The sequence below is a fragment of the Mycoplasmoides gallisepticum genome, from assembly GCF_900476085.1.
Lineage (GTDB): Bacteria > Bacillota_I > Bacilli_A > Mycoplasmatales > Mycoplasmoidaceae > Mycoplasmoides > Mycoplasmoides gallisepticum.
The window spans coordinates 288,356-519,041 of sequence record NZ_LS991952.1; the positions used below are offsets into that span (position 1 = coordinate 288,356).

The 230,686-nt window shown below is 31.1% G+C and carries 173 protein-coding genes, 6 tRNA genes, 3 rRNA genes, 3 other RNA genes, 5 pseudogenes, 1 riboswitch and 1 other annotated feature (2 of these 192 cut by a window edge); of the genes and pseudogenes, 150 read left to right on the forward strand and 40 right to left on the reverse strand.

Annotation, left to right across the window (positions count from 1 at the left end; translation table 4 throughout):
- From rpoC to D2833_RS01510, 52 genes and pseudogenes are all read left to right on the forward strand, one after another.
- Nucleotides 1–756: the 3' end of a DNA-directed RNA polymerase subunit beta' gene (gene rpoC / locus D2833_RS01250; protein WP_027333219.1), read on the forward strand. Its footprint begins 3,114 nt before the window's first position; 756 of the gene's 3,870 nt are visible here — the last part of the coding sequence; the start codon falls outside the window, past its left edge; its stop codon occupies nt 754–756.
- 112 nt (nt 757–868) lie between these two features.
- Nucleotides 869–3,880, forward strand: coding sequence for a P116 family lipid acquisition surface protein (locus D2833_RS01255; RefSeq protein WP_117273969.1), 3,012 nt, complete (start codon nt 869–871; stop codon nt 3,878–3,880).
- A 99-nt stretch (nt 3,881–3,979) separates the two neighbouring features.
- Nucleotides 3,980–7,486 (forward strand): P116 family lipid acquisition surface protein, encoded by a 3,507-nt coding sequence (locus D2833_RS01260; protein ID WP_027333221.1) that lies wholly within the window; start codon nt 3,980–3,982, stop codon nt 7,484–7,486.
- Between the two features lie 75 nt (nt 7,487–7,561).
- Complete coding sequence (locus D2833_RS04205) at nt 7,562–7,885, forward strand: hypothetical protein (RefSeq protein WP_231992482.1); 324 nt, start codon at nt 7,562–7,564, stop codon at nt 7,883–7,885.
- Between the two features lie 25 nt (nt 7,886–7,910).
- The gene (locus tag D2833_RS01265) at nt 7,911–9,080 is read left to right on the forward strand and encodes a hypothetical protein (RefSeq protein WP_231992483.1); all 1,170 of its coding nucleotides are present in this window, start codon (nt 7,911–7,913) and stop codon (nt 9,078–9,080) included.
- Between the two features lie 15 nt (nt 9,081–9,095).
- A tRNA-Trp gene (locus D2833_RS01270) sits at nt 9,096–9,169 on the forward strand.
- Between the two features lie 727 nt (nt 9,170–9,896).
- Nucleotides 9,897–10,248: RNase P RNA component class B (gene rnpB / locus D2833_RS01275), an RNA gene on the forward strand.
- A 62-nt stretch (nt 10,249–10,310) separates the two neighbouring features.
- Nucleotides 10,311–10,416, forward strand: a riboswitch (TPP riboswitch).
- A 44-nt stretch (nt 10,417–10,460) separates the two neighbouring features.
- Nucleotides 10,461–11,561, forward strand: coding sequence for an ABC transporter thiamine pyrophosphate-binding lipoprotein p37/Cypl (gene cypl / locus D2833_RS01280; protein ID WP_011884033.1), 1,101 nt, complete (start codon nt 10,461–10,463; stop codon nt 11,559–11,561).
- On the forward strand, nt 11,561–12,307 hold the full coding sequence (locus D2833_RS01285; protein ID WP_027333222.1) for an ATP-binding cassette domain-containing protein: 747 nt from the start codon (nt 11,561–11,563) through the stop codon (nt 12,305–12,307). The genes cypl and D2833_RS01285 overlap by 1 nt, the downstream gene beginning before the upstream one ends.
- A 55-nt stretch (nt 12,308–12,362) precedes the next feature.
- Nucleotides 12,363–13,898 carry an ABC transporter permease gene (locus D2833_RS01290; RefSeq protein WP_231992484.1) on the forward strand — a complete coding sequence of 512 codons (1,536 nt, stop codon included), beginning with the start codon at nt 12,363–12,365 and terminating at the stop codon, nt 13,896–13,898.
- Between the two features lie 3 nt (nt 13,899–13,901).
- Complete coding sequence (locus D2833_RS04075) at nt 13,902–14,039, forward strand: hypothetical protein (RefSeq protein ID WP_155242176.1); 138 nt, start codon at nt 13,902–13,904, stop codon at nt 14,037–14,039.
- Nucleotides 14,040–14,042: 3 nt separating this feature from the next.
- Nucleotides 14,043–15,467 carry a proline--tRNA ligase gene (gene proS / locus D2833_RS01295; RefSeq protein ID WP_011113463.1) on the forward strand — a complete coding sequence of 475 codons (1,425 nt, stop codon included), beginning with the start codon at nt 14,043–14,045 and terminating at the stop codon, nt 15,465–15,467.
- 296 nt (nt 15,468–15,763) lie between these two features.
- A complete protein-coding gene (locus tag D2833_RS01300) occupies nt 15,764–16,090 on the forward strand; it encodes an MG284/MPN403 family protein (RefSeq protein ID WP_011113464.1) in 327 nt (108 codons plus the stop codon).
- A 3-nt stretch (nt 16,091–16,093) separates the two neighbouring features.
- Nucleotides 16,094–17,176 (forward strand): DUF5443 family protein, encoded by a 1,083-nt coding sequence (locus tag D2833_RS01305; protein ID WP_011113465.1) that lies wholly within the window; start codon nt 16,094–16,096, stop codon nt 17,174–17,176.
- A complete protein-coding gene (locus D2833_RS01310; protein ID WP_011113466.1) occupies nt 17,176–17,775 on the forward strand; it encodes a DUF5452 family protein in 600 nt (199 codons plus the stop codon). Before D2833_RS01305 ends, D2833_RS01310 begins: the two co-directional genes overlap by 1 nt.
- Before the next feature lie 42 nt (nt 17,776–17,817).
- On the forward strand, nt 17,818–18,051 hold the full coding sequence (locus D2833_RS01315) for a phosphopantetheine-binding protein (RefSeq protein ID WP_011113467.1): 234 nt from the start codon (nt 17,818–17,820) through the stop codon (nt 18,049–18,051).
- 5 nt (nt 18,052–18,056) lie between these two features.
- Nucleotides 18,057–18,131: transfer RNA gene (locus D2833_RS01320), tRNA-Trp, on the forward strand.
- 195 nt (nt 18,132–18,326) lie between these two features.
- On the forward strand, nt 18,327–19,511 hold the full coding sequence (tuf, locus tag D2833_RS01325) for an elongation factor Tu (RefSeq protein WP_011113468.1): 1,185 nt from the start codon (nt 18,327–18,329) through the stop codon (nt 19,509–19,511).
- An 87-nt stretch (nt 19,512–19,598) separates the two neighbouring features.
- Complete coding sequence (locus tag D2833_RS01330; RefSeq protein WP_225306200.1) at nt 19,599–20,474, forward strand: DegV family protein; 876 nt, start codon at nt 19,599–19,601, stop codon at nt 20,472–20,474.
- A 2-nt stretch (nt 20,475–20,476) separates the two neighbouring features.
- Nucleotides 20,477–21,112, forward strand: a complete 636-nt coding sequence (ytpR, locus tag D2833_RS01335; protein WP_011113470.1) for a YtpR family tRNA-binding protein — start codon at nt 20,477–20,479, stop codon at nt 21,110–21,112.
- Complete coding sequence (locus D2833_RS01340; RefSeq protein WP_011113471.1) at nt 21,096–22,844, forward strand: MATE family efflux transporter; 1,749 nt, start codon at nt 21,096–21,098, stop codon at nt 22,842–22,844. The genes ytpR and D2833_RS01340 overlap by 17 nt, the downstream gene beginning before the upstream one ends.
- Nucleotides 22,845–22,963: 119 nt before the next feature.
- Nucleotides 22,964–24,480, forward strand: a 16S ribosomal RNA gene (locus D2833_RS01345).
- Between the two features lie 657 nt (nt 24,481–25,137).
- Nucleotides 25,138–28,048 (forward strand): 23S ribosomal RNA (locus tag D2833_RS01355).
- Nucleotides 28,049–28,117: 69 nt separating this feature from the next.
- Nucleotides 28,118–28,222, forward strand: a 5S ribosomal RNA gene (gene rrf, locus D2833_RS01360).
- The 16S, 23S and 5S rRNA genes sit together here, the layout of an rRNA operon.
- A 337-nt stretch (nt 28,223–28,559) precedes the next feature.
- On the forward strand, nt 28,560–30,035 hold the full coding sequence (locus D2833_RS01365) for a hypothetical protein (RefSeq protein WP_014885943.1): 1,476 nt from the start codon (nt 28,560–28,562) through the stop codon (nt 30,033–30,035).
- 129 nt (nt 30,036–30,164) lie between these two features.
- Nucleotides 30,165–30,422, forward strand: a complete 258-nt coding sequence (locus D2833_RS01370) for a hypothetical protein (RefSeq protein WP_011884055.1) — start codon at nt 30,165–30,167, stop codon at nt 30,420–30,422.
- Between the two features lie 6 nt (nt 30,423–30,428).
- The gene (locus tag D2833_RS01375) at nt 30,429–33,500 is read left to right on the forward strand and encodes a DNA polymerase III subunit alpha (protein ID WP_027333260.1); all 3,072 of its coding nucleotides are present in this window, start codon (nt 30,429–30,431) and stop codon (nt 33,498–33,500) included.
- A 16-nt stretch (nt 33,501–33,516) separates the two neighbouring features.
- On the forward strand, nt 33,517–34,383 hold the full coding sequence (locus D2833_RS01380) for a 5'-3' exonuclease (protein ID WP_027333259.1): 867 nt from the start codon (nt 33,517–33,519) through the stop codon (nt 34,381–34,383).
- Between the two features lie 9 nt (nt 34,384–34,392).
- A complete protein-coding gene (locus tag D2833_RS04210; protein WP_231992486.1) occupies nt 34,393–34,785 on the forward strand; it encodes a DNA-formamidopyrimidine glycosylase family protein in 393 nt (130 codons plus the stop codon).
- Nucleotides 34,786–34,880: 95 nt separating this feature from the next.
- Nucleotides 34,881–35,216 (forward strand): zinc finger domain-containing protein, encoded by a 336-nt coding sequence (locus D2833_RS04215; protein ID WP_231992518.1) that lies wholly within the window; start codon nt 34,881–34,883, stop codon nt 35,214–35,216.
- Nucleotides 35,197–35,799: a dephospho-CoA kinase gene (gene coaE / locus D2833_RS01390; protein ID WP_011113477.1), complete on the forward strand. Its 603-nt coding sequence runs from the start codon at nt 35,197–35,199 to the stop codon at nt 35,797–35,799. The genes D2833_RS04215 and coaE overlap by 20 nt, the downstream gene beginning before the upstream one ends.
- Before the next feature lie 197 nt (nt 35,800–35,996).
- Entirely contained in the window at nt 35,997–37,139 is a 1,143-nt protein-coding gene (locus D2833_RS01395; RefSeq protein ID WP_225306201.1) for a replication initiation and membrane attachment family protein, read from the forward strand.
- Nucleotides 37,140–37,156: 17 nt separating this feature from the next.
- The gene (locus D2833_RS01400; RefSeq protein WP_117273976.1) at nt 37,157–38,890 is read left to right on the forward strand and encodes a hypothetical protein; all 1,734 of its coding nucleotides are present in this window, start codon (nt 37,157–37,159) and stop codon (nt 38,888–38,890) included.
- 103 nt (nt 38,891–38,993) lie between these two features.
- Nucleotides 38,994–41,783, forward strand: coding sequence for a cation-translocating P-type ATPase (locus tag D2833_RS01405; RefSeq protein ID WP_027333257.1), 2,790 nt, complete (start codon nt 38,994–38,996; stop codon nt 41,781–41,783).
- 147 nt (nt 41,784–41,930) lie between these two features.
- Nucleotides 41,931–43,301: an asparagine--tRNA ligase gene (asnS, locus tag D2833_RS01410; RefSeq protein ID WP_027333256.1), complete on the forward strand. Its 1,371-nt coding sequence runs from the start codon at nt 41,931–41,933 to the stop codon at nt 43,299–43,301.
- The gene (gene pgsA, locus D2833_RS01415) at nt 43,243–43,941 is read left to right on the forward strand and encodes a CDP-diacylglycerol--glycerol-3-phosphate 3-phosphatidyltransferase (RefSeq protein WP_011113482.1); all 699 of its coding nucleotides are present in this window, start codon (nt 43,243–43,245) and stop codon (nt 43,939–43,941) included. Before asnS ends, pgsA begins: the two co-directional genes overlap by 59 nt.
- Nucleotides 43,942–43,947: 6 nt before the next feature.
- The gene (locus D2833_RS01420; protein WP_027333255.1) at nt 43,948–44,424 is read left to right on the forward strand and encodes a hypothetical protein; all 477 of its coding nucleotides are present in this window, start codon (nt 43,948–43,950) and stop codon (nt 44,422–44,424) included.
- Nucleotides 44,399–45,112 (forward strand): IspD/TarI family cytidylyltransferase, encoded by a 714-nt coding sequence (locus D2833_RS01425; RefSeq protein ID WP_027333254.1) that lies wholly within the window; start codon nt 44,399–44,401, stop codon nt 45,110–45,112. The genes D2833_RS01420 and D2833_RS01425 overlap by 26 nt, the downstream gene beginning before the upstream one ends.
- Complete coding sequence (locus D2833_RS01430) at nt 45,105–46,232, forward strand: hypothetical protein (RefSeq protein ID WP_027333253.1); 1,128 nt, start codon at nt 45,105–45,107, stop codon at nt 46,230–46,232. Before D2833_RS01425 ends, D2833_RS01430 begins: the two co-directional genes overlap by 8 nt.
- A 142-nt stretch (nt 46,233–46,374) precedes the next feature.
- Nucleotides 46,375–47,889: an IgG-blocking protein M gene (locus D2833_RS01435; RefSeq protein ID WP_027333252.1), complete on the forward strand. Its 1,515-nt coding sequence runs from the start codon at nt 46,375–46,377 to the stop codon at nt 47,887–47,889.
- Between the two features lie 91 nt (nt 47,890–47,980).
- Nucleotides 47,981–49,804, forward strand: a complete 1,824-nt coding sequence (locus D2833_RS01440; RefSeq protein ID WP_027333251.1) for a P68 family surface lipoprotein — start codon at nt 47,981–47,983, stop codon at nt 49,802–49,804.
- A 17-nt stretch (nt 49,805–49,821) separates the two neighbouring features.
- The gene (locus D2833_RS01445; RefSeq protein WP_027333250.1) at nt 49,822–50,970 is read left to right on the forward strand and encodes an ABC transporter ATP-binding protein; all 1,149 of its coding nucleotides are present in this window, start codon (nt 49,822–49,824) and stop codon (nt 50,968–50,970) included.
- A gap of 3 nt (nt 50,971–50,973) precedes the next feature.
- Entirely contained in the window at nt 50,974–51,933 is a 960-nt protein-coding gene (locus tag D2833_RS01450) for a sugar ABC transporter permease (protein WP_027333249.1), read from the forward strand.
- The gene (locus D2833_RS01455) at nt 51,920–52,759 is read left to right on the forward strand and encodes an ABC transporter permease subunit (protein ID WP_117273979.1); all 840 of its coding nucleotides are present in this window, start codon (nt 51,920–51,922) and stop codon (nt 52,757–52,759) included. Before D2833_RS01450 ends, D2833_RS01455 begins: the two co-directional genes overlap by 14 nt.
- 307 nt (nt 52,760–53,066) lie before the next feature.
- The gene (locus D2833_RS01465; protein WP_027333247.1) at nt 53,067–57,788 is read left to right on the forward strand and encodes an MGA_1079 family surface serine endopeptidase; all 4,722 of its coding nucleotides are present in this window, start codon (nt 53,067–53,069) and stop codon (nt 57,786–57,788) included.
- A 410-nt stretch (nt 57,789–58,198) separates the two neighbouring features.
- Nucleotides 58,199–58,468, forward strand: a complete 270-nt coding sequence (locus tag D2833_RS01470) for a hypothetical protein (protein ID WP_027333246.1) — start codon at nt 58,199–58,201, stop codon at nt 58,466–58,468.
- A 208-nt stretch (nt 58,469–58,676) separates the two neighbouring features.
- A complete protein-coding gene (locus D2833_RS01475) occupies nt 58,677–59,936 on the forward strand; it encodes an IS256 family transposase (protein WP_117273981.1) in 1,260 nt (419 codons plus the stop codon).
- Nucleotides 59,937–59,991: 55 nt separating this feature from the next.
- Nucleotides 59,992–61,623 carry a hypothetical protein gene (locus tag D2833_RS01485; RefSeq protein ID WP_117273986.1) on the forward strand — a complete coding sequence of 544 codons (1,632 nt, stop codon included), beginning with the start codon at nt 59,992–59,994 and terminating at the stop codon, nt 61,621–61,623.
- Nucleotides 61,607–63,355 (forward strand): MFS transporter, encoded by a 1,749-nt coding sequence (locus tag D2833_RS01490; protein WP_231992489.1) that lies wholly within the window; start codon nt 61,607–61,609, stop codon nt 63,353–63,355. The genes D2833_RS01485 and D2833_RS01490 overlap by 17 nt, the downstream gene beginning before the upstream one ends.
- A gap of 45 nt (nt 63,356–63,400) precedes the next feature.
- Nucleotides 63,401–64,660: an IS256 family transposase gene (locus D2833_RS01495; protein ID WP_117273981.1), complete on the forward strand. Its 1,260-nt coding sequence runs from the start codon at nt 63,401–63,403 to the stop codon at nt 64,658–64,660.
- 141 nt (nt 64,661–64,801) lie between these two features.
- A complete protein-coding gene (locus D2833_RS04345) occupies nt 64,802–64,930 on the forward strand; it encodes a hypothetical protein (protein WP_256998355.1) in 129 nt (42 codons plus the stop codon).
- A 153-nt stretch (nt 64,931–65,083) separates the two neighbouring features.
- Nucleotides 65,084–65,377 (forward strand): annotated as a pseudogene (locus D2833_RS01510) (IS1634-like element ISMsy1 family transposase); the annotation flags it as partial.
- Nucleotides 65,378–65,551: 174 nt separating this feature from the next.
- Here the strand turns inward: D2833_RS01510 and D2833_RS01515 are convergent.
- The 5 genes from D2833_RS01515 to D2833_RS01535 form a co-directional block, all read right to left on the reverse strand.
- Nucleotides 65,552–66,043, reverse strand: a complete 492-nt coding sequence (locus D2833_RS01515; RefSeq protein ID WP_027333272.1) for an NADPH-dependent FMN reductase — start codon at nt 66,041–66,043, stop codon at nt 65,552–65,554.
- A 4-nt stretch (nt 66,044–66,047) separates the two neighbouring features.
- Nucleotides 66,048–66,425 carry a hypothetical protein gene (locus tag D2833_RS01520; protein ID WP_027333271.1) on the reverse strand — a complete coding sequence of 126 codons (378 nt, stop codon included), beginning with the start codon at nt 66,423–66,425 and terminating at the stop codon, nt 66,048–66,050.
- Nucleotides 66,413–68,104, reverse strand: a complete 1,692-nt coding sequence (locus D2833_RS01525; protein WP_027333270.1) for an ATP-binding protein — start codon at nt 68,102–68,104, stop codon at nt 66,413–66,415. Before D2833_RS01525 ends, D2833_RS01520 begins: the two co-directional genes overlap by 13 nt.
- Nucleotides 68,105–68,176: 72 nt before the next feature.
- Nucleotides 68,177–68,872 carry a hypothetical protein gene (locus tag D2833_RS01530; RefSeq protein WP_027333269.1) on the reverse strand — a complete coding sequence of 232 codons (696 nt, stop codon included), beginning with the start codon at nt 68,870–68,872 and terminating at the stop codon, nt 68,177–68,179.
- Between the two features lie 13 nt (nt 68,873–68,885).
- Nucleotides 68,886–69,779 carry an HAD-IIB family hydrolase gene (locus D2833_RS01535; protein ID WP_014574693.1) on the reverse strand — a complete coding sequence of 298 codons (894 nt, stop codon included), beginning with the start codon at nt 69,777–69,779 and terminating at the stop codon, nt 68,886–68,888.
- 90 nt (nt 69,780–69,869) lie between these two features.
- Between D2833_RS01535 and D2833_RS01540 the strand changes: the two genes are divergently transcribed.
- The gene (locus D2833_RS01540) at nt 69,870–72,809 is read left to right on the forward strand and encodes an arsenic metallochaperone ArsD family protein (protein WP_027333268.1); all 2,940 of its coding nucleotides are present in this window, start codon (nt 69,870–69,872) and stop codon (nt 72,807–72,809) included.
- Between the two features lie 103 nt (nt 72,810–72,912).
- A tRNA-Leu gene (locus D2833_RS01545) sits at nt 72,913–72,997 on the forward strand.
- 126 nt (nt 72,998–73,123) lie between these two features.
- Here D2833_RS01545 and D2833_RS01550 read toward each other — a convergent pair.
- Nucleotides 73,124–73,669, reverse strand: a complete 546-nt coding sequence (locus tag D2833_RS01550) for an MPN527 family putative ECF transporter permease subunit (protein ID WP_231992495.1) — start codon at nt 73,667–73,669, stop codon at nt 73,124–73,126.
- Nucleotides 73,670–73,900: 231 nt separating this feature from the next.
- On the opposite strand from D2833_RS01550, the gene D2833_RS01555 reads away from it, so the two are divergent.
- The 12 genes from D2833_RS01555 (at nt 73,901) to D2833_RS01610 (ending at nt 85,614) form a co-directional block, all read left to right on the forward strand.
- Complete coding sequence (locus D2833_RS01555) at nt 73,901–74,458, forward strand: inorganic diphosphatase (protein ID WP_011113518.1); 558 nt, start codon at nt 73,901–73,903, stop codon at nt 74,456–74,458.
- A gap of 78 nt (nt 74,459–74,536) precedes the next feature.
- Nucleotides 74,537–75,247: a YgjP family zinc-dependent metalloprotease gene (locus tag D2833_RS01560; RefSeq protein ID WP_231992497.1), complete on the forward strand. Its 711-nt coding sequence runs from the start codon at nt 74,537–74,539 to the stop codon at nt 75,245–75,247.
- Between the two features lie 407 nt (nt 75,248–75,654).
- Nucleotides 75,655–76,461, forward strand: a complete 807-nt coding sequence (gene sufC, locus D2833_RS01565; RefSeq protein WP_011113520.1) for a Fe-S cluster assembly ATPase SufC — start codon at nt 75,655–75,657, stop codon at nt 76,459–76,461.
- 6 nt (nt 76,462–76,467) lie between these two features.
- The gene (locus D2833_RS01570) at nt 76,468–77,106 is read left to right on the forward strand and encodes a SufD family Fe-S cluster assembly protein (protein WP_027333266.1); all 639 of its coding nucleotides are present in this window, start codon (nt 76,468–76,470) and stop codon (nt 77,104–77,106) included.
- Entirely contained in the window at nt 77,087–78,283 is a 1,197-nt protein-coding gene (locus D2833_RS01575) for an aminotransferase class V-fold PLP-dependent enzyme (protein WP_011113522.1), read from the forward strand. Before D2833_RS01570 ends, D2833_RS01575 begins: the two co-directional genes overlap by 20 nt.
- Complete coding sequence (locus D2833_RS01580) at nt 78,270–78,704, forward strand: iron-sulfur cluster assembly scaffold protein (protein ID WP_011113523.1); 435 nt, start codon at nt 78,270–78,272, stop codon at nt 78,702–78,704. The genes D2833_RS01575 and D2833_RS01580 overlap by 14 nt, the downstream gene beginning before the upstream one ends.
- Before the next feature lie 3 nt (nt 78,705–78,707).
- Nucleotides 78,708–80,108, forward strand: coding sequence for a Fe-S cluster assembly protein SufB (sufB, locus tag D2833_RS01585; RefSeq protein WP_011113524.1), 1,401 nt, complete (start codon nt 78,708–78,710; stop codon nt 80,106–80,108).
- Between the two features lie 33 nt (nt 80,109–80,141).
- On the forward strand, nt 80,142–81,272 hold the full coding sequence (locus D2833_RS01590) for a DnaJ domain-containing protein (RefSeq protein WP_117273988.1): 1,131 nt from the start codon (nt 80,142–80,144) through the stop codon (nt 81,270–81,272).
- 82 nt (nt 81,273–81,354) lie between these two features.
- Entirely contained in the window at nt 81,355–82,344 is a 990-nt protein-coding gene (locus D2833_RS01595) for an NAD(P)H-dependent glycerol-3-phosphate dehydrogenase (protein WP_117273990.1), read from the forward strand.
- A gap of 3 nt (nt 82,345–82,347) precedes the next feature.
- Complete coding sequence (locus D2833_RS01600; protein WP_027333264.1) at nt 82,348–83,229, forward strand: DnaJ domain-containing protein; 882 nt, start codon at nt 82,348–82,350, stop codon at nt 83,227–83,229.
- A 298-nt stretch (nt 83,230–83,527) separates the two neighbouring features.
- Complete coding sequence (locus tag D2833_RS01605) at nt 83,528–84,508, forward strand: ABC transporter ATP-binding protein (protein ID WP_231992519.1); 981 nt, start codon at nt 83,528–83,530, stop codon at nt 84,506–84,508.
- Nucleotides 84,508–85,614, forward strand: a complete 1,107-nt coding sequence (locus tag D2833_RS01610; RefSeq protein ID WP_011113529.1) for an ABC transporter permease — start codon at nt 84,508–84,510, stop codon at nt 85,612–85,614. The genes D2833_RS01605 and D2833_RS01610 overlap by 1 nt, the downstream gene beginning before the upstream one ends.
- 148 nt (nt 85,615–85,762) lie before the next feature.
- On the opposite strand, the gene D2833_RS01615 is transcribed toward D2833_RS01610, so the two are convergent.
- The 4 genes from D2833_RS01615 to glyA all read right to left on the reverse strand — a co-directional run bounded on the left by D2833_RS01615 (nt 85,763) and on the right by glyA (nt 90,141).
- Nucleotides 85,763–86,200, reverse strand: coding sequence for an Ohr family peroxiredoxin (locus D2833_RS01615; protein ID WP_011113530.1), 438 nt, complete (start codon nt 86,198–86,200; stop codon nt 85,763–85,765).
- Nucleotides 86,201–86,274: 74 nt separating this feature from the next.
- The gene (gene ffh, locus D2833_RS01620) at nt 86,275–87,612 is read right to left on the reverse strand and encodes a signal recognition particle protein (RefSeq protein ID WP_027333263.1); all 1,338 of its coding nucleotides are present in this window, start codon (nt 87,610–87,612) and stop codon (nt 86,275–86,277) included.
- Between the two features lie 5 nt (nt 87,613–87,617).
- Entirely contained in the window at nt 87,618–88,865 is a 1,248-nt protein-coding gene (gene tyrS / locus D2833_RS01625) for a tyrosine--tRNA ligase (RefSeq protein WP_014574680.1), read from the reverse strand.
- 46 nt (nt 88,866–88,911) lie between these two features.
- The gene (glyA, locus tag D2833_RS01630; protein WP_011113533.1) at nt 88,912–90,141 is read right to left on the reverse strand and encodes a serine hydroxymethyltransferase; all 1,230 of its coding nucleotides are present in this window, start codon (nt 90,139–90,141) and stop codon (nt 88,912–88,914) included.
- Between the two features lie 326 nt (nt 90,142–90,467).
- Here glyA and D2833_RS01635 point away from each other — a divergent pair, with 326 nt between their 5' ends.
- The 5 genes from D2833_RS01635 (at nt 90,468) to D2833_RS01655 (ending at nt 94,289) form a co-directional block, all read left to right on the forward strand.
- On the forward strand, nt 90,468–90,755 hold the full coding sequence (locus tag D2833_RS01635) for a hypothetical protein (protein WP_187322831.1): 288 nt from the start codon (nt 90,468–90,470) through the stop codon (nt 90,753–90,755).
- A 14-nt stretch (nt 90,756–90,769) separates the two neighbouring features.
- Complete coding sequence (locus D2833_RS04110; RefSeq protein WP_187322832.1) at nt 90,770–90,919, forward strand: hypothetical protein; 150 nt, start codon at nt 90,770–90,772, stop codon at nt 90,917–90,919.
- A complete protein-coding gene (locus tag D2833_RS01640) occupies nt 90,906–91,313 on the forward strand; it encodes an IS1634 family transposase (protein WP_027333262.1) in 408 nt (135 codons plus the stop codon). The genes D2833_RS04110 and D2833_RS01640 overlap by 14 nt, the downstream gene beginning before the upstream one ends.
- Nucleotides 91,314–91,436: 123 nt before the next feature.
- On the forward strand, nt 91,437–92,141 hold the full coding sequence (locus D2833_RS01645) for an IS1634 family transposase (RefSeq protein ID WP_143714383.1): 705 nt from the start codon (nt 91,437–91,439) through the stop codon (nt 92,139–92,141).
- An 888-nt stretch (nt 92,142–93,029) separates the two neighbouring features.
- The gene (locus D2833_RS01655) at nt 93,030–94,289 is read left to right on the forward strand and encodes an IS256 family transposase (protein ID WP_117273920.1); all 1,260 of its coding nucleotides are present in this window, start codon (nt 93,030–93,032) and stop codon (nt 94,287–94,289) included.
- Between the two features lie 266 nt (nt 94,290–94,555).
- Here D2833_RS01655 and D2833_RS01665 read toward each other — a convergent pair whose 3' ends face one another.
- The gene (locus D2833_RS01665) at nt 94,556–96,250 is read right to left on the reverse strand and encodes a C1 family peptidase (protein WP_117273994.1); all 1,695 of its coding nucleotides are present in this window, start codon (nt 96,248–96,250) and stop codon (nt 94,556–94,558) included.
- A gap of 142 nt (nt 96,251–96,392) precedes the next feature.
- Here D2833_RS01665 and rplM point away from each other — a divergent pair, with 142 nt between their 5' ends.
- The 24 genes from rplM (at nt 96,393) to rpsU (ending at nt 116,931) form a co-directional block, all read left to right on the forward strand.
- Nucleotides 96,393–96,836, forward strand: coding sequence for a 50S ribosomal protein L13 (rplM, locus tag D2833_RS01670; RefSeq protein WP_011113535.1), 444 nt, complete (start codon nt 96,393–96,395; stop codon nt 96,834–96,836).
- Nucleotides 96,836–97,228 (forward strand): 30S ribosomal protein S9, encoded by a 393-nt coding sequence (gene rpsI / locus D2833_RS01675; protein WP_011113536.1) that lies wholly within the window; start codon nt 96,836–96,838, stop codon nt 97,226–97,228. Before rplM ends, rpsI begins: the two co-directional genes overlap by 1 nt.
- Nucleotides 97,152–98,363: a flavodoxin-dependent (E)-4-hydroxy-3-methylbut-2-enyl-diphosphate synthase gene (gene ispG / locus D2833_RS01680; protein WP_011113537.1), complete on the forward strand. Its 1,212-nt coding sequence runs from the start codon at nt 97,152–97,154 to the stop codon at nt 98,361–98,363. Before rpsI ends, ispG begins: the two co-directional genes overlap by 77 nt.
- Before the next feature lie 3 nt (nt 98,364–98,366).
- On the forward strand, nt 98,367–98,999 hold the full coding sequence (upp, locus tag D2833_RS01685; protein ID WP_011113538.1) for a uracil phosphoribosyltransferase: 633 nt from the start codon (nt 98,367–98,369) through the stop codon (nt 98,997–98,999).
- 114 nt (nt 99,000–99,113) lie between these two features.
- Nucleotides 99,114–100,868: an MIP family Ig-specific serine endopeptidase gene (locus D2833_RS01690; RefSeq protein WP_011113539.1), complete on the forward strand. Its 1,755-nt coding sequence runs from the start codon at nt 99,114–99,116 to the stop codon at nt 100,866–100,868.
- Between the two features lie 175 nt (nt 100,869–101,043).
- Nucleotides 101,044–101,553, forward strand: a complete 510-nt coding sequence (locus tag D2833_RS01695) for an MG406 family protein (protein ID WP_011113540.1) — start codon at nt 101,044–101,046, stop codon at nt 101,551–101,553.
- Complete coding sequence (locus tag D2833_RS01700) at nt 101,516–102,409, forward strand: F0F1 ATP synthase subunit A (RefSeq protein WP_011113541.1); 894 nt, start codon at nt 101,516–101,518, stop codon at nt 102,407–102,409. The genes D2833_RS01695 and D2833_RS01700 overlap by 38 nt, the downstream gene beginning before the upstream one ends.
- A gap of 100 nt (nt 102,410–102,509) precedes the next feature.
- The gene (locus D2833_RS01705; RefSeq protein WP_011113542.1) at nt 102,510–102,800 is read left to right on the forward strand and encodes an ATP synthase subunit C; all 291 of its coding nucleotides are present in this window, start codon (nt 102,510–102,512) and stop codon (nt 102,798–102,800) included.
- 2 nt (nt 102,801–102,802) lie between these two features.
- A complete protein-coding gene (locus D2833_RS01710) occupies nt 102,803–103,399 on the forward strand; it encodes a F0F1 ATP synthase subunit B (RefSeq protein WP_011113543.1) in 597 nt (198 codons plus the stop codon).
- A gap of 4 nt (nt 103,400–103,403) precedes the next feature.
- The gene (gene atpH / locus D2833_RS01715) at nt 103,404–103,949 is read left to right on the forward strand and encodes an ATP synthase F1 subunit delta (RefSeq protein WP_011113544.1); all 546 of its coding nucleotides are present in this window, start codon (nt 103,404–103,406) and stop codon (nt 103,947–103,949) included.
- A gap of 3 nt (nt 103,950–103,952) precedes the next feature.
- A complete protein-coding gene (gene atpA / locus D2833_RS01720) occupies nt 103,953–105,509 on the forward strand; it encodes a F0F1 ATP synthase subunit alpha (RefSeq protein WP_011113545.1) in 1,557 nt (518 codons plus the stop codon).
- Nucleotides 105,510–105,516: 7 nt separating this feature from the next.
- The gene (gene atpG, locus D2833_RS01725) at nt 105,517–106,386 is read left to right on the forward strand and encodes an ATP synthase F1 subunit gamma (protein ID WP_011113546.1); all 870 of its coding nucleotides are present in this window, start codon (nt 105,517–105,519) and stop codon (nt 106,384–106,386) included.
- A gap of 3 nt (nt 106,387–106,389) precedes the next feature.
- Entirely contained in the window at nt 106,390–107,805 is a 1,416-nt protein-coding gene (atpD, locus tag D2833_RS01730; protein WP_011113547.1) for a F0F1 ATP synthase subunit beta, read from the forward strand.
- Nucleotides 107,798–108,190 (forward strand): F0F1 ATP synthase subunit epsilon, encoded by a 393-nt coding sequence (locus D2833_RS01735; RefSeq protein ID WP_011113548.1) that lies wholly within the window; start codon nt 107,798–107,800, stop codon nt 108,188–108,190. Before atpD ends, D2833_RS01735 begins: the two co-directional genes overlap by 8 nt.
- Entirely contained in the window at nt 108,190–109,116 is a 927-nt protein-coding gene (locus tag D2833_RS01740; protein WP_011113549.1) for a phosphatidylglycerol lysyltransferase domain-containing protein, read from the forward strand. Before D2833_RS01735 ends, D2833_RS01740 begins: the two co-directional genes overlap by 1 nt.
- Nucleotides 109,110–109,970: a hypothetical protein gene (locus D2833_RS01745; RefSeq protein ID WP_117273996.1), complete on the forward strand. Its 861-nt coding sequence runs from the start codon at nt 109,110–109,112 to the stop codon at nt 109,968–109,970. The genes D2833_RS01740 and D2833_RS01745 overlap by 7 nt, the downstream gene beginning before the upstream one ends.
- Before the next feature lie 31 nt (nt 109,971–110,001).
- Nucleotides 110,002–110,078: transfer RNA gene (locus D2833_RS01750), tRNA-Ile, on the forward strand.
- Between the two features lie 8 nt (nt 110,079–110,086).
- Nucleotides 110,087–110,162 (forward strand) — tRNA-Ala (locus D2833_RS01755).
- Nucleotides 110,163–110,298: 136 nt separating this feature from the next.
- Nucleotides 110,299–111,183, forward strand: coding sequence for a DegV family protein (locus D2833_RS01760; protein WP_011113551.1), 885 nt, complete (start codon nt 110,299–110,301; stop codon nt 111,181–111,183).
- 119 nt (nt 111,184–111,302) lie between these two features.
- The gene (gene gap, locus D2833_RS01765; RefSeq protein ID WP_011113552.1) at nt 111,303–112,331 is read left to right on the forward strand and encodes a type I glyceraldehyde-3-phosphate dehydrogenase; all 1,029 of its coding nucleotides are present in this window, start codon (nt 111,303–111,305) and stop codon (nt 112,329–112,331) included.
- A 7-nt stretch (nt 112,332–112,338) separates the two neighbouring features.
- Nucleotides 112,339–113,580, forward strand: coding sequence for a phosphoglycerate kinase (locus D2833_RS01770; RefSeq protein WP_011113553.1), 1,242 nt, complete (start codon nt 112,339–112,341; stop codon nt 113,578–113,580).
- A 267-nt stretch (nt 113,581–113,847) separates the two neighbouring features.
- Nucleotides 113,848–115,608 carry an APC family permease gene (locus D2833_RS01775; RefSeq protein ID WP_027333197.1) on the forward strand — a complete coding sequence of 587 codons (1,761 nt, stop codon included), beginning with the start codon at nt 113,848–113,850 and terminating at the stop codon, nt 115,606–115,608.
- A gap of 57 nt (nt 115,609–115,665) precedes the next feature.
- Nucleotides 115,666–116,712, forward strand: a complete 1,047-nt coding sequence (locus D2833_RS01780) for a DUF5454 family protein (RefSeq protein WP_027333196.1) — start codon at nt 115,666–115,668, stop codon at nt 116,710–116,712.
- Nucleotides 116,713–116,748: 36 nt separating this feature from the next.
- Complete coding sequence (rpsU, locus tag D2833_RS01785) at nt 116,749–116,931, forward strand: 30S ribosomal protein S21 (protein WP_011113556.1); 183 nt, start codon at nt 116,749–116,751, stop codon at nt 116,929–116,931.
- 128 nt (nt 116,932–117,059) lie between these two features.
- Here the strand turns inward: rpsU and D2833_RS01790 are convergent.
- Nucleotides 117,060–117,136: transfer RNA gene (locus D2833_RS01790), tRNA-His, on the reverse strand.
- A 164-nt stretch (nt 117,137–117,300) separates the two neighbouring features.
- Between D2833_RS01790 and D2833_RS01795 the strand changes: the two genes are divergently transcribed.
- The gene (locus D2833_RS01795; RefSeq protein WP_027333195.1) at nt 117,301–119,967 is read left to right on the forward strand and encodes a hypothetical protein; all 2,667 of its coding nucleotides are present in this window, start codon (nt 117,301–117,303) and stop codon (nt 119,965–119,967) included.
- A gap of 1 nt (nt 119,968) precedes the next feature.
- Here the strand turns inward: D2833_RS01795 and trmB are convergent, their stop codons facing one another.
- Both trmB and D2833_RS01805 read right to left on the reverse strand, forming a co-directional pair.
- Nucleotides 119,969–120,610 (reverse strand): tRNA (guanosine(46)-N7)-methyltransferase TrmB, encoded by a 642-nt coding sequence (trmB, locus tag D2833_RS01800; RefSeq protein ID WP_011113558.1) that lies wholly within the window; start codon nt 120,608–120,610, stop codon nt 119,969–119,971.
- 5 nt (nt 120,611–120,615) lie between these two features.
- The gene (locus D2833_RS01805) at nt 120,616–121,107 is read right to left on the reverse strand and encodes a tRNA (cytidine(34)-2'-O)-methyltransferase (RefSeq protein ID WP_011113559.1); all 492 of its coding nucleotides are present in this window, start codon (nt 121,105–121,107) and stop codon (nt 120,616–120,618) included.
- Between the two features lie 87 nt (nt 121,108–121,194).
- Here D2833_RS01805 and ileS point away from each other — a divergent pair, with 87 nt between their 5' ends.
- The 7 genes from ileS (at nt 121,195) to D2833_RS01840 (ending at nt 140,268) form a co-directional block, all read left to right on the forward strand.
- Nucleotides 121,195–123,888 (forward strand): isoleucine--tRNA ligase, encoded by a 2,694-nt coding sequence (gene ileS, locus D2833_RS01810; RefSeq protein ID WP_011113560.1) that lies wholly within the window; start codon nt 121,195–121,197, stop codon nt 123,886–123,888.
- The gene (locus D2833_RS01815) at nt 123,889–124,401 is read left to right on the forward strand and encodes a flavodoxin domain-containing protein (protein WP_011113561.1); all 513 of its coding nucleotides are present in this window, start codon (nt 123,889–123,891) and stop codon (nt 124,399–124,401) included. It begins immediately after the preceding gene.
- Between the two features lie 155 nt (nt 124,402–124,556).
- Entirely contained in the window at nt 124,557–127,121 is a 2,565-nt protein-coding gene (locus tag D2833_RS01820; protein WP_027333194.1) for a fibronectin-binding protein, read from the forward strand.
- A 13-nt stretch (nt 127,122–127,134) separates the two neighbouring features.
- Nucleotides 127,135–132,930 (forward strand): terminal organelle tip protein HMW2, encoded by a 5,796-nt coding sequence (gene hmw2 / locus D2833_RS01825; protein ID WP_011113563.1) that lies wholly within the window; start codon nt 127,135–127,137, stop codon nt 132,928–132,930.
- A 2-nt stretch (nt 132,931–132,932) separates the two neighbouring features.
- A complete protein-coding gene (locus D2833_RS01830) occupies nt 132,933–136,094 on the forward strand; it encodes a hypothetical protein (RefSeq protein WP_027333193.1) in 3,162 nt (1,053 codons plus the stop codon).
- Nucleotides 136,095–136,103: 9 nt separating this feature from the next.
- On the forward strand, nt 136,104–137,330 hold the full coding sequence (locus tag D2833_RS01835; protein ID WP_014574658.1) for a hypothetical protein: 1,227 nt from the start codon (nt 136,104–136,106) through the stop codon (nt 137,328–137,330).
- A 13-nt stretch (nt 137,331–137,343) separates the two neighbouring features.
- Nucleotides 137,344–140,268, forward strand: a complete 2,925-nt coding sequence (locus D2833_RS01840; RefSeq protein WP_011113566.1) for a hypothetical protein — start codon at nt 137,344–137,346, stop codon at nt 140,266–140,268.
- A 124-nt stretch (nt 140,269–140,392) separates the two neighbouring features.
- Here D2833_RS01840 and D2833_RS01845 read toward each other — a convergent pair whose 3' ends face one another.
- The 5 genes from D2833_RS01845 to D2833_RS01865 form a co-directional block, all read right to left on the reverse strand.
- Complete coding sequence (locus D2833_RS01845) at nt 140,393–141,013, reverse strand: hypothetical protein (protein WP_027333192.1); 621 nt, start codon at nt 141,011–141,013, stop codon at nt 140,393–140,395.
- 9 nt (nt 141,014–141,022) lie between these two features.
- The gene (locus D2833_RS01850; protein WP_011113568.1) at nt 141,023–141,313 is read right to left on the reverse strand and encodes a hypothetical protein; all 291 of its coding nucleotides are present in this window, start codon (nt 141,311–141,313) and stop codon (nt 141,023–141,025) included.
- A 356-nt stretch (nt 141,314–141,669) separates the two neighbouring features.
- Complete coding sequence (locus tag D2833_RS01855; protein ID WP_027333191.1) at nt 141,670–142,434, reverse strand: hypothetical protein; 765 nt, start codon at nt 142,432–142,434, stop codon at nt 141,670–141,672.
- Between the two features lie 338 nt (nt 142,435–142,772).
- Nucleotides 142,773–143,984, reverse strand: coding sequence for an arginine deiminase (locus D2833_RS01860; protein WP_011113570.1), 1,212 nt, complete (start codon nt 143,982–143,984; stop codon nt 142,773–142,775).
- A 39-nt stretch (nt 143,985–144,023) separates the two neighbouring features.
- Entirely contained in the window at nt 144,024–145,010 is a 987-nt protein-coding gene (locus D2833_RS01865; RefSeq protein ID WP_011113571.1) for an NAD(P)/FAD-dependent oxidoreductase, read from the reverse strand.
- A gap of 62 nt (nt 145,011–145,072) precedes the next feature.
- On the opposite strand from D2833_RS01865, the gene D2833_RS01870 reads away from it, so the two are divergent.
- The 20 genes and pseudogenes from D2833_RS01870 to D2833_RS01975 all read left to right on the forward strand — a co-directional run bounded on the left by D2833_RS01870 (nt 145,073) and on the right by D2833_RS01975 (nt 183,003).
- Nucleotides 145,073–146,764 (forward strand): coiled-coil domain-containing protein, encoded by a 1,692-nt coding sequence (locus D2833_RS01870; protein ID WP_231992504.1) that lies wholly within the window; start codon nt 145,073–145,075, stop codon nt 146,762–146,764.
- A gap of 17 nt (nt 146,765–146,781) precedes the next feature.
- Nucleotides 146,782–146,869, forward strand: an RNA gene (gene ffs, locus D2833_RS01875) — signal recognition particle sRNA small type.
- A 28-nt stretch (nt 146,870–146,897) separates the two neighbouring features.
- The gene (locus D2833_RS01880; protein WP_011113573.1) at nt 146,898–149,105 is read left to right on the forward strand and encodes a coiled-coil domain-containing protein; all 2,208 of its coding nucleotides are present in this window, start codon (nt 146,898–146,900) and stop codon (nt 149,103–149,105) included.
- Between the two features lie 48 nt (nt 149,106–149,153).
- On the forward strand, nt 149,154–149,942 hold the full coding sequence (locus D2833_RS01885; protein WP_011113574.1) for an alpha/beta hydrolase: 789 nt from the start codon (nt 149,154–149,156) through the stop codon (nt 149,940–149,942).
- Between the two features lie 80 nt (nt 149,943–150,022).
- Nucleotides 150,023–153,493 carry a terminal organelle assembly protein TopJ gene (topJ, locus tag D2833_RS01890; protein ID WP_027333189.1) on the forward strand — a complete coding sequence of 1,157 codons (3,471 nt, stop codon included), beginning with the start codon at nt 150,023–150,025 and terminating at the stop codon, nt 153,491–153,493.
- A 25-nt stretch (nt 153,494–153,518) separates the two neighbouring features.
- On the forward strand, nt 153,519–154,571 hold the full coding sequence (grpE, locus tag D2833_RS01895) for a nucleotide exchange factor GrpE (protein WP_231992510.1): 1,053 nt from the start codon (nt 153,519–153,521) through the stop codon (nt 154,569–154,571).
- A gap of 209 nt (nt 154,572–154,780) precedes the next feature.
- Complete coding sequence (locus D2833_RS01900) at nt 154,781–155,419, forward strand: FIVAR domain-containing protein (RefSeq protein WP_011113577.1); 639 nt, start codon at nt 154,781–154,783, stop codon at nt 155,417–155,419.
- A gap of 44 nt (nt 155,420–155,463) precedes the next feature.
- A pseudogene (locus D2833_RS01905) lies at nt 155,464–156,560 on the forward strand (hypothetical protein).
- On the forward strand, nt 156,529–156,789 hold the full coding sequence (locus D2833_RS04350; protein ID WP_011113579.1) for a hypothetical protein: 261 nt from the start codon (nt 156,529–156,531) through the stop codon (nt 156,787–156,789). The pseudogene D2833_RS01905 and the gene D2833_RS04350 overlap by 32 nt, the downstream one beginning before the upstream one ends.
- A gap of 166 nt (nt 156,790–156,955) precedes the next feature.
- Nucleotides 156,956–158,788 carry an FIVAR domain-containing protein gene (locus tag D2833_RS01925; RefSeq protein ID WP_117274001.1) on the forward strand — a complete coding sequence of 611 codons (1,833 nt, stop codon included), beginning with the start codon at nt 156,956–156,958 and terminating at the stop codon, nt 158,786–158,788.
- A 379-nt stretch (nt 158,789–159,167) separates the two neighbouring features.
- A pseudogene (locus D2833_RS01930) lies at nt 159,168–161,354 on the forward strand (hypothetical protein).
- Between the two features lie 361 nt (nt 161,355–161,715).
- A pseudogene (locus D2833_RS01935) lies at nt 161,716–163,938 on the forward strand (hypothetical protein).
- Between the two features lie 347 nt (nt 163,939–164,285).
- Nucleotides 164,286–166,220, forward strand: a complete 1,935-nt coding sequence (locus D2833_RS01940) for an FIVAR domain-containing protein (RefSeq protein WP_117274004.1) — start codon at nt 164,286–164,288, stop codon at nt 166,218–166,220.
- Between the two features lie 327 nt (nt 166,221–166,547).
- Nucleotides 166,548–168,608, forward strand: a complete 2,061-nt coding sequence (locus D2833_RS01945; protein WP_117274008.1) for an FIVAR domain-containing protein — start codon at nt 166,548–166,550, stop codon at nt 168,606–168,608.
- 303 nt (nt 168,609–168,911) lie between these two features.
- Nucleotides 168,912–171,149, forward strand: a complete 2,238-nt coding sequence (locus D2833_RS01950) for an FIVAR domain-containing protein (RefSeq protein ID WP_117274011.1) — start codon at nt 168,912–168,914, stop codon at nt 171,147–171,149.
- Between the two features lie 343 nt (nt 171,150–171,492).
- Nucleotides 171,493–173,604: an FIVAR domain-containing protein gene (locus tag D2833_RS01955; RefSeq protein ID WP_117274013.1), complete on the forward strand. Its 2,112-nt coding sequence runs from the start codon at nt 171,493–171,495 to the stop codon at nt 173,602–173,604.
- Between the two features lie 326 nt (nt 173,605–173,930).
- Nucleotides 173,931–175,979, forward strand: a complete 2,049-nt coding sequence (locus D2833_RS01960; protein ID WP_117274016.1) for an FIVAR domain-containing protein — start codon at nt 173,931–173,933, stop codon at nt 175,977–175,979.
- Nucleotides 175,980–176,322: 343 nt separating this feature from the next.
- Nucleotides 176,323–178,308, forward strand: a complete 1,986-nt coding sequence (locus D2833_RS01965) for an FIVAR domain-containing protein (protein WP_011113586.1) — start codon at nt 176,323–176,325, stop codon at nt 178,306–178,308.
- 342 nt (nt 178,309–178,650) lie between these two features.
- Nucleotides 178,651–180,658, forward strand: a pseudogene (locus tag D2833_RS01970) (hypothetical protein).
- Nucleotides 180,659–180,966: 308 nt separating this feature from the next.
- Nucleotides 180,967–183,003 (forward strand): FIVAR domain-containing protein, encoded by a 2,037-nt coding sequence (locus D2833_RS01975; protein WP_117274019.1) that lies wholly within the window; start codon nt 180,967–180,969, stop codon nt 183,001–183,003.
- A gap of 149 nt (nt 183,004–183,152) precedes the next feature.
- Here the strand turns inward: D2833_RS01975 and D2833_RS01980 are convergent, their stop codons facing one another.
- On the reverse strand, nt 183,153–183,518 hold the full coding sequence (locus tag D2833_RS01980) for a ribonuclease H family protein (RefSeq protein WP_231992512.1): 366 nt from the start codon (nt 183,516–183,518) through the stop codon (nt 183,153–183,155).
- A gap of 161 nt (nt 183,519–183,679) precedes the next feature.
- On the opposite strand from D2833_RS01980, the gene D2833_RS01985 reads away from it, so the two are divergent.
- Nucleotides 183,680–185,530 (forward strand): FIVAR domain-containing protein, encoded by a 1,851-nt coding sequence (locus D2833_RS01985; protein WP_117274022.1) that lies wholly within the window; start codon nt 183,680–183,682, stop codon nt 185,528–185,530.
- Between the two features lie 50 nt (nt 185,531–185,580).
- On the opposite strand, the gene pgmB is transcribed toward D2833_RS01985, so the two are convergent.
- The 6 genes from pgmB to hrcA form a co-directional block, all read right to left on the reverse strand.
- A complete protein-coding gene (gene pgmB, locus D2833_RS01990) occupies nt 185,581–186,246 on the reverse strand; it encodes a beta-phosphoglucomutase (RefSeq protein WP_027333167.1) in 666 nt (221 codons plus the stop codon).
- A complete protein-coding gene (locus D2833_RS04220; protein ID WP_261974437.1) occupies nt 186,239–186,967 on the reverse strand; it encodes a glycosyl hydrolase family 65 protein in 729 nt (242 codons plus the stop codon). Before D2833_RS04220 ends, pgmB begins: the two co-directional genes overlap by 8 nt.
- 3 nt (nt 186,968–186,970) lie before the next feature.
- The gene (locus D2833_RS02000; RefSeq protein WP_225306263.1) at nt 186,971–187,117 is read right to left on the reverse strand and encodes a hypothetical protein; all 147 of its coding nucleotides are present in this window, start codon (nt 187,115–187,117) and stop codon (nt 186,971–186,973) included.
- A 34-nt stretch (nt 187,118–187,151) separates the two neighbouring features.
- The gene (locus tag D2833_RS04225) at nt 187,152–187,373 is read right to left on the reverse strand and encodes a hypothetical protein (protein WP_011113597.1); all 222 of its coding nucleotides are present in this window, start codon (nt 187,371–187,373) and stop codon (nt 187,152–187,154) included.
- A 506-nt stretch (nt 187,374–187,879) separates the two neighbouring features.
- Nucleotides 187,880–189,625 (reverse strand): 1-deoxy-D-xylulose-5-phosphate synthase, encoded by a 1,746-nt coding sequence (locus tag D2833_RS02010; protein ID WP_011113599.1) that lies wholly within the window; start codon nt 189,623–189,625, stop codon nt 187,880–187,882.
- The gene (gene hrcA, locus D2833_RS02015) at nt 189,625–190,674 is read right to left on the reverse strand and encodes a heat-inducible transcriptional repressor HrcA (protein ID WP_011884393.1); all 1,050 of its coding nucleotides are present in this window, start codon (nt 190,672–190,674) and stop codon (nt 189,625–189,627) included. The genes D2833_RS02010 and hrcA overlap by 1 nt, the downstream gene beginning before the upstream one ends.
- A 22-nt stretch (nt 190,675–190,696) precedes the next feature.
- Here hrcA and uvrC point away from each other — a divergent pair, with 22 nt between their 5' ends.
- Nucleotides 190,697–192,475, forward strand: a complete 1,779-nt coding sequence (gene uvrC, locus D2833_RS02020) for an excinuclease ABC subunit UvrC (RefSeq protein ID WP_027333168.1) — start codon at nt 190,697–190,699, stop codon at nt 192,473–192,475.
- Here the strand turns inward: uvrC and D2833_RS02025 are convergent.
- Entirely contained in the window at nt 192,441–192,806 is a 366-nt protein-coding gene (locus tag D2833_RS02025; RefSeq protein WP_011113602.1) for a YigZ family protein, read from the reverse strand. The two genes, uvrC and D2833_RS02025, sit on opposite strands and share 35 nt — an antisense overlap.
- Before the next feature lie 353 nt (nt 192,807–193,159).
- On the opposite strand from D2833_RS02025, the gene infC reads away from it, so the two are divergent.
- The 6 genes from infC to pheT are packed head-to-tail and all read left to right on the forward strand — an operon-like array spanning nt 193,160 to nt 198,349.
- On the forward strand, nt 193,160–193,753 hold the full coding sequence (gene infC, locus D2833_RS02030; protein ID WP_231992516.1) for a translation initiation factor IF-3: 594 nt from the start codon (nt 193,160–193,162) through the stop codon (nt 193,751–193,753).
- A gap of 9 nt (nt 193,754–193,762) precedes the next feature.
- On the forward strand, nt 193,763–193,957 hold the full coding sequence (rpmI, locus tag D2833_RS02035) for a 50S ribosomal protein L35 (protein WP_011113604.1): 195 nt from the start codon (nt 193,763–193,765) through the stop codon (nt 193,955–193,957).
- 25 nt (nt 193,958–193,982) lie between these two features.
- A complete protein-coding gene (gene rplT / locus D2833_RS02040; protein ID WP_011113605.1) occupies nt 193,983–194,330 on the forward strand; it encodes a 50S ribosomal protein L20 in 348 nt (115 codons plus the stop codon).
- A gap of 5 nt (nt 194,331–194,335) precedes the next feature.
- Nucleotides 194,336–194,866 (forward strand): dUTPase, encoded by a 531-nt coding sequence (locus D2833_RS02045; RefSeq protein ID WP_011113606.1) that lies wholly within the window; start codon nt 194,336–194,338, stop codon nt 194,864–194,866.
- 42 nt (nt 194,867–194,908) lie between these two features.
- Nucleotides 194,909–195,925: a phenylalanine--tRNA ligase subunit alpha gene (gene pheS / locus D2833_RS02050; protein WP_011113607.1), complete on the forward strand. Its 1,017-nt coding sequence runs from the start codon at nt 194,909–194,911 to the stop codon at nt 195,923–195,925.
- A gap of 9 nt (nt 195,926–195,934) precedes the next feature.
- Nucleotides 195,935–198,349 (forward strand): phenylalanine--tRNA ligase subunit beta, encoded by a 2,415-nt coding sequence (gene pheT / locus D2833_RS02055; protein ID WP_011113608.1) that lies wholly within the window; start codon nt 195,935–195,937, stop codon nt 198,347–198,349.
- Between the two features lie 129 nt (nt 198,350–198,478).
- Here the strand turns inward: pheT and D2833_RS04230 are convergent, their stop codons facing one another.
- On the reverse strand, nt 198,479–199,858 hold the full coding sequence (locus D2833_RS04230) for a hypothetical protein (protein WP_231992517.1): 1,380 nt from the start codon (nt 199,856–199,858) through the stop codon (nt 198,479–198,481).
- A 90-nt stretch (nt 199,859–199,948) separates the two neighbouring features.
- Nucleotides 199,949–200,356, reverse strand: a transfer-messenger RNA (tmRNA) gene (ssrA, locus tag D2833_RS02070).
- 386 nt (nt 200,357–200,742) lie between these two features.
- Between ssrA and D2833_RS04235 the strand changes: the two genes are divergently transcribed.
- The 17 genes from D2833_RS04235 (at nt 200,743) to D2833_RS04255 (ending at nt 216,613) form a co-directional block, all read left to right on the forward strand.
- On the forward strand, nt 200,743–201,681 hold the full coding sequence (locus D2833_RS04235) for an ABC transporter transmembrane domain-containing protein (protein ID WP_011113610.1): 939 nt from the start codon (nt 200,743–200,745) through the stop codon (nt 201,679–201,681).
- Nucleotides 201,682–201,786: 105 nt separating this feature from the next.
- Nucleotides 201,787–202,461, forward strand: coding sequence for an ATP-binding cassette domain-containing protein (locus D2833_RS04240; protein ID WP_261974438.1), 675 nt, complete (start codon nt 201,787–201,789; stop codon nt 202,459–202,461).
- Between the two features lie 4 nt (nt 202,462–202,465).
- On the forward strand, nt 202,466–204,253 hold the full coding sequence (locus D2833_RS02080) for an ABC transporter ATP-binding protein (RefSeq protein ID WP_231992388.1): 1,788 nt from the start codon (nt 202,466–202,468) through the stop codon (nt 204,251–204,253).
- A gap of 62 nt (nt 204,254–204,315) precedes the next feature.
- Nucleotides 204,316–204,395: a sequence feature (ribosomal protein L21 leader region), on the forward strand.
- Nucleotides 204,396–204,406: 11 nt separating this feature from the next.
- Complete coding sequence (gene rplU / locus D2833_RS02085; protein WP_011113613.1) at nt 204,407–204,709, forward strand: 50S ribosomal protein L21; 303 nt, start codon at nt 204,407–204,409, stop codon at nt 204,707–204,709.
- Nucleotides 204,710–204,719: 10 nt separating this feature from the next.
- On the forward strand, nt 204,720–205,034 hold the full coding sequence (locus D2833_RS02090; RefSeq protein WP_011113614.1) for a ribosomal-processing cysteine protease Prp: 315 nt from the start codon (nt 204,720–204,722) through the stop codon (nt 205,032–205,034).
- Nucleotide 205,035: 1 nt separating this feature from the next.
- Nucleotides 205,036–205,332, forward strand: coding sequence for a 50S ribosomal protein L27 (gene rpmA, locus D2833_RS02095; protein WP_011113615.1), 297 nt, complete (start codon nt 205,036–205,038; stop codon nt 205,330–205,332).
- A gap of 69 nt (nt 205,333–205,401) precedes the next feature.
- On the forward strand, nt 205,402–206,313 hold the full coding sequence (locus D2833_RS02100) for a deoxyribonuclease IV (RefSeq protein WP_011113616.1): 912 nt from the start codon (nt 205,402–205,404) through the stop codon (nt 206,311–206,313).
- Nucleotides 206,300–206,812 carry a transcriptional repressor gene (locus D2833_RS02105; protein ID WP_011113617.1) on the forward strand — a complete coding sequence of 171 codons (513 nt, stop codon included), beginning with the start codon at nt 206,300–206,302 and terminating at the stop codon, nt 206,810–206,812. The genes D2833_RS02100 and D2833_RS02105 overlap by 14 nt, the downstream gene beginning before the upstream one ends.
- On the forward strand, nt 206,718–207,590 hold the full coding sequence (locus tag D2833_RS02110) for a DUF3196 family protein (protein ID WP_011113618.1): 873 nt from the start codon (nt 206,718–206,720) through the stop codon (nt 207,588–207,590). The genes D2833_RS02105 and D2833_RS02110 overlap by 95 nt, the downstream gene beginning before the upstream one ends.
- Nucleotides 207,591–207,645: 55 nt before the next feature.
- Nucleotides 207,646–208,977, forward strand: a complete 1,332-nt coding sequence (gene tig, locus D2833_RS02115; protein WP_011113619.1) for a trigger factor — start codon at nt 207,646–207,648, stop codon at nt 208,975–208,977.
- Nucleotides 208,978–209,080: 103 nt separating this feature from the next.
- Nucleotides 209,081–211,519, forward strand: a complete 2,439-nt coding sequence (gene lon, locus D2833_RS02120) for an endopeptidase La (RefSeq protein ID WP_011113620.1) — start codon at nt 209,081–209,083, stop codon at nt 211,517–211,519.
- A gap of 67 nt (nt 211,520–211,586) precedes the next feature.
- On the forward strand, nt 211,587–213,536 hold the full coding sequence (locus tag D2833_RS02125; protein WP_027333169.1) for an ABC transporter permease: 1,950 nt from the start codon (nt 211,587–211,589) through the stop codon (nt 213,534–213,536).
- Entirely contained in the window at nt 213,529–214,479 is a 951-nt protein-coding gene (locus tag D2833_RS02130) for an ABC transporter ATP-binding protein (RefSeq protein ID WP_011113622.1), read from the forward strand. The genes D2833_RS02125 and D2833_RS02130 overlap by 8 nt, the downstream gene beginning before the upstream one ends.
- A 380-nt stretch (nt 214,480–214,859) precedes the next feature.
- Nucleotides 214,860–215,258, forward strand: coding sequence for a MaoC/PaaZ C-terminal domain-containing protein (locus tag D2833_RS04245; RefSeq protein WP_011113623.1), 399 nt, complete (start codon nt 214,860–214,862; stop codon nt 215,256–215,258).
- Nucleotides 215,259–215,337: 79 nt separating this feature from the next.
- Nucleotides 215,338–215,505, forward strand: a complete 168-nt coding sequence (locus tag D2833_RS04080) for a hypothetical protein (RefSeq protein ID WP_155242172.1) — start codon at nt 215,338–215,340, stop codon at nt 215,503–215,505.
- A gap of 249 nt (nt 215,506–215,754) precedes the next feature.
- Nucleotides 215,755–216,075 carry a hypothetical protein gene (locus D2833_RS04250; RefSeq protein WP_027333170.1) on the forward strand — a complete coding sequence of 107 codons (321 nt, stop codon included), beginning with the start codon at nt 215,755–215,757 and terminating at the stop codon, nt 216,073–216,075.
- 109 nt (nt 216,076–216,184) lie between these two features.
- Nucleotides 216,185–216,613 (forward strand): acetyl-CoA hydrolase/transferase C-terminal domain-containing protein, encoded by a 429-nt coding sequence (locus D2833_RS04255; protein WP_027333171.1) that lies wholly within the window; start codon nt 216,185–216,187, stop codon nt 216,611–216,613.
- A 107-nt stretch (nt 216,614–216,720) separates the two neighbouring features.
- Here the strand turns inward: D2833_RS04255 and D2833_RS02145 are convergent, their stop codons facing one another.
- From D2833_RS02145 to D2833_RS02165, 5 genes are read right to left on the reverse strand one after another with little or no spacing between them, the layout of a single operon-like run.
- Nucleotides 216,721–217,575, reverse strand: a complete 855-nt coding sequence (locus D2833_RS02145; RefSeq protein WP_011113624.1) for a TIGR00282 family metallophosphoesterase — start codon at nt 217,573–217,575, stop codon at nt 216,721–216,723.
- Between the two features lie 8 nt (nt 217,576–217,583).
- Nucleotides 217,584–218,138, reverse strand: coding sequence for a 5-formyltetrahydrofolate cyclo-ligase (locus tag D2833_RS02150; RefSeq protein WP_011113625.1), 555 nt, complete (start codon nt 218,136–218,138; stop codon nt 217,584–217,586).
- Nucleotides 218,128–220,383: an ATP-dependent helicase gene (locus D2833_RS02155; protein WP_011113626.1), complete on the reverse strand. Its 2,256-nt coding sequence runs from the start codon at nt 220,381–220,383 to the stop codon at nt 218,128–218,130. The genes D2833_RS02150 and D2833_RS02155 overlap by 11 nt, the downstream gene beginning before the upstream one ends.
- A 2-nt stretch (nt 220,384–220,385) precedes the next feature.
- The gene (locus D2833_RS02160) at nt 220,386–221,105 is read right to left on the reverse strand and encodes an RDD family protein (protein ID WP_011113627.1); all 720 of its coding nucleotides are present in this window, start codon (nt 221,103–221,105) and stop codon (nt 220,386–220,388) included.
- Nucleotides 221,105–222,115: a glycosyltransferase gene (locus D2833_RS02165; protein WP_011113628.1), complete on the reverse strand. Its 1,011-nt coding sequence runs from the start codon at nt 222,113–222,115 to the stop codon at nt 221,105–221,107. Before D2833_RS02165 ends, D2833_RS02160 begins: the two co-directional genes overlap by 1 nt.
- A gap of 61 nt (nt 222,116–222,176) precedes the next feature.
- On the opposite strand from D2833_RS02165, the gene D2833_RS02170 reads away from it, so the two are divergent.
- Both D2833_RS02170 and D2833_RS02175 read left to right on the forward strand, forming a co-directional pair.
- A complete protein-coding gene (locus tag D2833_RS02170; RefSeq protein ID WP_027333172.1) occupies nt 222,177–224,036 on the forward strand; it encodes an MPN337 family protein in 1,860 nt (619 codons plus the stop codon).
- Between the two features lie 81 nt (nt 224,037–224,117).
- Nucleotides 224,118–226,106, forward strand: a complete 1,989-nt coding sequence (locus D2833_RS02175) for an MPN338 family protein (RefSeq protein ID WP_117274033.1) — start codon at nt 224,118–224,120, stop codon at nt 226,104–226,106.
- A gap of 52 nt (nt 226,107–226,158) precedes the next feature.
- Here D2833_RS02175 and D2833_RS02180 read toward each other — a convergent pair whose 3' ends face one another.
- The 6 genes in view from D2833_RS02180 to dnaG are tightly spaced (at most 41 nt apart) and all read right to left on the reverse strand, a layout consistent with a single transcriptional unit that may run on beyond the window.
- The gene (locus tag D2833_RS02180; protein WP_011113631.1) at nt 226,159–226,458 is read right to left on the reverse strand and encodes a NifU family protein; all 300 of its coding nucleotides are present in this window, start codon (nt 226,456–226,458) and stop codon (nt 226,159–226,161) included.
- Between the two features lie 3 nt (nt 226,459–226,461).
- The gene (plsY, locus tag D2833_RS02185) at nt 226,462–227,190 is read right to left on the reverse strand and encodes a glycerol-3-phosphate 1-O-acyltransferase PlsY (RefSeq protein ID WP_011113632.1); all 729 of its coding nucleotides are present in this window, start codon (nt 227,188–227,190) and stop codon (nt 226,462–226,464) included.
- A 6-nt stretch (nt 227,191–227,196) separates the two neighbouring features.
- Complete coding sequence (locus tag D2833_RS02190) at nt 227,197–227,973, reverse strand: Nif3-like dinuclear metal center hexameric protein (RefSeq protein WP_117274036.1); 777 nt, start codon at nt 227,971–227,973, stop codon at nt 227,197–227,199.
- Complete coding sequence (locus D2833_RS02195) at nt 227,940–228,620, reverse strand: class I SAM-dependent methyltransferase (protein WP_011113634.1); 681 nt, start codon at nt 228,618–228,620, stop codon at nt 227,940–227,942. Before D2833_RS02195 ends, D2833_RS02190 begins: the two co-directional genes overlap by 34 nt.
- Nucleotides 228,604–230,535, reverse strand: a complete 1,932-nt coding sequence (locus D2833_RS02200) for an RNA polymerase sigma factor (RefSeq protein WP_011113635.1) — start codon at nt 230,533–230,535, stop codon at nt 228,604–228,606. Before D2833_RS02200 ends, D2833_RS02195 begins: the two co-directional genes overlap by 17 nt.
- 41 nt (nt 230,536–230,576) lie before the next feature.
- Nucleotides 230,577–230,686: the final stretch of a DNA primase gene (gene dnaG / locus D2833_RS02205; RefSeq protein WP_011113636.1), read on the reverse strand. Its footprint extends 1,879 nt past the window's final position; the window shows 110 of its 1,989 coding nt (coding positions 1,880–1,989); its start codon lies beyond the right edge, outside the window; it ends in the stop codon at nt 230,577–230,579.

Genomic DNA, 230,686 nt, shown 5'->3' on the forward strand with positions numbered 1-230,686 from the left:
GAAGGTAATATTACTCAAGGGTTTGAACGACTAAAACAGATCTTTGATGTAGTCTCACCAAAAGAATGAGAATTAGCTACGATTGCTGAAAATGAAGGGGTTGTTGAATCGATCACTTCAGATGCAACTGCTAGAATCATTCGCATTAAAACCAGATTAGAAGCTGAAGAATACCGTGTTCCGTTTGATGCTGTAATCTCAGTTAACCCTAAAGATGTTGTGTACCCAGGTTCTAAACTAACTGAAGGTTCGATCGACATCAAGCACTTATTACGGGTTGCTGGGATTGAAACAGTAAGACAGTACTTCTTAGAAGAAGTGCAAAAAGTTTATCGTTTACAAGGGATTGAAATTGCTGATAAGTACGTTGAAGTAACGATCAGACAATTAACAAACAAACTTCAAGTAATCGATGTTGGTGATTCTGATTATTTCGTGGGTCAAACTGTTGATATCAACAAGTTTAGAAAAGAAGTGACGAATATGTTAATCGCCAACAAACGCCCACCAGTAGCAATTAACCAAGTATTTGGGTTAGATGAAGCTCCAGCTAAGACTGGTTCATTCCTATCAGCAGCTTCATTCCAAGACACCAAAAAGATCCTTACTGATGCTGCTGTAAAAAATCAGATTGACTACTTAGTTGGTCTGAAAGAAAACGTGATCTTAGGTAACTTAATTCCAGCTGGTACTGGATTTATGAGTTCTGAAGAGATCATTAAAGCTGGTGAAGAAGCTTTAGAAAAAGAATATTAAAATCAAGTTTAATCCATAAATATTCCTATATTTATGGTTTTTCTTTTATTACCTACAGATAAAATGTCTAGTGTATAATAAAAGCTATTAATAATTTGATGAACTTTTATTAATGAAGAAAAAAACAAAGTTACTCGTTACTTTTGGTCTTAGTTTATCATTAATCGGAACTGTTGCAGCTGGTACGGGGATCACCCTTTATAAGAAACAGCAAGAAGCAGAAAAAGAATTAATTCGGAGACAAAGTGACATTCATAAAGCATCAGGTTCTCAACCAGGTGAACCGATTGGTCAAGGTATTCTTGACGATGAGATAGCTCACCAAGCTAAGTACAAAGCCCAAGAAAGTAATGATTCTGGATTAGCTTTAATTAATAAACCTAATCTACAGAATAATCCCAATCTTTTTGTTGCCAGTCATTCGATCCAACGACAATTAGATGCTTTAGCAGCTAGAAAAGTTAATGATTCAAACAACAAGATTATTGAATCAGATATCTCTAGTTATCTAATTAGTTTATATGATCGCAACAACAAGATGTTTAGCTTCATAAAAGAACGACTAAACATAAGATCATATAATAGTGCTGATTTCTTATCTTTATCAATTGATACAGCTTATTTAATTAAGAATGAAGCAGAACAACCTAAAGATCTTTGGATTAATAATCGAAAACTATCGATTAATTCTAAAACAACTTTAGAACTATCAATCTATACTGATCGCAATCCAGCGTTCTTTAAAAAAGCCAAGGCTTTCTTAACAAACGATCATAAATTAAATTGATCAGTTGATAAGATCTATTTCAACTTAAAATCGCTTGATGGTGCTTATAGTCAAAGTTGATCGTTAGATAACTTTGTTTTTAACCAAACTGATTCTGCACTTAATGCTAAGATTAGTCATGTGAAGAATGGTTATTCAGAATATGATGCGATTAATAACTTTGTTGGGACGAACAAACTATTAAATAATCGTCTTGATCAAACTGTTTTAAAAGATTCGTTACGCCGTAATTTTGAAGATAAATTTAATTTAGCTAAAAAGTACGCAGGTTACATTTACCAATTTAGTAAGTGGGTGATTAATCACCGCACACAAGCATTTAATTTAACAAACTTCATCCAAGATAATGCGCAAACATTAACTGAGATTATCATCTATGGATTACAAGAAGGATTAAAAACTAATGATGTTAACCAATTAAAACCGTTAGTGCTTGATCTATTAACTTCTTATTCAGCTAATAAACAATCAAAAACACTTTACCGGATTATTATTGAATATAAAGATCAGATCATTAAGTTCTTAACCCAAAATAATCTAGTTAATATTAGTGCTTACCAAAATCTGATTGATAACTTCTTTAATTCGATCGATCAAAAAGATCCAATTAAAGCTGAAACTGAATTTAGGGATAAGATCGTTGAATTCGTTCCAACGATCAAAGAACTAGTTAAAGAAGATAGTTCCTTCTATCCTTATATCGAATTACTAGTTAAGATCTTATCAACACCAAAACCTTATTTCATTGATTCGATCATTAAAGATCCAACCGTGTTTCAAGCGATCTTAGATTTTGCTTATGATCGTTTAGTAAGTGCATTTGATCAACCACTTAAAGATCTACTGATCAATAGTAAGAATGCGATCTACGCATTATTGATGGATAATAATAAACGTTCTTTTAATGAACTATTAATCCGGTTTTTTATTGATGATTTCAGATCAATTTTTGGGTTATTAAAAACATTTAATATCACCTTTGATTTTAGTAACCCAACAACGAAGTTCTTTTTTGATACTTTCATCTTAAACAATAATTTAGTTAAAGGGCTTATTGGACTTGAAAGTATCGTGAGTGTTGTTAGTGATCTACTTGAACTAATTAGTCCCCAAAGTTTAGCTAAGATTACACTAACCCCATTAAAAACTAACCAAACAAATAATATTCAGTTAATCTCAACAGCAAATGAACTAAAAGTTGCCAACCTAGATTATGGTTATTTATTAAACCTAAATCACATTAGTATTAAGAACTCAACAGTTAAAAAAATACTAAACCTAATTCCACCATATTTAAATGTCCAAACGATCTTAAACCAATTTATTACTGATAAAGGGCTTAATAAAGCAGCTGATCAAGCTGTAGAAGAAGCTAAGAAGATTAGTGGTGCTGGGATCGCAATTTATGGAGTGAACAATTTTAAAAACGAAGTTCTTCGTAACTTAAGAACGTTCTTAGCTCAGATTGCTAATGTTAATGTCAAACAACTGATCACAGAGATGATCTATGGGAATCTAACCTTTGATGATAAGGATGATTTCATCAACTTAAATGGATCAATTAAGATCTCAATTAAAGGTAATAATATCCAAGTTTTGCCTTATTACACCCAAGTGAATCAGCAAACGATCTTTAATTACCAATTACTAGGGATCACTAAAGAGATCGATCTATCTAAATTGGTGAATAATTCAAAATTATTAACTGAAAATTATACCGATCCTAGACCACTAATTCCTTACCAAGATCTATCCAAAAAACTTTTTGCTATCACTAGATCATTTTATCAATCACTAAAAGGGACTTTAAACAACCAACCAATTCGGATCATTGATAATTTAGTATTAAAATTTGGTCAAAAGATCATCTTAGATCAAAACAATGAAAGAAACCGAGTGGTGAAAAACGCTTATGATCCTAACCTATTAATTGTTGATCTATCAACTAAAAAAGGATTAGAGATCACCAAAGAGGATGTCACTAAGAACTGGATCGTTTCAGATACGAATAACATTATTATCGATTCAAAGGTTTTAAACCAATTTAATAACTTAATTAAGCCAATCGGGATTGCTAATCGTTATCTAACTCAAGCGATCCGTCCATTTAGTACGGGTGAATTAAAAGGATCATTAGCAATCAACTTTGATCTAATGGTTATTTTTATTAAGATTAATATCCCAATTACGGTAAACCTATCAATGGAACAAAGGATCTTGGGATATGATCTATTAGTTCCATATAATGTGGCTAATGATGCTGATCCAAATAACGTTAAGTTTATCAACAAAGTTTCTAAGCACTGAGAAGACACGATCTTTAATTTTGGTACCTAGAACTTTGTAAGCATTATCGTTGTTTTATCAAATGAAACAAATTATAATTAGTTGATAAGGCATGATCAGATTTCTGATTGATCAAAAAGTTAGTGAATTATGAACCAAAACAAGAAGAATAACCTACCAAAAAAGCCGCTTGTTAAGAATAAGGGGATTGATTTAGACGATTTTTTATCTGAAGAAATTGCCGTTTTAGATAATTTTCACTTAACTAAACCTAAAAAACAACAACCGCTTTTATTAGAAAATAAACGCGCAAAAAAGGTTAGTCAACCCGTTGTTGTCAAACCAGGTGAGAAAAAAGTTAAAGCTAAAAAAGCTAAAGTCGTGATCACTGATCCCAGGATCTTGAAAAAACGAAGTCGTTTATTAGCGATCGGTTTTAGTTTAATCGGGTTTGGGATTACTGGTCCATTATTATCGTTTGCGATCTTAAACCAGATTGACAAACAAACAGATCAATCTGCTCCGATTACAAGACCTATTGATTCACCGACCGACACGTTGCAATCATCTTCACCTCAATTCACTCACGATAACAGCTTACCAGCTTTTTATAACTCATACCAACTTAACAAACAGAGTGAGATCAATGGGATTGATCTCAGTAACCAACGAACGCTTCACGATCTACCGATCGCATCGTTCATGATTCACAACAAGCTGGTAAGATTACTTAACCAGCAACTGCATTTTAACTATTCTTGGTTATATTCAGATATTGCTTATCTAATCAGAAAAACCTATGATGAGAATAAGCAAGCATTTATTCCTTTAAAAACGACTGATCTGCAGATTACTAAATCATCAGATAATAACCCATTACATGTTTATCTAACCGCAAATTTTGAGTTTAGAAACCAAACAGATTCACCGCAAACATTTGTCTTTAGGTATTTCAACCAACGGTATGAAAAACAAATTCAACCTAAAGGAATACTTAATCTTAAATTAAGTTCACTAAGTGCATCAAATGATATTGATCCCTTAAAAGATCCAGATTACATTGGAAGTATTGATCCAGTTGATCTAGCTCCTGGGTATGGATATATTAATGCCGTTGTTACTAAAGATCTTTATCATAATTACTACTTAAATTGAAATCTATCTAATCTTGAACTATCAATGAATGATAGTAATTATCGATTTAGTAATTTCATCTTTAATAATAATGTTCCATCAATGAACATCTTATTAAAAAAGACAATTCCAGGGAAAGATCCTTATCAAGCTGCTAATGATCTAGTGGGTGAGAATAAGTTATTAAACCGTGATCTGACACCAGAACAGATCTCAAGAAACTTAAAATTTTACTTTAGTAATGAGTTTCATTCGCAAATTGAATGGTTTAATCTGATCCGTGATGTCTTTAAGTGATTAATCGTTAACAATAACACGAATAAGAAACTATACCTAGTTTTATCAGATAATGCGGCGGTGTTTGCTAAACTATTTAGTTATAACTTTATCAAACTAAATATTAATTATGCTAATTCGAAGAATGCGATCTTAAAATTAATTACTGACGCTTTATCATCTAACCCCACGATTGTTAATGCTAAAAATGTTTATGAGGTGTTATATGATAATTTTGATGCGTTCAAATTAATCCTTAACACTTATTTCTTTGACGTTTCAGCTTATAGTAATCTGATCGATTCGTTAACCAAAGATGTGAATTCGGCATTTGATTTTTACCAAAGATTATATGAATTAATGCCAATCCTAAGACAGTTGATCTCTAATTTCCCAACTAAAATTAAGTATTTTGAGATCATTGAACGGATCTTAGGTTATCGTGATGATGCGGGTAATCTGATCCCGATCCCAAGATTTAATACGTATCTAATTAATACGATCTTTGAATCAAAACGATTATTAAATGATATTTATGATCAACTATTAAATATTAGTAATGTTGATTTTGATATGGCAACAGCTAATACTAATAATGGTAGTGAAAGCTGAAGTAGGTTTACGCGGTTATTTAACTTCTTGTTTATTCAAAATCGTTCAACATTAGTTAATCTCTTTACCCAATCAACGAACTATTTTGATGATCTGATTACGTTATTTATTTCAAATAACTTTAATTTCTTATTCCAATTATTAAAGTTATTTGGGATCAACGTTAATACTTTAGACCTGTTTTTTAAAACTGCTTTAGATCTAATCTTTCTTAAAAACCCTGAGATCTTATCACGTGATAATCTTAAAGCTAAGATTATCAACTTATTTAATTGGATCATTAAAAGTTTAGATCAGACTAATATTAATAAGATTAAGTTTGGTTTATATAAACCAGAGAACTTTGATAATTTAGTTCTCACCCAATCTCCAACGACACTAAAAGTTAAAAAACTAGATCTAGGATTTAAATTAGATATCAATGGGTTACAGATCCCTTATGGGGTTTTAAGTGCGCTATTTGAGTTCTTACCTAATATTAAGATCGTTGATTTCATTAAATATATCGTTGATGATAAACGTTATGAAGAACTAAAAGAAAAGGGTTATCAACAAGCAATCAACGAAGGTTATAGTAGTTTATTAAATGCGGGTGGAATCTTTTCATTCAAATGAGCTGGTGATCCAGCTAAGAACTTCTTCTCAAGTGTCTTTGATGATATCTGAAAAAACCGGATCCTAAAAGGGGTATCAGATAATAATCGGACGATCAAAGATCTTGCTAATGAGATCTTTAGTGGAACGAATAATAATGATCCTAACCGAGTGATTGCTACGATCAACGGTGCGGGGTATTTCAAATGATCAGGTGAAAATGTTGATATCTTACCGTTTTTCGAGATCTTACCTTCAAATATCAACCAAGCTCAGATTGTTTACCAACTATATAATGTCGATCAAGAAAAAGATTTTAGTCAGATTTACCAGAACCTAAAATTACATTTCCCTAGATATTCATACCGCCAACCAGGGATTCCGTTTAGTGATCTATCTAAGAAGATCTATCAATCGATCTCTGGGATGGTTGATCAGACGTTAAATTACTCACTTAACCGGAAGTATCTAACCAAAACTCGGATCATCTTACCAGGTGGGGATGGTAAGAAAAATCACCTGATCCTGCAAGAAAATAATCCGTATGAAAATGTCGCATTATTTACGTATAATGCCAACCAATCACTGATTAATCAGTACGATCGAATGAACGAACAAGATAAACGTAAACTACGTGAACAGATCTTAATGATCACTGATCGTAGGGCGCGTGTTAAAGGGATTGATCGAGATCCAAAAACAAGAGAAACATCTTTACTACCCCAATCATTAAGAATGTTGGATTCATTAATCCAAATTAAAGGAGTTAATCCAAGTTTAGTAATTCACACCAACTGATCGTTTAGTACGATCTCAGAACGAATCTCACTAAACTTAACAACTGAAGTTAAATTTGGTTTAATCTCTAAACAGGTTTCAATTAACCTGGCATATGAAACCTTTTTATCAGCGTTTAGCTATCAAGTCTTACTACCTTACCCAATTTTAGATCTTTCTAATCCAAATAATCCTGTCTTTAAACTAAAAGAAGAGATCAGTCACTTAGTCTTTAGTTTAGAGTTATTTGGTGCGGGTGAATAGATTTAAAATAAGATATAATAATATATATAATATTAATTATACATAATTATTAAATTATTGTAATAAAACACACAAATGACACCATATCAAAAAGAGATATTTGATTATGATGATGAAGGCTTTGTTGATTCAATTTTTCATGACGATGAAACTGATCGTTTTGATGAAGATCAACAAGATCATTTTGGTTTTGACTCAAGAACGAATCGGATCAAAAAGAACGTTAATTACGATCAACACGATCTGCAAACATTAGATGTTAGCCGTAATAAAAATCGTTTTTTTGACAAGCTAGTCCGATCAACAAAAACATACAACTTCATTGCGATCTGATTAAATTTAATCTTTTTAATCACCTTTGTTTTAGCGATCGTCTTTTTTTTATCTGAACAAATTTAGTTTTCAACAATCGGAATCAACTTATGTGTCAGTTAACTTATTTTTAACAATTGCTTTAGCAGCTGTTAGTTACTTTATCAGTGTGATTTTATATGGCTTTGTTAAGATGCACAATAAACAAATTAAATATTCGTTAACTGAAAAATCCTTAGATTATTATTCGATCTTCAAGAAACTATACGTATCTTATTTCTTATTAGGTTGGATCCCACTTCTTGGGGTAATTATTAGTGTTGGATCACATATTGCGTTGCAAAACTTAGATGATTCAGATGTTAGTGATAACAACTTATGATACCAAGAATCAATTAGTGATCTCTTAATTGATATGAACGGTTATGAGAATAGTTATCGCGAATTAGAATCTAAGAAGGTCTACTTAGATCAAGAGTTGCAACGGCTTAATTATGAAAAGCAAAAACTCAATGCTAAGAAGAATGAGTTAGCAGTTGTTTCATCAAACGCGTTACCTAATTTTAAAAATTCCAAGCAACTATTAAACTACGTTAGCAACTCAGGATTTTTATCAGCTTCATTAGTTGAACAAGTTAAATCAGCAATCACCCAATTAAGAGAAGAACGTCGGAAGTTAAGAAGAGAGAATCGAAAACTACGAGCATTATTATCTAAAGCTAATAATATTGACGAACAACCTTTATTATTAACTTCATCTAATAATTTATTTAATGATGGCGAACAAGAATCATTATTTAATTTAACCGATCAGCCAAGCCGTAAAAACGAAGGGCTAAATTTAGAAAATTTCAAAGATCGTATCGATTGAATTAGTGAGAATCTTAATAACGATCGTGCAATTGTTGAGATCGGTCAAATCAAAAAAGAAACGGCTCAAAATCTGAGATCAAGAGCTCCTAAGGTTGTTAAAAAGAACAATCAACCAACCTATAAGGTTAAGATGGTAAATAATAAAAAAGAAGCCAAAGTTGGAAGGAACCAAGAAGAAAGTGATCTAACCAAACAAAGTAATCTACTAAACTTTGTTAATGCGATGGATCTGAGTGAATCAACTTTAAGTTTGGATAACTTATTTAATATTGAAGCTGATGATGAAGAAGAAACAACTTCTAATAAAACACCTCTAACCGAACCAAAAATGATCAAAGTTAAATTATCAAAAACTAACAAAGCAACTACTAAAAACCCTAATGTTGTTAAAAAAGTAACAATTAGTTAATAATTGGCTTTTTTTAGGGGTGTAGTTCAATGGTAGAACTAGGGTCTCCAAAACCTTCGATGCGGGTTCGATTCCTGTCACCCCTGCCATTAACAAGTTAATACAATCTAAATCTTGACACTGCTTAGTGTCAAGATATTTTTGTTATAAGCGTCTTATTTAGGGGATTTTTTTTAATAGTTTGCGAGTGCTTTTTAGGTTAGTTGAAATGATAGAAGCGATTCTTATTAGTTGGAACTATCATGAGCCAAAATCTTAGTGGAACTAATAATTGGAAATTAAAAAGAATTTTGTAAGACCTAGATCTAAAATTACGATGCTTATTCATTGATATCTTTATACAGATGATGAAATATCCTTTACCAAAAAATTGATAAAGAGTATGAAACACGTACATTATTCTTAAAAGATAAATGCAAAACTTTTGGACCTACAAAAGAATTACGAAACAAAGATTTTAGCATGATTAAGGCTAAATAATTAATAAAAGACCTGTGATCATTTTTTAAAAACGCTGTTGATACAACAAACATAGTATTCATTTATTGCAAATAAGCAAGATTATTGCAGTAGCAATTGCTGAGCAAAAGCAACACTAAGCAGATGACTTAAAAAGCAATAAATTAAAACTCTAAGTGATCTTAGAGAAGAGAAAAATGTGAGAACTAAAGTTGTCACAGAATAAAGGATTAGCTAATAAAAAAAGATAAATAGAAAACCATAAGTGCAATAGATAACTCTGTTAATGGGTCTTAATTTTATTGCTATTTGGCTGTTAATCATTTAAAAAGACCGATTATTTTTATATAATTTTAATGCTGCAGTTGGTTGCTGTTTTATTTAAAGCAGAGGAAAGTCCATGCTCGCACAAGCTGTGATTGCTTGTAGTGTTTGTGTAAATAAATAAAAGATAAAATTTAGCAGATTAGAATTAGTCTGACGGCGGAAAAGTTGCTAAATTGCTAAAACAACATGCAAATTATTCCATAACGTGCCACAGAGACGAGTTGAGCTCGAAAGACTCAGTATGAAACGCGGTAAACCCCTCAAGCGAGAAACCTAAATTTGGTAAGGGAACTAATAAACAAGAAACAGAATTGTTTAGAAGAATAAAAATCAAATTTTTATTAGATAAATAACCAATCAAGACAGAACATGGCTTATCGCAGCACTTAATCAGTCTTACCAATGTCAATTGGTGAGATTTTTTTTATATCTATGTATAATAAAAATCAATAACAGAGGTACCTCTTTTATCTTGGATAAAAGAAGTTGAGAAACACTCTTATGAGCTGATCTGGTTAACACCAGCGTAGCGAGTTATATCTCTCACAAGTGTGCCTCCTTATTTAAATTCAAATTTAAAAAAGGAGTTTTTTTATGTCTAAAACAATTAAAAAATTGTTTTTAATTTCAAGTTCGTTTTTATTATCTTCAGCTTTTGTTTCGTCGTGTGCAAAAGCTAATGATGCTAATAATCAAGGAACTTTACAACTAAAAGTTGATTTAAAGATCGATCATGATGCAAATGCAATCATTAATGATTATCTAAAAAATCTAAGTCAAACTGTTAGTCAAAAATTAAATAAGCCAGTTTCAATTACATCTAACTTTACAGAAGATGGTAACACCAGCATTGACCGGGTAAAATCTAATTTAACCGACCTAGCTTTTGTTTCTTCATCTGCAATCAAAACTAATGATACTGATTATATTACCAAGATCCAAACTTTAACTAGAAGTTTTAAATTCGATAACACCCCTGATTTTTACGAAGCAGGAACTCTTGATCAGAAAGCACGAAAGATCAGTGAATTATTTAACGAAATCCCTTATCGTAATTGAACTGATGAGAACAGAATGTGAGATGGTAACAAATACCAATTCTTCTATGGTCCTGAGGATGATTTAATTAGTTTTTATCGTGGAATGATCTTAATTGGTGGGGATCAAGATACATTAGCAAAGATTAAAGAAGCTTGAGCACAAAAAAACTGAGCAACATTCTCTAGTTATGGAATTGGTGGGGGTAGAACGTCATCTAATGGTCGATATATTTACCCACTAAATTTATTGAAGAAACATTTTAACGATCCGAATTTAACAATTTCTGATTATCAATCAGTAAGAGGAAGAGAAATCGGTACAAACCCAAAAGTTCATATCGTTTTTGATGATATGAATTCATTTGCATGAACACAAAATAAAAATAAAAACGTTCCTAATTACACATTCAATCCTAATGACAACAACACAAAAGTTGAGATCTTAAGTTTAACCGACCCAGCTTTATATGATATTGGTGTGTTTAATAAACGATTAACTAACGATGTGATAAATGCAGTAAGTGAAAGTATCGTTGAATTAGCAAAAAATAACCAAGATACATATGGACCAACAGTTGGTTACAATGGTTATCGTGTGATTAAAGATGTAAACAAAGAAGTTTATCAGTTTATAAACAAGGCAAATATTAATTAATGAGTAATACGAATCACATTAAGTTTTTGGATGTTTCAATCAAACACAAAAGGTATAAGGGTTTTAATGTTGATCATATCAATTTTGAATTGAAGGGTTCTGAGATTTTAATGTTGATTGGTAAATCTGGATCTGGAAAAACAACTTTACTAAACTCGATTACAGATAAAAAATTAGTTTCACAGGGTGAGATCGTTTTTAATGATCAAAATTTACCTTCTTTAAGTAAACATAAAATCAGGAAAATCGCTAAATTTATCTGTTTTTTAGATCAAATTCCTAATTTAATTCTTGATGATTATGTTTATGAAAATATCATCAGAAGTATCAGAAAACCTTGATACTATAAGTTTTTTAACATTACGCCGATTTCGGTTTTAAACAAGGTAGAAGAAGTTTTAAAAACATTAGATTTATCTGATCATATAAACAAACTGATTAAAGATCTTTCGGGAGGTCAAAAACAAAGAGTAGATATTGCTAAGATCTTTTTTCAAAAACCCAAACTATTATTAATTGATGAACCTACTACTGATTTAGATTATCTAAACTCAGAAATTGTTATTAGAGAAATCAAAAAATTATCTGAGCAATTTAAAGCCCCGGTAATCATTTCAATTCACGATCTAGAGATAGTTAAAAAATTTGCTGATAAGATCCTGATTATTCAAAATAAAAAACCAATTTTAATTAACAATTCTGCGGATCTTAATATCGATGAGATTAGAAAAAAATATGAGACATAATAAATTTTTTCAATTGTTAAAAATAAACAAATTTACCGTATTTTTTACGGTTTTTTTGTTTTTATGTATTATTTCTGCCATCGTCATTAAATTGGGGATAAACGCTCATGGATTAGCGGTTTTTAAAAACAATATCTCTAACTTCTTCAATCAATCAGCAGTTAATAAATCATCATTATTAACTAAATCTTTTGAGCAACTGTGAATAACAATAAAATATACCGCCACAGGAACCTTCATTGGATTTATCTTAGGATTCTTGTTGGGTTATTTATCTTCGTTGAGGATCACAAATAACTTCACTGCTATTTTTGTTAAATTAGGGATTATCTTTTTTAGATCGTTTCCTGTTGTTATTTTTATTAACTTATTTAACACTTCATTTAATTCAGACCTATCAGCGATAATTATTATTTCTTGATTTTCAATGTTATGGAATGCTAAATATATTGCAGATTATATCGAAAACAGCAAAGTCGAACAATTTAAGAAATTTGTTAATCGATCACAAAATCATCTTAGCTCTTTTATCAATAATATCTTCATTGATATCAAGTCAAAAATCCTAGTTCTGTTCGCTTATTCATTAGAGTCAAATTTTAGATGAACAACAATTTTATCTGCTGTGGGTTTAATTGGAATAGGTCAATTGATTAATGACCCAATTTCCATAAATAATGATTTTGCATCAACGTTGATTCCGCTTCTAGTCTTGATGGTTTTTTTATTAATCAATGAGGGAGCATTATATTTATTTGAAACATATTTAGTAGCTAGAAAATCTTACCCTAAAACAAAGAACTTAAATAAGCTATTAACAATCAAAAAATACCTAGTTTATTTAATCTTTATTTTGATTATTACTTTTAGCATATATTCAATATTTTCAATAAGGTTAAGAGTTAATAATTTGTTAATTTTTACCGACTTTTTTCAACGATTGTTTAATTTTAACAAGTCGTTTTTTGCCACTACAACTTTTAATGAAAATCCGCTTTTAATGATCATTCTTTTAACGTTACAAGCGATTCTAATTTTAGGTATAGTTTTTATCTTTAGCTTATTGTTTGCAACATTATGTTCAAACTTACTAAATAGATATGTATCGCTATTTTTTAAAGCTTTATTTTTAATCATAAGAACGATCCCTTTAATAATCGTTTTTAGATTATTTAATCCTTTATTCAACTCTGGTATTTCAACAATTGTTTTTATAGGATCGTTATATTTTTCAACTTCATTAGCTAAAAAAATCTACGTGCTAATTAATTCTATAAACTGAACAGTTGTAACTAGTTTAAAAAGCAAGCTTTACACAAATTTTGAAATCTTAAGAGTCTATATCATTCCTTCAATTAGAAAAGATTTAGTTACTGTTTATCAATTAGAGTTTGAATCGATTCTTAGAACAATAATAACCTTAGGGGCTTATGGAACATCTGTAATTGGTCAATTACTAGATATTTATATTTACAGAGGAAGCATTGAAAACCTAGGTAGTTATGTAATTAGTATTATGGTATACTTCCAGGTAATTGATTTGTTATCGATAATGGTTAGATATAAAAAATTTTTTTATACTAATAAGTAGATAATGAAGAACAAAAAAGAAAAGAACGAAGTATCAAATTACAAAAGGAATAAGATGATTCTTGCTGGAGCCATCATCGTGATCATTCTAGTAATAATCATTATCTCTATCCTTTCAATCACTGTTTGACAAAAAAGATAAAATATGGCTTTTAAAAAAAATCTAGCATCTTCTAAAGATGACAATATTTCAGACTGATATACTGAAGTAATTAGTAAAGGAAATTTAATCCATTACTCAAACATCAAAGGCTTTATGTCATTTCTTCCCAATGGTTGAAAAATTTGACAGCTAATAAAAAAAGAGCTAACTAAAGAGTTTGATCAACGTGATATTTTAGAACTTTGTTTACCATCATTAATAAGTCAGAACGATTTTTTACTAGAGAAAAAACACCTAGAAGGATTCGCTCCTGAACTTTTTATAGTTACTAAAACCAGTAACGAAACAGAAAAATATATTTTAAGACCCACTTCAGAAATTGCCTTTTGTAATCTATGACGTGAAACTTTAAGAAATTACCGTCAATTACCTATAAAACACAACCAATGAACTAGTGTTTTTAGGGTAGAAAAAAACACTCGTCCATTTCTAAGAAACAGTGAGTTCTTTTGACATGAAATTCACAGTTGTTTTGAAACAGAAGAACAATCTAATGATTTTGCAGTAGATATTTGAAAGTTATATCAAAGATTTATTAAGGATATTTTATGCATCCCTTTAGTAGCTGGTGAAAAAACTGAAGCAGAAAAATTTGCTGGAGCTAAAACCACCTATACTGTTGAAACCATTATGCCAGATGGTCAAGCGCTACAAAGTGCAACTTCTCATAATCTGTCACAAAATTTTTCTAAAGCTTTTGATATCAGATACCAAACTAAGAATAATGATTACCAAAATGTTTTTAGTATGTCAGCAGGAGTATCAACTAGAATCATTGGAGCAATCATCATGACTCACGGGGATGATGACGGGTTGGTTTTCCCAACTAAAGTTGCGCCTTATCATATTTCATTGAACTGTATTTTTGATGATACTAACCAAGAATTAAATGCCAAATTAAAAGAACTGGCTAATAAATATTCACAAAAATACCGTGTGCATTTAAATGTTAATAAAGATTCTACTGGGGAGATTATTAAGAATTCACAATTACGAGGTGATTGTTGTGTCTTATTAATGGGTCCAAACGATTTAAAGAAAAACGAAATCGTTTTCATCGATCGAATCACAAAACAAAAGCAATTTATCAACCTTGATCATTTAGATCAAAAGCTTGAAGAATTATTTAGTACTTTTGATCAAAAACTTTATCAAAAAGCCAAAGCTGTTTTTGAAACCAAAGTTGATTTTGCGCAAACGTTTGAAGAGTTTGAACAAAAGATTGCTTCTGGTAAGTTTGTTAGGGTTTTCTATTGCAATGAAGATCTTTATGAAAAACAGATAAAAGAAAAAACAGGTGCATCTTCTCGATGCATTATTAAGTACTTAGATGAACAAACACAAGAGCGTTGTTTTATTTCTAATAAAAAAGCGAAAGTGGAAATCTATTTTGCGCGTTCTTACTAAAATTTTTGATTAAATATTTGCTTTTGCATATTATATTTTCTATAGTTACTTTATTAAAAAATCAACCGAAGTTATTTAACTTTTAAATAAGCTCGTTTGATCAGAAAAAGCTCAGAAATAAGCCAGAATTATCGGTTATAGTTAAGTTAGATAACTAATTATTATCTAACTATATTTAAAGTTATCTGTAGTTTTTTTTCATAAAAATGTTCAAAGTGAAAATAGCTAAAAAAATTTTTCATACTTTTGTGAAAAAAAATCATATCTTAAATAGACAACCTGAGAGGAGTATTTCTATGAACAGAAAAATCATAAATGATGCAAAAAAATACTTAGAAAGATATGATTTCTATAGAAAGCGCATTGAAAATAGACAAATTATCAAAAGTGTTTTTAATCATGATCTAGGTGTTGATAATCAATCAGAAATGCAATCATATGTTGATTTAATTGATGCGACTTTAAAAAGGCTAAAAAAGGACGAAAAAGATATTTTAATCGATGTTTTCTTAAAAAGAAAGCACCGCAACGAGTTCAATTATAGTCAAGCAAGTTTTTACCGGTTACTAAACAAGGCATGTTGTAGTTTGTTCTACTCCCTAGGAGTATATATCCCGAATTAGTCAATGTTGATTAGCTATAATATCGATAGTAATAACAATTCTAAACCAATCGTTATTAATAAAGAAGGTTGATGGTGAAGACTCAATCCGTTAAGAAATAAAGATGGAACTATTGTTGTTGATAAAAACAGCAATCCGATTTATTTCAGAGCATTATTAAGTTTTCAAAACACCTGATCTGATCAAAATAATCTTAATCTGTACTTCGAAATTTTATTTGAGAATAATTCGATCTTACCTCCGAATACGATTCAAAGCAATGTCTTTATTGCTGGTAATGTCTATCCTTCAGTTTTTAGTGAGATAACCAACGAAGAGACAGACGGTTATCAAAAAGCGCAGATTAAAGTTAGTGTTCCATTAGAGAAATTAACAAAAGAAAGATTTGAAGAAGGGATCGATATCTCTGTTGTAATTGATCTTTATTTACAAAACGATATCTTAGAAGGAATAAGAGATTCACTAGAATCTAATGCCTTAAGGTTATTACTTGAGAATCTTAAAGATGCTAGATTAGTAACTAAAATAAAGTTAAATAACTTTCTCTTTTTTCGCGATCGAGTTGGCAATCGTGATATTGATGCAGATTATCAAGTTCAAGAAAAGAAAGCGATAAGTTGATACCAACCTAATTACAGCTTTTTAAGTAATCTAGACCAAATTAGAGATCTTTTAACGATCAATGTCGATGCAGTGGTCACTCTTTTTAAATCTAGAGTTGTTTTTGATTATTCAACAACTACTAATGGGAGTACAAAATCTCTCGTAATTGAGAACACAAATCAGATTACCTATCCACCTAACACTGATATCAAACTCGCGCTTGATACTAACTATATCTACGACACAAATCAAGATCAGATTATTAATCGGGGAATTAATAATCATTACTTCTTTTTACCAAAAGGTGGAGAAGGATCTTACACAACACAGCTTAGCTTGTTAATAAACAAGGTTAAATATGAGATCGAATCAGTTAATTCGTTTGGTTATTTTGCTTGGTTAGATGATAAAAGTAAACTAGATTTTATTGATATCTTACCTAAAGTGATCAAATCAATAGGATCATATTCGTTTGTGGAATAATGAATCGAATCTATAAAAAGATTACGATTGGTTTGCTTTCTTCTTTTCTCTTTTTTGGAACGATTGGATTAGCAGTTGCTACCTATTTTTCAAGTACGAAAACAACCAAAAAAGATGAGAAGAATTTTGATGATAAATCAATTAGTGATCCTAGTGCTGATTTACAAAACGATCTATTACCAAGCCTGAAAAAATACCCGTTAGAATATCAAGTTGATTCTAGCAAGTATTATTACTACTATGTGTCGATCCATCAATACCTATATAAAACAAGCGAATTAGATAATTTGATTAATTATCGTGATTATCTCTACCAAAATAACTACGACCGCCCCTTTAGTGGGTTTGATCTTAACCTTTTTAAGAGAAATATTAAAAAATGGATCTATCAAGCAATAAGATCGACCCAAATGTTTCGCAACAATAATGATGATATCTTTATTGATGTTGATTATTATATCGAAAACCCTAGTCGCTCAATCAGCATCAATGTTGTCTGATCATTTAAAAAACCCACAACATATCAGAACAAAACAGTTAAATATTGGGATCAATTCGTATTAAAAGTAAGAGACAAAGTCTTTGCTAATAACGAATAATTACTAATTTAATTTTTAAATTGATATACTTATAGGGCATTTATGGAGATTTTAAGCGTCATCAATAATATTGCCAAAAAGAAAAAGATGGCAGTAACAATAAATGATTCTAATATCAATAAAAGTTATAAAGAATTAGGGATTGATTCTTTAGATCTGTTCGACATCATTGTTGAATTAGAATCAGAATTTAATATTGAGTTTTCAGATGAAAAGTTGATGAAAATAAAAACTATAAATGACTTAATACTTTATATTAAAGAGCTGAAAAAGTAGGCTTTAGGGGTGTAGTTCAATGGTAGAACATCGGTCTTCAAAATCGAGTGTTGTGGGTTCGAGTCCTGTCACCCCTGCCATTAATTAACAAATTCATTTTTAAAAAAGACGCAGTGGATGCGTCTTTTTTTTAAAATTATTAGAACTTTTTATTAAAAAAATGCTTTTTAATAATATAATATATTAGCAATTAGTTATATGTTACATATAGCGCTATAAGTACACGGTGCAAAACCGTTTCACTTTAGAATTTTCAAGGAGAAATATTTAAAAAAATGGCAAAAGAAAGGTTCGATCGTAGTAAACCTCACGTTAATATTGGAACAATCGGTCATATTGACCACGGGAAAACTACATTAACCGCAGCAATTTGTACCGTGTTATCAAAAGCCGGTACATCTGAAGCTAAAAAATATGATGAAATTGATGCTGCACCAGAAGAAAAAGCTCGTGGGATTACAATTAACACTGCACACGTAGAATACGCAACTCAAAATCGTCACTATGCACACGTTGACTGTCCCGGTCACGCCGACTACGTTAAAAACATGATTACAGGTGCTGCTCAAATGGACGGTGGTATCTTAGTTGTGTCTGCAACTGATGGTCCAATGCCTCAAACTCGTGAACACATCCTATTAGCTCGCCAAGTTGGTGTTCCTAAGATGGTTGTATTCTTAAACAAATGTGATGTAGCTGATGATCCAGAAATGCAAGAATTAGTTGAAATGGAAGTTAGAGATCTTCTTAAATCTTACGGATTTGATGGTGATAACACTCCAGTAATCAGAGGTTCTGCTTTAGGTGCTCTTAATGGTGAACCTGCATGAGAAGAAAAAATTCATGAACTAATGAAAGCAGTTGATGAATACATCCCAACTCCTGACCGTGAAGTTGATAAACCATTTTTATTACCAATCGAAGATACTATGACAATTACTGGTCGTGGTACTGTAGTAACTGGTAGAGTTGAACGTGGTCAACTTAAAGTTGGTGAAGAAGTTGAAATCGTTGGTATTACTGACACTAGAAAAGTAGTAGTAACTGGTATTGAAATGTTCAGAAAAGAACTAGATGCTGCTATGGCTGGTGACAACGCTGGGATCTTACTTCGTGGTGTAGACCGTAAAGATGTACAACGTGGTCAAGTTTTAGCTAAACCTGGTTCAATTACTCCACACAAGAAATTCAGAGCTGAAATTTATGCGCTTAAGAAGGATGAAGGTGGTCGTCACACAGCTTTCTTAAATGGTTACAGACCTCAATTCTACTTCAGAACAACTGACGTAACTGGTTCAATCCAATTAAAAGAAGGAACTGAAATGGTTATGCCTGGTGATAACACAGAAATTATCGTTGAATTAATTTCTTCAATCGCTTGTGAAAAAGGTTCTAAGTTCTCTATCCGTGAAGGTGGTAGAACTGTAGGTGCTGGTACAGTTGTAGAAGTACTTGAATAGGCCTATTTAAATTTAAAAAATTATAATGGCTAAGGAACTTTGTTCCTTAGTTTTCTTTATAGAGAATATTGTAAGGAAGTATTAATTTTGAAAAAAATTGCATTTATCATAGATTCATCAGCAAACATTTTAGCTGATGAATCAAAGGATATCTATTTAGTTCCACTAAACATCATTGAAACTCGTAATTCTGACGAAAAAGTTTGTAACGCTAGTACTGGAATTAACTTAGAAACGTTAAACGAAAAGATTAAAGGTGGTTCAAAATTTAAGACTTCACAATCATCTATTGGCTTATTGCAGCAAACTGTGGAAGAGTTAACTAAGAAATATGATTACGTGATCGGTTTTCCGATTTCAGAAAAACTTTCAAGCAATTACGCAACTTGAAAAAGCTTAGAAACTGAATTTAAAGATAAATTCTTTGTTTTTAATCTTGGTTCAGTAGAAGTTGGGATCGTTTGATTCCTAGAATTAATTCGCGATTTCTTAAAAGCTAAAAAGAACGAACTAGATCCAAAAGAGTTAGAAACTTTCATTGCTAAGAAAAAGAAAAATTTTGGTGGTGTTTTAGTTGTTTCTGATGTTAGTCAATTAATTGCTGGTGGTCGACTAAAAGGATTTAAAGCAGTTTTTGTTAAAACTTTAAAACTAAAATTATTAATCAGCATGATGCCAGCTAATGGTGGTCTAGAATATTTTGACAAGACTAAAACTGATCTAGCAGCAAAAAAAGAATTAATTAATTTCTTAGAACAAAAAGTTAATTTAATAAGTAAAAAAATTAAAAAAGCAGCTGTTATTACAACGATCTTAGATCCAAAAGAAAGAGAAAAAGTGGTTCATGAATTCCAATCATTACTAAAAGATAAAGTAGTGGTTGAAGAAGCAATGTTTTCACCAGTTATAGCGATTCATACTGGTTTTTCTAACTATGCTTTACTAGTTGAAATGGAAGATTAATCATGCAAGTGACTTTATATTATTCTTTAGAAAATCTACAAGATACGATGATTGGATACATTAAAGATCCAAGCACGATTAAAAGCAAAAGAGATCTTGGTAAGGTCATTTATTTCTATGATGAAAATGATCAGATTGTTAGTTTTAATATCTTGAATGTTTCAAAAGATGAAAAGTTATTTTTATCAATTAAAAATAACGGACTTGTCTTTTTAAACGAAGAGTTAAAAAAACATCTACTTAGTGAATATCTCACTGGATTTGAAAGTTTAGAGTCACCATTTGTTATCGGACAAGTAATTAAAGTTAATCCAATTCTCAACACCCATCTAAACCATTGTTTAGTTGATATTGCTAAAGAACAACCATTATCAATCGTTTGTGGTGGTTCAAACGTTTCAGAAGGAATCAAAGTTGTTGTTGTGAAGGTTGATGGGTTTATCAATACAGGTAAACACATCAAATGTTCAGAATTATTTAACTTGGAATCAAGCGGAATGATCTGTTCAGAAAATGAACTAGGTTTAACTGATCTTGTCAACGACGATCGTAAAATTCTTGTGCTTGATGATGATTTAGTTGTTGGAAAAGAGTTCCAAACCGATAATATCCAACAAGCCAATGCCCTTAAATACTAATAATGAAAAATTAACTAGTAAAAATGTTTTAAACGATCGGATTACCAAAAGGTTTAATGATCGTAGACTTTTTATTGTTTTATTACGTTTCATTATTCCCTCAATTCTGGTTTCATTTTTTGCGGCTTTATACATCTTTGTTGATCAGATTATGATCGTAAAGTTTGTCACAAGATCAGATCTTAATCCCGATTCGATCTTTGATAATGACTACTTCAACTTTGTTGATAGTAACGGTCAAAGTTGAATTTATCAAGATTATTTAACTGCATCAAATAACCTAAAAATCCCGCCATTTAATATTAATGACTTAATTAGAGCTGCGATTTCGATCTCTGCTCCGATTACTGTGATTATTAATGCTTTAACATTATTAATCACAATGGGGTTGGCTAACCAGTTTTCCAAAGCACTGGGAAGAGGTGATGAAGAAAAGATCAAAGAAGTTTGGGCAACTGGTTTTATTACTAATGTAATTGTTAGTATTGCTACCTCAATGATCATTGTTGGTGTAGCTAAAACGTGACTAACTAGTTCAGCTAACGGAACGATGAATCGTTCTTTAGAATCGCTTGATACTAACTCTAGATATGGTTATATCGTAAGTATCTTCTTTTCAAGATTTAGAGAACTACAAGTTCAAAATGCTAGTAGTTATGTTTATATTCTTGCAGGTTTATTTACGATCCAAACGTTTAATCAGATGTACTTCTTATTAAATCAATCTGAAGGACGACAACTATTCATCTCAATCATCCCACCACTAGCTAATCTGATTAATATTCTTTTTGATTATTTATTAATCAGATATACCAGTGCAGGAATTGCAGCAGCTGCTTATGCAACTGTGATCGGTTGATCACTAAGCTGTTTAGCTTATGTGATCTATAACATCGTTCTGATTAAGAAAAAAGCAACCCATCTTGAATACCGTGAAATCTTTAGAAAAGGTCATTTTAATTGGAACTATTTATATTTAATTATCTTAATTGGGTTGGCTAGTTTTTTTAGAAACGCAGCACTTTCAGTTTCAAACGGGATTTTCCAAACTAATTTAGTTACTATCACTGAAAAGATCCAACCCAATCTACCCCCGAACTATTACCAGTCAATCTTTGGTTCAGTTACCCCGATTAGTAACCTGATGTTGCAATCAGTTTGGGGATTAATCCATGGCAGTAGATCATTATGTGGTTTTAAATTTGGTCAACGTAACTTCAAAGACATTACCAAGATCTATTGGTATGTCCCATTAATTGCTTTTTCTTATTCATCAATCGTTTATCTTTTATTTGGTTTTGGTTTAAATAATATCTTCTTAATTAATCTATTTAATATCCAAGGTGCTGATAATTTAGTTGTTTCTAATCTTGTTTTAAGAATTACATTAGTTCAATCGATTTTTATTGCATTAAGTATGAATGCACAATTGTTGTTTCAATCAACTCAGAGAATTGGGATGGCTTGGATCGCTTCATTAATGCAAGGGCTATTTACTTTTGCTCCAGTCTTCTTTACTATGTACAATTTAGCAATTGATACAAATAATATTTATCTATATATTTGGATCCAACCAATTAATGCGATCTTAACTTGTATTGGTAACTGAATTATCTCAATTCCGTTTGCTCATAAATATCGTGAGTTTGTTAGTAAACGTTTTGATATTGGCACGATGCTTGATAAATATTTAAATAAAACTAAAAACCCTAAGGTCAAAGCAAAACAATAATTTTTTTTCAAATAATCTTTTCAAACGAAAATATTGTGCTATAATTTTAAAGGCTATCTTTTCAGCAATATTGAATAGCTAGCCTAAAATGCTTCTTGAAAACTGAATAGAATCTGTCATTTTCTGAGAGTTTGATCCTGGCTCAGGATTAACGCTGGCGGCATGCCTAATACATGCAAGTCGATCGGATGTAGCAATACATTAGAGGCGAACGGGTGAGTAACACGTATCCAATCTGCCTTATAGTGGGGGATAACTAGTCGAAAGATTAGCTAATACCGCATAACAAGTTAACTATCGCATGAGAATAACTTTAAAGAAGCAACTGCTTCGCTATAAGATGAGGGTGCGGCATATCAGCTAGTTGGTGAGGATAATGGCCCACCAAGGCGATGACGTGTAGTTATGCTGAGAGGTAGAATAACCACAATGGGACTGAGACACGGCCCATACTCCTACGGGAGGCAGCAGTAGGGAATTTTTCACAATGGACGAAAGTCTGATGGAGCAATGCCGCGTGAACGATGAAGGTCTTTTTAGATTGTAAAGTTCTTTTATTTGGGAAGAACAGTTAATAGAGTGGAAAGCTATTAATTTGACTGTACCATTTGAATAAGTAACGACTAACTATGTGCCAGCAGTCGCGGTAATACATAGGTTGCAAGCGTTATCCGGATTTATTGGGCGTAAAACAAGCGCAGGCGGATTAGAAAGTCTGGTGTTAAAAGCAATTGCTTAACGATTGTATGCATTGGAAACTTCTAGTCTAGAGTTTGGTAGAGAGTCCTGGAACTCCATGTGGAGCGGTGAAATGCGTAGATATATGGAAGAACACCAGAGGCGAAGGCGAGGACTTGGGCCAATACTGACGCTTAGGCTTGAAAGTGTGGGGAGCAAATAGGATTAGATACCCTAGTAGTCCACACTGTAAACGATGGATGTTAAGTGTCGGAGCGAATACTTCGGTGCTGCAGTTAACACATTAAACATCCTGCCTGAGTAGTACATTCGCAAGAATGAAACTCAAACGGAATTGACGGGGACCCGCACAAGTGGTGGAGCATGTTGCTTAATTCGACGGTACACGAAAAACCTTACCTAGACTTGACATCTTGGGCGAAGCTATAGAAATATAGTGGAGGTCAACCCAATGACAGGTGGTGCATGGTTGTCGTCAGCTCGTGTCGTGAGATGTTGGGTTAAGTCCCGCAACGAGCGCAACCCTTATCGTTAGTTACTTTGTCTAACGAGACTGCCAACGTAAGTTGGAGGAAGGTGGGGATGACGTCAAATCATCATGCCCCTTATGTCTAGGGCTGCAAACGTGCTACAATGGCCAATACAATCAGTTGCAAATCCGTAAGGTGGAGCTAATCTGTAAAGTTGGTCTCAGTTCGTATTGAGGGCTGCAATTCGCCCTCATGAAGTCGGAATCACTAGTAATCGCGAATCAGCCATGTCGCGGTGAATACGTTCTCGGGTCTTGTACACACCGCCCGTCAAACTATGAGAGCTGGTAATATCTAAAACCGTGTTGCTAACCGCAAGGAAGCGCATGTCTAGGGTAGGGCCGGTGATTGGAGTTAAGTCGTAACAAGGTACCCCTACGAGAACGTGGGGGTGGATTACCTCCTTTCTATGGAGTATATTAATACACTAACACGATATACACCTGTTACATATAACGGTGAAACAATTAAAACCCAGCAAGAAAAGTTAAACCCATAAAAGCAAATTGATAACTTAAAAATTGTTGGTCGGATTCTATTCAGTTCTCAAGGGGTATTTTAAAAGCAGTTATTAAGTTTTTTCTTTAAAGCTTTTTAACTTAATAACACTTTAAGTTAACCTTGTAAACATCATTAAGTTTACCTTTCAAAGATCCAAGAACAATTATTAAAACCTTTTTGGTCAGATAACTAATAAACTAACTAACTAGATCATTGATGCATAATTAACTGCATCAATGATTTTTTTTATTATTTTTACTGCAAAAAATGCAGATTTATCTGTTCAAACCAATGATTTAAAAAGGCTTTTTTTATTATTAATCATTGGTTATTTTTTACTTGTGATTTTAGCTTTAATGCTTATAAAAAAATCCAATGATAAAAGTTTTTTTAGAAAAGTGTTGTGCAAACTGATTTATTGTGCTATAATCTTTAAGGCTTATATAGCTACATTGTTCTTTGAAAACTGAATACGACAAATCTTTCTAGTCCGAAATTTGATTAAAGTATCAAATCAAATTTCATATAATATAGATTCAATAAAAATAGCTAATGGATCAAATACATAAGTTACTAAGGGCTTATGGTGGATGCCTTGGCACTAGAAGGCGATGAAGGACGTGCAAACCTGCGAAATGCTACGGGGAGCTGGTTGGAAGCGATAATCCGTAGATGTCCGAATGGGGGAACCTGATTAATAGTGATATTAATCATTTAGATCTGAATACATAGGGTCTAAAAGCAATACGTTGTGAAGTGAAACATCTCAGTAGCAACAGGAAAAGAAATCGAAAGAGATTCCGTGTGTAGTGGCGAGCGAAAGCGGAACAGGCCAAACCAAGATTTATCTTGGGGTTATAGGACTGCAATGTGGACTTTGAACTGATAGGAGAAGTAGTTGAAAAGCTACGCGATAAAGGGTTATAGCCCCGTATCTTAAATTGGTTTAATACCTAGCAGGATCCTGAGTAAATCGAGAAACGTTATCTTGATCGAAGTCGCCCAGACCATTGGGCAAGCCTAAATACTAACTAGTGACCGATAGCGTATAGTACCGTGAGGGAAAGGTGAAAAGAACCCAGGGATGGGAGTGAAATAGATTCTGAAACCATATGCCTACAACGTGTCAGAGCACATTAATGTGTGATGGCGTGCGTTTTGAAGTATGAGCCGGCGAGTTATGATAGCAAGCAGGTTAACCTTTAGAAGGGAAGCCGAAGCGAAAGCGAGTTTGAATAGAGCGAATTAAAGTGTTTGTTATTATAGACCCGAAACGGGTTGAGCTAGTCATGGGCAGGTTGAAGTTAGAGTAACATCTAATGGAGGACCGAACCGACTTTCGTTGAAACGACAGCGGATGACCTGTGACTAGGGGTGAAATTCCAATCGAAATCCGTGATAGCTGGTTCTCGTCGAAATAGTTTTAAGACTAGCGTAAGATCATGATCAACTGGAGGTAGAGCTACTGAATGTATGATGGCGCCGCCTTGGTGTACTGAATACAATTAAACTCCGAATGCCAATTGATTTATTCTTGCAGTCAGACAGTGGGGGATAAGCTTCATTGTCACAAGGGGAAGAGCCCAGATCATTAAATAAGGTCCCTAAAATATGCTAAGTGGAAAAGGTTGTTAAAATACTTAAACAGCAAGGATGTTGGCTTAGAAGCAGCCATCGTTTAAAGAGTGCGTAACAGCTCACTTGTCGAGTGTTTTTGCGCCGAAGATGTAACGGGGCTAAGCATATTACCGAATTTATGGATTATTATTCGTAAGAATGATAGTGGTAGACGAGCGTTGTATATGGGATGAAGTCAAACCGTGAGGATTGGTGGACTGTATACAAGTGAGAATGCCGGTGTAAGTAACGCTTGAGAGTGAGAATCTCTCAAACCGATTGACTAAGGTTTCCTGGACGAGGGTCGTCCTTCCAGGGTTAGTCTGGACCTAAGGCGAGGCAGAAATGCGTAGTCGATGGAAGAACAGGTTAATATTCCTGTACAAACAAATAGCTGATGGAGTGACGGAGAAGGTTAATGCATCCCCATTATCGGATTTGGGGTTAAATAAGAAGTCTTAAGGGTTGGCAAATCCGCCCTTTTTAAGGACAACTTATGAATACGAGTGAACGCTTTGCAAGTAGCGAAGATGCATACATCACGCTTCCAAGAAAAGCTTCTAGGGTTAACTATTTGTTTCCAGTACCGAGAACGAACACACGTGGTCAAGGAGAAGATCCTAAGGTTAGCGAGTGAACTATAGCTAAGGAACTCTGCAAATTCATCCCGTAAGTTCGCAAGAAGGGATGCTCAATGTAACAGTTGAGCCGCAGTGAAGAACGAGGGGGGACTGTTTAACTAAAACACAGCTCTATGCTAAATCGCAAGATGATGTATATGGGGTGACACCTGCCCAGTGCTGGAAGGTTAAAGAAGGGTGTTAGAGCAATCAAAGCTCCCGACTGAAGCCCCAGTGAACGGCGGCCGTAACTATAACGGTCCTAAGGTAGCGAAATTCCTTGTCGGGTAAATTCCGTCCCGCTTGAATGGTGTAACCATCTCTTGACTGTCTCGGCTATAGACTCGGTGAAATCCAGGTACGGGTGAAGACACCCGTTAGGCGCAACGGGACGGAAAGACCCCATGAAGCTTTACTGTAACTTAATATTGGGCAGAGTTTAGACATATAGAGAATAGGTGGGAGACTTTGAAGCAACTTCGCTAGGAGTTGTGGAGTCACCAGTGGAATACCACCTTTGTTTAAATTCTTCTCTAACTAGTTGCTGTTATCCAGCAATAGGACAGTGTTAGGCGGGCAGTTTGACTGGGGCGGTCGCCTCCCAAAAGGTAACGGAGGCGTGCAAAGGTACCCTCAGCACGGTTGGAAATCGTGTTAAGAGTGTAATGGTATAAGGGTGCTTGACTGTGAGACTAACAGGTCGAACAGGTAAGAAATTAGGTCATAGTGATCCGGTGGTTCAGTATGGAATGGCCATCGCTCAACGGATAAAAGCTACTCTGGGGATAACAGGCTGATACTGCCCAAGAGTTCACATCGACGGCAGTGTTTGGCACCTCGATGTCGACTCATCTCATCCTCGAGCTGAAGCAGGTTCGAAGGGTTCGGCTGTTCGCCGATTAAAGAGATACGTGAGTTGGGTTCAAACCGTCGCGAGACAGGTTGGTCCCTATCTATTGTGCCCGCAGGAAGATTGAAAAGATTTACTCTTAGTACGAGAGGACCGGAGTGAAGACACCTCTTGTGCTCCAGTTGTAGTGCCAACTGCACCGCTGGGTAGCAACGTGTCGAACGGATAAACGCTGAAAGCATCTAAGTGTGAAACCGACTTTAAGAATAATCTTCCCTTCCAGCAATGGAGTAAGAATCGTTGTAGACTACGACGTTGATAGGCTAAAGGTGTAAGTGCCGCGAGGTATTTAGCTGATTAGTACTAATAATTCGAGGACTTAGATTTGATCAAAAACATTAGCTGTTTTTTTATCTAATATGATTTGTTGTATCTTGTTTTTCAAAGAGCAATGTGTGTGATATCGATATCGTGATGGAAACACCTGGTCCCATTCCGAACCCAGAAGTTAAGCATCATGGAGCCAAAGGTAGCGCAAGCAAGAATAGGAAAATATCACGCAAAGAAAACGACACCATTAATTTGGTGTCGTTTTTTTACAACTTAAACAGATTTTAAGTTTCTAAAATGACCTTATTTTAACCGTTATTTTTCTTCTTTCAAAATAAGTAAGTATTATTTTAAACAAAAAAAATTAAACAGTTATAATACATTAGTTTAACGATTAAGATTTAGCGATAAATCTAAGCACTCTTTATCTTTTAAAGGGGCTAAACAACTAGCCAGTTTTTGAATAATTCCATAATAATAAATGATTATGGAATTATTAATCACTAGTGCTAACTGGTTTTTTATGCAACAACCAATTTAGATTAAAAATATTTAAGGAATCACCATAATGAAAAAATACTTCAAAATTATTAATGTTACCAGGAGGCAATTAGCACTCTTTTTAGTTTATCTGGCGACCTTACTTTTTGCCAGTTCTGGAATCATTACGATCATGACTTATGGAATTGCTTTCCCTGGGGGCAATAACTTCGTAATTTATAATGAAAACTTCTTTAAGACTTCATTAATTTTACCCTTAGTTTTCTTTGTGATCTTTGCTATTAGTGGGCTTGTGATCTTACTAACTGGTAAAGAAACTTATAAGTTTGATCATAAACTGATTTATCAAACTTATAAGTTTAAACTAATCTTATCTGTAATTGAAATTATTCAAGCGATTGCATGAGTATTTTTCTTGGGAGTTCTAATCGTTTATTTTTATCCGATAGATAAAACTATTAGTCAAGTCTATCAAGATCAAATTGCTTCAGTAGATTTTGCTAATGCTAATATTAAATCTGATCTAATCTCATTTATAAAGATTAACAATAATTTCTTTGCTGATCTAAAACTATCAGTTTTAAACTACGCAGCAACCCTTCCTTATTTCTTTAATAAGGATTCATTTGCTTTTTGAAATATCATCTACTTTGCTTTTTACATCGCTTTATTCATCCCTTATTTAAAATTAAGTTTATTTAAAAGAAATCAACGTTTTTTAGCTTTAGTTCCGTTTGCAAGTTTATTCTTAAACCTAAGAACTTTTAATAACTTTAGTCAACAAGATGAATTAATCATCCCAAATGAAACCGGGCTTAGATGATACCAAAAGATCTTATTATCTAATAAGATTGCTTTTCAGATCAAATTAACAGCAACTGTTATTTACTTATCAATCTTTTATCTATTAGGCGTTTTAGTGTTTGCTATCTTTGCTGCATTTTCAATCATTAAAGATGGTCCAGGTTATACCCTTATTGCTTCAACGACTTATCTGAACGCTTATTCAATTGACTTTTTAAGAAATACGTCATCAGAAGTAGTACTTTTAAGAACCTTAAGATCAGTAAGCTCACACATTATGATGATCACTTTCATCGTATTTAGTATGGGAATCATCTTAGATGATAATCCTTATGTGTTTTCAAAAGTGATTAGAAAAAGCAAACTAAGATTATCATTAACTTTAATTGCAATTGAACTTGCACAATGATCATTCTTAATCTTAGTTTACTTATTCTATAGCCGTAATGGAGCTTTAATTATTGGAAGAGAAGAACCAATGACTGTATTTGGCATAATTACAACTTCAGCTAAGGCTGATCAAACGGGAATCATTTACTCAGCTAGAGATACTTTTGTGACAACAAATCTGTTCTTTGTTGCTTTATACATGAGTTGATTCTTGATCTATGCAAAAGCAGGGATCTTTTCTAAGAGAACAAGACTGTTAATGTATCTACCTTTTGCTACATTATTCTTTGTGAATAAGCATGTGCTTAAGACAAACCAAAAAGAACAGATCAAGATCAACGTTAATTAATAAGTTTAGTCTAAATTATCTAACTTAACATTACTTCGTAAATAACAAGATGATAAAAACTTGGGTAAGTTAGTTTTAAAAATATATTTGTTATAATTTTAGTGAAATATAAAACCTGCGAGGCTATTGATGGATTCTAATAATAAAAAAAGTAAAACTATCCGTTTTAATACATCTTCTAAAGATCTAGAGAAGTTCGAACGTGTTAAGTTAGAAGACACCAAAGTTTTTAACATGGAAGACAGGCTTCTTCAGATCGAACTGCAAGAAAAAATCATTAATCTAACTGCTGAATTAGAAAATTCAACGGATAAGCAAGCTCGCAAAGAACTTAAACAAGAGATCAAAGAATTACAAAAGCGATTAGCTAAATTGAGCGAACAATAATCATCGATGTTTGTCAATTTAAATACTCGATCTTACTACTCTTTATTAAGCACTAATCTAAGCGTTAGTGAGATTATTGACTTTGCTGTCAAAAATAATCAAACCCACGTTTGCTTAACTGATTTAAATGTTTTATACGGAGCAGTTGAGTTTTATAACTTAGCTAAAAAAAATCATCTAATCCCAATCATCGGATTAGAGATTTTTGATCATAGCACTAATTCTGAACTAGTTTTAATTGCAAAAAATAATTCTGGTTATCTTAATCTAATTAAGATTAGTAGTTTTGCTTCTAGTAATCTTGAGTTTGATCTTTTTAAATATTTAGATGAGAATCTTTTTGTCATCGTTAAATCAGGTGATTTTAAGTGGGACCATGTTAATTGTCTTAAGAAAAAAGAACTAGCTTTTAACTTTGTTAATTGTTATGACTTAGAGAAAAAAGTTGGGCTAAATGTGATCAATGCAGTTAGCATGAAACAAGCTGGCAAAAGATCTAAATTTCAGATCGATGAGTTATATAATTCCCAACTTGTTTTAGCTAGTCCTTTTTTAAGTACAGAAAAAGCTAAAAAACAATTTTCACAAAAACAACTAGATAGATTAAATGATTTAGTTCAGCAGTGTTCAGGTTGAGATCTTGATAATCTAACCAAAAATTCAATCATTAAATATCACACCCCTAAAGGGTTTGATGGCGATCAATATTTAGTTGAACTGTGTCAAACTAGATTTAATGACTTATTAAACAAAAGATTAATTAGAGCTAGTGACCAAAAACGTTTAAACTACGAACTAGCAATCATTAAAAAACTTAATTTTAGTGATTACTTCTTGTTTGTTTATGATTTTATTAATCATGCTAAACAACAAGGGATCGTGATCGGTCCAGGGAGAGGTTCAGCTGCTGGATCGTTTATCTCTTATCTTTTAAATATCACCACGATTAATCCAATTAGTTATGGATTAATCTTTGAACGTTTCTTAAACCCCCAAAGAAAAAGCATGCCTGATATCGATGTTGATATCATGGATTCACGACGTGAAGAAGTTGTAGATTACTTATTTAATAAGTATTCTAAAGATAATGTTGCCCACATTATTACGTTTCAAAGAATTAAGGTTAAAAATGCGATCAGAGACGTTTGCCGGGTTTTAGATTTAAAAACTAGTGAAACAGATGAAGTAATTAATTTTGTTTCATATGATGAGATATCTGATTGAGAAAAAAACCAAAATGCGACAGCACTTAAGAAAGTGCTTAATTGCAATGAGTGTGATTTAGATCAAAAAAAGTGTAAACGTTCAGGCGCTGTTAGTTGTTATGTGATTAGCAAGATCTTTGATTTAGCCCAAACGATCTTTAATGTTCCAAGACAGACCGGATTACATGCTGCTGGTGTTGTTTGTGGTAATGATGCACTAACCCAAACGATCCCATTGCAATATTTAAATAACCGTTCCGTTTCGCAATTCTCAATGGAATATCTCGAACAGTTTGGTTTGATGAAGATCGATCTGTTAGGGTTAAAAACCTTAACAATCATTGATGAGATTAATAGTTTAGTCAAACTAAACTATGATCGTGATTTTGATATCAATAATATCCCACTAAATAATAAGAACACCTTTAACTTATTAAAAAAAGGGTATACGAAAGGAGTGTTCCAATTAGAATCTTTAGGGATGCAAAATGTCTTAAAAAAGGTTCTACCAGAATCAATTGAAGATATCTCAATTATCTCAGCACTATACCGACCAGGGCCCCAAGATAATATTGATGAATATGTCAAAAGACGATTCTCAAACACTGAATTTAATTACTTAAGTGAAGATTTAATTGAGATCTTAAAACCAACACATGGGATCATCATTTATCAAGAACAAGTGATTAACACAGCAATGGTGGTAGCAAATTTTGATGCTGCACAAGCTGATTCTTTTCGTAGAGCAATCTCTAAAAAGGATGAAGCCTTATTATTAAAAGATAAGAACGCTTTTATTGAACAAGCGATCAAAAATCGCTATTCAGAACAAAAAGCGTTAGAGATCTTTGAATACTTACATAAGTTTGCTGATTATGGTTTTAACCATTCTCACTCCTTATCTTATGCGTTCTTAGCTTATCAGATGGCCTATCTGAAAGCTAATTATCCCAAAGAGTTTTATCTGATCTTATTAAAAAACAACGTTGATTCTAAGGTAAAACTCACTGATTATTTCATTGAGATTATTGAACGCAATATTGGGATCATTAAACCAAATATTAATCTTTCAGATTGATCGTTTAGTTTAAGTGCTGATCATCAAAAGATCATTCTAGGGTTTAATATGATTAATGGTCTAGGTAATGAAAATGCCAACAAGATCGTACAAGCAAGAAATAACAAACAGTTTGAAGGTTTCATTGATTGTTTAATCAATTTAGCAAAAAATGGGATTACTAAAAGTTTATTTGATAAGTTAGTTAACGTTGGTGTTTTTGATCAATTTAAATTAGAGTTATCTAAGAAAGCGATGAGTGCTTTAGTTAAATCGTATTTTGATCAGAACGTTGGGTTTAAAAACGATGATGATCTAATCTCATATGAAGAGAAAAAAGCGCTTGTTCAATCTAGCTTATTCTTTTTAACTAAAGAACAACCTGAACTGTTTTTAAATCTTTCTAAAGATGAGCTTATAGCTGAAAACGAGTTAGCTGATTCATTACTAAAAGTTTCATTTGAAGCGATCAAGAAAAAAGTTTATAAACCAAATATCTTTAAAAAAGAGATTGCTTTTTTAGAAAAACAGATTAAAGATTTAAAAACAGTGAAGCAACTAAAAGGTGCACTACAAAAAGAAGTGTGCAGTATCTTAGTGCAAATCAAAAAAGTTGAACTAAAAAACAAGATCTGAAGATTTACTATCTTTGATGGTGCATATGAGATTAATGCTAAAGTAAGAGATAAAAAATTAAGTGATTATCTAACCAACTTTATTAATCAAGAAACAAAATTGATCGTGCGTTTAGACCATGACCTATTTAGAGGCCATGATTCTTACACCATTTTAGATGTAGTAGATATTTTTAAATAAGTTAAACAAAAATAATATGAAGAGCACAAAAAAAGCGTTAATAATTGACGGTAATTCTTTAGTTTTTCGCGCATTTTATGCCACGCTTAGTATGTATGAATATGCGATCAAAAAAGGTATTCGTCCAAGCAACGGAATTAAGACTAGTTTAAAGATGATTAATAAGATTCTTAATTCTGATCAGTATGATTATGCTCTAGTCGCATTTGATTCAAAAGAAAAAACTGATCGAGCTAAGATCTATGAAGGTTATAAAGCTACAAGAAAAAAACCAGTTGAAGGTTTGATTGAGCAATTAGTAGCACTTCAAGATGGTTTTAGTTATCTTGGTTTAAATGTTCTATCTTCACCAGGGATAGAGGCTGATGATCTAATTGGTTCATTTAGTGCACTTGCTAATAAAGATCAGATCACGTGTCACATTTACACTTCAGACCAAGATATCTTTCAATTGGTTAACAAATATAATGTTGTTTATCAATTTGTTAAAGGCGTAAGTGTTTTTAACCAGGTTCACGAACGTAATTTCCAGGAACATTTTCATGATCTTAAACCAGAAGATGTGATTCAATACAAAGCACTAGTTGGTGATAGTTCAGATAATATTCCAGGTGTTAAAGGGATCGGTGAAAAAACGGCTGTCCAACTAATCAAGGATTATCTAAATATTGATAATATTTATGCTAATCTTGATCAGATCAAACCAAGTATTAAAGATAAATTAGTTGCTAATAAAGCTAATTGTTATCTTTCGAAAGAATTAGCCACGATCAGAACAGATTGTTTAGTTGATCAAGATATTAATAACTTTAAACTTAAACCACTTGATCAACAAAACTATTTTGCGTTTTGTGAATATTATAAGATAAGTCATTTAGATTAAGAAGATATTATGCCAGAACTACCAGAAGTCCAAACGGTGATTAATTATCTTAAAACTAAGATTATTAATCAAAAGATCAACAATGTCATTGTTAGTGCACTAAAAGTGTTAAAAAACGCGACACCAAAAGAATTTAAGAAATTCCTTGTCAATGAACACTTTGTTGACATTAAAAGAATTGGTAAGTATATCATCTTTATTTTGTCTAACAACAAAGTGTTGGTTTCCCACCTAAGAATGGAGGGAAAATATAAGATTAGTCAGTTTAAAGCTAAGTATGATGAACGTCATGTGTTAGTACGATTTATCTTAGATGATTTTGAACTGCACTATCATGACACAAGAAGATTGGGACGTTTCATATCCATAGTGTTCTTGATTACCAAGATCAAGATTATTTAAAGAAATTAGCAATTGATCCCACACAACAAAAATGAGATTGGAAATACCTAAAAAATAATGCTCAAAAATCTTCAAGGGTAATTAAATCAGTTTTATTAGATCAATCTGTGGTTGCTGGGATCGGTAATATTTATGCTGATGAGATCTTATTCTTATCTAAGATTAATCCAGCTAAAAAAGCCAACGAACTAACTGATCAACAGTTCAAAGAGATTAGTAAGAATGCGACTAAAGTTTTATTAAAAGCGATCGAACTAAACGGGACAACGATCTTTTCTTATCAGTTTAAAGAAAACCATGCTGGTTCATACCAGGATTATTTAAATGTCCATTTACAAAAAGATAAACCATGTAAGGTTTGTGGTAACTTAGTGAAAAAAACTAAATTAAATAACCGGGGAACTTATTATTGTGCGAAATGTCAAAAATAGAATCTTAGTTTGTTTATCTGGTAAATCTTCATCAGGGAAATCAATGTTGATTAACAGATTAAAACAAGATGGTTATTACACGATTAATCTAGACGAATTAATCCACCAATATTATCAAAAAAACCAATCAGGTTATGATTTTGTTGTTGAAAGCTTTGGGTTGGAATACGTTGATGAAAATCAAGTTAATAGAAAAAAATTAGGGCAATTAGTTTTTGCTAATCCTGATAAACTAAAGCTTTTAAGTGATTTTGCTGGAAAAATTGCGAAAAACCACTTAAAAAACCTTGATTATCATGGTCTAGTTGTCGTTGAAGGAGCTGCTATCTACAATAACCAACAGAGATATTTAGATATCTTTGATTATTTTGTTTTAGTTGAACGCGATGAAAAACTAATTCAAGCATCAATCTTGCAGAAATTCGCTTATTTAAAGGATTTTGACCTAAAAAAATGGAATCCAATTAAAGAAAATAAGGAGTTTAAAGCCGATTTAGTAATACAAAATAACGGCGAAATTGAAACCGCTTATCAAGAGCTGCTAAAATTTCTTAAAAAAATTAGTAGCCAATGTGAATTGTAATCCCCAAATTGGGGAAAACTTCATAAAAGTCTTGAATTTCAAGACCAAAAAATGGGGATAAATTTTTGGCTTTAATTCCCGTTTTGTTCTTATCTTTTTATCAAGATAAAAATCTCAATCATAAATTTTTTAGTTGCTTATACTTTTATTGTTAACTTATTAAGCTAGCAGCAGGTTTAGATAATAAAAGAGTGAGTATGGTTGATTACGAAGAGTTATATGAGATCCACAAAATGAATGGCGGTGTAAGTGACTTTGGTCTAATCACTAACGTATATATTCATATCTTGGGACCCCAAGCAACGATGTTTTATATTTGGTTATTAAATGATCACCAAATCTATTTAAATGAACGTTGAAAGAAAAATAACTTGCCGTTATCAAGAATCCTTACAAGTTTAAATATCTCTAAAAAACAACTAATTGATTTTAGAAACCTACTTGAAGGCATGAGCTTAATCAAAACTTATAAAGAAGAAAAGACACTTGAAAAACAACTGATCTATAAGTTTTGTTTAGCTAAGATGCTAGACTGGGATAGTTTAGTATCTCAAGAAGAGATTAAGAATCGAATTATTGCTAAGATTGGTCATGAAGAATACTTTAGATTAAGTAGTCTTTATTCAAATAAAAATATTGGTGGTAGCAATGTTAATGTTTCATCAACATTCCACCAAGTTTATAAGAGTAATAACAATACTGACCAAATTAGTCATATTGTTAAACCAACTAAAACATTAGTTGATATTGATAATCTTAACTTTGGTCACTTTGAATTCTCACCAGAAACTAAAACTGCATTAGTTAATCTGTGTGAACGATACAATCCCACTGAAGCTGAGATCAAAAATATCATTAGTACGACTGATGATATTAATGATACCTTTGAACTAACAAGAGCAATAACTAACTACACCAAAGAAATTGATCAGGTTGAAGATGATTCAATTCCTAAGAATATGGCTCGTAACGAGAGCTTTTATAGTACTTTTTGTCCAAGTGATTTAGAGATAAAAATCCTAAGGGAATACCGTACGATGAATAGCGAAAAGTACTTAAGAGGTATCTATCGTCGTAATTTATTTGCCAGAGAAGTTGAGTTAGTAGAAAAAATCAAAAAAGAGCATGACAACCGCGAACATATTGTTAATGCGATCCTAGATTTTGCAGCTCACTTTACTTTAACTGATCAAATTCAATTTGAATACGTAGAAAAAATTTCTAATACTTTAAAATTAAAGAATATTTCAAGATTAAATGATGCAGTTAAGTTTTTTAGAAAAACTTATTACAGTAAAAAGAATGCTAATATAAAGTTTGAATTGCAAAAACGTAACTAAAAGATCATAACGATCATATGGATAAAACTACAGAGCAAATTAATAAGACAGAAATAAAAAAACAAATTATTAATTGTTGCAAGGAACTGATAAATTTATATTCTAATTGAGCTAACCAAATCAAAGTTTTAACAGATCCTAAGCAGATTCATAAACTATCTTTAAAATTTGGTAAAGAGATCGTTCTTATAAACCAACAGATCTCAAAATTAACGATCACTAATGGGATTAAACGCCCAGATTATTCCAAGTACACCAAACCGCGAATTAATACTATTAATGCTACGTTGAAGAAAAACTTAAACAAATCTAATTACGATTACATTTTTCAAAACAGTTCTCGGTTTGATTTTATTCAAGAAGAACATAAGTTTAAAACTAAACAAGCACTTGAAAAATTAGAAAAAAATATCCATTCACAGCTAATAACAGATGATTACCGTGATAAAAGATCACATATTTATTTATTAGATTGATATGCAAAATTATTTAAAACACCTGCTGCTCAGTTATTAAAAAATAAAGAGTTCGTTAAGTGTTTTATTGAATCATGTATTGATTATGAAAGTTGCTATGAGTTGCATTTTGATCAAGATAACAAACCAAAAAACTTAGAATATGCAACTTGTGCAGATCTAAATCATAAGCATAAGAATGTTAAATTGGTTAATAAAAAATTTAATTTAGTAACTGATTTTTGTATTTTTTATACCCAGAAACCAATTAAGAAATTCTATTGAAATATTATTTATAAATATTTACAAGAAGATGCATGAATTTATGGTGAGAATAACGAAACTCAATTAGCAAAAATTAATGAGTTATACAATCGTTATTTAAATAATCCAATTAATCGACAAAACTTAAAAATCATCGGTAAAACTCAGAAAAAAGTATGTGAATTTAATTTAATTAATCATAGTTTATTAAGCTCTAAAGAAGAAAGCGAAATCCAACAATTTATTCAATTTTTCTTAATTTATCAAGCTAAGTGACACAAGAAAGTTTCTTATCTTAATTTCGAATATATTTTCAAAAAAGAGATGATGGATTTGGTGATTCAAGAGATCGATCTTAATAAACTAGATTACTTAGTGATTTATTTAGATAATTTAAACGGAATCAATTTCTTATATGAAAAGATCTGACAGATTGTCGATTTCTTAAAAACGGTTAATAAAAACCTTAATAATGGATCTAAAGCAAAAATCATTTTCTTTAATAACATTAATGCCAATAAAATCATTTCAAGATTAAAAAGATGAAATCCACAATATGATTTTGCTGAACTAAAACAAGCAATTAACGAATTATTTTTTGATAATAAAAACATCGTTAATTTTGCATTTACCAAAACTCAAAATAGTAACAAAAATGAAGTTGTTAATAACGAGATTCAAAATCAAGATATCAACAAAATGAGCGGCGAAAATGCACTATTAGAGTTAAAAGAATTATTAAATCAGCATGAACTTTTCTTTAATGAATTACAGAACTTAATTGATAATCATAAAGAATTAGAACTAACTAAAATGCAGTTAACTAAATATGTTAATTATGCTGTGAAATTAATCAGAGAGATTAGTAGTTTTTTAAGTAATGTAAAGATCAACCCAATAGATGTGCAAAGAAACGAACAGATCTGAAAGAAGATTAAATTAATTTATCAATTAGGTCACCTTGATAAAAACTTAAGCGGTAAGGTGGGTGAAGCAATTTATGATTCACTGTTTGGCTATTACTTTACTTAATCATTAGATTAATTTTGCCAACCAATTATTTTTATTATCGATCTAAAAAAGAGTAAAATATAGATAATGTATTTAAGAAAATACTTGAAATTTATAAATTTCCATGTCGGATAAAAAAATTGGATTAAGTAGTTCTGAAGCTTTAGAACGATATCAAAAAGATGGTCCAAACGTAATTAACATTGAGAAAAGAAAAAATTATTTCTTAGTTTTCTTAGCTCAATTTAAGGACTTGATGATCATCATCTTATTAATTGCTACAGTTGCATCATTTGTTGTAGCGATCATAACTGGGATAAAACATAACTGAGATTTTAATGCTGATAACGGTACGCTAAAAATTGAACTAGCCCAACCTTTTATTATTCTCTTTGTTATTGTGGTTAACTCCTTAATTGGAACCGTGCAAGAGATTAAATCTGATCAAGCAGTTAAATCATTAAATAAACTTAATTTAACTAAGACCAAAGTTTATCGAGATAATAAGTTAGTTAATATTGAATCTACTCAGATTGTTGTTGGTGATGTAATTATGTTAGAAGCTGGAGATGTGATCCCAGCTGACTGTAAGATTATTGAATCAAGTAATCTTTATTCAAACCAATCAATTCTTACTGGTGAGTCATTACCAGTTAAGAAGTATCAATATGATAATGATGATGAAGCAAATTTACCTACAATAGAAAGAAATGACCATCTCTTTTCAGGGGCTTCAATTACTAATGGTCATGCTTTATGTGAAGTAATTGGCATAGGGACTAACACCGAAATTGGGAAGATTTCTTCATTAGTAAATAAACAAAAGAAACAACTATCACCATTACAGATCAAATTAGAAAAACTGTCAAAAGTTTTTGGTTATAGTGGGATTGTTTTATTCATTATCGCGTTTATTATTCAGATTATTTTAAATGGTGTTGGTAATATACAATCAACCTGACCAGCAGCCTTAGCTGCTGCTATCTCATTAGCTGTTGCTGCCGTCCCTGAAGGTTTAAGTACTTTCGTGTCTATTATCTTAGCGCTTGGAGTTAAGAATATCGCCAAACAAAAAGCGATTGTTAAAAAACTATCTTCGATTGAAACATTAGGTTCTGCTGCAATCATCTGTTCAGATAAAACTGGAACGATTACTAAAAACCAGATGACTGTTGTTGGGCTTTGAACAAAAGATAGTGAAGGTGTTAAACAATTAACTGATGAACATAAGAAATTACTAATTAATTCAATCTTATGTTCAACAGCTAAGATTAATTTTGATGAGCATAATAAGATGGTTGAAGTGGGCGATCCTACTGAGACTGCACTAATCAGATTTGGTCTTGAAAACCAATTTTATCAAGCTAAAGATTATGCTCACTATCAGATTAAAGTACACCCTTTTGATTCTGTCAAAAAGATGATGTCAGTTCAGATCTTTGATGAGAATAAAAATACTGGTATTTTAATCGTTAAGGGTGCACTTGAATCGCTTTTAAAGATTTCAAATAACCAAAATCACGATCAGTTTATTAACCAAACTAAACTGTATGCTGATCAAAGTTATCGAACCCTTGTTGTTGGAACTAAACCGATTAACAAACTTTATGATGATTTCTTAGAGATCGAAAACGATCTTGAACTACAAGGGATTATCGCTCTAATCGACCCACCACGAGAAGAAGTAATCCATTCAGTAAACTCAGCTAAAGCTGCTGGAATTAAACCAATTATGATCACTGGTGATGATCTTAATACGGCTAAAGCAATCGCTAAACAAGTTAATATTTATAATGAAAAAACTGATTTGGCGATCTCATCTAAAGAGTTAAATGAGATCGATGATGAAACCTTAAAAAGAGATATTGAAAAATACTCTGTGTACGCAAGAATGTCTCCAAAAGACAAGATGCGGATTATTGATGCATGACAAGCCAACCACCAAGTGGTCGCAATGACTGGTGATGGTGTAAACGATGCACCAGCACTTAAAAAAGCCGATATTGGTTGTGCGATGGGGATTACTGGAACTGATGTGGCTAAAGAAACTGCTGATATGATCATTGTTGATGATAACTTTGCTACGATCATCAACTCGGTTGAATCAGGTCGTAGGATCTATCAAACGATTAAAAAGGTGATTCAAAACCTTTTAATCTCATCAGTGGCTGAATTGTTAGTTTTCATCATTGGTTTAATTGTGATGGTGCCAATTTATCGTCATATTATTAGTACAAACGCTGAGATTGCTACTAAATTGACATTAATTAACCAAACCCCAGCTGAATTATTTGCTAAATTTAGTTTACTATCAGCAGCACAGTTGTTGTGGATTAATATCTTAACCCACGGGTTTCCAGCGATTGCTTTGGGGATCCAAAAATCAAAAAACGACGTCATGAACGTTCGACCATACTATAAGTATGAAAATCTCTTTGCTAGAAGAATGGGGATCGATCTTTTATGACAATCATGTTTTATTGCTTTAATGTCATTAGCTGCTTATAGTATTGGCATTAATTATGCGATCTACTCAGATCAAATTGAGATCTTCAAATCATTTAATAAGATCGGATCATCAATGGGCTTTATCGTTCTAGGAATTGCAGCTTCAATTCACTGTTTAAACTTAATGTCAGATCGACCAATCTTCTTAAGTTCAATCAGATATTATTGATTAATCTATCTTAGTGCTTTATTCTCAGTTTCATTAATCTTATTAGTAGCACTAACAGGACCGATCGCTTCAGTGTTTAGAATGGATGAACAATTTGTTAATCGTCCTGATTTAGTCGGGATCAGTTTAGGGATGGGTGTAGGGATTATTCCTGCTATGGAGATCTTTAAATTGTTCATTAATTTTAGAACTCATCATCGTTCAGTAATCAACGAATTTAAAATGATTACTAAATAAATAAATTAGTAGACGAAAAATTTTAACGAAATATCTGCTTTAAAATTTAGCAATAGATTATAATTTATTAATAAATTTACTAATTTTGAAATAGATTAAAATTCAGGTCAAAATAAGATCTAAATATAGAGATTCAAAGAGAAAATTATGCAACTTATTGAAATTAAAGAACTGTTATTATCCCACTCAAAAAGAGAAGGAGAACAAGTTGTCTTAGTCGGTAGTTTTAAGTCAATTCGTTCTTCTGGAGCAATTGGTTTTATTGCTTTTAGTGATAGTACAGCACTTGAACCAGTGCAGATTGTTTTTAAGAAAGAAAACACCCCCAACTTTGATGAGATAAGTAAATTACCAATATCATCAATGATCTTAGTTAAAGGTGTGGTAAGAAACACCCCAGGAAAAAAACAACCGTTTGAGATCCAAGCATCTAAGATCGTGGTGTTAAAAGAAGCTGATCCTTCTTATCCGTTACAAAAGAAAGCTCATGGTAGTGAATTCTTACGTGAAAATGCTCACTTAAGAGTTAGAACTAATAAGTTTTATGTAATCATGAAGATCAGAAGTGAATTAGCAAATGCCTTCTTTGAATTCTTTAAAAATAACGACTTCTTATACGTTCACGCACCTCTAATTACTTCAAATGACAGTGAAGGTGCTGGTGAATCGTTTGAAGTAATTAGTCCTAATGACCCAAATTATTTCGGTAAAAAAGCATCACTAACTGTAAGTGGTCAGTTCGCTGCTGAAGCTTATGCTCAAGGGTTTAAACGTGTTTTTACTTTTGGACCAACTTTTCGAGCTGAAAAATCGCATACCTCTAAACACCTATCAGAGTTTTGAATGATCGAACCAGAAGTTTCACTAATGGACTTAGATAAGTTAACGATCTTAATCGAACAATGTGTAAAACATGCGATTTATTACCTGTTTGATTATGCCAAACCAGAACTAGAATGATGTAATGAAAATCTAGAACCAGGATTAATTGACAAACTAAACAACGTAATTAATAACGATTTTCCAAGAGTGGAATATCGTGAAGTAATTGAGATCTTGAAAAAAGCCGTTGCTGAAGGTGTCGAGTTTGAAGTTAAAGATATCCACTTTGGTATGGATCTTAAATCTGAACACGAACGTTATATCTGTGAAAAAGTCTTTAAACGTCCAGTGTTTGTGATTAACTATCCAAAAGATGTTAAAGCTTTCTATATGAAGTTAAATGACGATAACCAAACTGTGGCAGCAACTGATCTATTAGCTCCAGGGATTGGTGAGATCTGTGGTGGTTCACAACGTGAAGATAGTTACAACAAGTTATTAACTCGTTGTCTAGAACTAGATATTGATCCAGAGTTTAATAACTTGCAATGATATCTAGATCTAAGAAAATACGGATATTACCGTTCAGCTGGATTTGGTCTAGGATTTGAGCGCTTATTGATGTATGTAACTGGTTGTGACAACATCCGCGATGCGATTCCGTTCCCGCGTTTTCATGGCCAACTTGATTTTTAGAAATATCCCCAATATTCTCACCACAATTCGGATTATTATCTTAATCCCAATTTTGGTATTGTTTTATTTTAGTTTATCTGATCAAAAGACGATTTATCAGATCCACTTTTTTAATTTAGCAACCCTGAAGATTAATCTTTATTTCTTAATTATTGGGATCTTATTTGTGGTTGCTTCTTTCTCAGATTTTTTAGATGGCTATTTGGCTAGAAAATACCAACTAATCTCAAACTACGGAAAAGTTTTTGACCCAATTGCTGATAAGTTATTAATTAATGCTGTCTTAATTTATTTTGCTTATCTAGGGGTCGTGAACTTTTATCTAGTGATCTTACTAATCTTAAGAGATATTTATGTTGATGGTTTAAGGGTGTTTGTCTCAACTAAAAAGATCGTTGTGCCTGCTAATATCTTTGGGAAGTTAAAAACGGTTGCTCAGATGGTAGCCATCATCATTACCTTTTTTGTTGCTGGACAGTTTGTTTTAACTAACACGATAGCTAATCAGATCTTTAATCTAGCTTATTATCTAGCCACCTTCTTTTCTTTATCATCTGGGGGAATCTATTCTTATCAGATTTATCAAAAATACCAAATGATGGTTAAACAAACAAACACAGAACAAACACCAACGAGTTAAACAAAAATGATCGATTACAAAGATATAATAATTAACTATCTAACCAAACATAATTGAACGATTGGGATTATGGAATCACATAGTAATGGAATCATTACTAATGCTTTATTATTAGATCATCAATTAGATCGATTATTCAAAGGGGTGATGATCTTTAAAAACCCTGAAAGTATTAATCTGTTTTTAAAAAACAATCGTCATAGTCCAATTGATCCCAATCAGGTATGATCAACTGATCTTCACAATTATCTATCAGAAGTAGCTAGTGAATATTTTGCTGCTGATCTAGTGATCAATTTTGTTCACTTTGATCAAGAAAAAACTAAACAATTAGTTTTTAGTTTAATCATTAAAGATCGGATTATTATGCATAATGTTGATCTATCTAAATACCAATCAGACAAGTATCTTCAACCGGTTTGTATCTTAGTTTTGAAAAAACTAGTTGAAGAACTAGTTGATTACCGCGAAAATGATTACTAAAACTGTTGGGATCATTTTAGCTAGTGGAAGTTCTAGTCGAATTGGTTTAACTGATCAGTTAAAACAGTTTTATTTAGTAAATAACAAGATGGTCTATGAATACAGCTTAGATCAGTTTTTAGCTTCGAACTTGTTTGATCTGATCTATTTAGTTGTCAATGAACAACATTTAGAAATGATTAAAACCAAACACTCAGATAACCACATAATTAAGGTGATTGCTGGTTCAAAAATTAATCGCTATCTTTCATTTATTCATGCGATTAATGATCTGATTGCTTCTAACTACAATGATCAAACCAAGATCGTTGTTCACGACAGTGCAAGACCTAATATTAATCAAACAATCCTTAGTGATTGTATTAATGCTTTAGATCATTATCAGTGTGTCTCATTGTATCAAGATATTGCTTCGTCACTAATCAAGATCGATCAAATTAACCAATCCCAAGAACATCTTGATCGTGATCAGATCAAAATGATCTACACCCCTCAAGCAACGTGACTTAAAACAGTAAAAGATTTAGTTGACGATCAACAAAATCATTTAGATTTAACTGATTTTTTATTAAAATTAAAAGGAGTAAAAGCTCATTGGATTAAAACTAAAATTGATTGTTTTAAGATCACCACATTAGCTGATTTAGAACATTTTAAACTCTTAGTTAATAATAGAAAAGATGAATAACGCTTATAAAACCAATTTCGATTTAGTCGTTAGTGAAAATAAGGTTTTTCGCTACGACATGATAAAAGTTCAAGCTAACCAAATTATTGGTAGTTGTTATGTGAATAACTACCAACAACTATTTGAACTAACGATTAATTGTTCTTATCAAACAGATAATATCAATGCTTATGTTGATCAGTTTTATCTGGTTTTACGAGATGAAAGCTTATATGATGATCTAAAGATGATCTTAGCGATCTGAAAACAAAAAGCTCCATTAATCGATAATATTGGTTTTATGATTAATGATAAGATGATCTACCAAGCTAATAACCATCCTTGTGCTTGGTATTATGCTTATATAAAAAATCAGCTAATGAAATTAATCGTGACTAGATCACGTTGGGATGATAAGAACGATGATACGAGTTATCGTTCACAATACCAAAACCTTGATCAGATCAACCCAACTTATCAACCCAATAAGTTAAAAGCAGAATACGAAGCTGCTAAAAAACAAAAAGAGCGCTTGCTACAATATGAGAAGCAAGATCAACCAGTTTTAAACAAAGAAGAGTATCGTGAAAAAAAGGTTAGAGCTAATCAATATCCTTCTGAAAAAGATCTAAGAACGTTTAATCAAAATCAAGTCGATGATTTTGATCTGTTTGATGATCGTGACCAGTTGGGATCAATTAAAAACAGTTCATTTACTCATCAAGCTGATCTCAAATCATACAATGATTATCTAACTAACGATGACTTTAATAGTAGTAATAATTACCTAAATGATTTCGAACCAAAGTTCCATGATTCAAATCTAACAGTGGCTAAACTAGGTTCGAGTGGTTTTAATGATTCGTTAGCATCATTAAAACAACGAATGGATGATATTGATCAACAGATTGGTAATTATGAAAGTATTACCCGTGAACTGAGTGATCTTGCTAATAGTGATAGCTTTAATTTTGATTATAATAACCATTCCAATACCTCAACACTTGGTATTAATGATTTTGGACTAAATAGTAGTTCATCAATTAGTTTAACAAGTGGGTTAAAAGACTTAAATTCTTACGAATTTAATGAGTCAACTAAAGATATGTTGCTACACCACTCTGAAGACTTCAACGATTAAGATCGTGGTATAATTAGAGTAGAAAGATACGATGATTGATATTAACTAATCAACAGTTTTATTATTATATGGATATTAAATAAATCTTTAATGAACTGTTTATATTAGCTTAAGAAAGCTAGTTAAACAAAAATATCAAAGCGTGAAACCAAAAAGTTTAAAGAAATATAAAAAGGCCTTGTTGTGGATCTTTGGATCGGTCGGTTTGATCTCTGTGCTTTTGTCAGGGATCATCTATACTTCTGTAAAGATCTCAAATTCGCTTTATCAAGATAAGTTAATTTCAGGTCAAAATCAACCGCTTGCTCCGGTTAATAGATTAATTGGTTTCCAAACGCTTGCCAAGTTCAGAATTGAAGGTTTAGACTTTGAATTAAAGAAAAAAATCTATAGTTCAACAGTTGAATCCGTAGAATTAGTTAATCGATCTGCTGTTTTAGTAGATGATTCAGTCCTTGAAAATCATGATGGGGAACTGACTAGTGTTCAAAGTGACCCTCAAGTCCCAGCACCTGTTAAGATCTTAGCTAAAGAACAAACTGGTCATACCAGTGACTTTGTCTCTGGTTATTCAGATGACAATAAGTATTACCAATCACCGTATTATTACAACGATCGGGTTTATATGCCGATCTTAGATTCACCTACGATCTATCTAAAAAACGAACGAACCTCTAGTGATATTGGTTTAAATAATTACCAAGGTTGGATCGCAGTAGGCCATGCTAGAGTTAACAGTCGGGTTAGTGTGTTTAATTACAGAGCAACAGATGAGTTGTTAGCTAAGTTTAATAACTTACCTGATCGTCTAATCTTTACGATGTCAATTGATCTTTATCAAGCAAACCCAGCGATGATTAATGAGACATTAAAAGAATATTCACCTGATTTTGTGATCTTATCAAATGCTGATAGTCAAACGATGAAGCAATTAGTTTTTCCAAGTTCGGTGAAAAAACTAACAATCAAATCGAATATTCTTGATCGTTTTGACTTTAGTTTGGTTAATTCTGAGATTCAAGAGTTAGAACTTTACACGCCAAACTTAACTGAGTACAATCCGTTAGCATTAAATCCCAAGACCCACCTAATTTTTGACGCTGATTACTCTACGCGATTTTTATCAATTAATTTATATGGTGCGCAGTTAACTAACCAACAAGCATTAGCAGCATTAGAAGATGTCTTTGTTCACAGATACTATGAACGTGCTTTACAAGGTTCATTTGTAGACGGATATATTAGCTCATTAGTTTTATCTGATACAGGGATTACTTCATTAAACAACTTAGTGATTAAGAATATTAATCCTAACTATGATAGTTACATAATGAGTGTGAAATATCATTCAAACGATAGTGGTCAGATCGAACTGTTGAAGACGACTGCTTGAAAAACACCAACACCAACACCAGACCAGGCGGCGGCCCCTGGCGATGGCCGAGTTAATGTCGAAGATAAAGATCTACGACTATTAGTTTCTTCTGAAGTTCCAGTTAATGCTGAAGTTTTAATTAATGTTGTTAGTAAATACTTATATAACAATACTAGAGTTAATATCTTAGATATCTCTAAGAGCTTATTAAAGTCTGGTAGTTTAGTTGATGTTGCTAACAGTTTAAAAGCTAAAATCCCTTATTTAAACGTAGTTATTTAGACCTGGAATTTTTTGGTTTGAGTTAGTTCATGATAATTCGACCATATTATTAACTTCTTATCTTGCTTCTTTTATAATTCAAGTATCAATTATGAAGTTAATAAAAAAATTATCATTTGCTTTATTGGCAACTGGTTTATCAAGTTTGGTTGTTACATCATGTAACCTACCATTTGTTAGTGCACGTAAACCTGAAAAAATCGTCTTATTTCAAAGCGCACAAAATAGCACATTTCCTTTAGATCGGATCATGCATTCTATTGTTGATAAGTATAATACTGATCATAAAGATAACCCTGATTTCTTAAAGGTTGTGTATCAGAATGCTGATATTACCCAAACAACATCTGAGTTTAATTTAGCTAACTCTGTAGCTACTAGAATTAGGGCTGGTGCAGATAATATCCCTAGTGTTATCTTGGGAAGTATTTCAGCGCCTTATCTAATCAACCAGCTTGAGCGTTTATTAGACGTAAGTACGGATAGTTTTTTTAGTAGCCAACCGATCATTAACGAGATTAATGAGATCACTAAAAATATTATTGGTGTAAATCATATCACCCAAAACGCATTACCGTTTGATTTAACTGATTTAGATGCGCTTTATTTTAATAAACCAGTGATGCAAAGATTGTTTGCTTTGTTTAAACAGGGTGGTGGTAAAATTGATGAAAATTCAAAGATCTACAATCAGTTACAAACCCAAACCGTGTTACCAGCTAATAATTTTTGATCAACAGTAGCTTTAAAAAATAACGAAGTTTTTAAAGATAAAACTATTAACGACTCAACATTTGATAATTTGGAATCAATCTTTAAATTCAGTAGTATGATTTATGGTGGCTTGAATTTAACAAACGTTTCACCTGATACTGATCAATCGATTCTAGAGATTGATTACGACCGTAATTTATTAACTAAATACATATGAAGTAAACTAGGTAATAGTGAAAAAGATTTCTTATGAAATCTTAAAGCTGAAGCGAACAACCCAAGAGATCTAGTAGTAAACTTTGATAATTTAAAAAAACAAAAAACAATCGATACAACTAAAAAAGCGATCCAATTTTGATATGACAATATTCATGTAAGTAGATCAACTAATGATAAGGATATCAGATCAATTAAGTTAAATAATAGTGGTCGATATGGATTTAGCTTTAATGATATAAGAGATAGCAATGCTGCTTTTGCAATTGGTCCTACAGTAACTTTAGCTCAAGCGACAATCTCTAAATATAGTATTTATACGTTCATTAGTAATAAAGAAAATAAAACAGATGAGCAGATCATTCAAGAAGCTGAAGGAAAGTTTACGCACCCAAATGATATTTACTGAGCGCCACAATTGACCAGAATGGATGATAGTGATAAGAAAACTTATCAGATTGGTGGTTCTTATTTAATTCCGATCTCTTCTGGTGATCCAGGAATAGATAAGGCGACAATTAACTTCTTAAAATACTTGTATTCAGGGAATAATGGAGCAGTAGCTAATCCTAATGATTCAGTGGTGGCCCGAATTGAAAATGGAAGCGGATATTTTGTTCCATTAAAAACAAACATATCATCATCAATTAATGAACAAAGAAAAACTGAGTTTGATAACTTAGCAACAAAATATGATTTTTCTAAGATTGATCTGGCTAGAAAAGTTTATGTTTATAAAAACCAACCTCAGGAATGAGATAGTTATTACTACACTCAAGCTGGTTTAATTACTAGAGAAGGTATTGATGTTTTATTAAACGATCCACAAAACGTTTCATTAGTTAATGTAAAAAACGATTCAAAAACTGCGAAAATCTTTAAATTTATTAGTGATAACGTAATAGGTTCAGCAGCATATAATGCAAAAGTTAAAACACCTGATGAGATTATGAATGATATTAGAGCAGAATTAAGAACTAATTAAGATATCGGTAAAGAAAAGTGTCAAAAACAATTCTAAAAATTGAAGACCTCAATGTTTCATACAGCAAAAAGGTTGTTCTTAAAGAGGTCAATGCCCAGATTTATGAAGGTGAACTAGTTTCGATTTTAGGACCTAGTGGTTGTGGGAAAACAACTCTTTTAAACACAATTGCTGGATTTATTAAACCAAAAATAGGATCGATTAGGTTTTCAGATTTTAGTGATAATAATGATATTGAATTGGGTTTTGTTTTTCAGAACTCAATTTTATATGATGAAATTAGCGTTTATAAAAATATCTATTTATCGTTGATAAATTCTTTTAATCAATATTATTCAACTTATTTAGATTCATATTTACAAACTAATTCAATAGATCAAAAAAAATACGACGAGTTGAAGTTGTTATTAAAAGAGTCACTAAATAACCAAAAAGTGAAAAAACACTTTAGATTAAAATTATTTTTAATCAATTTTGCGCTGTTTTTTAAGAAAAATAAAACTTATTTTCAGTTTTTTAAAACATTGAATAGTGCGATAAAAAACCGGATTTTTGATGTGGCTACCAGATTAAATATTAAAGATATTTTATCTATGAAGGCTGCTAATTTATCTGGTGGTCAAAGACAACGTGTCGCTATTGCTAAATCATTAATAAAAGATGTCAAACTAATTTTATTAGACGAACCATTTGCTTCATTAGATGCCAAGATTAAAGAAAGCTCAAGAGACTGATTAAGAAAGATTCAAAAAGAATTTAATATCTCAATGATCTTAGTAACTCATGACCAGAACGATGCGATGTTAATTAGTGACCGGATTATGTTTATTAACAATAATACGATCGCTCAATTCGATCGTCCTGAAGTTATTTATAATTCACCAATTAATTTAGCCACTGCTAAATTTGTTGGTTTTCCTGAAATTATTAAACTAGCTAATAGTGAAAATAAATACATTAGACCAAGTAAATTAAAGATTGAAAAAGACCCAAATTCTTCAATTAGAATTACTAATATCCAAAGTATGGGAGCACAAGAGATTATTGAATTCACATCAGATCAATTTGTTGGTTCATCTAAAGTAATTGTTAATGAGAATCAATTTCAGGTTAATGACCAGATCAAAATCTCATTTGATGAAAAGAATGTAATGACGCTAGAATAAATTATGCAGCTTGATAAAAACCGAAAAAGTAAATTAAAACTTAAAAGCAATACGATCGGATTGATCTTATTGATTCCTGTTATTTTACTTTTAACTTTATTTACGTTTTTACCGATAATTTTATCGTTTATTGAATCTTTTAAAGTCTATGCTAGACATAGTATGGTTAACTATACTTTTGGGATCAGAAATTTTACCCAGCTAGTTTCAGATAGTGAATTCAAAGATTCATTTCTTAATACCAACTTATTAATCTTTCTAGGAACGCCCTTAGTAATCTTTTTAGCATTTATTCTTTCATTAATCTTTAGTGAGATATCATCAAAGATCTTTAAGAATATTGCGGTTGTTTGTTTGTTTTCACAATTCTTTACTTCTGCGTTTGCTGTTGGAATTTCTTTTATCTATTTCTTTAGTACAAACAACGACGGTTTTAATCGGTTATTTAATACCAGGATTAGGTTTACAAACGACTTTGACGGAAGAAATATCTTAATCGTTTATTTTATCTATTACGTTTGAAGATTACTTCCATTTAACGTTGTTATGATGAGTTTTAGTTTTTCAAGTTCGTTAGAAAAATATAGCCGTGTAATCAAAATCGACCAACTTAAATTCGGACATAAAGTTCGTTATGTGTATTTAAAAAACTTTAATACAGTTTTTTGATTAGTCTTATACGTAAATTTTGCCAATGCGGGATTATTTTATCCAGGTGCAATCGTAGATAGTAATCTACGATTAACCAAAGGTAATACTTTAGCTAGTTATCTATATGATCATATTAATCCCAACGAGAACTCTTCAGCACAATTAAATTATGCATTAGCAGCAGCTGCTAATATTGTGATCATAGCTTACTTGTCATTATTATCGATTAGTTTTCTAATCATTAAAAAGACTAATTTTAAACAGTTGTTTATCAAGTTGAAAAAGAAGGTAAAAAACCATGAAAATAGTTAAACATACGTTTTTTATTTTAATCATTGTTGCACTAATCATCTTAGTTTTATTCCCGTTGTATTATCTGATCGTTTTATCATTAACCTCAACGAATAAGATAACTAGTGGAATTACTAACTTATTACCAGATGGTTTTCATTATGAAAACTACCAGGGATTATTTAATGAACAATTTGGTTTAGCTTTTTTATTAACCTTTTTATCAGTGTTAATCTTAATTGCACTGAAACTAATATCTACATTATTGGCAGCTTTTGGTTTAAATAAACTATCTAACAGATTAAGAAAAGGCTTATTTTTATTCTTCTTAATTACTTCTTTTATTCCCGAGATCTCAATTTATCTTTATTTATTTAGCACGCTCAACCAGTTTGGGATTATTAATTTCAACTCATTATCGTTTGTGCTAGGTTTACCGATGCTATTTTCATTCTTCATGTTGATGTTGTTTTACAACACAATTAATAAAGAATATGAGATAAAAAAGAACTTAATGCAAATTGATCGTATTAGCCCACTGCAAGCATTTTGATATGTTTATCTACCCAAATTGAAGGTGCCAATCTATTTATTCATCATCTTTACAACGATTGAAGCATGAAATTCATTTTTATGACCACAACTAATCTTATCTGGTCGGGTGTATCAAAATAATGCCCCGATCAACGCGATTAGTACCTGGTTTTTAAAACTTGGTTTTGTTGATCGGTTAGATCTAATTAACGTTCGAGCTGCAGGAGCATTTATCTCAACTCTGATTCCTTTATCGATCTATGTAATCTGATCAAGAATAATTAATCGCAGAATGTACAGGATGGTAAGTTAAAAAAATAAGCATAAGCGTTTAATGCTTTTATAATTGATGATTCATTAACTATTGAAAAATTATTAAGTACTCAAAATTCGCAATTATTAGATGCTGTTAGATATACAGTAGGCGAAGGAATTGAAAAGTAGTTACTGATTTTGCTGCAGAAGTGGCTCAACAAATGAATAAATAATTACTTTTAATAAAAAATTATTAAAAAAACGACTTAAATACAAAATAAAAAAGTCGTTTTTTTTGAATTATAGATAATTAAATTATCTCCATTAATATAATGAAATTATATTATTGATAAATAAGGAATAAAATGAAAAGAAAATTTAAATTACTATTAGCTCTTAATGCCTCAAGCATTTTTGTTTTAACTCCTTTGCTTACTGCTTGTGTTAATCGTGAGGCTATAAATGAAGAATTAAAACGTTTAAATGCTAATAATTTTGACTTTAATTATCCTAATAAAAATCAAACTTATGCATTAGATGCTAAAGCAGAACAGTTTACAACTAATTCTAATGATCAAATAGAATTAGTTGAACCAAAAATAATTCAGCGAGTTAATCAGGAAGCTAAAGCAACTTTACAATATCGTTTAAAAAGTTTAAAAACTAATTTAAATGCTGAAATAATTAGTGATATTTTAACTAAAGAAATATCTGGATTTAAACAAGGTTTATCTTTAGAGGAATTAATAACTAATGAAAAAGAAAAATTAAATAAAACTAATTTTACTTTTGATTATCCTGATAAAGAAAACACTTTTATCGAAGAAGCAAGATTAGAAAAAATTCAAATTAAAACAAATAATAATTATCAAAATGTAGAGTTAAAAAATCTTACTCATGATTTAAAAACAAATAGTATAAGTTTTGAATATCAAATTTTTATGGAAAATTTTTATGGACAAAAAATATCTTCAAATGTTAAAAAAGTTACTATTTCAGGATTTAAAAATAAACAAGCTTCTGAAAATCAAAATAGCGTAGATACTTTTTTAGCATCTTATACAATTGCTGAAAATCCTTTAATTAATCAAGATTTAAATATTAAACTTTATTCAACTAGTATTTCAGAACAAAATGCTCCTTATTTTTTAAATTTAATAAATGATAAAGAAATAAATTTAAAAATTAAAAATATCAAAATAGATGATAATAATTTAAATCAAATTAGTTTTACTTTAGTGGCTCAAAAAGGTGATTATACTAAAGAAGAACAAAGAACATTTACTTTTAAAAATGATGTAGCTTCTTTAACTAACGGTTTGAGTTTTAACTCAATTGAAGAATTATATGATGTAGATTATGCTTTTTTAAATTCTCTAGCAGGAAATGATTTAAGAAATAAAACTAATTTGTTAAATAGTGCTTTTAGTAAAAAAGTAGAAAAATTAAATAATTTATTTGATTACGAAATTAATTGACAAAAATCAAAAAATGATATAACGCAAGTAGAAAAAAAAGTTAGAGATGTTAATCGTCAAGTAAAAAATGCTAAAGCTTTTGTTTTAAAATGAAATTTAGTTGTTGATGTTAAATTAAATGGTAAAACTATTAAAAGTTTTAATAATTTAAAAACAGCTGATAATCGTAATCAACACGATTATTTTGGTGGTAATTATTTATATACTTATTTACTTAATGATGATTTTAATGTCACATATAAACCCAGTCAATATTATTTAACCAATGCTAAATTTAATAATAATAAAACGGATGAAGCTTTATTAACTTATATTAATAATACTGCTGAAGAAATTAAAAAAACTAACGAAAAATATAAAGATATTACTACAACAGGCAGATATCCTACTTTAAATCAAAATTATGCATTAAGCAGAGAATTATTCAAAGAGATTGTTCTAAAGAGCTTTGATTTTAATCTTAATGGTTGACAAATTGAAGAAGTTGTAAGTTATTTAAATAATGATACTGATAAATTTAATTATTTTTATTTTCAACCAAATAATTTAGTTAAATTATTATTAAAATTAATTAAGAATAATCAAGTTGTTTATTTACCTCTAATTTTTAATAATTTTAATTACGATATTAATCAATTAGAAGATGCTTTTTTTGTTAATTTAGTTACTGGAAATAATATTTCTAAAATACTTTCACAAGTAAAAATTAAAAAAAATAATGATACACATCAAAATTATTTAGCTTCTAAAATTTATGACAATTTAAATGATTTTTATGAATTGCCTGCTAATGGACGCTATCAAATTAAATTTTTAACTAAAGATCAAACTAGACTTGGTTTACCAAATAGACCAGTTCAACACTTTGACGATATCAAAGGTGAAGCAATTGTTCAATTTGGCTTATTTGAAAATGGTAAATATACTGGCATTAGCACTTTAGGTTATACTTTAAAATATTTTAAAACTATAGAAGAAAGTGGTTTTTATCCAGCGAGAAATTGATTTAGTGCAAATGATTTTAATGATACAACCAAATATACAAAACCTGAAGTAAACATTATTAATGAAATAGATAAAATTAATAGTACAAACTTTATTTATAATTTTGTACAAGGTTCACCAAATAATCAAAATGATTTAAGAACCAGAAGAACTTTGGATCCTAAGTTATTAGTAGAACAAAAAGCTTTTGCACAATTAAATCATTTATTAACTATGGTTAATAACAATAGTTCACAAAGACAACATGATTTAATTAAAAATTCAACAGATTTAGTAAATAATGTCAATATAGTTAATTTATTAAAAGATTATTATGTTTATTACTATGATGTTAACAATCCTAAAGAAAATAGTTTAAGTTTTAAATTAGGTTTTATTAACAAAACTAATAGTAATATAAGATATAGCGCTGATAAAGATATTACTTTAGAAAATCTTTATAATGATTATCAATTAGAAGCTTATCCTGAAGCTTTAATAAACAATATTACTTTGAAAAATTTCAATGTTAAAGTAGATGCTCTTAAAAATCAAACGTCAGCAACATTGGTAAATTATTTTAAAACTAATAAAAATATTAATAATAATTATTTCAATTTAACTGAAATAAGCTATAACAATTGAAAATTACCCAATTGAAATAATTTACAAATAGCTGAAGTAAAAAATATTGAAAATAGAATTTTTGTCAGACTAAAATATTCAAAATACATTTTTCCACAATATGTCAATAGACCTAAAGATATTTTAGGTGATACATGATATGAAATTGGTCATTTTAGTGATTGAGCAGATGATAATTTAACTGATGAACAAATTTTAGACTTTTTAAGTGCTCAATATAATATGAAAAAAGTCTTTTTAGCTAATGGTAAAATTTTAAGACAAAGAAAAATTAAATTAAATTACAAAGATAATTATTTTGATTTAAGTAATAACAAAAAAGAGATTACTTGATTATTTAAAAAAGATTATTATGACGCATTATTAAAACAAGATAAGGTAACTAATGCTAAAATTAATTTTGAATTTTTTACCAATATTTTATATTTAGACGAGAATCGTTACAAGAGAGTTTTAGATTCTCAACAAAATTTAAATATTACTTTAGATTGAAATGAATTAGTAAAACAAAAAACTCTTATTTTTAAAAAAGAAACTCAAAGTGTTAATAATATTAAAATTGATTTTACTTTAACATTTACTTTAAATGAAGAAGGTATTCATTTTAGTTATAAATTAAGTGATGATAATGATTATTTAATAGTTGGAAATAATATAGCTGAAACTCTTTATTATCATCAAAAAACTTTGCCAGAAGTTAAATTCGATAAAAATAAAGCAATTTACTTTAATCAAAATTTTGGAGCTAATATTAACATTCAATACCAAAATGAAATTGAAAACGAGACTTTTAGCGAATATCAAAGTAATAAATTTGATTATCGAAATTTAAGTATAACACCTGAAAATATGCCTTTTTATATTTATAATGAAGCTTATAATCATGGTGAATTATTTAAATATAATCCTAATGAAAATTTAATTTATAAATGACACGAAGGATATAAACCTTCAGTTGAATTTATGCATTTAAGTTATGATGATCAAAGAATTAAAGATGTTAACAATCGAGTTTTAGCCTTTAATAATGGTTCTTCTTTAATGCTTGGTAAAGTTAATAAAGATAAACAAGATGGCAAATACTACTTTATTACTAATAATCATGTAGTTAATAACAATAATACAATTGAAACACCTTGAGAAAATGCCTGAAAAACAAATGCTAATTTCACTTTAAATGGAACTAATAAACATGTTATTTCTGCTGATGATCAAAAAGGCGTAGACAATGAAAACGCTACTTCTACACCAATTTTTACTTTTTGAACAGGATACAAACAATATAATGATGACGACGAAATACATGTTGACAGTAAAAATAAATTAGCTGTTTTACCTGATTTATCTACTTACATGATTGATGTTAATAATATTATTAATAATTTAAAAAAACAAGGCAAATTTAGCGCTGCTTTATGATTTGAAAATCTGAAAAAATTACCAAATTTAGGCATAAGCGATTACAATAAAGATAATATTGCTTATTTTTTAGAAATGCACAAAACTGTTAATAAAAACCCTAGTTTTGAAAATAAATTGAATTTTTCAACTAATCGTTTAATGACAGGTTTTCCTGGTTATAAACAAATTGGTTATATTTATAATGATAGTACTATAGGAACAGCAAGAGAAAGTTATCAAAGAACTTCTGTAGAAACAAGTTATGCCCCAATATTCTTTAGAGGCGGTTTAAGTGGTACGGGAGTAGTAGATGATAGAGGTAATTATATCACTAGTTTAAATGCTGCATCATTCTATAATTTTGCTACTTCATATTACAATTATTCTGTAGCTTGAAATAATGATAAAAATAAATATGAAAAATTTAATTGATTTGGTTTTGCTCCTAATATTGAACAATTATATAAATTAGCTAATAAAAATTCTCTTGCTTCAACTTTTTTAAAATTAAGTGCTTGAGATAGTACAATCGGAATACCTGAATGAGTATTTAATCCTAAACAATTACACAAAAATTAATTATTGATATTAAAAAATAAATTAAATCATAATATCAAATAATATTAATTTCATAAATTTAAATAAAATTTTTAGAAAATTTATTATTAAATTAAATATTTAAATTATTAAAAATACGCATTTTAAAAACTAAAATGTGTATTTTTAATATATTTGACTAAAAATAATTTATTTAAAAATTAAAACCTGAGTTTCCAAGTTAGAAGCTCTTTTTTTATACCTTTTACCTAATTACTTATATACATAGTATATAAGTACATTTTTTAATTTTTTACAATGATAATAATGAATAATATAAATATGAGTAACTACATTCTGTATAAAAGAAAAAACCCAGAAGGGATTTACATTGCATTAGGAATATCAAAAGGATACGGTAAAGGGATTGGTAATTTAGTTGGATTAGGTTATTGGGTAGCGATGAAAAATTTGTAAGGCGAGAATTTATTGCAAATAATAAATTTAAATTTAATGATTCAATTATTAAGAAAGTTGCTAATAATTTAAAACAACTTCATAGCTCAGATTTAAAATTTCAAGAAAACTTTATGCACAAAAGATTAGAAGCATTTTTAGAAAATATTAAAAAATTAGATAGATTAAATGATATTGTGCAAAAAAGTTGAATATTATTATCGAATAGACTTAAAACATTCAGATTTAAGCACACCCATTCATAATGATTTATATTTTTCAAACATTTTATTAACAGATGAAGAAAAAGTGTATTTTGTTGATTGAGAATATGCTTCAATGGGTAATAAATATTTTGACTTAGCTCTTTTTGTTTGTGCTACTGATTTAAGGGCACCGAATTCAATTTTGTGTAAAACAATTAATTAACTCAAAAAAGAAAGGTTAATATAATTTTATAAACGGTAATCAAAAATGAATTCAAAAGACGAACAAATGAAACAGATTCAAAAATTAATTGTTGAATTTGTAAAACAATTTGGTCCTAGTAGTGGAAAACAACTATTAAACATCACTGATTATATTGCTAAGCCTGTTTTACAGGCTCTGGTTGATGGTGAACACGTTGGCAAACTAGAGTTATTGAGAGAAAATGCTGATAATGATGAGAATGTGTATCAAAACGGCTCATACACTAGAAATGTTAAGTGAGGGAAAGAAGAAATTCCCATAAAAATGAAAAGAATTCGTGGTGAAAATCAAGACTCTCAAATTATCCCGAAATATCAAAGAATTATCCATGATAAGTTTATTTTAGATGTTCTTTCTTTAGCTTCTACTCGTTTGTCAAACAATGAAATCGCTGATCAAATAACGTCAATATATGGATTCAAAGTAAGTCCTAGCGTAATTTCAAATTGTATCCAAACTGTTCAAGATGAGATGCGCGATTGGCACGAAAGACCGCTAGAAAACAACTACCCAATCATAATGATTGACGGTAAAGTCTTTAAGATCAAAACTGAAGAAAGCGGACGGTCAAAGTACGTAAATAAAACGCTTTATGTCGTGGTAGGAATCAATGCGGATGGTCAAAAAGAGCTTATAGCGCTATACGTAAGCAACACCGAATCTGCTACAGAATGAATTAACATTCTTGATAATTTGAAAGAACGCGGCTTGTCTGAAACATATATTATTGTTTCAGATGGTTTAAAGGGTTTGAAAGAAGCGATTGAAAACGTTTATCCAAAAGCAATGCATATTACTTGCACGGTTCATATGATTAGAAATGCTGCAAAATATGTATCTCATTCTATGAAGTCCGATTTTTTAAGAGACTTAAAAAACATATATGGAGCAGACAATTGAGAAAGTGCAAAACACAACTTTGAATATTTAAAAAATAAGTGAGGCGGTTCTAACAAGCGCGCAGTTGAAGTTGTGGAAAGAGCGATGGACAACATAGAAAAACTCTTTAGCTTTTCTAAAGCTTTACGGACATTAGTTTATACCAGCAACATAGTTGAAAACTATAATTCAGTAATTGGGAGTTTCCTAGCTGCTAAAAAGTCTTTTAATAACATAAACCAGCTGTTATTAGACCTATATGTACATTTTGGTTACAATCCAAGATATAAAAAACTAAATCAGAAAAGTAATAGAGTGAGAAATTGATATAGAATATATGAAGAGTTAATGGATGTATTTCCGAACTTACTTAAGAAAAACTAAAAGTTCGAAAAAATCCAATTACACAAAATTAGCTTCGTTACCATTGCCTTAATTTATGATATATAGAAAAATTTTAAAATTTATTGATGACTTAATATCCGAATTTAATCTTTTATTTTCATCAAATATTTCTTTAATCTTAAAGGGAAGTTATATACTTGCTAAAAATAATATTTTAAAAAGATCTATAAATGATTTAGATTTTTGTTTCATATCAGATATAAGGGAAACTGATAAACAAAAGTTTTTACAGTGAATAGCTAATAGATTGCCTAATAGTAAATTTGACGATAACTTATTAATTACCTATATATTTGATTTTAAAATAGAAATTGTAAGTTTAGAAACTATAAATTTATCTTTTGTTAATAAAAATAATAATTTAAAAAATATATATGATATAAGTGTTAATTATGCGATTTTACAAAAAATTTTATCTTTTGCTTATATATTTTCTGATGATTTTAAACATGACAGGAACCGAAAAATTTCCGAATTAGTAAATGATTTAGAATCAGTATATAAATTTAATGGTAATTTAATTAAAGAAATAACATCATGAGCACTATTAAGAAAGGCAATAAATTTAAATTTATTTAATACTTTCTTTATTTATAAACATTATAATTACGATAAATATCATATTAGATATTTTAAATTTAAAAGCATAGAAAAATATTTAAATACTTATATATATTCTGATATTAAAAAAATATATAAATTTATGAATAAGGAATCTAAAAAAATAATTATTTTTTTAGATTTATTATTAAAAAATAATTCTTTAATAATAAAAACAATTATTAGTTCTTATGAAAAACCTACTTTGCCTGGATTTGAAATTAATTTTTTAACAAATGATATTGATGTTAGAAAAGATAAAAAAAACAGTATTTTCTTTAATATTTTAAATAATAAAAAAGCAGTTTTTATTTCTCATTTAGATGAAGTTGGAGGAATAATTGTAAATGGTAATATTTATAACTTAGGTACTATGAATTGAATAGATGGAATTTATAATGTATATGATAAAAAATCTAATTTTATTTTCGATATAAATTGCAACAAAAAAGATAACAACATTTTTTCAGCCGAAAAAAATAGAAAAATAAATAGACCTACTTTATTTTTTTCTGATAAAAAATCTAATTCATTAGATAAAAATGATATATATCAAATATTTCCTTCTACAAAAACTATTGTTGATAAAGTATTTATTAAAAGTAGAAATTCTGACAATAGAATGTCGGTTGCTTGTATTTTAAGTTTAAATAGTTTTTCATCAATTAATTATATATTTACAACAAGAGAAGAAATATTATTACAATCTTCTAAAGAAAATAAAAATTGAATACAAAAGAAAAAAATTAAATCAATTATTAATATTGAGTCTTCAGAAAGTGATCAGTGGGATATTGAAGGTATATTAATAAGAGTTTCTGATACTTTTACAGCCGTTAATTTATCATTACTAGAAAAACTAAAGAAATTATGTAATAAATATTCACTTCCATATCATTTATATTTTGGATCTGGATCAACTGATATTACAGAACTGCAATATGATAACTCAATTACAATAGCTTTACCTGCTGATAAAATTCATAGTTATGAATCTAATGTTTTAAGTAAAAACATATATTATATGTTAATTTTTATGGAGCTTATAAATGAAGAAATCCTTTAATTTTAATCTTTTTAAATATGTTTCAGCAGTAGGAATATCATTAATCGGTTCTGAAGCATTTAAAATTTCTTCAGCAATTTATATATATAAAATATCTGGTGATTTTTGATTGGTTACTTTATTATATTTATTAATTCAATTGCCATCAATAATTATTTATATTTTTTCAAATAAATTAGTAAAAATTCTTAAAGATAAAACCGCATTACTATTAACTGATATTTTAAGTGCTTTTTTTCTCTTGATAGTATTTATTATTTCTATTTGATTTTTAACTTCTAACATCTTTTCCATTATATTAATTGTTTTATCAACTATATTGGGTACTATACATTCTTATCGCTTTATTCATTTAAAAAATGTGTTATATTATTTAGCTACAGATGAAAAAACCTTAAAGTCCTTTAATATTGGCAATTCTCTTGCTACATCAATAGGTTTAGTTCTTTCACCTTTAATGTCATTTTATTTATATAATTATTTACAATTTTATTGATTGATAGTTTTTAATATTATTACTTATTTAATATCTGGTATATTGTATTGGAGTTTAAAACTTAATATAAATTCAATTGAATTTTCTAAAAAAACTATTTCACAAGAGATTAAAAAAACTAAATTATCAAGCTGAATATTTATTTTTTCTTTCTCTATTTTAATTGGTATATTACTTTATCCTAGACAAGCGGGATTGATACAATTTTTCGCATATATTAAAGATTATAGTTATAATGAATGATCTTTTTGATTCACATTAACTATGTCAATAAGCGGTTTAATAGCTACCATTTTATTGATGATACTAAATCATTTTAATAAATCTAAAATAAAATTACATATACTAATGATAGTAATGCTCATTTTAGCTACTTCATGAATTTTCATAGAAAAATTAACAACTTCTTCTTATGTTATTTTCATATATTATTTTTTGATCAACACTATTCAACAGTTTATTTTTAGTATCACATTACCAACCTTTTATTCTGAATCATACAAGTTATTTAATAAAAAAGATTTTCATAAGCAAAATGGTTGATCATTGGCCACTAGAGTTATAGTTTCTAATTTACTTATAATTCTATTTACATTTTTTAACAATAAATTTAGTTATTATTGAGCATATTTAAGTTATTCGCTTATTATATTAATATTGTCTACACTTATAATTACAACTTCATTAATTATTTTTAAAACAAATAATATTAATAAATTTTATTCTTCTAAAAAAACTTTTAAAGATTATGAAGAATATACAAAAAATGGTCTTTGAAATTCAGAAAAAAATATAATCGAAAAATATTTTTTCGATAATACAAAAGAATTAAAAATATACGATATTGGATGCGGACTGGGGAGAACTACTTTTGAATTAAAAAAAATGTTCCCTAATTCTAAAATTGAAGCAATTGACATAAATAAAATATTTATTAATAATTGCAAAAAAAGAAATTCTGATAATTCTATATTATTTAAGCATAAAAATATAATAGAGAAAATTAACGAAAAAGAAAAATATGATCTTATTTTGTTTTCTTTTAATGGTTTGACAAATATTATTGAAGAAGAAGAAGTTAGAATGGCTTTAAATAATATTTATAACTTGTTAAAAAAGGGTGGAAAATTCATTTTTACTATACATGATATGTTTTCTACTGAAGAATACAAAAATTATTGATTAGAAAAAGTAAAAGTGGCACCGAATTCAATTTTGTGTAAAACAATTAATTAACTCAAAAAAGAAAGGTTAATATAATTTTATAAACGGTAATCAAAAATGAATTCAAAAGACGAACAAATGAAACAGATTCAAAAATTAATTGTTGAATTTGTAAAACAATTTGGTCCTAGTAGTGGAAAACAACTATTAAACATCACTGATTATATTGCTAAGCCTGTTTTACAGGCTCTGGTTGATGGTGAACACGTTGGCAAACTAGAGTTATTGAGAGAAAATGCTGATAATGATGAGAATGTGTATCAAAACGGCTCATACACTAGAAATGTTAAGTGAGGGAAAGAAGAAATTCCCATAAAAATGAAAAGAATTCGTGGTGAAAATCAAGACTCTCAAATTATCCCGAAATATCAAAGAATTATCCATGATAAGTTTATTTTAGATGTTCTTTCTTTAGCTTCTACTCGTTTGTCAAACAATGAAATCGCTGATCAAATAACGTCAATATATGGATTCAAAGTAAGTCCTAGCGTAATTTCAAATTGTATCCAAACTGTTCAAGATGAGATGCGCGATTGGCACGAAAGACCGCTAGAAAACAACTACCCAATCATAATGATTGACGGTAAAGTCTTTAAGATCAAAACTGAAGAAAGCGGACGGTCAAAGTACGTAAATAAAACGCTTTATGTCGTGGTAGGAATCAATGCGGATGGTCAAAAAGAGCTTATAGCGCTATACGTAAGCAACACCGAATCTGCTACAGAATGAATTAACATTCTTGATAATTTGAAAGAACGCGGCTTGTCTGAAACATATATTATTGTTTCAGATGGTTTAAAGGGTTTGAAAGAAGCGATTGAAAACGTTTATCCAAAAGCAATGCATATTACTTGCACGGTTCATATGATTAGAAATGCTGCAAAATATGTATCTCATTCTATGAAGTCCGATTTTTTAAGAGACTTAAAAAACATATATGGAGCAGACAATTGAGAAAGTGCAAAACACAACTTTGAATATTTAAAAAATAAGTGAGGCGGTTCTAACAAGCGCGCAGTTGAAGTTGTGGAAAGAGCGATGGACAACATAGAAAAACTCTTTAGCTTTTCTAAAGCTTTACGGACATTAGTTTATACCAGCAACATAGTTGAAAACTATAATTCAGTAATTGGGAGTTTCCTAGCTGCTAAAAAGTCTTTTAATAACATAAACCAGCTGTTATTAGACCTATATGTACATTTTGGTTACAATCCAAGATATAAAAAACTAAATCAGAAAAGTAATAGAGTGAGAAATTGATATAGAATATATGAAGAGTTAATGGATGTATTTCCGAACTTACTTAAGAAAAACTAAAAGTTCGAAAAAATCCAATTACACAAAATTAGCTTCGTTACCGTAAAAGTTTATGACTTAGAGTTATTTTCTGAAAAAAAAGTTCTATCAAATAAAGAAAATGATATATGAGTAAAAAACAGATTTTACACACAAGAAGATATGAAAAAAATATTATCGGATGAATTTAATTTTAAAATTTTGGAAGTATCAAAAAGAGATGAAAAATTAGAAGAAGAATGAGTTAAAAAATTATCCAAACCTTTATTATTTTATGTTACACAAAAATAGTTAATTCTATAAATATATAATTTTAGAATTAACTATTCCCACATTGTAACTTCCAAGTTATCACTCTCAAAAAAATATTAAAATTTTTGGGAGTTTTTTTATTAAAATTTACTACAAAAAGAAAGAAAAATGCTACTTTGAGAGCATTTACAAATGTATGTTTATAAAGACGAGCATATTCAATCTCATGTATTTTTATGCTTTTTATCTCTAATTGTTTTGAAATATTGCATTTATAAATTAAAGAAATTTTATAAAGATAATGGAGAGATCCAAAAACTCACAATGAATATGTTTATAGATGCATTGAAACTTATAACAATCACAACAAAGACTGTGAATGGTAAAGTTGTAAGTGAAATCAAGAATAATTTAAACCCAGAACATAAGGAATTAAACAAAATATATAGTGATTTTCAATATGTGGTTGATGGTCTATCATTGTAATTTAAAAGTGTAAAAAACGAATACGCCTTATTTATAATAGGTGTATTTGTTTTTTCTTCATTACAACTTGGAAACGCAGGATTAATCGCAGAATGTACAAGATGGTAAGTTAAAAAAAATAAGCATAAGCGTTAAACGCTTATGCTTATTTTTATCTAATTCTTAAGGTTTGATTTATTGATTAACAACGTTAAGGAATTCTTGGATCTCTTTGCTACGATCTTGATTTAATTGGTATTCACCAAAACCGTATGAACCTACAACTTGAGCGCCAAAGAAACCTAATACATCAGTTAAGATTGCTCTTACCATAGGTGCTGCTTTAGCTCCAGGAGTAGCTGCTACGATATAAGCCTTCTTATTGCCTAGTCAGTTTTTGTTAGTTGATAATCAGTCTAAGATATTCTTAGCAAATCCAGGCATATAACCATTAATCTCAGGAGTTACAAAGATCATCTTTTCATAAGGTAATAGTTTTTCATTAAGTTCACTGATCTTAGCGGGAACTTTTTCAACAGTATCACTAGAGATGTGATCAACGTTGTAGTCAGCTAAGTTAATAAAATCAAATGAACCTAATTTAGCAATCTTAGTTGCTAAATCATAATTAAGTGATTTGCTAACATCACTATTTGAGCAAGATAAAACGATTGTGTTTTTTTTCATATGATTAATTATTAAAATTGAATAATGGTTTTTTGGTTATTTCGATAAATTCTTTTTCAAGCTTGTCTCTAGTCATTTTGTATTCTGTTTTGAAACTTTCAACAAACTTGGTGAATACAGTATAAAGGGTTTTAAAAATAATGTCGTTTTCTTGCTCTTCATTTAGAGGTTCAACCTCTAAATGAAAGTTATAGTCATTATTACGATCTTGCTTGATATAACTTGCTAATTTGATAAGACCTTCATCAAAATCAGGTCTTTCGCCTTCTTCTGAAAACACGAAACTAAGAAGAATATGATCTGGTTTGTCAATAGCAACTAAATTAACATGATAATCTTTTTCGTTTTTTTTAAATAGAAGTTTATACATTATTTTCATCATCCCCTTTTTTTGTTAACAAGAATTGAGTGGCGTTCTTCTAAAGCTTGTATCCCGCCCTCTAAATAGTGGGCTGAAGCATTTTCATTTACCACTTCATCTTCGATAATCTCTAACTTATCAGTTAAATTAGATTGACGATATGAGTTTTGGATATCGTTTGTTCTAAACGAACAAACTGTTGTTGTTTGTGGGTCGGTTAAGATCCCCGTATTTGAGTTGTGAGTAATAATAAACACTTGCCCGATCTTATCATTTTCTTTGATTGCTGGGATTAAGGTTTTAGCAATCGTATAACTGTCAATATTATCTTCAGGTTGATCTAAGAATAAGATTGATGATTGACAATTTTTAATCACACGACTAACACCATAACTTGATCTTGTTCCTAATGACAACTTTTCATAATCCTTACCGTCTAATAAAACAGTGATCTTGTTTTGAAGGTTTTCTTCAAAGTATTTTTCTAAAGTTTGTAATAAGATCTCATCATCATCTAGATCGTATTTATTATCTTTAAACCCGCCTTTTTGTAAAAAGTTGTTTAATCATTTAACTTTGTCAGTAAACACACTTGGTTTGTACAAGCATTTTGAAAAAATCTTGTACAACGGTGGATCTTCTTCACTAGTTTCACCTAAATCATATTCAAGATCGATTTCGAATTGAATATCAGAATCGTTCTCACTTTTAGCTTTATTCTTGATCGGAATTTTAGAAAATTTTTGATCTAGAAAGTTATCAAAATAAGCAAAGTTATTAGCTAATACTCTTGCAATCGACTTGAATTTTTCTTCTAGTGCTGAACTAAATGAACCGATTCTTCTATCAGTTTCTTGAGAATCTTTTAAGTATTGTTCATAATCTTTAATCGTGTTGGTTACTGCATCATATTTAACGTTATTTAAAGATTTATCAAAGATCGATCTAGTATGTAATTTCAGCAAGCTTAGTACTGTCTCAATAATCTTTTCATAATCTTGATTACTAATTAATTCAATTTCACCAGATCTAGGTTTATGCTCAATAACCTTATTAAGGTAGTGTCTTAAAATACTATATAAGTCTGTATGAACTTTGATGACTCACTTATTATTTTTTTCTTGTGTGCGATTTAATGAGTTAACTAACAGCTTTTGGATCTGTTCTAATAACCGTTTGTTCCTATCGTTTTTTAATTGAAACAGATCGTGAATATTTAGTTCATTTAAATTTTTTAACAGTTGGTTAAGCTCATGAAAAGTTTTAAAATAACCATCAAAAAAGATACTTAAATCTTTTGCTACCATTTTACAGCTTTTTTCTAAAAAACGATTCTTTTCTTTTTTAAAAGTAGCTGCTGTATCTAATTCTTTTTTAATCTTGTCATCTTGAATAATGATATCGTTTCTCTGTTCGTCTTTTGGGTATTTGGTTCTTTTATCCCTTCAACGTTTAATATCACCGTTTGAATAAACAAGCTTATCAACATTAAAACCAAACGTTTTAGCGATCTGATCGATATCACTATCATAATTGGAATAATTCGCATGTAAGCCATACAAGATTTTTAACAAGGTAGATTTCCCACCACCTTTAGTCCCAATTATGACATTAACACCAGGTAAAAACTGTAATATATGTTCGCTTGAACTATTGCTTAAAACAAGTTCCTTGATATATTTTTTTTCATTATTAATCATATCTTATTAGCTAATAGCTTATACTATATTAATATGTATATTATATTAATATAGCAAAAAGCTGATCAAAGATTATAAATAAAGTTGAGTTTTTAAATCTTCAAAGGTGATTAACTGGTCTTTTGGGATCTTAATTTTAGTTTTAGAACAGTACTTATCGTACTTTTTAATATCATGACAATCACTAAAAAAGACCTGTTTGTAATCGTTATTTAACCTACTTTTTATCGCTTTAGATAACCGATTTTCTTTACCTTGATTGACTTCGACATACCTAACATCAGCTAAAACATTTTCAAAGTCTTCAAACGAACATTTCCCAGATTTACCAACATCTGGGATAATGAAAAAATCAAATTCGGCTTTTTTAAACTCTTTAACTAGTAAATTTAAATCAGCTCCTTGTTTGTTTTGCAACTCTCTTACTAGTAACTTGAGTTTTTCTAACCGTGCTAGATCAAGATCGTTATTAAAGATAAAATTACAATCAGCCTTAGGATTAATTGATCTAATCCTGAATTCAACTCCAGGAAAGATCGTAATTTTGCGATCCTTAATTCGTTCAATTAACCCTTTTAGTTCAAGATAAAAAAGCTCAGTAAAAACATCGTGATCAGTAAAACTAAAAGCACCAACATTATGCTTTTTTAGTTGGGTTAAATAATAATCAGCACTGTAAGCTGATTTAGGTGTTTGTTTTTCTCCAGCGTGACGAGAGTGATGGCTATGAAGGTGTAAATCGACTAATTGATAATCTTCTTTAGTCATATCTTACAAACCTTTATTTTAATAAGAATTGGTTAATAAATTTAGCCACACCAAGATTTTCGCAATTATCTGCTTGATATTTAGCAAAAGTCTTATAAACGTCTTTTGCATTATTAACAGCCACACTAAGATTTGATCATTTAAATAGATCAACATCGTTGTGATTATCCCCAAAACACACGGTATTATCTTTGGTAATTTTATTGTTAAAGTTATTTTTTACCCAAAAGATCCCACTAGCTTTTGATTCGTTAGGACGAATCACAACATCTTGTTTGTATTTAGTAACAGTGACATTACCATAGTTATTTAGGTCAATAAAGAAGTCGATCTCACGTTGGTTAAGTGGTTTTAGTGCAATTGGTCTTGTACTAATCGTAATTGCTGTAATCTCATCATTATAAAAATTACTTACCTTACTTAGATCGACATATCTTAATTTGAACATCTCATTATGGTATTTTTCATTAAAGAATTCATCTTGTAATGTTCATCAAGATTTATTCTTAGAAACATACACACCAAACGGGGTGTTAATACTATATGAGATGTTTTTAAACTTCTTAGCTAAAACGATTAAGCGATCGATTACGCTCTTATCAATATAAGAAGCCTTAACACATTTATTATTAATATAAACACATGCCCCATCATCTGTAATCGTAGGCAAATTAAACATGTTGGTTTGAGTTAATAATGGGTATACTTTACGATAATCTCTTCCTGTAGCTATCCCAGTATAGATTCCTTGTTCAATTAGTTTTTGAAACGCTTGTACTACTTCAGGGGGGACATCAAATAGATCTTTGTAGTGTTGACCTTTATATAAAAATTTAGCATCTTTTTTAGATGTAATAATCGTATCGTCTAGATCAGTATAAACGAATTTGGTATTTCTTAAGCTCATATTTTAATTAGTAAGATAATTTTAAAATACAATATTCTATAAATTTAAAATTAATAATAATAAATTAATAATATAAGATAATATCTAGCATTGTTGAGATCGAAAATTAAAAAACTGCTTTTTAGCAGTTGTGCATTATTATTATCTATTTTTCTATTATTAATATTTGGGCAAAATAAACCGCTTAATACTAATAATAATTCTTTAATATACGATCATCAACTAAAAAACCAAGCCTTATCTGAAACGATCGTTAATAACGGTAGGATCTATCGTAAGAGCGTTGAACAGTTTAATGCGCTCCAACAACCTGGTTATATTAGCAATAATAACTTTAATGGCTTAAAGTTAGCAAACGGTGGGTATATCTTTATCTCTAAAGATAATGATAATATTATCTATCGGACTGATTTATTCTATAACACGTTATGAACCTATCGGTTTGCTAATGACAACCAGATCAGTCGTCATGTTGTTGAAGTTGCTTACGATCCATATGATCCCACGACCTTTTATGTTTTAACGGTCCCTAGAAATAATGATGATAATGCAATCAGAGCGTATGCTAATTGCAGTAAGGATGGTTTTGGGGTCATTACCAAAATAAAAGAAAATCTTGACCGTGAACTAGATAAACGGGCAGATTTTCAATCTGAAATTGCGATTGATCCGCAAGCATTATTAAATAATATTCCCTCGACATGGAATAGTAACCCTTCATTTTTAAGTAATATGATCGGTTTTACCAATAATGGAAAATTCATCTTTTCTTATAACAATTATTTGGCTAATCTAGCCAACTTAATCGTTTATAAGCAAAACATTTATCTTATTGGAGGGAATGGGAATATTAACCCAACGATTAGTGATCGGTTCCAATCGTTGGGGATCTTTCGGATCGATAAGAACCTCAATCAGGTTACAGGTTGACCTTATGCGGTCTTGATTGGTGGGTGGTCTCAAACTAAGGATAGCAATTTTGGGGTAAATTTACCGATCTTTCAAGACGCGCAATTTACTTATGTAATCAGGGGTGCGATTGCTGGAGGAAAAATCATCTCAGATACTGATCAACTTCAGATTGGGGGAAGTTGATCAGTGGGTGATCATAACGTTTTAAGTGCGACTAACCGTGAGATCCCAAAGGTCAGTAATAACAGTTCAGACCTGCAATTATTAGGGACATTTAGATTAAATCTAAGTGTGTTAGATTCACTAGGTTCATTTGTCTCACCTACTGCATTTATGCCAACAACTGATCTAAAAAGAACTAACCCAAACTTCTTATTAGTTTCAGGTTCGCAAGATTTTAACTTTAATAATAATAATGATCTATTTAATAACCGAAGAGAATTAATGGTTAAATCGCGGTTATATCGGCTTGATAATACGAACTTTTATCATAGTTTAGCTGGCTTTTCTTATGGTTTTGTTTTTGGCTCATTTAGTATGCAATTTAATGATCTAACGATCATCTTTGATACAAACGGTACATATACAGTGATCCAACCACCACTTCAGTTGCAAAGACTATTTGGGTTTGAGAATAATCAGTACCGATGAGATAATTTTGTTAACTCATTAAGTTCAGCTAACTACAACTCCTTATCACAATCACAAGCTGGGAATACGATCATTATCTTTTGATCGAAAAAAGAACAGAACGTTAATAATAAAGTTTCTACAGTTTATCTAATTGATAATAAGGATAATGGTTATCGCGCTAGAATCGTCCCTTCGATTAACCAGAGTTTTTTAGATCAGACCCAACAGATCTCAGATAATTCTAGCTTTGGGGTTTATCCTATTAGTAATGTTGTCTCATTAAATGGGATTGATGATATTTTAGTTTATCTTAATTCAAATAATGCTAATTTTAAGGCTTTATCATTATTTAAATTTTCAAGTGATAGGGTGATTGAACGGTTAATTATTGATAATAATTACCAAGATCCAGTGGCTACTAGAACATCATATCTAGGTAGTGGTGAACTACTTTTAAACCCAGAAAACGATGATCTGTTTACTTTTACAGTGCAAGAGTTAATCGAACCTTATCGTGGTGATTTTAAGATCAAAGATCAATATATTGATAAGTTTATTAAATACACCCCAGGAATTAATAATCCAAGACCAGATCTAGTTTTATTGATCAAGAATGATAATCTTGATCTTAAAACCCAATCATTTAGGATGGAATCAATCGTTAAAAACCCTTTGGTTAATAATTATTTTGAAACTGTCCCTGGCTTAGATTTTAAATACCGTTATTTTGGGTTTGGCGCTAACCCAACTTGGGTGTTTAGTTTTATTGTGATCTCTTCGATCGTGTTCTTTGTTCCCTTAGTTTGGTTGGGAATTATCTTTGTTTTAAGATTTTATAGTTTTTCAGTAAGAGATTATATTCAGATCCAAAAAAGAAAACAAAATAATAAGAAGATCTTATCAGCATTTAAAGCTACTTTAGAAGATGCTGAAGCTAGTGATCTGATTAGTAATAATAAAAACCAATCACTGGTAGAAAAACAATACAGTGAACTGATGAATATGATTGATTTAGCTAGATATCGTCATATCAAACAACAACAAGAAATTTATATCTACGAATCATCAGTTGTTTCCAAAAACGATAAGGATGATCTTGGGATTAGATTGTTAAAAACCAAATTGCAGTTGTTACAACGTTATTTCATTGATCAAGGGATCAAATGTTATCGTTATAACTTAAAAGATCATAAAGAAGTGTTCTTAAATAATCCTAAGCTAATTACTCACTTAAAGAACACTGATTTCAAATTACCAGTAATTATGGACCATAATGATATCTTGCATTATGGTAGTTATCCAAGTAATAAAGAATTGGCCAGTTTATTTGGGATTAATCTAAATGTTTTAAAGAAGATTGATGCTTTAACCTGACAGATCGTTCATTCTAAAAATAGTTATAGTTTTTATAACTCACCTAAGTTTAGTAATGTTTATGTTGAACAGATGACTAAAAAGAATGTTCGTCCACCACAAAAAGGTTAAGGCTAGTCGGCCGATTTTTAGAAAAAATAAAAAAATTTTATTTAACATCTTTACATTTCAAAAATCTGTGCTATACTTATTACAGTTAAGTTATTAACTATCACCTGGAGTGGCGGAATGGCAAACGCATCAGACTCAAAATCTGACGGGTTACACCCTTGTGAGTTCAAGTCTCATCTCCAGGACCAATAACTAATAACTAATAAACTAACTAACTTGGCGCCCTATGGTGCCAATTTTTTTTTGTTTATAAAGACTAAATATATAAAAAACAAGCTAACTACTTAGCTCGTTAAGTTGGTTGTTTAACTTAATTAAAACATTTTTTTCGTAAACAGATTGTTTTGGAAGAAAGTTAATAATGGGATTGCAAAGAAAGCGACCAATGAGAACTTAATTAAGTTAAATAATGAATATAAAGAAAAGATCCCCGTTCAATAATCATTAATAAACAATAAGAAGAACCTTAGATTGGTGGTTGAATTATAAAATTTGGCTACTTCAATAAAATTAATCGTTCTAACAGCTCTAAACCATCATCAATACAATGGTGTTATTAAAATCCCATTTATGGCTGAAAAAAGAAACATTAAGATCGGAATAATTAAGATTCAGATTACTAATCATTTAACCTTCTTATCTTTTAATTTTGTTTTATTTAGTAATCAATTTAAAAAAGCAAAAATCAAGATCGTAAAGATATTAATAATTGTTAAAAAAATAATCCCAATCCAGTTTGTCGAGTTCCAAATAAAATGAATTAATGATAACGAGATTGCTAGTGCAACGGCTGAATATATTGAACTAATATAGATAACTGGAATTAAAAAAACAATCGAGATATCAATTGTTAAAGACAATGAACTAAAAAAAAGGAATTTTCACTAGCGAAGATAAATAAGCAAAGATAATCGCTAATGCTAACATTCCAGCGTTAAATGATAACTTAAAATTGAAACTATAATAATCTCTTCTTTTTCTTATGTTCTTTTGAATTTGCACGTAATTATTATACATATAATTGAATATAAATAATATAATTAATATTAAATTAACCAATACAATTAAATAATAATGTCAAATAAATAATAATGTCAAATTTATTAGAACTTAAAGTAACAATAGAAATCCCAAAGGGATCAAATATTAAGTATGAATACGATCGCAAAACTGATCAAATCTCTGTTGATCGTATCTTATATGGATCTGAAGTTTACCCACACAACTATGGTTTTATTAAAGAAGCTTTAGATTGAGATGGGGATGAATTAGACTGTTTAGTGGTTGCCAACCAAGCTTTTCAACCAGGTGTGGTGGTTCCTGTTAGAATCTTAGGAATGATGGGAATGGTTGATTCAGGTGAAACTGATAACAAGTTAATTGGTGTAATTGCTTGTGATAAGCGTTTTGAAAATATTAGATCTCTTAAAGATCTAGGTGCACACGCATTAAAAGAAATTAAAGGGTTCTTTGAAACTTACAAGTTACTACAAAACAAAAAAGTTCTGGTTAAAGGTTTCAAAGAGTTAGACTCAGCGATCCACGAATATAAAAACTGTGTAAGTCTAATGAACCAATATGGATCATTACCTAAGGATGAATTCATTGCCAAAATGAAGAAAATGTATCCTGAAAAATACATGGAATAGTTTTATCAACAATTAACCAATAAAAAAGTCGCTACTATGCGACTTATTTTTATCTTAAAGACATTTTAAGTGAAGAATATGGTAAGATATATCAGTAAGATTAATAAGGTTTTAATGGTTGGCAACTTAGAAGTTAACGTAACCAAGAAAAAAGGAATTAAGAATATCTATTTAAAGGTTAAGCCACCATTTGGTGATATTTTTGTTTCTTGCCCTTTAAATTGTCCCGATCAATCAATTGTGGATTTTGTTTTGTTGAAGTTAAATTTTGTAATTAAAGCTAAACAAAACGTTTTGAGAAATGCAGAACAATTTTATACAAAGTTTGAAAGTGGAGAAAAAATATATCTCTGAGGGCAAGTATTCAATTTATTAATTGTTGATACGAAAAAACGGCCTTCGATCCAATTACAAGAAGACAATATTATCTTTAATGTTGATAAAGATTTGGATCAAAATGCAAAAGAAAAAATATTTGATAACTGATCAAAAAAATCACTCATGTATGAGATGAAAAAATCGATCACAGACTTAGAAGGAATTATGGGTGTGAAAGCTAACGAATATCGTATCAAAAATATGAAAACAAAATGAGGCACTTGTAACGTAGATAAAAAACGAATCTGGATTAGTTTACGATTGGTAAAGAAACCGATTGCCTGCTTACTATATGTTCTTGTTCACGAGATGACTCATTTAATAGAGCAGAATCACACAAAAAAGTTTTATAAAATTGTTGAACATTTTTTACCAAACTGAAAAGAAATTAATAAACTACTTAAACAATAATTTTCTATAAAAAATATCAAATTTACCGAATATTTTTAAGATTTTCAAAAATTGTAAAACTTTTATTTAACCATAAATAAAGATTTGGAAAACCAAATTTTATTTTTCCAGTTCGTTCTAACGTTTGTAGTGTAAAACCAGTATTTTTTTCTCAAATAAAGAATAGAAGCCTGTCCTTAAAATTTATTTAAAAAACTAGTTGAAGCATTTGATATTTGCCGTAAATTTTATTCAAAATAATGCCGAATTAAAGACATTAATGACTAAGCCTTTTTGGCTATCTTAGTCAGTTTCAGATGAGTGCAAAAATGAACGATTTTCAACTTTAGAAATAAAGCATATCTAAAAGCGAAATATATAAAGTAATTATGAATCATTTTAAATATATTATTTTACCATTTTAATGTATGTCAGAACTAGTAATTAACAATTTAACAGTTAATATTGATAAGAAAAGAATATTGACAAATGTTTCAGCAACTATTAAAGCTGGTGATATCGTTGCAATAATGGGTCCAAATGGCCATGGTAAATCAACGCTTTTAAAAACTATAATGGGTCACCATGATTCAAAAATAGTTAGGGGAAAAATTTTATTTAAGGATCAAGTGCTTAATAAGATGGAAGTTGATGAAAGAGCCAGATTAGGTTTGTATTTGGCAAGTCAAGCTCCAGAAGAAATTCCTGGCGTTTCATTAGTAGAATTTATTCGCTCAGCAATAAACGCAAGAAGAGAAAAACCAATAGATTTACCGGAGTTTTATAAATTAATTCAAAGTAACACCAAAAAATTAAAAATGAATTTTGAATTGCTAAATCGTTCAGTAAATGAAGGTTTTAGTGGTGGTGAAAAAAAGAAAAATGAAATCTTTCTTTTAAAAACAATTAATCCTGATTTCGCAATGCTAGATGAAATTGATTCAGGCTTGGATGTTGACGCTTTAAAGATCATTACAAAAGAGTTACAAGAATGAATAAAAGATAAAAGTAAGTCATTAATAATCGTGTCTCACTACGAAAGAATGTTTAAATTAATTAAACCAACTAAGGTTTTTGTAGTGGTTAACGGAACAATCGTTACTGAAGGGGATGCAAGTTTAGCAAAACGAATAGACAAAGAAGGTTATGATTGAATTAGAAAAGAATTCAACATTGACTTTAAAGAAAATAAAGACCATGACTTCGAATTGATTGATCAATTCGCTGCTAAGTAATTAATTATGGAGAAAAAATACTTTGTCTTAATCGATTCTAATGCATCTGAATTAGTTTATTCGATACCAAAAAATACTAATAGTTTTATTCACTTATTAGATATTCATGATAGTGATTCAAATTTGAATATAAATGTCAATTTATCTGAGTATTCTTCGGCAAAAGTGATTATTTCTACGTTCGGAATTAATAAAAATAAGAAGAAATATAATATCAAATTAAACCACTTATCTAATAATGCTAGAAGTGTTTATCAAAACTATGTTGTGGCGGCTGATCAGTCAAATGTTTCATCAACAATTACTAGTGTGATTAAAAATAAAACTCATCAAAATGATACAGTTCAAGAAATTAGAGGTGTTTTATTAAGTGATGAAGCCGTAGTTAAGGGAGAACCTCAACTGATTATTGACGACAATAATGTTAAAGCAAAACACGCAATGGCTGTAGGAAGATTAAATCAAAATCACCTGTTTTATTTAATGGCTAAAGGTGTGAAAAAAGCTGAAGCAATTAAATTGATTTTAATGGGTTATTTCATTAAAACAATCAGCATTATTGAAAGTGAAAAAGAACGAACTAAAATGATTAAACAAATTGAAGACTTATTTCTAAAAGTTAATTATGAAAGTTCAATTAGTTAGAGAAGAGTTTAGTTGATTTAAAAACAATAAAGGTTGAATATATTTTGATAATGCAGCTACGAGTTTAAAACCTGACTCTGTTGTCAATGCTATCAGCGAGTATTATCAAAAATGATCATTAAATCCACATAATAACAACACTAGTTTATCTAACAAATTAAACGATATTATTTATGAAACTAGAAAAAAAACAGCGCAATACTTAGCAGTTAGTGCTGATGAAATAATTTTTAATAGTTCAGCAACTGAGATCTTAAACTTATTCGCTTTCGGTTTAAATGAATATTTAAAAAAGGGTGATGAGATTATCGTTAACGAGTTAGAGCATGCAAGTAACCTGATTAATTGATTAGAGTTATCTAGAAGAAATAATCTCAAATTAGTACTAGTTAAATCTTTAAATGAAATTAAAGATAAGGTTAATCAAAAAACTAAATTAGTTGCATTTTCTGGTCTATCCAATATTTTTGGCTACAAAATTAACTACTTAGATTATGCCAAACAGATCAAAACGATAAATAAAAATTGTTTAGTTTTTATAGATGCAACACAGCTAGCAGCACAAGAAAAAATTGTCATTAGTCAAAACATTGACGGTTTATGTTTTTCTGCGCATAAAATCTTTGGACCTACTGGACTGGGGATTGGTTATATTAAAAAAGATCTGCAAAAGATCCTTAATCCTTTAAAGTATGGTGGGGATATGTATTACGATTTTGACATTAACCAAAAATCGATTTCACTTAAAACCAACCCGCTGAAATATGAAGCAGGCACTAATAACGTTGCTGCTATCTATTCATGATCTAAAACTTTAGATTTCATAAATGAAATCTATAATCAAAAATTTCAAACTTATAAGCAGAACTTAACTACTTATTTTAAAGAGAAAATTAAGCAACAAAAAAAGTTGATCTTAATAAATGAACAAGCTAATTTTCCAATCTTCCTATTACAAATTCCAAATATCCATTCCCAAGACTTAGCTTGATACTTATCAACTAAAAAAATTATTACTAGAGCTGGAGCTTCTTGTGTACACCTACTAAAGAAATACCAAAAAGATGGTTATGTTCGTGTTTCTTTATCAATCTATAATACAAAAGAAGAGATCGATTACTTTTTTAAAGTAATCGAAGAGTTTGACTTAAAGGATATCTTAAATGAATTACTCTAATGCATTAATCAGAAGACAGATCATCATTGATTATTATCAAAACCCTAAGAACTTTATTAAAGAACCCATCAGTGATCCTAATTACAAAGTAATAAAAACTAAATCAGATAGCTGTGCTGATCAATTTGATCTCTATCTTTTAATCAAAGATGATCTATTAGTGGATTTGAAGTTTAGTGGGAGTGGTTGTATCATTTCTCAAACAACTTTTGATTTTTTATCTAAATACTTAATTAATAAGAAATTAGATGAAGTCAAAAAACTTTTATCAGCTTATCTAGAATTTATTTTTAAAGATGTAAAAAACCCACTTTTAGCCGAAGAATTTGATATTTTTTCTTCAGTTCACATGCAATCTAATCGAATTATTTGCGCAACGATAAATGCTAAAGCACTAAATGAATATTTAACCAAGGAGTAATATATGCCGATATCAAAAAAAATCTTAAACAAAAAATACCAGTATGGTTTTTATGATAAAGATACTTCAATTTTTGAAACCACTAAAGGAATCTCTAGAGAGATTGTTAAGAAGATTTCTAAACTAAAAAACGAACCAGAATGGATGTTAAAGATTAGATTAGAAGCATTTGATACTTTTATGAAGATGCCAAATCCTAGCTGAGGTCCTGATTTATCATTTATTGATTATGATAATGCAGTAATGTATTCTAAAGCAGTTGATAATCCTCAATATAGTTGGGATCAAGTACCTAAGAAGATTAAAAACACATTTAAAAAACTAGGAATTCTAGAAGCAGAAGCTAAATTTTTAAATGGGGTTTCAACTCAGTATGATTCCCAAGCTGTTTATCATAGTATTGAAAAAGAGTTAGCTGAAAATGGGGTGATTTTTACTGATACTGACACAGCAGTACAAAAATATCCAGAATTAGTAAAGAAATATTTTGGTTCAATCGTTTCAACAAACGACAATAAGTTTGCTGCACTAAACACCGCATTCTGATCGGGTGGATCATTTGTTTATGTGCCTAAAGGTGTGGAGATTAGAAAACCCTTACAAGCTTACTTCAGAATTAATGGTCGTAGGGTAGGTCAATTCGAACGAACAATTATTATCCTTGAAGAAGGTGCTAAATGTCACTACGTTGAAGGTTGTACAGCTCCGGTTTATTCAGAAGACAACTTGCATTGTGCTGTGGTTGAGGTTTTCTTGCACAAAAACTCAGTGGGAAGATATACGACAATTCAAAACTGATCTGATAACGTTTTAAATTTAGTTACTAAACGTTCGATCGTTTATGAAAATGCCAAAATGTCATGAATTGATGGGAACATTGGCGCAAGAATTAATATGAAGTATCCTTCATCAATTCTAGCTGGAGAATATGCTTCAAGTGATTGTATCTCAATTGCTGTAGCCAATAAAGGGATTATTCAAGACGCGGGTGCTAAGATGATCCATTTAGCACCTCATACTAAATCTAGAATCGTTTCAAAATCAGTTTCATTTAACGGTGGGGACACTTGTTATCGCGGTTTAGTTAAAATCGGAAAAGATGCTCACTATTCAAGTTCAAAAGTTGAGTGTGACACCTTATTAATCGATAATATCTCAAGAACTGATACGTTACCAACTGAGATTATTGAGAATAAATACTCTTCTTTAGAACATGAAGCAAAGGTTTCAAATATTAGTGAAGAACAACTTTTCTACATGATGTCTAAAGGGGTTCCTAAAGATGTGGCTGAAAATCTTATCGTTCTAGGTTTTATTGAACCTTTCACTAAAGAATTACCAATGGAATATGCGATCGAATTGAACCGTTTAATTACGATGGATATGGAAGGAAGTGTTGGTTAATCGTTTATAATTAATTAGTCAAATGATTAGTTTATGCGACCTTTTCTTGAGTCAAATTATTATGAATTATTAGGCGTTAGTGAAACTGCCTCTAAAGAAGAGATTAAAAAAGCATTTCGTCGTCTTGCTAGAGAATATCACCCCGATGTTAATAAAGCTTCTGATGCTGAAGCTAAATTTAAGGAGATTAATCGGGCTTATTCTATTTTAAGTAATGAAACAACGCGATTTGATTTCGATCGTCGACTTAAACAAAGAAGAGCTAAAGCAGCAGCTATCAACACAACATCATTCTTTCACCAAAGAAACCAAAATCAAAACTATTATGAGATTTTAAAGGTGAATCAGAATGATTCAACTGAAAAGATCACGATTCAATACAAGATGATGCGTTTGCAGTACTCTACGGTATTTGCTAAAGACGCGCACTCAACTGAGATGAGTCGTAAGATTGAACGTGCTTATGAGATCTTAGGTGATCCCTTAAAACGGGCGCGATATGATCAATACCTAAAATTAGCCAACACATCGTTGATGAGTTTTGAACTGTGGTGTGCTAAAAATCCTGAAGAATCACCAATCGAGAAAAAAGCTGCTACACCATCATTTAAAGAAGACAAAAAAGCTAAAGAAAATAAGAAGACTAAAACAAAAGCTGAAAAACAGTCTGAATTTGAGAAAAACACAGAACAAGTAAAAGTTAAAAAAGACAAGAAGAAAAAAGGTGAAAAACCACCTAAACAAGTTCAAGCAATCGATCCTGATCTTTTATTTCCTAAACGTTGAAATGACACTTCAAGATTGATGAAGATCATCACTAATGTACAATTAGTTTTAAGATATACCCTAATTCTTTGCATCGTTCTTAGTTTGATCTTCATCTTCTTGCAAAACAACTCAGTACTAGAAAAGTTTTATAACGAGCTAAGTCTTGGGTGGTTTCCGTTTGTTTGGATCTTATTTGGAACGATCACCTTATTAAGTTTTTTAAATATCTACTTAGCTAGTGATTTCAGTGCTACAAACCCTGAATTCAAAAAAGTAAAAATTGTCTGAATCATTACCGCAGTCCTATTCATTAGTGTTTTTTATGCTTCTTATCTAACTAAAAAAGCGATCGAAGCTCAAGAAATCCATAATAATACTGCAAATAAATCAGGATAAAATTCGCTGGTTTACAATCAAAAATTACGTTTAAACTTTGAAAAAATTGTTAATATAATTTATATAGATTCAAGATAGCTTAATGAAAACTAAAATTGGTGTCCTTGGTACGGGAGCTTGAGGAACTGCTCTAGCTAATATCTTATTAAAAAACGGTCATATCGTACAGATGTGAGGGATCGATCAAGACGAAATCAATAGCCTTAAAAAAGGTTATAATAATCGTTATTTTGGTCATATAAAACTAGTTAAATCACCTGATCTAGTTTCAAGTGATTTAGCTGCAGTTGTTGATGGGTGTGATTATTTATTATTAGCAATTCCATCAAAGTTTTTTAATGATGTCTTAGCAAAACTAACTAACGTTCTAAAAGATCGTAAAGTTAATCTGATTAATGTAGCTAAGGGAATGGATGGTCAAACTAAACAATTTTGATCAGAAGTGATCAAACAAGCGTTTAGTAAGAATTTGCTATCATTAACATCATTATTAGGACCTTCGTTTGCTACTGAGGTGTTTGATAATCACCCAACAGTGATTAATGCCGTATCTAATGATATGACTAGTTGTAAAAAAGTGTGTGAACTATTTAATAATAACACTTTTCAATTAGTACCATTTGACAACGAACTATCAGCACAACTGTTTGCTGCAATTAAAAACGTTTGTGCCATCGGAACTGGGATCGTTTTTGAACAAACAACATCAGCCAACACTAGATCTGCTTTACTAACAAAACTATTTAATGAGATGGATCGTTTGTATGAAAGTTTAGCTAAAGATAAATACCGACCAAAAGATTGTACCCAACTTAGTGGGATCGGTGATTTTATTCTGACTTGTACAAACGATCAATCAAGAAACTTTAGTTTTGGTAAGTTAGTGGCTAAATACGGAATTAAAAACGCGTTAGAAAAAAATATCAAAACCGTTGAAGGTTATCTAGCAGCTAAAACGATGTATGAGATCATTAAGAACAATAATTTAGAATTAAAACTCCTAATCACAATTTATCAGATCTTATATGAAGATCTGGATGAATCTGTCCTAGTTAAAAAGTTGATTAATTAATATATGGCTGACAAGCAACAACCAACCCAACTTAATCTGATCGCTTATTTTGACGATTATCAGTCGGCTCAAAATGAACAACAAAACTCAACTACCTTAAGACCTATCGAACTAGATCAGTACTACCGTAATTTAGTTAGGGATATTTCGCTTTCTCAAACTAGTTCGGTTTATCAACAATACGATCAACATACAACAAATAACTATCAAACTAGTAGTTATAAGATTACTCCTGAACAAGAAAAAGCTTACTACCAAAAACAAACAGAAGCTTTTTATGACCATTTAAATAATGGTAATTATTACAACAAAAACACCACTTCGTTCTTGTTTGATGATTCACTATATAACTATCAATATGATCATTCTAGGATTAATAACAAACACGTTAATAGTTTTAGTGATGGTAGAGAAAGATTATTCTCAGATAGTGTTGTTAACAATAAAGATGCAGAGAAAACAGCTGAGTTTCAGATTGAAGACTTTATTCAGTGAGTAGCTAAAAAGAAAGAAAAATGAAAGAAAGCTAGAGAAGCTAAAAGAAAACAAAGAGAGTTTAAAAAACGTAAGTTGGATGATGAAAATGCTTGGTATGAAAAAGTGATGAGTGAAGGTACCCAAGCATTTAAAGATAGCTTTGGCTTTAATTTCAACAGCATCAATTGGGATAATATTGATTTCAATGGCTCATCAAATGAAGAAGAGATCAATAATGCTTATCGAATCTTAGGGTTGAGTAGACACGATTCTAGTGATGATGTCAGATCAGCTTATCGTAGGTTAGCTAAGAAATACCACCCAGATCTTAATAAAGATCCGGGTGCTGAAGAGATGTTTAAAAGGATCAATTATGCGTATGAAATTCTTAATGAATACGTATTATAATCAGCTTTAAATATTTATTAGGTGACAAAAACTTTTTAAAAAGATAGTATATTTGCTTATATTTTTATTAAATAACGTATAATCTAACAAATTTATATTTGGTATTTTAGCTTTTAGTTAAGATTAAATTAATTAATTTCGGAATATTAAATATTTATTTTTTTTAATCTAACAATGATGCAATAATTTTTTTATGTTGAAAAAAAACCATCGTTATTAGGGTTTAATTGTTAGAAACAAATTAAATTATTATATGGATATATGGAAAATTTAGAAAAAAAACGAAGTTATTCTCAAGATAACCAATCTTAACAAAAGTTTTGATAAGCACAAAAGGTCAGGTACTAAAAAAGCACTTGATGATCTAACTTTTAAAGTTTATAAAAGACAATTTTATGGCTTTTTAGGGGTTAATGGTGCTGGTAAAACAACAACTTTAAATATCATCATGGGACTTTTATCAAAAGACTCTGGTTCGATCGAACTATTTGGTGAAGAAGTTAAGGGTGATTTTACTAGAATTAGAAACAATATCGGGATTGTGTTTCAAAACTCAATCTTAGATAAGAATCTAAGTGTTTATGAAAACTTATACTCAAGATTATCTTTATATAAAAATGAATTTAAAGATAAAACGACCAAACAAGTTGTTGATGAGATGGTAGTTAACTTTAAACTTGAAGATATTATCTGAAAGAAGTATGGCAGCTTATCTGGTGGTCAAAGAAGAAGAGTTGATATTGCTAGAGCATTAACACACAATCCTTCAATCTTATTCTTAGATGAACCAACCACTGGATTAGATCCAATCTCACGAAGAATGGTTTGAGATATCTTAGAAAAATTAAGAATCGAACGCGGATTAACGATCATCTTAACCACCCACTATATGGATGAAGCTGATGGTTGTGATTACACGATCGTAATTAAAAAAGGTAAAAAACTAGCCGAAGGAACTCCGGCTGAACTAAAAACTAGATATGCAAAGTCATGAGTGTTAGTTCAAGACAAACCTGATCATTCAATTAGAAAATTAATTGAAACAAAAAGCCTAACTTATGAGATTAAGGGTGGTTATTTAAGAGTGGCTTTTGATACGTATGATCAAGCCCACAAATTTACCCAAGAACATATTGGTGTATTAGAAAACTTTGAATTAATCAAAGGGAATATGGAAGATGTTTTCATCAATCTAACCAATGAAGAAAATAAAAAACACCCAGAAGAAACTGAGAGTACTAAACATCGTAGTTGATGAAAACTAGGAGGTGCTAAATAATGATTTACGCCAAGACAACATTCGGAAGCCTTTTAGCTAGAAACATTAAGTTATTCTTAAGAAACAAAACTAGATTCTTCTTTATCCTATTAGGTCCAGTAATCACCTTATTAGTTTTTGTTCTGATTATTAAAAGAAATAGTTTTGATCCTGGTGGTAGAGCTGTTGAGTTCTTAAACTTAAGCTCATTATCAAGAGAATCACAAACATCACTAAGAGATCTTGGTGCGATTGAACTAGTCTATTCAACAGAATTTACCACAGAGATCTCAAACTACATCTTTAATGGGACGCTCTTATCTGGGTTGATCTCAATAACTGCACTAACTACAGCTGTTCAACTGTCACAAAATATCGTTCAAGACCGTGAAGAACGTATCTTAGAAGATTTCTTCATCACTCCAACTAAAACAACAACCGTAAGATTATCATACGTAGTATTTAATATCTTATTTAATATGTTAATAACTTTATTAGCATTATTCTTCATCTACGTATATATTGTTGCAAGATTTCCAACTTCACCGTTCTCTAAACCTGAAACTGTTCTAGCTACAGTTGGTGTGACAATCTTAATCTGTTTAATCAACTCTGTTTTCTTCGTCTTCATCTTTTCATACATTAAGAAACTATCAATCTTCTTAGTATTAACAGCAATGGTATCATCTGCAGGTGGTTTCTTAATTGGTGGTTACTTCCCAATTTCATTATTACCAAAAGGATTAAGTGCAGCTATCTCACTAATCCCACAAACTGAAGCAAGCATCTTATTAAATAATGTTTCTTTAAACCACGATATCATTACTTCAAGTGTTAATACACTAACAGCTGAAAACGTTAGTGTCACCTTATCAAATGACACAACTAAAAATCTCTTAACCTTCTTTATGGATAATGCTCGTATGCCAAGAGAACAAGCATTACAAACTGCTAACGAGATCGTGCAAAAACTAACTGATGGAATTAATATGGGAATCAGGGATTATGCTAAAACTACATTAGTTGGTCAAGATGTAGAACCTTATGTTTCAGTAATTTACGCTGCTGGTTTACTAGGGTTATTTACCTTCTTGCTGTATGCAGTAAAATATTCTAGAAAACGCTAATGAGTTTTTAGAACCAAATTAAAAGATTAGAATTAAATAATTAATTCTAATCTTTTTTTTTTATTTTTATCTAAGTAGATGTATGGCAATTAAAAATCGACATGGTCAATGGCCATGTCGATCTTATTTATTAGTTTAGTTTGATCTATTAGTAAGGAACGTCCATTCCGTTAACCTTTAATCAGATGATTTGAGATGGCTTAGCTAATTTAGAATAAGGGCAAGTTTCGTGAGATAACTTCATTAATTCTTTAGCCTTAGCTTCTGGAAGATCTACAGTTAATGAGATTCCAACTCTTAGTTCGAAAGCCATTGGTTCTTCTTGAACGTGTAATTGAACAGTTACTTCGATTGGGGCTTCTTTTAGATCATGACCTAATTTTTTAGAAACAGCAAATACTGCTTGAGAAAAACAACTTGCATAACCAGCAGCAAATAGTTGCTCTGGGTTTAGTCTGTCAGAGTGAGAACCACCCATTGCTTTAGGAAAACCTAAGTTTAATGATAGTTGACCATCAGTTGTTTTAACTAGACCTTCTCTACCAACTTTAGCTACTGCAGCGGTTTCATAAACCTTTTTAAACATAAATATCCTTTCGTAAATTTATTTAAGTAAATAGATTATAAAATAGAAATTTAATTAAGCTTTTTTAAAGCATTTTAGAATAATGAACCAAAGGGATTCTTGTTAGCTTTTAACATTCGACCGATCTCTTCCATCTTGCCAGAAGCATTTTGTCAGTCTTTTAATAACTTATTTAATTCTTCAACTTTTCTTCCCGAACCCTTAATAATTCGGCTTTTTCTTGAAGGGTTTTTCATTAATAATTTGGGATTTCTTCGTTCTTTTAATGTCATTGATGACATTAAAATTTTTCACACATGGATTTTTTGAGTGGCTTCTTCAACTTTATCTTCACTAATCTTATTAGCAAATCCTGGAAGCATTTTTACAAGTGAACCTAATCCACCCATTTTAGTTATTGATTGGGTTTGTTGTAATAAATCTTCAAGATCCATTCGACCTGAAAGCATCTTTTCGAAAGTTTTCATCGTTGATTTTTCATCATAAACTTCCTGTGCTTTCTCAGCCAAAGTCATTACGTCACCAAATCCTAAGATGCGATCGGCAATCCGTTCAGGATAAAATAACTCAATCGCATCGAGTTTTTCACCGCTTGTTGTAAACTTGATCGGCACGTTTAAGATCGATCTTAATGATAAAGCAGCACCTGCTCTAGCATCACTATCTAGTTTGGTAATAATGATCCCGCTTAGTTTTAGGTAATTATTAAATTCTGTGGCGATATTAATGATCTCTTGACCAGATAGACCATCCACTACTAAGATAATCTCATCAGGATCAACAGTGTTACGGATATTAACTAATTCGTTCATTAATTCGACATTAGTTTGTAATCGTCCAGCAGTATCATAAATGATCAGATCACAATTTTTTTCTTTTGCGATCTCAATTGAGTTTTTAGCTGTTTTAACTGGATCAGATAATCCTTCATTATAGAATGGCATATTGATCTGTTCAGCTAAAGTATTAAGTTGATCAATTGCTGCAGGACGATAAACGTCTAGTCCAACTAATAAGCTGTTCTTTTGTTTTTGTTTATTTAAGAATTTAGCTAATTTAGCTACAGTAGTAGTTTTCCCAGAACCTTGTAAACCAACTAACATAATCTTAGCTAATTTCTTATCAGTTTTTAGGGGTTGTTGATCTTTACCTAAGATATTAACAAGTTCATCTTTGATGATCTTTAAGAAATAAGCATGAACATCAGTGTTACGATCAACAGCTTGTCCGATCGCTTTTTCTTTAATCGCTTTAATAAAGGTCTTAACAACATTAATATTTACGTCAGCATCTAATAAAGCGATTCGAATCTCACGTAAGACTTCAGTAAGATCTTCTTCTTTAATGGTTTGATTTAGTAATCTTTTCTTTAACGATTTAGTAACAATCGATGAGATCATTGATTTAAGCATATTAATTAACCTTTTCAAACTACGATAAAGTAGTTTTTCTTACCCTTTTTAATCACTGTTAATTGTTGATCTTTTCTAACATTTAGTTGTGCTTGTGGATCAGTTATTTTCAGATCATCAATCTGAATTGACCCTTGAGCTATTAGTTCACGTAAGATTCTTTTTGAATCAGCAACCTTTGCTTGCAACAAGAAATCAATAACCATAAACGATTGATTTCTATCTAGTTCAACTTTATCAAAACTAGCAAAAACAACTAATTTTTCTTGATCAGACAATTGATCTAGTTGATTATCAAATAATGCCTTGTTCATCTTGTGAACAGTATCTAAATGTTCTTGAGAATGAATAAATTTAACTAGATAATCTGCTAAGAATTTTTGCGCAATTCTTGTCTTTTTATTAGCTAGATGTGCCTCAATTAGTTCTTGTAATTGCTCAAGTGATTGATCTAAAACATAACGATGGATTAGATCAATAATAAACTGATCGTCTTGGTTATAGATATATTGTCAAATTAGGTATGGATGAGTTAAGTTTTCATCTAAATAAAGTGCACCTTGTTCTGATTTACCGAACTTATTACCATTGGGATTAAGTAATAAATTAAAGGTTAACCCACATAAATAAGGGGTTTTTTCCTCACCATATTTTCTTTTGATCAGATCAATTCCGGTTGTTATATTTCCTCATTGATCAGATCCCCCACACTGAACTTGGACATCGTATTGTTCATACAGATGTAAAAAGTCATGACCCTGAATTATGTTGTATGAAAACTCAGCATAAGAGATCCCATTTTCAATTCTTGAACGAATGAATTCTTTGTCTAGTAAATAACCAATATTGATTAATTTTCCCGTATCTCTTAAAAAATTTAAGAGATTCATATTTTGATAAAAATCAATGTTGTTAATGATCTTGGCTTGAGTATAACGTTCTAGTTGTACTTTGATCTTATTAGCGTTAGCTGTGATTTTTTCATAATCTTGAACCTTACGTTCAGAGGTCTTACCTGAAGGGTCACCGATCAAACCAGTAGCCCCCCCTAAGATAGCATAAGTTTTAAACCCAACTTTTTTTAAGTATCTTAAAACGATGATTGGAATTAAATTCCCTAAATGTAAAGATTCACCACTAGGGTCGAAACCAACATAAACACCCTTTTGATTTTTTAGGGCTAGTGCTAATTTTTCTTCATTAGAAATCTGTTTGATAATATTGCGTTTTTTAAGTTCAGAAATAAAGTCCATGAGTGCTTTTAATATAAATTGTAGAGTTGATTAGATTGAGTAAAAACTAGTAATCTCGGTCTTGGTAAATTGGGTATTTTACTAATAGTTTTTTTACTTCAGATTTAACTTTATTGATCACATTAAGATCACCTTTTGCTTTAATGATCTGATCAATTCAATCAGCAATCTGAACAAAGTCAGATTGAACCAATCCCCTTGATGTCATTGCTGCAGTACCCAATCTAATTCCACTAGGATTCATTGATTTATTTGAATCGTATGGAATCATATTTTTATTAACAACAATATTAGCTTGGTACAATCAATTTTCTACTAAATCACCGGTTAAATTAAACTTTTTGAATAAATTGATTGAGAATAAATGGTTATCAGTTCCATTAGCAATAATCTGATAACCTTTATTAATAAAAGCTTCACAAAAAGCTTTACTATTATCAATTACATTTTTAATGTAAGTCTTAAATTTAGGTTGAAGTGCTTCATCAAAAGCAATTGCTTTTGCTGCAATCACATGCATTAGTGGTCCACCCAATTCTCCAGGGAAAACTGCACTATCAATCTTTTTAATTAGATCTTCACGATTAGTTAAGATAATCCCACCACGTGGGCCTCTTAAGGTTTTGTGAGTAGTGCTTGTGATGATATCACAATATTCAACCGGGTTTTGATGATAACCTGCAACGATTAGTCCAGCAATATGTGCGATATCAGCCATTAAATAAGCACTAACATGATCAGCGATCTGTCTAAACTTTGCAAAGTCGATTGCTCTTGAATAGTTTGAAGCCCCACAAACAATTAGTTTAGGTTTTACTTCAATTGCTTTTTTTAAGATCTCATCATAGTCTAATAGATAAGTATTTGGATCAACATTATAATGATAAAAGTCATAAATCTTCCCTGAAAAATTAACTTTAGATCCATGGGTTAAATGACCACCATCATTTAACCCCATCGCTAATACTTTATCGTGTGGTTGTAATAAGGCTAGATAAGCAGCAGCATTTGCTGTTGATCCTGAGTGTGGTTGAACATTAGCATGACGAGCACCAAAAAGTTTTTTTAGTTTTTCAATCGCAATTAATTCAATCTGATCAACATACTCACACCCACCATAATAGCGTTTATTGGGTGTTCCTTCAGCATACTTATTAGTTAGGACTGATCCAGTTGCTCTAAGAACAGCTTCAGAAACATAGTTTTCTGAAGCGATCAGTTCAATCTGATCTTGTTGTCTTTGCAATTCTTGATTAATTAGCTTAAAAATCTCCATAAGATTGATCCAAATATTGTTTTAACAATATGTTTATATAAATAAATATTTGCCTTTTTATCGATAAAATCAATAAAAACTGGAAAATGACACACTTAAAAATTTAACTGTTCATTATCTATCAAATTTAATGTAAATTAAAATAAAAAATATATTGCACTTTTTTCAAATATTGAGATTACAAAAAAACAAATACACCTTCCTAACTTTGACACTTTTATTATTTTTGAGACTTTTTGAATTTCTTAATATATTTTATATATTAAGAAATTCTTATTTTTTTTCTTACATATATAGTATATATAGTATAGTAAAAAGGACAAATTATGGCATCAGTACAAATCATTAAAAAGAATAAAACGCAATATGTAAGAATTGTGGAATCATATTGAGACAAAGAAGTTAAAAAACCCAAAATAAGAGAAGTTAAGTTTCTAGGAAAATTAGAAGATCTTACAAAAGATAATCCAAACTTTATTGAAGAATTAAAAGAATCTGCCAGTTCAAAGAAAAATAAAAAACAAAATGATAGAAATGAACAAATTTTACAGATTATGAATTCGTTGAAATTGGACAAATTTAAAGGAGACAAATCAAAGGTTATGGAAATTTAGTTTATGAAGAAATTATGAATTATCTTGAATTACCAAGTTTCTTAACTGATTTACAAAAGAAAAATAGTAGATCAAAATATGACCTAGCATCAATTACAAAAATGCTGATTTTAACAAGAATTTTAGAACCATCATCTAAACGAAGTTCAGTTGAAAAAAATTAAAAAATATTGATACGAATTTAATGATAGTTTAAAAGATGTTTATCGATCTCTTGAGTTTTTACAAGATAAAAAAGTAGAAATTTTAAACTATTTAAATGAACAATTTGTAGAAAAAATCAATAGAAATTTAACTTTTTGTTTTTATGATGTAACAACTGTTTATTTTGAAAGTTTTTTACCGGACGAACTTAGAAAATTCGGCTTTTTAAAAGATAATAAAGTTAACCAAACAAAAGTAGTGTTAGGTCTTTTGATTGATGATATGGGAATACCAATTTATTACGATTTATTTCCTGGAAACACATCTGATTTCTTAACTTTAAAACCTGTTTTAGAGAATATAAAAAGGGATTTAGGTATAGAGAAAATCACTATTGTTGAGATAGAGGTTTAAACTCAAAAAGTAACTTGTTAGCCATAAAAGAAGCAGGATATGACTACATTATGGCCTACAAAATCAAAGGTAAAGAAAATAAAATCGAAGGAATTTATGATCTTGAAACATACAAAATGATGTATGAAGAATTTGGTGTGAAAAAACAAGATCACAAAGAGTTTTTTAAATCAAATAATACCTTACTATGAAATTGATAATAAACTCATTTTAACTTTTTCAAGAAAGAGACAAAAAAAAGATAAAAAAGATCGTGAAAGACTCATTAAAAAAGCTGAAAAATCACTCAATTTATCAGCTATAAAATCAGAAATGAAAAGAGGCGGTAAGAAGTATTTAAAATTTGCAGTTAACGAAGTTGAATTAGATCATCAAGCCATTTTAAAAGATGAAGCTGCAGATGGTTTTTACGGAATTTTAACATCTCATGAAGATATGAATGAAGAAGATATGAATGAAAAGGAAATTATTAAGCAATATTCAAAACTTTGAAAAATCGAAGAAAGTTTTAGAGTAATGAAAACAAACTTTGAACTAAGACCTATTTTTCTTTCGGCAGAAAAGACAATTAAAGGGCATTTTTTAATTTGTTTTCTTGCACTCATAATCCAAAGATATTTAGAATTTGTTCTTGATTGCTGTGGTTATCCAATGCCTACAAACAAAATAATTTATGCAATTAAAAATCAAAAATTATCCATTATTCCAGAAATTAATACTTATATTAAAACAGAAGAATCTGAAGATTTCAAAACTATTTTAAAAGTTTTTGGAATTAAACTAATTGAAACTATTGGTAAATATGAAGATATTAAATTTACTATATAGGAATTGTATTATAAAAAACTACGAATAGCTCTATATTGTGGGGTTATTAGTAGTTTTAAATTTTAAAAGTGTCAAACTTAGGAAAAACTCCCAAAAAAAATTTTAATATTTTTTTTTTGAGAGTGGTAAGTTGGAAGTTACAATGGGGTTTTATTTTGAATAAATTTATCTTTGAAAATAATTAAACAATTCCAAAACCTTTGATGGCGTACGATTCTTTATTGTTGTTTTAATTATAGAAATTAAATAATTAAAATATGTGCTTAAAATTTTAAAAAAACAAAAAAAATAAAAAATAAATTTTAAGCAGTTTAAAATCTTTTTTCTTAACAAAATAATTGTACAATACCAAAACGTTTTTCCTGTAATTCCTGAATGTTTTCAGTTTTACTTAACAAAATAATTGTACAACCCAAAACTAATCATCATGTGCATGATCATGGTTGTGATCATACTCATGATGATCGAGGAAATGACCAGGGACACCCTCATGCATTAGCAATCTTAATGAATTTAGTAAATAATGCATTAAAAGAATTTAGCGAACCAATATAAATCAAGAAAATAGTGATGAAAGCATTAAAGTAAAACTTACTCAGTTAGCCACAGAGCAAAACATTGATTTAACAAATGAAATTAATCCTTTTGTAAATGCTTTAAAACAATTTAAAGTGGAATATAACCAAAATAACATCAAAAATAACTACATTAATGCTTTAAAAAATGAAGTAGAAAATCTTAAAGCTAAAATTGATAGTGTTAAACAATTAATAAATGCATAGTTAAAACAAATACTCTTAAAAATGGGCACCGAATTCAATTTTGTGTAAAACAATTAATTAACTCAAAAAAAGAAAGGTTAATATAATTTTATAAACGGTAATAAAAATGAATTCAAAAGACGAACAAATGAAACAGATTCAAAAATTAATTGTTGAATTTGTAAAACAATTTGGTCCTAGTAGTGGAAAACAACTATTAAACATCACTGATTATATTGCTAAGCCTGTTTTACAGGCTCTGGTTGATGGTGAACATGTTGGCAAACTAGAATTATTGAGAGAAAATGCTGATAATGATGAGAATGTGTATCAAAACGGCTCATACACTAGAAATGTTAAGTGAGGGCAAGAAGAAATTCCCATAAAAATGAAAAGAATTCGTGGTGAAAATCAAGACTCTCAAATTATCCCGAAATATCAAAGAATTATCCATGATAAGTTTATCTTAGATGTTCTTTCTTTAGCTTCTACTCGTTTGTCAAACAATGAAATCGCTGATCAAATAACGTCAATATATGGATTCAAAGTAAGTCCTAGCGTAATTTCAAATTGTATCCAAACTGTTCAAGATGAGATGCGCGATTGGCACGAAAGACCGCTAGAAAACAACTACCCAATCATAATGATTGACGGTAAAGTCTTTAAGATCAAAACTGAAGAAAGCGGACGGTCAAAGTACGTAAATAAAACGCTTTATGTCGTGGTAGGAATCAATGCGGATGGTCAAAAAGAGCTTATAGCGCTATACGTAAGCAACACCGAATCTGCTACAGAATGAATTAACATTCTTGATAATTTGAAAGAACGCGGCTTGTCTGAAACATATATTATTGTTTCAGATGGTTTAAAGGGTTTGAAAGAAGCGATTGAAAACGTTTATCCAAAAGCAATGCATATTACTTGCACGGTTCATATGATTAGAAATGCTGCAAAATATGTATCTCATTCTATGAAGTCCGATTTTTTAAGAGACTTAAAAAACATATATGGAGCAGACAATTGAGAAAGTGCAAAACACAACTTTGAATATTTAAAAAATAAGTGAGGCGGTTCTAACAAGCGCGCAGTTGAAGTTGTGGAAAGAGCGATGGACAACATAGAAAAACTCTTTAGCTTTTCTAAAGCTTTACGGACATTAGTTTATACCAGCAACATAGTTGAAAACTATAATTCAGTAATTGGGAGTTTCCTAGCTGCTAAAAAGTCTTTTAATAACATAAACCAGCTGTTATTAGACCTATATGTACATTTTGGTTACAATCCAAGATATAAAAAACTAAATCAGAAAAGTAATAGAGTGAGAAATTGATATAGAATATATGAAGAGTTAATGGATGTATTTCCGAACTTACTTAAGAAAAACTAAAAGTTCGAAAAAATCCAATTACACAAAATTAGCTTCGTTACCTAAAAATGGTAAAACATATTTTACGAGTATTTTTTATATCCTTAAGTGTTCAAATTTGACACTGTTTGGATCGTCATTTTTCATATATCTTAGATATACTAAAGAGTGAAAATATTAATTTTTTTGCTATACACTATATGATGCAATAGATGTGTTATGGACTACAATTAATTAAAAAGAAACAAAATATAGATATAACCATATTTTGTTTCTTAGTTTATAAGTTACTTTTTAACTCTTTTTTTCATTAATTTAACAATAAAGAAAGTTGTCACACCAAAAGTTGCAATTCCGGCTAAAGCACCTAAAATACTTCATAAAATAACATTTGTTTTGTTTTCTGTAACTGAACTTTCATGAGTTGCTGTATTTGAATTGGTTTGCTTTCCTGTTTTAACTGAATTATTTGTTTGTGATTCAGATGATGGTGTGGTATTGCTTTTTGTTTCAGATGTATTAGATTCTTTTGAAATCGGATTATTTTTTTCATCAGCTGCTATGTCTTTATTTAATTCAGTAATTGACATTTCAAGAGTATGAGCTTTAATTCCAAATACAACAAAACTTTTTTTGCTATTTACTCATTCATTTTTGTATTTATAAAAACTCAAAATTTCTCTAGTTTCTCCACTCGCCATTAAATCAACGACTTTTTCGCCTTCATTAGTAACATCCACTATGATTGAAAAATATTGACCTTTGTTTAAAATGATTTCTTTATCTAAATCAATTGTGTAAAATCCTTTTTCACCAGAATTTGGAATTTGAACTCTTTGAGTTAATTTTAGTTCACCATCTTCCGGATTAGACATTAAAGAATCTTTAACATAAATTTTGATTTCGGCGGTAATATTTAGTCCTCTAAGCGCAAAATTAATTGATTTTAATTTTTCTACAACTTCATCATTTGCTTTTTTAACTGGAAAAATATTTGCCATTGTTCTTTCTTTAGTATCAAGGGTTGCAAATAAAGAAAATGAGTTTTTTGTATCATAATAATAAGTATTTTTATATGCATCATTTTTTTCTACTTCAACTGCCATTAATTCTTGAATTAAATCTAATGAATCGTATGAAAGTATAAAGTATCCCTGAGAATGCATTTTTTTAGTTCCTCAACTGTTTTTAACAATAAATCCACCTCTTCGCTTTGGTCTTTCGGGCTTAAAATTAGATTCATAATAATTATCATCTCAACCAACAATAACTGAAGCATGATTTTTGATATTTTTTTGATCAGCAGATTTATTTACAATACTGGAATTTGGTTCATTATATCAAATAGTCTTAGGATGAAAATTCATCGCATTAAAAGCATAAGCAACTCCCACAGAACCATATTTGGCAATCGCTAATTTAATATCTTCAACAGTAGGATTAACTTTTACAGCATTTTTAATTTTAGCAATTGTGGGATTATCAAAATTAGGAAACTCAGTTTGATTAGTTTGAGCAATTGTAGATGTGTTTCTCATTAAACCTGTAAATGCGTGAGATAAATAATTTCCTTCACCGAAAATTCCTCCTCATTGCTGAGCATTGGAATTTAAATTTAATTTATCTGCATTATGATTTCAACTATTACTTATATAATCAATTGCATGTTCATCAATATCTAAAGAATTTTTGGTGTAATTACCTATATTATTTTTTAACATATTAGTTTCTAAAATCGAAGCAATTGTATATGCTCAACAAAGACCTTCATTACCTTGATGTTTAACACTAGTAACCAAATTGTAATCTCTTGCATCAAAGAACTCCATTTTTGCAATTTCTTCTGCACTTTTATTTTTAAAAAAATCTAATTTTGGCGCATTAGAATTAACTGATGTGGTTGCACTCATTGTGCTAAAAGGTATTAATAAACCGGGACTAACTAATAAACTAGTTAATATTTTTTTATTTTTCAATCTCATATATATTTATTATAAATAAAGAATATTTGTGGTAGAATTTATATGCTTTATGTAGTTTAGTGGCTTCTAAACTATATTTATTTGTGGGATTTCAAAACAAAGATTATTTATATTTTAAAAATTAATAATAAGGAAATACAAGATGCAAAAAACAACAATGCAAAAGCCAGTTGTTGCAACAAAAAACCGTAAGTGATATTTAGTTGATGCTTCAGGTTTAGTATTAGGTAGATTAGCTGTTAAAGCTGCTAATCTACTAAGAGGTAAAAACAAACCTGACTTCACACCTAATGTTGATTGTGGTGATTATTTAATTATTTTAAATAGTGATAAAGTTGTTTTGACTGGTAATAAACTAGATAATGAAAAGTGATACCGACACTCAAACTATATGGGTGGAATTAAATCACGTACTGGACGTGAGATGGTTGATCATTACTCTGACCAATTAGTATATGACGCAATTAGAAGAATGTTACCTAAAAACCGTCTTGCTAAAGATATGATGCGTAAATTAAAAGTTTATAAAAACGATCGTCATGAACATGATGCTCAACAACCAACAAAACTTGATTGGAGTAAATAATGGCTGTAGTAACATTTAAAGGATTAGGTCGAAGAAAATCTTCAACCGCATTAGTTAAATTAACTCCAGGTTCTGGGAAGTTAGTAATTAACAACCGTAAAGCAGAAGATTACTTTCCAAACAAGATTGTAATTCAAGATATGCGTCAACCATTAGAAGTAACAAAAACAGCTAGTATTTATGATATTAATGTTGTTGTTAACGGTGGTGGGTTTACTGGTCAAGCTGGTGCGATCCGTTTAGGAATTGCAAGAGCGCTTGTTAACATGAATCCAGAATTAAAAAAACAATTAAAACAACACAAGTTAGTAACACGTGATGCACGTGTTAAAGAACGTAAGAAATTCGGATTATACGGTGCTAGAAGAGCGCCTCAATTTACTAAGCGTTAGAGCGTTAAAATCCCTATTATATGGGGATTTTATTTTTATATCTCAAAGCGATTTTATGTATACTAGGACCAAAACTAAAAAAGTCTTTGTTGGTGATGTTCAGATTGGTGGGCAGAATAAGATTGTGTTGCAATCAATGACGATTGCTAAAACCAAGCACGTCAAAAAAAGTCTTAAAGAGATCAATGATCTTGTTAAAGAAGGTGCTGATCTAGTTCGGATTGCGGTTTTTGATGATGCTGATAAAAGAGCGATTAGAAAGGTTGTTGATCAATCGCCTTGTCCGATTATTGCTGATATTCATTTTAATCCTGATTATGCGATAGCAGCGATTAAAGCTGGATGCAAAAAGATTAGATTAAACCCTGGTAATATCAAATCCAAAGAAAAATTACGCGAGATCTGCTTGTTGGCGAACCAGTATAATATACCGATCAGAGTCGGGGTTAACTCGGGGTCAATCCCATATGATTTAATGCGTGAATATGGTGTAACATCTACAGCAATGATCATTGCTGCACAAAGATATGTGAGAATGTTAAAGCGGTTTGGTTTTGACAATATTGTGATCTCATTAAAAACTTCAAGTGCATTATTAAGTATGCAAGCTTATGAGTTGGGTGCTAAAAAGTTTAGTTACCCCTTGCACTTGGGGATTACTGAAGCTGGTACATTAATTAATGGGACAATTAAATCAGTAGCTGGACTAACCCCTTTGCTACTTAAAGGGATCGGTGATACGATTCGAATCTCGTTATCAACTAATCCCGTCGATGAGATTAAAGTTGCTAAAAAGATGCTTAATTCATTAGGTTTATATGAAAACCTAGTTGATGTTGTAGCTTGTCCAACCTGTGGTCGTTTGAACTTTGATCTATTCAAAGTTACAAAAGAGATCGAAGAGTTTGTTAAAGATCTGCATTTTCCCTTAAAAGTTTCGATCTTAGGTTGTTCAGTTAACGGACCTGGTGAAGCTAAAGAAGCTGACATTGGGATCGCTGGAGGAAAACAGGAGGGAATTATCTTTAAAAAAGGTGTTGTTGTGAAATCTGTTAAGCAAGAATATCTGGTTGATGAACTAAAGCAGATGATCTTAGAAGAATACGAATTATTTAAAAAGAAGAATGGTAAATAAATCATGAAAAATTTTATCTTTAATCACCCATTAATCTCAGATAAACTATCAAAGATGCGCGATGTCAATACTGGTTATAATTTCTTTAAGCAGTTATTAACTGAGATTACCACTTTAATGATGTATGAAGTTGGGAAAGGTTATGAGTTAGAAGAGATTAGTGTAACAACACCACTAGCCACAACAAAAGCACATAAACTAAAACACAATTTTGTGATCGTGCCAATTTTAAGAGCAGGGCTTGGGATGGTTGATGGAGTTCATAATGTGATTCCAACAGCACGAGTTGGTCATATTGGTTTATATAGAGATGAAAAGACCTTTCAACCAGTTGAGTACTACTCAAAATTCCCACAAACTATGGATGATGGGCATGTGATCGTATTAGATCCGATGTTAGCTACTGGAGCTTCAGTAATCAAAGCAATTAGCTTGGTTAAAAATATCCAACCAAAAAAACCTAGATCAATCAAATTTATGGGTTTATTAGGAGCACCTGAAGGATTAAAAGCACTCAATCAAGCACATCCAGATGTTGATGTTTATCTAGCTTGTCTAGATGAAAAACTAAATGATAAAAATTATATCTACCCAGGACTAGGTGATGCTGGGGATCGAATTTTTGGAACGAAATAAAACCCAAAGATTTTGTAACTATGTTATTATGAAAATAATATAATGGTTAGATAGATAACCTTATATATCTGTTAATTTATTTGTAAGTAGGAAAAATTAGCAATCAGATCAATCATGGGCTTGAGTCGCAAAAAAATCTTTACCTGACCACTTTTACTCACTGGGATGGCAGTTGTGTCAACTACTTTTTCTTCGTGTAGTGTTTTTAATTTTTTCAGCAACCTACCAACAACAACGGACAATAATAATTATGGACCAACAGTCCAAAATCTTAGTGCGTTTTTACCAACTAGTGATTATAAGAAGATTTATGATCTTAGTTTTAGTTTAGAATTTAATAATTCTGGTGGTTATAACCCTTCACGTTTGATGTCAAATAATGAAGGAGTAACTGCTGAAAACGTTAATCGTCCTTACCGTGTTTTTGGAACGGGATGATTATTTGATTGACAAGCTCAACCCGTTGATGAGAACGATCAAAATGCGAAATGAACCGGATATTTTGCGACTAATTTACACGTAGCTGAAGCGTTATTAAATCCTTTAGATAATAAGAACTATCGCCCAGCTTGATATAAGAATGAATTACCCTTACCAGGGGTGGATCAAACTCTTTATTTCAACTTAGGTAAATGGGATGAAAATCTAGCTGTACAAAACAAACACAACCCAAAATCTTTAACTTACTTACCGTTAAGTAACTTACCTAAAACAGTTTATACAGCAACTTCTTTTTATAAAGAATCACCAAAATGAATTACTCCGATCGAAGCCGATAACCCAGGAATTCGCGAGTACATTGATTTTGCTGTTTTATCAATCACTTTAGATCTTTCATGAACGATGAGAAACGGAGAGAAAGTTCATCGTTATAATGATGAATACCAACTGTACAACCGTTGAATTATGCCAGCAATGAATGTTGCTAAAGCATTATGAGATAACAAGGGAGTTTTAAATCAACCAGCAACTCCACCTAATAAGAAAGAAGAAGATGATCAATTAACTGATCAATTACCTTACCACGGTTTTTTTGATCGTTCAAATTACACTAACCCAAACGTAAGTTTAAATAACTTTAGTGTTTATCTTGGTGGTTATCCTTATTATGCTAACTGACCAACAACTCCACAATACACTAAATTTAGTGTGCCATCATTATCAAGAAGACAGATCCCAATCACTAGTGATTCAAGAGGTTCTCCTGGTTGAACGATTAACGCCTTAAATCCAACTGAACTAGATGGACAAAAGATCGCTAGTTCAACATCTCTAAGCTCAACTGGTGGAATTAGAGCAGGGATTTATAATGCTGATATTGCTAGAAATTTCCAATTAGTTTATCGTAATGTTAAATACAAACAATATGGTTATGGCTATATTATCCAAAACTCAAACTTATCAGCAGGTTCATCTGGATCATTAGCATTAACTTCAAATAACCAAGCTTTAGGAATCTATTTTGGTACGGTGTCAGTTGATGCCAAAAAAGAAGCTACCTTTGGTTTAGTTGCTTCATTATTTAATCCAAATAAGATCCAAGTTAATGTTGTTACTGGTAATAACGTTTTTGAAACTGATACGATCCAACCATATGATCTAATTTATGGTAACGATCTAATGACTGATGATTATGGTTCATACATTAGATCATTACAAACCTTAAACTTATCATCACGTTTATTAACAAAAATTAAAGATAATTTACCAAAAAAAGAAGGTTCAACTAATCAAGCTAACCAACAAACAAACCAAACTAATAGATCAACTGATGCAACAAAAAAAGACAGTTCATCAGATGAGACTAACAAGAACCCATTAGCTGAATTATTATCAGATATCTTCAAAAATTTACCTAACTGAAATTAAATTTTTAATAAGAACTATGATTGGTTAATTAACCAATCATTTTTTTATTAGTTTCTTAAATTTAGAAAATTTAATTACCAATTAAACTGTTGAGTTAATAAATTTAAGCAATTAACCATTTATATTTATTAGGCGTATAATTTAAGCGTTCTTTAATAAATATATTTAAGATCAGATGATAGTTGATAAAAAAATCATTAAATACAACTTAATAATTTTTAATGTTTTTTCAATCGTTGGTCTAATCATCCTATTAGGCCTAACGTTTACTAAAATCATTGGATTTCAGTGAGTTTATAGTAGTTTATTAACTGTTGTGTTTTCAAATATCAGTTTAGTGATTGGGTTGATTCTTCCCAATTTGCTATACACTAGTGCAACTAAACTAAACACACAACAAGTTAAATCTGCTCGCTTCGGTTTTTTTATTCTAGGGATCATCACACTATCTTCGCGTCTGTTTTGATATGCCGTGCCGATCGTTATTATCGGGTTTGTGAATCAATGACAGTTTCAAGGAGCAGTGTTCAATGTTTTTCCAGCAATCTTATGACCGTTGTCAATGATTGCTGTTCATGTTGTGGTTAACTACTTATTATTAAATAAAGAGATTAAAGAACGAAACAAACTGAAGGAATTAAATAACAATGTTGCCACAGGAGATAGTCTACACGAAGCTTTCTAGTACAGAAACTCAAAATGGCTGAATCGACTTTTTGACGACAAAACCACTTGCATCACAAGGGATCGAATGAACACCGCTAATTCCGACTGCTCATGTCTTGTCGATCTTTATGGTTTTGTTTATGATTGCAATATTAACCGCTGTATATTACACGAAGTTAAAAAAACTAAAACCAACTGAACCACCAACAGGTTATGTCTTGGTTGTGCAGTTGTTAATCTTACAATTTGAAAATTTAACAGTCGATCTATTGGGCGAGAAAAACCGGAGACTGAGTCTATTGTTCATCATTATCTTTGTCTATATCTTGATTAGTAACTTGATGTCGATGGTTGGGGGAATTGCTGCTCCAACATCATCATCAACCGTAACGTTTTCTTTAGGGTTAATGTCATTCTTCGGAACGTTTATTATGGGAGTAAAATACCAAAAACTAGCTTACTTCCGTGACTTCTTTGTGATCATTAAGATCAAAAAGAAAACGATCCCTTTAATGATTAACCCATTAAACGTGATCGGTTACTTCGCGCCATTGTTATCAATCTCATTACGGTTATGAGGTAACGTGCTGGCTGGGTCGATCTTTATTGCTTTATTATATAGCTTATTTAGAACGTTCTTTACATTATGATCACCAAGCTCATTTAGCGTTGGCTTAGTCTTTGGGACGTTGGCTGGAGGATTAGTAATCCCTGCTTTCCACGTTTATTTTGATATCTTAGTCTCAGCGATCCAAGCATTCGTCTTTGTTTCATTGATGCTTACATATTGATCTCAACCGATCAAAGCAGCCGAAAATGCCGCTGAAGAAAAGGGTCAACAAATGATCGAGAACCAACGACTAAACGTGAAATAATTGTTCATTCAAATTATTTCATCACACAAGTTAAAAATTAAATTTTTGTAAAATTCTATAAGAAAAAACATTTAAAAACTAACACTAAGGAAATAAAACCATGAATATATTTTTAGTAATCCACGAACTAATTAACCAAGCAGACCAAGTCAATGTTACTCTAACTAACCATGTTGGTGCTTATATTGGTGCTGGGATGGCGATGACTGCTGCTGCTGGTGTGGGTGTTGGTCAAGGGTTTGCATCTGGTCTTTGTGCTACAGCTTTAGCACGTAATCCAGAATTACTTCCAAAAATTCAGTTATTCTGGATCGTTGGTTCAGCAATTGCAGAATCAAGTGCGATCTATGGATTAATTATTGCGTTTATTCTAATTTTCGTAGCACGATAGTTATGTGATCTACAAGAGTTAAAAAACTTTTATTATTAAGTTTTAACTTCTTAATAATATCAGCAATTGTTAGTTCTTGTTCTATCCCTGAAGAGTTACAAGCAAAAACAATTGTTAATGAATTTTTTCCTAACTTCTGGGTCTTTGTTGCCCATACTATTGCATTATCAATCATCATTCTTTTAGGGATCTTTTTATTGTGAAAACCAACCAAACGGTTTTTAGCTAAAAGAAGTGAATTAATTCAAGCTGAAATCAATAATGCTAATGAGATTAAAAAGCAAGCACAATTTTTATTAGATAATGCTAAAAAGCAAAAACAAAATGCTGAATTGCAAGCACGCGAGATTATCAATTTAGCTACAAACCAAGCTTATCGTTTAAAAAACGATCTTGAAACTGATGCCAAACGTAAAGCTAATCGAATTATCGAAAACGCTCACGCTGAGATCATCAAACAAGAATCGATCTTAAAACGGGAACTAGAAGGTCGGATCGTTGATGTTGCTCTTGAAGCAACTTCAACCTTGATCCAAAAAAATGTGGCTAAAGAAGATCATGAACGATTGGTTAATGAGCTATTAAGAAATTTAGACTAAACTTATGGATACTAATATAATGGGGTTTGCTAGAGCATTAGTTGATCTAGCCCATGAAGAAGATAAGGTACATTTGTTTTATGACAATCTTAAAGTCGTTTTTGACTTGGTTAAAGAAAACCAAGACTTAATGTCATTAATGAATAGTCAAGTCTTATCTAAAAACCAAAAACATGAGATTATTGATGTGGTGTTTAAAGACCACTTAACCCAAACGATCGTTGATTTCTTAAAAGTAGTGATCGATAACCGCGAGTTTTTTCATATTAAATCGATCATTAAAAAGTTCTTTAGAATGATCGAAGAAGAAGAGCATACGATCTTTATTAATGTCGTCTCAGCACATGAACTAAACGACGATCAAAAAGCTCAGTTAGTTGAAAAACTCCATAAGAAGTTTGCTTCACAAGTCAAAATCTTATATCAAACTGATCCCAGTTTGATTGCTGGAATCAGGATCCAATCAAATGATCTCTTAATTGATAACTCAATTGATGGCAAACTCAAACTACTAAAACATCAACTTAGAACCTTCTCCAAGGAAAACTAGACTATGGCAATTAATTTAAATGAATATTCTTTATTAATTAAAGATCAAATTAAAAAGTATGCTAATAAGATCATCAGTGATCAAAAAGGGTACATCATTACTATTGGTGATGGGATTGTGCGTGTTAGTGGACTTGACGATGTGTTATTAAACGAACTTGTTGAGTTTGAAAACGGTGCTTATGGGATTGCATTAAACCTAGAACCTAACTCTGTTGGGGTGGTAATGTTATCAGATTATTATGATCTGAAAGAAGGTTCTTCAGTTAAAAGAACTGGTAAAGTAATCCAAGCACCAGTCGGTGATGGCTTATTGGGTCGGGTGATTGACCCAATTGGTCTGCCAATTGATGGTAAGGGTGAACTAAAAAATATTAGTGGTTATGCCCCAATTGAACGGTTAGCTTATGGGGTGATGCAACGTAAAAGTGTCCACCAACCTTTAGAAACAGGGATCTTAGCGATTGATAGTATGTTACCAATCGGTAAGGGCCAAAGAGAGTTAATTATTGGTGATCGGCAAACAGGTAAAACCACGATTGCACTTGATACGATCATTAACCAAAAAGGTAAGAACGTTAATTGTATCTATGTTGCAATCGGACAGAAAAACTCATCTGTTGCTCAGATTACACGCTTACTAGAAGAAACCGGAGCAATGGCTTATACCACGATCGTTAGTGCTACTGCAAGTGAGTTAGCAGCGCTTTCATATATTGCCCCATTTGCTGGTGTAACGATCGGTGAAGAGTGAATGAGACAAGGTAAAGATGTATTAATCGTTTATGATGATCTTTCCAAACACGCAGTTGCTTATCGGGCCTTATCATTGTTATTAAGAAGACCACCAGGTCGTGAAGCTTATCCTGGTGATATCTTCTATTTACACTCAAGATTACTTGAACGTGCTGGTAAACTAAGTGATGAATTAGGTGCTGGTTCAATTACTGCATTACCAATTATTGAAACCCAAGCTGGAGATATCTCAGCTTATATTCCCACAAACGTAATCTCAATTACGGATGGGCAATTATTTACGACTACTTCACTATTTAACTCAGGTCAAAGACCAGCAATCCACGTGGGATTATCAGTTTCTCGGGTTGGTTCAGCTGCACAATTAAAATCAATTAAACAAGTTTCTGGAAGTCTAAAACTAGAACTAGCCCAATACCGTGAACTAGATACGTTCTCACAATTTTCATCTGATCTAGATGCTGAAACTAAAATTGTTCTTGAACATGGTGCACGGGTGATGGAGATGTTTAAACAACCACAAGCAAAACCGATTGATCAAACTAGTGAAGCAGTTTTATTATTCGGTATTAAAAACCGGTTCATTAAATGAATTCCAACTGATCACATTATTAAATTTAAAGAGTTTATCTTAGATAAGATCAAACAAGATCAAGTGTATAAAAAGATCGAAGAAAAGAAAGCTTTTGATGATGAGATCGAAAAAGAACTTACGGCTTTCTTTAAAGATGTCGTAAAAAAATACACTTCAACACTAGTTGATTACAATGGTTCACTTTATGGTGATCTAAAAGAATTGGAGTAATTTTTCTATGGCTTCGATGCAAGATTTAAAACGACGGATGGAATCAATCACGGTAACACATAAGATTACCAAAGCAATGAAGATGCTTTCAACCGTAAAACTAAATCGTTTTAAAGCAACTTTAGGTAAAACTAAAGAATTTTACCAAGAGTTTTATGAAGTAATTGGGGCAGTTATTACCAATTACAATAAAACCAAACCACGAACGACTACCCCTACAAACCAATCAACTAAACGGTTGTGAATCGTGATTAACACCCAATTAGGTTTATGTGGTTCATACAATACTAATGTTGGTAAATTATTAGTTAGTGAACTTGCAAAAGATGATGAGATCATCTTAGTTGGAACTAAACTAAATTCGTTTTTAAGAACCCGTAATCACGAAGATCAGATCATTCATACGTATTCAATTAATGATAAGAATATCGACTTTGAAAGTTCATATATGATTGGTAAACATGTTCTTGAACTACATGAAAAAAACCAGTATGATTCAATTGATTGTGTTTATACCAATTACATTAACAGCTTAAACTTTGAAGCAAAAAAGATCCAATTGATTCCTGCTGATCCTTCGATCTTTCAAGCTGATACTTTAGATCGAATCAATGACAAATTCCCTAAAAACATTAGTTTTGAACCAGGGGTGGATGTGATTATCCCAGCACTTGAAAAACAACTCTTACAAGTGATCTTATATGGTTGTTTAATTGAATCCAAAGTGTGTGAGTATGCTAGCAGGCGGAATGCAATGGACACAGCTGCTAAAAATGCGGATGATTTATATAACAAGTACAAGTTGTTATATAACCAATTACGTCAAGCCAAAATTACACAAGAAATTAATGAAATTGTTGCAGGAGCTGCAAAATAGTTTATGAATACAAAATACAGTTATGGTAAGGTTTACCAAGTAGTTGGTCCAGTTGTGGATGTTGTTTTTGAAAAACAAGATGACCTACCTAAGATCTATGATTGTTTAATCATCGATGAACCAAATATGAAACTTCATCTAGAAGTTGCTCAGTTAATTGGTGATGATATTGCAAGATGTATTGCGATGGGTCCAACTGAAGGGTTGGCTAGAAATGTGAAAGTAACTTCAACTAACCAACCGATTTCAGTACCTGTAGGGACTGAAGTATTAGGCCGGATGTTTAATGTGATTGGTGAACCGATCGATGAGAAAAAACCGATCGATGCATCAGTAAAAAGAATGTCAATTCACCGTCCTGCTCCCAGTTTTGCTGACCAATCTAACGAGTTAGAGATCTTTGAAACCGGGATCAAAGTGATCGATCTTTTAATCCCTTATGCAAAAGGTGGTAAGATCGGTCTATTTGGTGGTGCTGGTGTTGGTAAAACGGTATTAGTACAAGAATTAATCCATAATATTGCAACTGGTCACGGTGGTTTATCTGTCTTTGCTGGTGTTGGTGAAAGAACTCGTGAAGGAAACGATCTTTATTATGAAATGATCGAAGGTGGGGTGATTGATAAGACCGCATTAGTTTTTGGTCAGATGAATGAACCTCCCGGTGCCAGAATGCGTGTGGCGCTTACGGGATTAACGATGGCTGAATATTTCAGAGATGTTAATAACCAAGATGTCTTATTATTCATTGATAATATCTTCAGATTCACCCAAGCTGGTTCAGAAGTATCAGCACTATTAGGTCGGATGCCTTCAGCTGTAGGTTATCAACCTACTTTAGCTGAAGAGATGGGTTCATTACAAGAACGGATTACTTCAACTAAATCTGGTTCAATCACTTCAGTTCAAGCGATCTATGTGCCTGCAGATGACTTAACTGACCCTGCACCATCAACAACGTTTACACACCTTGATGCTAAAACAGTTTTAGACCGTAATATTGCTTCACTAGGGATCTTTCCTGCAGTTAACCCCCTTGATTCAACATCAAGATTACTTGACCCAAGTGTAGTGGGAATTCAACACTACCAAACTGCTCGTAAGGTACAGATGATCTTACAAAAATTCTTAGAATTACAAGATATTATTGCGATCCTTGGAATTGACGAACTATCTGAAGAAGATAAGTTAACTGTTTCAAGAGCACGTAAGATTAGAAACTTCTTATCACAACCGTTCTTTGTTGCTGAAAAATTCAGCGGTAATAAAGGTAAATACGTACCGATCAGTGAAACAATCAAAGGGTTCAGTGAGATCGTTGAAGGAAAACATGACGATCTTCCTGAACAAGCATTCTTCTATGTTGGTTCGATCGATGAAGCAATCGAAAGAGCTAAAACATTAACACGTAATGGTTAAACTTAAAGTCTTAAGTCCAAACGGGACTCTTTTTGATGAAAAGATCGAAATGGTCATAGTAAAAGGTGCTGAAGGTTATGCGGGTTTTATGAGAAATACCCAACCTTCGATCTTTGCCATCAACAACTCCGTAGGTTATATCACCTATCCTGATAAGACCAAAAAATCAGTGGTGATTGAAAATGCTACCCTGTATTGTAATAAAGATCTAATTAAGATTTTTGCTTTAGATTTTGTGATTGCTGATAACTTATCATATGATGAGATTATGAAAAGAAAAAAAGACCTGGAATCAAAGATTAAAGATACTACTGATACAAAAGAGTTAATTCGTTTACAACACGCTTTGGACATTGAATTATTAAAACTAAAAGAAGCTAAATAATGGATCGTTTAGACTTAACTAACGCTTCGAAATTACAAGAGCGAATCAACCAGATTGATTCTAGTCATTTTTATAGCGCTCTCACTTATTATTCTTGATCTTTTTATGGACTTAATATTAGTTATCAGTTTCATGAAAAAGGGATCAGTTTTTTTGGTGAGATTAATTTAGAAAAAAACCTCTTGCACGAAGTCTTGCAAGATAAATATTGTCCAACCCAAAAAGTGATCTTTGCACCGATCACTAAACCAAATCAACCAGATGATTTTTTAGATCTAATAAAAGGACAAATCGAACAATTAGATAATCTCCAAGCAATTTATATTGATGATCTAACCGGGATTGAGCTTGAATGAGTAAAGTCAAAATATGATGTTGAAATCATCCATGAAAGTTCAACAAACTTTTTGTATGAAACTAAAAAAATCATGACTTTATCCGGTAAAAGTTTACAAAAAAAGCGTAACCACCTTAATTTTTTTATTAAGCAATACGAAAAGGATGCAAAGATTAAGATCAACCGAGAAGTTGATCTTAATCAGTTAGAAAAATTCTATCTTACTTGAATTAATGATTGTGAGGACCCAAGCGCTTACCAATCTGAATTAGCCTTATTCCGTGCGATTAAACCATTAATTCAAGACGGTTCACTTAAACTGACAGCGTTATATTATCTAGATCAGATTATTGGGTTTTGTGTTTCATATTCACTTAATAATCGTTGTGAGATCTTTATTGAACATTGTGATGAAACATACCGTGGTTCTTATCAATATCTGTTAAGTAACAGTTTAAGAATTCATCATAGTAATGATGCGCTAACTGACCGTCAAGATGATATGGGTAGTGCATCAATTTCATATTCCAAACTGTCTTATAAGCCTGAATTTATTATTAAGCGTTATCTTGTTAAAGTGATATGTTAGAACTAACCAAAAATCCCCAAATTATCCAACAATTTAAGTATTTTTATCTTCGTGCTTTTAAAGAAGAAAATGAATTTTCTTGAGATTATTTAGTTAATGCTTACTATGGCAAAGCGATTAAAATCTTCGTTGAAAAAGATATTAAAAAAAACTTTAAATATGGTTGCTTTGTTTTAGATAAAAAGTTAATGATTAACAATGAACCAAAAACAGCAGCACTCGTTTTTGGTGTTGTTAGTGATGAACGCTTTAGGGGTAAAGGGGTACTTAACACTGGTTTTGAACCGTTTTTAATCGAACTATCCCAACAATATGATCTGGTCTTAATCCAAAGTTTTAATTGAAAAATCTATCGCAATTTTAAACTTGAACCATTAGATAACTTACATAAGTTTGCGATCCTAAACCAATTCAAAAACCATCACTACTCAAATAAGATCGATCTATTTAACTATCATATCAACCAAGATAAGATCAATGATCTTTATCAGATTAGAAAACAATACCTAGTTAAAAATAAGATTGATAACTATTGTGATTATTCCTTAAATGAATATAAGAAATACTTATTATTCAATTTCTTAATTGGGGATGTCATCTATTATTCTGAGAATAGTTTTTGTCAGATCAACAAGGATTTTGAAGCTTACCAACTTTATTATTTAGATAAAACCGAAGTTAATGATTTCATCTTAAGGATCCCTACGATTCTAACCTTAAGTTTAAACGATTATCAGTTTGATGATTTTAAAAGTAATCAAGCCTTAATTAAGACGAACCAAACAAATTTTACGCGTTGTTATTACCAATCGAAATTAAAAATTAAGCAGATATTCTTTAATGAGCTGAATTAATTATGTTATAATTCATATGGCAATCACGACTGGAAGTATAGCTCAGCTGGTTAGAGCACACCCCTGATAAGGGTGAGGTCGATGGTTCAAGTCCATTTACTTCCACCAGTTTTTTTGGGGACGTAGCTCAATTGATAGAGCACCTGATTTGCACTCAGGAGGTCGAGGGTTTGACCCCCTTCGTCTCCACCATTAATTCTACGAATTTTTACACTGACCTAAGATTATTAATCTGGGATCAATCCATTCAATATACGAACAGTTAGCAAGCTAGCTTTTCGTATATTTTTCATATATAATAGTAGAATTAATATCGTTACTTACGTTAATGGATTTAAAAAATATGAAAAAGATCGCAATTATCACTGATTCATCATCAACAATTAGAGCAAACGAATACAACGATGTTTTTGTTGTGCCACTCCAGATCACAGTGAATAACAATAAAACATACCTAGATGGTGTTGATATCGAACAAGAAGAAGTTTATGATCTTTTAGTTAATGATAAAAACGTTGATATCAAAACATCAATGCCAGTTGTGCAAACGATGCTTGAAGTGACTAAGAAAGCAGCAACTGATTATGATCATGTTTTTGTCTTAACGATCTCTGGTGGGTTAAGTGGAACTTATAATCAGTGAAAAATAGTGATCGATTCAGAACTAAGTAATTATAAGAATATTAGTATCTTTGATACGTCAGATACAGCGATCTCATTACGATGATTAGTTAATGATGTTCAAGATTTAATTAAGAAAAATCAATCAATTAAAACGATTGAAGAATACATTACTAATTGAAAATCACGGATCTGTTCAATGATCGTGGTTAATGATCTTACCCAACTACGTAAGGGTGGACGGATCTCAAAGATGAAATCACTAATTGCAGGGATCTTAAAGATCAGTCCGATCATCGCATTCCATAAAGGAATTAACCAATTAGTTGATAAAGCAATTAACCTTAAATCAGCAATTGAAAAGTGTGTAAGCTTTGCTAACAATACTTTGAAGTTAACCAAAAACAAATTAGTTAAAGTTGGTTTTTGTCACACCTTTAAAGAAGATAAAAAAGTTAAAGAGGTGATTAAACTAATCAAAGAACAACTAACAGATTTAAATATTCAAGATCTTGATGTTGTTTTAATCACACCAGTGATTGGAGTTCATACTGGGGTGAATGCTTTTTCGATGAACTTTTTAATTCAGTAAAATTTCGAATTTTTTAAACTGATGGTTTAAAAAATTTTTTATCAATTATTAATAATAATATTAAAATTAAAAACGAGAGTTAATTCAAAATATAAACTATAAAGAAAGAGAAAACTTAAATGTCAAAAATTAAAATTGGTATTAACGGGTTCGGACGCATTGGTCGTCTGGTTTGTCGTGAACTACTAAATCACGAAGATGTAGAAGTTGTAGCCGTTAACGACTTAACTGATGCTAAGACACTTGCTTATTTACTAAAATATGATACAGCTCACGGTAAGTTGAGTCACAACGTGAGTTCAACTGATAGTGAGATCGTAGTTGGTAAACAAAAAATTAAAGTTTACAGTGAAAAAGATCCTACACAAATTCCATGAAAGAAACACAAAGTTGATTTAGTAGTTGAATCAACTGGTCGTTTTTTAACTCAAGAAGCTGCTAGTGCACACCTTAAAGGTGGTGCTAAGAAAGTAGTTTTATCAGCTCCAGCTAAAGAAAAGAACGTGAAAACTGTAGTTTACAACGTGAACCACACTGAAATTAAACCAGATGATACTGTAATTTCAGCTGCTAGTTGTACAACTAACTGTTTAGCTCCACTTGTTAAAGTGTTAGAAGACAAGTTCGGAATTAAAGTTGGTTATATGACTACTGTTCACGCTTATACTGCTGATCAAAGATTACAAGATGCACCTCACTCAGACTACAGAAGAGGACGTGCTGCTGCATTTAATATGGTACCAACTTCAACAGGTGCTGCAAAAGCTATTGGTTTAGTTGTACCTAAAGCAACTGGTAAGTTAAACGGGATCGCTGTAAGAGTTCCAACAATCACTGGTTCATTAGTTGATCTAACTGTTAAGTTAGAAAAAGATACAACTGTTGAAAAGATTAATGCTGCAATGAAAGCTGCTGCTTCTGAATCATTCTTATACTCAGAAGATGAGATCGTTTCTTCAGATATCTTAAATGAAACCCACGGTTCGATCTTTGATAGTAAATTAACATCAGTATTAGAAACTAATGGTGAAAAACTATACAAACTATACGCATGATATGATAACGAATCTTCATACGTTTCGCAATTAGTAAGAGTTGCTAAATACTTTGCTAAACAACAACCAAAAAAAGCTAGCGCTAAAAAATAATTAAGTAATGATTAACTACAATAAGAAGACCTTAAAGGATGTTGATCTAAAAGATAAAACAGTAATTGTACGTGTTGATTTTAACGTACCAATTAAAGACAATAAGGTTATAGATGATACAAGAATTGTTCAAGCATTAGATACGATTAAATATCTAATCGAACAAAACTGTAAGATCGTTTTATTAAGTCACTTAAGCCGAATTAAGTCATTAGAAGATATTAGTTCTAAAAAGAAGAGCTTAAGACCAGTTTATGAAAACTTAAAAACCAAACTTAACAACGTTAAGTTTTTAGAAGAAAACGTTGGTTATGACGTTGTTGAAGCGGTTAAACAATTAAAACACCAAGAAGTTTTATTATTGGAAAACACTCGTTATAACGATGTCGACAATCAAGGTGAAGTTGTTAAAAAAGAATCTAAAAACAGTCCAGAACTAGGACGTTTCTGAGCTAGTTTAGCTGATGTTTTTGTCAACGACGCATTTGGTACTTCACACCGTGCGCATGCTTCAAACGTTGGGATTGCTGCAAATATCTCGCAATCTTGTATTGGTTTCTTAGTTCAAAAAGAACTAGAAGCATTATCAAAATTAACAAACAACCCACAACGTCCGTTTGTTGTGATCTTAGGTGGTGCTAAGGTATCAGATAAATTAAAAGTAATCGAATCATTACTAAAATCTGCTGATCAAATTCTAATCGGTGGGGGAATGGTTAATACCTTTAATAAGGCTAAAGGTTATCATATTGGTAAATCATTATTCGAACCTGAGATGTTAGAAACTGCTAAGAAGATCTTAGCTGAAGATAAGGATAATAAGATCATTTTAGCGACTGATCAGATGGTAACTAAAGCTAGTACGATCACTGATATTAAAACTGCACCTGCTGGTAAGTGTGTGTTTGCCAAAGATGAAGCAGAAAACGAAGATTTTGAAGCTTTAGATATCGGTGATGAATCAATCAAAACTTTCAAATCTTATATAGCTAAAGCTAAATCAATCTTCTGAAACGGTCCTTTAGGTGTTTTTGAAAACCCTAATTACGAACGTGGATCTTATGAGATTGCTAAAGCGATCAGTGAATCTGATAGTTATAGTGTGATCGGTGGCGGTGATAGTGCTGCTGCTGCAAACCAATTTAAATTAGCCGACAAATTTAGCTTTGTCTCAACTGGTGGTGGTGCTTCATTAACATTTATGGAACAAACTGTTCTACCAGGGATTGAAGCGATCCAATCAAAATAATAAATTAAGTTCCAAATCGAATAATAATCCTTTTAATCAAAGGATTATTACTTTTTTTTATTTAAATTTTTCTATATCAAAAAAATAAATCTTTCAAGACTTTAAAGTTACTAAACCTCAATTTTTTCTTGCTAAAATTTTGCTTTAGTACAACCTTTTAGTGTTAAATTTATTGATTTTTTATAAAATATGTTGGTTTTTTTATAATATATAAACTATACAAATTTAAGGAACACCGATACTAATCGGTGTAGATGGTTAAAAAAAATGATAAGGCTCAAAACAAATAAAAATAAGATTGGGTTATTCGCATCACTGTCCATGATGATTGGATCTGTGATTGGGGTTGGTATTTTTGTTAAAAATATCAGTGTGTTTCGTGAAACGGGAAATAATCCAACTTTAATCATCGCTGCGTGAGTAATTAGTGCGATTATTACGTTATTATTAGCACTTTCATTTATTGAAGTAACCACAACAGGAAGCTCTAAATTCGGGGTTTCTGGTTATTGTGATATTAGTTTGGGTAAAAAAGCTGGACGCTTTTTTAAGATCTCTCAATCCCACTTTTATAACGGGATTATTGGTGTTGTATTGTTTATGTATGCTGGTGAACTATTCTTATTCATGGTTGATTCAAACGGTTCGATGGGATTATTAAATGACTTTAATAATCAATCACCACGAGCATCAATCTTAATGACAATCGGAATTGGTTTTGTTTTCTTCTTAATTTTTCTTGCAATCAATTCATTATCATTAACTGCAACAAAAGCATTTCAATCTGCTAGTGTGATAATTAAATTCTTACCGATTTTAATCGTAACAATCGTGGGAATTATCGCTGGTGCTAACAATTATGATCAATCATTTATAAACCAAGCTGCAACTACTACTGCTTCTAGGATGGCTAATAATCAATCATTTACAACAATCCTAATCGTTTTACCATCAATCTTATTCTCTTTTGACTCGTTCTTAAGTTTCACTTCGATCCAAGATAAGATGTTAAAGCCCCAAAAATACAGTAAGATCATCTTATCAATTGGGGTGATTACGGTTTCTATTGCTTATATCTTAATTACTTTAGGAATGATCTTTTTAGGAAACGGGTTTGCTGTTTCGAGTATTAATGAAAACCTATTAACTACTGTGTTTAAAGTTGATGCTGAAAGAGCTAAAACGATCTCTTATGCATTTAGAGTTATCTTTAATATCTTCTTGTTGATCTCAATTCTTGGTGTGGCTAATGCGTTTATGATCGTGACGATCTCTAACCACCAAGGGTTGATTAATGATGATTTAATCTTTGGTTCAAAATGATTAAAACGAAAATTCAATCATAAGTTCAACACCCAATCTGAGCAAGATAAGTTCTACAACTTCAAAAGTCAAACTATGGGGATCATCTCTTACTTATTTATTGTTGTCGTCTTTGGTGCGATCATAGCTGCAATTAGTATTGGGATGGGTAATGACCGGATTGCTGATGGGATAACTAACTTCCCAACATTATTCTTCTTTATTGTTTATGCGCTAATTCCGTTTGCGATCTTTATTAAACGAATCAAGATTATGATTAATAATAAAGATAAGCAACTAACTGCTCAAGAAAAAAGAGAATTAAGATTCTTAGCTAAAACCCAAACCCTTGATGGTAGTCAACAAGCTAAATTAAACCAATTAAAAGAAAAAGAAGCTAACTACATCGAACTATTTAAATTAACTAAAGAACACCAGATCACCAAGTTCTTTATGTTTATGGCTCCTGTTGCTTCGATCTTAGTATTTATCATCTTTATTTATCAAGGGATATGAGTATTCTTAATCAACCCAATCATGGTTTCAATTAAAAATCCATCAGCTACAACTCGTGCATTCGGAGGGTTCATTGAAGCCGAAAATACAATTGCTGGTAAGGGATTACCTACTTACATGTTAACTGTAATCTACTTTGGGTTATTAGCGACCTTCTTATTTATTCCTTGAATTAATTCAGTATTAAAGAAACGTTATCCTAACGTTTAATCTAGGATTAATCTATGATCTAGTTGGAAATTGGCTTTAGTATAATTATTAAAGAATATGAGTGACAAGATCGATCATAATTTAACCAAACGAAGTTCATCATTAGATCAACTTTCTAAGTGAGAAGCTTTTCTAGAAGGGTATAAGAACTTCTATGGTTTTGATTTTGAATGATCAAAATACATCAAAGATTGCAAACTTTATTATGGATATTTTAATATCCATAATTTCATTAAAACCTATGGAAAAGAATGTGAAGAAGATTTCAAAAGGTTTAAGCAATCAATTGCTTTAAAAAAGCAAGAAGAGATCAATAAAGAGCAAGCTGAACAAGAGATCTCAAAAGAATTATTTAATCTTTATGATCAGTTATTTTATGCTGATAGCTTAAGAAGTCGCTTATTAATTGATCTTCTTAACCCTAGGAATAGTTATGAAAAAAAAGAACTAAAACGTTCTTGAAAAGATGCTAAAGCTCAAGGGTTTAGCAAACTAGAATGGATGAAGTTACTCTTAAATATTCCCTTTAAAAAGGGTGAAGAAGATCCAAACGATTATCAATATGATCGTGATCAGGTCTACAAGATCCTTGATCAGATTAAACAGTTAAAAAAGAACTATCTTAACAAGCAGATTAAAGAAAAAGCTGATCGGTTTTCAACAACTAAGATCAATGACTTCCAAGAAGATATTAATGAAGCTTCATTAGTAGTTGATTTTCATAATGATTTTGCCACGAAATTAAATCAAACGAAAAAAGACCGGTCAGATCTACAAGTTGATTATGAAAACTACCAACAAGTAGTTAACGATTATCAAGACCAAAAAAAGGTGGTAATCAAACAAGAAGAACAACTTGTTAAAACCAAACCGTTTAGTGAACAATCTGAGATTAATAAAAGGTTACAAAAAAAATTAGATCAAAAGATTCACGAGATGAAATTAACTTCATCAATCTTAGATTCTGAGTTTAAAAAGGCTGAACTAATTCGAAAACAAAACGAATTAGAATACCAAAAAACTAAACAAGCAAGAGAAAATCTCACAAAAGAAATCGAAAATATTAATCAATCTTATACCCATAAAAAAGATAATATCTTATAATATACGAGTGTCAATTTTAGAAAAGGAGGTAATTGTGTGCCAAAAATCGAAGTAAAAGATGGAGATCTTGAATTAGCGTTACGTAAGTTTAAACGTGTTGCTAGTGAAACTAAGCGATCATTCTTAAAACACGAATACCACCTTAGAAAAGGCGTTAAAAGACGAGAAAAAGAAAAAGCAGCGCGTAAGCGTTTACAAAAAAAACACCGCATGTACTAGTCTTTTATCCATTTAAATGAAAATAAGAAGTTTCTAATAAAACTTCTTTTTTTTTATTTTCTAGGGGTTAAAGTGATAAAAAAGACAAATAGCGTTTAGCTATTTGTCAAACGAGAATGATATTTTAATGGGGCGATTGACGGGATTTGAACCCGTGCATGCCTGATTCACAGTCAGGTGCGTTAAACCGCTTCGCCACAACCGCCATAAACACGAATCATATTATACTACATAATATTTTTAATACCCAATTTTCTTAGTTCTGCTTACTAATTTTTATTCTTATAATCTTAGTAGTATCTACTCAAAATTAAAGTAAAATATTATAATTAGTTAATACAAAATAAAGAAAATATAAGTTAACTATTTTTGGGTATGAAACTATTTAAAAAAGTTCTTTTTGGTGCAAGCTTATTCGGCCTTGGAATCGGTTCCATTATGAGTGGTTTGTATTTCTATCAAAGAGAAAATGCACTTGATAAGCTATCATCATCTGAACATGCAAGCAATGAGGTTATCTCAGAACAAGAAAACCTAAACGGTTATGATCCAAATAACCCAGATGCTTTTCTAAGAGAAAATATTGCATTCAACAATCACAATTTTAGTGATGAGAAGCAAGCTGCTTCTCACTATTTAGCTGTTGAAAACAACTTTGTAGAGCGAAAATTATTCATCGGTGATCAATTCCAAAAAGATCCAATGACTGGTGAAATCATCAGTCCAGATGGTTTAAAACCGATCATTGATCCTTCATTTGCAAACAACAACTACAAACCAGCTTACTTATTAAATGATAATAAGTACACTTCAGTTCAATCAGAGGCTGCAATTCAAAGAATTAAAGCATCTGAAAGATACGTTAAAAGCGCTAATGGTTTAATTTACAGTCAAAGTGAAGCTAACAACATTCCTAATGGTCAAGCACCAACTACCCAAAATCAAGCTTCTGTTGATGAACAATTAAGCAGATTCTTCAAAGATATTTACTACTACCAATTTGAAGATGTAACTGGTAATGCGCCAAGAACGGTTGATATCAATCCACTTAACTTAATTGATATCTTAAAAGTTAAGAACTTGTCAGTTGATTCACTTAATCTTAAAGACAGTCCATTTGATCTTAAGTTATACGAACTAAATAACAATAAGAGTCAATACGCTAAAGTTGATAATACTGCTTTATACAGTAAACAAACGATCTCAGATATTAGTACTAAGATCTATGGGATTATTACTGACTTCTTAGCTAGAGGTTTATACATCAACGTTAAGGGAACGATTAATGATAATAAGAAACCATTTAAGATTTGGTATGGGATCCCTTATCTATCAATTAGTGCTACCCCTTCAATTGAATACAGATTACCTGAATACTTAACTTCAGATACTGAAAATATTAATAAGTACCAATCATTCAGTAATCTAGAATCATTTATTGATAGTATTCAAGCTTATACTGATCCAAATACGTTTAGAAGAGTATTCTCAACCCTTACTCCGGTATATACAGCATTTAGTAAGGTAATTGCTAACAATTACGCTGTTAACTATGATCAAGCTTCACCACAAGGTTTATTTGGTGGTTATCAAAATAATTTAATCCGCGCGATCGTTCATGGGGATGGTAATGGTATTGGTTGATCAGGTGATGTTTTAGGTAATAACAACGTAGGGATCTATTCAAGACCAGCAGCTAAGTTTGTTAATATGACAATTAGCTTAAATGTTAGTCAAAATGGGATTCAAAACTACCGTGTTCCAACACAATTAGTTAACCAATTAAAAGAAAAATTAAGTGCAGTAATCCCATCTTCAAGTACGCAAAAAGATGAACTAATTGATCAGTTAGTTAAAGCAGCACAATCAGTATTAACTAAAAAGATCTTTAATGGTTTTGATATCAATTCAAACACTTCACGTGCTGATATTAAAACTTATATGAGTTCAGTGATCCTTAACCAATTGAACTTAGAACTAACTTCAGCACTAACCCAATCAGGTCAAACGATTAACCTAAATGCGCAGAACGCGTTACAAGGTCTGGTTAATAATCAGTTCTCATTAAATGACACTTTAAATTCGAAAGACAAGATTTTTGTGATCCAATATAATAATCAACCATTATTTGGTGTTAACATCTTAAGTGATGAAAACTTAAAGAGTTTATTTTTAGATAAATATAATGCTGAACCAACTAGTAGTGCGATTGAGATCTTAGCTGAATCATTAAAAAACTACAAACGTCAGTTCCCAAACCGAATTAACTCATTACTAGTTAATGTTTCAAACTCAATTAGTTACAACCCAACTTCAAAAGAAGTAACACTAAAACCACTTAATGATGCCAACCTATTTGTTAAGTATAGTAGTCAAAACTTTAATTTAAATAACCTATACCAAGAACTTGGTTTAAGACAACAAAATCGTAATATTCGGATATTAAACGATCCAGCTGATAACTCTAATGCTAATCTTGATCCTAATGGAATTGTTGGACCAATTAGCACAACATTATTCAGTTCATCAGATAATGTTAATATTAAACATTTAGTTAACGTTTATGATGTCCTATTAGCTTGAAACAAAGATGGGTCGATCAAACCAACTCGATTAGCTATGATCTTCAACCAAACAGTTAACCCTTCAATTAGTAGTGCTAACTTAATTAAGTACCGCAGCCAGATCAAACCAGAGATCGCTAATGTTGCCCAAAAATCTAAAGATATCTTGGTATTAAGAAACTGATTAGGTGATATTATCTTTGAAGGTACTTATGATAAAGATAAATGACCATCTGATGATGAGATTAAAAACGTCACAGCTAGTGTTGCTAGTTTAATGAGAATCAACCCTTCAACTCGTTTCTTGTATTCAAATAATCGGTTAACCCAAGTTAATAACTTGCATTTAATTTACGAAATTCGTTTAAAGAACACAACAAAATTATTTGATAATTACCAAGATGCATTCAATTACATCTGAAGAGTAATTAAAGTAAGTGCAACTAAGATTAATAACCAACGTACAAACTAGTTTAGATAAACTTAAAAACGATCTTATTAATATTTTTCTTTAAGTTAATAAACCGTTGTTCGTATTCAGTAATTACATTATTCTTTAATAAAGCATCGCTAGAATCAAGACTGTGTAAGTCATTGGTGTAAGCGATGATTTTTATCTGTTCAAGACTGTTAATCATCTCGATTGCATAATTAAAAAGTTGATCATTATCTGTCTTGAATTCGATTATGCCATCTGCTTTTAAGATTCTTTGATATTTGTTTAAGAAAGCTAGATCAACTAACCGTTTTTTCGCATGACGTTTCTTAGGTCATGGGTCAGAAAAATTTAAGTAGATCTGATCAAAGCAAGCGTTAGGAAATTCATGATCAATTAAAGCAAAATCATCGTGAACAATGAACAAATTTGTTAATTGTTCAAGCAGTTCAGATTTATTGATCATCTTCAAGATCACCGTAGCATTTTTTTCGATCCCAAAGTAGTTGATCCCAGGGTTGGTTATCGCTTTTTGATAAATAAACCCACCCTTACCAGAGCCAATCTCAAGTGCGTTAAACTTTTTAGGATCTAACTTAGTTTTTAAGTTATCAACACCAATAATATTCTTGGCTTTATTAATCTTTAAATGAGCATCTCTGATATTTCTGATTCGCATAACTTTTATTTAACGTTTTTAAATTGATTTTGCCGACTTAATTCATATAAAGCACAGATCACGCTGTTAGCTAGATTAAAACTTCTGATCGCATTGTGCATCGGAATTTTTACTAAATTATCCTGATATTTGTTTAATAATTGATCAGGCAAGCCATTAGTTTCTTGACCAAAAACTAAATAAATTCTTTGATCATGATCCAAATATTCTTTAAAATCAATATTTGATAAATAATTATTAGCTTTTTTAGTAAATAAAAATAAATTCTCATCAATCTGATTTTGTTTAATAAAGTCGTCAAAATCAGCATATTGTTTTAAATTAAGATGATCCCAATAATCTAAACCAGCTCGCTTAAATCGTTCATCTGTAATAAAAAAACCAAATGGATGGATCAGATGTAAAGTCGCATTAAAACCAACACAACTTCTTGCGATGTTGCCAGCGTTTCTTGGGTCTTGTGGTCGGTATAAAACAACATTAATTTTTGATGACATGACGATATAATTTTAACTATTAAAATTTATTAAATTTAAAATAATAGCGCTTTTTACTTTTAACAAGAAAAGAAATTAATCCTGGTTATGAATAAAAATTATAAAGATACATTATTGATGCCTTCAACTGACTTTGAAATGAAGGCTAATTTAGCAACTAAAGAAAGTAAGATCCAACAAAAGTGGTTAGATGATCAGATCTACCAATTACGATTAGAAAAAAATCAAAATAACGAACAAAAGATCTTACACGATGGACCACCTTATGCTAATGGTGATATTCACGTTGGTCACACGATGAACAAGATCTTAAAAGACGTGATTGTTCGTAGATGATTAATGCAAGGATATTACAGTCCATTTATCTTAGGATGAGACACACACGGTTTACCGATTGAACATGCTGTCCAATCAAAACTAGGACAAAAAGAATTTTTCAAACTATCAGTGCTTGAACGAATTGAAGTTTGTCGTGATTTTGCTTTTAACCAGGTGCAAAAACAAAAAGAACAATTCTCAAGTCTTGGATTAGTAACGGATTTTAAAGTTTGTTATCACACATATGACAAACAATATGAAATTGATCAATTAAAGGTGTTTGCCAAAATGATCAACGAAGGATTGGTATACCAAGATTACAAACCAATCTATTGATCTTGATCATCTAAATCAGTTTTATCAGATGCTGAGATCGAATATAAAGAAACTAAAAGTCCAAGTATTTATGTAACTTTTAAAACTTTAGATAATGAAGTAATTGGTAAGGATGTTAATCTAGTAATTTGGACAACAACACCTTGAACCTTACCGTCAAATTTAGCAATTTCAGTTCATCCCGAACTTGAATACACATTGTTCGAAGTTAATGGTCAAAAATATTTAGTTGGTTCCAATTTATACGAACAATTAATTGCTAAATTTAATTTTGAAAATCCTAAAGTGATTCAAAAACTTAAGGGAAGTTCACTAGATAAGATTAAGTACCAACACTGTTTATATGATCAAATTACAGGGATTGTTGTTTTAGGTGAACACGTTAGTGATTCTGATGGGACAGGTTTAGTTCATACTGCTCCAGGATTTGGTCTTGAAGACTTTATCGTATGTAAAAAATATGGAATTGATGCTTACGTACCAATTAATGATGAAGGTTGTTTTGATCAAACTGTTCACGATCCCGAACTAGTTGGTGTTTTTTATGATGATGCTAATAAGTTAATTGCGCAAAAACTAGAAGCAAGAAACTGTTTATTATCATTAAATTTCATTAACCACCAAGCAGCACACGATTGAAGAACAAAAAAACCAGTGATCTACCGTGCCACAAAACAATGGTTTATTAATATTAAGTCAATTAAGAATCAATTAGTTGAGAATATTAATACGGTTAAATATCCAAATGAACGTTATGCTAAAAGAATGTTAAGTATGGTAGCAGAACGTTCAGACTGATGTATCTCACGTCAAAGAACTTGAGGATTACCAATTCCAATTATCTTTGATGAAAATCACGAACCAATTCTTGATAAGGAATTGATCGACAACACATTAAGAATTATGGAAGCTGAAGGGATAAAAGCTTGATATGAACATGATGCTAAGTACTTCTTAACTAATAAATACGATCCAAGAAAAACTTATTATAAAGAATCAGATATTCTTGATGTTTGGTTTGATTCTGGTACTTCGTTTAATGTTTTAAAAGAAAACGGTATTAAAGATAAAGCAACGATTTACTTTGAAGGTAGTGACCAGTATCGAGGTTGATTCAACTCAAGTATGATCTGTGCTACAGTTCTTAATAAAACTGCACCATATAAAGAATTAATCTCTCATGGTTTCACTCTTGATGAAAAGGGTATGAAGATGTCTAAATCTCAAGGGAATGTGATTAGTCCTTTAACGATTATTAAGAACAAAGGTGCTGATATCTTAAGACTGTGAGCAGCTTCAATTGATTATTCAAACGATCACAGAATTGGTAATCACATCATTGAACAAAATAGTGAAATTTACCGTAAAATTCGTAATAGTTTATTTAGATATATCTTAGGAAATCTTAATGATTTTGATTTCAAACCATTAGATCAATACCAACTAAGTTTAGCTGATTTACTAACAATTAATCATGTTAACAAATCATTTAAAAAGATCGATCAAGCTTACTTAAATTATGACTATCTAGAGATCACTAAAGAAGTTAATCAGATGGTAGTAGAACTATCAGCTTGATACTTTGAACTAATTAAAGATAGCTTATACTGTAATGATGAAAACGATCCAACTAGAAAAGCAATTCAAGCTACTTTAAACTACATTTTCATTAACTCATTATTCAGAATTGCCCCAATTTTAGTACATACAGCTGAAGAAGCTTATTCACATTACCAAGCTACAAATAAAGAAAAATCAGTTTATCTAATTGATCCACCAGCATTATTTGAAATAAAAACTGATTTAGATCTTGATCAATTAGCTACTGAATTCAGTAAACTAAAAGATGATGTTTATGCTGAAATTGAAAAGCTAAGAAAAGATAAAGTGTTAGCTAAATCAAATGAAGCTGTAGTATATTTATCTAAACAATATTTAGATATCAATAAACACTTAGTTAAACAACTAAAAACATGATTAAATGTTGCTGAAGTACATTTCACAAAAAATGATCAAATTACCGTAGAAAAAACAGATTTTTCTAAATGTTTAAGATGTTGAAATTACTTCAAAGAATTAAGTAAAAACAATAACGAAGTTTGTCAGCGTTGTAGCGAATTAGTTTAGATGAAAAAGATCGTAATTGTTTATGGCACTAATCTTGGCACGACTGAATTAATTGCCAAAAAGATTGAAGCTGAGATCAAATACCCAACAACACTTATTGATGTAACTAAGACAAATGTTGATTTTATTAACGAGTTTGATGTAATCATCTTTGGAACATCAACATGAGGAACTGGTGATATCTTAGACGTTTGATTAGAATTTGATTTCAAACGTCTAGAAGTTGAGAATAAAACGTTCTTATTGTTTGGTTGTGGTGATTGTCAAACTTATCCTTACACCTTTTGTGATGGAATGGGCAGACTGTTTGAGATCTTAAATCGCAAAAAAGCAACTATTATAGGTGCAACTGAGATCAAAGAATATGAGTATGATTTCGAAGAGTCAAGAGCACTTTATAAAAACAAAGTCGTAGGACTGATGATCGATCAGGATTCTCAACCAGAAAAAACCGATTTTAGAATCAAAAAATGAACGACTTGGATCAACGAAAAGTTAAGTACAATATTATAATTTTTATTCTTTTTATTTAGCAAATATCAAACTTTAATTTGTTATAATATTTTATGATAATGGACACAATTCTGATTTTTCATTATTTCAGAAGGTTTTACCATATATCTAAAATATTATTTTTATTACACTAAAATTGCAATTGGCAAATTATAATGGATAACAATCAAAACAATTTTAATCAACCTGGACAACAAGGATTTGATCAATACCAACAACAATCAGGAGCATTAGTATCTTATGGATATGATGCTAATGGTAATCCAGTGAGTGATCCTTCATTAGCAGTATATGATGCTAATGGAATGTTAATTAATCAAAACCAGTACGATCAAAATCAACAACAAGAATACGACCAATATGGCAATCCTGTTGGGATGTTGTCAGGTAATGTTTATTCACAAGAAAACGATCCTTATTACCAACAATACAACCAACAACAAAATCAGGGTTATGAACAACAATACGATGAGTATGGTAACCCAATTGGTTTATTACCTGGTAGTGAAAATCAACAAAATAACCAACAACAATACGATCAGTATGGTAATCCGATCGGTATGCTTCCAGGTGGAACAAACGATCAAGCGTATGATCCAAACCAAATGCAATATGACCAGTACGGTAATCCAGTAGGAATGTTAGCTGGTGTTAATGCTAATGATCAAGGTTATGATTACAACCAAATGCAATATGATGAATACGGTAACCCTGTTGGAATGTTACCTGGTGGTAATGCAAATGATCAAGGTTATGACTACAACCAAATGCAATATGATGAATATGGTAATCCACCAGCATTGTATGATAACAATCAACAAGACTATTATGGATATGATCAAAATCAGCAATACGATCAAGCTAATAACCAACTTGCTGTTGTTGATGAAAACTATGAACAAGAACAACAAGTTGAATCAAATGAAGAACCAGCACACGAACAAGATTTAAGAGAGTTCTTAAATAACAATAGTGATACTGAATTAGTTTCTTATTATGAAGAAGAAGAGGATGAAAAGAAGCCTCGTAATAAGAAGAAGCAACGTCAAACTGCTCAAGCTAGAGGATTATTACCTGAACTTGCCACAGTTAACCAACCTGACCAAACCCCAATCACACCTCATCTAGAAGCACCAGTTCATTATGATGAGAATGAAGAACTATCAACTGATGATCTAAGTGATGATATTAATCTAGATCAAAATCAAGCAGTTCATCACGATGCAGAAGATGATGTGATTAATATTCCAATTGAAGATATTGAATCTGCTTTATTACCTAAATTTGAAGAGATTCAAAGACATAACCTGGAAGAGATCCAAAAGGTTAAGTTAGAAGCTGCGGAGAACTTTAAAGTGTTACAACGTGCCAACGAAGAGCTAAAATCTAGTAATAACGAATTAAAAACAACAAACCAACAACTAAAGACATCTAATGAAGCGTTAGAAGATTCTAATAAGCGTATTGAAAGTCAATTACAAGCATTATTAGATAGTATTAACGACATTAAATCTAAAAATAACCAACCAAGTCAAGAAGAAGTTGATTCTAGATCTAAATTAGAACAACGTTTAGAAGAATTAGCTTACAAACTAGACCAAACTAAAGAGATTATTGACGAAACTAGTGAAAGCTCAAGAGAAAGTTTCCAACAATCAAAAGATCAGTTAATTGAAAACTTTGAAAAGAAGATCGAACTATTAACTGAAAAGTTAAACCAAACTCAAGAACCATTCAATCAAAGTCAAGAAGCAAAACAACAACAAGATAAAGAATTTGCTCAAAAGATTGAACGAATTATCGAACAAACTAAAGAAGCTAATGATTCATTACAAAACCGCGTAAAAGAATCATCACTTGATATGGAAAGCAAACTTGAAAACAAGTTTGAATCATTTGCTGATAAATTAACTGAGATTACAAGTAAAAAGATCAGTGAAAAGATGACTGAACAACAAGCAAGTAAAAAAGAAGAGATCGACAGCTTGCAAAGTTCATTCCAAAAAGCGTTATCAGAAGTTGTCTCTAAGGTGGAGAACTACGCTAACCAATCACAACTACAATCTCAACATTTAAACCAAACATTGTCTTATCACCAACAACAAATTAATAACTCACTAAGACAATCTGCACAGATGGCACAAATGGCTCAGATGCAACACATGATGCCACAACAGATGTTAATGGGAATGAACAACCCTTATGGCTTTAATCATCACACAATGATGCCTCCTGTTCATCAGTACCAACAACTACCGCCTCCACCACCTGTTCAAGCTCCAGCTCAACAATTATTACCAACAATCAATAATCCGTTACAGCTGCCAAATGAAAACCCAACATTGTTTGAGAAACTAATGTTGGCTAATATGTTTAAACAAACAATTAACCCACCTCAACCTCAACCTCAAGCATTACCACAACCTCATCCTCAACCACAACAATTACCACCACAAATCTTGGCATTACCTCCTACAGTAGTACAACAACCAAACTACTTAGTACCACAACCTCCAAGACAACCTGACTATTACAGTAATCGTTTAAACGAACGAATGATGTTAGATGATGCTTATAATGCTGGTTATGATGAAGCAGTATACGAATTAGAAAACCAATACTATCCTCCAGCTTATGAATACCCAGAATATGAAGAAATTCAACCTTCATTCCGCAGACGCGGTGGTAGAGCAAAATTCGACCCTTACAATAACCGTTAATAATTAGCAAAAGTTGCAAAAAGACTACATGAAACTACATTCTAATTCTGACTTTGATGCTGATCAATTAGATGAACATGATGACAATGTCTTTCAAGATGTTTATGACACTGGATTTGACGATGGCTACATCAAAGCAAATCAAGAAAATTTAATTGCTAATCAGTATAAAAAACTCGATAAAAATAGTTATCAAAACGGTAACAATAGTTTTTATACTAAAGATGAATTAGAAAAGCTCAAAAAGCAAAGTTTCCAAGTTAATCAAGATATTGATTATTACCAACAAGCTCAAACTGAAATCAGTAGTGAACGCCAAAGATTATTACAAGCAATCGATGATCTTGAAGCTAACCAAGATCAGTTTCATCCTGAAGATTTTCAAGCTGAACGCCAATATCTAATCAACGAATTAGATCGTTTAGATAGTGAACTTTATCATATTGAACAGTATAAGAACGATTCAATTGATTTTGTTAATGAACTAAATCAACGATTAAGTGCTGAACAAGCTAAGATCGATTCATATAATAGTAGTCTTGATAAGAATATTCGTAAAGATTATATTCAGATCGATCAACTTAAAAATAAGTTGGCAGAAGAAACGACCGAATATAATGATCTACTAAACCGTTCAACTGATGAAATCTCAGAGATCGATCGTCAGTCAGAACGATTGCAAAATCTAATTGATGAAAGAATCGCAAAACTGAATAACGATTCTTATGGTGTTAGTTCACTAGATAGTTCAACCCGTGAACGACTAAAAAAAGAGATTCACGATCTATCTGAACAACGTAAGAAATTACAAAGTGCTAAGAAATTACACTTATACAATTTAAATCTTAAAAAAGAATCGATTAGAAGATATCGTTCACAGTTAGAACAATATCTAGAATCACTAAAACAGATGCGTAACGAGCATAACAAGAAGTTAAAGGGTTATGCTCAAAATTTAGACAACATCAAAAATGAGGTTGAAAAAGCCAAGCAAAATTTCAATGATCAACAGCTAAAGATCTTACAATCAAAAGCGAATGCTGATCAATATTTTGCACTACGTAAGATCGAGTTAGAAAACTCATATAAGAAAGCTAAGAATGCGATCTTAGAAGCAAATAAAGCTCATGCTAAAAACGTTCAAGAAGAACAAGCACTTGCAAATAAAAACAATAAGACCCAACGATTATTAAACAAACTAAAAGAAGATTATGATCGTTTAAAGATTGCAAGTTTATCTTTTGAATCGATGCGCAAGCAATCGCTTGCAGCCCTAAATAACCTTCAAGATGAACTAAAACAAAAACATAACCTACTTGAACGTAAAAAACACGAACAAGACGGGATCGTTAATGAAAAGATTAGTGAACTTGAGGGTTATCGTTCTGATTTAGTTGATCAAAAACTAAAGATCGAACGTGAAAAAGAAAACCAAGAGCGAAGATATAAAGCTGCTGAAGCTTCACTAAATAAGAAGCGTCAAGAGATCGATGAACTATTTCTAGAAGCAAACACGAAATTAAATGAAGCTTCACTAAAAGAGAACGATCTTAATAATCAAAAGCGCGAGATCTTAGCTAAATTAAGAAATCTTGAACACTTAAAGAGCGAGATCGATCAACGCCGTAGAGATCTTGATCAACGTGAGTTAATTGACCAACAAACGATCAGAAAGATCCAATTAGATGTTGAATCTGAACGTGCTGATTTACAACGGATTTTGCTAATCGAACGTAAGAAAAACGATGAGCGTCAACAAGAGTTGTTACAGTATGAACGTGATATCAAGCGTCAACAAACTGACTTTGAAAACACAGTTAACTGGGAGCAAAAAAAGCTTTCTCAACGTGAAAAAGAACTAAAAGACGGTTATGAGCAGTTGCAATTAAAGCAATCTGAAGTTCAAGAAAAGATCGATGAACTGAATGAAGAGATTAACCGGGCGCAAAAAAGTAAGCAAAACAGTTTAGTTCTTGAACAAAAACTAAAAAGCGATCTTGAGCACTTAAATCTATCTAAGAACTACTTAGATAAACAACAAGAAGAATTAAATCAAAAATCAGATAAGATGATTGAAGATTTAAAAGTTTTTGAACGTGATTTAAAACGCCAAAAAGAAGATCTTTCAATCTATGAGAAGAGCTTACAACAAAAAGAAGCTTCATTAATTAATTTCCAAAACGATGTAACCGTTCAAAAAAATGAAGCCTATCATAAAGCCCAAGCAATTCACCAAGAATTAGAGCTGAAAAAAGCTGCAATTGAAAATGAATTGAGAAAATTAACAGCTGAACGTAAAGCGGTTGATGCTGATAAAGAAGAAAACACAAAATTAAAGAAATTCATCGATGAAGAGATTAGATCATTAGCTAATGAAAGAAAAGAGTTAGAGATCTATCAGAACAACATTGAAAACTTCAAAAATAACGCTGTTGATCGACTAAACGTTTTAGAATCAGATTTAGTAAAAAAACGTAATGAATTAGAACAACTTAAAAAAGAACAACAAACTCATTACAATGAACTAAACTCAAATCTAACCAACGAGTTACAAGAACTAGAAGAGCAAAAAAAGAAGTTTGCTCACCAAAAACAACAAAAATTTGAAGAGTTATTACAAGCTAAAAATAACTTAAGCATTAAAGAAAACGAACTAGTTTTATATGCTCAAAAAGTTAATGATCGTTACAACGAATTAAAAGCGATCGAAAAGAGTAATACGGCTAAAAGTGAGATGATCAATGCTAAACTTGAAGAGTTTAAGCATGCTGAGATCGATTATCTTAACTACCAAAACAAGATCAAACAAGAACAGATCAAGTTTGATAACCAAGTTAAGATCTTAGAATCACAATACAATCAACGTAATGAGATCTTATTAATTCGCGAAGAGCAAATTAAGCAAAAGAAAGCTGAACAACAAGCTCAAGAAAAACAGATCCAAAAAGATTTCAAACGACTTCAAGAAGAAAAAAATAATTTTGACGATCAAAAACGTAATAAGTTTAATAAGATCTCAAACCTTTATTTAGAGATTAAAAAACAACGTGATGAAGTTGATTTAGCTCAACGTCAGATCGAAGATCAAAAAGAAGAGTTACTCATCAAAGCACGTGAAGGGCGTTTACAAAAACAAGAGATCGAAGATCGTCTTGCTGTTTTAGAAAAAAGTGAAAAACGCTTCAGACAAGAAGATGAACTATTAGCAAAAAAACGAATCGATCTAATCGAACGGATCGGTGTTTTAAAAGCTGATATTAATAAAAAACACGAGATCTTATCATTACGTTCAGTACAGTTAACTGAAAAAGCTAAAAAACAACAAGAAAAAGATGCTGATCTACAACGTAAGTTTGATCTTTTAGAATCTGAAGTTGAACGGTTCAACGAAGAGAAGAAATCTGAGTTCCAAAAATTAAAGGTTGAGCGTGATAAATTAGCTCACCGCGAAAAAAATGTCAGTAAGAATATGAACGAGATCAATTTAGCATTAGCTAAATTAGATTTAATTCGTAAAAATAATAAGGTTGATAAAGCTAAGATCAATGAGAAATTAGCATTATTAAACGATCAAAAAGAAAAGATCGATCGTGAAAACGACCTTTTAGATGCTAAGAAAACTGAAGTAATCACCCGTCTAAGAAAGATGGAAAACGACCTTGAGTTTGAAAAACAAAAGGTTTTATTAGATCGTTCAAATATCGAACGCATCAGCTCAGATCAACAAGCGCTTGCTAGAGAACTGGAAACTAAATACCAAACTCTAGAACGCGAAAAACGCAGTTTTTCTCAACGTAAGGAAAATGAACTAAAAGAGATCGATGATTTCTACCAACAAGTTCAACATAAAGAACGAACCTTAAACTTGAAGATTGAAGATCTAAAACAACTACGTTACTTACTTGAAAAAGAAAGTTACAACGTTAATGTTAATAAAAAAGATCTAAAGGTTCGGATCGAACATTACCAACGTTTAGAACGAGCGATCAAAAACGAACAGCACAAACTAAACAACCAAAAGAATAACTTTTTTAATAAAGTTGAACTTTTAAACGATCAACTAAATAAGAAATCTTCTAAGATCGCGCTATTACGTTCAAAGATTTATAATACCTACAAACAACAACAACAACAAAAACAGATCCTTCTAGAAGAAAAACATAAAAATAGTCAATTACGTAAGTCATTACTAAAAACACAAGAAGAACTACACCAACAAAAAGCGCAATTTAGTATTGCTAAAAAACAAGAAGAAAAGAAACTAAAAAACCAGAAGGATTTAATCCAAAATACCCTTTCAGAAGTAATTAAACAAAAAGATCAGATTACAAATATTAAGCAAGAAGTTGATCTTAAACAAACGCAACTAAATAACTTAGAAAAACTGATCATTAAACAACGCGCTGATCTTCAAAAAGAACTTGAAAAGAATTCAGAAAACACGTACAGATTACAAAAAGCCGAGCGGTTATTGGAAGAGAAGAAAACCAAGCTGCGATTAGAATATGATAAGGCTAAAAAAGTCTTATCAACAGCTAAAGCTACAGATCAAGCGCTCAAAACTAAACAAGCAAAAGTTCAAGATCAATTTAAAAAATTGGTATTAATCAACAAAAAGATTATTGAAGCTAGAAATAACCTCTTAAAACAAAGAAATATTATTCAAAAAGAAATTAACAATCGCAATATGGCAAACTTCCAAAATCCTTACCCAAATTTTTTAAATCTCGCTCCTAATACTCAAGTAGTGCCAGCTCAAACGATAATGCCAGTTCAAACCCCACAACTTGTTGGTGTTAATTATCCAAATCAACCAGCTTTTGATTTCAACAACCCATTGATGCAGATGCAACAATTAATTAATCAACAACAGATGTTGATGATGCAAAAAGAACATCAATGAGCTTTAGAAGAAGCTAACAAGAAGAACTCGCGATTAGCTAAGCAATTAAAACAACTAAAACACCACAAGCAAGCACTAACTGAAAGCACTTCAGAACATTTGAATTATCACAACCTACTAAACGCTGATAACTCTTATAAGATTAATTCACTACAAAACCTATTAAGTAAAGTTGCTTACAACACAAAAAGACGCATCAACCAATTAGAACACAACCTAGATCCAGAAACAGCTGATCTAAACCAATTACATGAACTGAATGCTAACTCACAACTATTAGATGAGATTAGAACAGTTTTAAGTAATACAACAACTAACACAAACGCAGTAGTACCAGCTAATTCTTATTCAAAAGAATTAAGAATGTTATTTGACGAGATCAAAGCTGATTTTAAAAAACAAGCAGTTTTATTCAACACCCAAAAAGAAGTTTTCACTAACCAGATCAACCAACTTGCTCAAGCAGTTGAACAAGGACCAATTGAAGTAAGAAAAACCCTAGAATCACAAGATCAGAAATATCAACAGATGTTTGATAATTTTAGGGATGCTTATGAACAAAATATCAGTTTATTAAGAAATGAAAATAATGAAGTGCAAAAGAAATTAACTGATCTGTATGATGAGATTGCTGCAATTAAAACTAATACTGAAAAGATTAAAAAAACCACACTAAGACCAGAAGTGCGAAATAATGCCAATGAAGGTTTAGCTAGCTTTAATTCAGTAAATAGAGATAAGAAAGATTATCTTGATCAAACTTTACCAGTTCACCAAAACTTAAGAATTGATTTAAACCAAAATCGTGATCTATCACATGCTAAGAAAGAACGTATCAACCAATTAGCTAATGAGATTAAAACGATTAAAGAACTAATTGAGAAGAGAAAACAAACTAGCTTATAAAGATGAACAATAAAGATCAATTCAATTCGTTATTAGAAGCAAATAAACCAAGAATTAACCGACCTGAAATCATCAAAAAAGACGAAAAAGCAGCTTTTAATTCTAAGTTTAAGCACAGCTATAAAGCTCCAGAAGTTAACTATCGAATCAATTATCAAGTTCCTTATACTAGTGAAGATGAAGCTCAAGATGATGCGATCATTGCGATCTTAACTAAGCAATTAGAAGATTTAAAAGCTGAACTGTTAAGTGATCTGAATGACCGTCAGCAAACTTTAGCTCAACAAGAGCTACTAAATGATGATTCAATGATCATCAAAGAACAACTAAACTTCTTAGCAAACTTATACAAGAGCTTTTATCATAACGATTTTGAACTTACTAATCTTGAACAGTTAGTGGCAAATAACGATCTTGTTGAATTAAAAAAACAATCTTATGCACTAAATAAAACTTGATCTAAAGCACAGATTGTCTTTGAAGAGATCAATAAGTATTCAACAGTGATTACTAATGAGATTAGTAAAGTTGATCTTAAACCTTGATCATTAACTTTTAATGATCAAGAATTCAGTTCAGCTAATCAATTATTAACTTATCTATTTGATCTTAAAGTTGAAGCTAAAGCAAAATTAGTTAGTCTTGAACAAGCAATTGATTTTATTAACGTTCAGATCGACAGTTTAATTAAAACTATTAATAAAGAGCAAGTGACTAAACCAAGAACTGAAACACCAACAGTTCAAGGTTTAACTAAAGAAGATTTAGATGATCTAAATTTAAATCTGAAATTTGATCTAAGTTCGATTGATAAGAACGATTTAGAACTACTAAAAGCACAATTAGCTAATGATAATCACAAGATCACTAAAACTGATCTAGAACAGTTACGTGAAGAATTAAGGGTTGATATTAATAAGATCAATCAACAAGATCTAATTAATAAACAAGATCTAGAACTCTTAAAACAATCAGTAATTAAGACCCAATTAGAACTAATTGAAGTTAACCAAAAACAACTTAACGAACTGCGTCAAGAACACCAAGCGCAACTTGAATTAGCAAAAAATTCCCAACAATATATCGTTGATCAGTTGGCAGCTGCAATTATTAAACAAGAAAAGATCAATGTTTTAAGACAGTTACGGCCAATTAATCTAACTGAGATGACGATCCCTTCTACTGAAGTAGTTGTTCAACCTGCAACTGAATTTAAGCATGTTGATCAACCTAAAGAAGAAGTTAAGCATCTTGATCAGTCTCAAGAAAAAGTTGAACAGCTTCAACCAAACGTTTTAGTCGTTAGTGAACAAGCTGTTGTTGATCAACCTGTGATCTTAACTAAAGAGATCGATCAACTAAACCCTTTAACCCAAACTAATATTAAGATCAAACCCCAAGAAAAGATCATCCCACAGATCATTGATCAAGAGTTGATTAGTGATGAAGTTATCTTAAATCAACCGATTAACGATCTGAACAATCTACTAAAAGATATCCAAGTAGAAAACCAAAAATTTGATCAAATTAAAAAACTGATCAAAGACCAAACGATTGAACTATCTGATATTGATTCTAGTTATGTTTTACAAGAACCAGTTAGTGTTGACTTACCAAAACAAGAATTAATAAAAGAACACACTCAACCTAAAACTAATTTAGCTAATTTAAAATCAAACAATTATCAACAAGTTGTTCAACTTAACACCCCGACAACTTTTAAAGGGATTAAGGTTGATGAACTAAAACCAGAGATTCTTAGTCCAAATCTAATTATTGATCAACGTTCAGTTCTTTTAAATGATCAACTACACGATGATAAGATCGATCAATTAAAACAAAAATACCAAGAAGATAAGAAATTACTAGAATTAAGACAAGAAGAATCAAACGCGCAAATCCAAGTCTTAAATGCCCAAATTGATCTTTTAAGAAAACAACTAGTTAAAAATCAAGAACTAAACCAATCTGAGATTATCAAAAAAACTAGTGAGTTTAAAGACGTTTTACAAACACAAAAAGTCGCTTATGAATCGATCTTAAACCAATACAAACAACAATATGAAAACGAGTTGGTTAACAGTAAAAACGAATTAATTTGTTTGATCAATGAAAAGATCCAAGCTAAAACAAACGAATTCTTAAAGAGTGATGATCAAGAAAGTGATTTTGTTCAGATCAGAGATACTTATCTAAAAGTTTTAAACGAACAACAAAAAGAATACGATAAACAGATCAAACAAAAACAAAGTGAGATTATAGCTAAATTAAACGAACAAAAAGATCAGTTGGATGATATTATCCGATTAAAGAACTTGGAATGAAACCAATACCAAGAGATCTTAATTAATAAGAATAATAAAGCATTAGCTGAACTTGAAAAACAAAAACAACGTTATCAAACTCTAAGTCAAGCTGACCAATCAAAGGTTAATTTAATTAATGAACAGATTCAACAACTAAAAGCTGAACAAGTTCAAAACCAATCAATTATTGATCAGTACAACGATAGTAAAGAACAATTAATCGATCAGATTAATAATACCTACAATCATGAAAGCATTAATCTGATTACTGATCAGATCACTAATAAGATCTCAGAGAAGTTTAATGAAGAGTTAGCTAGAATCAAAGAAACGACATATAACTATTATCCTGATCTAACAGCTTATTATGATTATTATCCATCATACGAACAGTTTGATGAAGGTTATGTTGATGAAAACGGGATGTATTATGAACCTGTTGATGTTGAATTAGATCCAAGAGTTCTAGATCAGTTTAACTATGATTATGAATTATATGATCAAGTAGATGATCAACCAGTTCGAGTTGAATACGAACCTCAACAAGAAGAAGAACAACCAATGATCAGCAACGATGATCAAGATGATTTTGAATCATTAAATCATTACAACACTGAAGATGTTGTGATCATCAACGATAAGATTAAAGAACAACTAGCTAATGATCAATCACTAAAGATTAGAAAACCTGGTGGTTGATTTGCTAAGAAGATCTATCTTAGTCAGATTGGTGAAAAAGAAAAGATCCCTCAAAAGATGAGTGGACGTAGGGGTGTTTTTAAACGCGTAAATAAGGGCAGATTAACAAAAGAAGAGATCAAAAAATACGCCAATAAGATCATAAACTCAAATAAGTAGTCAATTAATATGCAATTCATTCACTCAGAACAGATTAAAACCTGAATCAGTCAAAATTTAACGACCAACTACACGCGTGGGTTCTTTGTTGATGTTTTGTTTTCAGTAAAAAAGACGAAAAAAGTATCAGTAATCTCTGGGTTAGATTACTCTGGTCAAACAGAGATTATCAGTGAGATCTACAGTCGGTTTCAAGCTTTAGATCGCCTAAATGATCTTTATTTAGTTGATCTTAGTTCAGTTTATGTTCATGAAGAAACTAAGATCGATGATTTCTTAGATAAGATTCAAACGATTGATAATGCGTTTGTCATTATCAATAATATGAACCAACAAGAAGGGACAAGAATTTGGTTTAAGCAGATCGCTAAATTAGCTAAAAAACAAAATATCACCTTCTATCTATTCGTTAATAATTCAGGGATCTTATATGATAAGATCATTGAGCATTACAACTTTAATCATTTTTATCTTAAGCCATTTAAGTTTAGTGAATACTTAATCACCAAAGAAAAGTTTAGTAATCTTGATTTTGTTGATTATTATGAATATTTAAATTCATACAGTCCGATCTTAGCTAGATTTAGTGATAAATCTGATGCACAGATCTTATTCTTTAATCAGATTGTCAATCTATTCCGACATGATGTTTATGAGTTGTTTAGTAAGAAATTTTCGATTAAAACTTGTATGGCGTTATTAAATATCGTGGTTTATGCCAAGATCCCTTGTTTTAATCTAAATTACTTATCAAAAGAGCTTGAGATCGATTTTGAAGAACTGTTAGAGATCATTCGCATCTTAGATAAAGCTAAGATCTTAAAGATGATTAGAGTGATTGAAAGTGATCTATCTAAAAAACGCGAACCACTTTATTTCTTAGTTTTCTATCATCCAATTAATTATGTGATCTTTGAACATAACGAACATTCGATCTCTGAGATGATGAATAACACTAAGGTGTTATTATCAGCTTTTATTAGTGCAACTAATTTCCAAGATCAGATCGAGATCGTTTATGATTATCATGTTTCTTGAACAGAGCAGATCGCTTTAATTGACAAACATAAGAAAAGGGGCTATATTTTAGGTATCAATCATCATGAAGTAGGCCCGATCTTTAATGCACTTAGTTGAAAATACCAATATCGCGTCAATTATTTAAATCAGAATGATTTAGTTAATCTGATTGCGAATTGGGAACTCAAAAACTTCAAGAAGTATCAAATTTTATAATGTATAAACAGTTATGGCTAGAACTAAAAAAAATAAATCAGAAACTAAAACCACTAAAAAACGTGGTAGAAAAGCTCGTATCGAACAAGAGCTTGAACAACCAATCCAAGATTATGGACCTAAACTATTAAACGTTAAGGTGCAAAGTGAATTAGATCAAGAAGATGATCTAGATTTTAGTCATAAATCAATCGTTAATGATGAAAACGAGATCTTTTCTGGTGAGATCAAAACAAATAGAAGCCAATTAAAAAACAAATACTTTGATACTGTTCTTGATGAAGAAGATCTCTTACAAAGAGAGTTTGATGAGATCAAAGAAAAATCAAAAAAACGCTTAATCTCAAAGAAAGCTAAAGAAACTGATCAAACAGCACAAGCAATTAAACAATCAATTAATAAACGGTTTGATGATTTCTTTGATGAAACTGAAAAATCACTAATCACCAACACGATCTATGATGGTGATTATCATGAAAATGAATTAGCTGATCAAGATCTAATTGAAAAAGCCCATGACTTTGAAAATGCTAGTGTTTTAATCGATGAGATTATTAACAGTTCATTAAGTCAAGAAGAAAAAAAACAAGAAGAAGTTTATGATAGTTTAGCAGAGATTACCAACTTAAATGAAGCTGAACTAACCGAATTAGAAAATCTTGATCTAAACAAGTTAGATTTTGATCATAATCAAGAACAAAAACCAACAACTGATCAACATGTTTATCAAGCGATTGCGATCGATGAAGCAACGCTTAAACATGAGATTTATGAACCTGATGTTTTATTAAATATCGAACAACCGATCGAAATTAATCAAGAATTAAGTATTCCCATTGAGATTAAACAAGATTTAGATTTAGATCGAATTAAATCTGAAGAAGTAGTTATTGATAATGCTTTAATTAATGCGATTACAAGCCCAATTCAAGTTGAAGTAGCTGAAATCACTGATCTTGCTATCGAAGTTGAAGCTCAAATTCCCAAGATCAGTCCTGAAACGATCCAAGAAGAGATCATTGATATTAAAGTTCATGATCTAACTAAAGATCAAGTCATAAAAGATAAACTAAAATCTTCTTATCAAGCAACTAGTGAAGTTGTTGATTATGCTGTTGATGAAAAACAAACTAATGATGAGATTATCAAAGTAAATGATACTACTGATAAACTATCAGTTCAATCAAATCTTAATGATGAGAATATCAGATATGAAGTTCAACAAGAAGAAAACACTAAACCAAAAGAAGTTCATATCGATGTTGATCAACTAAATATTAAGTTAAATAAAGAATTAAAAAAATTAGCCAAACCAAAAAAACCACTTGATCAACTTGAAGAGATCCCAGCAGTGATCAAACAAGATAAATACGTAAAACAAGAAGTAGAAAATATTCCTACTAATGATTATCGAATCAAAAAACCCCTGGATCAACTTCAACAGATCCCAGCAATCATCAAACAAGTTAATTTTGCAAAACAAGAAGTAAAAAAACTTTCTATTAAAAAACCACTTGATCAACTTGAAGAGATTCCTGCAGTAATCAAACAAGATAAATACGTAAAACAAGAAGTAGAAAATATCCCTACTAATGATCACCGTAATTTTGATTCATTAAAAGCACCATTAGACCAATTAAAAAAGATCCCTGTAGTTTTAAATAAAGTTGATCTTGCTACACCAAAAGCTAAATTAAGTCAGTTAGCTGAACTTGCAAGTTCAACAACTGATAAAGTTGAAAAACAACAAGTTAATTCAGTTGTTGATCTAACTGAAGTTCAAAAACTAGTTGATCAACTTGAAGAGTTAGTTAAACAAAATCAACAACTATTAGAAGAAAAAGAACCACAAACCACTCAAAGTAATGATCAAGTAGATTTACTTGAAAATTTAATTAATGAGTTCGATTACGAATTAGAACAACTTGAAGAACTAAATAAAAACTTTAATACTAACGAATTTGATCAAGATTCAAAAACTACTGATATTATTGTTGAAGATTTAGCTACAACTGAAATTGAATTTAAACCTGATTATCAAGCATTAACTTCAGAATTATTAGATGACACAATCCACCCAATCAAACATTATGATTCTGGTTGAAAACCTCAAGAAATTGATGTTAAGTATAACTATTCAGAATTTGATTTTAATGATTATCACAAGATCCTTGATCAGCAGACTGAATTCAAAATGTTTTGTAAAAAAGCGATTGATTATTCAAGTGCGCCAATGATCAAGATGGCTGATGAACAATCACAAAATCAAGATGATCTAATCGAATTAGATTATGATGAAACAACTAATTCAACAGATCAAATCGAGTTAACTGATAATGTTGCTGATATTGAAGTTTCTGATTGAGAAACAATTGAAAACCACCCAATGATTGATTTCCAATCATTAATCAACAAACATTCAGAACAATCAAAATACTATCTAGAAGATAAAAGTTCAACGACTGAATTGGTTGAACAACTTGATGAAACTGATCAAACCCAAGAAACTGACTTTAATTTTGAAGGTTTAGATGAAGATATTACGCGTTTAATCATCGAGCAAAAAGAAAATATTAAACACCGTTTAATCTCTCAAGGTGAATATAATCCTGAGAATCTAGCTAAAGAATTAAACCAAAGATTAAAAGAAGAAACGAGAAAGATCGTTGTTAAAAATATTAACAACGAATACACAAATATCAACGAGATTAATAAGTTTAAAAAACCATTAGTTTCAGTAGAGATAAAACCAGTTCATCCGTTTGCAACTAAAAGTCTAAAAGATCGTTTAATTGCTTCGCAAAAAATTGAAGCAAAAACTGTTTCTAAAAAAGTTGCTACAAAATCAATCCTTAACGACCTTAAAGGATATCAATTCAAAGGTGCTAATCTGATCTTCAAAAAATCTGAACCAAAGAAATTAACAAACAATAAATAAAAATAAGAAATAATCAGACTATCTGCCTGATTATTTAGAGTTGGTCGTTTTGACTGAATTATCTTGATTAATAGCTAAACACTTAAAAAATACGAGTTAAAAAAAATAAAAACGGTTTGCTTAGTTAATGATCAAAAAGCTTTAAATACTTGTTGTGAAGCTCTAATGTTGGAATTTTCGTATCAGGTTCATTGTAGTTTTTATAGATATTAGTCCAATTGTTCAGATACTTAAATCCCCCATCGCGGTTTCGGTATTGACCAAAGATTGAGTTATCAACTGCTTCAGCATACCCTAGTGGTGGCTTTGTAGTATTTTGCTTATAAATGTTATAAAAATCTTCGATAGCCGATGAGATTGAATCTCCAGCAACATTTGCAGCGATCCCAAGTTTTCATAAGCTAGTACCAAGTTTAGGGCTTTTTGTTTTGGCTTTTTTTGATGATTTAATTTCAGCTGTGACAGATTTTAAATCGTCAACATTACCTCCAGCAAACGCAAAATTTGATAAACCAAAACCTAAATCATCATCGATTCCTCCAAGTATTTGCTTTAATGTGCTTGAATTAAGATCAGGATCAGTTTTAACTTTTCTAGTTCTTGTTTTCTTAGTGGTTATCTTCATATCCACTTTAGCTTCATTAGCCAATGGAATAACACCAGAAAGTTCTTCACTAGTTGTTTTTATTGATCTTCTTGTAGTAGTTTTCTTACTATTAGTAGTTGATGATGCTTTTTTGGGCATAGTTAATTATTAAAATCCTGCATAGATTGCTGAAGCATAAGGGCTTAAGAATGAATAACGCGCTCTTGAGCTTGCAAAGCTTGAACTAACAGGCCTTTGCTGGGTTTGATTGGTCACCTCAACAAAATAACCATTGGAATCAGGTTGGTTTTTAATATCGTTGACGATATTACTTATACTAACTGCTGTTTTACTAATCGAGCCTAGAAACATCTGACTAATAAGTGTTCCAGTAGCTAATGCGTTAGCAAAAAACCCACCGTGAACTTTGTTCTTATCACTTGTAGTTAATTTCTTCATTTTCTCCTCCGTTAAAGCTATGTCTTTTTATCTTAAAAAGAAGAAAATAATTTTAAAATTTCTTAGGTTTTTAAAACAGATAACTAACTCTGAATTTATCTTGGAACTAATTTCTCTATTAAAAATAAAAGATGAGCTTTTTTATTCTAAGTAAACTGGGACACAAAATATGGACAATCTCAATTTTGTCTTGAGTGTAATCTCCATTAGTACAGGTCACTCAAGCAATATCCTCTCATTGAGAATATTTTTTAACACCTTTATTTTTATTTATAGTTTTTAATTTTTCTCAAAAACAAAAAAAGAGCCATCTTTCCATTATGGTTAGATGGCGTATTTATTTTACTCAATTCTTGTTAGTCGTTTCTCACTAATTCAACGATATAATTGTAACGTGGATTTAAAACGTAAACTTTATCGTACTCCTCTCCATCTCTTGCATATTTATTTATTGAATAAGCAAATAGTTGTGCTCTGTCTTCAAGAGAAATAGAAGCGTCTTTTTTAGTTTTGAAATCAATTAAACAATTGTTAATCAGTAAATCGGAATCACCTTTAATCACCAGCTTGTTTTTGTATAAAACATGACCTGCTGGGTGAAAATCAATAGATGTAATGGTAGGAAATTTCGAGTAAATCAGTTTTAGAGCTATATCAGATAATATTCTCGCCTTATTAATTATTAAATTTTTATGCTCTTTGATTTCCTCTGTATAACCCATACCAGATCTATAAATAATATCTGGTTCATATAAATAAAAGGCTAGATCTTCATCGCTCAAATTTTTGTATTTTTGTTTCTTAACATCATCAAAAAATTTAAGTTCTTCTAAATCAACATTCAAGTTTCTGGCAAGTTTGATTTTTGTAAGATATTCACTCACTCCACCACAAATAGCTGGATGTTCTTCTTTTCGCACATCAATGTAATTTTCTTTAAACATTTTACCCTTTACAACTAGAGCATTACTCTTGTAGAACTCTTCCAACCCAGTATCTTTTAGTTTTGGGTTTTTTAAATAATGAGTTACAGCTCAGCCAAAAAATATTGTTTTACTTAAATTCATGAGTAAATTTTCATATTCCTTATATAAATCTGACATTTTTTGTTTATTTTGCATTTTTATTCCTTTCTAATATTCACTTAATTCTTTAAAAGTTCGATAATCTCAGGAGTGATTTAACAAATATTGAACTCCTTTAATTACTAAGGCCATAAAGTCTCTTGTATCTTTAACCAATCCCTTTGTAAATTTCTTCTCACTTAAATCTTCTCTAATATCTTAAAAAAGTATTTTTTATATTTTACTTAACTTTTTAAATGCTTCATAAATTACTTCTCTATGAAAATAATGTGCGATTGCATTAACTTTTTTCTTAAAAAAAAAGCATATTTGATAAACTAGGGCACGAAAAATTGATTTGTCAATTTTTCGTGCCCTAGTTTAAAGCTCACCTTTTATTTTTTAATCGGATCTCGGTATAGCGGCATACTCATACAACGCGCACTCCCCATCCCCAATGATAATTGGTCACCATTCCAACTGATAACTTTAACACCAGCATCTCTTAGCGCTTGGTTAGTCTTATAATTGCGATCATAACCAACAACAACACCTGGTTGGATCACTAAAAAGTTAGTCGCATCAAAGTTGGTTTCAACATCGATCTCAATTTGGGTTGAATCTTCACCAGCAACCGGAATTAAAGTCGCTTTTTTACCAATAACCATTGATAAAAACCCTTCTAGTGATTCATTTAACTCTCTTCAAATTAAAGTTGGATGTATCAGATCGATCTCTCAGATCTTTAATACTCCCATCATATTAGGTGAGTATAAGAACTTATCATAATCTAGCATCGTTAATCAAGTATCTAAATGCATTAAATTACTCATCTTAGGGACATTAATTGCATAGATCTTTTCAAAGCTAGTTTCATCATTTTGCCTTAATTTTTCAGCTAATGACTGAATTGCTTTTTTCTCAGTTCGTTCTGAAACACCGATCACTAAGGTCTTATCATCATAAACAAATAGATCTCCACCCTCGATACTGTATTTATCTTCTCTTGAATAGTATTTAGGTGCATTTTTATATTCTGGATGGTGGGAGAAGATAAAATCAGCAAAGATCGTTTCGCGTTTTCTTGTTGGATGAAACATTGAGTGTAAGGTGATTCCCTTACCAATACTAGCAAACGGATCTCTTGTAAAATACAGATTGGGCATTGGATCTGCTACTAATTCAACTTCAGATTGTATCCCCACTTCTTTAGCTAAGATCCCAGACATCATCTTGCGAATCATAACTTGTGGGTTGGTTGCTAAACTTTTTAGATAATCATAAACCTTAAGACGATTAATCTCAGATAAAACCGGAAGACATTCATCTAACCAACGGTTGATGAACTCTTCTTGGATCTTGCTATTTACTGCTTGAAATGTCTGTGCTGTTAAAGTTGATAATTGCACGCATTCAACATCATGATCTTCTAATAACTTAATGAAAGTTTCATGTTCTTGTCTAGCTTTGATCGGGTTAAGTAAAGAACTAAATAAGAGTTCATCCAATCTTTGTGGGGTAACATAATCTAATTCTTTACCTGGAGTGTGAACTAAAACTTTTCTTAGTTTGCCAATTTCACTATAAACTCTGATCTTATTAAACATAAACTTTCTTCTTAATTATTATTGTGCTAAACCAAATCCTTATTCTTTAAGCAAGTAATCAGTTGCTCTAAGATAAGGGTTGATCGTATCATTGATATGTTTGATTGCTACTGTTGCTTCATACATACCTGATAAGATCAGATTAGGCCGTTTACTAAAATTACTAGCTAAACCGATTGCATAGATATTAGGATCTGAGGTTTGGTGGTGATGGTTGATCACAAAATTATTATTTAAATCTTGTTCTAGATGATCAAAACACTCAAGTGATTTTAATGGTTTTAAACCATATTGAACGATCAGATAATCAAAGTTTAATTGGGTTGATTCACCGCTTTGATTATCTTTAAAACTAATCTTATTATCTTTGATCAGTTCGATCGTTTGATCAAGATATTGGTTAATTGGTTTTTTATTAATTAGATCAACCAATGCTTGAGCTGCACGGTATTTGTGGTTGCGGTGGATGATTGATAGTGATTTAGCGATCTTTAGATCGGCTAGTTGATTTATCAATTCAACAGCACTATCACCCCCACCTAGAAAACATAGATCCTTATTTTGGTATTGAGTTAGATCGTTAATCTTATAATGAATACAATCAAGGTTTTGATCTTGGATTAGTTCGTCCTTTAATTTAATTGGTTCAAACCCACCATTACCAGTGGCTAAAATAATTTTTTTAGCTTTAACGTGTTGGTTATCTGATAACTTTAGTTCAAAAAGTTGTTGATCATCTAAATAGTTTTGTTCTTGAATTGTCGTATTATGTAAATAAGTTATTAACCCTTGAGTAATGTAGGGTTTTTGTTGTTGGTACAACTGATCAACAAAATCCTTAGCTAAGATCCCATTAGCGGTGGGAAAATCGTAGATCTTTTTAAAGGGATAAACGTGTGCTGGTTGACCACCAATTCGGTCGGTCATCTCGATAACTAAAGAGCTTAACCCCTTCATAGCACCATAACTAGCACAGTAAATTCCGCTAGTTCCAGCCCCTAAAACAATTAGGTCATATATATTCATTTATTTTTAAATATAATATAATAATTTAGATATTTATATTTTATATAAAATTTTAGTTTTTGATGTCTAATACTGATAAAGTTTTTAGTTTTGATGAAAGTTCAAAAGAACAAATTCTTCAAGATTTTGATAATTACAAAGCTGAATATTGTACCAGCACATTTTTAGCACAACACCCACAAGCTTCTGAGTATGATTTACGCGACTTTTTAGAAAGTGCAAAAAGAAGCTATCTTCGAGCTAAACGCAATCATATGTCAGATGAATTATGATTAGAACATCTACATAAATTCATTAAGAGCTACAAGCTAGTGGCGCCATTACAAAGAGAATTAGATAAGTTGATTCTAAATAAAGACTTTACCAATCTAGAACTAGAAAAAGCTGAATTAGCTAAACAAAAAGCTGAACTAGAAAAAGAACGGATCGCTTTTTTAAACGAACAAAATGAGTTTATTCAAAATGGGAAATCAAAACATTTTGATCATATTGTTACTGCATCAGAATACGAAGCAACAAAGAAAGAATTAGAACTAAAATACTATAAAGAGATCGAAGCGATCAAAAACAAACATCAAGAAGAATTAGTCAAAAACCAAGAAGAAACTAAGAAGATCTTTGATGAAGAAATCAATAACATCAAAGATTTTTATGATCGTAAACTAGAAAAGGTTTCAAGCTATTACAACAAACTAAAAGAGAAGTTAGCTGAACTTAAAGAAGATAATAATAAGTTAATTAGTGAGATCTATGAGCGTGATTTGGTTAGTGAAAATCAGCTTGCACTAAGAACTAAAGATTATTATGAAGAGATAGAAAAAGTTAGAAAGATCTTAAGAAACTACGAAGTTTTATCTTTTGAATTAAAAACTAAGATCAAAGAAAAAGATTATCTACTTAACCAATTAAAAAATAAACTAAAACACAAAGACGATGAATTTAAGAAATTCATTAAAGATCAACCTGAGATCGTTAACCAACTAATTAATGATGGGATTAAACAAGGTGTTAAGGTTAAGTTTAATCAGTTAGAAACTAAATTAAAAGAACAAGTTAAACAGTATGAAGATACTGTTGGTCGTACTTATGAAAAACATAAGAACGAAGTTGATAAGATCTTAATTGCCAATGAAACCAAGGTTGAAGTGATGAAAAACGCTTTAATCCAAGCTGAAGAAACAGCTAAATTGACAACTAATGAGCTTGAACGAATTAAGTCTGAGTATGATCTAGTGATCTATACTAACCGCGAACTTAATGAAGCAATTAAAGTCGAACAAGAAAGAGCTAAAGAGTTAGCAGCTAAAGTTGAGATGCTTACAGCTGAAAACAAAGATCTAGATAAATTAAATAATTTATTAGTAAAAAAATACAACGATAATGATCATTTATTATCTGTGTCAAAATCAATCTCAGAACAACTAGATAAGATTAATGCTTCACAACTATCACTACAAAAGGTTTTACAAACTAGTGATGATGATAAAACCAACCAAAAGATCATCGATCTAAATAAAGCGATCGATCAAGTTAATGCAACTTACAAACGTTCTAAAGCATTAAAAAACGAACCGATTGAATTACCTAAAACAACCCCAACTAAAGGTAAGATCATTGAATACATCGATGAGGATGAAGGTTTAGATTCACAATGAGCTAGACAGTTCTCTGAAGCCACTAAGAGAATTAAAGAAAAGAAGCTTAATAAGAAAAAGAAAGCACTATTAGATAAAGAAATTAGTGAATTTAAATAATCGTTATATTAAAATAATCTAGCCATTACAACAATTAACACGAACCATGTCAGGTCAGAAATGAAGCAGCATTAAGTATCTTAATTGTGTGTAATGGCTTTTTTATTTATTAGAATATAATAATTAACCCTTATTGAAGGGAATAGTCGCGATGGATAATAAAAATAATAATAAACGCAACCGGTTTTACTTTAATCAACGTCAACCTCACCGACGGCCAAAAATGAGCAACCTTAGTGAGTTTGATTTAGATATTATTAAAGAGCTTGGTCTTGATGATGATGAATCAACAAAAAGTAAACAAAAATCATCATTTGATGATGATGCCGACTTTTTGGATGATGTCATTAGTGATTATGACAATTGAGAGAAGAAAAAACCTCAAGAAGCTAAAAAAACCGTTAATGATGATCAAACTGTTTTAAGCGATCATCAAGATGATGACAATGATGAAGACGATCTAAATTTTGAAATCCACCGCTCAAAATATTTTAGTTCTAATACAGACCAAACTAAAGACAAGCCAGTTAATAATGATAAAACCCGTTTTGTTGGCCAAGATTTTGGTGATCAAGAACTAATCCAAGCTTATACAAAAAACTTAAGTTCATACATTAATGATCATGATGATGAACAAGTAATCGAACCAAAAACTGAACCAACTGAAGATAATAATCCAACCCAAAGTTTTAGTAGTAAACCTATCGATGAATTAACCAATGAAAAAACTGATATTATTACTAAAACTGCTCAAGAAGACGATGATGAATACTTAATCACCAAAAACGATAGTGATTATAGTTTTGAATCAACCGATCAACCCCTAGAAGAACCCCAAGTCGATCTAACTGATCTATTAGATGATGATCAACTTGTTCAACAAGATCCTACTAGAGATCTACCTTCAACAAGTGAAGTGATGAATGCTAAATTTGATGAGGATGATTCAAGTGTTAAACAGATCAAATCTGATCTAATTGATGATCAAAATAACCAGTTTGAAAAAACTAGTTTACCAGAAGAGTTAGTAACTAAAAAAACAATCTATCATGATGATCAATTAGAAGAGATTACAGATCAAGAGATTATTGATGCAACTACACCCGTTAATTTTGAACAGATTCAAGAGACCAGTATAAAAGTTCAAGCAAACGATTTACCTGAACTAACTAGTAATCTATCAGAACTAACCCGGTTAGCGATGAAAGATGTTCAAGAACATTACTTATCAAATATCTCAAAATTAGATCAGTATAAAAAACAATTAGAAGAACGATCAAAACAACTAGACGAACTAAACGAAAGTTTAGATCGGAGACAGATCGATATTGAACTAATTAGTAATAATATCCAAGAAAGTATCAAGACGCACAAACAAGAGATGAGTCTTGAAAAACTTAATCTGCAAAAAGAAAAAGAAGAGATTATAGCTAAAGCTAACACTCAAGCAGAAGCGATCATAAAGCAAGCTTATGAACAAGCTAACCAATACAAAGAGTTAATTGAGAAAAAACAATCTGAAGAAAAAAACGAAGTAGAAAAACAGCAGCTTACTCAACTTGAAGAAGGGTTTGATCATAAGATCCAACAACTATCAACTAAGATCAGTCACCAACTAGAAGCACGTCTAGTGAAAAAAGATCAGGTCTTAACTCAGTTATTATCCCAAATTAAGATTATGGCTGAGACTACTCATGCTAACCAATTAAGAATTAATGAACTATTCTTAGCAGTTAATAACAAAGACAAAGAGATTGTTAATCTTAAACGTGATATTGCCATCCTTAAAGCCAGTTCAGATTCACTAATCAATATTAAAACTGAACAAACCCGTGAGATTGCTAAAAAACACTACCAAGATTTCGAACTAGACAATTCGTTCAAAGATCCTTATTTAGAACATAAGCTTAATAGCTTAACAAGAGATTATATTAATCTATCTGGAGAAGTGATCTATGAACCTGAACTTGAAAATGAACCACTACCCACTAAAAAGATCTTAAAAACTTTTAGTCTATCTGATCTTAATCAGTCACTTGAAGAAGATAAGGAGATCTTAGCTTCGATCAACAAACATTTTGAACGCCCAATTCAGATCACTAAAACTGATAAAAGAATTAATAAAGAAAAAGTTCATAAACCAAGTATTATTAAACGTTATCAAAAACCAGCAGTTTATGATGATGAACTTGATGATTTCAACTTAACATTTATTGATCAAGATTTTGGTGATGAATACAACAGTTTAATCAAAAAAGATCTGAATCAAAAAAGATCAAGTGATCCAAATAAAAAACTAACCACCAAAAAAGTGCAATTAGTTTTTGATTCAGACAACTAGTTATTTTTTATCATTAATTAACCCACTAATAGATCGTAGCAAACAACGATGGTATGTTTAACTAATTCATTCTTTGCGCACGAAATAAATAAAAAAAAGCATAAGTATAATGCTATCTTTGTGCATGGTTTTAGCTCTTCTCATGACCGTCACTCTGAGATTTTTAAGCGCTTAAATAACCAATTAGTTAACTATTACACATTTGATCTACCCGGACACGGCCAAAAACAAGTAGATGAACAACAAGAACTGAAATTAAATTATTTTGCTGATCTTGTTGTTGATTTTATCAAGCAAAAACAACTTGATAATCTGATCTTGATTGGTCATTCGATGGGTGGAGGGATCTGTAGTATTGTTAATTATCTAATTCCCAAAAAGATTAAAGCCCTAATTCTTGAAGCACCACTAAACCCCGCGATCTTTGCTTTTGATAAAAAACGAATCTTTGACTCGTTTAAATCTTTTGGCGGTCGATCTTTTCTTAGTGAACTTAAGTCTCAAGACCAATTTTCTGACCAAATCTCTTTAGTTGGTTGGATCAAAAAGATCTATAAAACCAACAAAGATAAGATCCCTTTATTACTAAATCTAATCTCGTTAAAATCCAAGAATTTACTAGATAATGCTTACAAAGCTTTAAACAATAAACCAGTCTTATTAATCTTTGGCGAAAACGATCCAGTGATCCCACCAACTAAAACAATTAAGTATATCAATCAATATACGAACTTTTTAACGACTAGAATCATTGACGAAGCAACACACTCACCCCATTCAATCAACAAAGAATTGTATTATTATTTCGTAAAAGATTTTATCTCCAAATTAAATTAAATTAAATAATATTAAAATCTATTATATTTCTATTAGTTATAATAAAGAGAAAGTATATAAGCAGTTTACTAATCTTTTAGTTGATTAAAAGTGAAGATTTTATGGCAGAAAAACGCGATTATTATGAAGTATTACAAATAGACAGGGACGCAGAAGAGCAAGAGATAAAACGCGCGTTTAGAAAGCTGGCTAAAAAATACCATCCTGATACGAACAAGGATGATGCGAATGCTGAAAGCATTTTTAGAGAAATAAATGAAGCGTATGAAGTTCTATCTAACCCTGAAAAGAAAGAACGCTATGATAAGTACGGACATGATGGTCTTGATCGCGAAGACGATCTAGACTTTGATCCGAACATTTTTAATTCGTTCTTTGAAACGATTAATGCAGCTGATGAGTTTGATGATATCACTTTTGATGGTGATTGATTAGATGATGACAAACCATCTAAAAAGAAGAAAAAGAAGACTAAAAAAGGTGGTTTTTGAGCCAAGTCAAAAGAGGCTTCAAAAACGATTGAAACTGAACCTGAGATCATCGATGTTGGTGCTAGTGTGAATCAAGCTAATGAAACAAGATTGTTTGATGACACTTTAGATGATCAATTAGAAGAATCAGTTAGCACGCAATCAACTGATGATGGTGAACGGTTATTTGATGATAATAAAGAACCATCATTTACAGCTGGTTTAGATGAAGAAGTTCAATCAGAACCCCAACCTGAAGAAGATCTATCATGAACTCGGTTTATTGGAAACCCTGATTATGGTCATTATGATGAGAATAATGAATGGATCTGAGAAGGGTATTTTGATGATGATGACAACTTCATTTCAACAAGAGAGCTTGAACAAAAAGTTGAACCAGAACAAGCTCAACCACAAGATGATAGATCTGAACAAGAAGAAGAAGAAGCTTTAGATTCAAAACCTCAAGATGATTCTGAAGATGATTATGTGATCCCTGATGCTGAGATCATCAGTTCACCAACTTTAGAAGTGACTGCTCCTAAAGAAGTTGAACAACCACTTCAACCTGAACAAGTTGCTCATGTAGAACAAAAAGAAGCTGAAGAAGAATCGGTTGCTCAAACTAAAGCTGAAGAAGTTAGTCAACCAACCCAAACAATTGAAACTAAACCAACATCAGCAGTTGAATCAACTTCAACTTTTGATCTAAAGCAATTACTAAAAGTAATGCAAGAACAGCCAACTGAAGAAGCACTAACAACAACTGAACTAACTAATGAAACAACTTCACCAACTACTGAAGTTAGTGAACTAGAACAAACTCAAGATAAATCAGAAGATCAACAAGAAGAAAAAGCTGAGAAAATCGATGATGCTTTTGTTGAGTCAAATCTACCAGAGATCGTTGACTTCTCAACTAAATCATCAGCATCATTAGGTACAGCTAACCTATATGATCTATCATTCTTAATTAAGAATCAACCAACTCAAGCTGTTCAACCTACTAGTGAAACTATATCAACAACTCCAGTTGAACCAACCGATCAATTAAAGCCAAAAGAAGTTGATCAGATCCAAGAAGAATTAAAGCGAGCAGCTGAAGAGTTAGTTGAAGATAATTTAATTGATGATAGTTCAATGATTACTCCACCTTCAGTAATCAAAACTAAGGAGATCGAAGTTGAAGAGTTACCAACTAAAAAGAATGATTTAGTTGAGATCAACTTTGATGACTTAGAAGAACTAAAATTTGAACTAGTTCAAACAAACCAAGAAAAACTACCAGAAAAAGCTGTTGAGAACTGAGCACAGGATTATCAGTTAGATGAACCAACTCAGTCTAATATTGATTGATACAAACAAGAAGATCCTAAAGATCTTGAACAGTTAGTTCAAGATCAAGCAACTTTAGAGATTACTGAAGAAAATCAAATTAGTGAACGAAAAGTTGAAGAACAACCTAGTGTTGAATCTACTAAGGTTGAAGATCAAGTCGTTCAAGCTATAAAAGAAGAAGAAGAGCTACTTGAACAAAAGAAAGCGGCTGAATTTGCTGAACTGTTTGGTGAACAAACACCAACTACTAAAGAAGATGATGATTACTTATCAATTGAAGAGTTATTAAATAACGAACAAACTCAACCAACTGAGTTCAATGAGATCATCATTGAAAATAATCTTGATAATGTTAGTGTTGCTGATGATCAAAATTATCAACTAAAAGATGATAATAAGAAGTTCATCAATATTAGCGAACCAACAATTGTTAGTTCAAATCTTAGTTTTGATCAACAATTAGTTAATGAAATCGAAAGTGATGATCTGATCAAACACCAAGAAGAGAATCAAGAAGAATACCAAACTGTTGATTATGATCCACTACAACAACCAGTGCGACCGATGCATACATCTGATTCAGAGATGTACGATTTCAGCATTAAGTTATTAAGAAAACAAGTAGGTGCAAAAATGGAAGGTAATGATAGTTCTAATAAGAACCTTGCTAATAAGATCAACGACTTAAGCTACTTTAAGTCAAGATTACTAAAGCGGTTAAGTGAAACCAATCCAAGTAGCCAACCACCAGCTAGTAAGTATCAAGAACCAAACTTAATTCAGATCGAACGTTTAACTGAAATTAATGTTGTTAAAGAAGTAGAAGTTCACCAAGTATTATTATTTAATAATGCGATCAAACGAATTAAATACACCAGACACACTCCGTGTAATAACTGTTCAGCAACAGGGATTGATCTAACTTCAAGTCAACCATACAAACTTTGCCCAGCTTGTCGTAATGTTGAAGGGAATGTCGAATCATGTATGGTATGTAACCAGTATGGCAAACTGATTCGGATCCCTTGTAAGAACTGTTTAGGTAAATCTTATACAAATGAAGCGATCACTTTAGATATCAAGTTACCAATTACCTCACAACTTAATATCTCAGTTAACTACCCAGGATTTGGTCATATCTTCCCAAATAATTTGAAGGGAGATCTAACTGTTGTCTTTAAAGTGATCCCATCTAACTTCTTTGTGATCAAGAATAATGATATCCACGTAAAAGCATTAGTAGATCCGATCCTAGCTTCAATTGGGGGAATTATTAAAGTACCAACGATTAACAAGTTAATTAATGTAAGAATCCCTCCAGGTACTAAGGTTGGTGATCAAGTGATCATTAAAGATATGGGTCTAGATGCACGTTATGATCTAGAAACGAAAACTTATTATGATAAGGGTTCATTAATCATCCAAGTAGTGTATGCTGATATTATGAAGAGTAATGATCGTTCATTAGGGCTTGAAGAAGCAGCTAAACTACCAAACGTTCAAGTTGAACACTTTAATAAGTTAGCCTTACGTGAGATTAAAGAATTAAAGTATAACCAACAAGAGTTACAACAAGAACAACAAAATTGAAACTTTCAATCAAACGATAGTAACGGATTTGATTCACTAAACGACCAAAAAGCTCACCAAAACCTAGCATTTAATCGTGTCTTAAACACGATTAAAGATATCAGAACGCTAGATGATATAAAAAAGATTCGTGAGAAAGCCAATAAGAAATAAAGATAACTAATCACAGATGTTAAATATGAATAATCAAGAACATAAGAATCAAAACGAAGAAGTGCAAAAAGAAGTTAAAGAAAACCCAGCTCAAGAAGAAGTTAGTCAACCAAGTGATTCTAGTAATCCCACTAGTGAATCTGCACCAACACTAAATGCACAAGATCCTAATAATATTAATTTGGCTAATGAAAATATCCAAATTAAATCATCACTTGATGATTTAAAAAACTTCGTGCAAAACCCAAAGAGTCAGAACCAAAAGATTAAGGCTGTTAACCAATTAATGTACAACGAGTTTGTTAAGATTGAAACAGCAATTAATAATATTAACAATTACATTGAAAACCTGACCCACCGCCTAGAGTTAACTAATGAAAACTTCAAGACTAAAGTGCAAGAAGTTGAATCTAAAGCCCAACAAAAGATTAACGATCGGATTGAAGAATTAGATAAGCGTAAAAAAGAAGAGATTGAAAACGCTAAGAAGTATGCGATTGAAAAATCAATCGATTCAGCAATTAATATCGTTGATCAATTAGAGATCGCTTTAGAGTTTGCTTCACTTGACCCAGCTGTTAAAAATTACGTTAGTGGGTTTAAGATGGTACTAAACTCATTTGTTAACTGGTTAGCAAGTGTTAATATCCACCGAATGGATATCAAACCTGGTGATAAGTTTGATGAAAAATATATGAGTGCTTCAGATAAAGCAAGTGATCCTGACTATCCAGCTGATCATGTTTGCAAGGTAATGAAGTCTGGTTATAAATTATATGATCGAGTTGTTCGACACGCAATGGTAGCTGTATCTGATGGTGTTGGTTATGTTGAACCAGCTTCAAGTGAACAAGAACAACTTCAAACACCAGCAAAATCAACACAAACACCTCCAGCGCAAGAAACTGCTAGTGCTCCAGCTAAGACTAAACCAACAGCACCTCCAACAAATAACTTGAATGCTAATAAACCACCAGTAGTATCAAACCCACCCCACCAAAAACCAGTTCAACCACCACAATCAAATACTCCTGGTCCAAAGCAACCAATCACTCACAAAGTGATTAAAAAATCTTAAATTTTAAGATTACACCATTCACTTTAAAATCAGATAGAGTAAAGCACTCTATTTGTTTTTTTTCAAGATAAGCTTAAATTACTTAGAATCAATCATCCTAAGGGTTTTTAACCTATTTAGATTGATTCTTAAACACTTGTTTTAAAATCAATCCACCAAATTAAAGCTATAAAAAAAATAAATTACTAAAAGCAGTTAGCTTACTTGGAGTGAGCTTATTAATTAGCTTGTCATTAGCTAGTTGTACTTCAATCATCTCTAGACACTTAAGAAATAGTAGTGGTACAACTCCCCAAGACCCGATTGTTGATCCCAATATCAACAATAACCAATCAGAGCAATTACAAGCAACAAGAAATTCTCTAGCAACTTTACTTAATGGACAAACTAACACATTATCATCATATAATGATTATGCTAAGTTAAAGCAAAATTTAATGGCAGCATATAGTGCTGCAACAACAGTGCAAAATAATGAAAATGCGTCGTTAGAAAATCTAAGGGATGCAGTTAGGCAATTAAAAAATGCACTTAATACAGCTAATCAAACAAGAACTACTTTTAATAATGAGAATGGTGATTTAATACAAAAATATCATGATTTAGAAACTGCTTTAAATAATCATGGAATGGTTTTAGAAGGTTTAGAAAACCCGAATTATCAATTAATTAAGACTCATTTAACTGGTCTATATGATAATGCACAAACAGTGGTGGATAACACATTGATTCCAGCTGAAGATGTAAATAAACCTGTTTTGCAAAATCTACAAATTTTAACTCAAAGTCTTGGTGATTCAACAACACAAGAATCCTTAATGATGCAAAAGCTAGCGCTGATCAGTTAGTTTCTGGATTTGATAAATATGCATTAACTAAAGAAGGTTTGGGAATGGTTGAATCAACTCATGATCAACCTCAACCTTGAAACTATGGCTTTGGTGCTTATAGTGTTGATCTTGGTGCTGGTGCTGCTGGTAGTACAACACCAATGGAACAATCAGTTCTTAATTTTAATTATTTTAGAAGAATGCCTTGAGCAAACGATACAATGTTGGCTCAAGATCAACCAAACGCAACTGATGTTTCTTGAGTTTATGGATTATTTGGTGACAATACTAAATATACATTTAATTTTAACTATTATTGCCCACAAACTGGTTATTTATATTTTCCTTATAAGTTGGTTAAAACTAGTGATAAAGTCGGGCTTCAATATAAATTAAATCAAGCAGATCCTGTAGCGATTCAGTTTAGTGAAGTGGCTGCTACTGCTTCAACTCCAGCTCCAGCTGAAACAGATGGTACACAAGAATCAGCTGAAACTACAACTGCTAATGAGGAAGTTAACCCAATGCCATCAATTAATACTATTAATGTGGCTAAAGTTACTTTAACAAATTTAAAGTACGGATCTAACACAATTGAATTTAGTGTTCCATCAACTAATGAAGAAGCTAATACTAAAGTAACACCAATGATTGGGAATATGTACATTAGCTCATCTCCTGATGCTAAGAATAAAGTGTATAACGATATCTTTGGTAATGAAGTAGCTTCTAATAACAATGATCTTACTATAAACTTTGTTACAGGTTATACACTAGCAGCTGATTATTCGACTTTTATGGTTCCATATACCACTAAGTTAGCTAATATTAGTGATTCTCAAAGTATTAGACGTTTCTTAATTGGTTTTGTTGGTGGAACAATTGTTCGGAGTAGTAAAACTAATGGTGACTGATTTAACACTGGAAACAACCCTCAAAAAGCTCCAGGTAATAGCGGAACTAAGAGAACATTTACATTTATGTAAATGTTCTTAAAACTGGAGATTATTATTTAAAGGGTGAATATTATACAGCTAGTACTAGAATCTTAAGTTTCTCAATCGATGGCAAAACTGGTACTAATAATCAAGTAAACATAAACAACCTGTTATCTTTTAAAAAATGAGATGGAATTTTTAAGACAGTTTGATACTGGTAGAGAAAACGGTACTGATGATACTAATAAACAAAGTGTTAGTAATGCTAATTTATCATTCTCGCACAAAACTTTACATCTAACTGAAAGTTTTAACAGAATTGTGGTTACTGGTGCTTCTAATGGTGATGACACTCCATTCTTTGGTAATGTTACATTTACATATATGCCACCAGCAGCTACTGAAAATCCAGCAGGGCAAGAAGCTAATCAAAATCAACCCTCTGCTTAAAAAAAAACACAAAATCTTTTAACAAAATCCTAAATAAATAAGCCGTTAAATTAACTAAAGAATTAAAAAAATGGTTTTTCTTATCAACCAAAATTCTTTAGTAATAAACGCTTATTTATTTTTATTTTTGGTAAATATTTTAAAATATAATATATTTTAATATTCTATGAATAAAAAAAGAATTATCTTAAAGACTATTAGTTTGTTAGGTGCAACATCCTTTCTTAGTATTGGGATTTCTAGCTGTATGTCTATTACTAAAAAAGACTCAAACCCAAATAATGGCCAAACCCAATTACAAGCAGCGCGAATGGAGTTAACTGATCTAATCAATGCTAAAGCAAGGACATTAGCTTCACTACAAGACTATGCTAAGATTGAAGCTAGTTTATCATCTGCTTATATTGAAGCTGAAACAGTTAACAATAACCTTAATGCAACACTAGAACAACTAAATATGGCTAAAACTAATTTAGAATCAGCCATCAACCAAGCTAATACGGATAAAACGACTTTTGATAATGAACACCCAAATTTAGTTGAAGCATACAAAGCACTAAAAACCACTTTAGAACAACGTGCTACTAACCTTGAAGGTTTAGCTTCAACTGCTTATAATCAGATTCGTAATAATTTAGTGGATCTATACAATAAAGCTAGTAGTTTAATAACTAAAACACTAGATCCACTAAATGGGGGAACGCTTTTAGATTCTAATGAGATTACTACAGCTAATAAGAATATTAATAATACGTTATCAACTATTAATGAACAAAAGACTAATGCTGATGCATTAGCTAATAGTTTTATTAAAGAAGTGATTCAAAATAATAAACAAAGTTTTGTAGGAATGTTTACAAACACTAATGTTCAACCTTCAAACTATAGTTTTGTTGCTTTTAGTGCTGATGTAACACCTGTTAATTATAAATATGCAAGAAGAACGGTTTGAAATGGTGATGAACCTTCAAGTAGAATTCTTGCAAACACCAATAGTATTACTGATGTTTCATGAATTTATAGTTTAGCTGGAACAAACACGAAATACCAATTTAGTTTTAGCAACTATGGTCCATCAACTGGTTATTTATATTTCCCTTATAAGTTGGTTAAAACAGCTGATGCTAATAATATTGGATTACAATACAAACTAAATAATGGAAATGTTCAACAAGTTGAGTTTGCCACTTCAACTAGTGCAAATAATACTACAGCTAATCCAACTCCAGCAGTTGATGAGATTAAAGTTGCTAAAGTGACTTTATCTAATTTAAAGTTTGGTTCTAACACAATTGAATTTAGTGTTCCAACGGGTGAAGGAAATATGAATAAAGTTGCCCCAATGATTGGTAATATGTATATTACTTCATCTAATGCTGAAGCAAATAAAAAGCAAATTTACGATAGTATTTTTGGAAACACTTCATCACAAACTGCTAGCCAAACATCTGTTAGTGTTGATCTATTAAAAGGATATAGTCTTGCAACTAGTTCAAGAACATATATTCGTCAATTTACTGGTTTAACAGATAATGGCGTACAAACCTCTGACCCTGTTTATTTAATTGGTTTGATTGGTGGTCATCAGGATCGTACAGTTGCAACTGGTCCAACGAATATTCAAAATTCTCCTAATGTAGATAATGATAATAGAACATTCACAATATATGTAAATGCACCAGTAAACGGGAACTATCACATAAGTGGTGCGTATTTACAAGGAACGCGTACAGCAAGAAGTCTGAAATTCTCAACCGGTACAAGTAGCAGTAATAATGAAGTTACAGTCCTTGGTTTAGAACAAAGGGATTGAACAATATTAGGTCACTTTGATACTAAGATGGATGGTACTACTACTATTTCATGAACAAATACAGCAAGCAAAAGAACTCTAACCTTAAATAAAGGTCTAAATAAAATTATTGTAAGTGGAGGAACTCAAGATAACACAAATGCTCCATTTATCGGTAACTTAACATTTACTCTCCATCTAACGTAGAAACTTCTATTGCAAGCTCTCAATCTGCACAACCAGTTAAAAAATAAGATGTTTATATTACAGAAGCACTGAGTTAGTTAAATAAAATTATTAGTCCAGAACCAATCAAACGGTTCTGGTTTTTTTATGCTTGATTATTTAATGATTGATAAAGATGTGCGGTTTTAACTATAAAAACTAATAAAACTCTTTGTTTTTAGAAGAAGAAGAAGAAGAAGAAGAAGAAGAAGAAGAAGAAGAAGAAGAAGAAGTTCTTAGGAGTTCTGGGGTTTTCGTTTGGTCTGATCGGCGAAAATAAACCCGATTTATTACTTACTGAACTTTATACATTCTTTCTTGATGAATATCTTTTTATCTAAGTTCATCAATTTAACTTTAAGTGAAGAAAAAAAACATTTTAAAGTTTGTTAGTTTATTAGGTATTGGTTCGTTTGTAATGGTAGCTGCAGCTAGTTGTACTTCAGCAACTACACCTAACCCAACACCAACTCCAAACCCTGAACCAAAGCCAAATCCTGGTGGTGGTGGAGGTATGTCTGGTGGAAATACCAACCCAAGTGATGGGCAAGGCATGATGAATGCAGCTGCTAAAGAATTAGCAGCTGCTAAAACAGCTTTAACTACTTTATTAAATGGTCAAACTGAAAAAGTTGGATTATATAATGACTATGCAAAAATCAAAGACGATTTAGTAAAAGCTTACACTGCAGCTAAAGAAATTTCAGATAAATCTGATGCAACTTTACAAGAAGTAAATAATGCTAAAACAAGATTAGAAACTGCAATAACTACTGCTGCAAGTTCAAAAACTAGTTTTGATGAAAAAAATCCTGAATTAATCAAAGCATATAATGCTTTAAAAGAAACATTAAAAAATGAAAAATCTAATTTAGATTCTGTAATGACTGCTGAATTCGCAGCAATTAAAAACAATCTTGATAGTTTATATCAAACTGCTAAAACGCTTGTTGAAGGAACACTTCAGCCTAAGATGGGAAATAGCCCTCAAGTTGAAGTTGTAAATCAAGCTAATACTAATATTAGTAATGCTGTTTCAAAACTTGAAACCTGAAAAACAAATGCTAATACTTTAGCTACAAGTTTTGTTAAAGAGGTTTTAGTTAAAAATAAATTAACAGGAATTGATACAACTAATAATCAAGAATAACCTGGAAATTACAGCTTTGTTGGTTATGGTGTTGACGTAACAACAGGTTCTAATAATGCTCGTCCTAACTGAAGTTTTGCTAAAAGAATAGTATGAACTAATACAGGTGGTAATAATCTTCCTTTAGCCTACGAATCTCAGAATTCAGTTCCTTTAACTGATGTATCATGGATCTATAGTTTAAGTGGTACAAATGCTAAATACACTTTAACATTTGATTATTATGGTGCTTCATCAAATGGTTATTTATATTTCCCTTATAAGTTAGTTAAAAAAGAGGATAAAGTTGCGCTTCAATATTCATTAAATAGAACTGCTCCTAAAGCTATTGAATTTAAGCCTGCAGCAACTAAAGAAATAACAACAACTCAATCAGGATCTTCAGATGCGAGTTCAGCATCTTCTCCTGGTTCTACAGTACAACAAAAGCAATCAGCTCCAGCAGCAGCGCCTGCAAGACAACAATCACCAGAAGCCGCTTCTGAAACCAACCAACAAGGCTCTAGTTCTGCTGCTAAGACGATGTCTGAAACTAATACAATGAACGAAGCTCCAACAGTTGATAGTATTAATGTAGCTAAAATTACATTAACAGATTTAAATCTTGGTCAAAACACAATTGAATTCAGTGTTCCAACAGGTGATTCTACTAAAGTAGCGCCAATGATTGGTAATATGTACCTTTCTTCAAATCCTAATAATTTTGATAAAGTGTACAACGATATCTTTGGTAACAGTGTAGCTGAAAACAATGCTGTAACAGTAGATCTATTAAAAGGTTATGGATTAGCAGCTAGTTATCGAGAATACATTCGTGCATTTACATATTTGAATAAAGAAACTCAAGTAAGTGAAAACGCTACTATGAAATCTCCAACCGTTTATTTAATTGGGTTAATTGGTGGTAGTGAAACTCGTTCAGATGCTACAACCGTTCCACAAACTGTTATGACTCCTAATGTTAACGGTGATAAAAGAACATTTATCATTTATGTAAATGCACCAGAAGCTGGTAATTATTCTATTAGTGGTTCATATCTTACAAAAGATAATAGAGATTTAAGATTCTCAACAAGCGATAATAACGCTGTTGCAATAAATCTTAAAGGTAAAAATAATTGAACTACATTAGCAACTTTTGATACTGCTAATAATACAAATATTATGAATGGTACTACTGGTGCTCAAGCTGCTATGCAAACTGCTAATAAAACCATTCGCCTGATGAAAGGATTAAATAAAGTTATTATTGGAGGAACTAATAATAAAGACACTCCTTATATTGGAAACTTGGTATTTACATTAAGCACTAGTATGCCTGCTTCTAATTCTAATACGGCTAGTGAAGCAAAAACTAGTGGCAGTCCTTCATCTAATGGTGTTCAAGCTGCTGCTTAATCATAAATATGTTGGTTTATAACAAAATGATAAAACTGAAAAGTAAAAAAGAAATACTTATATTTGAATAAGTCGCTAAGTTAGTTAAATAAAATTATTAGTCCAGAATCGTTAAAGCGGTTCTGGTGTTTTTTTGTTCTGTTTAAATAAGCAATTTAGTTGTTGTATTCACTATATAAAACGGCTAAAAGCCTTTAAACATCGAAGAAGAAGAAGAAGAAGAAGAAGAAGTTCTTAGAAGTTTAGGAGTTAGCGGATGCTCTGATCAGCGAAAATAAACACGATTTATTACTTACTGAACTTTATATATTCTTTAGACAATAATAGACGTGGTGAACGTAAGTTATTGGCTTAATTTTAAGTGAAAAGAAAAAACATTTTAAAGTTTGTTAGTTTATTAGCTATTGGTTCGTTTGTAATGTTAGCAGCTGCAAGCTGTACTACACCAGTCAACCCAACACCTAACCCAGCACCAACTCCAAACCCAGCACCAACTCCAAACCCTGAACCAACCCCTCCTAGTAATGGTGGTGGTATGAATGGCGGAGATAATAATCCAGGGAATGGCGGAGGAATAGATAATTCTGCTCAGCAATTAGCAGCCGCTAGAACTGCTTTAACAACATTAATTAACTCTAGAAGTCAAAATACAGAGTTGTATGTTGATTATGCAAAAATTCAAGATACTTTAGTAAAAGCATACGATGCAGCTGAAGCTGTTCTTGATAATACTGTTTCAACAACACAAAATATTAATCAAGCTAAAACTACATTAGAAACTGCAATTAATGCAGCAGCTACTAGTAAACAAACTTTTGACTCACAACATGCTTTATTAGTAACAGCATACAAAGATCTTAAGACGGCTATAAGTAATGAAGAAACAACTCTAGCTGTTTATACGCAAGAACAGTTTTCCGGAATCAAAATGCACTTAACTGCATTATATAATGCAGGCAAAGCACTTACTAATAGAACCTTAGAAACGGTTGAAGGGGTTGTACTTGATACTCAAGCAGTAGTTGATGCTAATACAAAACTTAGAGAAGCAACTAAAGAAGATGTATTAACACAACAAAAGCAAAATGCTACTATGCTAGCTGATAGTTTTGTTAAACAAGCGATTAACAAAACAAATATTACTGGTACAACAAACATGGCACCTCAACCAGGTAACTATAGCTTTGTCGGTTTTAGTGTCGATATAAATACTACTGCAAATGCAAAAAATGGTACTAACCCTACCTGAAACTTTGCTAGACGAAGTGTTTGAACGAATGTAAATAAGAAAAACCAACCATTATCTGAAGAAACTTCTGCTGGTTTAACTGATGTTTCATGAATCTATAGTTTAACTGGAACAGGTGCTAAATATACATTAGAATTTAGTTACTATGGACCATCAACAGGCTATTTATATTTTCCCTATAAGTTAGTTAAAGAAAGTGATAAAGATATGGTAGCGCTTCAATATTCATTGAATGGGGCTACTACTCCAGCAGCAGTTGAATTTAAAGCTGCTACAGTTACTCAACCTGCACCAGCTGGACAACAATCTTCAGAAAATTCTAGAGGTGAACAACAAGTAGCGCCTAGATCTTCATCAACACCAGCATCTACAAGTCAACCAGCAGTTGCTTCTTCTGAAACAACTAAAGAAGCCAATTCTGCTGATCAACCAACACCTGAAACAACCACAATGAATGAAGCTCCAACAATTGATGGTATTAACGTAGCTAAAGTTACGCTAACAGACTTAAAGTTTGGTCAAAACACAATTGAATTTAGTGTTCCAAAAGATAAAGTTGCTCCTATGATTGGTAATATGTATTTGACTTCATCAGATAGTGAAGCTAATATGAAAAAGATTTATGATGATCTTTTTGGTAACAGTTTAGCTACTGAAAACAATGCTGTAACAGTTGATTTATTAAAAGGTTATAGTCTTGCTGCTAGTTATATATAATACATTCGTCAATTTACTGATTTGAAGAATGAAGCCCAAGATAGTCAAGACACTACTATGAAATCTTCAACCGTTTACTTAGTTGGATTAATCAACGGTTGAAACGGTTATGCTCGTAATGATGCTGAATCTGTTCCAAAAACCGTTATGTCTCCAAATGTAAATGGTGATAAGAGAACATTCACAATTTATGTAAATGCTCCAGCAGAAGGTGATTATTCTATTAAGGGATCATATCTTCTTTCAGGTGGGAACAGAAACTTAAAATTCTCAACAAGTTCAACTGAAAGTACAGACAACTCTCTTACAATAAATGTTAAGACTCAAACTGATTGAAATACACTAGGAACATTTGATACAGCTACTAATAAAAATATTGTTACAACTAATACTACTAGTGGTGGTACTAGTCAACCTTCTGCTGCTACGCAAAACAGTATTAAAACTCTACATCTACAAAAAGGATTAAATAAGGTTGTGATTGGAGGAACTGGAAATAGTGATACTCCTTACATTGGTAACTTGGTATTTACACTAAATACCAACACAAATATGTCTAGTTCTGACAGTAATGCTCCGATGGCAGAAAATCCTGGTAGCGCGTCTAACCAATCTTAATTATGTTGTATAGAACAAAAATGTTAAAACAGAAAAATAAAAAAGTAAATACTTATTTTTGATAAGTCGCTAAGTTAGTTAAATAAAATTATTAGCACTAGAATTAATAGTTCTGGTGTTTTTTATTTACTAGTTGGAATTATAGAATCGTAGTTGTGGTTGAAGTATAAATATCAACAAAAGCCTTTGTTTCTCGAAGAAGAAGAAGAAGAAGAAGTTCTTATGAGTTCTGGGGTTTGGGGCTGGTTTGATCAGTGAAAATTAAGCAGATTTATTACTTATTGAACTTTATATATTCTTATATTAATAATAGACGTGTTTAACGTAAGTTATTGGCTTAACTTTAAGTGAAGAGAAAAAACATATTAAAGTTTGTTAGTTTATTAGGTATTGGTTCGTTTGTGATGTTAGCAGCTGCTAGTTGTACTACACCAACACCTAATCCAAATCCTCCTAGTGGTGGTATGAATGGTGGAGATACTAATCCAGGTGATGGACAAGGTATGATGAATGCTGCATCTCAAGAATTAGCTGCTGCAAGAATGGGGTTAACTACTGTATTTGATTCTAAAGCTAAGAATCTTGGATTGTATGTTGACTACAAAAAAACACAGGACACTCTAACAAAAGCATATGATGCTGCTAAGACTGTTCTTGATAATTCATCATCAACAACACAAAATCTTAATGAGGCTAAGACTAGATTAGAAACTGCAATTAGAACAGCTGCTACTAGTAAACAAACCTTTGATGAACAACATGCCGAGTTAGTAAAAGTTTATGAAGAATTAAAAACGACTTTAAGTAATGAAACTGCTACTTTAGCTCCATATGCAGCTGCACAATATGCTGGAATTAAGATGCATTTAAGTGGGTTATATGATGCAGGTAAAGCAATTACTACTAAAACGTTAGAACCAGTTGAGGGAGATCCACTTACAGCATCTGCTGTAATGATGGCTAATACTAAGATTGTTGAAGCAATTAAAGATGAAGTATTAAATCCTCAAAAAGAAAACGCAACAAAACTAGCTGATAGTTTTGTTAAGCAAGTATTAGTAAAAGAAAAAATTACAGGAGTTGAAGAAGCTCATAATAAATCACAACCTGCTAACTACAGTTTTGTAGGTTACAGCGTTGATATAACTGGAACTGCTAATGGACAAACAAGTATTCCTAACTGAAATTATGCTCAGAGAACCATTTTCACAAACGGTGATGAACCTAGAAGTGTTTCTAATACTCCTGTTGATGGTCAAACTATGGCACAACCTTTATCTAATGTGTCTTGAATTTATAGTTTAGCTGGTACCGGTGCTAAATATACTTTAGAGTTTACTTACTATGGACCATCAACAGGTTATTTATATTTCCCTTATAAGTTAGTTAATACTAGTGATCAAGTGAAACTAGGTCTAGAATATAAATTAAATGATGCGACTAAACCAAGTGCGATCACTTTTGGTAGTGAGCAAACAATGAATGGTAAAACTCCAACTGTTAATGATATTAATGTAGCTAAAGTTACTTTAGCTAACTTAAATTTTGGTTCAAACAAAATTGAGTTTAGTGTTCCAGTAGAAAAAGTAAGTCCGATGATCGGTAATATGTATCTTTCTTCTAGTCCTAATAACTGAAATAAGATCTATGATGATATTTTTGGGAATAGTGTTACAACTCAAAATAATAGAACAATAATTTCAGTTGATGCTTTAAACGGTTATAGTTTAGCTTCAGATTGATCAACATTTATAGCTGAATATAGTGGCACAGGTCTAACATTAGATAATCAAAGTGTTTCGGACCAAAAATATTATTTAATTGGGTATGTTGGTGGAACTAGTTCTCGTAATGATATGATGATTCCAACGAACAATGTTCAAAAATTCCCATTAGCAAGCAACATAAGTAATAGAAACTACATATTTTATGTAAATGCTCCAAAAGCAGGTGCTTATTATATTAAAGGAGTGTTCGCTTCACGAGATCCTAGAGATCTTAAATTCAGTACTGGAGATATGTCTTCTAATAATGTAACTATAAGACAATTGTCTACAGAAAATCTTACTACATTAAGAACCTTTGACACCTTTGCAACAACAGGAGCTACTCGAGATACAACTGTTTCTGATAGAAAGACATTAACTCTAGTAGAGGGATTAAATAAGATAGTAGTTAGTGGAGCTACTGAAAATACGGGTAATGCTCCAAATTTTGGATATTTAAAATTTATTCTTAATGAAACCCAACCTGAAACTACTAATGATTCAAATCCATCTTAGTAATAGAAAATATATGTAATCAAGCTGAGTTAGTTAATTATTTTATATAAGTTATTTTGTTTGTCATTTAACGTCAAAATCAATCGGGATTTTGATGTTTTTTTATCTCGGGAATTTTTTTTAAAAAACATTTCTCTGAATTTGTTATAAAAATTAGTGAAACCTTTGATTTTCGAAGAAGAAGAAGAAGAAGAAGTTCTTAGAAGTTCTGTGGTCTGGGGTTGGTTTGATCAGCGAAAATAAACCCGATTTATTACTTACTGAACTTTATATATTCTTAATTGGTGAATTTTTTAATTTTTTAAAAATTTATCAGATCGACTTTAAGTGAAAAGAAAAAACATTTTAAAGTTTGTTAGTTTATTAGGTATTGGTTCGTTTGTAATGTTGGCAGCTGCAAGCTGTACTTCAGCAACTACACCAACTCCAAACCCTGAACCAAAACCAGATCCAATGCCAAACCCTCCTAGTGGTGGTATGAATGGTGGAAATACCAATCCAGGTGGCGGACAAGGTATGATGGATTCTGTAGCTCAAGAATTAACTGATGCTAAAAAAGTTTTAAGTGATTTAATTGGTGAAGAATCTAAGACTGTTGAATTATATGCAGACTATGCAAAAATTAAAGCTGACTTGACTTCTGCGTACGCAGTTGCTAAAACGACTTCAGATAGTTCAACATCAACTTTAGATCAAGTTAAAACAGCAACATCAACGTTACAAACAGCAATTGATGCAGCAGTTAAAGCTAGAACAGATTTCGATGCAGTTAATGGTCCATTAGTGACTGCATATAATGCTTTGAAAGAAACATTAAAAAATGAAAAATCTAATTTAGATTTAGTAATGGCTGCTGAATTCGCAGCAATTAAAAATAATCTTGATAGTTTATATCAAACTGCTAAAACACTTATTGAAGGAACGCTTCAGCCTAAGATGGGAAATAGCCCTCAAGTTGAAGCTATAAATCAAGCTAATCAAGCAATTGTTAATGCTACTCAAATGCTTGATACTAGAAAAAATAATGCAAGCATACTAAATACAAAATTCCTAAAAGAAACTTTAAAAAGTGCTTCTTTATCTGCAGCTACTGGAGATAATGCGACTACAGTTCAACAACAACCAGGTAACTATAGTTTTGTAGCTTATGCTAGTGACATAACAAGTCCAAATTGAAATTTTGCACAAAGAACAGTTTGAACAGCAGATAATAATCTTGTTACCAGTCCATTACCTAATAATTCACAAAACTCTGCTCCTTTAACAGATGTGTCATGAATCTATACTTTAAGCGGGACAGGAGCTAAATATACATTAACATTTGATTATTATGGCCCACAAACTGGTTATTTATATTTTCCTTATAAGTTAGTTAAAGATGCCGATAAAAATAATATCGGGCTTCAATATAAATTAAATGACGGTAATTTTGAGCAAATCAATTTTGCGCCAACACAACCTGTTGAATCAGCATCAACCGAACCGGCTAGATCAACTATGCTTCAAACAGCATCAGAAAATCAAACTTCTGAAGAAAATATGACTGCTGGTAGCCAATTAAATACAACTCCTACAGTAAGTGATATTAATGTTGCTAAAGTGACTTTATCTAATTTAAAGTTTGGTTCTAACACAATTGAATTTAGTGTTTCAACGGGTGAAGGTGAAATGTCTAAAGTCGCTCCAATGATTGGGAACATGTATTTAACTTCATCTGATAGCGATGTTAATAAAAAGAAGATTTATGATGATCTTTTTGGAAATAATTCAGTTCAACAAGATAATCAAACAGCTGTTACAGTTGATTTATTAAAAGGTTATAGTCTTGCAACTAGTTGAAGAACATATATTCGTCAATTTACTGGTTTAACAGATAATGGCCGGCAAATCTCTGACCCTGTTTATTTAATTGGTTTGATTGGTGGTAGCGGGAATCGTTCAGTTGCAAGAACTCAAATGAATATTAAAAATATTCCTCATGTGAATAACGATAAAAGAACATTTACAATCTATGTAAATGCTCCTACACAAGGTGAATATCACATAAGTGGTGCATATTTACAAGGATCAAATCGAGCAAGAAGTCTAAAATTCTCAACCGGTACAAGTAGCAGTAATAACGAAGTTACAGTTACCAATTTAAAACAAGATAATTGAACAACATTAGGTCACTTTGATACTAAGATGACTAGCACTACTGTTTCAGGAACAGATGGACAAATGAAAAAAACTCTAAACTTAAATAAAGGTTTAAATAAAATTATCTTATCAGGTGTAAGTAATGGAGACACTCCATTTATTGGTAATTTAACATTTACTTTAGAAAGCAATCAAACGACTAGTGAACAAGTTGAGCCTAGTTCTGCTATTGCAGAAAAGAATATATAAGCGCTAAGTTAGTTACATAAAATTATTAGCCCAGGATCGCTAAAGCGGTTCTGGTGTTTTTTTTGTTCTGTTTAAGTAAGCAATTTAGTTGTTGTATTCACTATATAAAATGGCTAAAAACCTTTAAACATCGAAGAAGAAGAAGAAGAAGAAGAAGAAGAAGAAGAAGAAGTTCTTAGAAGTTTAGAAGTTAGCGGATTCTATGATCAGCGAAAATAAACCTGATTTATTACTTACTGAACTTTATATATTCTTATAGACAATAATAGACGTGGTGAACGTAAGTTATTGGCTTAACTTTAAGTGAAAAGAAAAAACATTTTAAAGTTTGTTAGTTTATTAGGTATTGGTTCGTTTGTAATGTTGGCAGCTGCTAGTTGTACTACAGCAACTACACCAACTCCAAACCCTGAACCAACTCCAACTCCTAATCCAAATCCTCCTAGTGGTGGTATGAATGGTGGAAATACATCAACACCTAATCCAAATCCTCCTAGTGGTGGTATGAATGGCGGAGATACTAATCCAGGGAATGGCGGAGGAACGGACAATGCTGCTCAACAATTAGCAGCCGCTAGAACTGCTTTAACAACATTAATTAATTCTAGAACTCAAAATACAGAGTTGTATGTTGATTATGCAAAAATTCAAGATACTTTAGTAAAAACATACGATGCAGCTAAAGCTGTTCTTGATAATACTGCTTCAACAACACAAAATATTAATCAAGCTAAAACTACATTAGAAACTGCAATTAATGCTGCTGCTAGTAGTAAACAAACGTTTAATCAGCAAAATAATGCATTAGTAACAGCATACAACCAACTTAAGACTGCAGTAGGTAATGAATCTGCTGCTTTAGCAAAAGTGGAAGATGCTAAGTTTGCTAGAATTAAAGAAAATTTAGTCACATTGTATAACGCCGGCAAAATGCTTATTGCTAAACCATTAGAAGGAATCGATGGCGCTGTGTTAGATGTTGATCAAGTAACTCAGGCTAATACAAAACTTCAAGAAGCAACTAATGAAAATTCATTAACACAGCAAACACAAAACGCAACAAACTTAGCTGATAGTTTTGTTAAACAAGTAATCAATAAAACAAAGATTACTGGAACAACCAATACAGAGAAACAACCAGGAAACTATAGTTTTGTAGGTTATAGTGTCGATTTAAATACTATAACTACTCGTACTGGAAACAATTCTCAGACTTCTAGTTCAAGTGATAATCTTCCTAGCTGAAACTTTGCTCAAAGAATAGTTTGGACTAATACAGCTAATAAAAATTTTCCTTTAGCTGATCAAACTGAAAATTCAGTTCCTTTAACAGATGTATCATGAATCTATAGTTTAAGTGGAATGAATGCTAAATATACTTTAACATTTAATTATTATGGGCCAGATACAGCTTATTTATATTTTCCTTATAAGTTAGTTAAAACTAATGATAGGGCAGAATTACAGTATTCATTAAATGGGGCTAATGCTAAATTGATAGAGTTTAAGCCTGCTTCAACTGTTACACCGGTTCAGCCACCTGCAGCACCTGCACCTGCAGAACGAGCAGCTACAGAAACTGCTGCGAATTCTAATCAAACAAATCAAGAAGGCTCTGATACTAATCAAGCAATGCCTGCTACTGCTACAATGAACGAAGCGCCAACAGTTGCTGACATCAATGTAGCTAAAGTTAAATTAACAGGTTTAAAGTTTGGTGAAAACACAATCGATTTCAGCGTTCCTCAATCAACAGGAAGTGATATGTCTAAAGTTGCTCCGATGATCGGGAATATGTATCTAACTTCATCTGATACTGATGCTAATAAAAACAAGATTTATGATGATCTTTTTGGAAATACATTAGTTAAACAAAATAATGAATCAACTGTTACAGTTGATTTACTAAAAGGATATAGTTTAGCAACTAGTTATTTTGAATACATTCGTCAATTTACTGATTTGACTGCAGAAGGTTCTGCAACAAAATCTCCAACTGTTTATTTGGTTGGTTTAATTAATGGTAGTGCACGTCGTACTGATGCTGAAAATGTTCCAACTACACCTAGAAGCCCTAATCTTACAGGTAATAGTAGAACATTTACAATTTATGTAAATGCTCCACAAGACGGTGATTATTATATTAGTGGGTCGTATCTAAATGGGGATAATACAAGTAGACAACCAACGGCAAAAAGATATCTAAAATTCTCAACAACTCAAGGTACAGAGCCAAACATGAACTCTTCTCTTGTTATAGATGTGAAATCTTTAAATAGTTGAACTATACTAGGAACATTTGATACAAAAACTAATAAAAATATTAATGAACAGAGTACTTCAACTGGTAGTGGTCGAGAAGGTAGTAGCGCTCAAAGTGCTAATAAGACTCTACACCTTAAAAAAGGATTAAATAAAGTTATTATTGGAGGAGATAAGGATCTTAATACTCCTTATATTGGTAAGCTATCATTTACATTAAAAATCAGTGCAGATGGTAGTAGTTCTACACCAGAAAACGTTTCTGGTGCAGCAGCTTAAATAGTTATGTTATTAAATAACAAAATGTAAAACTTATAAATAAGAAAAAAAATACTTACAGTTTAATAGCGCTAAGTTAGTTAAATAAAATTATTAGTCCAGAACCCATAAAACGGTTCTGGTTTTTTGTTCAGTAAGTTAAGAGTTATGAGTTGTGATGGTTTTAACTATAAAAACTGATAAAATCTTTTGTTTTCGAAGAAGAAGAAGAAGTTCTTAGAAGTTTAGGAGTGTCGGGTTGAGCTAGTGAGCGAAAATAAACCCGATTTATTACTTACTGAACTTTATATATTCTTTAGGCAATAATAGACGTGGTGAACGTAAGTTATTGGCTTAACTTTAAGTGAAGAGAAAAAACATTTTAAAGTTTGTTAGTTTATTAGGTATTGGTTCATTTGTAATGTTAGCAGCTGCTAGTTGTACTTCAGCAACTACACCAACTCCAAACCCTGAACCAAAGCCAAATCCAATGCCAAACCCTCCTAGTGGTGGTATGAATGGTGGAAATACACCAACACCTAATCCAAACCCTCCTAGTGGTGGTATGAATGGCGGAGATAATAATCCAGGGAATGACGGAGGAATGGACAATGCTGCTCAACAATTAGCAGCCGCTAGAACTGCTTTAACAACATTAATTAATGGTGAAACTGCAAATCTAGCGTCATATGAAGACTATGCTAAGATCAAAAATGAATTAACAGCAGCGTATGAAACAGCTAAAGCAGTTTCAGCTAAAACTGGTGCAACTCTAAATGAGGTTAATGAGGCAAAAACTACATTAGATGCTGCTATTTTAAAAGCTGCTAGTGCTAAGAATGATTTTGATAACAAAAATCAACCTTTAGTAACTGCATATAATAATTTAAAAACTACACTACAATCTAAAACTACTAGCTTAGAAGGATTATCTGAAAATAAATATAGTAGTATTAAAAATCACTTAAGTAAACTGTTTGATACAGGTAGTGCAATAACGGCTAGAACATTAGATCCTACTAATGGTGAAAGACCTACTTTAGAGAAAGTAAACGAAGCTAACAACGGCATTAAAATGGCTATTAGTTTTGATTCGTTGAAGAAATGAAAAAATAATGCAGATAAATTTAACGATTTTGAGAAAAAACCGTTGTCTAAAACTCAATTATCTACAGGAACAGATTCAGCTCATAATCAAGAACAACCAGCAAATTGAAGTTTTGCAGGTTATAGTGTTGATCTAACAACTAGATCTACTGGTAATTCGCAAAATCTACCGAACTTAAACTTTGCTCAAAGAAAGGTTTGAACTAGTGAAAATCAACCAACCGGAAAGACAGCTCTAGTTTCTTCCCCTGTTTCTTCAACTGATGTTTCTTGGATTTATAGTTTAGCTGGAGAAGGAACTAAATATACCCTAAGTTTTGAATATTATGGTCCTGATACTGCATTCTTGTATTTCCCTTATAAGTTAGTTAAACAAGCTGATTCAAGTTCAGTAGCCCTTCAATACAGTCTAAATAAAACTAGTTCGAAATTAATTAATTTTGAACCAGCTAAAACTATGCCTACAAACGCTGATCAAAGTGAAAATGGAGTAGCAACTACTAGTACTACTGAAGGTAGATCATCTTCTGAAGTTTTAGTTGCTGATGAAGTTGCAGCTGTTAATAATGAAATGAATCCTACTCCAACAGTAAGTGACATTAATATTGCAAAAGTTACTTTATCTGGGCTGACATTTGGAGAAAATACAATTGAATTTAGTGTTCCAACAAATAAGGTAGCTCCAATGATTGGAAATATGTATCTTACTTCAAATTCCGGAAGCCAAGGAAAGATCTATAATGAAATCTTCGGTAATACTAGTAACTCAAGTGACAATTCAACTTCTGTCACTGTTGATTTATTAACAGGTTATAGTCTTGCTTCTGGTTGATCAACATATATCGGTGAATTTAAACAATTAATGGACACGCAGATGGGAGAATCTTCAGATTCGCAAACAAGAAAGCCAAGTTATTTAGTCGGATTTATTGGTGGTCCTGGTTCAAGAGGTCTTACTAATGTTGATAATCCTATTGAAAGTCCTTCAACTAGAAATTCAAAGAGAACTCTTACAATATACGTTAGTGCTCCAAGAGCTGGTGACTATTATATCAGCGGTTCTTTCATTTCAACAAATACAAGTAATAGACTATTAAAATTTTCAATGGATAACAATGATTCTAATTCCGTAACAATTAATGTTAAAGCAAAAAGTAATTGAAATGCGCTAGATACTTTCAATACAGGAGATATGAGTAATACTAATGTTGTGCAAAACCAAATGATGAGAGCACTAAATTTAAAAGAAGGGGTTAATAAAATAGTTATTAGTGGAGATAACCACACTCCTTATATTGGTAATTTAACGTTCACTTTGAATGCTACCCCGTCAAGTAATACTGAAAGTGAGACTCGTTCAACAACATAATAATGAATCAAATAAAAAGATCTTTATCTTTGAATAAAGCGCTAAGTTAGTTATATAAAATTATTAGCACCAAACCGTTAAAGAGTCTTGGTGTTTTTTTTATTTAAAAATGCTGATAAATTATTTCTGAATCAACTGTAAAAACGAATAAAAGATTTTCTTTTCGAAGAAGAAGAAGAAGAAGAAGAAGAAGAAGTTCTTAGGAGTTCTGGGGTTTGGGAATCCTGTGATCAGCGAAAATTAAGCGGATTTATTACTTACTGAACTTTATATATTCTTTAGACAATAATAGACGTGGTGAACGTAAGTTATTGGCTTAACTTTAAGTGAAAAGAAAAAACATTTTAAAGTTTGTTAGTTTATTAGGTATTGGTTCGTTTGTAATGTTAGCAGCTGCTAGCTGTACTCAAGCTAGCACTCCAACTCCTACCCCAACACCTAACCCTGAACCAAAACCAGATCCAATGCCAAACCCTCCTAGCGGCGGTATGAATGGTGGAAATACTAATCCAGGTGGTGGACAAAATATGATGGATGCTGCAGCTCAAGAATTAACTGCTGCTAAAAAAGTTTTAAGTGATTTAATTGGTGAAGAATCTAAGACTGTTGAATTATATGCAGACTATGCAAAAATTAAAGCTGACTTGACTTCTGCGTACGCAGTTGCTAAAACGACTTCAGATAGTTCAACATCAACTTTAGATCAAGTTAAAACAGCAACATCAACGTTACAAACAGCAATTGATGCAGCAGTTAAAGCTAGAACAGATTTCGATGCAGTTAATGGTCCATTAGTGGCTGCATATAATGCTTTAAAAGAAACATTAAAAAATGAAAAATCTAATTTAGATCTAGTAATGGCTGCTGAATTCGCAGCAATTAAAAACAATCTTGATAGTTTATATCAAACTGCTAAAACGCTTGTTGAAGGAACACTTCAGCCTAAGATGGAAAATAGCCCTCAAGTTGAAGCTGTAAATCAAGCTAATCAAGCAATTGTTGATGCTACTCGAATGCTTGAAACTAGAAAAAATAATGCAAGTACACTAAATACAAGCTTCTTAAAAGAAACGCTAAAAAGTGCTTCTTTATCTGCAGCTACTGGAGATAATGCGACTACAGTCCAACAACAACCAGGTGACTATAGTTTTGTAGCTTATGCTAGTGACATAACAAGTCCAAACTGAAATTTTGCACAAAGAACAGTTTGAACAGCAGATACTAAACTTGTTACCAGCCCTTTACCTAATAATTCACAAAACTCTGCTCCTTTAACAGATGTATCATGAATTTATAGTTTAACTCGAACAGATGCAAAATATACCTTAACATTTAATTATTATGGGCCAGATACAGCTTATTTATATTTTCCTTATAAGTTAGTTAAAGGTGCCGATAAAAATAATATCGGGCTTCAATATAAATTAAACGACGGTAATTTTGAGCAAATCAATTTTGCACCAACACAACCTGTTGAATCAGAATCAGAATCAGCAGCAACTGAACCGGCTAGATCAACTATGCCTCAATCAGCACGAGAAAATCAAACTTCTGAAGAAAATATGACTGCTGCTAGCCAATTAAATCCAACTCTTACAGTAAGTGATATTAATGTTGCTAAAGTGACTTTATCTAATTTAAAGTTTGGTTCTAACACAATTGAATTTAGTGTTCCCACTCAAGCTGAAGATGAAATGCCTAAAGTCGCTCCAATGATTGGTAATATGTATTTAACTTCATCTGATAGTGATGTTAATAAAAACAAGATTTATGATGATCTTTTTGGAAATAATTCAGTTCAACAAGATAATAAAACAGCTGTTACAGTTGATTTATTAAAAGGTTATAGTCTTGCAACTAGTTGAAGAACATATATTCGTCAATTTACTGGTTTAACAGGTAATGGCGCACAAACTTCTGACCCTGTTTATTTAATTGGTTTGATTGGTGGTAGCGGGAATCGTACAGTTGCAAGCGCCCAAATGAATAAAAAAAATAATCCCCATGTGAATGGCGATACAAGAACATTCACAATACATGTAAATGCACCAGTAAACGGGAACTATCACATAAGTGGTGCGTATTTACAAGGATCGACTTCAGCAAGAAGTCTAAAATTCTCAACAGGTGAGATGGCTCAAAATGTTGTTACAGTAACAAATCTAAAACAAGATAATTGAACAGCATTAGGTCACTTTGATACTAATAAGATGGATAGTACTACTGTTTCAGGAACAGATGAACAAATGAAAAAAACTCTAACCTTAAATAAAGGTTTAAATAAAATTATCTTATCAGGTGTAAGTAATAGAGACACTCCATTTATTGGTAACCTAACATTTACTCTAGAAAGCAATCAAACGACTGGTGAATAAGTATAAGCCTAGTTCTGCTATTGCAGAAAAGAATATATAAGCGCTAAGTTAGTTACATAAAATTATTAGCCCAGGATCGTTAAAGCGGTTCTGGTGTTTTTTTGTTTAGTTAAGACAAATTGAGTTGTTGTATTTAATATATAAAATAACTAAAATCCTTTAAAAATAGAGAAGAAGAAGAAGAAGAAGAAGAAGAAGAAGAAGAAGAAGAAGTTCTTAGAAGTTCTGGAGTCTTGGTTTGGCTTGATGAGCGAAAATAAACCCGATTTATTACTTACTGAACTTTATATATTCTTTAGACAATAATAGACGTGGTGAACGTAAGTTATTGACTTAACTTTAAGTGAAAAGAAAAAACATTTTAAAGTTTGTTAGTTTATTAGGTATTGGTTCATTTGTGATGTTGGCAGCTGCAAGCTGTACTACACCGGTCAACCCAACACCTAACCCAACACCTAACCCTGAACCAAAGCCAAATCCAACACCTAACCCTGAACCAAAGCCAATGCCAAATCCTGGTGGTGGTGGTGAAAGTATGGACAATGCTGCTCAAGAATTAGCAGCTGCTAGAACTGCTTTAACTAGTTTGTTAGCTAGCAAGAACGCAAATGTTGAGATGTATTCTGATTATGCCAAAATCAAAAACGACTTAACAGCTGCATACACAACTGCTGAACAAACTTCTCAAAATTCATCTGCTACACTAGAACAAGTAAAGAACGCTACATCAACTTTACAAACAGCTATTAATACAGCTAATAGCAATAAACAAAAATTTGATCAAGATCACAGCGAGTTACTAACATCTTACAAGAATTTAAAAACTGTAGTTGGTAAAAAAGATGCTGTTGTAATGGAGTTAAAAGATTCAAAATATAGCGCAATTTTAAATGAAATTAACTCTGCATCTTTAAAAGCTGAAAAGATCATAAAAGAAACATTAGATCCAATTAGTGGTGAGATTCCAACATCTAAGATGATTACAGATGGAACTGCTAATATCGAAAAAGTAATAAATAGCGAAACTCTTATGTCGCAAAAAGAGAACGCTGATCAGTTTGCTAATTTCAAAGCTTATACAATAGTTAAAGAAAAAATTATGGGAACTGATGATACTCATAATCAAGCACAACCAGCAAACTATAGTTTTGTAGGTTATAGCGTTGATGTAACTGGAACTACTACAGCTCCTGGTTCAGAAACAGCTCTTCCTAACTGAAACTATGCTCAGAGAACGATTTTCACAAGTGGTGATCAACCAACTAAGATTGATACTCCTGCAGCTTCAGACGAAACTCCAGCTCAACCTTTATCAAATGTTTCTTGAATTTATAGTTTAGCAGGTAATGGAGCTAAATATACGCTAGATTTCACCTACTATGGACCATCAACAGGTTATTTATATTTCCCTTATAAGTTAGTTAAAAATAGTGATAGTGTTGGTTTACAATATAAGTTAAATAATATTCCTACTGAAACAGCAATCACTTTTGGTAATATGCAAAATGCCAACGGTCCAACTGCAACAGTGGATAGTATTAATATAGCTAAAGTTACTTTATCTAATTTAAATTTTGGAGCAAACAAAATTGAATTCAGTGTTCCTGCAGAAAAAGTAGCTCCGATGATTGGTAATATGTATCTTACTTCATCAGCTGATGAAGCTAATAAACAAAAAATCGAAAATAGTATTTTTGGTAATAGTGTTACAACTGAAAATAATAGAACAATAATTTCAGTTGATGCTTTAAGTGGTTATAGTTTAGCTTCTGATTGATCAACATTTGTTGGAAGGTATACAGACCAACAGTTAACCTTAGATGGAAAAATGATGCCTGATCAAAAATATTATCTAATCGGTTATGTTGGTGGTAATACTGGCGCTCGTAATGTTACTGGGATAACAGAAAAAACAAACGAGCAAAGATCTCCAGTAGCTAGTACTCCAAAAACAAGAACTTATACATTCTATGTAAATGCTCCAAAAGCAGGTGCTTATTATATTAAAGGAGTGTTCGCTTCAAAGGTTCGTAGAGATCTTAAATTCAGTACCGGAGATATGTCTTCTAATAATAATGTAACTGTAAGACAATTGTCTACAAATAATTTAACTACATTAAAAACCTTTGATACCTCTGCAACAACAGGACCTACCCGAGTTACAACTGTTCCTGATAATAGAAAGACATTAACTCTAGTAGAAGGATTAAATAAGATAGTAGTTAGTGGAGCTACTGCAGATATGGGTAATGCTCCAAATTTTGGATATTTAGAATTTATTCTTAATGAAACCCAACCTGAAACTACTAATGTTTCAAATCCATCTTAGTAATAGAAAATATATGTAATCAAGCTGAGTTAGTTAAGTATTTTACATAAGTTATTTTGTTTGTCATTTAACATCAAAATCAATCGGGATTTTGATGTTTTTTTATTTTGAATTTTTTTAAAAAACATTTCTCTGAATTTGTTATAAAAATTAGTGAAACCTTTGATTTTCGAAGAAGAAGAAGAAGAAGAAGAAGAAGAAGAAGAAGAAATTCTTAGGAGTTCTGGGGTTTGGGGTTGAGCTAATCAGCGAAAATAAACCAGATTTATTACTTACTGAACTTTATATATTCTTATAGACAATAATAGACGTGGTGAACGTAAGTTATTGGCTTAACTTTAAGTGAAAAGAAAAAACATTTTAAAGTTTGTTAGTTTATTAGGTATTGGTTCATTTGTGATGTTGGCAGCTGCAAGCTGTACTACACCGGTCAACCCAACACCTAACCCAACACCTAACCCTGAACCAAAGCCAAATCCAATGCCAAACCCTCCTAGTGGTGGTATGAATGGTGGAGATACTAATCCAGGGAATGGATAATTCTGCTCAGCAATTAGCAGCTGCTAAAACAGCTTTAACTACTTTATTAAATGGTCAAACTGAAAAAGTTGGATTATACGTTGATTACGCAAAAATTAGTGCAAAACTTTCAGCAGCTTATACTACTGCTAAAAACGTACTTAATAATTCTGCTTCCACTACTCAGAATATTAATGCTGCTAGAACAACATTAGAAGCAGAAATTGCTGCAGCAGCTAAAGCAAAAACTGATTTTGATGCACAGCACGGGCCACTAGTGGAAGCATATAACAATCTAAAAGAAACGTTAAAAGAAGAAAAAACTAATTTAGATTCTCTTGCAAACGAAAATTATGCAGCAATCAGAACTAATCTTAATAGTTTATATGAAAAAGCCAATACTATTGTTACAGCTACTTTAGACCCTGCTACTGGAAATATTCCTCAAGTTATGAGTGTAACACAAGCTAATCAAGATATTACTAATGCAACTTCAAAACTAGTAGCTTGAAAACAAAATGCTGATAATTTAGCTAACAGTTTTATCAAACAGTCTTTAGTTAAAAATAATTTGACTGGAGTTGATGAAGCAAATAATCAGGAGCAACCAGGAAATTACAGTTTTGTTGGTTTTAGTGTTGATGTTAATGGTCCGCAAAATAATAATCGCCCTAATTGAAGCTTTGCTGAAAGAAAAGTTTGGGCCTCTGAAAATACTCCTTTAGCAACTACACCAGCTGAAGATGCAACACAACAAGCTGCACCCTTAACAGATGTTTCATGAATCTATAGTTTAAATGATGCTGAAGCTAAATACACATTAAGTTTTCGTTACTTTGGAGTTGAAAAAACAGCTTACTTATATTTCCCTTATAAATTAGTTAAAACTGGTGATAATGTTGGTTTACAATATAAGTTAAATGGTGGTGATACTAAACAAATTAACTTTGTACAAACTCCAGCTTCTGGTCCAAGTGATGGTGCTGCTAGTGAAGAAGAAACTATGGCTAGTCCTGCTGAAATGCAGTCAGCACCAACTGTTGACGATATTAAGATTGCTAAAGTCGCTTTATCTAATCTAAACTTTAATTCAAACACAATTGAATTTAGTGTTCCTACAGGTAAAGTAGCTCCGATGATTGGAAATATGTATTTAACTTCATCTAATGCGGAAGTTAATAAAAACAAAATTTATGATGATCTATTCGGCAACACTTTTAATAATGAAAATAATCCAACAGCGGTTACTGTTGAACTATTAAAAGGTTATAGTCTTGCTGCTAGTTGAAGAACATATATTCGTCAATTTACTGATTTAAGAGATAATCGCGTACAAACCTCTGACCCTGTTTATTTAATTGGTTTGATTGGTGGTAATGCAAATAGATCAACTAGCGGCCTATCAAATGTAAAAACTTCTCCTGATGTAAATGGTGATAGAAGAACATTTACAATCTATGTAAATGCGCCTATGAATGGTGAGTATTCTATAAGTGGTTCATACCTTACTAATAATGATAGAAATTTAGTATTATCTACATCTAATACTGAAAGCTCTTCAAATCATACTGTTACAATTACTGTTAAAGGTAAAAATAACTGAACTACCTTAGGTACTTTTGATACATTTGAAATGAGCACCACTAATGGTAATTCTGTTAAAGATATGAAGAAAACTTTGACCTTAAAAAAAGGTCTAAATAAAATTACTCTTGCAGGTGGAAAATTACAGAGTAATAACGCCCCTTATATAGGTGATTTAAGTTTTACATTAAGAAATTCTGTTTCTAATACTGATAGTAGTACAAATGCCGTTGAAATGCCTAAATAAATTCTTCACATGAAGATAAACCCGCTAAGTTAGTTACATAAAATTATTAGCACTAGAATTGCTAGAACGGTTCTGGTGTTTTTTTATCTTTAAAAAAGTTGATAAGTAATAACTGTATGTGGTTTCAACTATAAAAACTTATAAAATCCTTTGTTTTTCGAAGAAGAAGAAGAAGAAGTTATTAGAAGTTTAGGAGTTAGCGACTGCTCTGATCAGCGAAAATAAATTCGATTTATTACTTACTGAACTTTATATATTCTTTAGATAATAATAGACGTGGTGAACGTAAGTTATTGGCTTAACTTTAAGTGAAAAGAAAAAACATTTTAAAGTTTGTTAGTTTATTAGGTATTGGTTCGTTTGTGATGTTAGCAGCTGCTAGTTGTACTTCAGCAACTACACCAACACCTAACCCTGAACCAAAACCAGATCCAATGCCAAACCCTCCTAGTGGTGGTATGAATGGCGGAGATACTAATCCAGGAAATGACGGAGGAATGGAGAATTCTGCTCAGCAATTATCAACTGCTAAAACAGCTTTAACAAATTTGTTATCTAGTAAAAATACAAATGTTCAGATGTATTCTGATTATGCCAAAATCAAAAGCGACTTAACAGCTGCATATACATCTGCTGAAGCAACTTCACAAAACTCATCTGCTACATTAGAACAAGTTAAAAGTGCTACATCAACCTTACAAACAGCTATTAATACAGCTGCTAATGAAAAGAAAGTTTTTGATGAAAATAATTCTGAACTTGTTACAGCTTATACTAATTTAAAGACAACATTAGAAGGTGAAAATACAACCCTTGCTGCATTTAATGATTCAGCAAATTATGGTGGAATCAAAACTCATTTAATGAGTTTATATAATCAAGCAAAAACAATTACAACTTCAACTTTGCTTAATGATGCTGGACAATCACCTAATAAAGACAATGTAGTAAAAATTAATAAAGAGATTACAGATTCTATTAATCCAACACTTTTAAATCAACAAAAAGCTAATGCAGATATGCTTGCAACTAGTTTTACAAAACAAGTACTAAATGATGCTCAATTAACATCTGGTAGTAGTGAAACTAGTATGCAAACACAACCTCAACCAGGTAACTACAGTTTTGTTGGTTATAGTGTTGATGTAACAACAGGATCTAATAATGCTCGCCCAAACTGGAATTTTGCTCAAAGAAAAGTTTGAGATACTAATAAAGCACCTTTAACCCAAACCGAACAAAGTAATAAATTAACAGACGTATCATGGATTTATAACTTATCGGGAATGGGTGCTAAATACACAGTTACTTTTGATTATTATGGTGCTTCAAACAATGCTTACTTATATTTCCCTTATAAATTAGTTCAAGCGAATGATAATGTTGGGTTGCAATATGTATTAAATAACACTACTCCAAAATTAGTTAATTTTGCCACAGCTCAACCAACAGCTTCTAGTGCTGAACCATCACAAGTACAACCTGCTGCTGAAATGATGGCTCTAGCTAATGAAGTTCCAACTGTTAACGACATTAAGGTTGCTAAAGTTGTTCTATCTGATCTGAAGTTTGGAACTAATACCATTGAATTCAGTGTTCCAACAGGCAATGATCATACTTCTAAAGTAGCTCCGATGATCGGTAATATGTATCTTACTGCTAATGATCAAAATGTAGATAAGGTATATGATGATATTTTTGGTAATACTGTAGCTAATCAAGATAATGCTACAGAAGTTAGTGTTGATCTATTAAAAGGTTATAGTCTTGCAACTAGCTATTCAATATATGTACGTCGTTTTACTAATTTAACAGAGAGTGGAGAGGGTAGAACAGCTATATCTAGTCCTGTTTATTTAGTAGGATGAATCGGTGGTGATGGAGTTAGAACTAATGATAGATCTGTAGAAAATGTTTATAACTTTCCTGCAGTTAATGGAAATTCTAGAACATTAACTGTTTATGTAAATGCACCTAAAATTGGTGACTACAACATTAGTGGTTCGTACATTTCAACAACTACGGAAAGAAAATTAAAAATTTCAACAGATAATAAAGATTCTAATTCTGTCACGATTGGTGTTAGAGCAACTACAGCTTGAAATACATTAGAAAAGTTTGATACTTCAGCTACTATGAATAGTCTTGTTACTATAACAAATGAAAAGAAGACTCTTCATTTAGAACAAGGATTAAATAAGATTATCATTGGCGGAGTTTCGGGTCATACTCCTTATATTGGTAATTTGAAATTTACATTAAATAATCCTTCGCCAACTAATGCAGAAAATAACACAAACACTAGAACAGAACAACCAGCAGGAAAAGAAAGAACGGGTAAATAAAATATTGGTTATATTCAAAATAAAGCGCTAAGTTAGTTACATAAAATTAGTTAATGATCAGAACGAATATCCGTTCTGATCTTTTTTTATTTAACTCAGCTCACCAAATTCCAGGAACCAACCTAGGCGCAATTAATCCTCCAACGAAGCTAAAAACTTAGCAAAAGGTTTAAAGAACACTTTAAAGATCTTACTCCAATTAAAATTGGGATAATCTTTAATATGTTTTTTAATCCGTTCAAAGGTTTTATTATCAGCACTAACATCTTTTTATAATCATCTTTGTAATTGATCTTATTTAGCAACTTTTGACAAAGTTCTAAATAAAAAGTCCTAGCTAAAATACTTGCTACTGCCACACTTAAATATTTAGATTCGGCTTTTTCTTCCATTAAATCAATCTTAATAATTGGCTCAACTTTAAAATCAGTTAGGTACTGATAATATTTATTTTGATTAACAAACTGATCTAGAACAATCAGATTGTTAATCTGATATCTTTGCTTAAAAAACACAAAATCTTTTAACAAAATCCTAAATAAATAAGCCGTTAAATTAACTAAAAAATTAAAAAAATGGTTTTTCTTATCAACCAAAATTCTTTAGTAATAAACGCTTATTTATATTTTATTTTTGCTAATCATTTAAGATATATCTATATATATCTTAATATTCTATGAGTAAAAAAAGAATCATCTTAAAGACTATTAGTTTGTTAGGTACAACATCCTCTCTTAGTATTGGGATTTCTAGCTGTATGTCTATTACTAAAAAAGACGCAAATCCAAATAATAGCCAAACCCAATTACAAACAGCGCGGATGGAGTTAACTGATCTAATCAATGCTAAAGCAATGACATTAGCTTCACTACAAGATTATGCCAAGATTGAAGCTAGTTTATCATCTGCTTATAGTGAAGCTGAAACAGTTAACAATAACCTTAATGCAACACTAGAACAACTAAATATGGCTAAAACTAATTTAGAATCAGCCATCAACCAAGCTAATACGGATAAAACCACTTTTGATAATGAACACCCAAATTTAGTTGAAGCATACAAAACACTAAAAACCACTTTATCACAACGTGCTACTAACCTTGAAGGTTTAGCATCAACTGCTTATAATCAGATTCGTAATAATTTAGTGGATCTATACAATAAAGCTAGTAGTTTAATAACTAAAACACTAGATCCACTAAATGGGGGAACGCTTTTAGATTCTAATGAGATTACTACAGCTAATAAGAATATTAATAATACGTTATCAACTATTAATGAACAAAAGACTAATGCTAATGCATTAGCTAATAGTTTTATCAAAGAAGTGATTCAAAATAATAAACAAAGTTTTGTAGGAATGTTTACAAACACTAATGTTCAACCTTCAAACTATAGTTTTGTTGCTTTTAGTGCTGATGTAACACCTGTTAATTATAAATATGCAAGAAGAACGGTTTGAAATGGTGATGAACCTTCAAGTAGAATTCTTGCAAACACCAATAGTATTACTGATGTTTCATGAATTTATAGTTTAGCTGGAACAAACACGAAATACCAATTTAGTTTTAGCAACTATGGTCCATCAACTGGTTATTTATATTTCCCTTATAAGTTGGTTAAAACAGCTGATGCTAGTAATGTTGGATTACAATACAAACTAAATAATGGAAATGTTCAACAAGTTGAGTTTGCCACTTCAACTAGTGCAAATAATACTACAGCTAATCCAACTCCAGCAGTTGATGAGATTAAAGTTGCTAAAATCGTTTTATCAGGTTTAAGATTTGGTCAAAACACAATCGAATTAAGTGTTCCAACGGGTGAAGGAAATATGAATAAAGTTGCCCCAATGATTGGTAACATTTATCTTAGCTCGAATGAAAATAATGCTGATAAGATCTACAATGATATCTTTGGTAACACAATCAACCAACAGAATAATGCTACTTCTGTAATGATTAATATGGTTGAGGGTTACAATTTAGCTAGTAGTTATTCTCCAGCATATAAACTAATTAATGTTTCCGCTGGTGGTGGTGGTCAAACTCAACCATATTATGTAATTGGTTGATTGGGCGCTAGTGATCAGAATGCTAGAACTGCTATGGGAACCAACATGAACGTACAAAGAGTTCCAGCAACAACTAGTACTCAAGGCGGATATGCTAGATATCTCTCTTTTTATGTTAATGCTCCACAAGCTGGTTCATATTATATTAGTGGTAACTATAATAGTTTAACAAATAGAGGTCTAGCTGTGTCTACCGACACTAAGTTTACAACCAATGTGATCAAGATCACACACTTACAAGTAATTGATGCCACAAATAGAATCTTAACCTTTGATACTAAAACAAAAAGAGGAACTGATAGTAATAACGGTAATATTACATTAGAAGCAAACAAAGACACAATAACATTAACTAAGGGCTGAAACAAAGTTTATGTTTCAGGTAATAATAATGATAGTGTAGGTATTGGTAATCTTACTTTTACATTAATGCCACCACAAACTAATTCATAATTAAGATATATTAAACATACCCATTTAGATAATCTAAATGGGTATGTTTTTTATTGAAAATGGCGCATGATGAAATCAAAGTTAAGTTCACTAGTACTTTGATAAATTAGATCTGCTTTAGAAAAATCTTCATTACTGCCATGGATAATGACAACAGCTTTCATTTTGGCTGCTTTGATTGCTTTCAATCCTGAGATCGCATCTTCAAACCCAATAGCTTGATCAGTGCTGATATCTAAGCCTTCTGCAGCTTTAAGATAGATATCAGCTGCTGGTTTGCCTTGGTTAATCTCACTTGGATTAACGATATAATCAAAGCTATCTAATAAACCTAATTTTTCTGAAATTAACGGCGCGTTATGACTACTAGAAGCTACTGCTAATTTAATCTTATTTGCTTTTGCTTTGATTATTAATTGATCAATACCTTTTAATATCGAGTTTTGATAAATCTCAGTTGTTAAGAGCTTTTTATATAGATCATTTTTTTGTTCACAGATCTTGATTAGTTCAGCTTGACTTAAATCATTCTTAGGTTTTTTTAACCTAAGAATTGCTTTAAGAGTATCTAATCTAGATAACCCTTTTAGTTTTTCGTTTTCTTCTTCTAAAAAGTTAATTCCTAGTTGTGCAACAATCTTTTTTCAAGCTATATAGTGCAATTTAGCTGTATCAGTAATCACACCATCTAAATCAAAGATAAATCCCTTAATCATATTTAATTTCAAACCTTTTTAGTTCGTTATCAATCAGATGTTTTTGATCAGAGATGATCAGTTCTCGAGCGTGTGAATTATTAATCGTTTTAATCAAGAAATGATCTTGTTTGATCACAACTTTAAACTGTGAATTTTTATATTGGAAACGATAAGTTAGTTCTTTCCAATGTTTTGGTAAGATCGGATTCAAGTGTAATTCATCATTATGTCAATCTAATCCCCCAAACCCAAAAAGGATCATCTGATAGATTGCAGCCAATGAACCAGCATGGATCCCAGCATCAGATGAGTGCATATTTTGACCCATATCAATGTTAATTCCATATTCAAACAACTGATAAGCAAGATCTAACTTTTTTAATCTAGTGGCTTCAATCATATATGTTGCTGCTGATAATGATGAGTCGTGAGTAGTAATTGCTTGATAATAATCAAAATTAGCAGCTCTAATCTGTTTTGAATACAGATGGGGTAAGATGTTTAACAATAAAACAACATCAGCTTGCTTTACTAACTGACCACCTAAAAGTTTTTGTCCCGCTGCTGTACTAAACAATTTCTTCCCAGCATCACCCAACATCTGAAAATCACTAATATCATTCACACCTTTATCAACTTGAGCAGCATCTCTGAATAATTTAATTACCTTTTCTTTAGGTGTATTTGGTGTTGCTAAAACATCAGCTACCTCAGCATCAGTTACTGGTGTTGGGTTAATTTGTTAATCTTTAAATGATAAAATCTTTGATTTAGTTTCAATTGGAGGCTTATCATTATCTGCAGGTCGACAAGAAGATAAAATGGTTGGAGCAATTAATAATCACCCTGCTGATAAACCAAATAAGTATTTTAGTTTTGTCTTCTTCATAGTGTACCTTCGATATTTTTTTAAATCTCAATCGTTATTCAAATGCTAATTCATTCTTTTGATAAGCAATTAGGAATAAGATGATTGTTAAGGGTGAAATTAATAAAATTGCGGTAATAGTGTCAATGATTGGGTAGATTTTATTGAACTCTGTTTTAGTTAAGATGTAATAAGTGTGGATACAAAGAACGAAATTGATCAGTCGATTTATGATGATGATTGTGAATAACAGTTTTAGTAAGAAACTTGTTTGCAAGCTTTTAATAAAAGTTCCTATTAATAATTCTTTATTATTGTCTAGATATAGTTTGATTAATTAATATGAGATAACAATACTACAGATCAATGTGATGATGTTGTTTAAAATAAAGAAGATGTATTCTAGAATTTTCGGTCTTGCTTTTCGTTCTAATGGTAATTTACCAATCAATAGTCACCTTAACTTTGTGTTAAAGGAAACTACCCGGAATTTTATTTTATTCATAACTCCTATTTATATTTTGAATTAAGAAAATCTCTAAAACTAAGTTGGGTATGACTTTTATGATTTTATTAAGATCCATCTACTTGATCCATCAAGCAGATAAGCTTTTAACTTAACGTGCAAATTTCTTTAAAATCTTGATTTTATTAGACTTTGGAAGAATATTCTTTATTTTAACTTAAAAAAACTAAGCACAAGTTAGCTAAATCAAAAAATAAACAATAATCAAGTTGAGAAAAAACTGATTATTGTTTATTGAAGAAGTTTAGATCTTTAATTTACTTTTTTAAGTTCTTTTTAATTGCTTCAATCACTTGTTCATGACCCATCTCGTGTTTGATTAATAGATCTTTATTATCTCCGTGTTGAGGGATCGTTTTGAAATTATAAGAATATAATGATTTATTTTGGTATTTCTTTTCAACGATCAGTCGATAAAACTCATTAGCCAACCCAAGATTTTGATAAATCTCTTCATAAAGATAGATCTGATCATATTGATCTAAGATCTTAGTGATCATTTGATCTAATTGATCACCATGAACTAAGATTGCATCAAAGCAATCAACATCGTTAAGTTGTTGTTGATCTAATAACCTCTTAAATAAGATCAGGTTGTTATTATATGAAATTAATGCTGTTTTATTTTTAGTATTAGCTGGATTTAACTTAACCCATTGATCAATATGATCAAAGTCTTGATAATACGATTCGTATTGGTTAAGTTCAACAAAATAGCGATTATATCTAATCGCGATTACTTGAGTTGTATTATTAATTACTTGATCAAGTAATCTTTTTAATACGATCTGATTACTAGCAGCATAGATCTTAGCATGCGGGGTGTTTTTAATCATCCCCACATCAAAGATCCCATGGTGAGATGAACCTTCAGTTCCATTCAACCCACATCGATCAATCAAGAGATTGATCCCTAAATTTAATCGTGATAAATCATGGATTAATTGATCATAACTTCTTTGTAAAAAGGTTGAATAGATCGGTAAAAAGACCGGAACCTGATTTAAACTTACTCCAGAAGCCATTGATAATGCGTGTTCTTCAGAAATCCCAACATCGATGTAATTCTTTGGGTATTTTTTAATCAGATCAATAAATCCAGTTGCATAAGTCATCGCGGGATTAATCATGCAAAACTGCTTTTTATCTTTTAGTTTTGCTTCTAAATGACTTGCAGCAATAAACCCAGATTGGTCTTGGTAAGTTTTATTAGACCGATTGGAATTATGATAAGTTCCAATCAGATCTGCTTCAGCTTGCTCAACCCCCTTACCCTTGATTGTTTTAACATGAACGATCACTGGTTTTTGTTTAACCAACTCTTTAGCTTTTTCTAACCCAGCAAAGATCTGATCTAAATCATGACCATCTTCAATCTTTAGATACTCATAATTTAATTGCTTAAAGAAGTTGGCTTGATCATCTTTTAAATTGGTTAACAACTTATTAAACTCACCAAAGTTTTCTGAGATCGACATCTGATTATCATTAAGGATAATAATCATCTTATGATGATGAAAACTAATATTGTTGATTGCTTCAAAAGCGATCCCATTAGCAATACTACCATCCCCGATTACGGGGATGATTAGTTGTTCTTTATCCAGTAGTTGGTTACTAAAAACTAACCCACTAGCTACACTAAGTGAATTTGAAGTATGACCACCAGCATAATAGTCATACTTAGATTCGTTTAGATCTTGTAATCCACTTAACCCATTTGTTTCACGGATCGATCTCATCCGATCAAACCGACCAGTCACCATCTTATGAACATAAGCTTGGTGACTGGTATCATAAAAGACTTTATCTCGATCTAGATTAAAAAAGTATGCTAGTGCAATACTTAGTTCAACAATCCCTAGATTGGATGATCAGTGGATACTTTTTTCTTTACCAAGATTAATCAGATAATCCCTGATCTCAGTTGCTAATTGTTTAAGAGCAGCTTTTTTGATCTTCAAAAAATCAGCATAACTTTTAATCGTATTTAATAGTTTCATTATGATTCTTTATTAATCTCTTCTAAAGGCAAGTTGAGATGATCAATCTTTTCAACTTGCTCTTTTAAGATATTTAATAAACCCTTGATCTTCCCATATTCCATCCGGTTGGGTCCAACGATTGCAATTTGGTGTTTATTTTGTTCGGTTTCAATTAAGGTTGAAGCAACTGAGATCCCTTCAATCCCAATATCTTGACCAAAAGTGATCACTGACTTCCCGGTTTTTTGTTGCATAAATGAGATCTGTTCTCAGATTGAGGTGTTCTCAAGTAAGTTTAAGATCTCACTTAACTTATTATGGTCATGAAACTCGGGATGGATCACCAATTTTTTTGTCCCCTTAATGTTGATCGTGCTCTTTTCATTAATATCAAAGATATAGTTAACGATCCGTTGCATCACGAATTCGTATTCGTGAACTTTAGTTCTAACGATCTCTTTGATCGCGGTTAGTTTTTCTTTCAATTCAATAAATGGGGTATCAACTAACCGATCATTAAAGATCTGCACACAAGTTGATACATCATTGTATTGAATTGAATTTTGGTACTTAATCGTTTTTTTAATCACCTCACCAGAAGAAGAAACAATCAAGATTATTGCGGTATTATTATTAATCTTGATTAGATCCATTCGTTTAAGTAGATCATAAGATTTGAACTTGGTAATGACGGAAGGCAAGTTGGTGACATTATTAATGAATTCAACTGATTGTTCAATCACCTCATCAATTGAATGATATCGTTTATTTAAGATCGCCATCAATTTTTGTTTTAATCGTTCTGAGATCTTAGTTTCAGCTAAATTAGCTTCATAATATTGATACCCCTTTATTGTGGGAATTCTTCCTGCTGAGGTGTGGGGTTTTTCGATATACTTTTCTTTTTCTAACACCGACATCTCATTGCGGATCGTTGCACTAGATACTTCGTTGTTAAAGTATTTTTCTAAGATGATCTTAGAACCAACTGCAGTTGCAGTTGAGATATATTCATTAATAATCGCCTTCAAAATTAAGATCTGGCGTTCCGTCAATTTATTATTCATAATAATAAAATTATATAAGACAATGAATTTTAATCTCAAACAAAAACTAGATCTGGCCCCAAAAAAACCAGGGTGTTACCTATGAAAGAATCACCTTAATGAGATTATTTACATAGGTAAAGCTAAAAATATCTACAAGAGGGTGCACCAATACTTTAATGGGCCAAAAGATCTGAAAACATCAAAGCTCGTTAATGAGATCTTTTATGTTGAATTCATTGAAGTTAATAATGAAAATGAAGCTTTATTATTAGAAGCTAATCTAATAAAAAAGCATAAGCCTAGATATAATATCTTATTAAAGGATAACAATGGTTATCCTTATATCTTGATGACGAAAGAAAAGTATCCAAGACTAATTTATACACGTAACTTTGATCCCAAAAAAGGTAAACATTACGGCCCTTTTGCTTCAAGTGAGATGAAAGCATATGATCTTTATAATCTTTTATTAAAACTGTTTCCCTTAAAAAACTGTTTTAATAAAAAGGGCCGTAAGTGTGAGTTTTATGATCTTAATTTATGTATGAAAGCATGCACTCACGAAGTTAGTGAAGCTGATTATGAAGTGATGAAAAAAAAGATCGATTATTTTTTTCACAACGGAGCTGATCAAGTTTTAAAAGACTTAAAAGAAAAAGAGTCGATTGCTAGTGAAAAATTTGATTTTGAACAAGCCAAAAAATATTTAGATCTGCAAAAAGCGATCAATCTAATCTTTGATAAACAGATTATTAATCTGTATAGTGCAAAAGAACGAATCGATGTTCTAGCTTATCAGATCAAAGAAAATGTGATCTGTATTGTTTTATTTTCTTATGTTTCAAGTCAGCTGGTGTCCAAAAACACGATTTGTGATTTTTATTATGGTGAAGAACAAGAAGTAATTACTTCTTATCTTAGTCAATACTATAAAGATAATATCAAACCCAAGATCTTATATGCTTCTTTAGATCAAGCAAATGCAACCTTATTAAAGGACAGTCTTGGAATTGAGATTATCAATCCCACAAGTGGGAAGATGAATGAGATTATGTCATTAGCACTTCAAAATGTAACTAATGAACTATCCCAAAAATATGATTCCTTAGTTAAAAAAGAACAAAGAATTAATCTAGCCCTTGATCAATTAAAAAAATTGATCAAGGTTGATAAACTCAATCATCTAGAAGTGTATGATAATTCCAACTTGTTTAATACGGATAAAGTATCAGCAATGATTGTTTTTGAAAACAATCAGTTTAATAAGAAGAAATACCGTAAATATAAGATTAAAGATCAACAAGCACTAGGTGACTATCATTATATGTATGAAGTGATCTATCGCAGGTTGTATCAAGCTTTAAAAAACAATTTTGTTGATCTACCTGATCTGATTATTCTAGATGGTGGTAAACACCAAGTGTTAGCAGCAAAAAAAGCGATTGTCGATCTTCAGATTGATAAAAAGATCAATCTGATTGGTTTAGCTAAGAACAATAAACACCAAACAGATAAGATCGTCACTTTTGATCTTGATGAGATCAGTTTAGATAAGAGTTCGGCGTTATATTTTTTCTTAGCCAATCTTCAAGAAGAAGTGCACAAGTTTGCGATCAGTTTTTTTCGTAAAACCAAAGCAAAATCATTATATGATTCTATCCTTGATCAGATCAAGGGTTTGGGTAAGAAAAGAAAGCAACAATTGATCGAACATTTTAAAACGATTGATGAGATTAAAAAAGCTTCGATTGCTAGTTTAAGTCAAGTCTTACCAATTGAGATTGCTAAAAAGTTGAAGCAAAAATTAGATCAATCGTAGCACTCGCAGTTTTGCGATAAGCTTTAATCAACCCACCAGTACCTAGTTTTATCCCACCAAAAAACCGAATTACAAAAACCACATAGCCATACAATCGTTTAATTCTTAACAGATCATAGATCGGTTTACCTGCGGTGTTTTTGGGTTCATTATCATCACTAAACCCCGCTGTTTCAATTCCGTTATCTTTAAAAAGATAACCATAACAGATGTGGGTGGCTTTCTTATACTGTTTTCTTAGTTGTTCAGTTAATAATTTTAGTTCTTGTTTAGATGAGATCTGATGAGCGATCCCAATAAATCTAGAGTTCTTAAAATATAGTTCAACCATTTTAGTTAAGATTATATATAAAGTTAAGATCGATAAATATATTTAAGGTTGATCTTTAAAAATCAAGCTAGATCTAAAAAAGAATGTGTTATAATTACAAGGATGATCTTCAAATAGTTATTTGAATATAAATCGCATCATCAAATCATATCAGATAAGCAGTGTTACACTCACCTATATCTCTTAAATGTAGATCATGGTTGATTATTAGTTTCTTATAACTTAAAATCTTGTTGCTAACTAAAGATGATAATCTAATAAGAAACTAAGCTAACCTTTTATATTTATATATTAATAATATAAATGTCACACTGCTTTTGTTTGTGTGACATTTTTTATTTAAAAAGGATTATATGAATCAAGACAACAATCAAAGGAACAGAAGACCAAAACCTAATTTACCTCCAATTAATAAGAACATTAAATTTGATAGTTTCACTTTAATTGATGAAAATGGAACTAATCTAGGAGTTGTCACTAAAGAAGCCGCATTAGCGATGGGTGATAGTAAGGGTTTGGACGTTGTTGTGATCTCAAATAATCCCAGCACGGTAATTGCTAAGTTAATGGATTATGGTAAACATGTCTATGAACAAAAGCGCAAGAAACGTGATAGTAAGAAAAAACAAACCGTGGTTAAAGTTAAAGAGATTAACTTTAAAGCCGGAGTGGGTGATCATGATATCGAGTGAAGAGCAAAAAAATCGATTGAATGATTAAACGATGGATTCCATGTTAAGTTTACGATCAGAGCGTTTTCAAGAATGATCACTCGTGAAGAGTTAATCAAAGAAGTTTATGATAAGTTCTATCAGTTCATTCAAAATTATGCTGATGTGCAAAAACCATATACAAAGGTTTCACGCAATATGTATGAGGCGGTTTTTATTCCGACTAAGAATAAGAAGAAAGCTGAATTAAATCAACCAACTGGTCAAGAAAGTTAAGAAATTACTATGCCAAAAATGAAGACAAAAAGTGCTGCAGCTAAACGTTTTAAAACAACTAAAAGCGGGAAGATTAAGCGTAAGCAAGCTTACACTTCACACTTAGCACCAAATAAAACAACCAAGCAAAAACGCCACCTAAGAAAAGATGGCTTAGTGCACAAAACTGATTTCAAAAGAATTAAGCAATTAATTGCTAAATAAAGATAATTTTTAGGAGAAAACCAAGATGAGAGTTAAAGGCGGACCAACTACTAGAAGACGCAGAAAGAAATGATTAAACCAAGCCGAAGGAACATTTGGTACTCGTCATGCATCATATAAGGTTGCTAAGCAAACCGTTATTAAATCTGCAAAATACGCATTCAGAGACCGTAAGAATAAAAAACGTGAATTCAGAGCGCTTTGAATCCAGCGTCTAAATGGTGCCCTACGTGAGTTAGGGGTAACATATTCAGTGTTCATTAACCTTTTAAAGAAACAACAAATTACGATTAACCGTAAGATGTTATCTGAAATTGCGATCCACGATCATGAAGCTTTCAAAAAGTTAGTGAAAGAAGTTACAGGTAAATAGATCATATGCTTTTAGACCTTGAGAAGTTAATCGAAAAACAAGCAGAGCTTGATACTATCATCTTTAAAAAGACTAAAAGCTCTTATAAGAAAAACCAGAAGCAAAGAAGGTTATGACTTGCTGTGGAGATTGGTAACTTAGCAAAGCAGATCGAGGCATACAAGTTTTGAAAAAACGGACCCAAAGAAGATGATCATGCAATCTTAGAAGCTTGTGCTAACGTTTTACACCTATCATTAAGTTTTTTAATCCAGTTTAAAACTGAGATCGATCAAGATAAAAAAACCGAACTTAATTTTGTTTTTGATGTGAAACAACAAAAACAAAAACCCTCAAGTTTAATCGCTTCAAAGCGTTTTTTAGAACTATATGAACTTTGTTTATCAATGGAAGATTGATGATCATGTCAGAAGTTCATCGATGAACTATTAACTTTAATTAGTTTAATGCGTCTTAACTTTAATGATCTATTCAAAGAATACATTAGACAAAGTGCCAACATCTTAAAACGCATTGATGAAGATATTTGAAGCTAACCACTTTAAATATCTTTTTTATCTTATACGCCTTATTATTATATGGATCAAATCAAAAAAATTATCGATAATTTTAAACAGACAATCAGTTCAGTTGATAATCAAAAAGAACTGATTGTAACTAAAAACATCTTTGTTAAAAAACACGTCACCCCACTATTTCAACAACTACGTGAGTTAGAAGAATTAGCAGTTAAAAAAGCATTTGGAAAAGAATTAAACTTCTTACAAGAAGCGATTCAAGAGTTATTTGAAGAAAAAAACCAACAGTTAGTAATCAACTTAGATCAGAATCAAAAACCAGCTTATGATCTAATGATTCCAGCTTTAGATCTAGTTGATGGTTCAATTCATCCCTTAAATTTAGTGGTAAATCAGATCGTTGATTTTTTTAAGAAGTTTAACTTTACGATCGTCAATTACCCAGAATTAGTGACAACCAAACATTGTTTTGATGATCTAAATATCCCTTTAGATCATCCTGGTAGATCTAAAACAGACACGTTTTATGTAAGTGATAAGCAATTATTACGAACACACTGTACAGCAGGAACGATCGAAGCGATTGCTGCTATGAATAAACATAAAGATATTCGTGTGATTAGCTTTGGTAATGTTTATCGTAATGACACCGATGATGCAACTCACTCACACCAGTTTATGCAAATGGACTTTATGTGGGTTAATAAGGATCTATCTTTATCAAACCTTAAGTGGTTTGTTACCAAATTCATCGAACATATGTTTGGTAATGATCTTAAAACTCGGTTTAGACTTTCACACTTTCCGTTTACTGAACCAAGTTTTGAAGTCGATGTTGAATGTTGAAACTGTCAAAGCGGTTGTTTTTTATGTAAAAAAACCAGATGGATCGAGATCATGGGTTCAGGAATCTTACACCCTAAAGTGTTAGAAGCTGCACATATTGATCCTGAAAAGATGGTGGGGATTGCTGCTGGAATTGGGATTGAAAGAATCGCGATGCTAAAAAATAATATCACTGACATTAGGGATTTTTATTTTAATGACTTTCGGTTTATCAAGCAATTTTATGAGTAGTAAATAATTATGTTGTTATCAAAAAAGGTAATTGCCAATTTCATTCCCACGATCACTAAGATCGAAGATAAAAAGATCGTTGAAGCACTCAATGCGATCGGTGCTGAGGTCGAATCAATTAAGACCTTTAGTATGATCGATTACTTAATAATCGGAAAGATCTTTACGATTAAAAAACACCCCCATGCTGAAAAACTAAATATCTGTTCGATCCAGATTAGTGATAATAAGTTTATTAACATCATCTCAGATTCGCCCAACCTTTTTGACCAAACTAAGGTACTTAATAAGTATGTGATTGTGGCGATGGAAGGTGCAGAACTACCCAACGGAATCACGGTAATTAACCGTGATATCCGGGGAATGAATAGTAGTGGGCTTTTATGTTCTTATGCTGATCTAAACCCACAATCAAGTGAGTATCTATCTGAATATGATAGTAAGAATATCATTATCCTTGATAAGGCTAATTTAGGTGATACTGAAGTTTATAAGTATCTAAATATCGATGATACGATCTTTGATATCTCGATCCCTTCTAGTCGTCCTGATTGACATGGGATTAGATTTTTAGCTAAAGAATTAGCTGCTTATCTAAACTTAAAATACGTTGAACTAATTGGTAGAGCTAAACAAACTGATTTTCATCAGATTAATTTTAAGGTTTTAGATGAAACAGATAATAAAGCCAAATACTTTGGTGGGATCCATTTAAGGAACTATCAATTACAACAATCAAGCTGAAACACCAAGGGGATCTTGATTAACAACCACATTAAACCTATTAATGATCTAGTTGATCTTTCTAATTTAATTCCGTTATTTGTGGCTAACCCAATCCACATTCACGACGCTGATAAGATCGTGGGTGATGTAAGATTAGTGCAAGCCACTAAAAAAGAGCAGTTTTTAGCTTTAGATAATAAGTGATATACAGTTCAAGAGAATGATCTTTTAGTTGTTGATGATGAAAAGATCATTGCGCTTGCTGGTATCATTGGTTCAATGGCAACCGCTGTTGATGAGAATAGTATTAACTACTTTATTGAAGTAGGTAACTTTGATCGTCACCAGATCATTAAATCAGCAGCATTTCATAAGATTAACACATACAGTGCTAATCTATTTAGTAAAGAAATCTCTTTATACCAAACCAAAAAGACCTTTGAATACTTATACCAATACTTATTGACAAAGGTTTATAATCAACAGTTATCTGAACTGTCAAAAACATTTAGTGTTGATGAGTATCATCAACAAGTAAAAGTTAATTATGATAAGATTCGCAGCTTACTTGGAAGTATGAACTACTTACCAGATGCTATGATCCAAAAATCATTAACAGACCTAGGGTTTTTAGTTGAAGATGATCTTGTATACGTACCAAGTTATCGAAACGATATTTATAACTGACAAGATCTAGTAGAAGAACTATTAAAGATCTTAAATATTAATCTGTTCCAACCAATTCCGATTAAGGCTGATTATTTACTTGAAGTAAATAATGAAACAAACGAACTGTTAGATCGGCTATCTAAGAAGTTAAGATCATTAAAGTTTAATCATATAAGAACTTATAACTTAACTTCTAAAAAACGGGCTGAACTACTAAATCTGTTTAAGTATCAAGATCCAGTTGTTGTGTCTAAACCAATCTCTGAAACTAGACAGTACTATCGTCAAAATATCTTAACGAACTTATTAGAAGTTTATCAACTAAACCGATCATATAAGAATAAGTTATACCCAATCTTTGAGATCCAAAGTTTATTAACCAAAAATGGTGCTAACCACCATATTGGTTTAGTGATGGCTAATAACTTATTTAATCATAGTTATGATCCATCATCAGGGATCAAACTGGATCTAATCACGATCAAAGGGATTAGTGATATCATCGTGCAAAACTTTGGGTTTAATTGTAATTACCAAACGATTAATGATGATACTTATCTAGTTAAAAACGATTCATTAAAACTAGTAGTTTATGATGAAACGATCGGTTATATTGGTAAGATTAAAAAATCAATCCTAAAAGAATTTGATTTAGCTGATCAAGATATCTATTGTTTAGATATTAATCTGGAACGATTAATTACTTCAATTAATCGTTATGTCAGAACATATGAAGCTTATGATCACTACCAAGAAGTTACTAGAGATATTACTTTCCAACTAAAAAATGAAGTTGATTTTAATAGCTTTATTAATGTCATTAATAGTTTTAATAAGTTATCAAAATGAGAGATTATCTCGATCTTTGATGCAACTAATCAGATTGATACGAACAAGACTTATCAACCAACCAAATATACGGTTAGATGTTATCTAAAACAAGGTGATAAGACTTATACAACTAAAGAGATCAATCAAATCTTTGATGAATTGATTGATCTGATGAAAACTAAACAGATCTTGATTTAGAATCAACGGATTATTTGATTAATTTTTATTTAAAAATAACGGTAAATTTGCATAATTAAATAAGAAGTAAGCTTAATAACAACAAGAAAAAAACACCAAGATGATCTTGGTGTTTTTTCTTTAATTTATTTAAGATAATCGTTCTTGTTTAAACGTATCAATCAGTTCTTTATATTCATCTTTTTTAAGATATTGATTTACCCCATAAACGTAGTTGTTTTTGTATTTTTTTGATACATAATCAACAAAGGTTTTTTGGGTTACGATGATATCAATATCATTAGGGAGATCTTTAATTGCCCAGTTAGCTACTTCTACACCTTTAACACCAAGATTGTTAATCATCTTTTTAATCATCCCAGCACCCATCGCAGATGAACCCATACCAGCTTCACAAGCAAACATTACTTTTTTAGCTTTAGCTACATAAGTTCTTAGTTCATTGTTTGTGCTGGTAGAAGATAAATCATCTTTTAGATTAATTGATTCAAGTGTTTCTTTAGTTGAAGTGATTGGCACGAAATCAATTTGATCTTTATAATAAGGTTTATTGATTCATTTGCCATCAACTTCAACTTTAGTTAATCGAATGATCTTTTCATCAGTTTCTGCTGTTAGATTATCTTCTCGAATCTTTCGGTCGGTTGGATCTGTTGATCTAATCGCACTAATTTGAGTTGCTAACTGTGTTTTTAACTGTTCAACCATACTTTTATCTAGATCTTTTTGTTTGATAGAATCTACAAACTTAATTGTTCGTTTGTAGAATTCCATTTGTTTTTGTAGATAGTCAACTGCTTTAATTTCGTTTTCTTCAATCGGTACTTTAACCCGTTTTGCATCACTGTGTTTAGTTCTTTTAATCTTAAATTTCAAGAGATCAATCTGATGCATGAATTTGTAATCAGCATCAGCAATTTTTAGATTGTAATCTAAATTAACGTTTTCAATACTAAATGTATCTTGTGGATTTATCTTTGAAAGTAGATCATTCTTTCATTGGTTAATCTCATCAATTCTAGCATTGTATTGTGTTAAAAGATGATCGATTTGTAAACTTCAGGCTTTAATTTTTTCTTGATATTTTTGTTCTTTTACCGATGGATTAAATCCTGGTTTATCATAATACTTTTCTAGGTATTTTTCTTTAAGTCCGTTCTCTTTTTGATATTTTTTATATCTAAAGCTTACGATCCTCTTATCATTATCACGGATTGGGAAGTATTCTTTTGAACCATCTTTTAGTGTAATAATCTCTCATAAGTAATTGTGCTCATCAGTTACTTTTTCATAATCAATTGTTTTAATTTTCTTGGTGATGTTGATATCTTTAGCAAGATCAAATTGTTCTGATTTGTAGATTCTTGCAATTAATCTTAATTTTGTTGGAGAGAAGATAATTCTTTCACCAGTACGAATATTTTTTCACAATAGACTAATTGAAGTAAGTGTAAATACGATAGCAGCTGAATCAAATTTTGTTAACAACTTTTTAAGAAATTTTGCCAATCTATAAATCTAGTAAGCACTGATATGTTATTAAATAATAAAAAACCTCCTTTAATTAAGATTAAAGGAGGTTTAAGAAACTTATATTAATGGTGGAGATGACGGGAATCGAACCCGTTTCCACAATCGACTCAGCAAATTAGTTTTATTTACAGTTTAGATACTTATGAAGCTCAAACCAAGTGATAAGTATCAACATCTTGGTTCGTAGTAATCGTTGGGTCAAAAAACTAATTAATCAGTATTAATAGTAAAACTAAAAACGAGTTACAAAATCTAGTTTTATCCTATAAATCTAGGTTTTTAAAAAACCTAGTACGCTATTTATTATTTATTTAGAAGTTTAAAGCGTAGTTGTTTGATGCTAACTGATTTAAAACAAAGTTTTCGTCAGCTAGTTCTTTAGAAGTTTTGTCGGTTATTATTACCTTGAGCTATAAAGGGCAGACCCTACTGAACTAATAAGTTTATCAATCATGTCGAAGCCTTGACATCCCCATGAATAATAAATATTGTTTATGTCTATTTAGACATCTAAATTTTAATTTAATAAATTATTTTATTAAGTCCATATAGGTTATTATTTATTCTTTAATAAGGTTTATCTAATAACCTATATGGATAAGAAGTGCACAGAACAGCTATCATCAAGCTTTGAGCCAATTTCACTAGATAATTTTATAATCTTATTGCTAATTGATTTTTAGAAGAAAATAAATCCTTGTCATTTATAATGACAATAAACTATTTTATCGTTATTTCTCATCTTACAAATAAGCTTGACTTTAAGATAAAATCAAACGCAACGTTGATCAGAATTTGCTAACTAATTAAGACACTGCACGAGTTATATCATCAATAATTTAAGAACAAAGCAATGGATTATGATTTTCATTGGAATCATTGCTTCAATTGTTTATGTAGTTGTTGCTGGGTTTGTTGTACTAATCATTCAAAACTTTGTTGATTTAATTAGTGGAATTAAACAACCAGACTGACTAGTCCATGATCCTAATGATAAACTAAGAGCTACGATTAATTTTACAGCTCTTAGTTTAGGTTTAATTATTATTAGTTTTTTTATTAAAGTAATTGGTCGAATTATTTTATTAAAACAAACGTTATTAGCGGCAAATTTATTAAAAAATCAATTATATTACAAGATCAATTCGATTAGTTTAGAACAATTTTATCAATACCAAAGATCGACGCTAATCAATAGGTTAAATGTTGATTATTTTAAATTAGAAAAAGCAGCTATTAACGTCTTGGTTTACATGATTGAAAACATTTTTGAAATCTTTGTTTATATTGGGTTTTCAATCGCTTTAAGTGGTTACTTATCATTAATCTATTTATTCTTTATTCCGTTAGTAATCTTCTTAATTATCCACGGATCTAAGAAAACAAAAGATCACTACAAGAAAACTTATCAATCACTTGATAATTTAAATCAAGTGATACGAGAAAATATTATTGGAGTAAAAGTAGTTAGAACTTTTAATTTAGAAGATTTTCAAAGTTTAAGATATGACAACCATCATAAACAATGATTAAAATCAGTATTAAGAGCTGATCTAATCCTTGCTATGATGTGACAATTAATTTTCTTAGCAATTAATATCTTTATTACTTTAACTCTAGTTACAGCTGGGTATTTAAATAAGACTAATTCTTCATTAACACCAGGTGTAGTAATCGCGTTTTTAAACTATTTAACTTACACTAGTTATGTTGTTATTGGGATCTGTGATTATGTTTTAAATATCCTTAAAACCAGATCAGCTAAGCAAAGAATTAAGGAGATCTTAGACTTAAAATAAGAAGTAGAACTTAATACAGCAATTTTTGATGAAATTGTCGGTAAAATCTCAATAAACGGTCTTGATTTTAAATATGAACAAAATAATTTTAATGTTCTAAATAAGATCAACTTAACGATTAAACCTAAAGATAATATTGGCATAATCGGATCAATTGATTCAGGTAAATCGACTTTATGTAAATTAATCGCTAAGATAAATAATGCTCCTGATAATATGATCATGATTGATAATGTCGATATTAATAAGTATCAAACTAGACATATTCGACAATCGGTAGCAATTGATTTTCAAAAGAAACAATTATTTTCTGGAACGATTAAATCAAATATTTTAAAAGCTAATCCTGATGCAAATCAAGATCGGATTAACCAAGTATTAGATCATTCTTGTGCTAATGAATTTATTAATAATTTAGATGATAAATTAGAGCACAATTTAATCGAGTTTGGTAACAACCTATCAGGTGGTCAGAAAGCAAGAATCTGTATCGCAAGAACACTGATTAGAGATAGTAAAATCATGATCTTTGATGATTCATTAAGTGCGCTTGATAATATTACTGCTAAAAAGGTTTTAGATAAGATCTTAGCTAACTATCAAAATCGAACTAAGATCTTTGTAAGTCAACAGACCAGAACCATCAAAGATCTTGATAAAATCATCGTTTTAGATCAAGGCAATGTTGTTGGTTATGATACTCACAAAAACTTATTAACTTCTTGTGAAGTATACAAACAGATCTACGATTCGCAAAAACGAATAGGAGATGAAGTTTAAGCCTATGGCCAGATTAAAGCAACTGTTTCTTCTATTAAAAAATGATAAAAAAGTGCTGGCTTTAACGATGATTTTAACTAGCTTTAAATCAATCTTTCGGATTGGCAGTTCACTGATTTTTGGGTATGTGATTCAGAACATATTTGTTAATATTACAACCCTAGACCCTGTTGTTGCCCAAGAGAACTGAATTAGGTTATTACAGTTCTCAGCAATCCTAGCTGCTGTTTATTTTTTATTGTTTCTTTGTTATATCTCAAGTACAGTAATCACAATCAAATTAGCTTACAAAACTACGGTAAAAATAAGAGATATTGTTTTTAAGAAGATTCATAAAATTGATCTATTAACATTAGAAAAAATGATGAATGGTGAGGTTATTAACAAGATCGCTGTTGATGTTGATTTAATCTCAGCTAACCTGTCAACATTTTTAGGTGAATTGTTTTCTACGCCGATCGTTACGATATTTGTCTTTGTTGCGCTTTTTGTTGTTTCACCATACCTGACATTAATCACAATCGGATTAATGTTAATTATGCTTTTAGTGCAATTGATTGTAATTAAGAAAGCTAATGCTGCTCAAGAAAAGAGTTTAGCTTTATATGAAAAGTTAGCCACATTTATTGAAGAGCACGTTCAACAATATGAACTTATCAAGTCTTTAGATATTACAAATGTTGTTAATAAGGAATTTAAACAACTATCTGATGATTATCTCAAAGTTAATCTCAGATCAACTAAACTGTTTAGTATGATCTATCCGATTAACTTCTTATTTGAAGATACCGTAATCGTTAGCGCTTTTATTTTTTCTTTATTGTTCCAAAGCTTTAACTTAAGTTCGGGATCACCAATCCAGTTTTTAAACCAGATTAATTTAGCTCTTATTACGACCTTTAATCTGATGCTAAGATTTGCTTTAGGTGAATTGTGGTATCTATTTAAAGTTTCAGCTGATATACAAATTACTTTTGTTTCGATTAAAAGAATTCAGTCATTCTTAAATTTAAAAGAAAAGTTTAATTACCAACACACCCCAATTGAACAACTTAAATACATTAAGTTTGACAACGTTAGTTTTTCATATGATAACAAACACTTAGCATTAGATAATGTTAGTTTTCAAATCGATGTTAATACTTCAACAGCAATCGTAGGACAAACCGGTTCTGGTAAATCAACGATTATGAACTTATTATCAAGATATTACCAACCAACAAGTGGTGAGATCTATTTTAATGATCATAATTACCAAAAGCTTGATGAATACCAATTTAACCAAAAAATTAGTGTAGTGTTACAAGACAGTATCATGTTTAGTGATACGATTTATAACAATATCGCTTGTGTTAAACCAAATGCAACTAAAGAGCAAGTAATCCAAGCTGCTAACGAGGCTAAGATCCACAATTTTATCAGTAATCTTAAAGATGGATATGAAACGATCATTGATGAGAATCAAACTAACTTTTCAGCTGGTCAGATCCAACAGATCGCTTTAGCAAGAGCGTTTTTAAGTGATGCTGATATCCTAATTATGGATGAAGCTACTTCAAGTCTAGATTCTAAAACTAAAAAGTTAATCCAAGATGCGATCTTTAATCTCATGGATAAGAAAACTGTGATCTTGATCGCTCATAGATTATCAACGATTATTAACGTTGATAAAATCTTAGTGATGCAAAAGGGTAAGATCATTGAAAGCGGTAGTCATGATCAACTAATTAATAAAAAAGGTTATTATTATCAGCTTAATCAAGTTAATGTCGATGAATCTAGCTTAATGTAAGCGGTTTATTTGGTATAATATATAAGACTTATTTAAGAAAAATAAGCAAAATTAGACCAATAATCTAGTTTCAACCGTTTAGTAATGGTAACTAAGAATCAAGGATAACTTGATCACCATGATAACGAGTCTATCTGGAGGAAATACAATAAGATGTTTGCAGTTATTGCATCAGGTTCAAAACAGTACCGCGTTAAGTTAAACGATGAAATCTACGTGGAAAAACTAAATTCTCAAGTAGGTGAAAAAATCGTTTTTGACAAAGTGTATTTTGTGAACAACACTTTTGGTAAACCTTTTGTTAAGGGCGCTTCTGTTACTTGTGAAGTACTTAAACAAGGTAGGCAAAAGAAGATTAATGTGATTAAACACATTTCACAAAAACACCACTTAAAAAAATACGGTCACAGACAACCATACACCAAGCTTAAAGTTGTAGCGATCAACCACGGATAATTAGTTAACAATGATTACAATAACTTTTTATGCAAGTGCAATAAGGGTTTCAGGTCATGCATTCTTTGCTGAATACAACCAAGATATTGTGTGTGCAGGGGTTAGTGCAATCGTTTTTGGGGGGATTAATTACTTCTCACCAGAAGCAGTTAAGGTGATTAAAGATTCACAAAATAGCACAATCTTTTTTGAGTTATTAGAAGTGGATAGTAAAAATTTAATCGCAATAGATCTGATTAAAACACAATTATCAGTGATCGCTTCAGTCTATGATCAACACATCAAGATCATTGATGAAACAAATCGAATCGTTATAGGAAAATAAAATGAAAAAAATATGATTTCACTTAGACCTGCAATTTTTTGCTTCTAAAAAAGGTGTGGGTTCAACTAAAAACGGCCGTGATTCTAACCCGAAGTTTTTAGGTGCTAAATTAGCTGATGGACAACAGGCTAAAACCGGTCAAATTATCTACCGCCAAAGAGGTAATAAGATCTGACCTGGTAAAAACGTGGGACAAGGTAAGGATGATACCCTATTTGCATTAGCAGATGGAATTGTTCGTTACACTAAGTTCTTAGGTAATAAAACCAAAGTTAGCGTTGTTGAGCAATCAAAATAATTTTTAAAAATAAATAATTAAAATAAAACCAAGCAATAAAACCGCAATTGGTTTTATTTTTATCTTTCTATGAAATCAAACAAAATTAAGTATTTAGGTTGTTTTGTTGGGGCAACCAAACCTGATTTTATGCTGGGAATGGTGAAAACGGTTGTTGATTATGGAGCAACCAGTTTTATGTTTTATAGTGGTCCACCACAAAGTTTTAGAAGAACACCAACTGCCCAATTTAAATTAGATTTAGCTAAAGCATATCTAGCTAAGCATAACTTAGGTGATCTAGGTGATAATTATGTTGTTCACGCTCCTTATTTAATTAATTTAGCTAATGGTGATTCAACTAAACGAGAACGCAGTTTTAACTTCTTTTTAGATGAACTAAAAAGAACTAACGAATTAGGTGCCAAATACTTCGTTTTACACCCAGGTTCAGCCTTAAATGTCAAAGACAAAACTCAAGCATTAGATCATTTAGCTACTGAATTAAACCGGGCGATCTCAATGACTAAAGACACGATCATCTGTCTTGAAACAATGGCTGATAAAGGTCAGCAAATCTGTTCCAAATTTGAAGAATTACGATACGTAATTGATCAGATCTCTGACAAATCTAGAATCGGTGTTTGTTTTGACACTTGTCACGTTCATGATGCTGGGTATGATTTAGCTAAAACTCAAGAGTTAATCGATCACTTTGATCAAGTCATCGGACTTAAATACTTATATGTGATTCATTTAAATGATTCAAAAAACCCGATGGGAGCAAGAAAAGATCGCCATGCTAATATTGGTTATGGCAAGATCGGGTTTGAGAACCTACTTAATTTCATCTATCATAAAGAGATCTGTAATAAGATCATCATTCTAGAAACCCCTTGAATTGATGATCCAATTCGGGGTGAAGTGCCTTTATACAAAGAAGAGATTGAGATGATTCGGAACAAAAAGTTTGTTGAAGGATTAGTTAATGAAGAATCATAATCAACTAGATTATTATCTAAAGATCTTAAATAAAAACAAATACCGAATCACCAAACCTAGAAGGTTAATCTTAGAATGTTTATTAGATGATTTCAACTATCATTCGATCGAAGATATCATCCAACATATCTATAAAAAAACCAAGAATAAACCTAACGTTTCTTCAGTTTATAATTGCTTACAAACTTTTATCCAACTCAATCTTGTTGATTCGTTCTTAAACACTTCTTGTGATCTAAAACGTTATTATACAATCAAACATGAAGTTCACGAACATATTTATTTCATCAACAACCAAAAAGAGCTCAAGCAAAATCTTAGTACGATTATTATTCCCAAAACCATTAATGATCAACTAAAAGCTTATTTTGATCAATTGGGAATAATTAACCCACAATATTATATTGTGGTTAGTGGGGATAATGAAAAAATGATCAAACCTCATAAAAACAATGATGACAAAGAACAAGACATTTCATACGATAAATGAGATCATTAATGATCTTAGTAATAGTGAACTAGCTAATGATCAAAACACCCAGTTTTATCTATCTTTACTAATGATGATTAAAACTGATCTTGATAATAAAGATTTTAAGAAAGCACTAACTAGTATCCAAGAAGAATTAGATACGGACTATTTACCATTAGCTTTAATTGATTATTTCAAGCAAGCACATTTAGTAACCAAACGCTTGATGTATGAAAATGAGTTTGATTGGTTAGAAAAACTAGATAAGAAAGAACTAATTAATAAAACGATCATCAACTTCCCTGAGAACTTATGGTACTTTGATTATTTAGCAACTAAAGAAGAAAATTTCTGAAATATTGATGATTTTGAGTTTTTTCGACATATCTTTATTACTAAGACGTATGATAACAGCGATAAGTTAGTAGCAGCACAATTATTACAAAAGATTGAGCCTTTTATTAATCTTAGTTTTGAAGTTTATAATAACAAACTTAAGCAAACGTTCACAGTCACCTTAAAAAAAGATGATATCTGAGCTAAAAATACCCAAGCTTATTTTAACGACGTCTTAGATCAGATCGAATCAAGCTTTTATAAAGATCCTTCTAAAGAACAATTAGCCACTGAGATCGTTAATAATATTATGCAAGATTATTATCCTTCTTACCCTGATTTTGTTAGTGTTAAAGAATTAGCTAGTGGGATCATTCAGTATGTCAAAAATTGTTTTGATAATAAAAAACCAAATACCAAGATCAACTCGATTGTTTATGATGTAATCATAAACTGTATTGATCAATAAAATTTTCTTATTGTAAAATATCAAAAGTAAATATTGTTTGTAACCAGAAAAAATCATGTTTAAAATTCGAGAAAAAACTAACGCTGACCATAAGGTTAAATACATCGTTGATGTTAATGAAAAGAATTGAAATGAAGCTTACCAAAAAAAGTTAAACGCAGCTGTTAAAAACGTTAAGATTCAAGGTTTTAGAAAGGGACATGTTCCCTATCAAGAAGCGATTAAACATATCGATCAGATCGGATTATTTGATCGTGCGGTTAATCAGTTAGTACAACCAATCTACCTAGAATTAGTTAAGCAAGAAAAGATTAAGGATTCTGAAACAGTCCTAGAAGAAAACCCAGAAGTTAGCGTAGTTGAGATTGATGATAAGAAGTTAGCATTAAGCTATAGTTTTGAAACAATTCCTGAAGTAAAAGTTGGGGACTATTTAAAGATTAACGGATTTTTATCAGAAACCCCTGTTAAGGATGAAGATGTGCAAACTGAACTTGTGCGAATCTTTAAATCAGCAGGTAAGTTAGTTGATAAAAAAGAAGGTGCAACTCTTGAAAAGGGTGATATTGCCTTCTTAGATTTCTCTGGTGAGATTGATAATAAAGCGTTTGAAGGTGGTAAGGCGAAAAACTACGAATTAGAGATTGGTTCTAATTCGTTCATTCCTGGATTTGAAGATCAAATGGTGGGAATGAAGGTTGGTGAAAAACGTGATTTAAACTTAACGTTTCCCAAAGATTATCACGAAAAAACTTATGCTGGTAAACCAGTATTATTCAAGGTTAAATTAAATTCAATTAAAGAAGTTCAGTTGCCAGAGATGACTGTTGAAAAACTGAACGAGTTGATGAAAACTCAATACAAGAATCTTGATGAAGCAAAAGAAGATATCAAAAAGCGCATGGATCGAAATCAACAAGAACATGCCAACCAAATGAACACGATGTTACTAACCCAATTTGCTAATGAAGATTGTCAGTTCTCACATATCCCTAAAAGCTTACTTGATCGCGAAGTAAACTTACTTTACCAACAGTTTGCAAATCAGATGCAACAGATCAAAATGAGCGTTGAAGACGCACTAAAGATCCAAAACCAAACTAAAGAACAACTTTATCAAAGACTAACAGAACAAGCTACTAGAGCAATTAAATTAGTTTTAGTTTTAGAAGAGATCGGTGATCTTGAAAAGATCAGTGTTTCTGAAGCTGAGATCAATCAAGAGATCGAAGAACGCATCAAAGAGATCTCTAATAATCAAGAACTACCAAAAGAGCAGTATGATGCGATCAAAAATTACTTTGTAACCCAAAAAGAACTGATTGAATCAATGTTAACTAATAAGAAAGTTGTTGATTTAATCATCAAAAAAAATCTAGCTCGATAATCACTTAAACCTAATTAGCACTTGAATTCTTAGAGTGCTAATTATTATGGTATAATATTATTTAGATAGTTTTGCTTGAAAGGAAGATAACACAGATAAACTCATGGCAACATCAAAATCAGTGCAAAAAGCACCCTTATTAATCTCACGTAAGATGGTTGTATTTCCTTACAACCAATACGTTTTAAGCATTGGTCGAGCGCGATCAATGAAACTTATTAAAAAGATCAAAGCTCAACTTATTGAAGAATCAAAAAAGATGAAGTCAGGCCAAGCTAAAAAAGAGTTTGAAAAGATTTTGGTTGTTGTCCAAAAGAACGATAACATTGACAAGCCAACAGTTAGTGATATCTACAAATACGGAACTTTATGTGAGATAACTAGAATTAATGAAGAGGTTGATCAAGAAACGGGTGAACTGACTTATGAAGTTTCAATCCGTGGGATTGAAAGAATTAAGATTAGTACATCAAGTCTAAAAAACGTTTCACTAGAAGATTATATCGACCCAATTAGTTATTCGATCTGCAAAACTTATTTATCAATTAAACCTGATGAATTGTGAGACACAATTCAAAAAGAAGGTGTATTTGATGAAGCTGATCTAAAAGAGATGGCAAAAACTGATCTAACAACAAGAGAGTTAGATAAGATCTCATTAAGTCTAGCAGCTAATGCTAATGCCACTTTTGGTTCTGAACTATTATCAGAACATAATAAACAAGCGATCTTGGAACGTGATGATATTAAAGAACGTTTTGATCTTTACTTTAAGATCTGAAGAAAGATCCAATCTAATATCAAAGCTAACGAACGTAACGAAGATATTAAACAAGTTGAACGAATGATCGAGCTGAAGATGAAAAAGCAGCTGACCAAACAACAAAATGAATATTATCTTCGTGAAAAACTAAAAACGATTAAAGAAGAGCTTGGTGATATCACCAATAAAGAAGATGATGTTGAGTCAATCCGAGCTAAGATTAAAGCTAATCCTTACCCTCAACACATTAAGGATCGAATCTTAACTGAAATTAATCGTTATGAAGCAACCGCTCCCCTTTCTCAAGAAGGCAATGTCATTAAAACTTATTTAGATTGATTAATCAACTTACCTTGATGACAAACTAAAGAAGATAATTTTGAGATTGAAAAAGTAACCAAAACTTTAGATAATAACCACTACGGGTTATCTAAAGTTAAAGAAAAGATCATCGAGTACTTAGCATTAGCGATGCGTTCAAAAAATGCTAAAGGACCAATTATGTGTTTAGTAGGTCCTCCTGGAGTGGGGAAATCATCTTTAGCTAAATCGATCGCTGAAGCACTTAACAAAGAGTTTGTTAAGATCTCACTTGGTGGGGTGCATGACGAATCTGAGATCCGTGGTCATAGAAGAACTTATGTTGGTTCAATGCCTGGTAGAATCATCAAAGGAATGAAAAAAGCTGGGGTGATTAACCCATTATTCTTATTAGATGAGATCGACAAGATGGGTCAATCAGTTAACCATGGTGATCCAACTGCAGCATTACTTGAAGTGTTAGATCCTGAACTAAATAACAAGTTCAATGATAACTACATTGAAGAAGATTATGATCTATCAAGTGCAATGTTTGTAGCGACTGCTAACTATGTTGAAGGGATTCCAGAAGCACTTTATGACCGGATGGAGATTATTGAACTAACTTCATACACTGAGCATGAAAAGTTATCAATCGCTAAGAATTATCTAATCCCAAGATCACTTAAAGAAGCAGAACTTTCTGATAGTGAGATCAGTTTTAGTGATGAAGCGATTATGTACATCATTAAGCACTTCACTAAAGAAGCTGGGGTTAGAAGTCTTGAACGGGTCTTAAAACAGATCGTTCGTAAGTTCTTAGTAGCCAGTCTAAGAGATAAGAAACTAAAAAAACAAGTAATCAATATCCCAGAAGTAAAACACTACTTGAAAAAAGAGGTGTTCGATTACACCCAAAAAGATGAATTCTCAATCCCTGGGATCGTTAATGGGATGGCTTACACCCAATATGGAGGTGATCTTTTACCAATCGAAGTAAGTATTGCTCAAGGTGGTAAGGGTAATGTGGTGATTACAGGTAACTTAAAAGAAACGATGAAAGAATCAGTTAACGTTGCTTTAGGTTATGTAAAAGCCAATGCTGCAGAATTTGGTATTGATTATGAGATCTTCCAAAAAGTTGATCTACACATCCACGTACCAAGTGGTGGGATTCCAAAAGATGGTCCAAGTGCAGGGACAGCACTAACAACAGCGATCATCTCAGCGTTCACCAATAAAAAGGTAAGCCCATCAGTAGCAATGACTGGTGAAATCACTTTAAGAGGTAAGGTTTTACCGATCGGTGGGGTAAAAGAAAAAACGATCTCAGCTCACCGTGGTGGAGTTCGTACGATCTTCTTACCAGAAAAAAATGAAAACCACCTTGATGAGGTTCCAAAAGAGATCTTAAAAGATTTAGAGATTATTCCTGTTAAGGAATACAAAGAAATTTATAAAAAGCTCTTTTGTAAATAGTTAATAATAAAATTATCTTGCGTTTTAATCCAAATTCGCAAGAAATTTTTTTTATTTTATCAACCGCGTGAAACAACCAAAACAATTCTGAATTTACTTTGCTTTTTTAATTAAACAGATCGTCAAAAAGCCTTTTGTCTGAGCGACTTTTAGTGCTTATTTTATTATGCTTTTGGTGATCTTGTTGATCTTTCCTTTATACCAAGAAACTTCACCAGCTAACTATTGAAATAACCCCGTAATCCACGTTTCAACCTTTTTAATTCCGGTTGTTTCGATCTTTGGGATTATGGTTGCGATGTTCTTATTTAAGGATGGGGTGGCTGATGGAACTGAGATTATTATTATCTCCAAACCGGTCTCAAGAAAGATCTATGTTTCAGCGAAATTTTTGGTTTTAATCCTAACGTGTTTAGTTTTTAGTTTCTTATTAATTATCACAGCAGCGATCGCTAAGATTAATCCACAGTTTCAATTACAAAACATGAAGGATTTAATGTTAGGGATCTTTATTGGTAATTTCATTAATTCCTTATTTTTTGGTTCGATTTCGATCTTAATTTCATTTGGGTTATCTAAGAATAGCACAATCGTGATTGTGTTCTTAGCTACTTTTTTAATGAACTTTCAAACCCAACTATCAGCACTGTTTTTCAAGTCACCTTCAAGAGTGTTAAGTGATTCTCAACACACTTTAGTTGAGCGTTCACTCTTAACCAATAAGCAAGATCGAAATCACCAACCAGTTGGTGAAACTGTTGCCTTCCAACCAACCCCATCTGATGCTAAGCAAAATATTAAGCAACTATATGAACAAGCTGAAGCTAGCACATTTTATAACCAATCGTTTTATTTTAATTTAGGTAACGCATTAAACTCGATCTACAACCTAAACAGTTTGTCATACGAAAATAGTGGTAATATCAACTTCTTATCAGCTAATACCAAGATTGTTTTTGAACGGGTTTTTGATCCAGATAATTTTTATAATATTGATTTCTTTCTTCCTAGACCTGATGAAAAAGGGTTGTTGCAATTACAACGGTTTAAAGTGTTCTTATCAGCCCCAACCCCTGAGAAATCATCAACATCATTTATTCGAATTAGTAACCCTCCTAGTTATAGTTACTTAAACACAGATCAAGATAGTTATACTGTAACTACTGCTGATTTTGATCTATATGAAAAGAATCCGGATAATGATAATCTATTAGCTAATACTTATCAGATCTTTTTTGATGAGGTGTTCACCTCAACTAAGAATAGTCAACAACGTTCAATCGCTTCATTATTATCTTCTTTATTTAACCAATACCTAACTGAGATTATTGATCAAAATAACACTAACCTTAATGATCTATTTATCAAGATCTCACCAGATTTAGTTAACTTAAATGATTTATTACGTTCACCAAACTTAATGTATCAATTTACTAAGAGTTTTGAACAATCTGATGCTAAAACTAATGAAGAAAAAGCGATCGAAGTTTACAAAAAAAGGGTGAACTTATTTTATGCTTTAAATGATACGAACAGTTTAACTAAACTTAAACGGTTTATGACTTATTCAAACGCGATCTTACAAAACGATATTATCTTTAATCGTTTAAGATCAGATACGATCCAAAATATTATTGGTAATAGTTTTACTAATAACCTATTCTTAAGATTATTATTACAAAATTCTTTAAGGAATCTAAATTTACCTAATTTAAATTTAGATGATCTAAAACTGATCTTTTATCAACAGATCTTTAATGAGTATTTAGCTTTATACTTAACTCAAGTAGTTAATCTTTCTCAGATTATTGAACAGATCGAAGGTAAGGGTAAAAAACAAGGTTATTTTGTTAACTTGTATCCAAGTGCGATCAGACAAGATCAGTTAAGTGATACTTATATTATCTCAAAACAACCAATCGTCAATCCCTGGATGATCGTTCTGATTTTATCAACGATCTCGATTGCTTTATTAGGTTTATCATCTGTAATATATTATTCAAAAGACTATGCATAACTATAAGATCTTAGAAGTTATTAATTTAACAAAAAAATTTAAAAGAAACCAACCTCCAGTAATTAATAACCTTAATTTTGTGGTGAAGAAAAACCAATACCATGTTTTTATTGGTGCTAATGGTGCAGGGAAAACAACAACAATTAAAACAATTATTGGTGCTTTTAAAAAGACTAGTGGGATGATCTTAATTAATGGGGTTGATAGTAATAATCCCCAAGCAAGAAAAGCACTAGGTTATGTTCCAGAAGTCTCAAGGTTTGCTAACACCCTAAACACATTTGAATATTTAGTGTGAATGGGGCGATTGTCTGGTTTAAATAAGTTAGCAGCTCAAACTAAAGTCAAAAGCAAACTAGAAGAGTTTAATATGATTAAGTTAGCCAAAACTAATCCCAATAAGTTTTCTTCTGGCCAGAAGAAAAAAATCATCTTAATCCAATCATTATTAAACGATCCTGAACTATTAATCTTAGATGAACCAACCGCTAATCTAGATCCTAAAGCACGGATCGAATTTATGGATTTTATTAAGCAATTACAAAAACAATCCCAAACTTCGATCTTTATCTCTTCGCACGTATTAACTGAAGTAGATCAGTATGCTGATAGTATCACGATCCTTGATGGTGGTAGGGTTGTTTTTAGTGGTGATCTTAATGAGATTAACCAATCAAATAACCATTATAAAAAATACATATTAAAAGTTAAAGATCAAAAAGCAGCAATCAAACTCTTAAACAAAGCAGGCTTTAATTGGATCTTTAAACCAGATCAACAAATATTTTATCTTTATTCTAGTGAACAAACTAAGATCGATCGTTTATTACATGATCTGATCTTAGAAAAAAACCAGATCATTGAGTTTAGAGAACACCAGTTCTCGATCAATGAGATCTATGAACAATACATTAAGATCGGTTCAGTACAAACAGCTAGATAAAAAATAAGTTAAACCAACTAAAACAGATTTAAGAAGAAGACGAAATTGCAAAAACTTTGCATTTCGGCTTTTTTTGTCTTATTGAAATCATCATTTAACTTGAAGTATCTAAGAGCAATTAATATCTGCTTATAACAAAATAAACTTGTGTAATAAATTAAGAAGATAATTTATTCTTTTAGAACAATCTTAGTTATTTTTAATTAGAGTTGTCTAGATCAACGCGATGATTTAATTAAAAAAAACTGAGATTAAAAAAAGATAAATTATTAGAAAAGACGAGGACATAATTATGAGTGATACATCTAAATAAGACGTTATAAAAAGTTGGTGAAAACCGCTACCGTGAAACAACAGGTTTATATTATGGAGATTTTAATGTGGGTGATGTTTTTGAACACCGCCCTGGTAGAACAGTATTAGATGTTGATAATGTTTGATTCACATTATTAACATTAAATCCCCAACAAGTGCATTTTGACCAGCACTATGCTGATAAAACTGAATGAAAGAAACTATTAGTTGATTCAACATTTACATTAGCTCTTGTAACAGAGATGTCAGTAAACTCAATTAGTGGTAAGGTTGTGGCTAATCTAGGTTGAGACAAAGTAAGATTAACCAACCCAGTATTTGCAGGTGATATGATCTATGCTGAATCAACAATTCTTTCAAAGCGTGAATCAAAAAGCCGTCCAATCCAAGGGATCGTTACTGTTCTAACACGTGAATTAATCAAGACAATAAAGAAGTTATTAGCTTCAAAAGAACTGTATTAGTTCACAAACGTGATAACAATACGATTGAAGACAAGACTAATTATTAAGATTTTCTTTATTAAGGATTTTGGTTAAAAATATGAATGACGTACAAGCCCTATATAAGCAAAAGTTAACAACCGCTGATAAAGCGATTGAATTAATCAAAGACAAAACTGGTTTTGCTTTCCCAATGCATTTTATGCAACCAAAAGGTCTTTTTGAAGCACTTGCTAATAAAGCTAGAAAAGGTGGTACACAAGACTAGATGCATATTACTTCTCTTCAAGAGAATATGCAAGAAATAGTATTTTAGACTGAGATTTAAATAAGATTATCGTTCCTCACTCATTCTTTATTAGTGATATTGAAAGAAAGATCAATGTCAAAATTGATTCAGAAAAAGGTGAAAAAAGAGTGATGTTTCACCCATGCCACTTCTCTCAGGCGCCAAAGATATTTACTGAAGTTATTAAACCAGATACGTTCATTACGATGGTTTCACCAATGGATAAATTTGTTAGGATTATCTAATGACTATGCTAGTGCACTAGTTAAGAATGTTAAAAACCTAATCGTTGAAGTAAATGAAAACGCGCCATACATATATGGGTCTGAAAACGTAATCCAAGTTTCACAAGTAGCAGCGATCGTTGAAAATAACGTGCCTTTATTAGAGATGCCAGATACTGAACCTAAAGAAAAAGAGATCAACATTGCTCAAACGATCGCTAATATGGTTCCAGATGGTGCTACGATCGAAATGGGTGTTGGTGGTTTACCTAACTTAGTTTGTGAAAAACTAAAAAACCACAATGATTTAGGAATCCATACTTAAGTTTTAACAAAAGAATGATCCACCTAATCCAAGCGGGTGCTATAACAAATAAGAAGAAAATATTAACAAAGGTAAATCTGTTTATACGTTTGCAATCGGTGATAAAGAGATGTATGAGTTATTAGACCGTATCCCAACCCTTTCAAGTTATCCTGTTGATTATGTAAACGACCCTTCAGTAATCGCTAAAAACGATAATGTCGTAAGTATTAACTCAACGATCGAAATCGATCTAACTGGAGCATGTAATGCTAAACACTTAAAAGGTCATCAATACTCAGTTTCTGGTGGGCAACTAGACTTTGTTAGAGGGGCATATTTATCTAAAAATGGTAAATCAATTATCGCTTTAACATCAAGAACATCTAATCAAAAATACTCAAAGATCGTTCCTAGATTAAGTGGACCAGTAACAACACCAAGAAACGATGTTCACTTAGTTGTAACTGAATATGGTGCTGTTAACCTAAAAGGATTATCAAGTTCTGAAAGTGCAGAAGCACTAATCAGTTTAGCTCACCCAGACTTTAGAACATAACTAACAGAAGAAGCTAAAAAATTAAACTTACTATAAAAGTTGTTAATCTAAGATAAAAGAAAAAATCTTATGACTAATCAAGTCATAAGATTTTTTTTAAATAATTATTAGTTGCGTTCGAAATCTGCAGGAACTGAGAAATCTTCTTTTAAATAGTTAATTTCATCATCTTCTAGGATCTGGATTCTTTTAGCATTAACTGCTTTATTTGTTTTATCATCAAATTCCATAAGAATAGCATTAAATTGCGCACCTAGTTTAGAGACTTCTAATTTAAAACGTGCGGTTGGGTGTAAAAATTTTGTTAACACGTTTTGTGCTTTAGCACCAATGATACTACCAAAACCAGGACCACACATTCCAACATCAGTGACATAAACCATCCCTTTAGGACTAACCCTTAGATCAGCTGATGGTACGTGGGTGTGAGTGCCCAAAATTGCTGACACTTGACCATCAAAATAAATTGCTAACGCATTTTTCTCACTTGTTGTTTCAGCATGAAAATCAACGATATGTAGATCTTGATTGCTCATCTTAACGAGATCTTCTAAACAATAAAATGGGTTAGTTACTTTAAAGTTAAGTTTTACCCCTTCACCTAGTAAGTTGGTTATTCGAATCGTTTTATTCTTAACTTTAATAACGTTAGTACCAACACCAAGATCAGCGTATTGAAAATTTTCAGGTAGATTCAATGGACGAACGATATTTTTTTGATCTTTTAAGATCTCAAAAACTTCTTTCTTAGCTCAGGTATGATTTCCCATCGTAAAGAAATCAATTCCATAGCTCATTAGTTCATCATAATGTTCTTGATTTAAACCCTTACCGTGTGTGCAGTTTTCTGCATTAGCGATCACAAGATCAACATGATGCTGTTTAATTAGGTTTTTTAAATGTTTTTTGATGATCTTTCGACCATTATTTCCAAAGATATCTCCTAGAAAAAGAATATTCATAATGTTATTTATTCCAAATTAGTAACACAAAATATCTTATCAATTTTAACGTCATGATCTTGCGCTTGGAATTGATTATTTAGCATAAAATCATATGCTACTGATATCTTGTAATTGCTATATTTTAAATTATTAAAAAATCTATCATAGTAACCTTTACCATGACCCAAACGAAGCTGGTTAGAATTATAACCAACAAGTGGAACAATAAATAGATCTAGATGATTATTTAATAATTGTTCGTTAACTAATGGTTGTTTGATCTGATACTTCAGATCAAAAGAAAAATCAAGTTGTTTAATCTGATAGAAATTCATCTCATTATTATCAACTCTTGGTAAGTAGATCTGATAATCTTCTTCTAAAAGAAGATTAATTAGTTCAGATGTATCATATTCATAAAAAAGACTACTAAAGACCCCAATTTTCTGATAATCTTTAGTCTTAATAAATTGATAAACTAGTTTGGTTAGTTGTTGATCAACGATCTGTTTCTTTGGTGTGCTAGCAAATTGCTTAGCTAATTCAATTAACTGTTTTCTTACGATCTGCTTACTTTGCATAGGTAATTAGTTTATGGTTTTTAATCAGATCTTTTGTTCCAGCCTTTTTATCTTTAAAACTAACTTTGATTGTCAGATCATCAATCTCCCTAACAATCCCTTCACCATAAAGTTGGTGATAAATAATCTCTCCAACAAAATAATTGTGTTCAACTTCATTAGTTGAATTCCATGCATCTAACTTAGATGGTGATTTCTTCGAATTGAATCAACCATCATCATCTGTTAAGAAATTATGTTTATCAAAATAAGTTTTAGCTTGATCTTGTTTATCAAGCACTAGATCACTTAATTCATATAAGAATCTAGAAGGTTGATAAGGTTCTTTAGTCCTAGCATCATAATCTTGGTTTGAACATAATCAAAGATTGTGTTTGGCTCTAGTGTAAGCAACATAAACAATTCTTCTTTCTTCTGCTAATTTAGCTTTATTGTTAGTTGCTGCAATTGAACGACTACTAGGTAGAATGTTTTCATTCATATTAATGACGAAAACATTCTTGAATTCTAATCCCTTTGCACTGTGAATCGTCATTAATTTTAATGCGTTCTTATTATGGTTTGGTTGATTGTTATCAAGATCACCTTCTAGTGCAAGATTTTGGATAAAGTCATTAATCGTTAATTTGGTGCCAAAATCGTTTTCGTATTCTTTTTCATATTTATTCAAAAAATCAATGAATTCATTGACACTATCATGCTTAGTTGGTTCATTAAGATAATCATAATAATTGATTCGTTTAATGATCTCATTGATTGTTTGATAAACTGATCAATTACCTTGGTTTGCTCGTAAATCTTCAATCATTTTTTTGAAGTTTTGCGCGCTTTTTTTAACATTTGCTTTGATATTTGATTCATCTAAATAATCCAGCGCTTCGTATTCAGTGATTGATTTTTTGTTGGCTAGTTCTTTAATTATTTCAATACTGGTATCACCAATCATTCTTCTAGGTGTATTGATGATTCGATCAAACGCGATATCATTATTAGTATCAACTAATTTAAGATAACCAATTAGATCTTTGATCTCTTTTCTTAAAAAGAATTTATACCCACCAAAGATCTCATAAGGGATCCGGTTTTCCTTAATTAAGCGTTCTAGCGATACCGAACTAAAATTAGTTCGGTATAAGATAGCAAAATCACCATAAGTATATTGTTTAGAAGCAACCAGTTCTTTAATCTTATCCATTACAAACCGGTTTTGATATTCGATATTACTAAAATTAATTCAAATTGGTTTAGGCCCTAAATCAGTTAAATCGTGTGATAATAATGATTTAAAATAACGACTATTATTCATCTTAATTGCGTCGTTTGCCAGATTCAAAATACTTTGTTTTGACCGGTAATTTTGCGTTAAATACTTAACGACTAAATCATTGAAATCAAATCTAATTGAATCACCAATCTCACTGTTAGCACCTCTTCAACCATAGATTGATTGATCAGGGTCCCCCACAAATAAAAAATTATTATTTTTTTCTCTTAATAATTTAACGATCTTGTATTGAATTTCATTAGCATCTTGAAATTCGTCAACTAAAATTGCTTCATAACGGTTTTGCCATTTTTTTAAAATAATTGGATCATTTAAAAATAGGTTATAAGCAATATTTAATAGATCATTAAAATCAATGGCATTAAGCTCTTTTAATGCCTTTTCATAATCATGATAGAAATTACTTAATGGTTGAACTAGATTGGGAGTAAGAATGTGATCTTCACCTAATTTATTTAAATCAGATGCTAAAAATTCAGCTACATCTAGGTTATAAGTTTTTGCATCATTAATAATGCTCATCACCTTATTCTTTTTGAAATCAGTATACTGAGAATAATAATATTCGTATTTTTGTGATTTTAATAGATCTTCGATCAGTTTTGCTTGATCAACTTCATCTAAGATATTAAACCGATCGTTTAACCGATCAACATTATTAACTTCTTCTCTTAAAACTTGTGCACAAAACCCATGAAACGTTCTAAAACTGACTTGAGTTTTTTCTTTATTCAGAAGTTTTTCAAGTCGGTGTTGCATCTCTTTAGCAGCTTTATTAGTAAATGTAATCGCTAAGATCTTATATTCTGGGATCTTGAAATGCTCAATCAAATAAGCAATTCGCGATGTTAAAACCTTTGTCTTACCAGTACCAGCACCAGCGACAACAAAAATTGGAATTAAATCACTTGTAACAACATCATATTGTTGCTTGTTTAAAGACTTTAAGTAATCTTGCATAATTATAGGTCAGTAAGATCCATGTTCCCTGGTAAATTGATATCAATCTTATTAGTTTTATTTTTATCTTCAACTTGTTGATTAGTATCTTTCTTAGTTTTTAAATCGATCATAACTAAGTTAGCCATCTTATCGTGTAATGCTAATCGCTTAGAGCTAATTGCTACAAAGATAAAAATAATAAATAAAATGATCGCATAAATGGAATAAATACCACGGAAAAAACTAATAAAAATAATGTATTTAACCGGTTGGTCTAAAATGTTATTTTTGGTAAATAAACTAACGATCTCTCTTTGTTCACGATCATTAAAAGCAAATAAGGATAATCCCATGATTATTAAGATCGAAACAAGGAATAAAAAAATTAATAAATTATGTAAAAACATGTGTTTTAAATATTTTTTTAGTGTCGTTCGTTCAACCAATTGTAGCTTAAAAGCTAACCGAAATAAAGTCTTACCTTTAGTTAATCATGGCACTAAGATAAAATAACCACCATAAAATAAAAAGCTGGTTATTCCAACTAATAAAATATACAAAGCAACTGAATAGTTAGTTCAGTACTTCTGAAATAAGAAGTTAATCAAATAATTAATACCCATACTAATTAAACTAATAAAAACAAGATCGAGAAGTCCAGCAAAAATTCTTTTGGTTGCTGAAGCTACTTCGTATTCTACTTTGGTGTTGGTGATCTCGTTATGAAAAATAACATACATTATTTATCAGCATCAAATTTTGCTTGAATTCAAGATAATCTAGGTTTAAACTTAATGAAGTAGTTCTTTCAATTCTGATTATTGATTAATTGGAAGAATTTGTTCTTTTCATACTTAGGGTAGAGACGAAAAACTAATTCTTTTGCAATTTTAATTGCGTTCCGTTTTTCTTTATCTGAGAAGTTAGAATTAATCACCAACGAAATGAAATGATAGAATGCCATAATAATCGCACAAAACTCTAACTTTTCGTCATAACTATCATTCCACTCATTATAAGTTTTAAGCTGGTTAAACTGATTGATTTGAAACAAAACATCATAGATATTATTGTTCAAATTAATCTCTTTTCTTCTCTTAGTTAAGATCGTTTTTAAAACTGCAGCTTTCTTTGCTTTACCATAAACTTTTAAGATAAAGATCCCTGGTTGGTAATGCGTAACATTAAATTTGATCTTATGATCAACCAGCATCTTGGTTTTAAACACTTTATCATAAGAATTTAATGAATGCTTAGCAATTAAGTCAATGTTAAACTGGTCATAAACTAATAACTTCTTATCTTTATTATTGCTTGATTGTTTTTTCTGATCATAAAAAGCGGGTTCATCGATCAAAAAATTAATTAAATCAACATCTTCATCCAAATCTTCAATAACTAAACTTAGTTCATCCAAAAAGTTTGGTTTAAAAATAATTAGTTGATTCGTAAATAAAGTGAACTTACCATTAGCAATTCTAGCCCCCAGATTGTATGCTTCACTCATCCCAAGGGATTGAGAAACATTAACAATCTGGTAGTTCAAATCACTATACTTACCTAATTCATCTTGTCAAATCTTAATCACACTTTCATTAGCATCATCATTAATAAAAATTAATTCATGATCTTTAAGATTGTTAATACTAAATAAAGAGTTTAGTGAACTCTTTAAATTCATCACTTCTTGACTTAGATAGTAGATAATTGATAACTTTGACATAATTCTATTTATTATATAACATAACAAAGTAGTTCTTGAATTCTCTTTTTTAATATTTGATTAAAAATTTATAATTGATTTATCTGATATGGCGCTAATTAATAATAAAAACAAAAACAGCTGTAATCTGGATATCAAAAACATTGTTAATTTCAATATTCAAAAGATTACCAAAAGCTTTTTTGATTCAAATCTATTTAATAGTTCGTCACAAAATATCTCCAAAAAACACTACAAGGCATTAAAAGCTAATAACGAAGAATTTTTTGATGTTCAATCGCTTTTAAATGAAGAGTCAATTGGTGATATTATTAATTTTTCATTTAAAAAAATTAATAGTATTATCGGAGCTACTAATCTCAATCACTTTGATGTAATTCGCCATGATGAGTATGGTGAAGCAGTTTATGTCAATATTAGTAATATTAATAGTGACTTTGAGATTCAAGCTAAGAAATCCCAAGATTTAAGATTCGTTTTTGAAGTGTATGTCAAGGATTATTCTTATCTTAAACAGTATTGTGATAAGATTCAGATCAACATCTTATTTGATGAAACTAACCGGATTATTTCGGGTAATTTTGTTTTTTTCAAACAAGCAGTTGAAGTTGATTTAGAACAATTAATTAAGCACGTATATCGTAACTATTTTGTTAAGAACTTCATTAAAGAGCACTTTATGAACAATTCGTTAAAAAACCAAGTGCGTTTATTTGAAGATTTAACAATTAACAAACAAGATAAATCAATTTATTTATCTTCTAAGTTTAAGACGCAATTCATCTCGACTTTAGATCATGTTGATGAAGTTAATAATTTGCAAATTGATCGGGAAGAATTTTTTTATGCAGTTAACATCTTAAATTTCATTATTTTAATGATCTATGAAGATTTAAAAGCATTTTTTCAGTCAAATAAACTAATTAGTTTTTTAGATTTTATTCAAAGAAAAACTAACTTAAGTAATGTTAGATCAAATGCGCATGCTGAACTAGATTTTTTAAATCTATTTAATTATGTAAATAGTAAATACTTCTTTAATCATGAGTTAGATTTACATCAAGAAGAAGTAGAAAACTTAGAAGACGCGCTTGATCTGATTAATGAGTTTTATGATCTTTATCAGTTTGAACAACGATCATTGTCTGATCAGATCTTAAATTTTGAAATATCATGATCAGATCAAGAATGAGATGATAACAATAAAGTAATCTTATTGTTAATGTATCCTGAATTATTTGGTTTAGATAGTGTTGACTATGTTAATTCCAAATATGATCAACTTGTTGAATCATTCATTAATTTTCAGATCAGTGATGCTGTTGATTATCAAAAGAAACATGATGCGGTTTTATGTGAATTAAATCCGAATTATGAATGTTTTATTAATGCAAATAAAGATTTCTTAATTATGAAAAGTAATTTTGAATCGCTTAATTTATTTGAGATTTATAACTGGGCATTGATCTATGAAAACTTATATGAAGCTAAATATATTAATATCTCAAATAAGTTTTATAAATTAAAAAATAGCCAACCTCAAATTATGAGGGTCTTATTAAATCAACTTAACCAGTTGAAATATTACACAGCTAAAAAGATCTATGGTCTAGGACATATAGAAGTTGTAATTCGTAAGTTGTTAAAATACAACGACTTTGAAAATACGATTAACCAGTTTATTAAAACAATCAACCGTGATGACCAGATGTATGGAAAATCCAAAGAAAGAAAATATTTAATTCTAGGGATCATCTCTGCATTCTTGTTTGGAATTATGGACTTTTTAACAACGATCTTTTCGATTTTACCAGTTACTCAAGATAATATTCAAGTATCGATTCAAAAAGTACCTAGTTTAATCGTAATCGGAGCTGGTTCATTATTAGCATCCATTTTATTGATCATCTTAACGGTCACATATTTCAAAAAACGTCGGCAAAAATAACTGTTTTTAGATTTGAAAAACTAAAAATAACTAACCTGACTTGAACAAAGATTAATACTTAAATTACAGAAGAAAACTACTATGGATTTTGAAAAGAAGATTTTAGAAAAACTAAACATCAGTACCACATACCCTTTTTACATTGACAATGTTAATGTCAAGTTTTTTAACAGTTTACAACAACACCCAAATAAATACTTTGTTAGCAAAATCCTACCTAAAATTAAAACTAAACTTGATCAAGAAGAGTTAGAAAAATTAAAAGAATTAGATGAACTAACAAGAAAAGACCGAATTAAGTTAATGCTTAATTTAGCTCTTAAAAAGATCGTTTCTAAAACTGGTTCATCAAATAGCGACTTTTTTAAAGTACTAGGTTATGATCAATTTCATGAACCTTTATATATCTCTGAAAAAGAATTTAGTGTTAATGAACTAATTCATAACGAATACGAAGAACGAAGATATAAATACTATATCGACGTTAATAAGAATAGTTATCTTCATCAATACGCTAGTAGAATTAATCTTTGATTTTATCTAAACGAAGAAAACAAGATCTTATCTGGGTCATTTAGTTTTGAAGTAGTTAATCTTGAAGACAATCCACTAAATGAAGAAACAGTTTTTGAAAAGATCTATTTAGTTTATTTAATTAAATATTTTATTTATAAACAAATTTCGCCACTATCATTAAATAATATTATTGACATCATTGATAATGATGATTTCTTATCAAACTTCGATAAGAAATCTAATAAAGAACTACAAAATAACCTAAGTAACAATATCTATAAAAAATCATTAAGTTATGAAGTTTTAAAAAGTAACTGGGATAATCTGATCATAGATAAGTTTTTAGCTCATAAGAATTATGATCAAGAAAAGCAATGCCAAATTAAGGATGATCTGTTTTATGCGATCATGAATCTAACGATGATTAATTTGGCACTATACCAAGAATTAAAGTCTTACTTTAATTCAGAACAACCCGAATTGATCCTAAGTATTCTAAAAAAACCAACTCAGATTAAAAGCGACCCTGACCAAAGACCGTTTAATGACTTTATTGAATTGTCTAAACACCTAAAAGACAGTTACATTAAAAAACACACGACCAAGATCGATCTAAATAAGATTGATGATATCGATGATTTTGTTAATGAAGCTAAAAAACACCAAGCTGCTCAAGACTATGAAGCATTCAACACTTCGATTAACTTCTTAGAATTACAAGTTAAAGATGAAGAAGTGTTTGCTTCATCAAGTGATTATTTATTAAAACACCAACAGATCTATCTAATCTATTCTTTAATTATTAATCCCAACCGCTTTGGTTTAAACTCAAACACAACTCAGATTGCTAAATACAATGATCTGATGAAAAACTTAAAGAATATGCAGATCTCTGAAGGATCTAGAAAAATGATCGTTCAAGATATCAACCAATCAGAGGTTGATATTAATAAGAACTATCTTAGTTTTATTAACCAATCAAATGATTTTGTGATCATTAAAAAAGATAATAAACAACTTCTTGATTTTTATGTTTGAGCGATCATTTATTCTGAAAGTCGTAAGTGGATTCACCACGATATCGAATATGACTTCAATAATGACCGGGTCGTCAAAAACTCAAGTTTTTACCGACAAAAGATTGAAGCGCTTGAAAACTTAAAGTTTGACTGGTACGATGATTTCTATGGGATCCCAGCAATCAAAACGATCGTAAAAAAGATCGATCAGATCTCAAACATCAAATCTTCAATTGATATCTTAGTTGGAACAATTAAACAAAAAGACGCCCTGCTTAAAAAAGACTTTGAACGAAAAACGATGGTTATTGCTTATGTTGTGGCTTTATTCATTGGGTTTATCAACTTCTTTGGAATGATCTTTACGATCTTAGCCGTAACCAAACCAGAAGATGGACTAAACACAACAAATATTATCGTAATTACGATCGCTTCATTGCTAATTAGTTCGTTGATTGGGATCATCAGCTTCTTCTTATTTAAGATGGCAAGAAACAACGGTTATTACAAACCAAAAAAGAGTAAACAAAAATAAATAAAAAAAAACCGTCTAGATAAGATCTAGACGGTTTTTAATTGCTGATCTACTAATCGCCAAAGATTGGTGATTTACTAATCCCTAAAAGATTTGAATTAGCTTGCTTACTTTGGATTAGTACAACTGATTTAACTTCAGGGATCTCTGCTTTAAGGATCGTTTCTACCCCATCTTTATAAGTCATATCAACAAGGCTACAACCATCACAATTACCTAGTAATTTGATCGTTACTATTCCTTTTTCATAACCTTCAAAAGATAGGTCACCACCATCTCTTTTAATTAATAATCTTAGATCATCTAAGAGATCTAAGATCTCACCAATTACGGTTTGTTTTCTTCTTGCCATAAATTAAACCTTTTTTGTAATCTTATTTTCTTGTTTATTAATTAATCTAACGATATTCCCACGGTGTTTTCAGATAATGATTGTACTTAGTATTGTATTAGCAATCGCAAAAAAGACGATGATGTACCAATCACTTTGATAAGTTAAAAAGGTGATCTTATCTAAACTAAACCATCATAGATAATCTAATCAAGGGATATATGGTAAAAATAAAAAGATAATGAAACAAACGATTGAAGCTAGTGAAACATATTTACTAATTAAAGTAATTGTTCATCAAGTTAGAGCAATAATTAAGAATCATCAAGGTGAAACAACAAATACAAATCCAGCAGTTGTAGCTACAGCTTTACCACCGTTGAATTTGAAGTACACAGGATACATATGACCAAAGATTGCTGCTAGTGGTGCTAAATAAGTTAGATAATATGTCTTATTAATTACACTAGGATCAAGCTTAGTTAGTTCAGGTTGCAAACCATACTTATAGATCAATAAGATGATTGAAAACGGAATTACGGATTTAATGATCTCAAAAAAACCGATCGCGATTGCAACTTTTTTAGGGAACACCCTAAAAGAGTTGGTTGTCCCTGGGTTTTTAGACCCTAGTTCACGTACATTTCTTTTAAGGATCATACTAGCAACATCTGCAAACATAATTGAACCAAACAAGTAGCCAATTAATAAGCTAAGGATCACTAAGAGACTGATATATCCTGCTACATTCATCTTTATTTACCTCTTGATGATCTTGAATTGTGAATGTCCTAGTATCAATTGTTTTGGCTCTAATTGATCATGGAACTTTTCAACTAATAACTCACCAATATGATCGATAAAGATTGATTCTACATGATGACCAATATCAATCACATTAATCTCATGGTTGATCGCATTAATCCATGATGATCATTTTAAATCACCTGTGATTAATAGATCATATTGTTTAAACAATTCAAGATCAAGCTGATCACTACTATAACCACTACCCAAACAGATCAGACCCTTTTTTAATTTTTTCTTAAATTTAGCTGTTGATAAATATTGAACTTGGTCAATATATTGAATCTTTTTTAAATCAGAGATCAATTGTTCAAGCGAACAATCGATCTCAAATCGGTAATAATGATTAATTGGATTAGGATCAAATTTCTTGATCTTTAATAATTTAAAAAAGTATGAATGCGCACCGTTGGGACTAAAATCATAAGCAGTGTGCAACACTAGAAAACTCCGATTGTTTTGATAAAAATCCTGATAAGCCTTAGCTATAAATGCATCTGATTTTAAATCTTGATGATTAATAAACATCGGATGGTGGGAGATAATTAGATTAGCATTATGTTTTTTTGCTAACTCAAAATTAAACCGATCATAATCAGCACAAACTAGAACCTTAGTTAATTGATTGGTTAAGTTCTTATGATTAATTAATTTGGCATTATCAAAACTTAACTGATTTCTTAAGGGAAATTCTTTTAAGACTCAGTCAGTGATTCTTCTAATTTTCATTGGTTATTAAGAAAGCGCTCGTATTCAGTTATTTCAATCAGCTGTAACTTTTTTCTTGCAGCAACTGGAATTCGTTCAATCAATTCTTTTTGTTGTTTAATATAGCTGATTAGTTCTGGACTGTTTTGGTTTTTTAAGATTGGTCCAATCACATAATCTGTATCAGTTAAATCATGCTTATCTTCAGTCTTAATTGCTTTAATAATTAAGTAGTAATTATTCTTCTCAAAAACAATGATCTCATCAACGATCTGATAATTGTTCTTAGTTAGATAATACCGCATTTTAATGTGATTTTTTTCTGGTTGGACAATTAATTGTTTTAATTCAACAACCGAATTGTTTATAATATCATTAATTTTACTGACACCAAGACCAGCAATCACACAATAATCGATCGGGTTTTTAATACTTAAGTTGCTTAAACCATCATTAAGAATGTTGATAATTCTTTCTTTACCAATAATCTTTCTCGAGTTAGCAATCGCTTGTTTTAGTGGTGATAGATTAACATCAACATTAAGCACGTATTGTGCTTTATTTTTTTTGATTAATTCAATACCTAGATGACCATGATCACAGCCAACATCTGCTACTAAAAAAGCGTCATCAATCATTTGGGAGATAACTTTAATTTTCTGAGTCATGTTTTAAGAAAGAACGTAATCTCGCATTTTTAGAAGGGTGTTTTAATTTTCTTAAAGCTTTAGATTCAATCTGACGAATTCTTTCTCTTGTTACATTAAACTTTTGACCAACTTCTTCAAGGGTCATTTGTTGGTGTCAAGGGTGTAACCCATAGCGCATTCTGATAATCTGTTCTTCTTTTTTTGTTAACGTGTTAATAAAAAGTTCATTGATATGTTCAGTAACAATTAGTTTTTCAGTGTATTCGTCCGGTTTTAAGATATCACGATCCTTAACAAAATCAACGAATTGTGATTCTTCATCGTGACCAATCGGTTTATCTAATGAAACTGGTTCTTGGTTTAACTTTTTAATATCAGCAACTTTTTTAGGGGTAAATCCGTTAACTTGACCACCCATTGCTTCAGTTAATTCTTCTAATGTTGGGTCTCTTCCAAGTTGTTGAGTCAACATTCTTTCAGTTTTAATTAACTTATTGATCGTTTCAACCATATGAACAGGAATTCTTACTGTTCTTGCTTGATCAGCAATCGCTCTTGTGATCGCTTGTCTGATCCATCATGTTGCATAAGTTGAGAACTTGTTTCCCAGTTTGTAATTAAACTTAGAGATTGCTTTCATCAATCCGATCGAACCTTCTTGGATCAGATCAACGAAATCTAAACCTCTGTTTAGATATTTCTTTGCGATCGAAGTAACTAATCTTAAGTTAGATGTTACTAATTGGTTGATCGCATATTCTCTAGTTTCAGGATCAGTACTTCCTAGTAGTTTAGCAATCTGAATCTCTTCACCAAAATTAAGGATCTTAGATGAACCTAATGTTCCTAAAAACGCTTTAACATTATCTTCAACTTTATCTTTAGTTGAAGCACCTTTACTAATAAGATCATCTAAGTTCTTATCAATTTCACTTAAATCTTGATTTTTTCTAAATAATGAGATCTTTTCTTCAACATTATCTTCTAATTTAATCTTATTGTCTTTTAATTCTTCAAGAATTTCTAAATCTTCAGCTTCAGTGAATTCATAGTTTTTGAAAACATCAATAATCTCTTCATTTGATAAAGATTTAGTTGCTTTAGCCTTAGCTAAAAGGGTTTTAGTAGCTCGAATTGATTCTTGATCGTTATTCTTTGTTTTAGATGAAGCTTCTAATACTTCATGATAAACTAAATCGTTTTTTTCATTGCTGGGAGCATGCTTAGGCTTACGACCTCTTTGACGCTTTTGCGCTGTAATTGGTTGGTCAATATCTAGTTTGCTATCACTGAAAAAATCAGATAAATTAAATTCTTTATCGTCTAATTCATCTTGTTCACTAAAATCAGTTTCTTTAAAAGCTGATGAATAATTTTCATGTTTGAAATCACTAAAATCGATCTCATCATCTTTATTATCAAAATCAGCAAAATCTATTTCGTTATTTAAATCAAGATTTTCATCTTTCTTACTGGTTACTTTTTTCTTAGTTGATTTCTTTGCTGATTTTAATGAAAGCTTATTTTTCTTTTCTTCTTTAGCTACTGATTTAGGTTCAGCTTTTGCTTTCTTATCTTTAAGGACAACTTCTTTTTTAGTAGGTGCAGCTTTAACTTTTTTAACTGTGGTTTTAGCTTTAGGTTGTTCAACCACTACTTTTTCTGATTTAGCTTTAGTTGCTACACTTAGTTTTTTCTCACTAACAGGTTTTTCTACTTTAGTAGGCTTTGCAGTTTTCTTAGTCTTACTTACTGTTTCTGTTTTTTTATTCACTAACTTCTTAGCTGGTGTTTTTTCTTGTTTTTTAGCTAATTCAAGTCTTTGTTTCAAAGACAATTGGCTAATATTTTTAGCTTTAGAAGCAGTTTTGTTCTTGGGAGTTGAATTTGTATTTTTTGCCATTCTTGTAAATGTTAAAGGTATAAAAAGCAATAATTAGCTTAATTTTACAATATTGTAAAAATATGAATCAATTATTTTCTTTTTAATAACTCTTCTAAGATGTTGAGATTTTTAATCTGAGCTAACTTAAAGATCTCACCTTTTGCTAACCATTGAACGAGTTGTTCTTTAGTTTTTAAAT